At 71.8% G+C, this 222,459-nt stretch carries 208 protein-coding genes, 7 tRNA genes and 1 riboswitch (2 of these 216 running past the window's edge); of the genes, 90 read left to right on the plus strand and 125 right to left on the minus strand.

The genetic code is table 11. The annotated features are described in order from the left end of the window. Positions 1–91, plus strand: the final stretch of a protein-coding gene (locus tag ACIBKY_RS13845; RefSeq protein WP_397097010.1) for an arylsulfatase. It extends 1,265 nt beyond the left edge of the window; 91 of the gene's 1,356 nt are visible here — the last part of the coding sequence; its start codon lies off the left edge, out of view; the stop codon is at positions 89–91. Between the two features lie 54 nt (positions 92–145). Here ACIBKY_RS13845 and ACIBKY_RS13850 read toward each other — a convergent pair whose 3' ends face one another. After that, the gene (locus tag ACIBKY_RS13850) at positions 146–904 is read right to left on the minus strand and encodes a helix-turn-helix domain-containing protein (protein WP_397097011.1); all 759 of its coding nucleotides are present in this window, start codon (positions 902–904) and stop codon (positions 146–148) included. A gap of 70 nt (positions 905–974) precedes the next feature. Between ACIBKY_RS13850 and ACIBKY_RS13855 the strand changes: the two genes are divergently transcribed. Together ACIBKY_RS13855 and ACIBKY_RS13860 are read left to right on the plus strand one after the other, a co-directional pair. Then, positions 975–1,781 (plus strand): phytanoyl-CoA dioxygenase family protein, encoded by an 807-nt coding sequence (locus tag ACIBKY_RS13855; protein ID WP_397097012.1) that lies wholly within the window; start codon positions 975–977, stop codon positions 1,779–1,781. Next, a complete protein-coding gene (locus ACIBKY_RS13860; RefSeq protein ID WP_184962033.1) occupies positions 1,778–2,041 on the plus strand; it encodes a hypothetical protein in 264 nt (87 codons plus the stop codon). The genes ACIBKY_RS13855 and ACIBKY_RS13860 overlap by 4 nt, the downstream gene beginning before the upstream one ends. Here ACIBKY_RS13860 and ACIBKY_RS13865 read toward each other — a convergent pair. Together ACIBKY_RS13865 and ACIBKY_RS13870 are read right to left on the minus strand one after the other, a co-directional pair. Continuing rightward, on the minus strand, positions 2,030–3,247 hold the full coding sequence (locus ACIBKY_RS13865; protein ID WP_397097013.1) for a phytase: 1,218 nt from the start codon (positions 3,245–3,247) through the stop codon (positions 2,030–2,032). The genes ACIBKY_RS13860 and ACIBKY_RS13865 overlap by 12 nt on opposite strands. A gap of 51 nt (positions 3,248–3,298) precedes the next feature. Beyond that, positions 3,299–4,438, minus strand: a complete 1,140-nt coding sequence (locus ACIBKY_RS13870) for an ROK family transcriptional regulator (RefSeq protein ID WP_397097014.1) — start codon at positions 4,436–4,438, stop codon at positions 3,299–3,301. Between the two features lie 105 nt (positions 4,439–4,543). On the opposite strand from ACIBKY_RS13870, the gene ACIBKY_RS13875 reads away from it, so the two are divergent. From ACIBKY_RS13875 to ACIBKY_RS13895, 5 genes are read left to right on the plus strand one after another with little or no spacing between them, the layout of a single operon-like run. Continuing rightward, complete coding sequence (locus ACIBKY_RS13875; RefSeq protein WP_397097015.1) at positions 4,544–5,272, plus strand: amino acid ABC transporter ATP-binding protein; 729 nt, start codon at positions 4,544–4,546, stop codon at positions 5,270–5,272. A gap of 17 nt (positions 5,273–5,289) precedes the next feature. Further along, positions 5,290–6,207 carry a glutamate ABC transporter substrate-binding protein gene (locus tag ACIBKY_RS13880; RefSeq protein ID WP_397097016.1) on the plus strand — a complete coding sequence of 306 codons (918 nt, stop codon included), beginning with the start codon at positions 5,290–5,292 and terminating at the stop codon, positions 6,205–6,207. Beyond that, positions 6,207–6,851: an amino acid ABC transporter permease gene (locus ACIBKY_RS13885; RefSeq protein ID WP_397097017.1), complete on the plus strand. Its 645-nt coding sequence runs from the start codon at positions 6,207–6,209 to the stop codon at positions 6,849–6,851. The genes ACIBKY_RS13880 and ACIBKY_RS13885 overlap by 1 nt, the downstream gene beginning before the upstream one ends. After that, on the plus strand, positions 6,848–7,645 hold the full coding sequence (locus ACIBKY_RS13890) for an amino acid ABC transporter permease (RefSeq protein ID WP_397097018.1): 798 nt from the start codon (positions 6,848–6,850) through the stop codon (positions 7,643–7,645). The genes ACIBKY_RS13885 and ACIBKY_RS13890 overlap by 4 nt, the downstream gene beginning before the upstream one ends. Further along, positions 7,638–8,579 carry an asparaginase gene (locus tag ACIBKY_RS13895; protein WP_397097019.1) on the plus strand — a complete coding sequence of 314 codons (942 nt, stop codon included), beginning with the start codon at positions 7,638–7,640 and terminating at the stop codon, positions 8,577–8,579. Before ACIBKY_RS13890 ends, ACIBKY_RS13895 begins: the two co-directional genes overlap by 8 nt. 98 nt (positions 8,580–8,677) lie before the next feature. Here the strand turns inward: ACIBKY_RS13895 and ACIBKY_RS13900 are convergent, their stop codons facing one another. Continuing rightward, entirely contained in the window at positions 8,678–9,502 is an 825-nt protein-coding gene (locus ACIBKY_RS13900) for a PHP domain-containing protein (RefSeq protein WP_397097020.1), read from the minus strand. An 83-nt stretch (positions 9,503–9,585) separates the two neighbouring features. On the opposite strand from ACIBKY_RS13900, the gene ACIBKY_RS13905 reads away from it, so the two are divergent. The 3 genes from ACIBKY_RS13905 to ACIBKY_RS13915 are packed head-to-tail and all read left to right on the plus strand — an operon-like array spanning position 9,586 to position 12,379. Beyond that, positions 9,586–10,683, plus strand: a complete 1,098-nt coding sequence (locus ACIBKY_RS13905; protein ID WP_397097021.1) for an LLM class flavin-dependent oxidoreductase — start codon at positions 9,586–9,588, stop codon at positions 10,681–10,683. Between the two features lie 35 nt (positions 10,684–10,718). Then, a complete protein-coding gene (locus tag ACIBKY_RS13910) occupies positions 10,719–11,795 on the plus strand; it encodes an LLM class flavin-dependent oxidoreductase (protein WP_397097673.1) in 1,077 nt (358 codons plus the stop codon). Next, complete coding sequence (locus ACIBKY_RS13915; protein ID WP_397097022.1) at positions 11,792–12,379, plus strand: CE1759 family FMN reductase; 588 nt, start codon at positions 11,792–11,794, stop codon at positions 12,377–12,379. The genes ACIBKY_RS13910 and ACIBKY_RS13915 overlap by 4 nt, the downstream gene beginning before the upstream one ends. A gap of 34 nt (positions 12,380–12,413) precedes the next feature. Here ACIBKY_RS13915 and ACIBKY_RS13920 read toward each other — a convergent pair whose 3' ends face one another. Genes ACIBKY_RS13920 through ACIBKY_RS13950 form a run of 7 tightly spaced genes read right to left on the minus strand, consistent with a single transcriptional unit; the run spans position 12,414 to position 17,256 of the window. Further along, positions 12,414–12,857 (minus strand): GDSL-type esterase/lipase family protein, encoded by a 444-nt coding sequence (locus ACIBKY_RS13920; protein ID WP_397097023.1) that lies wholly within the window; start codon positions 12,855–12,857, stop codon positions 12,414–12,416. Beyond that, positions 12,842–13,321, minus strand: coding sequence for a GDSL-type esterase/lipase family protein (locus tag ACIBKY_RS13925; protein WP_397097024.1), 480 nt, complete (start codon positions 13,319–13,321; stop codon positions 12,842–12,844). Before ACIBKY_RS13925 ends, ACIBKY_RS13920 begins: the two co-directional genes overlap by 16 nt. A 37-nt stretch (positions 13,322–13,358) precedes the next feature. After that, positions 13,359–14,045 (minus strand): type 1 glutamine amidotransferase, encoded by a 687-nt coding sequence (locus ACIBKY_RS13930; protein WP_397097025.1) that lies wholly within the window; start codon positions 14,043–14,045, stop codon positions 13,359–13,361. Next, positions 14,038–14,445, minus strand: coding sequence for a DUF5655 domain-containing protein (locus ACIBKY_RS13935; RefSeq protein WP_397097026.1), 408 nt, complete (start codon positions 14,443–14,445; stop codon positions 14,038–14,040). The genes ACIBKY_RS13930 and ACIBKY_RS13935 overlap by 8 nt, the downstream gene beginning before the upstream one ends. 10 nt (positions 14,446–14,455) lie before the next feature. Then, complete coding sequence (locus tag ACIBKY_RS13940) at positions 14,456–15,118, minus strand: hypothetical protein (protein ID WP_397097027.1); 663 nt, start codon at positions 15,116–15,118, stop codon at positions 14,456–14,458. 53 nt (positions 15,119–15,171) lie between these two features. Next, positions 15,172–15,909 carry a sulfite exporter TauE/SafE family protein gene (locus ACIBKY_RS13945; protein WP_397097028.1) on the minus strand — a complete coding sequence of 246 codons (738 nt, stop codon included), beginning with the start codon at positions 15,907–15,909 and terminating at the stop codon, positions 15,172–15,174. Positions 15,910–15,954: 45 nt separating this feature from the next. Beyond that, on the minus strand, positions 15,955–17,256 hold the full coding sequence (locus ACIBKY_RS13950) for an ABC1 kinase family protein (RefSeq protein WP_397097029.1): 1,302 nt from the start codon (positions 17,254–17,256) through the stop codon (positions 15,955–15,957). Positions 17,257–17,327: 71 nt separating this feature from the next. Between ACIBKY_RS13950 and ACIBKY_RS13955 the strand changes: the two genes are divergently transcribed. Then, positions 17,328–20,063, plus strand: a complete 2,736-nt coding sequence (locus tag ACIBKY_RS13955; RefSeq protein WP_397097030.1) for a hypothetical protein — start codon at positions 17,328–17,330, stop codon at positions 20,061–20,063. Here ACIBKY_RS13955 and ACIBKY_RS13960 read toward each other — a convergent pair. Together ACIBKY_RS13960 and ACIBKY_RS13965 are read right to left on the minus strand one after the other, a co-directional pair. Continuing rightward, complete coding sequence (locus ACIBKY_RS13960) at positions 20,060–20,620, minus strand: DUF488 family protein (RefSeq protein ID WP_397097031.1); 561 nt, start codon at positions 20,618–20,620, stop codon at positions 20,060–20,062. The genes ACIBKY_RS13955 and ACIBKY_RS13960 overlap by 4 nt on opposite strands. Then, positions 20,617–21,012: a RidA family protein gene (locus ACIBKY_RS13965; RefSeq protein ID WP_397097674.1), complete on the minus strand. Its 396-nt coding sequence runs from the start codon at positions 21,010–21,012 to the stop codon at positions 20,617–20,619. The genes ACIBKY_RS13960 and ACIBKY_RS13965 overlap by 4 nt, the downstream gene beginning before the upstream one ends. A 126-nt stretch (positions 21,013–21,138) precedes the next feature. Between ACIBKY_RS13965 and ACIBKY_RS13970 the strand changes: the two genes are divergently transcribed. Further along, on the plus strand, positions 21,139–22,113 hold the full coding sequence (locus tag ACIBKY_RS13970) for a helix-turn-helix transcriptional regulator (protein WP_397097032.1): 975 nt from the start codon (positions 21,139–21,141) through the stop codon (positions 22,111–22,113). On the opposite strand, the gene ACIBKY_RS13975 is transcribed toward ACIBKY_RS13970, so the two are convergent. Then, a complete protein-coding gene (locus ACIBKY_RS13975) occupies positions 22,095–22,253 on the minus strand; it encodes a hypothetical protein (RefSeq protein WP_397097033.1) in 159 nt (52 codons plus the stop codon). The genes ACIBKY_RS13970 and ACIBKY_RS13975 overlap by 19 nt on opposite strands. 321 nt (positions 22,254–22,574) lie before the next feature. On the opposite strand from ACIBKY_RS13975, the gene ACIBKY_RS13980 reads away from it, so the two are divergent. From ACIBKY_RS13980 to ACIBKY_RS13990, 3 genes are all read left to right on the plus strand, one after another. Then, positions 22,575–23,369, plus strand: coding sequence for a Cof-type HAD-IIB family hydrolase (locus tag ACIBKY_RS13980; RefSeq protein ID WP_397097034.1), 795 nt, complete (start codon positions 22,575–22,577; stop codon positions 23,367–23,369). A gap of 108 nt (positions 23,370–23,477) precedes the next feature. Then, positions 23,478–23,870 (plus strand): hypothetical protein, encoded by a 393-nt coding sequence (locus tag ACIBKY_RS13985; protein ID WP_397097035.1) that lies wholly within the window; start codon positions 23,478–23,480, stop codon positions 23,868–23,870. Positions 23,871–23,888: 18 nt separating this feature from the next. After that, positions 23,889–24,950, plus strand: coding sequence for an alpha/beta hydrolase (locus ACIBKY_RS13990; protein WP_397097036.1), 1,062 nt, complete (start codon positions 23,889–23,891; stop codon positions 24,948–24,950). An 18-nt stretch (positions 24,951–24,968) separates the two neighbouring features. Here ACIBKY_RS13990 and ACIBKY_RS13995 read toward each other — a convergent pair whose 3' ends face one another. Further along, positions 24,969–25,439, minus strand: coding sequence for a DUF2283 domain-containing protein (locus ACIBKY_RS13995; protein WP_397097037.1), 471 nt, complete (start codon positions 25,437–25,439; stop codon positions 24,969–24,971). Between the two features lie 134 nt (positions 25,440–25,573). On the opposite strand from ACIBKY_RS13995, the gene pyrF reads away from it, so the two are divergent. Further along, complete coding sequence (gene pyrF, locus ACIBKY_RS14000) at positions 25,574–26,380, plus strand: orotidine-5'-phosphate decarboxylase (RefSeq protein ID WP_397097038.1); 807 nt, start codon at positions 25,574–25,576, stop codon at positions 26,378–26,380. A 95-nt stretch (positions 26,381–26,475) separates the two neighbouring features. Here the strand turns inward: pyrF and rbsK are convergent, their stop codons facing one another. From rbsK to ACIBKY_RS14050, 10 genes are all read right to left on the minus strand, one after another. After that, the gene (rbsK, locus tag ACIBKY_RS14005) at positions 26,476–27,363 is read right to left on the minus strand and encodes a ribokinase (RefSeq protein WP_397097039.1); all 888 of its coding nucleotides are present in this window, start codon (positions 27,361–27,363) and stop codon (positions 26,476–26,478) included. Next, positions 27,360–28,703 carry an ADP-ribosylglycohydrolase family protein gene (locus ACIBKY_RS14010; protein ID WP_397097040.1) on the minus strand — a complete coding sequence of 448 codons (1,344 nt, stop codon included), beginning with the start codon at positions 28,701–28,703 and terminating at the stop codon, positions 27,360–27,362. The genes rbsK and ACIBKY_RS14010 overlap by 4 nt, the downstream gene beginning before the upstream one ends. Further along, positions 28,700–29,839 (minus strand): ADP-ribosylglycohydrolase family protein, encoded by a 1,140-nt coding sequence (locus ACIBKY_RS14015; protein WP_397097041.1) that lies wholly within the window; start codon positions 29,837–29,839, stop codon positions 28,700–28,702. The genes ACIBKY_RS14010 and ACIBKY_RS14015 overlap by 4 nt, the downstream gene beginning before the upstream one ends. Beyond that, complete coding sequence (locus ACIBKY_RS14020) at positions 29,836–30,804, minus strand: ADP-ribosylglycohydrolase family protein (RefSeq protein ID WP_397097042.1); 969 nt, start codon at positions 30,802–30,804, stop codon at positions 29,836–29,838. Before ACIBKY_RS14020 ends, ACIBKY_RS14015 begins: the two co-directional genes overlap by 4 nt. Before the next feature lie 6 nt (positions 30,805–30,810). Further along, positions 30,811–31,806 (minus strand): ADP-ribosylglycohydrolase family protein, encoded by a 996-nt coding sequence (locus tag ACIBKY_RS14025; RefSeq protein WP_397097043.1) that lies wholly within the window; start codon positions 31,804–31,806, stop codon positions 30,811–30,813. Continuing rightward, positions 31,803–33,119: an ABC transporter substrate-binding protein gene (locus tag ACIBKY_RS14030; RefSeq protein ID WP_397097044.1), complete on the minus strand. Its 1,317-nt coding sequence runs from the start codon at positions 33,117–33,119 to the stop codon at positions 31,803–31,805. Before ACIBKY_RS14030 ends, ACIBKY_RS14025 begins: the two co-directional genes overlap by 4 nt. 9 nt (positions 33,120–33,128) lie before the next feature. After that, positions 33,129–33,947, minus strand: a complete 819-nt coding sequence (locus tag ACIBKY_RS14035; protein WP_397097045.1) for a carbohydrate ABC transporter permease — start codon at positions 33,945–33,947, stop codon at positions 33,129–33,131. Further along, positions 33,944–34,858: a carbohydrate ABC transporter permease gene (locus ACIBKY_RS14040; RefSeq protein ID WP_397097046.1), complete on the minus strand. Its 915-nt coding sequence runs from the start codon at positions 34,856–34,858 to the stop codon at positions 33,944–33,946. The genes ACIBKY_RS14035 and ACIBKY_RS14040 overlap by 4 nt, the downstream gene beginning before the upstream one ends. Further along, positions 34,855–35,958 carry a LacI family DNA-binding transcriptional regulator gene (locus tag ACIBKY_RS14045; protein WP_397097047.1) on the minus strand — a complete coding sequence of 368 codons (1,104 nt, stop codon included), beginning with the start codon at positions 35,956–35,958 and terminating at the stop codon, positions 34,855–34,857. The genes ACIBKY_RS14040 and ACIBKY_RS14045 overlap by 4 nt, the downstream gene beginning before the upstream one ends. Before the next feature lie 298 nt (positions 35,959–36,256). Then, positions 36,257–37,477, minus strand: a complete 1,221-nt coding sequence (locus ACIBKY_RS14050) for an MFS transporter (RefSeq protein WP_397097675.1) — start codon at positions 37,475–37,477, stop codon at positions 36,257–36,259. A 52-nt stretch (positions 37,478–37,529) separates the two neighbouring features. On the opposite strand from ACIBKY_RS14050, the gene ACIBKY_RS14055 reads away from it, so the two are divergent. Further along, positions 37,530–38,732, plus strand: a complete 1,203-nt coding sequence (locus ACIBKY_RS14055) for an ROK family protein (protein WP_397097048.1) — start codon at positions 37,530–37,532, stop codon at positions 38,730–38,732. On the opposite strand, the gene ACIBKY_RS14060 is transcribed toward ACIBKY_RS14055, so the two are convergent. Together ACIBKY_RS14060 and ACIBKY_RS14065 are read right to left on the minus strand one after the other, a co-directional pair. Next, positions 38,701–39,531 carry an alpha/beta fold hydrolase gene (locus ACIBKY_RS14060; protein ID WP_397097049.1) on the minus strand — a complete coding sequence of 277 codons (831 nt, stop codon included), beginning with the start codon at positions 39,529–39,531 and terminating at the stop codon, positions 38,701–38,703. The genes ACIBKY_RS14055 and ACIBKY_RS14060 overlap by 32 nt on opposite strands. Then, positions 39,528–40,070: a PadR family transcriptional regulator gene (locus ACIBKY_RS14065; protein ID WP_397097050.1), complete on the minus strand. Its 543-nt coding sequence runs from the start codon at positions 40,068–40,070 to the stop codon at positions 39,528–39,530. Before ACIBKY_RS14065 ends, ACIBKY_RS14060 begins: the two co-directional genes overlap by 4 nt. A gap of 195 nt (positions 40,071–40,265) precedes the next feature. Here ACIBKY_RS14065 and ACIBKY_RS14070 point away from each other — a divergent pair, with 195 nt between their 5' ends. Both ACIBKY_RS14070 and mihF read left to right on the plus strand, forming a co-directional pair. Then, positions 40,266–40,670, plus strand: coding sequence for a heme-binding protein (locus ACIBKY_RS14070; RefSeq protein ID WP_184962963.1), 405 nt, complete (start codon positions 40,266–40,268; stop codon positions 40,668–40,670). Positions 40,671–40,765: 95 nt separating this feature from the next. Continuing rightward, entirely contained in the window at positions 40,766–41,071 is a 306-nt protein-coding gene (gene mihF, locus ACIBKY_RS14075) for an integration host factor, actinobacterial type (protein WP_184962109.1), read from the plus strand. Positions 41,072–41,223: 152 nt separating this feature from the next. Here the strand turns inward: mihF and ACIBKY_RS14080 are convergent, their stop codons facing one another. Further along, on the minus strand, positions 41,224–41,871 hold the full coding sequence (locus ACIBKY_RS14080) for a response regulator transcription factor (RefSeq protein WP_184962111.1): 648 nt from the start codon (positions 41,869–41,871) through the stop codon (positions 41,224–41,226). After that, positions 41,862–43,097: a sensor histidine kinase gene (locus ACIBKY_RS14085; RefSeq protein WP_397097051.1), complete on the minus strand. Its 1,236-nt coding sequence runs from the start codon at positions 43,095–43,097 to the stop codon at positions 41,862–41,864. Before ACIBKY_RS14085 ends, ACIBKY_RS14080 begins: the two co-directional genes overlap by 10 nt. Positions 43,098–43,305: 208 nt before the next feature. Here ACIBKY_RS14085 and ACIBKY_RS14090 point away from each other — a divergent pair, with 208 nt between their 5' ends. Further along, positions 43,306–44,559: an acyltransferase gene (locus tag ACIBKY_RS14090; RefSeq protein ID WP_397097052.1), complete on the plus strand. Its 1,254-nt coding sequence runs from the start codon at positions 43,306–43,308 to the stop codon at positions 44,557–44,559. Between the two features lie 26 nt (positions 44,560–44,585). Continuing rightward, complete coding sequence (locus tag ACIBKY_RS14095; protein WP_397097053.1) at positions 44,586–45,071, plus strand: GNAT family N-acetyltransferase; 486 nt, start codon at positions 44,586–44,588, stop codon at positions 45,069–45,071. Here ACIBKY_RS14095 and ACIBKY_RS14100 read toward each other — a convergent pair. Further along, positions 45,068–46,081, minus strand: coding sequence for a DUF4344 domain-containing metallopeptidase (locus tag ACIBKY_RS14100; RefSeq protein ID WP_397097054.1), 1,014 nt, complete (start codon positions 46,079–46,081; stop codon positions 45,068–45,070). The two genes, ACIBKY_RS14095 and ACIBKY_RS14100, sit on opposite strands and share 4 nt — an antisense overlap. 85 nt (positions 46,082–46,166) lie before the next feature. On the opposite strand from ACIBKY_RS14100, the gene ACIBKY_RS14105 reads away from it, so the two are divergent. Then, positions 46,167–48,665: a DEAD/DEAH box helicase gene (locus ACIBKY_RS14105; protein ID WP_397097055.1), complete on the plus strand. Its 2,499-nt coding sequence runs from the start codon at positions 46,167–46,169 to the stop codon at positions 48,663–48,665. 510 nt (positions 48,666–49,175) lie between these two features. On the opposite strand, the gene ACIBKY_RS14110 is transcribed toward ACIBKY_RS14105, so the two are convergent. Then, on the minus strand, positions 49,176–49,745 hold the full coding sequence (locus ACIBKY_RS14110) for a hypothetical protein (RefSeq protein WP_397097056.1): 570 nt from the start codon (positions 49,743–49,745) through the stop codon (positions 49,176–49,178). Between the two features lie 17 nt (positions 49,746–49,762). On the opposite strand from ACIBKY_RS14110, the gene ACIBKY_RS14115 reads away from it, so the two are divergent. Next, the gene (locus tag ACIBKY_RS14115) at positions 49,763–50,260 is read left to right on the plus strand and encodes a DUF2087 domain-containing protein (protein WP_397097057.1); all 498 of its coding nucleotides are present in this window, start codon (positions 49,763–49,765) and stop codon (positions 50,258–50,260) included. On the opposite strand, the gene ACIBKY_RS14120 is transcribed toward ACIBKY_RS14115, so the two are convergent. After that, a complete protein-coding gene (locus tag ACIBKY_RS14120; RefSeq protein WP_397097058.1) occupies positions 50,257–51,387 on the minus strand; it encodes a helix-turn-helix domain-containing protein in 1,131 nt (376 codons plus the stop codon). The two genes, ACIBKY_RS14115 and ACIBKY_RS14120, sit on opposite strands and share 4 nt — an antisense overlap. Before the next feature lie 41 nt (positions 51,388–51,428). Between ACIBKY_RS14120 and ACIBKY_RS14125 the strand changes: the two genes are divergently transcribed. Together ACIBKY_RS14125 and ACIBKY_RS14130 are read left to right on the plus strand one after the other, a co-directional pair. Next, positions 51,429–52,208 (plus strand): phytanoyl-CoA dioxygenase family protein, encoded by a 780-nt coding sequence (locus ACIBKY_RS14125; RefSeq protein WP_397097059.1) that lies wholly within the window; start codon positions 51,429–51,431, stop codon positions 52,206–52,208. Between the two features lie 89 nt (positions 52,209–52,297). Continuing rightward, entirely contained in the window at positions 52,298–53,464 is a 1,167-nt protein-coding gene (locus tag ACIBKY_RS14130) for an epoxide hydrolase family protein (protein ID WP_397097060.1), read from the plus strand. Here ACIBKY_RS14130 and ACIBKY_RS14135 read toward each other — a convergent pair. The 11 genes from ACIBKY_RS14135 to ACIBKY_RS14185 are packed head-to-tail and all read right to left on the minus strand — an operon-like array spanning position 53,451 to position 68,887. Further along, positions 53,451–54,719, minus strand: coding sequence for a sulfate adenylyltransferase subunit 1 (locus tag ACIBKY_RS14135; RefSeq protein WP_397097061.1), 1,269 nt, complete (start codon positions 54,717–54,719; stop codon positions 53,451–53,453). The two genes, ACIBKY_RS14130 and ACIBKY_RS14135, sit on opposite strands and share 14 nt — an antisense overlap. A 2-nt stretch (positions 54,720–54,721) precedes the next feature. Beyond that, positions 54,722–55,618: a sulfate adenylyltransferase subunit CysD gene (cysD, locus tag ACIBKY_RS14140; RefSeq protein WP_397097062.1), complete on the minus strand. Its 897-nt coding sequence runs from the start codon at positions 55,616–55,618 to the stop codon at positions 54,722–54,724. After that, positions 55,615–56,823: an MFS transporter gene (locus ACIBKY_RS14145; RefSeq protein WP_397097063.1), complete on the minus strand. Its 1,209-nt coding sequence runs from the start codon at positions 56,821–56,823 to the stop codon at positions 55,615–55,617. Before ACIBKY_RS14145 ends, cysD begins: the two co-directional genes overlap by 4 nt. Further along, entirely contained in the window at positions 56,820–58,103 is a 1,284-nt protein-coding gene (locus ACIBKY_RS14150) for an FAD-binding protein (protein WP_397097064.1), read from the minus strand. Before ACIBKY_RS14150 ends, ACIBKY_RS14145 begins: the two co-directional genes overlap by 4 nt. Then, complete coding sequence (locus ACIBKY_RS14155; protein ID WP_397097065.1) at positions 58,100–59,659, minus strand: alpha-amylase family glycosyl hydrolase; 1,560 nt, start codon at positions 59,657–59,659, stop codon at positions 58,100–58,102. The genes ACIBKY_RS14150 and ACIBKY_RS14155 overlap by 4 nt, the downstream gene beginning before the upstream one ends. Next, positions 59,656–60,630 (minus strand): aldo/keto reductase, encoded by a 975-nt coding sequence (locus tag ACIBKY_RS14160; protein WP_397097066.1) that lies wholly within the window; start codon positions 60,628–60,630, stop codon positions 59,656–59,658. Before ACIBKY_RS14160 ends, ACIBKY_RS14155 begins: the two co-directional genes overlap by 4 nt. Continuing rightward, complete coding sequence (locus tag ACIBKY_RS14165; RefSeq protein WP_397097067.1) at positions 60,630–62,051, minus strand: glycosyltransferase; 1,422 nt, start codon at positions 62,049–62,051, stop codon at positions 60,630–60,632. Before ACIBKY_RS14165 ends, ACIBKY_RS14160 begins: the two co-directional genes overlap by 1 nt. Further along, complete coding sequence (locus tag ACIBKY_RS14170; RefSeq protein WP_397097068.1) at positions 62,035–65,475, minus strand: DUF4915 domain-containing protein; 3,441 nt, start codon at positions 65,473–65,475, stop codon at positions 62,035–62,037. The genes ACIBKY_RS14165 and ACIBKY_RS14170 overlap by 17 nt, the downstream gene beginning before the upstream one ends. Then, positions 65,472–67,541, minus strand: a complete 2,070-nt coding sequence (locus ACIBKY_RS14175; protein WP_397097069.1) for a class II aldolase/adducin family protein — start codon at positions 67,539–67,541, stop codon at positions 65,472–65,474. Before ACIBKY_RS14175 ends, ACIBKY_RS14170 begins: the two co-directional genes overlap by 4 nt. A 12-nt stretch (positions 67,542–67,553) precedes the next feature. Then, positions 67,554–68,255: an HAD family hydrolase gene (locus ACIBKY_RS14180; RefSeq protein WP_397097070.1), complete on the minus strand. Its 702-nt coding sequence runs from the start codon at positions 68,253–68,255 to the stop codon at positions 67,554–67,556. After that, positions 68,255–68,887: a transaldolase family protein gene (locus ACIBKY_RS14185; protein WP_397097071.1), complete on the minus strand. Its 633-nt coding sequence runs from the start codon at positions 68,885–68,887 to the stop codon at positions 68,255–68,257. The genes ACIBKY_RS14180 and ACIBKY_RS14185 overlap by 1 nt, the downstream gene beginning before the upstream one ends. A gap of 300 nt (positions 68,888–69,187) precedes the next feature. On the opposite strand from ACIBKY_RS14185, the gene ACIBKY_RS14190 reads away from it, so the two are divergent. The 5 genes from ACIBKY_RS14190 to ACIBKY_RS14210 all read left to right on the plus strand — a co-directional run bounded on the left by ACIBKY_RS14190 (position 69,188) and on the right by ACIBKY_RS14210 (position 76,121). Further along, entirely contained in the window at positions 69,188–69,316 is a 129-nt protein-coding gene (locus tag ACIBKY_RS14190) for a hypothetical protein (protein ID WP_379625973.1), read from the plus strand. Continuing rightward, positions 69,313–71,556, plus strand: a complete 2,244-nt coding sequence (locus ACIBKY_RS14195) for a TOMM precursor leader peptide-binding protein (RefSeq protein WP_397097072.1) — start codon at positions 69,313–69,315, stop codon at positions 71,554–71,556. Before ACIBKY_RS14190 ends, ACIBKY_RS14195 begins: the two co-directional genes overlap by 4 nt. Further along, positions 71,553–73,046: a SagB family peptide dehydrogenase gene (locus ACIBKY_RS14200; protein ID WP_397097073.1), complete on the plus strand. Its 1,494-nt coding sequence runs from the start codon at positions 71,553–71,555 to the stop codon at positions 73,044–73,046. The genes ACIBKY_RS14195 and ACIBKY_RS14200 overlap by 4 nt, the downstream gene beginning before the upstream one ends. 57 nt (positions 73,047–73,103) lie before the next feature. After that, the gene (locus tag ACIBKY_RS14205; protein WP_397097074.1) at positions 73,104–75,401 is read left to right on the plus strand and encodes a sensor histidine kinase; all 2,298 of its coding nucleotides are present in this window, start codon (positions 73,104–73,106) and stop codon (positions 75,399–75,401) included. Between the two features lie 105 nt (positions 75,402–75,506). Continuing rightward, positions 75,507–76,121 carry a DNA-binding response regulator gene (locus ACIBKY_RS14210; RefSeq protein WP_397097075.1) on the plus strand — a complete coding sequence of 205 codons (615 nt, stop codon included), beginning with the start codon at positions 75,507–75,509 and terminating at the stop codon, positions 76,119–76,121. On the opposite strand, the gene dusB is transcribed toward ACIBKY_RS14210, so the two are convergent. Next, on the minus strand, positions 76,118–77,227 hold the full coding sequence (gene dusB / locus ACIBKY_RS14215) for a tRNA dihydrouridine synthase DusB (protein ID WP_397097076.1): 1,110 nt from the start codon (positions 77,225–77,227) through the stop codon (positions 76,118–76,120). The genes ACIBKY_RS14210 and dusB overlap by 4 nt on opposite strands. Before the next feature lie 39 nt (positions 77,228–77,266). Then, entirely contained in the window at positions 77,267–78,070 is an 804-nt protein-coding gene (locus ACIBKY_RS14220; protein WP_397097077.1) for a heme ABC transporter ATP-binding protein, read from the minus strand. A gap of 110 nt (positions 78,071–78,180) precedes the next feature. Here ACIBKY_RS14220 and ACIBKY_RS14225 point away from each other — a divergent pair, with 110 nt between their 5' ends. After that, a complete protein-coding gene (locus ACIBKY_RS14225) occupies positions 78,181–78,576 on the plus strand; it encodes a hypothetical protein (protein WP_397097078.1) in 396 nt (131 codons plus the stop codon). Positions 78,577–78,579: 3 nt separating this feature from the next. Here the strand turns inward: ACIBKY_RS14225 and ACIBKY_RS14230 are convergent, their stop codons facing one another. Beyond that, on the minus strand, positions 78,580–78,942 hold the full coding sequence (locus ACIBKY_RS14230) for a hypothetical protein (protein WP_397097079.1): 363 nt from the start codon (positions 78,940–78,942) through the stop codon (positions 78,580–78,582). 186 nt (positions 78,943–79,128) lie between these two features. Between ACIBKY_RS14230 and ACIBKY_RS14235 the strand changes: the two genes are divergently transcribed. The 5 genes from ACIBKY_RS14235 (at position 79,129) to ACIBKY_RS14255 (ending at position 81,326) form a co-directional block, all read left to right on the plus strand. Beyond that, entirely contained in the window at positions 79,129–79,764 is a 636-nt protein-coding gene (locus tag ACIBKY_RS14235; RefSeq protein WP_397097080.1) for an amino acid-binding protein, read from the plus strand. A gap of 55 nt (positions 79,765–79,819) precedes the next feature. Then, positions 79,820–79,891 (plus strand) — tRNA-Gly (locus tag ACIBKY_RS14240). Positions 79,892–79,919: 28 nt separating this feature from the next. After that, a tRNA-Cys gene (locus tag ACIBKY_RS14245) sits at positions 79,920–79,993 on the plus strand. Between the two features lie 12 nt (positions 79,994–80,005). Next, positions 80,006–80,080, plus strand: a tRNA-Val gene (locus tag ACIBKY_RS14250). 478 nt (positions 80,081–80,558) lie between these two features. Further along, positions 80,559–81,326, plus strand: a complete 768-nt coding sequence (locus ACIBKY_RS14255; protein WP_397097081.1) for a phosphotransferase family protein — start codon at positions 80,559–80,561, stop codon at positions 81,324–81,326. A 39-nt stretch (positions 81,327–81,365) separates the two neighbouring features. Here the strand turns inward: ACIBKY_RS14255 and ACIBKY_RS14260 are convergent, their stop codons facing one another. The 4 genes from ACIBKY_RS14260 to ACIBKY_RS14275 form a co-directional block, all read right to left on the minus strand. After that, positions 81,366–81,731 carry a nuclear transport factor 2 family protein gene (locus ACIBKY_RS14260; RefSeq protein WP_397097082.1) on the minus strand — a complete coding sequence of 122 codons (366 nt, stop codon included), beginning with the start codon at positions 81,729–81,731 and terminating at the stop codon, positions 81,366–81,368. 32 nt (positions 81,732–81,763) lie between these two features. Beyond that, positions 81,764–82,609: a DUF1684 domain-containing protein gene (locus tag ACIBKY_RS14265; protein ID WP_397097083.1), complete on the minus strand. Its 846-nt coding sequence runs from the start codon at positions 82,607–82,609 to the stop codon at positions 81,764–81,766. A 181-nt stretch (positions 82,610–82,790) separates the two neighbouring features. Then, positions 82,791–83,381, minus strand: a complete 591-nt coding sequence (locus tag ACIBKY_RS14270) for a helix-turn-helix domain-containing protein (RefSeq protein ID WP_397097084.1) — start codon at positions 83,379–83,381, stop codon at positions 82,791–82,793. Positions 83,382–83,459: 78 nt separating this feature from the next. Then, positions 83,460–84,953 carry a M28 family peptidase gene (locus ACIBKY_RS14275; protein ID WP_397097085.1) on the minus strand — a complete coding sequence of 498 codons (1,494 nt, stop codon included), beginning with the start codon at positions 84,951–84,953 and terminating at the stop codon, positions 83,460–83,462. 247 nt (positions 84,954–85,200) lie between these two features. Between ACIBKY_RS14275 and ACIBKY_RS14280 the strand changes: the two genes are divergently transcribed. The 9 genes from ACIBKY_RS14280 to ACIBKY_RS14320 all read left to right on the plus strand — a co-directional run bounded on the left by ACIBKY_RS14280 (position 85,201) and on the right by ACIBKY_RS14320 (position 95,517). Next, complete coding sequence (locus ACIBKY_RS14280; protein WP_397097086.1) at positions 85,201–86,742, plus strand: heme peroxidase family protein; 1,542 nt, start codon at positions 85,201–85,203, stop codon at positions 86,740–86,742. Positions 86,743–86,808: 66 nt separating this feature from the next. After that, a complete protein-coding gene (locus tag ACIBKY_RS14285; RefSeq protein WP_397097087.1) occupies positions 86,809–87,924 on the plus strand; it encodes a response regulator transcription factor in 1,116 nt (371 codons plus the stop codon). 40 nt (positions 87,925–87,964) lie between these two features. Continuing rightward, the gene (locus tag ACIBKY_RS14290; RefSeq protein WP_397097088.1) at positions 87,965–89,104 is read left to right on the plus strand and encodes an ABC transporter ATP-binding protein; all 1,140 of its coding nucleotides are present in this window, start codon (positions 87,965–87,967) and stop codon (positions 89,102–89,104) included. Continuing rightward, positions 89,097–90,182: an ABC transporter ATP-binding protein gene (locus tag ACIBKY_RS14295; RefSeq protein WP_397097089.1), complete on the plus strand. Its 1,086-nt coding sequence runs from the start codon at positions 89,097–89,099 to the stop codon at positions 90,180–90,182. The genes ACIBKY_RS14290 and ACIBKY_RS14295 overlap by 8 nt, the downstream gene beginning before the upstream one ends. Next, on the plus strand, positions 90,179–91,138 hold the full coding sequence (locus tag ACIBKY_RS14300) for a carbohydrate ABC transporter permease (RefSeq protein WP_397097090.1): 960 nt from the start codon (positions 90,179–90,181) through the stop codon (positions 91,136–91,138). The genes ACIBKY_RS14295 and ACIBKY_RS14300 overlap by 4 nt, the downstream gene beginning before the upstream one ends. A gap of 50 nt (positions 91,139–91,188) precedes the next feature. Continuing rightward, a complete protein-coding gene (locus ACIBKY_RS14305; RefSeq protein WP_379623746.1) occupies positions 91,189–91,941 on the plus strand; it encodes a carbohydrate ABC transporter permease in 753 nt (250 codons plus the stop codon). Positions 91,942–91,944: 3 nt separating this feature from the next. Continuing rightward, on the plus strand, positions 91,945–92,220 hold the full coding sequence (locus ACIBKY_RS14310; RefSeq protein ID WP_397097091.1) for a DUF2160 domain-containing protein: 276 nt from the start codon (positions 91,945–91,947) through the stop codon (positions 92,218–92,220). 33 nt (positions 92,221–92,253) lie between these two features. Further along, positions 92,254–94,017: an ABC transporter substrate-binding protein gene (locus ACIBKY_RS14315; RefSeq protein WP_397097092.1), complete on the plus strand. Its 1,764-nt coding sequence runs from the start codon at positions 92,254–92,256 to the stop codon at positions 94,015–94,017. Positions 94,018–94,437: 420 nt separating this feature from the next. Further along, positions 94,438–95,517: a WD40/YVTN/BNR-like repeat-containing protein gene (locus ACIBKY_RS14320; protein ID WP_397097093.1), complete on the plus strand. Its 1,080-nt coding sequence runs from the start codon at positions 94,438–94,440 to the stop codon at positions 95,515–95,517. 60 nt (positions 95,518–95,577) lie between these two features. Here ACIBKY_RS14320 and ACIBKY_RS14325 read toward each other — a convergent pair whose 3' ends face one another. Beyond that, positions 95,578–96,339 carry a VOC family protein gene (locus ACIBKY_RS14325; protein ID WP_397097094.1) on the minus strand — a complete coding sequence of 254 codons (762 nt, stop codon included), beginning with the start codon at positions 96,337–96,339 and terminating at the stop codon, positions 95,578–95,580. A 158-nt stretch (positions 96,340–96,497) separates the two neighbouring features. Between ACIBKY_RS14325 and ACIBKY_RS14330 the strand changes: the two genes are divergently transcribed. Next, positions 96,498–97,121: an alpha-ketoglutarate-dependent dioxygenase AlkB gene (locus ACIBKY_RS14330; protein ID WP_397097095.1), complete on the plus strand. Its 624-nt coding sequence runs from the start codon at positions 96,498–96,500 to the stop codon at positions 97,119–97,121. On the opposite strand, the gene ACIBKY_RS14335 is transcribed toward ACIBKY_RS14330, so the two are convergent. From ACIBKY_RS14335 to ACIBKY_RS14360, 6 genes are all read right to left on the minus strand, one after another. Continuing rightward, the gene (locus ACIBKY_RS14335) at positions 97,087–98,268 is read right to left on the minus strand and encodes an MFS transporter (RefSeq protein WP_397097096.1); all 1,182 of its coding nucleotides are present in this window, start codon (positions 98,266–98,268) and stop codon (positions 97,087–97,089) included. The two genes, ACIBKY_RS14330 and ACIBKY_RS14335, sit on opposite strands and share 35 nt — an antisense overlap. Positions 98,269–98,278: 10 nt before the next feature. Further along, entirely contained in the window at positions 98,279–98,815 is a 537-nt protein-coding gene (locus ACIBKY_RS14340; RefSeq protein ID WP_397097097.1) for a CGNR zinc finger domain-containing protein, read from the minus strand. Positions 98,816–98,832: 17 nt separating this feature from the next. Beyond that, positions 98,833–99,798, minus strand: a complete 966-nt coding sequence (locus ACIBKY_RS14345) for a hypothetical protein (RefSeq protein ID WP_397097098.1) — start codon at positions 99,796–99,798, stop codon at positions 98,833–98,835. A 5-nt stretch (positions 99,799–99,803) separates the two neighbouring features. After that, positions 99,804–100,793 (minus strand): hypothetical protein, encoded by a 990-nt coding sequence (locus ACIBKY_RS14350; RefSeq protein WP_397097099.1) that lies wholly within the window; start codon positions 100,791–100,793, stop codon positions 99,804–99,806. 68 nt (positions 100,794–100,861) lie between these two features. Next, entirely contained in the window at positions 100,862–101,230 is a 369-nt protein-coding gene (locus ACIBKY_RS14355) for a DUF2203 domain-containing protein (RefSeq protein ID WP_397097100.1), read from the minus strand. A 9-nt stretch (positions 101,231–101,239) separates the two neighbouring features. Beyond that, a complete protein-coding gene (locus ACIBKY_RS14360; protein ID WP_397097101.1) occupies positions 101,240–101,920 on the minus strand; it encodes a GntR family transcriptional regulator in 681 nt (226 codons plus the stop codon). Positions 101,921–102,006: 86 nt separating this feature from the next. Here ACIBKY_RS14360 and ACIBKY_RS14365 point away from each other — a divergent pair, with 86 nt between their 5' ends. Next, positions 102,007–103,299: an MFS transporter gene (locus ACIBKY_RS14365; RefSeq protein ID WP_397097102.1), complete on the plus strand. Its 1,293-nt coding sequence runs from the start codon at positions 102,007–102,009 to the stop codon at positions 103,297–103,299. A gap of 57 nt (positions 103,300–103,356) precedes the next feature. Here ACIBKY_RS14365 and ACIBKY_RS14370 read toward each other — a convergent pair whose 3' ends face one another. Then, positions 103,357–104,649 (minus strand): MFS transporter, encoded by a 1,293-nt coding sequence (locus ACIBKY_RS14370; RefSeq protein ID WP_397097103.1) that lies wholly within the window; start codon positions 104,647–104,649, stop codon positions 103,357–103,359. 187 nt (positions 104,650–104,836) lie between these two features. On the opposite strand from ACIBKY_RS14370, the gene ACIBKY_RS14375 reads away from it, so the two are divergent. Genes ACIBKY_RS14375 through ACIBKY_RS14390 form a run of 4 tightly spaced genes read left to right on the plus strand, consistent with a single transcriptional unit; the run spans position 104,837 to position 107,295 of the window. Next, positions 104,837–105,598: a sirohydrochlorin chelatase gene (locus ACIBKY_RS14375; protein WP_397097104.1), complete on the plus strand. Its 762-nt coding sequence runs from the start codon at positions 104,837–104,839 to the stop codon at positions 105,596–105,598. 42 nt (positions 105,599–105,640) lie between these two features. Further along, on the plus strand, positions 105,641–106,195 hold the full coding sequence (locus ACIBKY_RS14380) for a GNAT family N-acetyltransferase (RefSeq protein ID WP_379623695.1): 555 nt from the start codon (positions 105,641–105,643) through the stop codon (positions 106,193–106,195). Between the two features lie 10 nt (positions 106,196–106,205). Then, a complete protein-coding gene (locus ACIBKY_RS14385) occupies positions 106,206–106,802 on the plus strand; it encodes a class I SAM-dependent methyltransferase (RefSeq protein ID WP_397097105.1) in 597 nt (198 codons plus the stop codon). A gap of 52 nt (positions 106,803–106,854) precedes the next feature. Then, positions 106,855–107,295 (plus strand): hypothetical protein, encoded by a 441-nt coding sequence (locus ACIBKY_RS14390; protein WP_397097106.1) that lies wholly within the window; start codon positions 106,855–106,857, stop codon positions 107,293–107,295. Positions 107,296–107,574: 279 nt separating this feature from the next. On the opposite strand, the gene ACIBKY_RS14395 is transcribed toward ACIBKY_RS14390, so the two are convergent. After that, entirely contained in the window at positions 107,575–108,183 is a 609-nt protein-coding gene (locus ACIBKY_RS14395) for a TetR/AcrR family transcriptional regulator (RefSeq protein WP_397097107.1), read from the minus strand. Between the two features lie 108 nt (positions 108,184–108,291). Between ACIBKY_RS14395 and ACIBKY_RS14400 the strand changes: the two genes are divergently transcribed. Then, positions 108,292–109,242 (plus strand): SCO7460 family lipoprotein, encoded by a 951-nt coding sequence (locus ACIBKY_RS14400; RefSeq protein WP_397097108.1) that lies wholly within the window; start codon positions 108,292–108,294, stop codon positions 109,240–109,242. On the opposite strand, the gene ACIBKY_RS14405 is transcribed toward ACIBKY_RS14400, so the two are convergent. Next, positions 109,239–109,646, minus strand: coding sequence for a RidA family protein (locus ACIBKY_RS14405; RefSeq protein ID WP_379623705.1), 408 nt, complete (start codon positions 109,644–109,646; stop codon positions 109,239–109,241). The genes ACIBKY_RS14400 and ACIBKY_RS14405 overlap by 4 nt on opposite strands. A 42-nt stretch (positions 109,647–109,688) precedes the next feature. On the opposite strand from ACIBKY_RS14405, the gene ACIBKY_RS14410 reads away from it, so the two are divergent. Further along, on the plus strand, positions 109,689–110,300 hold the full coding sequence (locus tag ACIBKY_RS14410; RefSeq protein WP_397097109.1) for a TetR/AcrR family transcriptional regulator: 612 nt from the start codon (positions 109,689–109,691) through the stop codon (positions 110,298–110,300). A 48-nt stretch (positions 110,301–110,348) separates the two neighbouring features. Continuing rightward, positions 110,349–111,380, plus strand: a complete 1,032-nt coding sequence (gene gnd, locus ACIBKY_RS14415) for a phosphogluconate dehydrogenase (NAD(+)-dependent, decarboxylating) (protein WP_397097110.1) — start codon at positions 110,349–110,351, stop codon at positions 111,378–111,380. Here gnd and ACIBKY_RS14420 read toward each other — a convergent pair. Genes ACIBKY_RS14420 through ACIBKY_RS14445 form a run of 6 tightly spaced genes read right to left on the minus strand, consistent with a single transcriptional unit; the run spans position 111,367 to position 118,668 of the window. Then, the gene (locus ACIBKY_RS14420; protein ID WP_397097111.1) at positions 111,367–113,157 is read right to left on the minus strand and encodes a hypothetical protein; all 1,791 of its coding nucleotides are present in this window, start codon (positions 113,155–113,157) and stop codon (positions 111,367–111,369) included. The genes gnd and ACIBKY_RS14420 overlap by 14 nt on opposite strands. A 21-nt stretch (positions 113,158–113,178) precedes the next feature. After that, on the minus strand, positions 113,179–114,699 hold the full coding sequence (locus ACIBKY_RS14425; protein WP_397097112.1) for a glucoamylase family protein: 1,521 nt from the start codon (positions 114,697–114,699) through the stop codon (positions 113,179–113,181). Between the two features lie 12 nt (positions 114,700–114,711). After that, entirely contained in the window at positions 114,712–115,533 is an 822-nt protein-coding gene (locus ACIBKY_RS14430) for a carbohydrate ABC transporter permease (RefSeq protein WP_397097113.1), read from the minus strand. Then, positions 115,530–116,408 (minus strand): carbohydrate ABC transporter permease, encoded by an 879-nt coding sequence (locus ACIBKY_RS14435; RefSeq protein WP_379623717.1) that lies wholly within the window; start codon positions 116,406–116,408, stop codon positions 115,530–115,532. Before ACIBKY_RS14435 ends, ACIBKY_RS14430 begins: the two co-directional genes overlap by 4 nt. A 2-nt stretch (positions 116,409–116,410) precedes the next feature. Then, complete coding sequence (locus ACIBKY_RS14440) at positions 116,411–117,673, minus strand: sugar ABC transporter substrate-binding protein (RefSeq protein WP_397097114.1); 1,263 nt, start codon at positions 117,671–117,673, stop codon at positions 116,411–116,413. After that, positions 117,670–118,668, minus strand: a complete 999-nt coding sequence (locus tag ACIBKY_RS14445; RefSeq protein WP_397097115.1) for a LacI family DNA-binding transcriptional regulator — start codon at positions 118,666–118,668, stop codon at positions 117,670–117,672. Before ACIBKY_RS14445 ends, ACIBKY_RS14440 begins: the two co-directional genes overlap by 4 nt. A gap of 145 nt (positions 118,669–118,813) precedes the next feature. Here ACIBKY_RS14445 and ACIBKY_RS14450 point away from each other — a divergent pair, with 145 nt between their 5' ends. Beyond that, positions 118,814–119,218: a nitroreductase family deazaflavin-dependent oxidoreductase gene (locus ACIBKY_RS14450; RefSeq protein ID WP_397097116.1), complete on the plus strand. Its 405-nt coding sequence runs from the start codon at positions 118,814–118,816 to the stop codon at positions 119,216–119,218. Here ACIBKY_RS14450 and ACIBKY_RS14455 read toward each other — a convergent pair. Further along, on the minus strand, positions 119,211–119,369 hold the full coding sequence (locus ACIBKY_RS14455; protein WP_397097117.1) for a hypothetical protein: 159 nt from the start codon (positions 119,367–119,369) through the stop codon (positions 119,211–119,213). The two genes, ACIBKY_RS14450 and ACIBKY_RS14455, sit on opposite strands and share 8 nt — an antisense overlap. Positions 119,370–119,481: 112 nt before the next feature. After that, entirely contained in the window at positions 119,482–120,960 is a 1,479-nt protein-coding gene (locus ACIBKY_RS14460; RefSeq protein WP_397097118.1) for an Nramp family divalent metal transporter, read from the minus strand. A 100-nt stretch (positions 120,961–121,060) separates the two neighbouring features. Between ACIBKY_RS14460 and ACIBKY_RS14465 the strand changes: the two genes are divergently transcribed. Beyond that, positions 121,061–121,426, plus strand: a complete 366-nt coding sequence (locus tag ACIBKY_RS14465) for a PH domain-containing protein (protein WP_379623730.1) — start codon at positions 121,061–121,063, stop codon at positions 121,424–121,426. A 10-nt stretch (positions 121,427–121,436) separates the two neighbouring features. Here ACIBKY_RS14465 and glgA read toward each other — a convergent pair whose 3' ends face one another. Further along, on the minus strand, positions 121,437–122,612 hold the full coding sequence (gene glgA, locus ACIBKY_RS14470; RefSeq protein WP_397097119.1) for a glycogen synthase: 1,176 nt from the start codon (positions 122,610–122,612) through the stop codon (positions 121,437–121,439). Positions 122,613–122,704: 92 nt separating this feature from the next. Here glgA and glgC point away from each other — a divergent pair, with 92 nt between their 5' ends. Continuing rightward, positions 122,705–123,940 carry a glucose-1-phosphate adenylyltransferase gene (gene glgC, locus ACIBKY_RS14475; protein ID WP_379623734.1) on the plus strand — a complete coding sequence of 412 codons (1,236 nt, stop codon included), beginning with the start codon at positions 122,705–122,707 and terminating at the stop codon, positions 123,938–123,940. On the opposite strand, the gene ACIBKY_RS14480 is transcribed toward glgC, so the two are convergent. Further along, positions 123,909–126,659 (minus strand): glycoside hydrolase domain-containing protein, encoded by a 2,751-nt coding sequence (locus ACIBKY_RS14480; RefSeq protein WP_397097120.1) that lies wholly within the window; start codon positions 126,657–126,659, stop codon positions 123,909–123,911. The genes glgC and ACIBKY_RS14480 overlap by 32 nt on opposite strands. 136 nt (positions 126,660–126,795) lie before the next feature. Between ACIBKY_RS14480 and ACIBKY_RS14485 the strand changes: the two genes are divergently transcribed. From ACIBKY_RS14485 to ACIBKY_RS14500, 4 genes are all read left to right on the plus strand, one after another. After that, on the plus strand, positions 126,796–127,767 hold the full coding sequence (locus ACIBKY_RS14485; RefSeq protein ID WP_397097121.1) for an ABC transporter permease: 972 nt from the start codon (positions 126,796–126,798) through the stop codon (positions 127,765–127,767). Continuing rightward, positions 127,764–128,663, plus strand: coding sequence for a carbohydrate ABC transporter permease (locus tag ACIBKY_RS14490; protein WP_397097122.1), 900 nt, complete (start codon positions 127,764–127,766; stop codon positions 128,661–128,663). The genes ACIBKY_RS14485 and ACIBKY_RS14490 overlap by 4 nt, the downstream gene beginning before the upstream one ends. 13 nt (positions 128,664–128,676) lie before the next feature. Next, positions 128,677–130,299: a substrate-binding domain-containing protein gene (locus ACIBKY_RS14495; protein WP_397097123.1), complete on the plus strand. Its 1,623-nt coding sequence runs from the start codon at positions 128,677–128,679 to the stop codon at positions 130,297–130,299. A gap of 122 nt (positions 130,300–130,421) precedes the next feature. Then, on the plus strand, positions 130,422–131,420 hold the full coding sequence (locus ACIBKY_RS14500; RefSeq protein WP_397097124.1) for a hypothetical protein: 999 nt from the start codon (positions 130,422–130,424) through the stop codon (positions 131,418–131,420). Here ACIBKY_RS14500 and ACIBKY_RS14505 read toward each other — a convergent pair. From ACIBKY_RS14505 to ACIBKY_RS14535, 7 genes are all read right to left on the minus strand, one after another. Continuing rightward, the gene (locus tag ACIBKY_RS14505; RefSeq protein WP_397097125.1) at positions 131,374–132,324 is read right to left on the minus strand and encodes a Gfo/Idh/MocA family protein; all 951 of its coding nucleotides are present in this window, start codon (positions 132,322–132,324) and stop codon (positions 131,374–131,376) included. The two genes, ACIBKY_RS14500 and ACIBKY_RS14505, sit on opposite strands and share 47 nt — an antisense overlap. Further along, complete coding sequence (locus tag ACIBKY_RS14510) at positions 132,321–134,354, minus strand: DUF5107 domain-containing protein (protein ID WP_397097126.1); 2,034 nt, start codon at positions 134,352–134,354, stop codon at positions 132,321–132,323. The genes ACIBKY_RS14505 and ACIBKY_RS14510 overlap by 4 nt, the downstream gene beginning before the upstream one ends. A gap of 26 nt (positions 134,355–134,380) precedes the next feature. After that, positions 134,381–135,946, minus strand: coding sequence for a right-handed parallel beta-helix repeat-containing protein (locus ACIBKY_RS14515; RefSeq protein WP_397097127.1), 1,566 nt, complete (start codon positions 135,944–135,946; stop codon positions 134,381–134,383). A 13-nt stretch (positions 135,947–135,959) separates the two neighbouring features. Continuing rightward, positions 135,960–136,775, minus strand: a complete 816-nt coding sequence (locus ACIBKY_RS14520) for a carbohydrate ABC transporter permease (RefSeq protein ID WP_397097128.1) — start codon at positions 136,773–136,775, stop codon at positions 135,960–135,962. Beyond that, positions 136,772–137,698, minus strand: a complete 927-nt coding sequence (locus ACIBKY_RS14525) for a carbohydrate ABC transporter permease (protein WP_397097129.1) — start codon at positions 137,696–137,698, stop codon at positions 136,772–136,774. The genes ACIBKY_RS14520 and ACIBKY_RS14525 overlap by 4 nt, the downstream gene beginning before the upstream one ends. Before the next feature lie 14 nt (positions 137,699–137,712). Beyond that, positions 137,713–139,002: an ABC transporter substrate-binding protein gene (locus ACIBKY_RS14530; protein WP_397097130.1), complete on the minus strand. Its 1,290-nt coding sequence runs from the start codon at positions 139,000–139,002 to the stop codon at positions 137,713–137,715. Between the two features lie 192 nt (positions 139,003–139,194). After that, the gene (locus ACIBKY_RS14535) at positions 139,195–141,123 is read right to left on the minus strand and encodes a DUF5107 domain-containing protein (RefSeq protein ID WP_397097131.1); all 1,929 of its coding nucleotides are present in this window, start codon (positions 141,121–141,123) and stop codon (positions 139,195–139,197) included. A 48-nt stretch (positions 141,124–141,171) separates the two neighbouring features. Between ACIBKY_RS14535 and ACIBKY_RS14540 the strand changes: the two genes are divergently transcribed. After that, a complete protein-coding gene (locus tag ACIBKY_RS14540; RefSeq protein WP_397097132.1) occupies positions 141,172–141,954 on the plus strand; it encodes a DeoR/GlpR family DNA-binding transcription regulator in 783 nt (260 codons plus the stop codon). Here the strand turns inward: ACIBKY_RS14540 and ACIBKY_RS14545 are convergent. Both ACIBKY_RS14545 and ACIBKY_RS14550 read right to left on the minus strand, forming a co-directional pair. Continuing rightward, positions 141,908–142,516 (minus strand): helix-turn-helix domain-containing protein, encoded by a 609-nt coding sequence (locus tag ACIBKY_RS14545; RefSeq protein ID WP_397097133.1) that lies wholly within the window; start codon positions 142,514–142,516, stop codon positions 141,908–141,910. The genes ACIBKY_RS14540 and ACIBKY_RS14545 overlap by 47 nt on opposite strands. A 92-nt stretch (positions 142,517–142,608) precedes the next feature. Continuing rightward, a complete protein-coding gene (locus ACIBKY_RS14550) occupies positions 142,609–143,400 on the minus strand; it encodes an alpha/beta fold hydrolase (RefSeq protein ID WP_397097134.1) in 792 nt (263 codons plus the stop codon). A gap of 112 nt (positions 143,401–143,512) precedes the next feature. Here ACIBKY_RS14550 and ACIBKY_RS14555 point away from each other — a divergent pair, with 112 nt between their 5' ends. After that, a complete protein-coding gene (locus ACIBKY_RS14555) occupies positions 143,513–144,271 on the plus strand; it encodes a DsbA family protein (protein WP_397097135.1) in 759 nt (252 codons plus the stop codon). Continuing rightward, positions 144,268–145,104 (plus strand): cytochrome c biogenesis CcdA family protein, encoded by an 837-nt coding sequence (locus tag ACIBKY_RS14560; protein ID WP_397097136.1) that lies wholly within the window; start codon positions 144,268–144,270, stop codon positions 145,102–145,104. Before ACIBKY_RS14555 ends, ACIBKY_RS14560 begins: the two co-directional genes overlap by 4 nt. 203 nt (positions 145,105–145,307) lie before the next feature. On the opposite strand, the gene ACIBKY_RS14565 is transcribed toward ACIBKY_RS14560, so the two are convergent. The 5 genes from ACIBKY_RS14565 to ACIBKY_RS14585 all read right to left on the minus strand — a co-directional run bounded on the left by ACIBKY_RS14565 (position 145,308) and on the right by ACIBKY_RS14585 (position 151,596). Further along, on the minus strand, positions 145,308–146,372 hold the full coding sequence (locus ACIBKY_RS14565) for a mechanosensitive ion channel family protein (RefSeq protein WP_397097137.1): 1,065 nt from the start codon (positions 146,370–146,372) through the stop codon (positions 145,308–145,310). Between the two features lie 53 nt (positions 146,373–146,425). Beyond that, the gene (locus ACIBKY_RS14570) at positions 146,426–147,433 is read right to left on the minus strand and encodes a ribonucleotide-diphosphate reductase subunit beta (RefSeq protein WP_397097138.1); all 1,008 of its coding nucleotides are present in this window, start codon (positions 147,431–147,433) and stop codon (positions 146,426–146,428) included. 20 nt (positions 147,434–147,453) lie between these two features. Beyond that, positions 147,454–149,676 carry a ribonucleoside-diphosphate reductase subunit alpha gene (locus tag ACIBKY_RS14575; RefSeq protein ID WP_397097139.1) on the minus strand — a complete coding sequence of 741 codons (2,223 nt, stop codon included), beginning with the start codon at positions 149,674–149,676 and terminating at the stop codon, positions 147,454–147,456. Between the two features lie 112 nt (positions 149,677–149,788). Continuing rightward, positions 149,789–149,990, minus strand: a riboswitch (cobalamin riboswitch). Positions 149,991–150,014: 24 nt separating this feature from the next. After that, positions 150,015–150,941 (minus strand): Bug family tripartite tricarboxylate transporter substrate binding protein, encoded by a 927-nt coding sequence (locus ACIBKY_RS14580; protein WP_397097140.1) that lies wholly within the window; start codon positions 150,939–150,941, stop codon positions 150,015–150,017. 85 nt (positions 150,942–151,026) lie between these two features. Further along, the gene (locus ACIBKY_RS14585) at positions 151,027–151,596 is read right to left on the minus strand and encodes an ArsR/SmtB family transcription factor (RefSeq protein ID WP_397097141.1); all 570 of its coding nucleotides are present in this window, start codon (positions 151,594–151,596) and stop codon (positions 151,027–151,029) included. 80 nt (positions 151,597–151,676) lie between these two features. Here ACIBKY_RS14585 and ACIBKY_RS14590 point away from each other — a divergent pair, with 80 nt between their 5' ends. Further along, on the plus strand, positions 151,677–153,059 hold the full coding sequence (locus ACIBKY_RS14590) for an alpha/beta hydrolase (RefSeq protein ID WP_397097142.1): 1,383 nt from the start codon (positions 151,677–151,679) through the stop codon (positions 153,057–153,059). Here ACIBKY_RS14590 and ACIBKY_RS14595 read toward each other — a convergent pair. After that, the gene (locus tag ACIBKY_RS14595) at positions 153,035–153,835 is read right to left on the minus strand and encodes an SAM-dependent methyltransferase (protein WP_397097143.1); all 801 of its coding nucleotides are present in this window, start codon (positions 153,833–153,835) and stop codon (positions 153,035–153,037) included. The genes ACIBKY_RS14590 and ACIBKY_RS14595 overlap by 25 nt on opposite strands. Before the next feature lie 52 nt (positions 153,836–153,887). Between ACIBKY_RS14595 and ACIBKY_RS14600 the strand changes: the two genes are divergently transcribed. Next, positions 153,888–155,075: a cytochrome P450 gene (locus ACIBKY_RS14600; protein WP_397097144.1), complete on the plus strand. Its 1,188-nt coding sequence runs from the start codon at positions 153,888–153,890 to the stop codon at positions 155,073–155,075. A gap of 3 nt (positions 155,076–155,078) precedes the next feature. Here the strand turns inward: ACIBKY_RS14600 and glmS are convergent, their stop codons facing one another. Together glmS and ACIBKY_RS14610 are read right to left on the minus strand one after the other, a co-directional pair. Beyond that, positions 155,079–156,899 carry a glutamine--fructose-6-phosphate transaminase (isomerizing) gene (gene glmS / locus ACIBKY_RS14605; RefSeq protein ID WP_397097145.1) on the minus strand — a complete coding sequence of 607 codons (1,821 nt, stop codon included), beginning with the start codon at positions 156,897–156,899 and terminating at the stop codon, positions 155,079–155,081. 14 nt (positions 156,900–156,913) lie between these two features. After that, the gene (locus tag ACIBKY_RS14610) at positions 156,914–157,201 is read right to left on the minus strand and encodes a hypothetical protein (RefSeq protein WP_397097146.1); all 288 of its coding nucleotides are present in this window, start codon (positions 157,199–157,201) and stop codon (positions 156,914–156,916) included. A gap of 190 nt (positions 157,202–157,391) precedes the next feature. Between ACIBKY_RS14610 and ACIBKY_RS14615 the strand changes: the two genes are divergently transcribed. The 5 genes from ACIBKY_RS14615 (at position 157,392) to ACIBKY_RS14635 (ending at position 159,737) form a co-directional block, all read left to right on the plus strand. Next, positions 157,392–159,278 carry an N-acetylmuramoyl-L-alanine amidase gene (locus ACIBKY_RS14615; protein ID WP_397097147.1) on the plus strand — a complete coding sequence of 629 codons (1,887 nt, stop codon included), beginning with the start codon at positions 157,392–157,394 and terminating at the stop codon, positions 159,276–159,278. A gap of 82 nt (positions 159,279–159,360) precedes the next feature. Continuing rightward, positions 159,361–159,432 (plus strand) — tRNA-Gly (locus ACIBKY_RS14620). Positions 159,433–159,448: 16 nt separating this feature from the next. Continuing rightward, positions 159,449–159,519, plus strand: a tRNA-Cys gene (locus tag ACIBKY_RS14625). A 49-nt stretch (positions 159,520–159,568) separates the two neighbouring features. Continuing rightward, a tRNA-Gly gene (locus ACIBKY_RS14630) sits at positions 159,569–159,640 on the plus strand. A 22-nt stretch (positions 159,641–159,662) separates the two neighbouring features. Next, positions 159,663–159,737 (plus strand) — tRNA-Val (locus ACIBKY_RS14635). Positions 159,738–160,151: 414 nt separating this feature from the next. Here ACIBKY_RS14635 and ACIBKY_RS14640 read toward each other — a convergent pair. Together ACIBKY_RS14640 and panD are read right to left on the minus strand one after the other, a co-directional pair. Further along, a complete protein-coding gene (locus tag ACIBKY_RS14640) occupies positions 160,152–160,613 on the minus strand; it encodes a hypothetical protein (RefSeq protein WP_397097148.1) in 462 nt (153 codons plus the stop codon). A gap of 79 nt (positions 160,614–160,692) precedes the next feature. Further along, positions 160,693–161,055 carry an aspartate 1-decarboxylase gene (gene panD / locus ACIBKY_RS14645; RefSeq protein ID WP_397097149.1) on the minus strand — a complete coding sequence of 121 codons (363 nt, stop codon included), beginning with the start codon at positions 161,053–161,055 and terminating at the stop codon, positions 160,693–160,695. Positions 161,056–161,343: 288 nt separating this feature from the next. Here panD and ACIBKY_RS14650 point away from each other — a divergent pair, with 288 nt between their 5' ends. Both ACIBKY_RS14650 and ACIBKY_RS14655 read left to right on the plus strand, forming a co-directional pair. Then, a complete protein-coding gene (locus tag ACIBKY_RS14650; protein WP_397097150.1) occupies positions 161,344–162,675 on the plus strand; it encodes a hypothetical protein in 1,332 nt (443 codons plus the stop codon). A gap of 21 nt (positions 162,676–162,696) precedes the next feature. Further along, positions 162,697–163,803, plus strand: coding sequence for an FAD-dependent oxidoreductase (locus ACIBKY_RS14655; RefSeq protein ID WP_397097151.1), 1,107 nt, complete (start codon positions 162,697–162,699; stop codon positions 163,801–163,803). 153 nt (positions 163,804–163,956) lie between these two features. Here the strand turns inward: ACIBKY_RS14655 and ACIBKY_RS14660 are convergent, their stop codons facing one another. The 9 genes from ACIBKY_RS14660 to ACIBKY_RS14700 all read right to left on the minus strand — a co-directional run bounded on the left by ACIBKY_RS14660 (position 163,957) and on the right by ACIBKY_RS14700 (position 173,938). After that, positions 163,957–165,195 (minus strand): branched-chain amino acid transaminase, encoded by a 1,239-nt coding sequence (locus ACIBKY_RS14660; RefSeq protein WP_397097152.1) that lies wholly within the window; start codon positions 165,193–165,195, stop codon positions 163,957–163,959. Beyond that, positions 165,192–165,848: an HAD family hydrolase gene (locus tag ACIBKY_RS14665; RefSeq protein WP_397097676.1), complete on the minus strand. Its 657-nt coding sequence runs from the start codon at positions 165,846–165,848 to the stop codon at positions 165,192–165,194. Before ACIBKY_RS14665 ends, ACIBKY_RS14660 begins: the two co-directional genes overlap by 4 nt. After that, positions 165,848–167,164, minus strand: coding sequence for a D-arabinono-1,4-lactone oxidase (locus tag ACIBKY_RS14670; RefSeq protein WP_397097153.1), 1,317 nt, complete (start codon positions 167,162–167,164; stop codon positions 165,848–165,850). Before ACIBKY_RS14670 ends, ACIBKY_RS14665 begins: the two co-directional genes overlap by 1 nt. Further along, on the minus strand, positions 167,161–168,033 hold the full coding sequence (gene rfbD, locus ACIBKY_RS14675) for a dTDP-4-dehydrorhamnose reductase (protein WP_397097154.1): 873 nt from the start codon (positions 168,031–168,033) through the stop codon (positions 167,161–167,163). Before rfbD ends, ACIBKY_RS14670 begins: the two co-directional genes overlap by 4 nt. A 15-nt stretch (positions 168,034–168,048) precedes the next feature. After that, the gene (locus ACIBKY_RS14680; protein ID WP_397097155.1) at positions 168,049–168,723 is read right to left on the minus strand and encodes an RraA family protein; all 675 of its coding nucleotides are present in this window, start codon (positions 168,721–168,723) and stop codon (positions 168,049–168,051) included. A gap of 27 nt (positions 168,724–168,750) precedes the next feature. After that, positions 168,751–170,643: a transketolase C-terminal domain-containing protein gene (locus tag ACIBKY_RS14685; protein WP_397097156.1), complete on the minus strand. Its 1,893-nt coding sequence runs from the start codon at positions 170,641–170,643 to the stop codon at positions 168,751–168,753. Then, positions 170,621–171,433 (minus strand): SDR family oxidoreductase, encoded by an 813-nt coding sequence (locus tag ACIBKY_RS14690; protein WP_397097157.1) that lies wholly within the window; start codon positions 171,431–171,433, stop codon positions 170,621–170,623. Before ACIBKY_RS14690 ends, ACIBKY_RS14685 begins: the two co-directional genes overlap by 23 nt. Before the next feature lie 2 nt (positions 171,434–171,435). Next, on the minus strand, positions 171,436–172,458 hold the full coding sequence (locus ACIBKY_RS14695; RefSeq protein ID WP_397097158.1) for an N-acetylneuraminate synthase family protein: 1,023 nt from the start codon (positions 172,456–172,458) through the stop codon (positions 171,436–171,438). Positions 172,459–172,957: 499 nt separating this feature from the next. Further along, the gene (locus tag ACIBKY_RS14700) at positions 172,958–173,938 is read right to left on the minus strand and encodes a DUF5937 family protein (RefSeq protein ID WP_397097159.1); all 981 of its coding nucleotides are present in this window, start codon (positions 173,936–173,938) and stop codon (positions 172,958–172,960) included. Between the two features lie 167 nt (positions 173,939–174,105). Here ACIBKY_RS14700 and ACIBKY_RS14705 point away from each other — a divergent pair, with 167 nt between their 5' ends. After that, positions 174,106–174,957: an aldo/keto reductase gene (locus ACIBKY_RS14705; protein ID WP_397097160.1), complete on the plus strand. Its 852-nt coding sequence runs from the start codon at positions 174,106–174,108 to the stop codon at positions 174,955–174,957. Here the strand turns inward: ACIBKY_RS14705 and ACIBKY_RS14710 are convergent. The 4 genes from ACIBKY_RS14710 to ACIBKY_RS14725 all read right to left on the minus strand — a co-directional run bounded on the left by ACIBKY_RS14710 (position 174,954) and on the right by ACIBKY_RS14725 (position 179,827). Next, positions 174,954–175,949, minus strand: a complete 996-nt coding sequence (locus ACIBKY_RS14710; protein ID WP_397097161.1) for a LysR family transcriptional regulator — start codon at positions 175,947–175,949, stop codon at positions 174,954–174,956. The two genes, ACIBKY_RS14705 and ACIBKY_RS14710, sit on opposite strands and share 4 nt — an antisense overlap. 84 nt (positions 175,950–176,033) lie before the next feature. Next, positions 176,034–177,326, minus strand: coding sequence for an MFS transporter (locus ACIBKY_RS14715; protein ID WP_397097162.1), 1,293 nt, complete (start codon positions 177,324–177,326; stop codon positions 176,034–176,036). Beyond that, complete coding sequence (locus ACIBKY_RS14720) at positions 177,319–178,587, minus strand: acetyl-CoA carboxylase biotin carboxylase subunit family protein (protein ID WP_397097163.1); 1,269 nt, start codon at positions 178,585–178,587, stop codon at positions 177,319–177,321. The genes ACIBKY_RS14715 and ACIBKY_RS14720 overlap by 8 nt, the downstream gene beginning before the upstream one ends. Position 178,588: 1 nt before the next feature. Continuing rightward, positions 178,589–179,827 (minus strand): ATP-grasp domain-containing protein, encoded by a 1,239-nt coding sequence (locus tag ACIBKY_RS14725; RefSeq protein WP_397097164.1) that lies wholly within the window; start codon positions 179,825–179,827, stop codon positions 178,589–178,591. Positions 179,828–179,970: 143 nt separating this feature from the next. Between ACIBKY_RS14725 and ACIBKY_RS14730 the strand changes: the two genes are divergently transcribed. Then, the gene (locus tag ACIBKY_RS14730) at positions 179,971–180,666 is read left to right on the plus strand and encodes an endonuclease V (RefSeq protein ID WP_397097165.1); all 696 of its coding nucleotides are present in this window, start codon (positions 179,971–179,973) and stop codon (positions 180,664–180,666) included. Between the two features lie 115 nt (positions 180,667–180,781). Here ACIBKY_RS14730 and ACIBKY_RS14735 read toward each other — a convergent pair whose 3' ends face one another. After that, positions 180,782–181,909, minus strand: coding sequence for a FecCD family ABC transporter permease (locus tag ACIBKY_RS14735; RefSeq protein ID WP_397097166.1), 1,128 nt, complete (start codon positions 181,907–181,909; stop codon positions 180,782–180,784). Continuing rightward, positions 181,906–182,907, minus strand: a complete 1,002-nt coding sequence (locus ACIBKY_RS14740) for a FecCD family ABC transporter permease (RefSeq protein ID WP_379621602.1) — start codon at positions 182,905–182,907, stop codon at positions 181,906–181,908. Before ACIBKY_RS14740 ends, ACIBKY_RS14735 begins: the two co-directional genes overlap by 4 nt. Positions 182,908–182,961: 54 nt before the next feature. On the opposite strand from ACIBKY_RS14740, the gene ACIBKY_RS14745 reads away from it, so the two are divergent. Next, positions 182,962–183,984, plus strand: a complete 1,023-nt coding sequence (locus ACIBKY_RS14745) for an iron-siderophore ABC transporter substrate-binding protein (RefSeq protein WP_397097167.1) — start codon at positions 182,962–182,964, stop codon at positions 183,982–183,984. Positions 183,985–184,127: 143 nt separating this feature from the next. Beyond that, on the plus strand, positions 184,128–184,994 hold the full coding sequence (locus ACIBKY_RS14750) for a polysaccharide deacetylase family protein (RefSeq protein WP_397097168.1): 867 nt from the start codon (positions 184,128–184,130) through the stop codon (positions 184,992–184,994). On the opposite strand, the gene ACIBKY_RS14755 is transcribed toward ACIBKY_RS14750, so the two are convergent. Beyond that, positions 184,967–186,175 carry a DUF418 domain-containing protein gene (locus tag ACIBKY_RS14755; RefSeq protein ID WP_397097169.1) on the minus strand — a complete coding sequence of 403 codons (1,209 nt, stop codon included), beginning with the start codon at positions 186,173–186,175 and terminating at the stop codon, positions 184,967–184,969. The genes ACIBKY_RS14750 and ACIBKY_RS14755 overlap by 28 nt on opposite strands. A gap of 80 nt (positions 186,176–186,255) precedes the next feature. Here ACIBKY_RS14755 and ACIBKY_RS14760 point away from each other — a divergent pair, with 80 nt between their 5' ends. From ACIBKY_RS14760 to dgoD, 3 genes are read left to right on the plus strand one after another with little or no spacing between them, the layout of a single operon-like run. Further along, on the plus strand, positions 186,256–186,930 hold the full coding sequence (locus ACIBKY_RS14760) for a TetR/AcrR family transcriptional regulator C-terminal domain-containing protein (protein ID WP_397097170.1): 675 nt from the start codon (positions 186,256–186,258) through the stop codon (positions 186,928–186,930). Further along, positions 186,927–187,247, plus strand: coding sequence for a hypothetical protein (locus ACIBKY_RS14765; protein WP_397097171.1), 321 nt, complete (start codon positions 186,927–186,929; stop codon positions 187,245–187,247). Before ACIBKY_RS14760 ends, ACIBKY_RS14765 begins: the two co-directional genes overlap by 4 nt. Further along, the gene (gene dgoD, locus ACIBKY_RS14770) at positions 187,244–188,392 is read left to right on the plus strand and encodes a galactonate dehydratase (protein WP_397097172.1); all 1,149 of its coding nucleotides are present in this window, start codon (positions 187,244–187,246) and stop codon (positions 188,390–188,392) included. Before ACIBKY_RS14765 ends, dgoD begins: the two co-directional genes overlap by 4 nt. Before the next feature lie 6 nt (positions 188,393–188,398). Here the strand turns inward: dgoD and ACIBKY_RS14775 are convergent, their stop codons facing one another. Genes ACIBKY_RS14775 through ACIBKY_RS14795 form a run of 5 tightly spaced genes read right to left on the minus strand, consistent with a single transcriptional unit; the run spans position 188,399 to position 194,761 of the window. Beyond that, positions 188,399–190,216, minus strand: coding sequence for an ABC transporter ATP-binding protein (locus ACIBKY_RS14775; protein ID WP_397097173.1), 1,818 nt, complete (start codon positions 190,214–190,216; stop codon positions 188,399–188,401). A gap of 1 nt (position 190,217) precedes the next feature. Then, positions 190,218–191,102 (minus strand): ABC transporter permease, encoded by an 885-nt coding sequence (locus ACIBKY_RS14780; protein ID WP_397097174.1) that lies wholly within the window; start codon positions 191,100–191,102, stop codon positions 190,218–190,220. Continuing rightward, positions 191,099–192,094 (minus strand): ABC transporter permease, encoded by a 996-nt coding sequence (locus ACIBKY_RS14785; RefSeq protein WP_397097175.1) that lies wholly within the window; start codon positions 192,092–192,094, stop codon positions 191,099–191,101. The genes ACIBKY_RS14780 and ACIBKY_RS14785 overlap by 4 nt, the downstream gene beginning before the upstream one ends. After that, positions 192,091–193,746 (minus strand): ABC transporter substrate-binding protein, encoded by a 1,656-nt coding sequence (locus ACIBKY_RS14790; RefSeq protein ID WP_397097176.1) that lies wholly within the window; start codon positions 193,744–193,746, stop codon positions 192,091–192,093. Before ACIBKY_RS14790 ends, ACIBKY_RS14785 begins: the two co-directional genes overlap by 4 nt. Further along, positions 193,733–194,761: a LacI family DNA-binding transcriptional regulator gene (locus ACIBKY_RS14795; protein WP_397097177.1), complete on the minus strand. Its 1,029-nt coding sequence runs from the start codon at positions 194,759–194,761 to the stop codon at positions 193,733–193,735. The genes ACIBKY_RS14790 and ACIBKY_RS14795 overlap by 14 nt, the downstream gene beginning before the upstream one ends. A gap of 98 nt (positions 194,762–194,859) precedes the next feature. Here ACIBKY_RS14795 and ACIBKY_RS14800 point away from each other — a divergent pair, with 98 nt between their 5' ends. Further along, positions 194,860–197,238 (plus strand): beta-galactosidase, encoded by a 2,379-nt coding sequence (locus tag ACIBKY_RS14800; RefSeq protein WP_397097178.1) that lies wholly within the window; start codon positions 194,860–194,862, stop codon positions 197,236–197,238. Here ACIBKY_RS14800 and ligD read toward each other — a convergent pair. Both ligD and ACIBKY_RS14810 read right to left on the minus strand, forming a co-directional pair. Then, a complete protein-coding gene (gene ligD, locus ACIBKY_RS14805) occupies positions 197,190–198,392 on the minus strand; it encodes a non-homologous end-joining DNA ligase (RefSeq protein WP_397097179.1) in 1,203 nt (400 codons plus the stop codon). The two genes, ACIBKY_RS14800 and ligD, sit on opposite strands and share 49 nt — an antisense overlap. A 17-nt stretch (positions 198,393–198,409) precedes the next feature. Next, positions 198,410–199,018, minus strand: coding sequence for a DUF305 domain-containing protein (locus tag ACIBKY_RS14810; protein ID WP_397097180.1), 609 nt, complete (start codon positions 199,016–199,018; stop codon positions 198,410–198,412). Between the two features lie 25 nt (positions 199,019–199,043). On the opposite strand from ACIBKY_RS14810, the gene ACIBKY_RS14815 reads away from it, so the two are divergent. Continuing rightward, positions 199,044–200,453 (plus strand): LVIVD repeat-containing protein, encoded by a 1,410-nt coding sequence (locus ACIBKY_RS14815; protein ID WP_397097181.1) that lies wholly within the window; start codon positions 199,044–199,046, stop codon positions 200,451–200,453. Here the strand turns inward: ACIBKY_RS14815 and ACIBKY_RS14820 are convergent. The 3 genes from ACIBKY_RS14820 to ACIBKY_RS14830 are packed head-to-tail and all read right to left on the minus strand — an operon-like array spanning position 200,450 to position 203,654. After that, the gene (locus tag ACIBKY_RS14820; protein WP_397097182.1) at positions 200,450–201,193 is read right to left on the minus strand and encodes a crotonase/enoyl-CoA hydratase family protein; all 744 of its coding nucleotides are present in this window, start codon (positions 201,191–201,193) and stop codon (positions 200,450–200,452) included. The genes ACIBKY_RS14815 and ACIBKY_RS14820 overlap by 4 nt on opposite strands. Then, positions 201,190–202,017: a crotonase/enoyl-CoA hydratase family protein gene (locus ACIBKY_RS14825; protein WP_397097183.1), complete on the minus strand. Its 828-nt coding sequence runs from the start codon at positions 202,015–202,017 to the stop codon at positions 201,190–201,192. The genes ACIBKY_RS14820 and ACIBKY_RS14825 overlap by 4 nt, the downstream gene beginning before the upstream one ends. Continuing rightward, positions 202,014–203,654: an acyl-CoA dehydrogenase family protein gene (locus ACIBKY_RS14830; RefSeq protein WP_397097184.1), complete on the minus strand. Its 1,641-nt coding sequence runs from the start codon at positions 203,652–203,654 to the stop codon at positions 202,014–202,016. Before ACIBKY_RS14830 ends, ACIBKY_RS14825 begins: the two co-directional genes overlap by 4 nt. A gap of 30 nt (positions 203,655–203,684) precedes the next feature. Between ACIBKY_RS14830 and ACIBKY_RS14835 the strand changes: the two genes are divergently transcribed. After that, positions 203,685–204,401 carry a PaaX family transcriptional regulator C-terminal domain-containing protein gene (locus ACIBKY_RS14835; protein ID WP_397097185.1) on the plus strand — a complete coding sequence of 239 codons (717 nt, stop codon included), beginning with the start codon at positions 203,685–203,687 and terminating at the stop codon, positions 204,399–204,401. On the opposite strand, the gene ACIBKY_RS14840 is transcribed toward ACIBKY_RS14835, so the two are convergent. Together ACIBKY_RS14840 and ACIBKY_RS14845 are read right to left on the minus strand one after the other, a co-directional pair. Then, positions 204,391–205,431, minus strand: coding sequence for a hypothetical protein (locus ACIBKY_RS14840; RefSeq protein WP_397097186.1), 1,041 nt, complete (start codon positions 205,429–205,431; stop codon positions 204,391–204,393). The two genes, ACIBKY_RS14835 and ACIBKY_RS14840, sit on opposite strands and share 11 nt — an antisense overlap. 64 nt (positions 205,432–205,495) lie before the next feature. Then, positions 205,496–206,884 carry a glutamate--cysteine ligase gene (locus ACIBKY_RS14845; RefSeq protein ID WP_397097187.1) on the minus strand — a complete coding sequence of 463 codons (1,389 nt, stop codon included), beginning with the start codon at positions 206,882–206,884 and terminating at the stop codon, positions 205,496–205,498. 194 nt (positions 206,885–207,078) lie between these two features. On the opposite strand from ACIBKY_RS14845, the gene ACIBKY_RS14850 reads away from it, so the two are divergent. Continuing rightward, a complete protein-coding gene (locus ACIBKY_RS14850) occupies positions 207,079–208,104 on the plus strand; it encodes a zinc-dependent alcohol dehydrogenase family protein (protein ID WP_397097188.1) in 1,026 nt (341 codons plus the stop codon). A gap of 223 nt (positions 208,105–208,327) precedes the next feature. Here ACIBKY_RS14850 and ACIBKY_RS14855 read toward each other — a convergent pair whose 3' ends face one another. After that, positions 208,328–208,801 (minus strand): RrF2 family transcriptional regulator, encoded by a 474-nt coding sequence (locus ACIBKY_RS14855; protein WP_397097189.1) that lies wholly within the window; start codon positions 208,799–208,801, stop codon positions 208,328–208,330. An 82-nt stretch (positions 208,802–208,883) separates the two neighbouring features. On the opposite strand from ACIBKY_RS14855, the gene ACIBKY_RS14860 reads away from it, so the two are divergent. Then, the gene (locus ACIBKY_RS14860; protein ID WP_397097190.1) at positions 208,884–209,639 is read left to right on the plus strand and encodes an SDR family oxidoreductase; all 756 of its coding nucleotides are present in this window, start codon (positions 208,884–208,886) and stop codon (positions 209,637–209,639) included. On the opposite strand, the gene ACIBKY_RS14865 is transcribed toward ACIBKY_RS14860, so the two are convergent. From ACIBKY_RS14865 to ACIBKY_RS14885, 5 genes are all read right to left on the minus strand, one after another. Then, positions 209,636–210,325, minus strand: coding sequence for an NAD(P)-dependent oxidoreductase (locus ACIBKY_RS14865; protein ID WP_397097191.1), 690 nt, complete (start codon positions 210,323–210,325; stop codon positions 209,636–209,638). The genes ACIBKY_RS14860 and ACIBKY_RS14865 overlap by 4 nt on opposite strands. Beyond that, positions 210,322–211,329 carry an NAD(P)-dependent alcohol dehydrogenase gene (locus tag ACIBKY_RS14870; protein WP_397097192.1) on the minus strand — a complete coding sequence of 336 codons (1,008 nt, stop codon included), beginning with the start codon at positions 211,327–211,329 and terminating at the stop codon, positions 210,322–210,324. The genes ACIBKY_RS14865 and ACIBKY_RS14870 overlap by 4 nt, the downstream gene beginning before the upstream one ends. Before the next feature lie 56 nt (positions 211,330–211,385). Continuing rightward, positions 211,386–212,087 (minus strand): TetR/AcrR family transcriptional regulator C-terminal domain-containing protein, encoded by a 702-nt coding sequence (locus ACIBKY_RS14875; protein ID WP_397097193.1) that lies wholly within the window; start codon positions 212,085–212,087, stop codon positions 211,386–211,388. Between the two features lie 70 nt (positions 212,088–212,157). Further along, a complete protein-coding gene (locus ACIBKY_RS14880) occupies positions 212,158–212,835 on the minus strand; it encodes a response regulator (protein ID WP_397097194.1) in 678 nt (225 codons plus the stop codon). Next, positions 212,832–214,340, minus strand: a complete 1,509-nt coding sequence (locus tag ACIBKY_RS14885) for a sensor histidine kinase (protein WP_397097195.1) — start codon at positions 214,338–214,340, stop codon at positions 212,832–212,834. Before ACIBKY_RS14885 ends, ACIBKY_RS14880 begins: the two co-directional genes overlap by 4 nt. Before the next feature lie 215 nt (positions 214,341–214,555). Here ACIBKY_RS14885 and ACIBKY_RS14890 point away from each other — a divergent pair, with 215 nt between their 5' ends. Beyond that, entirely contained in the window at positions 214,556–215,746 is a 1,191-nt protein-coding gene (locus tag ACIBKY_RS14890) for an alpha/beta hydrolase family protein (protein WP_397097196.1), read from the plus strand. Here the strand turns inward: ACIBKY_RS14890 and polX are convergent. Continuing rightward, positions 215,743–217,431, minus strand: coding sequence for a DNA polymerase/3'-5' exonuclease PolX (gene polX / locus ACIBKY_RS14895; protein WP_397097197.1), 1,689 nt, complete (start codon positions 217,429–217,431; stop codon positions 215,743–215,745). The genes ACIBKY_RS14890 and polX overlap by 4 nt on opposite strands. Positions 217,432–217,500: 69 nt before the next feature. Between polX and ACIBKY_RS14900 the strand changes: the two genes are divergently transcribed. Next, the gene (locus ACIBKY_RS14900; protein WP_397097198.1) at positions 217,501–219,951 is read left to right on the plus strand and encodes a M14 family zinc carboxypeptidase; all 2,451 of its coding nucleotides are present in this window, start codon (positions 217,501–217,503) and stop codon (positions 219,949–219,951) included. 45 nt (positions 219,952–219,996) lie between these two features. Here ACIBKY_RS14900 and ACIBKY_RS14905 read toward each other — a convergent pair whose 3' ends face one another. Next, positions 219,997–220,965: an aldo/keto reductase gene (locus ACIBKY_RS14905; protein WP_397097199.1), complete on the minus strand. Its 969-nt coding sequence runs from the start codon at positions 220,963–220,965 to the stop codon at positions 219,997–219,999. A gap of 72 nt (positions 220,966–221,037) precedes the next feature. Between ACIBKY_RS14905 and ACIBKY_RS14910 the strand changes: the two genes are divergently transcribed. Both ACIBKY_RS14910 and ACIBKY_RS14915 read left to right on the plus strand, forming a co-directional pair. Beyond that, positions 221,038–222,108 carry a class I SAM-dependent methyltransferase gene (locus ACIBKY_RS14910; protein ID WP_397097200.1) on the plus strand — a complete coding sequence of 357 codons (1,071 nt, stop codon included), beginning with the start codon at positions 221,038–221,040 and terminating at the stop codon, positions 222,106–222,108. Between the two features lie 226 nt (positions 222,109–222,334). Beyond that, positions 222,335–222,459 carry the 5' portion of a choice-of-anchor J domain-containing protein gene (locus tag ACIBKY_RS14915; protein WP_397097201.1) on the plus strand. It continues 2,035 nt past the right edge of the window, so only the first 125 of its 2,160 coding nucleotides appear in the window; the start codon lies at positions 222,335–222,337; its stop codon lies off the right edge, out of view.

A 222,459-nucleotide genomic window follows, 5' to 3' on the forward strand; every position in this document is an offset into this window, starting at 1 on the left:
GGCCCGGCGGCCCGGCCTGGTCGCGGACCTGCTGGCCGAACTCGACGGCGCGATCGGGCCGGACCCGCGTCGGCCGTACGCGCCGCTCTGAAGCCCACCGGCCCGTCCGGCGGTCAGCCCGTCAGCCCGCCGGCCCGTCCGGCGGTCAGCCGGACTGGCGGATGGCGCGTGGGGCGGCGCCGAGTTCGCGGCGGCAGGCCTTGTTGAAGGCCTGCAGGTCGGCCAGGCCCACGGCGGCGGCCACCGCCGGGATCGGCAGCGTGGTCTCGCGCAGCAGGTGGCGGGCCTGCTCCAGGCGGCGGCGCCGGATGTAGGCGACGACGGTGTCGCCGGTCTCGGCGCGGAAGAGCCGGGTCAGGTGGTTGTGCGAGATGCCCGCGGCGCCCGCCACCTCGGGGACGGTCAGCGGCTGGGCCAGGTGTGACTCGATGTGCGCGATGGCCAGCCGCACCGCGGCGTGCGGGCCCTCCGACTCGGCCAGGCGGGCCACCCGCCACAGCACCGTCCAGGCCGCGGCGGCGGCCATCGCGGGCGTGCCGGGAGCGGCGGTGATCGCCTGGCGCAGCAGGTCGCGCAGGAACGGGGTGTCGGCGCCGGCGTCCTGCATCAGCGGCACCGTGACCGGCTCGCCCCGCTCGGGCAGGCGCAGGTGGGCGTAGAGGTGCTCGGAGCGGCCCTCGTAGAAGTACTGGACGAGCTCGCCGGGCGGGATCAGGCTCACCCGGCCCGGCCGGATCTCGTGGGTGCGGCCGCCGACGGTCAGCCGGGCGGAGTAGGAGTACAGGTGCAGCTGCCACAGCCCGCGCAGGCGGAAGATGTCGCGGCGGCGGCCGACCCCGTGCACGCCCACCCCCGCGTTGGCCACCTCGGGCGGCGCGCCGAGATTCGGGGTCACGCGGTCCATGGTGAGAATCTACCAGTAATGGTGAGCCAGACCCACGAACGAACAGGGCATGCGATCCTACGGTTGACGCATGGAAACCACTCTTCTCACCTCGGTGGAGGTGGCGCGGTTCGTGGCCCAGGGGTTCCTGCGGCTGGACGCCGCGGTGCCGGAGGAGCTCAACGCGGAGGCGATCGGCGTGCTCTCCGCGGGCATCCCCCCGGTCCCGTACGGCACGCCGCTGCCGCTGGCCTTCCCCGAGGGATCGTTCGCCCGCCGCCTGGTCGAGGTTCCCCGGGTGGCCGGCGCGCTGCGCAGCCTGGTCGGCCCTGACCCCACCGTCGACCACCACGCCGTGCACGTGCGCGAGCCCCAGGGCGGCAGCGCCCAGCCGCTGCACGGCGACGCCATCATCGACACCCGCGCCGACGCCTTCGACGTGCAGCTCATGTACTTCCCGCACGAGGTGAGCCCGGCCATGGGCGGCACGCTTCTGGTGCCCGGCAGCCACCTGCGCCGTACCAACGAGAGCGACACCGGCCGCTACCAGAACCTGCGCGGGCAGATCAGGCTGACCTGCCCGGCGGGCACCGTGCTGCTGCTGCACCACGGCATCTGGCACGGCGGGCGGCGCAACGACAGCGACGAGCGGCGCTACATGTTCAAGATCCGCTTCAACCCGACGGTGCGGCAGGTGCGGCTCTGGGACACCGCCGACCTGGACGACCCGGCCGTGCCCGGGGAACTGTCCACCCGCTTCCCCTGGTACGAGCCCGCGACGGGCCGGCTGGAGATCTACAACCGGGTCGCGATGTGGCGCGCGATGACCGGCTTCGACGGGTTCGACGTCGACCACTGGGCCACCCGTGTCAGCAACCGTCCCCGGAGGATCGCGTGAAGCAGCAGGTTCTGGTTCTCTACCTGGCCACCTCGGCCCTGGACGCGCCCGTGGTCGGCTGGGCGTCCTACGACGGCACCGGGCGTACCACCCCGACGACCGGCGACGGCGACGAGCCGCCCTACGACAGCGGGGTGGCGGCCCTGCGGGACGGCTGGCGGCTGTTCCAGGCCTCCCAGCTCATCCCGCCCTATCCCGGGCACGAGTACGACACGTCGTTCCTCAAGCACGAGTTCTTCTTCGAGAAGCTAGCGGACTAGCCGCGCGTCCCAGGGGACGAACTTGAAGTTGGTGTTCTCCCGCTCGCCGTCCGCCGGGGTGTTCTGCCCGTCGTGGACGACCAGCAGGCCCTCGCGGAACCGGCCGAGCGGCTCGCCGACCACCATCGCGCCGTCGCTGTGCTCGGTGGCGTCGATGCCCCGGCCGGTTCCGACGCGGAACGAGCCGAGGTAGGCGTTGCGGCCCTCGCGGCGGTAGGCGGAGAAGGTGTTGTCGCCCTGGCTGGAGGCCAGCAGGTAGCCGGCGCCGCCCTTGCCGTACCAGATGGTCAGGCCTTCGGCGTCGGCGGCCAGGTGCTCGCCGCCGTGGCCGCGGTCCTCTCCGGGCAGGCACTCCTCGGTCTCGGGGTCGTAGGTGTCCTGCCGGCCGTACTCCTTGACCTTGTCGACCAGGACGGGCTCGCCGGACAGGTCGGCGGGCAGCCGCCAGATGCCGACGTCCTCCTGCGCGGCGTAGAGCACGTCCCGGCCGCGGTCGACGACCATACCCTCGACCTGGGCCAGCTCGCCGGGCTCGCCGCACGGCCGCCAGCGGGAGCCGTCGGGCAGGTCGAACGCGCGGGGCAGGTCGAGGGTGCGCACCAGCCGGTAGCTCACCTTGCCGCGGCGCTCGGTGAGCTTGGCCAGGCCGATGCGGGTCTGGTGGCGGCGGCTGACCAGCGCGTAGTCGCCGCCGCCGTCCTGCCAGGTGGCCAGGCCGTAGGCGGTGCGGGCCTCGTTGACCTCTTTCTGGTCCTTGTTGAAGACGTACGGCGCCGCCGGGTCGCTCACGTCGGTCAGGCGCAGCGTGACCGGGTCGATGGCGTAGAAGCGGAGCTGGTCGCGGCCCCGGTCGGAGACGACGGCCAGGTCCTTGCCGTGGAAGCCGTAGACGAGGTCGACGTTGTTGAAGCGGCCGGGCTCGTCGTCCTTGCCCGGCGCGGGCGGGGCGGCGACGTGCTGGAGTTGCCTGCCGCCGAGGTCGTAGACGTAGAGGCCGCCTTCCTTGGCGGTGGCGATCACCAGGCTGCGCCCGGAGTTCTTCTTGTTGACCCAGATGGCGGGGTCGTCGCCGTTGGCGTTGCCGCCGGCGTCGTCGTCGAACAGGGCCGGTGTCTCGGCGACCGGGGTCGCCCGCGGCGGGCCGTCGGCGTGGGCGGGCGCCGCGCCGACGGCGACCAGCGCGAGGCTGAGCAGGAGGGTTCGCATGCGCGGAGTGTGGCGCTCGCGCGGGAACGGCCGGTGAACGGCGGATGAGCGCTAGAGGACGGCGTCGAGCAGGAGCGCTCCACCGCCGAGCAGCGCCGCGTCCTGGCCCGCGCGGGCGGGGGCGATCTCCAGTTCGCGGGTGGCCAGCGGCAGGCAGCGTTCGTAGACGGCGGCCCTGATCGAGGCGATGAGCGGCTCGGCCGCGGCCAGGCTGCCGCCGACGGCGATCACGTCGGGGTTGAAGAAGTTGACCAGGACGGTGAGCACTTCGCCGATCATGCGCCCGGCGGTGCGGACGAGGCTGGTGGCCTCGGGCACGGCGTCGTCCACCAGGCCGACGATGTAGGCGGGCCGCTCGACGGCGATGCCGGCCTCGGCCAGGGCCGCCTGGAGCGCGGCGCCGCTGGCGTAGGCCTCCAGGCAGTCGCGGTGGCCGCAGGCGCAGACGATCGAGGAGTCGGTGCGGACCCTGACGTGGCTGATGTCCCCGGCGGCGCCCCTGCCCCGGTGCAGGCGGCCGTTGACGACGACGCCGCAGCCGATGCCGGTCCCGGCCTTGAGAACCATGAGGTTGTCGGCGCCGGGCCAGGAGCGGGCCTCGCCGACGGCCATGAGGTTGGCGTCGTTCTCCACCAGGACGGGCAGGTCGTAGCGGGCGCGCAGGTGGTCGGCGACGGGGAAGTTGTTCCAGCCGGGCATCCGGGAGGGGCCGACCACGCGTCCCGTCGCGGGGTCGACGGGGCCGGGGATGCCGGTGCCGACGCCGCGCAGCGGGACTCCCGGCGGCGCGTGCGTCTCCAGGAGGTCGTCGAAGGCGTCGGCCAGCCAGTCGAGGACCGCTTCCGGCCCAGCTGTTATGTCGGCTTCACGCTCCTGTACGGCCAGCGGCGTGCCACTGAGGTCGAGCAGGCCGAGCCGTACGTGATGGGCCCCGAGGTCGGCGACGGTGAGCACGCCCGCGCTCGGCGACAACCTGAGCCGGCGCGGACGGCGTCCGCCGCGCGAGGTGCCCGAGCCCTCCTCCACGAGCAGCCCGGCGTCGCGCAGTTCCTCCACGCGCAGCGACACGCTGGAGGCCGCGAGGCCGGACAGGCGCGCCAGTTCCGCGCGCGATTCGGCCTGCCCGGTGGCGACGAGCCGCAGCAGGTCCCCCTGCGCCCCCGTCACCGGCAGTCGCTCTTTGCCAGACATGTGGAGATGAATACCACGGTTCGGCTTTGTTCGACAACGTGTTGACTTCGCATGAAATCATCTATTACGGTCCGCTCTATCTTCGATATCGAAGGAAGTAGCTGGATGATTCGGGCAAGAGGGCTGAACAAGTGGTTCGGCGAGCACCACGTGCTGCGGGACGTCGACCTCGACGTCGCGCGGGGCGAGGTCGTCGTGGTGGTCGGCCCGTCCGGGTCCGGCAAGTCGACGCTGTGCCGCTGCCTCAACCGGCTGGAGACCGTCCAGCGGGGCGAGGTCGTCATCGACGGCGTGCCCGCGCCCCTGGAGGGCCGCGAGCTGGCGAAGCTGCGGGCCGACGTGGGGATGGTGTTCCAGTCCTTCAACCTCTTCCAGCATATGAGCGTGCTGGACAACGTCATGCTCGCTCCGGTGAAGGTGCGCGGCGCCGGCCGTACCGACGCCGAGAAGACGGCGCGTGAGCTGCTGGAGCGCGTCGGCATCGGCGCGCAGGCGGGCAAGTTGCCCGCCCAGTTGTCCGGCGGCCAGCAGCAGCGCGCGGCCATCGCCCGCGCGCTGGCCATGAAGCCCAAGGTCATGCTCTTCGACGAGCCCACCTCGGCGCTCGACCCCGAGATGGTCGGCGAGGTGCTCGACGTCATGACCGGGCTGGCCGCCGACGGCATGACCATGGTCGTGGTCACCCACGAGATGGGCTTCGCGCGCAAGGCCGCCGACCGTGTGGTGTTCATGGCCGACGGCCAGATCGTCGAACAGGGCGCTCCCGCGGCGTTCTTCGACTCCCCGCAGACGGACCGGGCCAGGGACTTCCTGGCCAAAGTACTGACTCACTAACGCAAGGGATGGTGTCCATGAGAAAGATGGTCGCTGTCGTCGCCGTGTCGCTGCTCGGCCTGGCCGCGTGTTCCAGCACCGGTGGCGGCTCGAACCCAGCCGTACCCGGGGAGGCCAAGCCCGCCGCGAGCGACCTGCTCGCGAAGGCGCCCGTCGCCGACGCCGCCGCGATCGTGCCCGGCTCGACGATGGACAAGATCAAGAAGCGCGGCGAGCTGCTCGTCGGCGGTTCCCTCGACGCGCCGCTGCTGTCACAGCAGAACCCGGTCAGCGGCGAGGTCGAGGGTTTCGACGCCTCGATGGGCAAGGCGCTGGCCAAGTACATCATCGGCGAGCCCAAGGTGAAGATCGTCAACTCGGCGTCGGAGACACGTGAGGCCCTGATCGGCAACGGCACCGTGGACGTGGTCTTCCAGACGTACACGATCACGCCGGAGCGGGCCAAGCAGGTCGCCTTCGCCGGGCCGTACTACACCTCCGGGCTGTCGATCGCGGTCAAGAAGGGCACCACCGGCATCGCCAAGCCCGAGGACCTCAACGGCAAGAAGGTCATCGCGGGCGCCAACACCCCGGCCATCGCGGCCATCAAGAAGCTGGCGCCGCAGGCCGAGATCATCACCTTCGGCTCCGACCCCGAGTGCATGCAGGCGCTCAAGCAGGACCGGGGCGTCGCCTACGTCCAGGACGAGACCCTGCTGGCGGCCAACGCGCAGAAGGACCCGACCGTCCAGGTGATCGGCAACCCCTTCACCGAGGACCCCTACGGCATCGGGCTCAAGCACGGTGACGAGCAGTTCAAGAAGTTCGTCAACGACTGGCTGAAGAAGATGCAGGACGCCGGGGTGTGGCAGCAGGCGTGGAAGGACTCCCTCGGCACCGTCGTCAAGGGTGAGGCCCCCGCGCCGCCGGCGATCGGCTCGGTGCCGGGTTCCTGATGTCCGTCCTCCTGGACTACCTGCCGGAGTTGTGGCAGGGCCTCCTCGTGACGCTCCAGCTCACCGTCGCGTCGTTCGCCGGCGCGGCGGTGCTCGGGGTGCTGGTCACGGCGATGCGGGTGAGCCCGGTTCCCGTGTTGCGGGCGCTGGGCACCGCCTACGTCGAGACCTTTCAGAATCTGCCGCTGCTTGTCCTTCTTGTCCTGGTCTTCTTCGGACTGCCGGAGATCGGGATCAAGGGGCCGCCGATGGCGACCGCGATCGTGGTGATCGCCGTCTACCAGGCCGCGTACATGGCCGAGGCGCTGCGCTCCGGCGTCAACTCCGTGTCCAAGGGCCAGGCCGAGGCCGCCCGCGCGCTCGGGCTGACCTTCGGCCAGTCGCTGCGGCTGGTCATCCTGCCTCAGGCGCTGCGCACGGTCGTGCAGCCGCTGGGCAACCTCACCATCCAGCTCATCATGTCCACCGCGCTGGCCGGAGCGATCAGCGTCGTCGACCTGACCGAGGCGGCCAAGCGGGTCAACCTCCAGGAGGCCCAGCCCATCGCGATCTTCGTGGGCTCCGGTCTCGCCTACGCGGCCATCGCCGCGGCGGTCGGCTTCGTCACCGGACGGCTGGAACGGCGGCTGGTGATCGTGCGATGAGCACCGTGCTGTTCGACGAGCCGGGTCCCCGCGCCAGGCGCCGGATCCGGATCGCCACCGTCCTCGGCGTACTGGGCACGCTGGCGCTGGCCGCCCTGGCCGTGCGCCAGTTCGCCGCCAACGGGCAGCTCGCGGCCGAACGCTGGCAGCCGTACGCCACCTGGCCCATGTGGCGCTACCTGCTCGACGGCCTGTGGTCGACGGCGCTGTCGGCCGTCGTCGCGGCGGCCCTGTCGATGGCGCTGGGCCTGCTGCTCGCGATCGGCAGGCTGTCCTCGCGGCGCTGGCTGCGCGGGCCCGCCACCGCCTACATCGAGGTCGTGCGGACCATTCCCGCGCTGCTCCTCGTCTACGTCGTGCTGTTCGCGCTGCCCAAGTACGGCCTGGACCTGCCGCTGTTCTGGAAGCTCGTGGTCCCGCTCACGGTCTCCAACGCCGCGGCCTTCGCCGAGATCTTCCGGGCCGGCATCCTGTCCATCGAACGCGGCCAGACCGAGGCGGGCCTGGCCGTCGGCCTCACCCGCGGCCAGACCCTGCGGATGATCGTGCTGCCCCAGGCGGCCCGCCGCGTCCTGCCGTCCATCGTCAGCCAGTCCGTCGGCCTGCTGAAGGACACCTCGCTCGGCTTCATCGTCAGCTACGGCGAGCTGTTCTACTCGGGCAAGGTCCTCGTCGCCTACAACGGCCTGCTCATCCAGACCTACATCGTGATCGCGCTCATCTATCTCGTGGTCAACGCCTCCCTGTCCAAGCTCGCCAGGGTTCTGGAGCGAAGGAGTTCCGCACGTGCCTGATTTTCCCGCACTCGCCGAGGTCGTCCGCTCCGGCTTCGTGGAAAGCGTCCACTACGGCAGCGCCGTCGGCCTCGGCCCCGACGGCCGTCGCGAGGTCGTGCTCGGGCCGGTGGACGCGCCGGTGCTGCCGCGTTCTTCGGCGAAGCCGTTCCAGGCGCTGGCCTGCCTGACCTCGGGCGCGGCCCTGCCGGGCGCGCGCCTGGCGATCGCCGCCGGCAGCCACACCGGCGAGGACTTCCACGTGCGGCTCGTCACCGAGCTTCTTGAGGAGTACGGCCTGCGCCCCGCCGACCTGCTCTGCCCCGAGGACTGGCCGGAGGACGAGGCGACCCGGCTGCGCCTGATCCGCGAGGGCGGCGCCAAGACCCGCGAGCGCATGAACTGCTCCGGCAAGCACGCCGCCATGCTGGCCGCCTCCGTGGCCAACGGCTGGGACACCGCCTCCTACCTTTCCCCCGGCCACCCGCTCCAGCTCGCGGTCCGCGCCGCCGTCGAGGAACTGTCCGGGGAGAAGGCCACGGCGGTGGCCGTGGACGGGTGCGGGGCGCCGCTGTTCGGCATGTCGCTGGCCGGGCTGGCCCGCGCCGTGCGGGCCCTGGTCCTGGCCGCGCCCGGCACCGCGCCCCGGCAGGTGGCCGACGCGATGCGCGAGCACCCCGAGTACGTGGGCGGGACCGGGCACCAGAACACCGACCTGATGCGCGCGCTGCCCGGAGCCGTGGTGAAGGGCGGTGCGGAGGGCGTCCTGGTCGCGGCGCTCCCGTCGGGGCACACGGCCGCGGTCAAGGTCATCGACGGCAGCCCGCGGGCCACGTCGGCGATCGCCGTGTCGGTGCTGGCGCGGATGGGGTGCGAGGTGTCGGGGGCGGAGTCCTTCACCCGGATCCCCGTCTACGGCGGCGGAACGCCGGTCGGCGAGATCCACGCCCTCTGACCGGCCCCGTCTCTGCGCCCTCTACCGGCCCGCCTCCACGCTCTCTGACCGGCCCCGCCGGAAGCACCCCACGACCTGCGCGGGGCGCTTCTCCCTCGTCATGGACGCTTCGCAGCGGCGCGGAGGGTCTCGTAGGCCTCCTCTGTCGTGGTTTCGCGGCCCAGGCGGTGGCCGGTCAGTTCGCCGTGGTCGTCGCTGGAGCCGGTCACCACCAGCCCGAGTCCGGCGGCGAGGCGGCGCAGGTGCGCGCGGTCCTCGTCGTCGTGGTCCGGGTGGTCGGCCTCCACGCCGCTCAGCCCCGCCCCGGCCAGCTCGGCGATCCAGGCGTCCGGCATCGGGAAGCCGCGCCTCGGGTGGGCAAGCACTGCCGTGCCTCCGGCGGCGCGGACCAGGGCCACCGCGCGGGCCGGGTCGGGGGCGTAGCGGGTGACGTGGGCGCGGCCGCCCGTACCGATCCACTCCGGGGTGAAGGCGCCGGCGGGAGTGGCCACCACGCCCAGCGTGGCCAGCGCCCGCGCGATGTGCGGCCGCCCGACCACGCCTCCGTCCGCCACGGCCGTGACCATGTCCATCGTGATCGGCACGCCCAGCTCGGCCAGCCGCCCGACCATGGCCTCCGCCCGGCCGTCGCGCGCCCGCCTGATCAGCTCGCACTCGCGCAGCAGCGCGTCGTTCCCGGAGTCGAACCAGTACGCCAGCAGGTGCACGCTGCGCCCGTCGCGGCGGCACGACATCTCCATGCCGGGTACCAGCAGCAGGCCCGCCTCCCGCGCGGCCCGTTCCGCCGCCGCGTGCCCGGCCGTGGTGTCGTGGTCGGTCAGCGCCAGCACGTCGACTCCGGCCGCGCGCGCCCGCCGTACCACCTCAGAGGGCGGCGAGGTGCCGTCGGAGGCGTCGCTGTGGCTGTGCAGATCGATGCGCATGACCTGATTGTGACGGACGGGAATAAGGCGGGAGAGGCCCGCGCTAAAGTCACCAAAATGGATCGTCAAGATTGGTGACTAAAATGCAGTTCGGCATTTTCAGCGTGGGCGACGTGACGGCGGACCCGAACACGGGCCGCACGCCCACCGAGTACGAGCGGATCAAGGCGATCACCCAGATCGCGGTGAAGGCCGAGGAGGTGGGGCTGGACGTCTTCGCGATCGGCGAGCACCACAACCCGCCCTTCATCCCGTCGTCGCCGACGACGTTGCTGGCCCACGTGGCCGCCCGGACGTCGCGGCTGGTGCTGTCCACGTCGACCACGCTGATCACGACCAACGACCCGGTGAAGATCGCGGAAGACTACGCGATGCTCCAGCACCTGGCCGACGGCCGGGTGGACCTCATGATGGGCCGCGGCAACACCGGCCCGGTCTACCCGTGGTTCGGCCAGGACATCCGCCAGGGGATCCCGCTCGCGATCGAGAACTACGCCCTGCTGCACAAACTCTGGCGCGAGGACGTCGTGGACTGGAAAGGCCGCTTCCGCACCCCGCTCCAGGGCTTCACCTCCACCCCCCGCCCCCTGGACGGCATCCCGCCGTTCGTCTGGCATGGCTCCATCCGCTCGCCGGAGATCGCCGAACAGGCCGCGTACTACGGCGACGGCTTCTTCGCCAACAACATCTTCTGGCCGAAGGAGCACTTCCAGCGCCTCATCGGCCTGTACCGCGACCGCTTCGAGCACTACGGGCACGGAACCCGCGAGCAGGCGATCGTCGGGCTCGGCGGGCAGGTCCACGTCGGGGCGAGGTCGCAGGACGCGATCGCGGAGTTCCGCCCCTACTTCGACAACCACCCGGTGATGGGCCACGGCCCGTCGCTGGAGGAGTACATGGCCGAGACGCCGCTGACCGTCGGCAGCCCGCAGGAGGTCATCGACAAGACCCTGACCTTCCGCGACTCGTTCGGCGACTACCAGCGGCAACTGTTCATCGTGGACGGCGGAGGCCTCCCGCTGCCCAAGGTGATGGAGCAGCTGGAGATCCTTGGGGAGCGGATCGTGCCGGTGCTGCGCAAGGAGTTCGCGATCGGCCGGCCCGCGAACGTGCCCGGCGCGCCCACGCACGCCTCGCTCCTGGGGAATAAGGGGCTGGCGATCGGCGCTCACCAGCAGTAGAGTTGAACGTTCAACAGTCAAGGTTGGTGATGAAAGTGCAGTTCGGCATCTTCAGTGTGGGCGACGTGACGACCGACCCGACAGACGGCCGGACTCCCACCGAGCACGAGCGCATCAAGGCGATGGTCGCGATCGCGCTGAAGGCGGAGGAGGCCGGGCTCGACGTCTTCGCGACGGGCGAGCACCACAACCCGCCGTTCGTGCCCTCCTCCCCCACGACCATGCTCGGCTACATCGCCGCGCGGACCTCGCGGCTGATCCTCTCGACCGCGACCACGCTGATCACGACCAACGACCCCGTGAAGATCGCGGAAGACTACGCGATGCTCCAGCACCTGGCCGACGGCCGGGTGGACCTCATGATGGGCCGCGGCAACACCGGCCCCGTCTACCCGTGGTTCGGCCAGGACATCCGCCAGGGCGTCCCGCTCGCGATCGAGAACTACGGCCTGCTGCACAAACTCTGGCGCGAGGACGTCGTGGACTGGAAAGGCCGCTTCCGCACCCCGCTCCAGGGCTTCACCTCCACCCCCCGCCCCCTGGACGGCATCCCGCCGTTCGTCTGGCACGGCTCCATCCGCACCCCGGAGATCGCCGAACAGGCCGCGTACTACGGCGACGGCTTCTTCGCCAACAACATCTTCTGGCCCAAGGAGCACTTCCAGCGCCTCATCACGCTCTACCGGGAGCGCTACGCCCACTACGGCCACGGCACGCCGGAACAGGCGATCGTCGGGCTCGGCGGGCAGGTGTTCATGCGGGCCAGGTCGCAGGACGCCGTCCGCGAGTTCCGTCCCTACTTCGACAACGCCCCCGTCTACGGCCACGGCCCCTCGCTGGAGGACTTCACGGCCGAGACGCCGCTGACCGTCGGCAGCCCGCAGGAGGTCATCGACAAGACCCTGACCTTCCGCGACTCGTTCGGCGACTACCAGCGCCAGCTCTTCCTCATGGACCACGCGGGCCTGCCGCTGAAGACCGTGCTGGAGCAGATCGACATCCTCGGCGAGGAGGTCGTGCCCGTGCTGCGCAAGGAGTTCGCGATCGGCCGGCCCGCGAACGTGCCCGACGCCCCCACCCACCTGTCCCGACTTGGAGAGAAGAAGTCATGAAGCTCGCCGCCGTCTCGGCCGGACTCACCCAGCCGTCCTCCACCCGCCTGCTGACCGACCGGCTGGTGGAGGCCACCGTGCGCGCCGTGGACGACGAGGTGGAGGTCGAGGTCGTCGAGCTGCGCGACCTGGCCACCGAGATCGCCAACAACTTCGTCACCGGCTTCGCGGGGCGGGCGTTGCGTACCGCGCAGGAGGCGGTCACCTCGGCCGACGGGCTGATCGCGGTCACCCCGATCTTCACCGCCTCCTACAGCGGATTGTTCAAGTCGTTCTTCGACGTCCTGGACCCCGAGGCGCTGGAGGGCAAGCCGACGCTGATCGCGGCCACGGGTGGCACGCCACGGCACTCGCTGGCGCTGGAGCACGCGTTGCGGCCGATGTTCGCCTACCTGCACGCGGTCGTCGCCCCGACCGCCGTGTACGCGGCGGCCGAGGACTGGGGCAACGACGATGGCCTGCCCGACCGGATCCGGCGCGCCGCCACGGAGCTGTCCGGCCTCATGAGCCACCGCGTCCCGGCCCGCGAGGAGCGTCTCGTTCCCTTCGCCGAACAGCTCGCCGCCCTCACCCGGGAGCCCTGACCCCTGCCGTCCGCCGAGCGCGGGCCGTACGGGCTCAGACGTCTGAGGGTTTGACCATGGTGAGGACGACGCGGGCCTGGTGGTCGGCGCCCCGCTGGTTCGGGTGGAAGGGGATGACGGGGCCGAGCGGGTCGGTGGACAGCGGGAGCAGGCCCTCGACCCACCGGACCCCCGGGCGGCGGCAGACGTCGTGGCCGCGGCTGGTGGTGTAGGTGTCGGCCAGGCGTACGCCGGTGGTCCCGGCCACGCGGGTCAGCATGGCGTTGAGCTCGCGGAGCTTGGCCGACAGCCAGTCCATGTCGAGGTCGGTGATCTGGACGTAGGGGTAGCAGCCGCCGACGTCGGGCAGGCCGGCGAGGTAGTCGACCAGGAGGATCTCGGCGCGGGGCGAGCGCTGCTTGATGCCGTTCACGGCCGCCACGACCTTCGGCTCCGTTGCACGGATATTTCTGGACATGCGGTCTACGCCGTCCACCACCCAACGCTTCTTGCACGGCGCCCCGAACGGCGCGGGCAGCGTGCCGCCGGGCGCGTCAGCGTGGGCAGCAGGTTGATGCAGTCTCCGACCGCCGCGGCCAGCCCCGCGTCGTTGCCGCCGATTCCCAGCGTCACCAGGTCGGTCGTGGCGCTCAGCCGGTCGAACTGCGGCCGGTTCACCCCGTCGATCAGGCCCCTGATCCGCGTGACGTCCTGCGGCGCGGTCATGTGGTCGGTGGTCGCGCCGCCGCAGGTCGCGTCACGGAACACCGTGACGCCGAGGGCGGCGGCGACCTGCTTGGGATAGTTCTTGGAGCTCTGCACGCACCCGCTCGGCACGTGCTTGGTCGTGAGGTGAACGATGGAGACGTCGGCGCTCCACGAGTCGCCCAGCGCGACGTACTCGCGGACACCGGAGGCGGGCGCCGTGACCAGGCCCGCCACGAGGATCAGAGGTAGCAGCACCCGCCCATTGTGACGGTCACCCTATGCGCCTGTCCGGTTACTGTACGGATACCAGCGTGGCGAACCGGGTGGCCACCGTGTGCCAGATCGGCGTGGAGACGGGCTCGTCGGCGACCGCCCGCGCGTACAGCTCGGCGGGGTCGAAGCCGTCCACCTCCCACTTCCTGACCCGCTCCGGCAGCGCCTCGGGGTGGAACTGCACGCCCCACGCCCGGTCGCCCACCCGGAAGGCCTGGTACGGGCAGCGTTCCGTGGAGGCCAGCCACACCGCGCCCGGCGGCAGGGCGGTGACGGCGTCCACGTGGTGCTCGATCGCGGGCACCACCTCCGGCAGGCCGTGGAAGAGCGGGTCGGCCGCGGCCTCGGGGCGGATCGTCACGGGGGTGCTGCCGTTCTCGGGCGCGCCGGCGTCGGCCGTCACCACCCCGCCCGCCACGTGCGCGAGCAGTTGCCCGCCCAGGCAGATCCCGAAGTACGGCACCGCCCGCTCGATCGCCTGCACCGCCAGCTTGCGCGTCCCGGCCAGCCAGGGCGCGCGGGCGTCGTCGCCGGGCAGGTAGCCGCCGCCCAGCACCACCATCGCGTCGTGCTCCAGCGTCTCGGGCAGCGCCGCGCCCTCGTGAGCGTGCACGATATCCGGCCGCAACCCCCGCGCGGCCAGCCAGTCGCCGAACCGGCCGGGGCCGCCGCTCCGGCTGTTCTGCACGATCAGGACGTCACGCATCGTAGGCCTCCGCCATCCACTCGAGAATCTGCCCGTCCACGTCCTCGGGGCGGGTGAGCTTGAAGAAGTGCGCGTAGCGTCCGGAGCCCATCGCGAAGCTCCGCGCCAGCAGGGGGTGCGCGATCGGCCGGGCGAGAGTGATCTCCACCTGCAGGCTGCGCGCCTTGGGGCGGATCTCGGCGAACTTGCGCCCGGCCTTCAGGAACACCCCGACCCCGACCGCGTCCTCGTGCAGCGGGCCGAGCGGGCCCAGCGCGTCGACCAGGCGGTCGTAGATCTCCCGGTAGGCCTCGGGCCACGGCGCGAACACTTCGTCGACGGTGACGCCGGGCACGCACACGTGCGACTGCCGCTCACGTCCGAACTCGCGGTCGCAGCGGGGGCAGACCCACCTGCTCATTCGCGTCCGCTCATTCGCGGTGCATCGGACGCGTGGCGTCCTCTCCGCCCGGGGGCTGCTGGGGCTGGAAGACCGAGCCGGGCTCCTGGCCGGGCGGCCGCTGGAAGGCCGACGGCTGCTGCTCCTGCGGCTGGAAGGCCGACGGCTGGCGTTCCTGCGGCTGGAAGGCCGGGGGCTGCTGGTAGGGCTGCTCGGGACCGGCCGCGGGCTGGTAGGAGCCCGGCCCGTACGGCCCCGCCGTACCGTGGGCGGCGTGCGCGGGTCGCCGCGCCCCCCGCCAGCGCGAGGGGAAGAACGACGCCACGAGCATCCCCACGCCGAGCGTCAGGAGGATGCCGGTGTACATCAGCGTCGTCAGTCCCCGGCTGAACATGCTGGGCAGAAAGTCGGGCAGCAGCCGCACCCCGAGCGACATCTCCAGGATGGGGAAGAGGCCGACCACGGTGTAGATCAGCCCGCCGATGAGCGTGGCGACCGGCGAGATCCGCGAGCTGAACAGGAAGGCCACGAGCACGCCCGCGCCCGCCATGACCGCGAGCCCGACCCACGGGGGCGTGAAGGTCCGCATGGCGTGGTTGAACCCATCCAGGCCGAATGAGAGCACCACCACCAGCAACGGCGCCAGGAGGAGCCCCGCCACTACTCCGAGTCCGTGCCGCGCACCGTTGGACATGTCTGACCCCCGTTCCGGTTAGTGCCATAACCTACCCCGTTGTCCGGCGCCGGTCACGGGGAGGTGTAGCTGTCGTAGCCCAGCTTGGCGGCCACCGCGAGCCCGCACGCGGCGGCGAGATAGCGCAGGCTCTGGCCGGGCAGCCGCCTGGCGATCTTGGGCCCGACCCACCCGCCCAGCAGGAACCCGGCGGCCAGCGGGCCCACCGCGACCCAGTCCACCGGCCCGAACATCGCGAATCCGAGCGCCGCCACCGCGTTCGCCAGCCCGGTCAGGACGTTCTTCACCGCGTTGACCTTGGCCACGGGATGGTCGAGGACGGCGGACAGGATCGCGAACATGAGGATCCCGCCCGCCGCGCCGAAGTAGCCGACGTAGACCGCGACGGCGTACATGGCCAGCTTGGCCATCACCCCGTGCTCGTGGAGCCTGCTCGCGCTGGGCGGGCGGACCAGGACCAGCGAGGCGCCGGCGATGAGCCACGGCATGATCAGCTCGAACGTCCTGGCCGGGGTGACGAGCAGCAGGGCCGCACCGGAGGCGCCGCCCAGCGCGGTCAGCCACCCCAGCCGCAGCACCCTGGCGCCCTCGCCGCGCAGTTCGGGCCGGGACCCGGCGGCGGCGCCGATGCCGGTGAAGAGCAGGGCCACGGTGTTGGTGACGTTGGCGGTCAGCGGCGGCAGGCCGAAGGCGAGCAGGGCCGGGTAGGAGACGACCGAGGCGAGGCTGACGACCGTGCTGACGATTCCGGCGGCGATCCCCACCCCGAGCAGTCCCAGCACCTCGATCACCCCCGACATGCTAGGAGGTGGCCGCCGGCCGGCCCGCGCCGGGGGTCAGGAGGCGAACCCGGGGATCCAGCGTTCGGCCTCCGCGCGGAAGGGGGCGGTGGCCTCCAGCTGGCTCAGCAGGCCGTAGCCGGCGGTCAGCACGCGGAAGCTCATCACGTAGCCGGGCGGCACGTTGAGCGTGCGGAAGATGCTGGTGCCGTCGCCGAGCATGTACAGGCCGCGCTCGCGCATCCAGTCGCGGGTGAAGGTGAACGACTCGGCGGCGATCGGCTCGGCGTACGGGCGTACGAAGGAGCCCAGGGCCTCCAGGTCGACCTCGGCGCCGTCGCGGATGACGCCCTCCTCGCGGAAGACCCGGGCCACGCCTTCGATGTCGTCGGCGGCGCCGTACCGGAGCATGGGTCCGACGGCGGGCGGGTGGCCGTCGGGATAGGCCTTCACGGCGCCGAAGTCCAGCACCCCGAGGCGCCCGTCGGGGGTGACGCGGAAGTTGCCGGGGTGCGGGTCGCTGTGCAGGTAGCCGCAGCGGACCGGCGAGGAGAAGGAGAAGCGGACCAGGCGCAGGGCCGCGCGGTCGCGGACCTCCTGCGGTCCCTCGGCGATGATCTGGGCGAGCGGGGTGCCGTCGAGCCACTCGGTGACGATCACGTGCTCCGAGGCGGCCACGACGGGCGGGACGGCGATGTCGGGGTCGCCGGCGTACTCGGTGGCGAAGGCGTGCCAGGCCTCGGCCTCCTTGCCGTAGTCGAGTTCCTCGGCCACGCGTTCCTGGAGTTCCTGGACGAAGGAGCGCACGTCGAGGCCGGGCAGCAGGACGCCGAAGAGCTTGGCGACCCGGCCGAGCTGCTTGAGGTCGCCGCGCAGGGCCTTGGCGGCGCCGGGGTACTGGACCTTGACGGCCACGGGCCGGCCGTCGGACCACAGGGCCCGGTGCACCTGGCCGATCGAGGCGCTGGCGGCGGGTTCGTCGTCGAAGGCGGCGAAGTGCGCGCGCCAGTCGTCGCCGAAGTCCCCGGCCAGGACCTTGTGCACCGTGGCGGCGGGCATGGGCGGCGCGGAGTCCTGCAGCTTGGTGAGCGCGGCCCGGTAGGGGCCGATGACGGCGGGCGGCAGCGCCGACTCCAGCACCGACAGGAGCTGCCCGATCTTCATGGCGCCGCCCTTGAGCTCGCCGAGCACCTTGAACAGCTGCTCGGCGGTGCGCGTCTGCACCTCGGCCGCGATGAGCTCGGCCGGTCCGCCGAGCGCGCGCTTGCCGAGACCGAGCGCGGTACGGCCCGCGTATCCGAGAGGAAGGGCGGCGAGCTTCGCCGTCCGGGCCACCGCCGACTGCGGAAGATCAGACATGTCCTTATCTTTTGGACTCAATGCCAATAAGGCAACGTGACAGTCGCCACATCGGATGCAACCCTCAATGCATGGAGGAATTGATCACGGCACTGACCGAGGGAAACAGCGGTCTCATCGCGGTCGTGCCGGAGATCGACGGCCTGGAGGGCGCCGGTGTCACCACCGCCGCCACGAGGGCCTGCGAGGATCCCCGCGTACGCGCCCGCTTCCCCGGCGGCATCGCCTGGCTGACCGTGGGCGCCGACCCCCGCCAGACGCTCGGCGACCAGTTGCTGGAGCGGGCGCTGGAGGTCAGCGGCGGCGCCGACCCGGCCGACTGGATCGAGGTGCTGCTGACCGCCGACGAGCTGACCGCCGCCCCGGGCGACGGGCTGGTCGTGCTGGACGGCGTGCGCGCGCCGCACGTGTCGATGCTCGCGATGATCGTCGCGCACCGCGCCAGCGTCCTGGTCACCGCCCGCACCGCCCGCGGCCTGCCCGGCAGCGCGACGGTCGTGCGGCTCCCGGTACGGCGCTGGCCGCTCCTCGACCGGCTCGCCACGGCGCTCAAGACCCGCCCGGCCCGCGAACCCGACCTGCGCGAGCCCGCCTCCCGCGAGAGCGCGGTCCACGAGCTGCTCGACGCCGGACTGGTGCGGGCGGAACTGCCCGACAGCGTCGCCCGCCTGCTGGAGCTGGGCGCCTTCGCCACCGACCGCAACATCCCGACCGGCCTGGCCCGCCTGCTGTGGGCGCGTACCGCCGGGCTGAGCCCGATCGAGTCGGACCTGACGCTGGCCGGGCTGAGCGCGCTCGGCCTGCTCGCCGAGGCCCCGGACCGCGAGGTGCTGCTCGTGCCCGACGTGGTGCGCGGCTACCTGCGCGCCGCGCTCGGCCCGGACGGGCTGCGCCGCGTCAACCGGGCCCTGGTCGAGGCCATCGACCGGGGCGCCGACGGTGAGGCCTCCCACGAGGACATCGCCTACGTGCTCGCCCGGCTGCCCGGCCACCTCCGGCAGGCCGGCATGAACGTGGAAGAGCTGGTCTGCGACGGTGGGTGGATCGCGACCAAGCTGCAGAGCTTCGGCGTGGCCGCCGTCGAACAGGATCTGGAGCTGGCCGCGACGCCGCTGGCGCGGCGGCTGCGCCGTACGCTGGCGCAGAGCGCGCTGGTGCTGGCCAGGACCGAGCACGCCGCGCCCGCCGCGCCCACGGCGGCGGCCACCCTCGCCGGGCGGTTGTTCGCGGTGCCGGCGACCGCGCGGGAGATCGCCGCGCTGCTCGGCGGCTCCGGCTCGCCGTGGCTGGAGTGCCTGTGGGCGCCGCCGGACCTGCCGCCGCCCGCGCTGCGCCGGATCATGGGCGCCCGCGGCGAGGAGCGCTACGGCGTGGCGATCAGCCCCGGCGGCGACTGGCTCGTCACCGCCGACGAGATCTGCACCGCGACGCTGTGGAACCTGGACGGCACCGTCCGCACCGTGCTGACCGGCCACGAGGACGACGTCACCTGCGTGGCCGTCGCCCCCGACGGCACGTGGCTGGCCACCGGCAGCGACGACGGCACCGTGCGCTTATGGGCCCCGGACGGCACTCAGCGGCAGGTGCTCGAAGGCCACGACGACCCGGTCAGGCACGTGGTGATCGCGCCGGACGGCTCGTGGCTGGCCTCGTGCGCCGAGGATCTGATCGCCTGGGCGCCGGACGGCCGCCTGCTGTGGCGGGTGGCGGCGGCCGAGGACGGGCCGGCGCCCGTGATCACCCCCGACAGCGGCACGCTCGCCCACCGCGACCGCACCTGGACCCGCGACGGCCGGCCTGCCACCGGCGCGGCTCCCCCGCCGCCCGATCCGCCGGCGGACGCTCTGGCCGCCGAGCACCTCGACCGGCTCGGCGTCACCGGCGTCGCCTTCGCCCCCGACCGCAGCTGGCTGGCCAGCGTCAGCCTCGACGGCAGCATCCGCCTGTGGGACGCCGCCCCGGGCCTGCCCGCGCCCGACGAGCACCTGCGCCGCCGCCCGCTGCGCGCGATCGCGGCCGTGGCCGACGGCAGCGCCCTGGTCACGGCGGGCGGCGCACCCGGCCTGACGCTCTGGGACGAGGAGGGCAGCGCGCGGCGCACAGTGCACGAGCGGGTCACGTTCACCGCGGTGGCGAGCTCCGAGGACGGCGCCCTGCTCGCCGCCACCGACGACGAGGGCCTGCTGTGGCTGCTGGACCGCCACGGCGAACCCCTCCATCGCGTACGGCTGCGCGGCCCCGCCCGCTCCGTGGCCATGGCGCCGGACGGTTCCTGGCTGGCCACCGCCGCGCGGGACGCCGTGCAGTTCTGGCGGCCCGACGGGCAGCTGAGCGCCGAGACCTCGATGAAGGAACCCGGCCACCTGGCCATGGCGCCGGGCGGCGCGTGGGTGGCGGCGGGCGGGGAGTCCGTGCTGCTGCTCGACCCGGCGGGCCGCAGGATCGCGCCCGTGCTGACCCCGAGCTCCCCGGTGACCGGTCTGGCCGTCGCGCCCGGCGGTGCCTGGGTGGCCGCCTCCTCCACCAACGGCGCCATCCGGCGCTGGGACCGTACCGGCCGTCTGCGCGACGAACTGGAGGAGCAGACCGCCGCGGTGGGGCTGGCGGCGGGGCCGTTCGGGTCCTGGCTGGCCACGGCGACCGAGGACGCGGCCGTGCGGGTGTGGGACGTGCGCGCCGGCCGGTGCGTGGCCGCCATCCACCTCGACGCCGAACTGACCGGGTGCGCGTGGACGCCGGGCGGCACCCGCCTGTACGCGGTGGGCCACGCGGGCCTGTACGGCTTCCGCCTCCACCTGCCCCGCTAGGGCTCCGGGAGCAGGTGGCCGATCGTGACGTCGTACCGTTCGGCCAGCCGCCGGGCGATCAGCGAGCGGTGGCAGGCCGCGGCGTCGCGCTCGACGCAGAGCAGCGCCACCGTACCGCCGCCCGCCGGCTCCGGCACGATCGGCGTGAGGTCGGCGCGGTCGAGGATCTCGGCGGTGTAGCGGCGGGTGTACTCGGCAGCGAGTTCGCGGCGCGAGCGCTTGCCGACCCCTTGGCGGTCGTCCTCGGCGTACTGGAGGTGGCGCAGCTCGGTGGTCGGCGCGAGCTCACGGTGGTGCTCGTAGCCGATCCGGGCATGGGCGAGGGCCTCCTGCAGCCGCCGGGCGTTCGCCCAGGCGTACTCGGGTCCGCGTACGCCGCGCCGCTGGCGTACGTCGAGCAGCAGGCGGACCTCCGCCTGCCGCAGCCGCCGCAGGAAGGACTCACCGTCGAAGCCGTAGACGCCGACCGTCACCATTCTGAGCACCGGAAGATCACCCGCCTTCTTGGTCCTGGTGCCGCTTCCGGCAGCGCTGCCGGAAGCGGCGAAACACGTCATGCGACGGCGGTCCCCTCAAGCTCGACCATCAGGTCGGGGACCGCCAGCCGGGTCACCCCGAGCATCGTGGTGGAGGGCGCCACCCGGGCGGCGCCCAAGCGCCCCGCCAGCACGCCGTAGTGCTGGAAGAGCCGGTCGACGTCGGTGGTGTAGACGTTGAGCCTGACGAGGTTCGCCAGGGACATGCCGGCCTCGCCGAGCACGGCCTCCAGGTTGTCGAGGCTCAGCGCCAGCTGCGCCGCCATGTCATCGGCGTGCTGAGGCTTGCCGTCGGCGCTCATCGCGGTCTGCCCGGAGCAGTACAGGGTCCTGGTCTGCCCGGAGACGACCTCGCCCTGGTTGTAGCCCAGCTCCGTCGACCACGCCCACGGGTTGACGGCCGTTCGCTCGATTGCCATATCCGCTCCATTCGATTCGTTTCATCACGTACGCCGATCGGCTCGGTGGCCGTCGTCGTGCTGTTCAGCCTCCCGGCAAATCACGACATCCTCTGTCGCGTATTCCTGTTAAGTTTTCGTATGCGCGCCGACCGGTTGGTCTCGCTGGTCCTGCTGCTGCGGCGGCACGGCCGGCTGTCGGCGGCCGCGCTGGCCCGCGAGCTGGAGGTCTCCACCCGCACCGTGCTGCGCGACATCGAGGCGCTGTCCGCGGCCGGGGTCCCGGTCTACGCCGAACGCGGCCGGCACGGGGGTTTCGCGTTGCTGCCCGGTTTCCGGACCGAGCTCACCGGGCTGAACCACGACGAGGCCCTCGCCCTGCTGGTCGCCGGATCGCGGCGCGGCGCGCAGGCGTTCGGCCTCGGGTCCGCGCTCGCCTCGGCGATGCTCAAGGTGGTCGACGCACTGCCCGACAGCTATCGCGACACCGCCGCCGGGGCGGCCGAGCGGCTGCTCATCGACCCGGAGACCGACCTCCTCTCGCGCCGCCTCGCCGACGAGGAGGTGCCCGACGCGATCGCGGCCGAGGTCCTGCGCGCGGTGTTCGCCGGGCACAAGCTGCGGATCCATTACGCGGCCGTGGGCCAGGCCCCGGAGTGGCGCACGGTGGACCCGATCGGCCTGGTCACCGTCCGCGACCGGGGCTACCTGCTGGCCACGAAGTCCGGCGCTGACCGCACCTACCGGCTGTCCCGCGTCCTGGCCGCCGAGGAGCTCGGCGAACCCGCGCAACGACCGGACCGGGTCGACCTGGACCGGGCCTGGCGCGAACGCGGCACGCGGTTCCGTACCGGCGGCGACCAGGTCACCGTGCTGGTCCGGCTGAACCCGGCGCGGCGGGAGGACCTGGTGGGCACCGCGCTGGCCGTCCTGTCCGAGGAGAGCGGCGCGGACGGCTGGCTGCGCCTGGAGGTGACCTTCCAAGATCCGAGACACGCCGAATGGGCGCTGTGGCAGCTCACCACGAACGCGGAGGCCCTGGCCCCGCAGTGGTTGCGCGACGCGCTGCGCGAGCGTGCCACCGCGATCGCCACCCGCTACGGAACGTCAGCCTGAGCGGGCCCGCGGGCGGCGTACCCCAGGCGGGCGAAGCTCTCGTGCGGCCAGAACAGCGTGCAGGTGAACGAGCGGTCCGGGTTCGGCAGCGCCTGCAGCTTCGCGCGGACCGCGCTGTGGGCGCCGTCCACGCCGATCACGACCGCGCCCGGGCGGCAGGTCCGCCTCCACGCGGTGACCGAAGTTCAGGGTGACGCCGTCGTGTCGGCACCTCCGATGTCCAGACAGACCGGACCTCCAGGGCCAGACCTCCCGGGGCCGGACTCTCAGGCCCGGACCTCCGGGACCTCCGGCGGACTTCGCGACCAGACCTCCGGGGGCGAGGGCGGGAAGGCGCCGGGAGACGGGGTCGCAGGCCGCTGAGACCACTGGGCGGGGCTTGGAGCTGCGACGCTGGGTGCCGGCTTGGCGGTGGGTGGCTGGTTGGCTGGTGTTCGGGTGGGTTGGTGATACTTGGGCAGGTGACTCCTCCTCGCCTCGTGGCCACCGACCTTGACGGCACCCTCCTGGACTCCACCGGCTCCCTCACCCCCCGCACCCGAGCCGCCCTGCGCCTGGCCGAGCGGGCCGGCGCCGAGATCGTGTTCGTGACCGCCCGCCCGCCGCGCGGGGCGGAGCGGGTGGCGGCCGTGGCCGGGGTGGCGGGGACGGCGGTCTGCAGCAATGGCGCGATCGTCTACGACCTGGCCGGCCGTACCATCACCGAGCGCGCCGACCTCGACCCCGCCGTCCTCCGCAAGATCATGGCCGCGCTGGTGGAGAGTGTGCCGGGCATCGCGTTCGCCGCGGAGACGGGGCACACCGTCCTGTGCGAACCCGGCTACTCCCGGCGTATCGCCGAAGACCTCGACTTCTACCGCGACGTCCCCTCCGTCTGCGACGCGGGCGAGCCGGTGGCCAAGCTGCTGGCCTGGGCGGCCGGTCATCCGGTGGACGACCTGGCCGGCCTGGCCGTGGCCGCGGTGCGGGACCAGGTCACCATCACCCACTCGGGCGGCCGGAGCCTGCTGGAGATCAGCGCCACCGGCGTCGACAAGGCTGCCGCCCTGGCCCGCGTGTGCCGGGCCCGCGGCGTGGACGCCGCCGACGTGGTGGCCTTCGGCGACATGCCGAACGACCTGGCCGTCCTCGCCTACGCCGGCCACGGCTACGCGATGGGCAACGCCCATCCCCTCCTCCTGGAGTCGATCGGGCGCCGCACCCTGTCCAACGACGAGGACGGTGTCGCCGCCGTCCTGGAACGCCTGTACGGCTGAGCCCCGCGTACCCCATCTGGAGTACGGACGATCGCGACACCGGGCGGATGCCGGGCGGCGCCGGACCCGCGAGCCTGGTGGCCTCAGCCGAGATCGAAGGAGAATTCCGTGGTCACCCAGCAGGTCGTCAAGGAGCGCGGCGGGCTCAGGGCCGCCTTCAAGGCCGCCATCGTCCTCAACGCGCTCGCGGTCCTGGCCCAGGGGGTCACGGCCGGCCAGCTGCTCGGCGGCGCCGGTACCGCCGCGCACGGCATGGGCGCCGGCGCCGTGCACGTCGCGGGGCTGCTGGTGGCGATCACCGGGGTTCTCGCGTGGAAGCCGGGACGCGGCGCGGGCTGGCCGGCGCTGGTGGGGGTGGGGATCCTGCTGCTGGGGTTCGCGCAGTCGATGACCGGCGGGTCGGGGGCCACGGCGGTGCACGTGCCGCTGGCGCTGGCGATTTTCGGGCTCAGCGTGTGGCTGGTGGTATGGGCGTTCAGCCCTCGCATGTCGCGTATGTGAACAAGTACTGTCGGACTCGTGAGTGACGTGCGCGTGGTCGTGGGGCCGGGGGTCGTCGCCGATCCCACCCTTCTGTCGGAGGTCGCCGAACGCGAGTTCGCGGCCTTGGGGGTGAAGGGGCACATCAGGTACGCCCGCACCGTCGGCGAGCTGCGCCCCGACGGCGGCATCCCGGTGATCCTCCCGGGACCTGACCCGGCGGCACGGGCCCTCATGAGCGAGCCGGTGGGCCCGGTCGTCTGGCTGGACCTCACCCGCGACGACCGGGTGAGTCCCGGCAAGGACGCCCGCCACCTGCACGGACGCGGCGTGGACGGCCTGGCGTGGGCGATCAGGCACGCCGTGCACCACACCCGCCACAGCGCCCGCCGCGTCACCTACGGTCCTCACCCCGACCAGTGGGCCGACCTCTACCTCCCGCCCACCGCCGCCGCGTCCTCCGGCGGCCTTCCGGTGATCGTGCTGGTGCACGGGGGCTACTGGCGGTCGATCTGGGCCGCCGACCTGATGGAGCCGCTCGCCGCCGACCTGGTCGGGCGCGGGTTCGCGGTGTGGAACCTGGAGTACCGCCGCCCCGACCTCCACGGGTGGCAGGCCACGACCGCGGACGTGGCGGCGGGCGTCGGCGCCCTGGCCGGTGCCGCCGAGTCGGCCCTGGACCTGAACCGGGTCGCGGTGGCCGGGCACTCCGCCGGCGCCCAGCTCGCGCTGCGCGCGGCGGCCGACGGCGCGAGGGTGGCACTGGCCGTCTCCCTGGCGGGCGTCCTGGACCTCATGGAGGCCGGGCGCCGATGGCTGAGCTCGGGCGCGGTGGCCTCGGCCATGGGAACGGACACCCAGCTGTACGGCGAGGCCAGCCCCCTGGCCAGGCTCCCCCTGAAGGTACGCCAGCTGGTGGTCCAAGGCTCGGGCGACGACCTGGACCTGGTCGACTTCAGCCGCCGCTATGCCAGAGCCGCCAAGGAGTCGGGCGACGACCTCACGTACCTGGAGATGTCCGGCGACCACTTCGCCGTCATCGACCCCGCCACCCCCATCTGGCGCACCACCGCCGTGGCCATGGCCAACGCCCTGCGCTGAGACCGGGCGGCCGGGGCGTCAGGCGCGCATCTCGGAGGGCAGGGCGGTGTCGGCGTTCAGGAGTTCCACGCCCAGCAGTTCGCCCGACTCGCCGAAGTCGAGGACCACGTCGTCGGCGACCGCCTGCCGTACCGCCTCGCCCGGGGCGATCTCCCGCTTCATCGCGATGTACGCCGCGTTGACCTCCTGGTCGATCCTCAGATAGACGGTCCTCGGGCCTGAGGGTTCCTCGTCCCAGGACAGCAGGCCCTCGCGGCCCTCCGGCGAGTTGGCCACCGCCGTACGCAGGACGCCGAGCACCATCTCCACGACCTTCACCGCGTCCGACTCGGTGACCTTGCGCTCGTGTTCCCATCCGTCCAGCCCGTCGATCCGGTAGGGGCACGACCACTCCCCCGTCGGCTCCTCGTACGGCAGGCCGACCGTGATCGTCACCTCCCTGGGCGGCATGGTGCGCAGGGTGAGTGTGCGGCTGGCGATCTCGTACATGCCTGCGACCTACCCACGAGCGGGCCCCCGCATCCGGCCGGGGCAGTACCCCCCAACTCATACCGTGGTCGTCTATTCCGTTCTGCCCGCGCCACGAACCAGTTAGGCTGCGGCGCGTAAGGGGGGTCACTGTGATGGAAGAGACGTTCGGGGCGCGCCTGCGCTCCAGACTGGATAAATACGGACCTCTGTGCGTCGGCATCGACCCGAGCCCCGCGCAACTGCTCGCCTGGGGACTGGACGACTCACCCGCGGGCCTGGAGAAGTTCAGCCGGACGGTCGTGGAGGAGATCTCCGACGTCGCGGCGGTGGTCAAGCCGCAGTCGGCGTTCTACGAGCGCTGGGGCAGCCGCGGCGTGGCGGTGCTGGAGCGCACGGTCCGCGACCTGCGCGCCGCCGGCCCTCTGGTCATCCTCGACGCCAAGCGCGGCGACGTGGAGTCCACCATGATCGCCTACGCCGAGGCCTACCTCGACCCCGGCAGCCCCCTGGCCGCCGACGCCCTGACGGTCAGCCCGTACCTGGGCCTGGCCTCCCTGGCCCCCGCGATCCGCCAGGCCCACACCAACGACGCCGGGTTGTTCATCCTGGCCCGCACCTCCAACCCGCAGGCCGAGCGGCTGCAGTCGCACGTGGCCGGCCAGATCTACGACGCGGTGGCCGGCCTGAACCAGGGCGGGACCCCCCTGGGCTCGATCGGCGTGGTGGTCGGCGCCACGGTCGCCGACCCCGGCTTCGACCTCTCCCTCCTGAACGGCCCCATCCTCGCACCGGGCCTGGGCGCCCAGGGCGCCTCTCCGTCCGACCTCGCGCGCCTGTTCGCCGGGGTACGGCACGCCGTCGTCCCCTCGGTGTCGCGCGCGGTGACCGAGAACCCGGCCCGGATCCGCGAGATCACCCTGCGCTACCGCGACGACTGCGCCCACCACCTGGCCTCCTGACCGGCCCCTCGGTCCTCCGGCGGAACGTGTCGGTACACGGTCGCTCGGCACGTCCGGGATGACCTCGCCGAGCCGGTCCCTGGCCCTGAGAGGCTTCAGCCGCGCAGGAAGGCGTCGATCTCGGCACGGGCCGGCATCGAGGTACTGGCCCCTTCCCGCTGCACCGACAGAGCCGCCGCGGCCGACGCGAACCGCAGCGCCTCGGCAGGAGCCAGCCCCTCCCCCCGGGCCACCGCCAGCGCCCCCACGAACGTGTCCCCCGCCGCCGTGGTGTCCACCGCCTTCACCGGCACCGCCGCCACCCGCAGCCGCTCACCGGAGCGCGAACCGTACAGCGCCCCGGCGGCACCAAGCGTGATCACCGCCTCGGGCACCCGCTTCAGAAGCGCGTCGAGCGCCTCCTCGGCCCCGGAGGCGCCGGTGATGGCGGCGGCCTCGTGCTCGTTCGGGACGATCAGGGTGACGGCGTCCAGCAGTTCGTCCGGCAGCGGCCGGGCGGGCGCCGGGGTGAGGATGACCGGCGCGCCGGACACCTGAGCCGCCTGGGCGGCCCCGATCACCGCCTCCATGGGCAGTTCGAGCTGCAGCAGCAACGCCCGCGACCCGGCGATCACGGCAAGGTCGTCCCCGGAGGGCCCGCTGACGGTGCCGTTCGCGCCGGGAACCACGATGATCGAGTTGCCACCGTCGTCGTCGACCACGATGTGCGCGATGCCGCTGGAACCGGGCACCTGCCGCAGCCCCCGGACATCCACCCCGGCCTCGGCGAGCGTGGCCCGCATCTCGGCGCCGAACCCGTCGTCGCCCACGGCCCCCAGAAACGCCACCCGGCCACCCGCACGCGCCGCGGCGATGGCCTGATTGGCCCCCTTGCCACCGGGAATCGTGCGGAAGGCGCGCCCGGTAATGGTCTCCCCGGTTCTGGGAGCCTGCGCCACATACGCGACCAGGTCCATGTTCGCGCTGCCGAAGACCGAGATCATGCCTTCATCATCTCCTGCGTACGGCGGGCCAGCTCTGCCAGCCCCACTCCATCGAAGCCGGTGAGGCTGGTGGACAGGCGGTCCCGCATGAGCCACTGCCCGGGCACCCGGCCGGCCAGCGCGCCGGCGATCGAGCCGACGGTGGCGCCGGCCGAGTCAGTGTCCCAGCCGCCGGCGACGGCCCCGGCTATCGCCCGGGTGAAGTCGCCGCGGCTGTGGACCAGGGCGGCGGCGGTCAGGGCGGCGTTGTTGATCGTGTGCACCCAGTGCAGGCCGCCGTGGCGCTCGTACAGGCCGTCCACGACCTGCTCGAAGTCGTCGGCCGAGCGGGCCGCCTCGACGGCCCGCCGTACCGCGTGGTGCAGGCGGGAGCGCGCGGGCACGACGGACAGGCCCGTCTCCACGACGTCCTCGGCGTCCGTGCTCACCAGGGCGCGGGCGCACATGGCGGCGACGAACATCGCGCCGTAGAGCCCGTTGGCGGTGTGGGTCAGGCGGGCGTCGCGGTAGGCGTGGCTCGCGGCCGTCGCCGGGTCGCCCGGGTTCACCCATCCGTAGACGTCGGCCCTGATGAAGGCGCCGATCCACTCGCGGAACGGGTTGCGGTGGAGGGCGGTGTCCGGCGGTTCCAGGCCGTCGAGCAGGTTGCGGTAGGCGACGCGCTCGGCGGTGAAGGTACGGCCGGCGGGCAGCTCGTCCAGCCACAGCTTGGCCACGTCGTCGGTGGTGAACCCGTGGCCGTGCCGCTCCAGGACGGTGAGCGCGAGCAGCGGGTAGTTGAGGTCGTCGTCCTCGGGGATGCCGTCGATGTTCTCGGCCAGCGAGTTGACGGCGCTGCGCCGGTTCCACGGCCACCGCCCGGCCACCTCGGCGGGCAGGCCCTTCGCGGTGAACCAGCCGCGGATCGGCCAGTTCCCGGTGGCCTCGGCGATCTCCCTGATGCCCGCGCGCGGGATCTTCTCCACCGGCTTGCCGAGTACGCACCCGGCGGCCCGGCCCTGCCAGGCGGCCAGCAGGCGCGCCGGGTCGGGTTCCGCGGGCCGCGGGACGGGCCAGGCGGGGCAGGCGGCGATGATGTCGCTCAGCTCGCCCGGCTCCTCCAGCGGCGAGGTGAGCTCGGCGAGCTGGTCCATCAGGTCGCCGGCCAGCCCGCGCAGCCGTGCCGCACCCGGCTCGGAGGCGCCGGCGCGCGGCGGGGCGTCGTGCCCGCCCGCCGCGTGCCACTCGCCGGTGATGCGGGCGAACCGGGCGGGATGGGCGGCGGCCCGCCCGTCCTCCTCGGCCTGCCGGAGCTCGTGCCCGATCAGGTCCTCCGGCTGTACCCAGGTGAGGCGGATCATTCGCCCGCCAGCTCGGCGAAGGCGTCCTCGTGGGCGCGCCTGCGGGCCAGGTCGGCGGTGTGCACGCGCTTGGCCACCCGGGCGATCGCCCGCCCCGGCGTCACGATGTCGGTACGGCTGGCCGTACCGACCGCCTCGACCCACGCGGCGGGCACGCTGCCGAGCCCGCCGAGCGCGCCCGCGATCGCCCCGCCCATGGAGGCGATCGAGTCGGCGTCGCGACCGTAGTTCACCCCGCCGAGCACGGTCTCCCTGAAGTCGCCCTTGGCGATCACCAGGAAGGCCAGCGCCAGCGGCAGCTCCTCGATGCTGTGCACGCGACTCGGCCGGCGCGCCCCGAGTCCCTGGTCGCGGTAGGTGTCGGCGACGGTGTCGTAGGGCCGCATGGCGGTCCGCAGCTTCTCGAACGAACCGTCCCAGTGCCCCAGATCGACCGCGGCGCCGCACACGGCCTCGATGGCGGCGCGGGTGCCGTCCTTGGCCAGGCGGATCGAGGTGGCGATCACGCTGTCCACGGTGGCGCCCGGCCGCATGGCCTCGGCGACCGCGGCGGCCATGATGCCGGCCGCCTCGCGGCCGTAGCTGGACTGGTGGGCGCCGGTCAGGTCGATCGCCTCGGCGTAGGCGGCGTCCGGGTCGCCGGCGTTGACGACGCCGACCGGGGCGACGTACATGGCGGCGCCGCAGTTCACGATGTTGCCCACGCCGGCCTCGCGCGGGTCGGCGTGGCCGTAGTGCAGGCGGGCCACGATCCACTTCTCGGCCAGGAAGATCCGCTGCAGCGGCAGCGCCTCGGCCTCCAGCTCGGGGATCCACACGCGCTCGCCCATCAGCTCCGGCACGAAGTGCTCGGCCATCGCGTACGCGTCGAGGTGGCGGCCGGCCTTCTCGTACACGCGGATCAGCGCGTGTGTCATCAGGGTGTCGTCGGTGATGTGGCCGTCGCCCTTGTGGTACGGGGCGATCGGGCGGGCGTTGCGCCAGTCCTCGTTGTACGGCGGCACGATGCCCTCGACCGGCCCGCCGTACCGTGTGGTGATCTGCTCGGGAGTCCAGCCTTCCGTGGCGCCGCCCAGAGCGTCACCCACCGCGGCCCCCGCCACGCAGCCAGCGGCTTTGTCCTCAAGCGGCGTCATGTCAGTCCTTCCGTGAGTTCCAGGAGATCCCTGCCGGCCAGTTCTGGCAAGCAGCAACCGGCGAGCGTGCGAACCGGCGCGATCCACCCCTCCGGGATCGCGCCGTACCCCCCGCACGCTCCGGTGATCGCGCCCGCGAGCGCGGGCGCGGAGTCCGCGGTGGCGGCCAGGCACGCCGCCGCGGACACGGCCGGTCCGACGGCGCCGCCCGACGCCTCGGCCAGCGCGAGCGCGATCGGCACGGTCTGCGCCGCACCCACCGCGTAGCTGTAGACGTGGTCGAGCAGCGCCGCGTCCAGCGCGGGCACCGCGCCGAACGCCTCGCCCGCCTTCCGCCCGGCCCGTACGGCCAGCCGCGCGTTGTGCCCGATCGCGGTGTCCTCCGGCAGCACGGCCAGCGCCGCCTCGACCGCCTCCGAGACCGGCGCGCCACCCACGGCGGCCTCGATCGCCGCCGCGACCGCCCGGGCGCCGAGAACGCCGTCACCGGCGTTGGTCACCCGCGCGTCCTCGGCCGGGTCGAGCCCGGCCGCGCCGAAGGCCACCGCCCTGATCGCGGCGGCGTCGTCGAAGAAGTGCGGGTTGTCGTGGCCGCTGGCGGGCGGTTCGACGCCCCTGGCCAGGTTGTCCAGCGCGCTCGCCACCGAGATCCGGGCCCGGACGTCGTCCCGGCCGGCCAGTTCGCGAAACGCCTCGGCCCGCGGGCGGCGCAGCGTGAGAACGGTCCACGCCAGCCATTCGGCGTCGTCCGACGGGCCCAGCGCCAGCGGCGCGGTCGGCTGGTTCAGCGCGAACGGCACCGGCAGCGTCGTGATCCGGTGCTCCTCGGCGAAGAGGTCGAGCTCCCGGTGCAGCCGCCTGCTCCACGGCGCGTGCAGCGCCGACCTGTGGCGCGCGGCGGGCCACCCGGCGGCGTCCCCCATGGCGAGCCCGATGAAGGCTCCCCTGATCCTGTCCCCCGACATCGATGTTCAGCGTCCTTTCGCCAGTTCGTCGGCGACGTCCAGCACGTGCCTGCCCTTCACGACGGGCAGGCATTTCCCGGTGGCGGGGCCGATGCGCTCGGCCCATCGCCTGGGTACGCCCGCCTCGCCCTGGAAGGCGCCGGACATGGCTCCGGCGATGGCGCCGATCGTGTCGGCGTCCCTGCCCAGGCCGACGCCGAAGGTCACCGAGGCCTCGACGTCACCCTCGCCGGCCAGGAACGCGGCCAGCGCCAGGGCGACGGCCTCCGGGGCGACGTCGGTCCAGGGGTAGTGCCGGACCACGACGGCTTCGTGCAACCGGCGACCGAGATCGCCGGGAATGGCGTCACCTGCCGTGCCCTGGCCCGCCGTACCGGGTAGGTCACCCAGGACTTCGCGGACCCGCACGATCGCGCGGGCCGTCCACGAGTCGGCGGGGATCACCGCGAGCGCGGCGTCGGCGACCTCCCGCGGCCGCGCGCCCGCCATCGCCGCGGCCACCGCGCCGGCGACCGCGCGGCCGCCGAGTATGCCCTCGCCGTCGCCGCTCACCAGCCCGTCCTGCTCGACCAGCCGCGCCGCCTCGGCGGGATCTCCCGGGCAGAAGATCCCGTACGGCGCCGCCCGCATGGCCAGCCCGTCCGACCAGCCGTGCGCGTGCACGCGGCCGGTCAGCGGCGGCTCAAGCCCGCGCCGCAGCGCCTGTACCGTTCCCAGCTCGGAGAATCCGGCCCCGCGCATCGGCCCGGTCACCAGCGGGATGATCTCGGACCGGTAGGCGGCGGCCACGTCCGCCGGGGTGAGCGCGTGCCCGTGGCGCAGCAGCAGGGAGGCGGCGAAGATGGCGTACTCGGTGTCGTCGGTGCCGCCGCCCTCGATCTCCGTGAGCCTGCCCCACCGGGCGGTGATCTGCTCGGGGGTCATGTTCTCCGCAGGGGCACCGAGGGCGTCCCCGGCCGCGAGGCCGAGCAGACACCCGCGGGCCCTGTCGCGATGGTTCACTTCTGGTACCGCTCCAGCACGGAGTTGCCGTCGGTGACCAGCTTGTTCGCCGCCTCGTCGAGGCTGATCTTGTTGGCGAAGTACTGCTGGAGCACCGGCGTGGCCACCTTGCTCTTCCACTCGTCGAAGCCCTTCACCTTGAGGAAGGGCGCCACCACGAGGCTCTTGCCGGACGCGGTCGCCACGTCCCAGCCGTTCTCCTTCGTGGTCATGGACGGGTCGGCGGCGGCGGCCTGCGAGGTGGGCAGCAGCCAGTCGCCCTTGGCGAGCTTGGCCTGGTTCTTGCCGTTGAGGAAGAACGAGATGAACTTCAGCGCCGCGTCCGGGTTCTTGCTGTCCTGGGCGACCGAGAGCGTCTGGGAGACGGCGCCCTGCTCGGTCGTGGTGCCCTTCGGGCCGGGCAGCGTCACCCACTCGAAGCCTTCCGGCGCCTGCTCGACGACCTGCTGGCGCAGGTAGACGCCGACCGGCAGCAGCGCGAACTTGCCCTTGTAGAAGGCGGGAAGCGGGTCGGCGGTGCCCTGCCCGAGCGCCGCCGGGTCGGCCGACTTGTCCTTCCAGAGCTGGTCGTGGATGCGCTGGAGCACCTCGCGCTCCTCGGGGCCGACCTTGACGGTGGTCTTGCCGTCGGCTCCGGTCTCGAAGAACTTGCCGCCGAAGTTGAGAGCCAGGTTCAGCGTCTTGTTGACCGGGGACTTCATCGGCCAGGCCACGCCGAAGTTTCCGCCCTTGGTCATCTTCTTGGCCGCCTCGGAGAACTCCTCCCACGTCCACGGGCTGTCTGTGGTGGGGATGCGCACCTTGGCCTCGTCGAGGAGCTTCTTGTTGGCGATGATGACCTGCGACTCCTGCAGGAACGGCACGCCGTACACGCCCTGGTTGCCCTTGCCGTCGTCGAACGTCGTGGTGTCCCACGAGGCCTGCGGGATGTCGCTCTTCAGCTCGGCCGGGATCTTGTCCTTGAGGTCGAGCAGGTAGCCGTCGGCGGCGAAGCCCGACAGCGCCGGGGAGTCGTTGTGGATGACGTCGGGGGCGGTGCCGCCGGCGAACTGGGTCACGAGCTGGTCGTTGACGTTGTCCCAGCTGCCCTGGACGTAGGTGACCTGGATGGTGGGGTTGGCCTTGTTCCACTCCTCGACGAGTTCCTTGTTCGCCGCGAGGGACTCCTTCTGCCAGGCGAGGCTGAGGAAGTTCAGCTTGACCGGCTCGCCGGGCTTGGCCGCCTCGCCCTTGTCACCACTGCCGCCGCTTCCGCAGCCGGCCGCGGCCACGGCGACGAGCGCCGCTGCCGCCAGAGCGGACTTGATTCGCATATGAGCCTCCTAGCCCTTGACGGCGCCGGCCATCAGGCCGGACCTCAATCGCCGCTGAATGATTGCGAAGAAGATCAGGCTCGGGATCGTCGCCATGAGCGACGCCGCGGCCAGCGGGCCGAGCCTGGCCACCCCCTCCGGGCCGGTGAAGCGCACCAGCGTCAGCGGGAGGGTCATCACGTCGGGGTCCTGAAGGATCACGAGCGCGAACAGAAACTCGTTCCATGAGGAGATGAACGAGAAGAGCAAGGTCGCCACCACACCGGGGGCGAGCAGCGGGGCGACGACGCTGACCAGCGCGCGCAGGCGGCCGGCGCCGTCCACGGACGCGGCCTCCTCCAGCTCCGGCGGCACCGCCCGCACGTATCCCTGGAGCATCCACAGCGCGAACGGCAGCGTGAACGTCACGTGCACGACCACCAGGCCGGGCAGCGTGTTCACCAGCTCCAGCTCACGCAGGACCATGAACAGCGGGATGATGATCAGGATGAACGGGAAGACCTGGCTGACCAGCACCCACCCGATCGCCACCCGGTTGACCAGGCTGCGGTAGCGGGCCATGGCGTACGCCGCGGGCAGCGAGATCAGCACGGTGATGAAGCTGCTGAAGACCGCCACGACCAGGCTGCGCAGGGCGGCGCCGGTCAGGTCCTGCTCCCCGAAGGCGTCGGAGAAGTTGGCCAGCGTCGGCTCCCGCGGGATCCACGTCGGGTCCAGCTGGGCCATCTCCTGCGGCGTCTTCAGCGCCGTCGACAGCAGCCAGACCAGCGGGAAGGCCAGGAAGACGATGTAGGCGAGCAGGGCCGCGTAGCTCGGCAGGCGCTTCACTTGGCCTCCTTCATCTGACGCCACAGGTACAGGCCGAGCACCGCGAGCACGACGATCGCGAACGCGACGCCGAGCATGGAGGCGTAGCCGAAGAAGCGGTAGCGGAACGCCTCCTCGTAGGCGAACAGCATCGGCAGCCTTGTCTGACCGCCCGGTCCACCGGCGGTGAGCACGTAGACCAGGCCGAACTGGTTGATGTTCCACACGAAGTCGAGCGAGGTGATGGCCACGATGACCGGGCGCAGCTGCGGGAGCGTGATGTTCCAGAAGCGCCGCCAGCGGCCGGCGCCGTCGACCTCGACCGCCTCGTACAGCTCCTTCGGCACGCTCTGCAGGCCCGCCAGCAGCACCACCGTCGTCTGCGGCATGCCCGTCCAGACGCCGACCACGATGATCGCGGGCAGGGCGAGCGAGAAGTCGGCCAGCCAGTTGACGTCCGTGCCGAGCATGCTGTTGAGGATTCCGGCGTCGGGGTGGTAGACGAGCTTCCACATGAGGCCGATGACCACCGGCGGCATCGCCCACGGCACCACGGCCAGCACCCTGGCCACGCCCCTGAACCTGAGGTTCTGGTTGAGCAGCAGCGCCAGGCCGAGCGCGGCCAGGAATTGCAGCACCGTCACCGACACCGACCAGATCAGGCCGATCTTGAACGAGGACCAGAAGTCGGCGTCGCCGAACAGTTCGTAAACGTTTTCCAGACCGGTAAAACTGATGTCCCGGTTCCTGGTGGCGCGGGCGTCGGTGAAGGCCAGGCCCACGCCGTACAGCAGCGGTCCCACGCTGAACAGCAGGACCGGCACCAGCGCCGGCAACATCAGCATCCACATCTCGCGGTTGCGGCGCGAGCCGCCACCGCCGCGCCGCGAGCGCGGTCGGGGTGGCGCCGGTCTGGTCGCGGTCGCCGTCATCCGGCGCCTCCCTCCTGTGCCGAGCTCTTGTCGCCGGGAGCCGCCCCCGCCAGGGCTCCCGGTGGGTTGTTCGTGAGGTCGTACGGCAGCGCGGGTTCCTCACCCGAGGTCGAGGCGCGCACCACGAGGCGCGGCGCCACCGTCACCAGGCGCGGTTCGCGGTCGCCGCGCTGCAGCCGGTCGAGCAGCAGGTCGACGGCGGCCTTGCCGCGTTCGGCCGAGCCCAGCGAGACGCTGGTCAGCGACGGGTAGGAGGCGGCGGCCAGTTCGGTGTCGTCCATGCCGACCACGGCCACGTCCTCGGGCACCCGCCGCCCCGCGGCGCGCAGCACGTCGAGGGCGCCGAGCGCGATGAGGTCGTTGGCGCACATGAGCGCGTCGAGGTCGGGCCGCCGGGCCAGCAGGGCGGCCACCGCCCGCGCGCCGTCCACCCGGTAGAAGTCGCCGATCTCGACCAGCCCTTCGTCGTACGGCAGGCCGAGCTCCTCCAGCGCCTCGGCGTAGGCGGCCCCGCGTGACGCGCCGGGCACGGTGTCGAGGGGCCCGTTGACCAGCGCGATCCGGCGGCGGCCGAGCGCGTGCAGGTGGTCGAGCGCGAGCCGGACGCCGGTGCGCGAGTCGGCGCGTACGTTGTCGACCCGGGTGCCGTCCGGGACCGAGCCGATGATCACGACGGGGGCGCGGGCGGCCTTGAGCGTCTCCAGGTGCGCGTCCGTGACGCGCAGGGGGCTCATGATGAGGCCGTCGACGTAGCGCTCGCCGAGGCTGTGCAGCACGTCGATCTCGTCGGCGGCGATGGCGTCGGTGGAGTGGAGTACGAGCCGGTAGCCGGCCGCCTTGAGCACCGGCTGGATCTGGCGGACCATGGCCAGGTAGACCGGGTTGCCGATGTCGGCCATGGCGAAGGCGACCTGGTTGGTGCGCCGGGACTTGAGGCTGCGGGCCACGGCGTTGCGCACGTACCCGAGTTCCTCGGCGGCGGCCAGGACCTTGCGGATGGTTTCCTGGCGGGTCGGCAGGCCGTTCAGGACCCGCGAGACGGAGGCGATCGAGACGCCCGCACGCTCGGCGATCGTGTTGATCGTGGGTCCGTCGGCCAAGGCTTTCCTTCCATGGGGGTAAACGGTGACAGAAAGCCATCTGTAAACGTTTACTGAGTTGGCCTCATGAAACCCGTCCGTAACCTTGAGGTCAAGTCACGATAGAATAACACCAGGTCAGCCCATATTTGACCCTTTGTCACCCCACCAGTAGCCCAACCCAACGTTCCGTAACCCCAGCCCGGCCATCCCCTCCCCCGAAGGCTCCGGCGCTGAGTACCGTCAGACGGCGGCACTCGGACGGCACAGACGCAACCGGCGGGACACCTCACCAAGCCCCGCCACCCGAGCTAGCGATCTAGTCGTGGGCGGGGACGGGTTCGGGGGTGGGGCGGGTGGTGAGGGCTCGGATGGAGGGGCTGCCGGCCAAGGCGACCACCGCCGCCAGGGCCGCCGGGATCACCAGCGCCACCGGCAGGGAAGAGGCCTCGGCCACGAACCCCAGCACCGCGGGCCCGATCAGCAATCCCGAGTATCCAAACGCGGTGACCAGCGACAACGCCTTGCCCACCGGCCCACCCGCGGCCCCCACCGCGCTGAAGATGACGGGTACCACGGTGGCCAGCCCGACGCCCGCCAGCGCCCACCCGGTCCACGCGACCACCACCTGCGCCACGCCCTCGGCGAGGGGCGCGCAAAGCACGAGCACGTACCCGCACGTGGCCAGCACACCCGCCAGCCGGATGGTCAGCACGGAGCCGAGCCGCGCCCGGATCGGGTCGCCCAGCAACCGCACCGTCGTCATCGCCACCGCGAAGATCGTGTAGGCCAGCGGCGCCGCGGCCGGGTCCGTGCCCAGGATCCAGCGGGCGTGCAGGGCGGCCCAGTCGATGGCCGCGCCCTCGCTCAGGTGTCCGGCGAACGCCGCCAGCCCCAGCAGCGCGATCAGTCCCCACCGCAGCCCGACCGCCTTGCCGGGGGCGGCGGCCGTACCACCGGAGGCGGTGGCGCCGTCGGTGGCGGTAGGCACGGACGGCAGCAGCCGCATCACGGCGGGCAGGTACAGGAAGGGCACGATCAGGGCGGTGGCCACCAGCAGCGCCTGCCCGCTCACGCCCAGCTTCAGCACCAGCGACGTGATCAGCCCGGCCGCCGCGCCGCCCAGGCTCCAGGTGCCGTGGAAGGCGGAGATGATCGGCCGGCCGTACACGCGCTCGACCTCGACGGAGTGGGCGTTGATGCCGACCTCGACCACCCCGATCCCGATGCCGAACACCACGGCCGCCGCCGCCAGCAGGCCGTAGGACGGCGCGACGGCGGGGGCGAGCAGGGCCAGGGCGGACAGCGGACCGGCGAACCAGCACACCCGCCGGCTCGACCACCGGTCGACCACGGGCCCGGCGACCAGCATCGACACCAGCGCGCCCAAGGAGATCAGCAGGAGCGCCGTGCCCAGCCTCGCCGGGCCCAGGTCGAGCCGGTCGTTGAGCGAAGGCAGTCCGGCCGCCCACACGCCCACCACGAGCCCGCTGAGAAAGAAGAGTCCGAACACACCCTGACGCGCACGCCTCGCCACCATTTTGTTCACGCCTAGAGCATAATAAGAACGAGGAGGCCGCCACAATGACGAGATGCGAACAGTGACCGGGGCCACAACCAGCGTCGAGCTGCGTGAGCACAACAGGGCGCGGCTGCTGCGCGCGGTGCACGACTGCGGCGCGAGCCGTACCCGATCACAGCTCACCAAGGACCTCGACCTCGCCCGCGGCACCGCGTCGGTCCTGGTCACCCGGCTGAGCGAGGACTCACTCCTGCACGAGGAACCCTCCGCCGAGCACGGCCGCGGCCGCCCCACCCAGATCCCGGGACCGCACCCGTGCGGCCCCGTCGCCCTCGCCGCCGACCTGCGCGAGGACGGGTGGGAGATCGCCGCCGGCGAGCTCGGCGGCCGGATCACGCCGCTCGCCGCCCGCCCGCACGACGGCACGCCGGAGGGCGCGTTCGGCCCTCTCGCGGCGGCTCTGCGCACCCACCTTCGGCGGTACGGCTCCCGCGCCATCGGCATCGGCCTGGCCGTCCCTGGACCGGTACGCGACGACCGCCTCGTCGACGTCTCCCACCTGGGCTGGCGCGCCGTGGACGCGCCGGCGGGGCTGGCGAGCCACGTCCCCGCGGGTACCCGGCTGCACGTGGGCAACGACACGGCGTTCGCGGCGCTGGCCGAGGCGCGCAGGGGGCGGATGGCGGGGGTGCGGGTGGGATTGCACCTGCACGTGGACTTCGACCTTGGCGGCGTGCTCGTGGTCGGCGGACGGCCGCTGGGCGGGGCGACGGGCGTGGGGGCGGAGTTCGGGCACATGCCGCTGACCGGGCGTACCGATCCGTGCCCGTGCGGGGCCCGGGGGTGCTGGGGCATGGAGGTGGGGGCCAACGCGCTGCTGCGCCACCTGGGCCTGGCCGCGGGCGGCGGCAGGGGGCGCGACCAGGCGCAGGCCATCCTGGCCAGGTCGGGGAAGGGCGATCCCGAGGCGGCGGAGGCGGTCGACGCGGGCGCGCGCGCCCTGGGCCGCGGCATCGCCGCCCTGGTCAACGCGCACGACCCGGAGATCGTCACCCTGTCCGGTCTCGGCGTCGAGCTGTTCACGCAGGGACGGGCAGCGCTGTCGGAGGCGTTCCTGGCCGGGCTGATGAGGATCCGGGCCGAGCGGCTGCCCGAGCTGGCGCCGTCGGAGCTGGGGTGGAGCGGGGCGCTGCTGGGGGCGATGGAGTCGGTGTTCGACGCGTTCCTGACCCCCGGGGGTCTCAGAACCTGGCGCCCCGGAGAACGGCCATGAGGGCTTCCTGGTCGGCGAAGGGGGCGAAGTGGCCGCCGGGCAGGTACGTCGCCTCCACGCGTGGCAGGCGGGCGGCCAGGGATCGGGCCAGCGACACCGGGACCTTCGGGTCGTCCACGCCATGGATCAGGTGCACCGGGGTCTTCACCTCCTCCACGACGATGTCCCAGGGGCGCAGGTGCCGGAGCAGGTCGCCGGCCATCGCGGCGCCGCCCTGCCTGCCGCTCTCGGTGGCGTCGGACAGGAAGGCGGCCTGGGCCGTACCGGCTCGGGCGCGGAAGACCTCCAGGTCGGCGGCGGGAAGGGCGCGTTCGACGCGCGGGATGACGCTCGCGTCCGCCGACGCCATCGCGCGGGCGGACACGGAGCACAGGCGGCGCAGCAGCCAGGGCGCGTGGCGGGCCAGCCGCCAGTAGAAGGCGTCCGCCCTGGCGGCGGGCGACCACCTACCGGCCGGTACGGGGGCCATGCCCGACAGCAGCGCCACCCCCGTCACCAGGTCGGGCCGGGCGACGGCCAGGCGCAGGGCCGCCGAGGCGCCCATGGAGACGCCGGCCACCACCACCGGGCCCACGTCCCCGGCCCGTGCCGCCACCTGCTCGGTCCACCGCTCCGGCGGCATCGGCGGCGTGCCGCCGTAGCCGGGCCGGTCCGGCGCGAGCACCCGGATACCCTCCCGGACCAGCAGATCGCCCGACAGCGTCCAGCCCGCGGCCCACCGCGACGAGGCGTACCCGTGCACGAACACCACGGGCCTGCCCGCCGGATCGCCGAACTCCGCCCACCCGAGCCCGTTCACGAGCGTCCCTCGGCGACCGGCGCGGGCCAGTGGGAGACGGTCTCGATGGCCCATTCGGCCCAGGACACCATGGCCTCCAGCCGCCGCACGCCCGCCTCCACTCCGAGCAGGGCCGCCCGATCCTGCGCGAGCCGCAGGTCGAGCCCGTTGCGCAGGGCGCGCAGCCCGCGCAGCCTCGCCCGGTGGTATTCCAGTTCCTCACGCAGGAAGTCCGCCGCCTCCCGCGGCGAGACCACCCACAGCGCGAACGAGCGCAGCACGGTCTCGTTGCGCTGCGCGTGGTCGGCCGAGGTGGTCACGAGCCATTCCCGCAGCGCCCGCGTCCCCTCCTCGGTGATCTCGTACGGCCGCCGCCCCCGCGACCCCTCGGCCTGCTCCCTGATGAGCCCTTCGGCGGCCAGCCGTTTCAGCTCCGGGTAGACCTGTGCCGGCTTGGCGTGCCAGACGAACGTGAGGACGCCGTCGAATTCCTGCCCGATGTCGTACCCGCTGCGTGGCGCTCCGGCGATGAGCGTCAGCAGGGCCATCCGCAATGACATGTATCGACCATACTAAAAAATTTCACTATGAGAAGTGAGCATCACCTGCCGCGACACGCCCGAGATCCGCGATGTGATGAAAACCACCGACAAGGGATGAACCACACTTCCGAACTGGTGCTCGATGATCTTGCGTGGAGGTTGGCGCGAGCCGTACACATGGATCTGGAGATTTCGGGACTTGGGGAGAGTCGCGTGAACCTGGAGATCGCATTGCGCATGTGTGAGGCGGCGTTGAAGCAGGCGGGGCGGGAAGGCGCCCGGGTGTCGGTCGCGGTGGTCGACGCGGGCGGGAACCTGGTGACGTTTCAGCGCATGGAAGGCGCTGAGATCGCAGGTCCCGTGCTTGCGCCGGGGAAGGCGTACACCTCGGTCGCCCATCGCATGTCCACCGCGGAGCTCGCCCCGCTGACGGCGCCGGGAGGGGAGCTTTTCGGGCTGGCCGGGGACCGATTCATCTGTTTCGGAGGTGGCATACCCCTCTGGGCGGACTACGGTGAGGAAGAACGCGTGGTCGGCGGGATAGGGGTCAGCGGAGGGACGGTCGCGCAGGACGTGGCATGCGCCGAAGCGGCCGCCGAAGTCTGGCGGACGGGCTGAGCGGCCACTTTCCGCAACACGAACCCCTGGTATCCGCCATGATTAGCCACTGCACTACGGGTAACAGTCCGTAAATCCCCGAGGAGAGAAATCCGATGGCACTTCCTACCCTTACCCCTGAGCAGCGCAAGGCAGCGCTGGAGAAGGCAGCGGAGGCTCGCGCCGCCCGCACCGCCCTGCTCGCCAAGGTCAAGGCCGGTGAGCTGTCGTTCGCTCAGCTGCTGGAGCGCGACGACGACATCGCCAAGAAGATCAAGGTCTCCCAGGCCCTTCGCGCGGTCAAGGGCGTCGGCCCGGCCAAGGCGACCGCGCTGATGGAGGAGGCGGGCGTCGACGAGAAGCGCCGCCTCGGCGGCCTGGGCGCCCAGCAGCGCAAGAAGCTGGTCGACGCGCTCGGCTAGACAGCCGAGCCGCCAGGGTCCGCGCGCACTGCCGCGCGGACCGGCCGGCGCCTCGCGCCCGCCTGGTGCGGGCGCGCAGAATCCCCTGTGCGCGTACGGCGGGCGGCCCGCACCCCCCGCCACCCCTCCACAGGCGAACCCCACGCCACGCGTCAGGACCGCAGGTAGGCCAGGACGGCGAGAACCCGGCGATGCTGGTCACCGTCCTCGGCGTAGAGCCCGAGCTTGGCGAAGATGCTCCGGATGTGCTTCTCCACCGCGCCGTCGCTGATCACGAGCTGCCGCCCGATCGCCGGATTCGACTTGCCCTCGGCCATCAGCCCGAGCACCTCCCGCTCACGCGGGGTCAGCTGGGCGAGGGGGTCATCCCGTCGCCTGCGCACCATCAACTGGGACACCACCTGCGGATCGAACACCGTGCCGCCCGCGGCGACCCGCCGCAGGCCCTCCAGGAACTCGTCCACGTCGACGACCCGGTCCTTGAGCAGGTAGCCCACCGCGCCCCTGGCGTCGGCGAGCAGGTCGTCGGCGTAGGAGACCTCCACGTACTGGGAGAGGATGAGCACCGGTGCCCCCGGCACGCGGCGCCGCGCCTCGACGGCGGCGCGCAGCCCCTCGTCGGTGAAGGACGGCGGCATCCGCACGTCCACCACCGACACGTCCGGCCGGTGCTCGGCGACGGCCTCGACGAGCGCGTCACCGTCGCCCACCGTCGCCACCACCTCGAAGCCGAACTCCTCCAGGAGCCTGACCAGGCCCGCCCTGATCAGCACCGCGTCATCGGCGACCACTACCCGCACGGAACCTCCGCCACGATCAATGTCGGCCCGCCGTCAGGTGACTGCACCGTCAGCTCGCCGTCCACGGCGCGCAGCCGGTCGGCCAGTCCGGCGAGACCGTGTCCCTTGGCGACGTGTGCGCCGCCGACACCATCATCGCCGATGATCAGCATGAGCGTGTCACCGGTCTTGACCAGCTGAATCGTGCAGCTCTGCGCCCGGCTGTGCTTGGCGACGTTGGTGAGCGTCTCCGCGCAGACGAAGTAGATCGCGTTCTCGACGGCGGCCTGGTAGCGCCCGACGGTCTGCACGTCGAGGTCGACCGGGACCGTGCACCGTCCGGCCAGCGCGGCCAGCGCGGGCGCGAGGCCACGGTCGGACAGGATGGGCGGGGCGATGCCGCGCGAGAGGGCGCGCAGCTCGTCGAGGGTCTCGCGGGTGGCGCTGATGGCCTCCTTGATGGTGACCTGGGCCGCCTCGGGGTCTTTCTGCATCTGCCGCTGCGCCCGTGACAGCTCCATCGCGAGCGAGACCAGGCGCTGCTGCGGCCCGTCGTGGATGTCGCGCTCCAGCTTGCGCAGCGCGTTCGCCTCGGCGGACACGGCGGCGGAGCGGGACTCCGACAGGTCCGAGATGCGCTCCTGCAGCTCGGCGACGCCGGTCAGCAGCACGCGGCCGAGCGCGGCGCGCAGCAGCGCGGCGCCCCGGGTGACGAACGGCAGCAGGACCACGCCGATCAGGCCCAGGCCGACGTGGAAGACGACGTTGACCCCGTAGCCGTCGCCGAACCCGAGCAGCTCGGGCAGTTCCTGGTTACCGGGGATGCGCGAGGTGAAGATCCCGTAGATCGGATAGGTCAGGCCCATGACCGGCAGGGCCCAGAACACGATCGTGATCACGAACGACACGATCGCGACCGGGAAGTTCAGGATGCCGTGCAGCAGGTCGAGCCACGACTGCCCGGTCGTCAGCGGGTTGACCAGGCGGCGCAGGCGGCCCGCGCCCGGAGGGGCCGGCTTGTAGCGGGGGCGCACCGGCGGGCGGCCCAGCACGTCCGACAGCCAGCCGCGCTCGCCCTCCGCGAAGGCGCGGGCCAGCATCAGCGTGCCGGCCAGGATCGGCAGCCCTATCCACACCACCGCGGTGCCCACGCCCGCGGCGAGACCGGCCACCATCAGCACGAACGTGATGGCGGCCGTCGGGAAGCCGACCAGGGTGTAGCGCGAGTCCAGGAGGACTCGTCTCATCAGGGAGCGCATGCCGTCAACGCTACGGCCCCGTCCCCCCTGAGACGACCGGGTACGCCCGCCTTTGGGGGTAGGGCCAGCACTACCGAGCCTGGTGGTGGGATCTTGACCGGAAGAGGGCGGCGGGCGTCACTGTGCCGCGGCCGTCCGGCCGGAAGCCTTGGTTCATCACGTTTTCCAGTGAAAGATCCACTGAATCGAGGCCCCCATGACCGTCCTGCTCGACCACCCACCCAGGCGGGTCGTCCAGGCGCCCGCACGCCGCGACACCTTCATCGACCTGCTGCGGGTCTTCGGCATGGCGCTCGTGGTGCTGCAGCACTGGACGATCCCGGTGCTCAGCTACGACGGCGGCCGGCTCACCACCGGCAACGCGCTGGCCACCCCGGGGGTCTGGGTGGTCACGTGGATCAGCCAGGTGATGCCGCTGGTGTTCTTCGCCGGCGGGGCGGCCAACGCCATCAGCTTCGGGCGCGCCCACGCCGGCGCGCCGCAGTGGCTGAACGTACGGCTGCGCCGGCTGGCCTGGCCGCTGCTGCCGCTGGCGGCGGTGTGGATTCCGCTGCCGCAGATGCTGGCCGCGATGGGGGTGCCCGCCCAGCCGCTGGAGACAGGGGCGCGGCTGACCGGGCAGCTCCTGTGGTTCCTGGCCGTGTACCTGATCGCGGTCACGCTCACGCCGTTCATGATGAAGGCGCACGAGCGGTTCGGCTGGCGGGTCGTGGCGGTGCTGGCCGCGGGGGCGGTCGTGAGCGACGTGGTCCGGTTCTCCTCGGGGGTGGAGGCGCTCGGTTACGCCAACGTGGTGTTCGTCTGGATGGCCGTGCACCAGTTCGGCTTCTTCTACGCCGAGGGACGGCTGCGCAGGCCGGCGCTGATGGCGGCCGCCGGGTTCGGGGCGGCGGCGCTGCTGGTGGCCTTCGGCCCGTACCCGGGCAGCATGATCGGGATGCCGGGCGCCGCGGTGTCGAACATGGCGCCGCCCACGCTCGCCATGCTGGCGGTCTCGTTCGGGCAGATCGGGCTGGCGATGCTGCTGCGGCCGTGGCTGGTGCGGCTGCGTACCGGGAAGGTGCTGGCCTGGGCGGGGCCGCGGATCATGACCGTGTACCTGTGGCACATGCCGGCGTTGTTCGCGGTGACCGGGGTGGTCGTGGTGGTGCTGGGCATCGACACGCCGGCTCCGGGCAGCCTCGGCTGGCTGGCGGGGTGGCCGATCTGGTTCGGGCTGCTGACGCTGGTGATGTGGCCGCTGGTGCGGTGCTTCGCCCGCTTCGAGGAGCCGCCGGCGCTGCCGTACGGCAAGCCGTCGTGGTCCACCTCCGGCCCGGCCGCGGCGCTGGTCGGCGCCGGACTCGTCCTGCTCATGGTGTACGGCTTCGCCCCCGGCATCGCGCCGGTCCTGGGCACGGTGGCGATCCTCGGCGGCCTGCTCCTCACCGGGCCGCGTGCCAGGTTGTGAGGCGTTCTCGGGCACAATCGGGCGGCATGAGCGTCATCCGCCCGGTGACCGAGGCCGACCTGCCCGCCGTCGCCGACATCTACGCCCACTACGTGCTCAACACCGTGGCCACCTTCGAGGAGGACCCGCCGGAACCCGGCTTCTGGCGGGCGAAGGCGGCCTCGGGCCTGCCGTTCCTGGTGGCGGAGGCGGACGGCGCGGTCGGCGGGTTCGCCTACGCGGGGCAGTACCGGCCCAAGCCCGCCTACCGGCACAGCCTGGAGGACACCGTCTACCTCGCGCCCGGCTTCACCGGCAGGGGGCTGGGCCGGGCGTTGCTGGAGGCGCTGGTCGCGGCCTGCAGGGACAGCGGGGCGCGCCAGATCATCGCGGTGATCGCCGACGGCGGCGACCCGGCCTCGGCGAGGCTGCACCGGGCGCTGGGCTTCCGGGAGGCGGGTCGGCTGCGGGCGGTCGGCTTCAAGCACGGGCGCTGGCTGGACACCGTGCTGATGCAGCTGGACCTGAGCTAGCTGGGCGTGCCCGACGGGGACGGGCTACGGCTGGGGCTCGGACTGAGGCTCGGGCTCGGGCTCGGGGACGGGCTGGGACTCGGGCTGGGGGACATGTCGGGCAGGTCGGTGCGCATGTGCGGGGCCAGGAGGGTGGCCCAGGCCTTGGCCATCTTGGCGTACTCCTCCTCGCAGCGCACCGCCCGCGTGACCGGCAGCGCGCCGTCGGCGATCAGCGGCAGGAAGGCGTTGTGATTGGAGCCGTACAGGTAGCACATCATGTTGTAGTAGCGCTGCACGCTCAGCGAGTGCTCGTCGGCGAAGACGGTCTTGTCCAGCGGCTGCGAGACCTCCTGCTGCGACATCCGGCCCCACGCCTGGATGGTGCTGATGATCTCGGAGTAGTCCCGCTGGTCCTCGGCCGAGCCGATGAGCACGAGGGCGGAGAGCTGGTCGACGGCGTCCTCCTCCCTGCCGGTGGAGGGCAGGTCGTACAGGTCGATGAGGGCGTGGCCGAGTTCGTGGTAGTAGATGCCGCTCATCGCGCCCACGACGCTCTCGTCGACGTCCTGCGGGTCGGGCGTCGCGCTCTGGCCGGATTCGGGCGCGGCGAAGAGGCTCTGCAGGTACGCCACCATCTCGTAGCACATGGTGATCGTCCGGTCCTCCGGGCTGTAGAAGGCGTTGACGGTGTCGCACTGCTCGGCCTTCACGGGGATGTCGCGCGGCGGGATGAACGCGTCGGAGGCCGACTCGGCCCACTCCTGGAGCAGGTGGTGGTCGCGCATCAGCTTCTCGGCCGGCCTCAGGTCCTTGTCCTCGGGCGCGACGTAGGACGGGATGAACGCGGGGGTGCCCGGTCCGGTGGAAGGACTGGCCGAAGCGCTGGGCGAGGGGCTGGCGGACGGGCTGGGGTTCGCCTGGCCCCCCGCGGCGGGCGGCTCGGCGGGCAGCGAGGGCTGCGGTTTGGTCGTACCGCAGGCGCTCAACGCCACCACCAGGACACCGGCTACCAGAAGCGATCGACTCATAACACTATGTAATCATCTGCTTCTAACGGCGACGGATCCGGGCGGGGATGTTCGAGCAGGTCCGGGAATTCGGCAGGATAGGGGGGTGAGCCTCCTCGTAGACCGCCTGCCGGAAGAGATCGACGCCGAGCCCGATGAGATCTTCGACGCGTTCGTCGGCTGGAACGCCGACCGCGGGCTCACGCTCTACCCCGCCCAGGAGGAGGCGCTGATCGAGGTCGTCTCGGGCAGCAACGTGATCCTCGCCACCCCGACCGGCTCCGGCAAGTCACTGGTCGCGGCCGGCGCGCACTTCGCCGCCCTCACCAGGGACATCCGCACGTTCTACACCGCGCCGATCAAGGCGCTGGTCTCGGAGAAGTTCTTCGACCTGTGCGAGGTCTTCGGCGTCGAGAACGTCGGCATGATGACCGGCGACGCCAGCGTCAACCCCGGCGCCCCGATCATCTGCTGCACCGCCGAGATCCTCGCCAACCTCGCGCTGCGCGACGGCGCCGCGGCCGACGTCGGCCAGGTCGTCATGGACGAGTTCCACTTCTACGCCGAGCCCGACCGGGGCTGGGCCTGGCAGGTGCCGCTGCTGGAGCTGCCCAACGTCCAGTTCATCCTCATGTCGGCGACGCTGGGCGACGTGTCGATGTTCGAGCGCGACCTGACCCGCCGCACCGGCAAGCCGACCTCGGTCGTCAAGCACGCCGAACGCCCCGTCCCGCTGATCTACTCCTACCGGATGACGCCGCTGCACGAGACGCTGGAGGAGATGCTCTCCACCGGCCAGGCGCCGGTCTACGTGGTGCACTTCACGCAGGCCTCCGCGATGGAACGGGCCCAGTCCCTCATGTCCATCAACATGGCGACGAAGGCGGAGAAGGAAGCCATCGCGGCCATGATCGGGGGCTTCCGCTTCACGACCCGCTTCGGGCGTGCCCTCTCGCGCCTGGTACGGCACGGCATCGGCGTCCACCACGCCGGCATGCTGCCCAAGTACCGGCGCCTGGTCGAGCGCCTGGCCCAGGCCGGTCTGCTGAAGGTCATCTGCGGCACCGACACCCTCGGCGTCGGCGTCAACGTGCCGATCCGCACCGTGCTGTTCACCGCCCTGTCCAAGTACGACGGCAACAAGGTACGCAGGCTGCGCGCCCGCGAGTTCCACCAGATCGCCGGCCGCGCCGGCCGGGCCGGCTTCGACACCATCGGCTACGTCGCCTGCCAGGCCCCCGAGCACGACATCGAGAACGCCAAGGCGCTGGCCAAGATCGGCGACGACCCGAAGCGGCGGCGCGGCTACGCCCGCAAGAAGCCGCCGGAGGGCTTCGTCGGCTGGAGCGAGGAGACGTTCGAGAAGCTCCAGACCGCCGAGCCCGAGCCGCTCAACTCCCGCTTCAAGGTCAGCAACGCGATGCTGCTCGCGGTCATCAACCGCCCCGGCGACTGCTTCGCCGCCATGAAGCACCTGCTCACCGACAACCACGAGGACCGCAAGTGGCAGCGCCGGCACATCAGCCAGGCCATCGCCATCTACCGCTCCCTGCTGGCCGGCGGCATCGTCGAGCAGCTGAAGGACCCCGACGAGCAGGGCCGCCGCGCCCGCCTGACGATCGAGCTGCAGGAGGACTTCGCCCTCAACCAGGCACTGTCCACCTTCGCCCTGGCCGCCTTCGACCTGCTCGGCCAGGACTCCCCCAGCTACGCCCTCGACATGGTCTCCATCGTCGAGTCCATCCTCGACGACCCACGCCAGATCCTCGCGGCCCAGCTGAAGAAGGCCCGCGGCGAGGCCGTGGCGCAGATGAAGGCCGACGGCATGGAGTACGAGGAGCGCATGGACGCCCTCACCGAGGTCATGTACCCGATGCCGCTGGAGACGCTGCTCCTCGGCGCCTACGAGACCTACCGGCGCGGCCACCCGTGGGTGGGCGACTACACCGTCAGCCCCAAGTCGGTCGTGCGTGACATGTACGAGCGGGCGATGACGTTCAGCGAGTACATCCAGGTCTACGAGCTGGCCCGCTCCGAGGGCACCGTCCTGCGCTACCTGGCCGACGCCTACCGGACCCTGTCGCGTACCGTGCCCGAGCACCTGAAGACCGAGGACCTCGTCGACCTCATCGAGTGGCTGGGCGAGCTCGTGCGCCAGGTCGACTCCTCGCTGATCGACGAGTGGGAGAAGCTGGCCAACCCGGCCGAGGCGCTGGAGGCGCAGAACCAGCTGGAGACCAAGGTCCGTCCCGTCACCGCCAACGTGCGCGCGTTCCGTGTGCTGGTGCGCAACGCGATGTTCCGCCTGGTGGAGCTGTGCGCGCTGGAGAAGGAGGAGGAACTGGCCGAGCTGGCTCCCGACGTCGACTGGCCCGCGGCGCTCGACGCCTACTACGACGACCACGAGGAGATCCTCACCGGCGCCGACGCCCGGGGGCCCGCGTTGCTGCGGATCGAGGAGGAGAGCGGGCTGTGGAAGGTCCGCCAGACGGTGAAGGATCCGGCCGGGGACGGCGACTGGGGCATCGACGCCCAGGTGGACCTGACCGCCTCCGACGAGGAGGGCCGTGCCGTTCTGCACGTACAGGGCCTGAACCGCCTCTGACCACCCCACGGCACTGAGCACCACCCCCGACACCGGCGAACAGCTCACCCACAAGGGCCACTCTGCGGCCTTGTCGCACTCGCCCCCGGCGGAGGCACGACGCGACCCGCGGGGCAGCACCCGCCAATCCCCCTGGCAGGGCCCGCGCGGGGATCTCCGGTGTCACGTTGCGGCGCTCCGCCTCCGCTCGCCAGGACCGGGGCCGCCGGAGGCGCGGGTGTGGCGCCCAGGCGCAGCTCGCGCCCGGCCTATGGGTGGCGGGCAACGGGGCGGTGATCGCCGGTGGTGCCGCGCGGTGTTCCCCTGCGCTCGGCAGGGCCGAGGGGGGCACTCGACCGCGGCGGGAGCCCCAAGGTGGTGAGGGGCTGTGGACGGGTCGGCCGCCGCGGGAGATGGCTAAGCCGTGCGCCGGGACGGACTGGCAAGGGCGCCCCGGCACACGCCTCTTCCTCTAGTGTCCGGTCACGAGGTTCGCCGTCGTGTCATGACAATGTCTCAAGATCGAGACATTCAGCACGAGGCGATCTGACAGACCTTGGCCAGCATGCGCTTGGCGTCCTGGGTCTGCCGGGCGAAGTCGGCCGTGGCGGGCTTGCCCCACTCCCCTGCCTGCGTGTAGACGATGAGCGCGTTGGCCCGGCGGACCACGATCGCGCGCTCGCCGCCGACCGCGGCCTTGCCCTTGTAGTAGCTCTGGCCGGTGACCGCGAGGGCGGCGTCGCCGAGCTTCACCGCGCGGGCGGAGAACCGGTAGCCCTTCGTGCCGCACGAGGCGGCCGCGCTCTTGATCCCCGCCAGGGCGGCGCCGGCCGACGCGGCGCCGGTGTAGAGGATCACCTGTTCCGACTTGGAGTAGTCGGGGACGGCCGTGTAGATGATCGTCTTCGCGGAGGTACGGCCGGCCTGGCCGAGGGCGGCGCGGTCGCAGGGGTTCACGACCGACTTGGCGGTCTTGTTCTTGCTGACCGCCCAGCTGGTCTCGGGGTTCTTGTCCTTCTTCGCGGCGTCCTTCTCGTACAGCAGGAAGCCCTGGGGGATCGCTCCGGCGATGACGGAGGCGACGAGGATCGTCTTCAGCATGGTTCAAAATAGGGGGAATGAGCGACGAAGACGTCAAGCGGGTTCTCGGGTTGCTGGCTCAGGACGACACCCTGCGGGCCTTCTCGGCGCTGGTGCTGGGCACCGGGTCCGCCGGGCTTCCCCCGAAGGTGCTGGACAGGTTGCGGGCGGGCGGGCTGGCCGTACCGGATGGGGAGGGGCGGTGGCGTGCGCGGCCGGAGCGCTTCCGTGAGCTGCTGAAGGCGCTGGCCGAGCCCTCGCCGCGGCTGAACGAGGAGGAGCGGGTGCTGCAGACGTTCCTGGCGGAGGGGCGGCTGCAGACGATGCCGATGAAGCACGAGAAGCGGCTGGTGGTGCTGCGGTACATCGTGCGGGTGTTCGAGCCGGGTGTGCGGTACGCGGAGAAAGATGTGAACGTGGCGTTGCGGGCCTTCCACGATGACTACGCGGCTTTGCGGCGGTATCTGGTCGACGCGGAGCTGTTGTCGCGGGAGGGCAACGTGTACTGGCGCAGCGGCGGGCCGGTCGAGCTCTAGGAGTTCAGGCGCCGGCGGTAGGCGCGGGGTGGCAGGCCGTACTCCTGGGCGAAGGTGCGGCTGAAGTGGAAGGGGCTGACGAAGCCGCAGGCCGCCGCCACCTGGCCGATGTCCAGATCGGTGGCTTCCAGGAGCTGGGCGGCGTGGGCCAGCCTGGCGGCACGTACCGCACGCATGGGGGTGCGGCCGGTGCGCTCGGCGAACACGTGGGCGAAGCGGGAGGGCGACAGCGCCACGGCCGCCGCCAGCGACGTGACGGTGTGCGGGGCGCCCGGTTCCGCGGCGATCAGCTCCAGCGCCCGCGCCACCCTCCGGTCCGCCCCCGCCCCGCTCAACCCGTCCGCGACCGGCCCGCGCGCGCTCAGCGTGCTCGGCCCGTTCTCGCCACTGCCCGGTTCGAGTCCGAAGGCGTCGCCCGGTTCCTGTCCGAGGGCGTCCGGGGCGGCCGTCGCCAGGAGGAGGATCTCCTCCACGGCGCCCAGCACCAGCTCGCGGGCCCGCTCCGCCATGGCGGCCACCGGCCGGGTCGTCTCCCCCGGCTCCGGCGGCACACCCCGGCCGCTCCAGCGGGCATAGGCATGCGCCCGCAGGAACGCCCGCTCGATCCGTCCGGACGACGACGGAGATTCAGCCGCCGGCGACCCCAGGCCGCCGGGCGGGAGGGTGGTGCCGGGCGGGAGGTCGGTGCCGGGCGCGAAGGTGGCGCCGGGCGCCAGGGTGGTGCCGGGCGCAAGGGTGGTGCCGGGTGGGAGCGTGGTGTGCGGGGCGGGCCGGGTGTGCGGGGTGCGGTGGGGGCCGGGGGCGAGGTGGCAGCCGGGTGAGAGGGCGTAGGGGCGCAGCCAGGTCACCCAGGACGGCCTCGGCTGGAAGTGCACCCACCAGAACCGCCAGCGCTCCCCCGCCGTCCGGTAGTGGTGCGCCGCCCGTGAGGCCAGCACCACGAGGTCGCCCGCGCCCGCCGTGAGCGCCGCCCCGCCCTGCTCGACCAGCCCCGCTCCCTCCTGCGTCCACATCAGCAGCCAGCTCGGCGAGCCCGACGGGCGCCGCGTGGCATAGCCGGGCCCCTTGTCGTAGTGGCCCACGATGACGAGCTCGGCAGCAGGAACAGACATGTCGTCGGCGCTCACCGGCATACCCTCCCACAGCCCGCCTTCCTAGGCTCGAAGGCATGGACACCAAGGATTTCCACGACCGGGGCTACTTCGTCGCCCGCGGCATGCTGGCTCCGCACGAGGCGGATCTGCTGCGGGAGGAGTTCACGCGCCTGCACGCCGCGGGCCCCGTCCCAGGTCATTTCTCGCCGAAGCCACAGGAACCCGGCCTGCCGTACGACGGGTTGCGGGCCTATCCGCGCATCATGCACCCGCACCAGATCAACGACGTCGCGCTGCGCTACCTCCTGGACGCCAGGATCGCCGCCGTCCTGCGGGACCTGCTGGAGGAGGAGCCGATAGCAGCCCAGAGCATGTTCTACTTCAAGCCACCCGGCGCCCGCGGGCAGGCGTTGCATCAGGACAACTTCTATCTGCGCGTCGAGCCGGGCACCTGCGTGGCGGCCTGGATCGCCGTGGACCGCGTCGACCGGGCCAACGGCGGCCTGGAGGTCGTGCCCGGTACGCACAAGATGGACCTGTTCTGCCCGGAGGACGCGGACCCGTCCATCTCCTTTACCCGCGAATACGTCCCGCCGCCGCCCGGCTTGGAGCGTGTGCCGGTCGACATGGAGCCGGGCGACGTGCTGTTCTTCAACGGCAGCCTCGTGCACGGCTCCGGCCCGAACGCCACGGCCGACCGCTTCCGCCGCAGCCTCATCTTCCATTACGCGGGCCGCTCGGCCGAGCGCATCGCCGCCTACTACCCGACGCTCACCATGGCGGGCGCGCCCCACCCGCTCCCGGCCGCCGAGGGCGGCGGGCCGTGCGGCACCGAGGCATCGGGACCGCACTAGCCGGGGCCCCACCGGGCGTGCCGTCTGGCGAGCGGTGCCCGGTCTGTGCAGTATGAAGGGGTCACCGTGCCGGAGGAGGAAAGGCCAGCGTGAGCGCCGACGTGCGGCCGTTCCTCGCCGAGGTCCCCGAGGCCGACCTGACCGACCTGAGGGTACGGCTGCGCCGTACCCGCTGGCCCGAGGCCGAGACCGTCACCGACCGGTCCCAGGGCGTCCCGCTGGCCTACCTGCGCGAACTGTGCGCCTACTGGGAGCGCGAGCACGACTGGCGGCGGGCCGAGGCTCGGCTCAACGCGGTGCCGCAGTTCCGCACGGAGGTGGACGGGCTGGGCATCCACTTCCTGCACGCCCGCTCGCCGTACCCGGGGGCGCTGCCGCTGGTGATGACGCACGGCTGGCCCGGATCGGTGCTGGAGTTCCTGAAGGTCATCGGCCCGCTGACCGACCCCGTCGCGTACGGCGGGCGGCCCGGGGACGCCTTCCACGTGGTCTGCCCGTCCTTGCCCGGCTACGGCTTCAGCGACCGCCCGTCCAAACCCGGCTGGGGCATCGAGCGCATCGCCCAGGCGTGGGCGGAGCTGATGGCCCGCCTGGGGTACCACCGTTACGGCGCGCAGGGCCACGACTGGGGCACCAGCGTCACCGCGCTGCTCGGCCGGCACGACCCTGCCCACGTGGCCGGCATCCACCTCGTGCCCCCGCTGGCCCCGCCGGACCCCGGCACGTTCGGCGACCTGACGGCGGCCGAGCGCGCGTCGCTGGAGGCGATGGAGCACGCCAAGCGGTGGGAGGACGGCTATTCGGCCGAGCAGTCCACCCGCCCGCAGACGCTCGGCTACGGCCTGACCGACTCCCCCGCCGCGCTGTGCGCGTGGATCGCGGAGAAGTTCTGGGCGTGGTCGGACCACGACGGCGACCTGGAGAGCGTGATCAGCCGCGACGAGCTGCTGGACAACGTCACGCTCTACTGGCTGACCGGCACCGCCGCCTCCTCCGCGCGTCTGTACTGGGAGAGCATCCGGCAGGTTCAGAGGTGGTTCAGCGAGCCGGGCGCGGACGTCGTGACGACGCCGGCGGGCTGCACGGTCTTCCCGAAGGAGATGCCGCGCCCCTCGCGGCGCTGGGCGGCGCGCCGCTTCACCGACATCCGCTACTGGAGCGAGCCGCCCAGGGGCGGCCACTTCGCCGCGATGGAGCGGCCGGAGCTGTTCGTCGGCGAGGTGCGCTCGTTCTTCCGGCTGGTCAGGGACCGATGACCAGTCCCGCTCCGGCGGTGGCGTTGGTGGCCTCGTCGATGAGGATGAACGCGCCGGTCACCCGGTTGCGGTCGTAGCCGTCGAGGAACAGGGGGCGGGTGACGCGCAGGCGGACCCGGCCGATCTCGTTGAGCCGCAGCGACCCGGCCAGCTCGTCGCGGTGCAGGGTGTTGACGTCGAGCCGGTAGCGCACGTCTTCGACCACGGCACGCGCGGTGGCGGTCGTGTGCTTGACCAGCAGCCGCGTGCCGGGCGCGAGGGGACGGTCGGCGGCCATCCAGCAGACCATCGCCCGCACGTCCTGGACGGGCGCCGGGCGGTTGCCCGGCCGGCAGATCATGTCGCCGCGGGAGATGTCGATCTCGTCGGCCAGCAGCAGCGTGACCGACATCGGCGGGCGCGCCTCGGCCACCGGGCCGCGGGGGCCGGTGATGCCGGTGATCGTGGTGGTCAGCCCCGAGGGCAGGTGCAGGACCTCGTCGCCGGGCCTGAGCACGCCGCTGGCCACCTGGCCCGCGTAGCCGCGGAAGTCGTGGTGCCCGGCGGTGTGCGGGCGGATCACGCACTGGACGGGGAAGCGCACGTCGACGAGGTTGCGGTCGGAGGCGACGTGCACGTGCTCCAGGTGGCGCAGCAGCGATGGACCGTCGTACCAGGGGGTGTTCGGGCCGGGCTCGACCACGTTGTCGCCGTGCAGGGCGCTGACCGGGACGAAGGCCAGGTCGCCGATGTCGAGCTTGGCGGCGAACGCGGTGAACTCCGCGCGGATCTGCTCGAAGCGCCGCTCGGAGTGGCCGACCAGGTCCATCTTGTTGACCGCGACCACCAGGTGCGGCACCCGTAGCAGCGTGGCCAGGAACGCGTGCCGGCGCGACTGCTCCAGCACGCCCTTGCGCGCGTCGACGAGGATGACGGCCAGGTCGGCGGTGGAGGCGCCGGTGACCATGTTGCGCGTGTACTGGATGTGGCCCGGCGTGTCGGCGACGATGAACGAGCGGCGGGGGGTGGCGAAGTAGCGGTAGGCCACGTCGATCGTGATGCCCTGCTCGCGCTCGGCCCGCAGGCCGTCGGTCAGGAGCGCCAGGTTCGCGTGCTCCTCGCCGCGCCGGGCGCTGGTGCGCTCGACGGCTTCGAGCTGGTCTTCGAAGATCGCCTTGGAGTCGTACAGCAGGCGGCCGATCAGGGTGGACTTGCCGTCGTCCACCGAGCCCGCCGTGGCCAGGCGCAGGACATCGGTGCTCTCGGTGGGATGCATGGCTAGAAGTAGCCCTCCTTCTTGCGGTCCTCCATCGCCGACTCGCCGGTGCGGTCATCGGCCCTGGTCTGGCCCCGCTCGGTGACGCGGGTGGTCTTCAGTTCCTCGATCACCGCGTCCGTCGTGGCCGCGGTGGAGGCGATGGCGCCGGTGCACGAGGCGTCGCCGACGGTGCGGAAACGCACGGTCGCGGCGTAGGCCTGCTCGCCGGGGTCGCGACGGGCGTGCGGGTTGTCGTCGAGCAGCATGCCGTCGCGCTCGAAGACGGTCCTGACGTGCGCGAAGTAGATCGAGGGCAGGTCGAGCGCCTCGCGGCGCAGGTAGTGCCACACGTCCAGCTCGGTCCAGTTCGACAGCGGGAAGACCCGGACGTGCTCGCCGGGGCGGATGCGGGTGTTGAACAGGTTCCACAGCTCGGGCCGCTGGTTCTTGGGGTCCCACTGGCCGAAGTCGTCGCGGAAGGAGACCACCCGTTCCTTGGCCCGCGCCTTCTCCTCGTCGCGGCGCGCCCCGGCGTAGACGGCGTCGAAGCGGTGCTCGGCGATCGCGTCGAGCAGCGTGGTGGTCTGCAGCCGGTTGCGCGAGGCGTGCCGGCCACGTTCCTCGCTCACCCGGCCGCGGTCGATGCTGTCCTGGACCGACGCCACGATCAGCCGTACGCCCAGCGCGGCCACGAGGCGGTCGCGGAAGTCGATCACCTCGGGGAAGTTGTGGCCGGTATCCACGTGCATCACCGGGAACGGGATCGGGGCGGGGCGGAACGCCTTCTCGGCCAGGCGGAGCAGGACGACGCTGTCCTTGCCGCCGGAGAACAGCAGCACCGGGCGTTCCAGCTCGGCCGCGATCTCGCGGATGATCTGGATGGACTCCGATTCGAGCAGGTCGAGCTGGGTGATCATGTCGGACCCTTCCGGCCGGCGGGCCGTACCGTGGTGAGGGAACGTGCGGGCCAGGAGACCAGCGCGGCGAGCGCGGCGGCGAGCGCGATCAGGGACAGGCCCGCGGGCAGGCCGAACGCGTCGGCCAGCAGGCCGATGGAGGGCGGCGCGACGAGGATGCCGCAGTAGCCGAGTGTGGCGGCCAGGGCGATGCCGCCGGGGCCGCCCGCCGCGCCGGCCTGGGCCATGGCGGTCGGGAAGATGTTGGCCAGGCCGAGCCCGGTCGCGACCAGGGCGGCGAACGCGATGGGCACGGAGTGCGTCTGGGCGGCCACGAGCGTACCTGCGCAGGCGACCAGGCCGCCGGTGACGACGACGCGGGTGGGGCCGAGGCGTTCCAGCAGCCTGCTGCCGACCAGGCGCATGAAGCCCATCGTGAGCTGGATGACCGCGTAGCCTGCCGCCGCGACGGCCTGGCTGGCGCCGATGTCCTCGCTGAGGTGCAGCGGCATCCAGTTGTCGAGCGCGCCCTGGCTGTAGGCGGCGAACAGGCCGATCAGGCCGAAGACGACGACCGGCACGCTGACGCGCCGCGCGAGGGAGCCCGCGCCCGCCTCCCGCGCCGGGGCGGGCGCGGCGGGCAGGGGCAGCGCCATGAGCATGCGCCCGCCGATCACCGTCGCGGCCAGGCCGGCCGGCATGAGCAGCAGCATGTGCGGCAGCGGCGTCAGGTGCGGGGCGAGCACGCCGCCGAGCGCCGCGCCGGCCAGGCTGCCGAAGCTGTTGGCGGCGTGGAATCCCGGCATGACGGGACGGCGCAGCGCGGCGATCACGTCGACGGCCACGCTGTTGGCGGCCACGTCGATGCCGCCGTAGGCGATGCCGAAGACGATCAGCGACAGGCCGAGGACGGGCGCCGAGTGCGTGAGCGCGGGCAGCACCACGCTGACCGACAGCAGCGCGGCGGCCGCGATCGTGACCTGCCTGCTGCCGAAGCGCCGGCACAGCCCGCCGGTCACGGCCATCGTGAGCACCGCCGAGCCAGTCATGCACAGCAGCGCCAGGCCGAGCGGCCCGGGTGAGGCGCCGACCTGCTCCTTGAGCGCCGGAATGCGTACGGCCCAGCCGGCGAACAGGAACCCGCCGAGCGCGAAGAACAGCGTGGTGGCCGCGCGCAGCCGGGTCAGGGTCGGCTCCCTCCGAGGGGGGCTCTGGGTGGTGGTCATGGCTCCTCCAGCACGTAGCGGTCCAGGAAGGAGTTGCCGAACTTGCCGCCCGGGTCGTAGGCGCGCACCAGCGCGGCGAACGCCGCCGATCTCGGGTAGCGCGAGCGCAGCAGCTCGGGGGCGGCGGTGAAGATCTTCCCCCAGTGCGGCCGGGGCCTGAACGGTGCCAGGACCCGCTCGACCAGGCGCACCACCGGCAGTACCGCCCGGGTGTCGGCGGTCCAGGTGAAGTGGATGCTCACCGAGTCCTCGCCGTAGAAGGGGCTCATCCACAACCGGTCGGCGGCGATGGTCCGTACCTCGCAGATCCGCAGCACCCGGATGATCCGCTCGCGCTCGCGTTCCAGGGCGCGCAGCGCGGCGACGGCGTCGCTCCTGGCGACCATGTACTCCGAGTGCAGCTCGTCGCCCGCGCTGCTCGGTTCCGCCTCGGGGCGGAAGTGGGGCAGCCGCTCGTACCATCGGCCGGGGACGCCGAGCTGCTCGGTGCAGCTCGCGGCCGGGAATCCGGCGACGGGGTGGCGCGGACCCGGGGCGGGCGTGGCGGTGAACCAGGGCTGCCGCGTCAGGCCGGTCTCCGGCTCGTCGGTACGCTCAATCACCCAGACCTGCGTCAGGCGCGGCGCCCGCCAGCCGGTGAACAGGCACACGCTGTACGCGCCGCGGACCAGCTCGTCGAAGTGCTCGTCCAGAACCTCCAGCGGAAGGTCCTCGTAGACCCGCTGACGCACCTCGAAGGCGGGCACGAGGTCGAGGGTGAGGCGGGTGACGACGCCGAGCGCGCCCAGCCCGACGACCATCCCGTCGAAGCCGTCCTGCCCCCGCGTGACCTCGGTCAGCTCGCCGTCGGCGCTCACCAGTTCCAGGCCCGCCACCGACGTGGACAGGCAGCCGTTGCGCACGCCTGAGCCGTGGGTGGCCGTGGCGCAGGCGCCGGCGACGGAGACGTGCGGCAGCGAGCCGAGGTTCGGCAGGGCGAAGCCCTCGGCGTCGATCCGGCGGGCCAGTTCGGCGTAGCGCATGCCCGCGGGCACCTTGGCCTGGGCCCGCGCGGAGTCGATCTCGACCTCCTGGGGCAGCCCGGCTACCGAGACGAGCACGCCGGGCGAGTCGGCCAGGTCGTTGAAGGAGTGGCGGGTGCCCAGGGCGCGTACCCGGGGGCTGCGTGCCACGAGCGCGCGCAGCTCGGCGAGCGAGGCGGGGCAGCGCAGCTCGGCGCAGGTGTAGCCGACGTTGCCCGCCCAGTTGCGTGCCAGGGCCGCGGCCCAGGTGCTGGTCATGACGGCTCCTCCAGACGGACGATGAGGCCCTCGTCAGGAGCCAGCGTGAGCGGCGCCAGGCTGACCCGCGTGCCGGTCAGGCGCTTGCCCGTGGACAGCTCCGCCCGGCCCTCGGCGGGCAGTGCCCGCGGGGTGAAGGAGACCAGGCGGGAGGAGAAGTTCAGCGCGACGAGCATCCGCTCGCCGGGAGCCGAGCGCAGGTAGGCGTAGACGCCGGGCCCGGCCTCGATCGAGCGGTACTCCCCCGCCCGCAGCGCCGGGCTCGCCCGCCGCAGTGCGATCAGGCGCCGGTAGAGCGTGAGCAGCGAGCCGGGGTCCTCGCGCTGCGCGGCCACGTTGACCTCGGCGGGACCGAGCGGCAGCCAGGGCCGGCCGGTGGTGAATCCGGAGCCGGAGGCGTCCCACCGCAGCGGCGCCCGGGTGCCGTCGCGGCCGTCCACGTCGAGCGCCCGGCCGGGCGGGGCGTCGGCCATGCCGATCTCGTCGCCGTAGTAGACACACGGCACGCCGCGCAGCGTCAGCGCCATCGTCGCGGCCACCCGCAGCCGGGGGCCGGCGCCGAAGCGGGTGGCGGCGCGGGAGATGTCGTGGGTGGCCAGCGCGTACGTGGGCAGCGCCCCGGGCCCGGCCAGCCCCGCCAGCCGGTCGACGGTCTCGCGGAAGGCGGCGGCCCGCCACGGCTGCTCCCAGAAGGCGACGTGGAAGGCGGTGTGCAGGCCGTCGCCGCCGAAGTAGGCGGCCAGGCGCCGGTCGTCGGTGATGGGCACCTCGCCGAGCGCGACCCGCCCGCCGTAGGAGTCGAGCGTACGGCGCAGCTCGCGCAGCACCTCCTGGGTCTCTGGCAGGTCGAGGTTGCGCATGCGCAGTTCGGGATGGGACACGTGCCGCCTGGCATGGGCCAGCTCGGCCGGGTTGTCGCGCAGCTCGGCGTCCTTGAGCAGCCGGTGGGCGACGTCCACGCGGAAGCCGTCCACGCCGCGGTCCAGCCAGAACCGCCACACCTTCCGCATGGCGGCCCGCACCTCGGGGTTGCGCCAGTTGAGGTCGGGCTGGCCGGGGGTGAAACTGTGCAGGTAGCACTGGCCGGTGCGCTCGTCGAGGGTCCACGCGGGGCCGCACGTCTCGAAGGCGCTGAGCCAGTTGTTGGGCGGGCCGCCCGCCTCGCGCGGGTCGGCCCAGACGTACCAGTCGCGTTTGGGCGAGGTACGGCCGGCCCGCGACTCGGCGAACCACGGATGCTCGTCGGAGGTGTGGTTCATGACCAGGTCGATCAGCACGCGCAGGCCCAGCTCGTGGGCCCGGCGGACCAGCTCGTCGAAGTCGGCGAGCGTGCCGTAGACGGGGTCGACGGCCTCGTGGTCGCTGATGTCGTAGCCGAAGTCGGCCAGCGGCGACGGGTAGAACGGCGACAGCCAGACGGCGTCGGCGCCCAGCTCGCGGATGTGACCGAGCCGGGCGATGGCGCCGGGCAGGTCGCCGATTCCGTCGCCGTCGGAGTCGGCGAAGCTGCGCGGGTAGATCTGGTACAGGACCGCCTCGCGCCACCATGCGTTCATTGGTTCACTCCGGACATGTCGGGATAGCGGGCCCCGGCGGCGCTGCCCGGCGGCGCCAGCTCGTCCAGCGCCGCCCGCTCGGCGGGGGTCAGGCCGAGCGCGGCGGCGGCCAGGTTCTCCTCCAGCCGGGCGCGGGTCTTGGTGCCGGGGATGGGGACGATGTCGGGGCCCCGATCCAGCAGCCAGGCCAGCGCGAGCTGGGCCAGGCTCACCCCGCGCGCCCGCGCGAGAGCGGCGATCCGCCCGGCCAGAGCGGCGTTGCGGGCGAGGTTGCCCGGCTGGAAGCGCGGCAGCGTACGCCGGAAGTCGCCGGCCGCCAGGTCGTCGGTCCTGCTCACCCGGCCGGTCAGCAGACCCCTGCCCAGGGGCGCGTAGGCCATGAAGCCGATGCCGAGCGCGCGGAGCACCCCCAGCAGTTCCTCCTCCGGATCGCGGCTGACCAGCGAGTACTCGGTCTGCACCGCGCTGACCGGATGCACCGCGTGGGCCCGCTTCACCGTCTCGGGAGCCGCCTCCGAAATGGCCAGATATCGCACCTTGCCCTCGGCGACCAGCTCGGCCAGCGCGCCCCACGTCTCCTCGACGGGCAGGGAGGTGTCCACGCGGTGCTGGCAGTACACGTCGAGGTGGTCCACGCCGAGGCGGCGCAGCGAACCGTCGCAGGAGCGGCGCACGTACTCGGGCCGCCCGTCGACGCCGACGACCCGCCCGTCGGGTCCCTTGACGTTGCCGAACTTGGTGGCGATCACGACCTGGTCGCGCCGGCCGCGGATCGCCCGGCCGATCAGCTTCTCGTTGGTGTGGGGGCCGTACATGTCGGCGGTGTCGAGCAGGTTGACGCCGAGGTCGAGCGCGCGGTGGATGACGCGGACCGACTCGGCGTCGTCGAAGGCGCCGTAGAACTGTGACATCCCCATGCAGCCCAGCCCGAGTTCGCCCACGTACGGCCCGCCGCGCCCCAGCCGGCGCATCAGGCGGCCCTCGCGGTGGCGACGCTCTCGATCACCCGCATCCAGTCCAGGAGCTGCCGGTCGGGCAGGTAGTGCTCGTGGACCCGGGCGCGGGCGTTGTCGCCGAGGCGGCGGGCGAAGGCGTGGTCGCCGAACAGCCGGCGGATGCCCGCCGCTGCGGCGCCCACGTCGTGCGGGTCGGGCAGCAGCAGGCCGCTCTCGCCGTCCTTGACCTGGTCGCGCAGGCCGCCGACGGCGCTGGCCAGCAGCGGGCGCGACTTCCACATGGCTTCGGTGGCGGTCAGCCCGAACCCCTCCGCCAGGCTCTTCTGCACGACGACGGTGGCGTGCCGCTGGAGCGCGTTGACGACGACGGCGTTCTCGCGCAGGTCGTCCATGGGCAGGCAGAGGAGCTGGCAGCGGCGGCGGTGCTCGCCGGGCAGCGCGTGCCACACACGGCGGCACTCCTCGTAGACGTCGGCCGCCTCCGGGTCGTCGGCGACGCCGCTGACGTCGGCTCCGGCGAGGGTCAGGTAGCCGTCCACGCCGGAGGCGATGAACGCGTCCAGGACGCCGGTCATGTCCTTGAGCCGGTCCCAGCGGGAGACCTGGACGACCATGGGCACGCCGGGCGCGGGCGACGGGCCTTCGCGCAGGGCCAGGGCGGCCCGCCGTACCTCGGCAGGGGGGCCGATGGGGACCGGGACGGTCAGCGGCGGCTCGCGGTCGCCGGCCAGGATGCCGGTGGCGGCGAGGACGGCGCGCGCCACGTCCGGGGACAGGTCCATGTTCTTGGGCCCGCAGGGATCCACGGACGGCGCGATGAGTCGTGGCGACGGCGCCCAGTCCGGCACGTGGCCGGGGGTGGAGAAGACGGTCGCGTCGGCGTGCGCGACGAAGCGGCGGACGAACTCGCCGCCCTCGCGGGTGTGCTCGTTGGGCCGGTCGCTGCCGATGTGGCAGCGCCAGACCACGGTGGCGCCGCGCTCGCGCACCCGCTCGATCAGGCCGGCGGGCTGCGCGTCGTGGACGATCACGAAGTCGCCCGGGTGGATGTGGCGGGTCAGCCGTTCGGCGTTGGCGGCGATGGCCCGGCGGTAGTGGCGCAGTTCGGCGGGGCCGAGGGGGCCGCCGTCGCCGGCGATGCCGTACAGGCGGGAGACCAGGCGTTTGGCGATGGCGTAGAACTCGGCGTCGCCGTCGATGACCAGCCAGCGCACGTCCAGCCCGGCGGCGCGGGCCAGCGGGCCCAGCGTGTGGAGCAGTTCGGCGACGCCGCCGCCCGCGGCGGTCGAGTTGATGTTCCAGACGGTGCGCCCGCCCAGCATCCGCCGGACCCAGCCGGCCTCGACCCGCAGCCGCTCGACGCGCCGCGCCCCCATGACCTCCTGGTACGGCGCCAGCGGCACCTCTCTCATCGGGACCTCATACACGGTCGTCACCTCCCACCTTCACGGGCTGCCGCTCGGGCCGGGCCTTCTTGCCCGCCTGCTCGAAGCCCTGGTTGATCCAGACCCCGGTCCAGAACTCGGGGTCGCCGGGCAGGACCAGCTCGATGAGCGTGGGCCCGGGGTGTCCCGCCATGGCCTGGAGCGTTCTGGCGAAGGCCTCCAGGCGCAGCGCGGTGTGGTCGCGGTCGTGCCAGCGGCTCAGGTCGACGCGGCGGCTGCGTACGCCGAGGGCGCCGGCCAGCGCGACGTAGTCCATGCCCGCGGCGTTGTCGAGGTAGCGGTGCCGGCCGCCGTCGAGCCAGCCCGAGGGGCGCGACTGCTTGCGCAGCGAGACGCTGCCGCCGTTGTTGCAGACCAGGAACGTCACCGGGGCCGCCTCCTGCACGGCGGTGACCAGCCCCTGCATGCTGTTGGTGAAGCCCTGGTCGCCGAGGCAGCACAGCACCTTGGCCGTGGGCTCGCCCAGAGCCAGGCCCGTCGCGAGGGTGATGCCGCTGCCGACGAAGCCGCCGTGGCCGCCGGCGACGCGCAGCCCGGCGGGGAAGGCGTCGTACTCCTCGGCGAGCATGCCGCCGAACATCTGGCTGTCGTCGACCAGCACCACTTGCTGTCCGAGCTGGGCGGCGGTGTCGCCGATGGCCCGGGCGACGCCGTTGCGCAGTTCCGCGGCCTCCGGCGGCACCGGTAGGGCCGGCGCCCGCTCGCCCCCGGCCAGTTCCGCGTACCAGGGGCCCGATCGGTCGCGGCCGGGCGCCGCCTCGGTCAGCTCGCGCAGCGCGGCCACCACGTCGCCCGCGACGAGCGCGTCGCCGTCGCGCAGGTAGCCGTTCTTCTCGGCCGCGGCGGGCCTGGAGGTCAGCGCGATCTTCGGGCAGGCGGGCAGCTCTCCGACGACCCGGGGGTACATGTTGCGGTCCTCGACGGTCACCAGCAGGTCGGCCTGGGCCAGGACCTCCTGGTGGACGGGGTCAGCCGGGTCGTACCAGCCGAGGAAGTCCGGCACCTCCCCGTCGTCGAGGCGCTCGAACAGCATGGGGCCGCGCCGGTACTTCACCTGCAGGACGGGCGCGCCGGTGCGCCGGCAGAAGGCCGCGAGCGCGGGGCGCAGGCCGTCGTGCAGCAGCGCGTAGTCGTCGATGATCACGGCGGGGCGTCCGGCGGCGGCCAGCAGGGTGGTGGCGGTGACCAGGGCACCGGCGTCCACGTCCGGTCCGTCATCGGCGTCGCCGAGGCCGTCGAGCGCGGTCAGCGGCACCCACGCGGCCTCGGCCACGTCCTGCGGGAGCGCCACGAGCACCGGTCCGTAAGGGGCGGTCCTGGCATCGCGTACGGCCAGCCGTACCGCCTTGACCAGGGCTTCCACGGCGGCCCGCCGTCCCTCGGGATCCTTGGGCACCGCGCGCAGCTCATGCCAGGACTTGGCGAACTCCCCCGAGACCGGCATCAGGTCCCGCTCGCCGTGCGGCGGCAGGAACGGCTGCGAGCCGGTGGACGGCAGCCCGACCACCGCGACCGTGCCGATCTCGTTGCGTCGCAGGTCGGCCAGGGCGCCGAGCGCGTTCGTCAGCCCACGGGCGCCGTGCAGGACGGCCGCGCCGTTGCCGGGCCGCAGCCTGCTCGCGCCGCCGGCCTGGAAGAGCGACTCGCGGTCGCCCCGGCCGTTGACCAGCAGGCCCAGCCGGGCCATCGCGTCGCACATGACCAGCTCGGAGGTGCCGGCGTAGGCGAAGGCGACGCTGACGCCCGAGCGGCGCAGCGCGAGCCCCACCGCTTCCGCGCCGGTCAGCGTCACGTCCGCGCGGTCGGGGAGGGCCGCGTCGACCAGGTGCGCGAGCGAGGGCTCCGCGGCGTCGAGCGCCGCGGCCAGCGCGCGGGTGAACGCCGCTCGCCCGGCGTCCTCGATCAGCCCGGCGACCAGGCCGTTGACGCCGCCGCCCGGCCGTGCCAGCAGGGTGTCCAGCATCTCCGGCACCGTTCCCGCCGCGCGGGCCGCGCGTACCTCTGAGGGGTGGATCCCGAACCCGGCCAGTGCCTCGCAGGAGGCGCCCTCGGGCACGACCGTCACCGCGACGTCGGCGGCCGAGCCCGGGTGGAGCTCGTCGAAGGGCACCCCGCCGTCCTGCGCGAGCGTGACCCGCAGCCGGTAGCGGCCCGGCGCGCGCGGGGTCCTGGCCCGCACGAGCACGGTCTCGACCGCCTCGGGCGGCAGCGACCGCGGCAGCGCCGCCGCGATCGGCTGCGTGGCGACCTCCTGCCCGTCCGCGTCGTACCAGCGGTGCAGCACCCTCACCGGGTACGGCGGCGCCGGCGTCAGCAGCTCGGCCCCGGTGTTGCGCACCCGGCACTCCACCGTGAGCAGGCTGCCCGCCTCGGCCTGTCCGGTCTCGGGCTCCACGACGCTCACCTCGGCCCGGCAGGCGTCGGCGGGCAGCCGGTCGCCGATCGCCCACAGGCGGCTCGGCCGCCGGCCCAGCCGCTCGAACTGGCGCCGCTGGTCCTGCTCGTGCGCGCGCGTGTGGTTGGCGCCGAACCCGGTACGCGCCCCGTCGGCCAGCGGCGCCGGCACCAGCGCCAGCGCGTAGACCTCGCGGGCGGGCAGGTCCACGACGCCGGTGAGGCTCCAGTCCTCGCGGTCGACCACGGCCACGGCGGCGGTGGCGACCGAGGCGGTGGCGTGCCGGTGGGGGCTCAGGCCGACGAACAGGTGGCGGCCGGTGACCGCCAGCCCGCGCGGCCAGCCCGGCAGCGCCAGCCGCCTGGTCTCCTCGCGGGTCTCGCCGTCGAGCTCCACGAGGTCACCGGCCGCCGAGTCGCAGACCAGCCAGACGCCGTCGCCGTACCACGGGTTGTGCGGGGCGCGCAGGCCGCGCAGCGCGGGCTCGCCGGTGGTCAGGCTGACCACCTGGCCGGTGGCGGGCTTGCCGCTCTCGTCCCAGCCCCGGCGGCGCAGGAACGGCCCGAACCCGGAGACCATGATCTGCCCGCCGGCGAGGGCGATGCTGTTGAGGTGCCAGCTGTCGGCCTCGCCGGGGGCGCGCCAGCGCCACGTGATCCGGCCGTCGGGGCCGACGCACTGGACCTCGTTCTGGGTGGTGGCCACGACGAGCACCTGGTCGTCGACCGCGACGATGTCGTGCGGGGTGGAGACCTCGTCCAGCCGGTGGTAGCGGCGCACGCCGGTCTCGTCGTAGGCGACCAGTTCCGCGGGGCTGCCCTCGGCGGCCCACAGGCAGCGGAAGAGCACGCCGTCGGCGGCGAACAGGCCGGTGCTGGAGACGCGGTCGATCTCCTCGACGGCGCCGTTGATGGCGAACAGGCCGCCGCCTACGGTGTGGTGGGCGTCGAAGCACGAGGCCATCAGGTACTGGCCCTGCGGGACCAGCCCGGCGAGGCTCGTCAGCTTCTCGATGGTCATCTGGAGCTCCTTGTCAGAATGTCGTTCAGGTCGTGGCCGGCCGGGCGGGCGCCGGGCGGGCGCAGGATCGTGCCGGTCCACGGGGCGCCACCGGCCAGGTAGGCGGCGGCGGCGGCCACGGCCGCGGGCCGCGCGGTCACCGCGGCGTTGACCGCGACGTCGCACGTGCTTCCGCCGGTCTCCAGCGCGTCTCCGCCGGTCTCCGGCGCTGCTCCGCCGGTCTCCAGCGTGTCTCCGCCGGTCTCCGGCGCTGCTCCGCCGGTCGCCGGCGCGTCTCCGGTGGTTTCCTGCGCTGCTCTTGCGATCTCCAGCGCGTCTCTGGCGGTCTCCAGTGCGCGGACCTCGGCCTCCAGGGCGCCGGGCGGCCAGCCGTCGTGGGCGAGCAGGATCGTGCCGCCCATGCCCTGCCGGGTCAGGACCGGCAGCGCGGCCCTGGCCAGGCCGCCGGTGCGGGTCATGTCGACCAGGGCGTCGAAGCCGCCGTAGGCCAGCACCGCCGCGCGCACCGCCGCCTCCGCCCAGTCGCGGGTCGCCGGAACCCGGTCTCCCCGGGCCACCGGAGAGCAGCCTCCCTGGGTCGCCGGCGCCCGGTCTCCCTGGGTCGCCGGGATTGCTACGGCGCGGCGCTCGCCGTACCGGCGCACGATCGAGCGCGCCTGGCCGGTGAGGTGGGTGTCCTGGCGGGCGGCGAGGGCGACGTGCGCGCCCGCCCGCGCCAGCGCCGCGCCCACCTCGCCCGCGCGGGCGGCGTCGTCGGCGGCGACCAGGAAGACCTTGCCCGCCAGCGTGCCCTCGGGCGCGCGCAGCTGGGGCTTGAGCCGCATGAGCGGCCAGTACTCGTCGGCCGCTCCCTGCGCCTCGCTCAGCGACACGTAGCCGCCCGCCGCGTCGGCGGCGCGCACCACGGTCATCGTCTGGGCGAGGTGGTCGGCGCACAGCCGTGCCTTGGCGGCGTCGGCGCCGCAGGTGAGCGCGCCGAGACCGGGCAGCAGGATCGCGCGCGGCGCGTCGGAGCGCATGCCGGGCTCGCGGGCGGCGCGCGGGACGTGGTCGTCGTAGTAGCGGGCGTACCAGGCGCGGTGCCGCTCGACCCCGGCCAGCACCTCGTGCGCGCCGGACGGCGTGCGCTCCAGGACCAGGGGACGGTAGCCGACGGTGACGAGGTGGTCGGGGCAGCTCGGGCCGTCCTGCGTCCAGCGGGGACCGCGGGCGGAGGAGGCGAAGCGGGCCGCGGCGGGACCGCGATCCACGTGCAGGACGAGACCGGGCGTGCCTGCCGACAGGGCGCCGCGCAGGGGCGGCAGGATCTCGGCGAGCAGGTCCTCGGCGGCCCCGGACTCCAGCGTGGGTACGGCGGGGCCGCCCAGGTCGGGCGCGCGCCCGATCGCCCGCTCGACGGCCGCGGTGGCCCTGCGCACGGCCTCCAGGGAGTTGCGGTAGCAGGCCTCGCTGGTCTCGGCCCAGGTGAACAGGCCGTGGTTGGCCAGCAGGACGAACCTGCACCGCGGACCGGCCGCGATCCGGCCGGCCAGCTCGCGGGCGACGCCGAGGTCGAACTGGCGGTAGTCAAACCAGATGGCCTCATCCCCGAACTCCTCCTCGGCCGCCGCCCGCCCGCCGGGGAAGGAGGTGAGCGCGATCACCGCGTCGGGGTGGCAGTGGTCGACGTGGGCGGCCGGGATGAAGGCGTGGGTGAGCGTCTCGATGCCGGGAGCGCGCTGCCCGGCGCGCAGGCCGCAGTCGGCCGCGTAGCCGGTCATGCCGCGCTCGCCGGGCGGGTCGGCGTCCCTGAGCACGAGCAGGTCGTCCAGGCGCAGGGCGGGGAAGTCCTCGGGCGTGGTGGCGGCGCCGTCGCAGCCCCACGCGCTCATGTGGAGCACCCGGACGGGACGGCCGCGGTGGTCCTCGGCCACGCCCTTGGCGGAGAAGTTGCCGCCGCCCTCCTTGGTCAGGGCGGGGTCGGATCCGATCAGGTGCGAGCGGTGGAGCACCTCGTCGCGGCCCGTCAGCCGCCCGGCGAGCGCCGCGTCCCACCGGTCCACCGGCGGCGCGAACAACTGGTCCATGCGTGGCTCCTCTCAGAACGCGCCGAGGCGGTGGCTCTGGCGGGCGAAGGCGAACTCCAGCGCGCCCGCGCGCAGAGTGCGCCGGGTGGCGTCGAAGGCCACCTCTCCGAAGTCGGTCACGACCGTGCGCGCGCCCGCGCCGAGCACCTGCCCGGCCCGCTGCGGTACGGCCAGCGCCACACACGCGGCGCCCGCGCTCACCGCGGCGCTCACGCCGCTGACCGCGTCCTCGAAGACCAGGCAGTGGCGGATCGCCGCGCCCAGCCGCTCGGCGGCCAGCTCGTAGCAGGCCGGGTGCGGTTTGCCGAGCGAGACGTCGTCGGCGCAGATCCGCACCGCGAAGGTGTCGCGCAGGTCCAGCTGGGCGAGCACCTCGGCCGCCTTCCAGTCCTGCGCGCCGGTCACCAGGGCCAGCGGGACTCCTGCCGCCACCAGCTCGGCCAGCAGCCGCCGGGCGCCGGGGACGGCCCGGTAGCGCAGGCTCTCCTGGTCCTCGCGCAGGCTCCGGTAGACCTCGCCGTGTCGGGCCGCGGGGATCTGCGGGAACAGCTTGCGCAGCGTGTGGTCGGCGCGGTGGCCGAAGACGTGGCGTTCCAGCTCGGGCCCGCTGAGCGTGTAGCCCTCCTCGCGGGCCAGCCGCTGCCAGAACTCCGTCACCGACTGCTCGGTGTCGACGACGACACCGTCCATGTCGAACAGCACGGCCTCGTACATCAGCCCTCCCCGTACTCCGCCGCGAAGGCGCGCTCGGCCTCGAGCGCCGCCGGGTGCGCGAGCAGTTCCTCCAGTACGGCCAGCGGCGCCGTCACCGCGTCCGCCCCCTCGGCGAAGGCCGCGGCGAACTGCCCGGCGTGCTTCACCGACGCGGCCACGATCCTGGTGGACCCCTTGCGCACGCGGGCCAGCTGGGCGATCAGGTCGCTCGGGGTCCGCTGGTCGCGCCGGGCGCGGTCGAGGTAGGGGATGACGGCGACGCAGCCGAGCGCCTCGGCCACGGCCATCGCGTTCGGCGACTGGGCGGCGGTCAGCGCGACCGGTACGTTCCTGTCGGCCAGGTGGCGGGCCAGGGCGGCGCCGCGCGGCGTGGCGGGGATCTTCAGCACGACCCGGTCCGGGTCGAGCGACCACGCCGTCTCGGCCTCTTCCAGCGCGCTCGCGTAACGGCCGCTCGGCTGGTAGAAGAACTCGGGGAAATCCGTGGCCGCGAGCAGTTCCTTCGCGTGCTGCAGCGGATCGCCGGTGACTTTACGCATGAGCGTCGGATTGGTGGTCATGCCGCCGACGAATCCGAGCCGGGCGGCCTCTTCGGCGTCTTCTGTCCTGGCTGAATCCAGATAGATATTCATTCCTGATTCCGTTACGACGAATTGCCACCTCAAAAAGGCAGCGGACGGCCGGTTGGAGTGCGGAGATCCAGCGTTTCAGCCTGCTTTGCGCGCGGCTTCCGGCGCTTCACCAACTGGCGCACGGCGCCTTCTCCGATCGTGTGGCGATGATGCGCCCAGTGTTTCTCCGGTGGCCGTTCCTGCCTACGGATCTCGTCATGTATTCGCCCGTGAAAGATTCATGTCCCGGCCGTGACCGGGCAACTTCACGGTGCTTGGAGAAAGGCGGACAATCGGCGTACCGACCAGTGGAGGGACATCATGGCATTCGACGTGGTCGCACGATGGGAAGCCGACTGCGGTGTGACGGACGATCTCGTCATCGAGGACCTCGGTGACGCTCCGGCCTTCGCCGCGCCCACGTGGTGCACGTCCGGCTTCGCGCGATGAGCGCCGACCGGCCGATCGCGTTCAAGCGGCACCTGCGGGCCGAGACCGTCCCCGGCGAGGGGGTGTTCCTGGTCTCGGCCCGCGGGGCCATCGCGCTGTCGGGCACCGGCATCGACCGGCTGGCGCCGCTGCTCAACGGCACCCGCAACGTCGGCGAGCTGGAGCGGGAGCTGGCGCCGGAGGTGCCGGCCCGCCGCCTGGGCCACCTGCTGGACCGCCTGGCCGACGCCGACCTGATCGCCTACCGCTCCGGAGCCTGCGGCGGGGCCCGCGCCGCCTATTGGGACCTGGCCGGGCTCGACGCCGACGAGGTCGCGACCGGCCTGGCCGCGCGCCCGGTGGCGCTGACGGTCCTGGGCAACGTGGACCCCTCCGCCGCGGCCCGCGCGTGCCGCGAGGCCGGGCTGGTGCTCGGCGGGCCCGCGGCCTTCCCCCTGGTTCTCTGCGACGACTACCTCGACGCCCGGCTGGCCGCGCTCAACGCCCGTCACCTTGAGGAGGGCCGGCCGTGGCTGCTGGCCAAGCCGACGGGCGCCGACGTCTGGGTCGGCCCGTTCTTCGAGCCCGGCCACGGCCCCTGCCTGGCCTGTCTGGCCGCGCGGCTCGGCGGGCGCCGCATGGTGGAGTCCTACCTGCAGCGCGCCGGCGGCCACGCCAGGCCGTGCCACCCGCCCGAGACCTCGCTGCCCGCCACCACGGCCATCGGCCTGCAGGCGGCCGTCCTCGAAGCGGCCAAGTGGCTGGCCGGCCACCGCCATCCGGGACAGCGGGCGGTCTGGACGCTCAACACCCTGACCCTGGAATCGGCCCGCCACCCCGTGGCCCGGCGCCCGCAGTGTCCCGCGTGCGGCGACCCGGAGCCGCGACCGCCCCGGCCGGTACGCCTCCGCTCCCGCCCCAAGGCGGCAGGCGAGCACCGCGCGCTCGCGCCCGAGCTGATGTGGGAGCGCCACGCCCACCTGGCCGACCCGCTGACCGGCGTCGTCGAGCGAGTCAGACGCGACCCGCGCGCCCCCGGCTTCCTGCACTGCTACCTGTCCGGCCCCAACCTCGCCATGGCCGCGGGCGGCCTGCCCGGCATCCGGGCGGGCCTGCGCCGGCACAGCGGCGGCAAGGGCGCCACCGACCTGCACGCCCGGGTCAGCGCGCTGTGCGAGGCGGTCGAGCGCCACTGCGGCTCGCGCCTGGGCGAGGAGTTCACGCTCCGTGACAGCCTCGCGGGCCTGGGACCGCAGGCCGTACACCCGAACGAGGTCATGCTCTTCCACGAGCGCCAGTACCGCGACCGCGAGCGCTGGAACGCCGGGCGCGGCGGGCAGATGGACTGCCAGTTCGTCCCCGAGCCGTTCGACGAGCACGCCCCGGTGGAGTGGACGCCGCTGTGCTCGCTCGTCACCGGCGAGCAACGCCTTCTGCCCACCCAGCTGCTCTACTACCACGGCGTACGGCAGGCCGCCGGCCCCGTCTTCGCCCGCGCCGACTCCAACGGCAACGCCGCGGGCGCCAGCCTGGAGGACGCGCTCGTCCAGGGCTTCCTGGAGCTGGTCGAGCGGGACGCGGTCGCCCAGTGGTGGTACAACCGCACCCGCCATCCGGGCGTCGACCTGCACGCCTTCGGCGACCCGGCGATCACCGGGCTGGCCGCGCGCTACCGCGAGCTACACCGGGAGATCTGGGTGCTCGACCTCACCTCCGACCTGGGCGTGCCCGTCATGGCGGCGGTCTCGCGGCGTACCGGCCGGGCGGCGGAGGACGTGATGCTCGGCTTCGGCGCCCACTTCGATCCGCGGGTGGCGGTGAGCAGGGCGCTGGCCGAGCACGGCCAGTTGCTGCCCGCGGTGCTGGACTCGCGGCCGGACGGCACCGGGTACGGGGCGGTGGATCCACGCCTGGCCGAGTGGTGGGCGCGAGCCCGGGTGGGCGGCCTGCCGTACCTGCTGCCCGATCCGGGACGGCCGCGGACCGGGCCCGCCGACCACCCGCACCGTCCGCGCGCGGACCTGCGCGCGGACGTCGGGGCCGTCACGGCGCTGGCCCGCCGGCACGGGCTGGACGTGCTGGTCCTCGACCAGACCCGCCCCGACATCGGGCTGCCCGTGGTGAAGGTCGTGGTGCCCGGCCTGCGGCATTTCTGGGCCCGCTTCGCCCCCGGCCGCCTCTACGACGCGCCGGTGCGCGCGGGCCGCCTGGCCGAGCCGACGCCCTATGAGCGGCTCAACCCCGTCCCGCTGTTCCTGTGAGGGCCGCCCGGCTGGAGCTGTGGTCGTTCCGCGAGGACGTCCACGTCGAGACCGACCAGGACACCGGGCGGCTCACCCTGCACGGGCGATGGGACGACGTACGGCTGCCGCCGCAGTGCCCGGCGATCCGCGAGGCGCTGCGCCGGATGACGCTCGGCCCGATCCGGCTGGAGAACGTGCTGGCCGACCCGGCCGACCGCGCGGCGCTGGCCCGGCTGCTGGAGTGCTGCGCGGCCATGGTGGTGCGCTCGATGGGGTTCGGCCCCGACGAGCTGGTGCTGTCGGTGGTGCCGCTCACCCCGCAGGCCCGCTTCCTGCCGGAGGAACCGGCCCCCGGCCGCCCGGTACGGCTCTCGCGCTTCGCGACGCTCACGACCGACGGCTCCTCCTACCGGCTGGAGTCCCCGCTGTCGCTGCACCGGGTGGTGCTGCACGGGCCGCGGGCCGTATGGCTCCTGTCCGCCCTGGGCGCGCCCGTGCCGCCCGAGCGGGTGGCGGCCCCGCCGCTGACCGACCTGCTGGGCTATCTGCTCGCGGCCGGGATGGTGGTGGCGGCCGAGGACACCGGGCCGCCCGCCCGCTTCGCCGAGGACGAGGACCCGGTGCTGGCCTCCTGGTCGCCGCTGGACCTGATGTTCCACACACGCGCCACGCTCGGCCGCCACGACGGCGACTACGGCGCCACCTACCCGGGCGGCGACCGCGAGCCGGACGAGCCGGTGGTGGTGCCCGCGACGGGACCCGTGGTGGCGCTCCCGCGGCCCGGCTGGGCGCAGGTCCTCGCGCACGACCCGCCGCTCAGCGCCGTGCTGGAGGCGCGGCCGGGCGAGCCGCGCTTCCCCGCCGCGCCGCCGACCGCGCGCGACCTGGGCGAGCTGCTCTACCGGGCGGCCCGGGTGCGTGCCCTCAGCCGGCCCGCCGACCGGCCGCGGGCGGAGCTGAGCGAGCGCCCCTACCCGAGCAGCGGCGGCTGCTACCCCTTCGAGCTGTACGTGGTCGCGCACCGGTGCACCGGCCTGGCGCGCGGCGTCTACCACTACGACCCGCTCGGCCACCGGCTGGAGCTCCTGACCGCCGCCGGGCCGGCCGAGCTGCTCGACGCCGCCGCGATCGCCGCCAACCTGCCCGGCCCGCCGCCGCTGCTGATCGTCGTCACCGCGCGCTTCCGGCGGCTGTCGTGGAAGTACGGCGGCCTGGGCTACGTGCTCGCACTCAAGGACCTCGGCCTGCTGGTGCAGTCGTTGTCGATGGTGGCCACCGCCATCGGCCTGCGCTCCCGGCCGGCAGACGGCGGCGACATCGAGTGCGCGGCCCGGGTCCTCGGCACCGACTGGCGGGCCGAGTCGAGCCTGGCCGCCCTGGCCGTCGGCATGCCGGACGAACGCCGCGGCGACCGGTGCGAGCGGCGGCCGCGCAACGGCGCCGACTGGCCGGCCAGGGCGGCGGCGCGGCTGGCCCGGGCCTGGCGGGCGCGCTCCGGGTTAGGGTGAAGCCGTTCGGGTAGGGCGCGTGGCCGGGGTGCACCAAGGACGACACCCGGGGGACCGATGGGGACGACCTGGATCGCGTTGGGCTCGGCGGGCGAGCGATGGCTGCCCCGCAGTCCGGTGGCGATCACCCGGGCCGTGGTCGCCGGTTTCGCGCTCGACATGCTCATCAACGTCGTCTGGAGCCACACCCGCGACGGGCTGGCCGGGTTCGCCGCCTGTTTCGCGGTGGTCGTCGCCCTGCAGCTCGCGCACTCGACGCGCGAGCCGCGTACCTGGCCGTGGTGGTCGCGGACGCTGACGCTCGGCGCGCAGGCGCTCGCCACCTACCTGCCGTTGCTGTGGATGGGGCCCTGGGGCGGAATGGCCGGGTTCCTGGCGGGATCGGTGCTGCTCATGGTGCCCGGCCCGTGGCGCTGGGCGCTCTACCTGGCCGTCGGGGCGAGCATCCCGCCGCTCGCGCTCGCGCACGGCGTATCGGCCGTGACGGCGTTCTGGCTGGCCGAGTCCACGCTGCTGAGCGGCCTGATTGTCTACGGCGTAAGCTCGCTGGCCGCCATGGTGGCCGAGGCGCACGCGGCCCGCGGCGAGCTGGCCAGGATGGCCGTCGTGCGCGAGCAACTGCGCGTCGCCAGGAACCTGCGCGGCCTGCTGGACGCCAACCTCTCCGCCATCACGCGCACGATCGGGCGGGTCTCCCGGCTGCTGCCCCGCCACCCCGACCGGGCCAGGGAGGAGGTGGGAGAGGCCCTGCAGACCGCCCGTCAGGCGCTCGCCGACGTACGGGCGGCGGCCTGGGGCTACCGGCGGATGTCGCTGGCCGCCGAGGCGGAGACGGCGCTGTCCACGCTGGTCTCCGCCGGGATCGACACCCGGGCCGTGATCCCGGACGGCCCGCTGCCCGGCGAGGCCGACACCGTGCTGGCGATCGTCCTGCGCGAGGCGGCCACCAACGTGCTGCGCCACAGCGACGCCCGCTCGTGCCGGATCGAGGCGCGCGCGGCGGCCGGCTCGGTACTGCTGAGCGTGGTCAACGACGGCGCCGGTGGCGCCGCGGCCGGCTCGGGCACCGCGCTGGAGAGCCTGCGGCTGCGCGTGGAGGCGGTGGGCGGAACCCTGTCGGCCGTGCACGAGGCCGACGGCCGCTTCCTGCTCACCGCGCGGGTGCCGCTCGCGGCCGCGGACGCCGCCCCGCCGTCCGGCCAGACCTCGGTCGAGATCTCCGGTACGGCCCCGCCACGCCGTCCGGCGGCCCCGCCCACGCCCTGGGCCCCGCGCACCGCGGTCGTCATGACCGTCGTGGTGCTGACCGCCTACGCCGGCGTGACCATGGTGTTCTCGGTCTCGGAGGGACTCGGCGGCGCGGGCCTGGCAGCGGCGGCGGTCTGCTTCGCGCTCATCTCGGCCCTGCAGCTCGCGCACTCCTCCGACCTGGCCCGCCGCTGGCCGCCCCGCGTCCGCGCCCTCACGTTGTCGGTTCAGGCCGCCGCCACCTACCTGCCGCTGCTCTGGGCCGGTCAGCGATGGGGCGCGATGGCGGGCTTCCTGGCCGGTTCGATCCTGCTGTGGGTGCCCGGCCCGCTGCGCTGGGCCCTGTACACCGCGGTCGCCGCCAGCATCGCCGCGGCCACCGCGGCGGCCGGCCTGGCACCCATCTCGATCGTCTACGCGGCCGTGTTCACCCTGCTCACCGGCCTGATCGTCTACGGCATCACCTCCCTGCAGGCGCTGGTCTTCGAGATCCACGCGGCCCGCGGCTCGCTGGCCAGGATGGCCGTCGTGCGCGAACGGCTGCGCGTGGCCCGCGACCTGCACGACCTGCTCGGCTACAACCTGTCCGCGATCACGCTCAAGACCGAGCTGACCTACCGGCTGCTGCCCGGCTCGCCCGAACGTGCCCGCGCCGAGGCCGAGGAGTCGCTGGACATCGCCAGGCAGGCCCTGGTCGACGTGGGCGGCGCGGCCAGCGGTTCCCACGCGATGTCGCTGGCCGCCGAGGGCGATTCGTCGATGTCCACGCTGACCTCGGCCGACATCGAGGCCACGCTCGACCTGGCCTGCGGGCCGCTGCCGCCGTACGTGGAGACCGTGCTCGGGATCGTCTTACGCGAGGCCACCACGAACGTGCTGCGCCACAGCAAGGCCACGCGCTGCGTGATCGAGGCGGAGGAGAGCGGGGGCGCGGTGCGGCTGCGGGTCGCCAACGACGGCGTGGAACCGGGCACGCTGCCCCGGCCGGGCGGCACCGGGCTGCCGAACCTGCGTACCCGCGTGGAGGCTCTCGGCGGCAGCCTCACCGCCGGCCCCGGTGCGGAGGGGTGGTTCGTGGTGGTCGCGGAGGTGCCAGGCGGCGCCTAGACGGTCATGTCGCGACGACTTACGATCAGGGTCAGGCCACGCCCACGGGCACGGGCACGCGAGAGGGGCCGGCCGAACCAGACAATCTGCTGTTCGGATGGGTCAGTGCGCGTTCTGAAGATCCTGATCGCGGAGGACGTCCGCATGGTGCGCGGCGCCCTCGCGGCGCTGATCGACCTCGAGGCCGACCTCACGGTCGTGGCCCAGGCCGAGAGCGGCGACATGATCCTCCCGCTGGCGCTGCGGCATCGCCCCGACGTGGCGATCATCGACATCGACCTGCCCGCGATCGACGGCCTCACCGCCGCCCAGCTCCTGCACGAGGAGCTGCCCTCCTGCAAGACCCTCATCCTGACCGGCCTCAGCCGGCCCGGCACCGTGCGCAGGGCGCTGGCGGCGTCGGTCTCCGGCTTCCTGCTGAAGGACTCGCCGTCCGCGCGGCTGGCCGAGGCGGTGCGCGAGGTGTCCTCGGGGCGGCGGGTGGTCGACCCGCAGGTCGCGCTGACCGCCTGGGACGCGGGCGACAACCCGCTGTCGCCGCGCGAGCTGGAGGTGCTGCGCTTCGCCGCCGACGGCGCCGAGGCCCCGGAGATCGCGGCGGGACTCGGCCTGTCGGTGGGCACCGTGCGCAACTACCTGACGGCCATCGTCATGAAGCTCAACGCCCGCAACCGCGTGGACGCCGTCAAGATCGCCACCGAAGCGGGCTGGTTGCCCTAACCTCCGGAGATGTCCGACTCGGCGTCGGCGGGCACGTGGCTGTCCCACGGGTCGTCCAGCCAGCCGTCCGGCAGGTGCACCCGGTCTCGCTCGCCCGACTTGCCGCGCGGGGTGTCGGTGTTGGGCGGCCACGGCTGGTCGCGGTCGAGCTTGGCCAGGGCCGTCCGCAGCTCGTCCAGCGACTCGGCCGTGGTCATCGCGCGGCGCAGCTCGGAGCCGACGGTGAAGCCCTTGAGGTACCAGCCGACGTGCTTGCGGAAGTCGGCCACCGCGTACCGCTCGGTGTCGAAGCAGCCGGCCAGCCCTTCGGCATGCCGTTCCATGACATCGGCGACCTCGCCCAGGGACGGCTTCGCGCGCGACGGATCGCCGTTGAAGGCGTTCTCCAGATCGCGGAACAACCACGGCCGCCCGAGACAGCCCCGCCCCACCACGACGCCGTCGCAGCCGGTCTCGGCGACCATGCGCAGCGCGTCATCCGCGCTCCAGATGTCGCCGTTGCCGAGCACCGGCACCCCGGGCACCGCCTCCTTGAGCCGCGCGATCGCCGCCCAGTCGGCGTTCCCGCCGTAATGCTGCTTGGCGGTGCGCGCGTGCAGCGCGATCGCCGCGACGCCCTCCTCGACCGCGATGCGCCCGGCGTCCAGATAGGTGAGGTGGTCGTCGTCGATGCCCTTGCGCATCTTCATGGTGACGGGCAGCGGGCCCGCGTTGCGCACCGCCTCGCGCAGGATCCGCCGCAGCAGATTGCGCTTGTACGGCAGCGCGGAACCTCCCCCGCGCCTGGTCACCTTGGGCACCGGGCAGCCGAAGTTGAGGTCGACGTGGTCGGCCAGGTCCTCCTCGGCGATCATCTTGACCGCGCGCCCGACGGTCTCGGGGTCGACGCCGTAGAGCTGGATGCTGCGCGGCCGCTCCTCGTCGGCGAACCTGATCATCCTGAGCGTCTTGGGGTTGCGCTCCACCAGCGCCCGCGTGGTGATCATCTCGCACACGAACAACCCCGCGCCCTGCTCACGGCAGAGCACGCGGAACGGCGCGTTCGTGATCCCCGCCATCGGCGCCAGCACGACCGGCGGCCACACCCCCATCGGCCCAATCTTCACCTGTTCAGTTGTAGCCGACTTCCCCCCTTTGACGGAAACTCAGCGCCTGGCAACGACCAGCGGGACCCCCGTGCGCGGGTGGGGCAGTATCTCGACCGCGTGGCCGTACACGCGGCTGAGCAGTTCCTCACCGAGGACCTGCGCGGGCGTCCCGCACGCCCGCACGACTCCTTCCGACAGCACCGCCACCCGGTCGGCGTGGGCCGCGGCGAGCGCGAGGTCGTGCAGCACCACGACGACGGCGTCACCCGCACGCGCCCGCTCCCCCGCCAGGCAGAGCACCGCCTCCTGGTGGCGGATGTCCAGCGCGGCGGTCGGCTCGTCGAGCAGCAGCATCGGCGTGCGCTGCGCCAGCACCCGCGCCAGCCCCACCCGCGCCCGCTCGCCGCCCGACAACTCCTGGAAGGCCCGCGTCCTGAACCGCGCTACGTCGGTCCGCTCCAGCTCGGCCTCGACGACCCGCGCGTCCAGTTCCTCCTGCGGCGTACGCGCCCACGGCGCCCGCCCCATGCCCACGACCTCCTCGACCGTGAACGGGAAGGCCAGATCGAGCCGCTGGGGAAGCACCGCCCGCCGGAGCGCCAGCTCACGCGCCGTCCAGGCGGCCACAGCCCGCCCGTCCAGGTGTACGGCTCCCGCCCGCGGCCGCAGGTCCCCCGCCAGCACCGACAGCAGCGTGGACTTGCCGGAGCCGTTGGGCCCCACGAGCGCCAGCACCTCCCCGGCGAACACGGCCAGGTCGGCGCCCTGCAGCACCTGCTCACCGCCATATCCGAAGCACACGCCCGCGGCCTCGGCGTAGACCGTGCCGTGGGCCGGGCGGACGGGGACGCGTGGCCTCATGCTCTTCCTCCAGTGCGGTAATTTAGGTTAGCCTCACCTAATATCACATCTGTATTGCGCGATATGTTTGACCGGTTTTGCAGACTTATGTCACCTAAGGAGCCATGCCCATGGGCAACCTCGTCGACCTCGGCCGGTGGCCTCTGGTCATCGCCTCCCAGAACGGGCGCCTCACCGTCGCGGAGGCCGGCCGCCTCAACGCCGGCATGCTCGACGTGCTCGCCCGCGCCAGGGCCGAGAACCGCCGCTTCGCCGTCGTCGTGGACCAGCGCGAACGCCAGGCGCCCGAGAAGGGCGCACTGGAGATCATCCACACGTTCTGGTCCGAGCGCGAGGCGGAGATCGCCGAGTGGTGCGTCGGCTACGTCAGCGTGGTCGCCACCCCGTCACTGGCCGACCTCGTGGAGAACCCGGGCCCCGGCGGCCTGACCGTGCTCGGCACCGTGGACTACGACGCCGCCGTCCTGTGGGCCGCCGACCGCCTGGCCATCACCGAACCCGCCTGACCTTTACCGGATCCGCTTCACGGGGTGGATCGCGGCGTCCAGCGGCACACGATCGTCCCGGCCTGGCATGACCCAGACCGGCCCTTCCGCCACGATGCGCCACCGCTCCAGGTCGGGCGGGGCGCCGCACCTCCTCGCCGCCGAGCGCCGCCGGCCCGTCGGGACCGAACTCGGTCGCGGGCCTGCCCTCGGTGAGGACGGCGAGATGACCGAACCCGGCGGGGACGGCGAGGCGACCGGACCCGGCGCGAACGGCGAGATGACCGAACCCGGCGGGGACGGGGCGAGCCCGGCGTCCGTGGTGGGGCCCGCGCCGCAGGCTGCCGCCGGCAGGGCCGGCGCGGCCAGTGCGCCTCTGGGGGTCATCCTCACTCCACACCTCCGACTTCACGCACAACGACGTCACGGAGGGGCGTGGCGGTTCATCCCTGGGGGAATGACCGGTATCTGGGGGTGCGTGCCGTAACAGAAAGTCGCGCAGATTCGTGATGACAGCACCCCGAACGACCATCGCCGATACGCTGTGAGCTGCGATCGATGGGGAGGCGAACGATGCTGCTTCGACTACGGCTCACGCTGCCCGACCGGCCGGGTTCGCTCGGTCAGGTCACCCGGGTGCTGGGCGTGGCCGGAGCCGACATCACGCAGCTGACCGTCCTGGAGCGCGGCGGCGGGCGGGCCGTGGACGACATCACCGTCTTCTGCCCGGACGGCACCCCCAAGGAGACGCTGGCCAAGGGCTTGCTGACCGTCCAGGGTGTACGCGTCGAGGCGATCTGGGCCACCCGCGAAGCCGCCGGCACCTACCCCGAGCTGGAGATACTCAAATACATCACCACCGCCGGCGAGCGCGCGCTGACCACGCTCATCGACTCGCTGCCGGTGCTGTTCAGCGCCGACTGGGCCGCCGCCGCCACCTCCGAGGCGACCGTCTACTCAAGCTGGCGAGCCCCTCAGGAGATCATCCTCCCGCCAGAGAATCCGCCCCGCCCCGTGGCGACCACCCTGGACACCGGCCTGCACCTCATCCACGCCCCGCTTCCGCCGCTGGCCCTCACGCTGATGCTGGCCAGAGCCGACGGCCCGGCCTTCCACCGGATCGAGGTCCACCGCCTCACCCGCATCCTGGAGATCTTCCTCAGCCTCCCGGCGACCGAACGCAGCGTGGCCCGTCAGCTGCGCAAGTGAGCATCCACTCCAAAAACCCGCTAGAGTTGCTGTGTCGCCGCGAGCAGCGGCGGACGCGGAAGTGGCTCAGTGGTAGAGCATCACCTTGCCAAGGTGAGGGTCGCGGGTTCGAATCCCGTCTTCCGCTCGGAGAGGCCGCAGGTTGGGCCTCGCTCGGTGGAGTGGCCGAGAGGCGAGGCAGCGGCCTGCAAAGCCGTCCACACGGGTTCAAATCCCGTCTCCACCTCCAATGAAATACCCGGGACGATTAGCTCAGCGGGAGAGCGCTTCCCTGACACGGAAGAGGTCACTGGTTCAATCCCAGTATCGTCCACCAGCACCGTCTTGCCTCGCGCCCTTTCGGGCGTGGGGCAAGACTGTCCGCGCAGCCGAGCGAAAGCTTCCGGCTCCCACCCTGGCCAAAAGTCCTTTGCCGCCCTCGGGGTCCGTGATCGTGCGGTCGGTGTGCCGGAAGTCCTGACGTATCCGCGGAACCGGCATCTCCCGCCGTCGCATGCACACCAAGAACCACCAGCCGCCGTGGCCGCCTCGATGAGCCAGTTGATCGGCTGCCTGGTCTGGCCCTTGGCCCAGCCGCTCAGGTTGGCGGCGCCGGTCGGGTCGCCTCGCAGAAAACAGCAGCCTGGCCGGGAGCTGGGCGGCCAAGGGCGTGTTCACGGGGCCCGCGCTGCACGGAGGGCGCGGGGAAGGAGTTCGCGGCGGAGGAGGGTGGCCACCCGGTCGGGAAGCAGGGTCGCGCGGTCGCACGGAAAATCCTGGCGACATTCGCGGCCGGCCCCGCGACAATGGCCGACGTGGAAGAGGTCGACGTGGAGAGGTCGACGGTGGAAGAGGTCGAGGTCGTCGTCGCCCATAGCGAGCGCGCGACCCTGCGCGTCGGTGAGGTGTTCCTGAAGATCGACGCCGATCGGACGCGCACCGACGTCGAGGTCCAGGCGATGGCCTTGGCGCCGGTCCCGACTCCGGAGATCCTGTGGCGCAGGCCGCCCGTGCTCGCGCTCGCCGCCCTCCCCGGCACCGCGCTCGGCCGCCTCGGCGAGCCGTCGGCCGCGTCACCGGCGGCGTGGGCGGCGGCGGGCGCCGCCGTACGCAAGCTGCACGAGGCGCCGCTGCCGCCGTGGCCCGGCCGGAGCCTCGACGAGATCGCCGCGCACCTCGACGGCGAATGCGAGTGGCTCATCGCCAACGGCGTCCTTCCCACCGACCTGGTCACCCGCAACCGCCAGGTCGCCGAGGCCGCGCTCCGGCCGTGGACGCCGGTGTTCACGCACGGCGACCTGCAGATCACCCACGTGTTCGTCGAGGGTGACCAGGTCACCGGCGTGCTCGACTGGTCCGAGGCGGCCCGGGGCGATGCCCTGTACGACCTGGCCAGCTTGACGCTCGGACACGAGGAGCGTCTTGGTGACGTCCTGGCCGGCTACGGCGCCGGCGTCGACCTCGACGTGATCCGGGGGTGGTGGTCGTTGCGTAGCCTGCGGGCGATCCGCTGGCTGATCGGGCACGGCTTCGATCCGTCCTCGCCGGGCTGCGAGGTGGACGTGCTGAGAGCCAGAATGTGAGGCCGAACGGGCGCGCCCGCAGTGCGGACTGGGGCCGTCTCAGTCGGCGGGGATGAAGTTCGCGTACTCCTCGATGCGGGTGATCAGCCCCTTGTCGTCGAAGCGGAAGTACACCGCGGCGTGCACCTCGCCGCGTACGCCGTTCTTGGCGGCCACGTGCACGACGTGCTGCTGAAGGACCTCTCCGGGCCGGGAGAGCTGGCGGGTGATGTCGTAGCGCATCGACTCGATGGTGTGGATCTGCCCCTTCATCCCCTCGATGTTCTCCTCGATGCCCGACTCGCCCTTGCCGTCGTTGTGCCAGACGGTGGCCGTCCGCGCGCACATGGCGCGGGCGGTGTCCCAGTCGGCGTTCTCCAGACTGCGCAGGTAGGTGATGGCCTTGTCCTTGAGGTCCTGGCTCATGGTGATGTCTCGCTTTCCGTACGTGCGGTGGGTCAGTTCTGGCGGGTTTCGGTGTAGACCAGGGCGCGTTCGCCCGCTTCGACGCGCATCGGCAGGTGGTTGCCGGGAGGTGACAGGGGGCAGACGAAGACGGACGGCTGCAGGTGGTGGTGGGAGAGCGTCGCCCTGTTGAAGTCGACGGTGAGCTCGCTGCCGGGCTCCAGGAGCGGCAGGACGAGCCAGCGTCCGATCTCGGGTGTGGTGTCCGCGTTCGTCTCGTCGGTGAACACCACCAGGCGCTGGCCGGGCATGTCTTCGAGAACGGCCAGCACGTGTTCGGTGCCGTCGATGGTCACGGCGAGGTCGACGGGGGCCCGGATGGCCTCGGTGCTGCGCGGCGACGTCAGTCGTCCCACCTCGATGCGGCGGCCCTCGGGGGCCCTGCGGTACTCGCCGTCGAAGACCCAGCCCTGGTCATAGGGGTAGGTGTCGATACCGGTGAGGCCGGCGCGTTCGACCGCCTGGTGGTCCATGACGACCAGCCCGTAGGACCCGTCGCCGCCTCCGGCGAAGCCGACGCGTCCGCCGGAGAACTCCAGCGAGCCGCCGGGCGCCACTTCCGCGGTTCCGTCGACTGTCTCGCCGCCCACCCGCACGCCGTCGCCGGCGCTCGCCGTCACGGTCAGGGCGCCGGTCGCGCTGGTGGACCACGTGCCGGGGATGCCGGGGATGGTGTGGAGGTCCTGATCGGTCACCTTGCCGTTGGCGACGACCTTGGCCTTGCCGTTCGGGCCGGCGATCTCCTCCCAGCGGCCCTCGCGCCAGGCTTCGTACCCGGCGAGCGCCTCGGGGCTGCCCGCCGGGGGCCGCCGATGGGAATGGGTCTGGTGTGCGGCCATGAGTGGCTCCCTTCTCCGGCCGCGAACGCGGACCGTGGCCACAACCTACGAGCGGGTTGCGCGGAGAGCATCATTGGTTGCGTACAAGGCAAGACGATGGGCGGTTCGGCTGCTCGGCGAGCAAAAGCGGGCGGGCCGGTGACTCATCCGCGAGGCGCCGGCACGCACCGTGGCGGGGTTCCTATGGGGAGGAGTCGCCGCCCGCGTCGCCGCGGTCGCGCTGGTGGCCGCGGCGGGCGTCGCGGTCGAAGATGCCCAGGATCTCGCAGGGGCCGCCCTCGGCGCCGATCGCGTGCGGGAGCATGGTGGGGAACTCCGCCGCCTGATTGGTCTCGACCCGGAAGCGGCGGTGGCCCAGCATGAGGATCGCGGTGCCCGACAGCACGACGAGCCATTCCCGGCCGGGGTGCGCGCGCATGCGTGCGGGGTTGTCCGGCGGCGGCTCGGTCATGCGCTGACGTACGACGCTCATGCCCGGGTCGCCCTTCACCGGCCAGCGCATGAGGCCGTGGGCCCCGTCGATCATCGGGCTGGTGACGACGTCGTCGGAGGCGGTCTCCACCAGTTGGTCCAGGGACGTGTCCAGGGCGCGGGCGAGGGTGACCAGCTGGTCCAGGGCGAGGCGGCGCCGGCCGTTCTCGATGCGCGAGAGCGTGGACTGGCTGACGTTGGCGCGGGTGGCCAGTTCCTCCAGCGACCAGCCCTGTGCCACGCGCAGGGCCCGGATCCGTTTGCGTACGAGGCTGTCCAGCTCGCCATCATCTTGCGCCATGGGCAACATCGTATGCCCCCGGTGCAAGGAGGTGTGGGTGGGCGCCGCCCCCGGAGCGGTGGGGCGGCGCCGTACCGGCTAGCGGATGATCTTGACGTCGTCCACGCCGGCCTCGACGAGGCTGGCGGTGGCGGCGTCGGCGGCCTCGACCACGATGCGGACGCTCTGGCCGGCGAAGGCCGAGATGTCCACCGTCGAGGTGGTCCAGGCGCCGTTGCGGTTGGTGGCGGCGCCCAGTTGCTCGAAGACCGTGCCCGTCGTCGTGCCGACGACCCTGACCCGCAGGTAGTCGGCACTGCTCGCGTTGCTGCCGTGGGCCAGGTACCAGGCGAAGGACAGCTTCACCGTCCCGCTGGGCAGCGTCACCGCGGGTGACTGGATGGCGGTGGTGCCACCGTCGATGTCGTGGTCGCCCGCAGCGGCACCGGCGAGGCGGCCGGTGACCAGGTCGTTGACGCCGCTGACCGTGGTGCCCAGTTGCTTGGCGCCGCTGGAGGTCGTGGCCTCGGGGTCGCCGCGCTCCCACAGGCCGGTGGTGGCGCTGCCGGTCAGGCGGGTCCAGCCCTTGTCGGTCTCGAAGGTGTCCTCCCAGACCACGACGGGGGGTACGGCGGTGGCGATGGTCCACACGGCGTAGGCCACGGCGTCGGCGTGGCGGTTGAGTGCCGTGTCGTTGATGTTCGAGGTCGTGTCGCAGGCGCGGTGGTAGCAGACGTCGAAGGCCTGCCCGGCGGTGCCGCCCCACAGTTGCGCCTGGGCGCTCGACTTGATGCCCTCGGCTCCGGTGAAGGTGCCGCCGGCGGCGATGCCGCGTGCGATGAAGGGCCCGTAGTCGGAGCGGCCGTCGAAGTCGGTGCCCCGTGTCTGGACGCCGACGGAGGTGAAGTAGTCCTGCAGCGTGCGCTCGAGGGCGGCCGACCCGGCGGGGCCGGGACCGGAGCCGACGCCGTCGGAGTTGTCACCGTCGTAGACGAAGTAGCCGGCGTTGGGCGAGCCGACCATGTCGAAGTTCAGGTACGCCTTGATCTTGGCCCGTTCCGTGGCCGCCAGGTTGGTCACGTAGTACTGCGACCCGCGCAGCCCGAGCTCCTCGGCGCCCCACCAGGCGAAGCGCAGGTGCTTGGTCGGCTGCAGGGCCTGCCGGGAGACCTCCAGCGCGGTCTCCAGGATGGCGGCGCTGCCGGAGCCGTTGTCGTTGATGCCGGGTCCCGCGGTGACGCTGTCGAGGTGGGCGCCGACCATGAGGATGTCGTTGGGGTCGCCGCCGGGCCAGTCGGCGAGGACGTTGTAGCCGGTGGCGCCGTTGTAGGTGAACGACTGCAGGGTGGTGGTGAATCCGGCGGCGTCCAGACGGCCCTTGACGTAGTTGGCGGAGGCCAGGTAGCCGGGTCGGCCGTGGGCGCGGTTGCCGCCGTTGCTGTTGGCGATGCTCTGGAACTGGGTCAGGTGTGCCTTGACGTTGGCGAGGGGGATGTCGGGCGGGGCGAGCGCGGTCGCGCCGGTGGCCTGGTGCAGGCCTCCGGCTAAGACCAGGGTGAGCGTGGCGAGTACGGCGAGCAGACGTGATCTCATGCCACTCCTCTGCGGGGAGATCCGGGGAGCCCGAACATAACTCCACAAATCCGGATCGACCAGTCATGCGCGCAGACCCCTTGGGAGGGCCGGGCACCCCCAGGGCCCCCTGTACCCCCTGGGAGGGTGGGAAGCCCTTGGGAAACCCGGTGAACCCTGGGGCCATTGCGCCGCTCTCGCGGCCAAGCTCACACTCCCGACGCGACGACGCTTCCCGTCGAACCCCCCGTACAGAGGAGGAAGCAAGATGCGTCGAGGATGGTTACCCCAACCCATCACGGACCCGTCCGCCGTCACCCGGCGGACCTTCCTCGGCGGTTTCGGGGCGAGCGCGGCGATCGCCGCGCTCGACCTGGACGCCGCCATCGCCGCCTCCGCACGCGCCGAGCAGGAGGGCACGCTGGTCAACAACTTCGGCCGGGTGTTCAACCTGCCCCCGTTCGCCCAGGCGACGCCCCAGGTACGGGCGGCGCTGACCGAGATGGGCAAGCTGGGCGGCATCCTGGACGCGAAGGATCCGCTGCACGAGGGCCCGATCCGGCTGATCACCAACCCGGAGCTCAGCCCGAACAACCGCGACAACCCCTTCCACACCGCGGGCATCACGTTCTTCGGCCAGTTCCTCGACCACGACATGACCTTCGACAACGCCTCACCGCTGGGCGTGCCGACCCGGCCGGAGTCCTCGCCGAACCTGCGCACCCCCGCCTTCGACCTCGACACGGTGTACGGCGGCGGCCCCACCGCCAGCCCGCACCTGTTCAACGCCGACCGGATCACGATGCGCGTGGAGAGCGGCGGCCAGTTCGAGGACGTGCCGAGACAGCCGGACCAGCGGGCGATCATCGGCGACCCGCGCAACGACGAGAACCTGATGATCTCGGGCCTGCACGCGGCGTTCCTCGTCTTCCACAACAAGGTCGTCGAGCGCCTGCGCGCCCAGGGCACACCGGAGAACGCCCTGTTCGAGACGGCCCGCCGTACGGTCCTGTGGCACTACCAGTGGATCATCCTGAACGAGTTCCTGCCACAGATCATCGGCCGGCCGCTCGTGGACCACATCCTGCGCTTCGGCCGCCAGTTCTACCGGCCGCCCGGCGCGCCGTCGATCCCGGTGGAGTTCCAGATCGCCTACCGCTTCGGCCACAGCATGATCCGCCCGTCCTACCGGGCCAACCTGGCCGGTGACGGCGGCCAGCCGTTCTTCGGCTTCATCTTCGACCCGGTGGCCGAGGGCCAGGCCGACCCGGTGGACCTGCGGGGCGGCGCGCGGGCCGGACGGCGCTTCATCGGCTGGCAGACGTTCTTCGACTTCGGCGACGGCCAGGTACGCACGAACAAGCGCATGGACACCCATCTGTCCACGCCGCTCTTCCAGTTGCCGCTGCGCTCCATCCCGAGCGGCGACCCGCCGATCTCGCTGGCCACCCGCAACCTGCTGCGGCACCTCACCTGGTCGCTGCCCTCCGGTCAGCGCCTGGCCACGACGATGGGCGTCCCGCACGTCGACACCTCCGAGCTCGGCCCGTTCGGCTTCGGCACGAACGCGCCGCTCTGGTACTACGTGCTCAAGGAGGGCCAGGACCTCGGCGACGGCATCCAGCTGGCAGGAGTCGGCGCCCGGCTCATCGGCGAGGTCTTCGTCGGCCTGCTGCAGAAGGATCCCGGCTCCTACCTCGCGGCCAGTCCGAGCTGGCGGCCGACGCTGCCGGGCCGCAGCCCGGGGACGTTCACCATGGTCGATCTGCTGCGGTTCGCCAAGCTCGATCCGGCCAGCCGGGGACAGTGACACCCTGACAAGTTCCGGTAAGGGCTGTTTACAGACAAGAAAGCTTCTTTTGAGTACATTCTGCGTATGGCCATCCACGTGGCCGCGCACTCCGCCAACCGGTTGCTCCGCGAAGCGCTCGCCACAGCCCTCACCGGGCAGCCCGGCCTGAGCTTGTCCGGGCTCACCCAATACCTCTCCGACCTGGAACGCCTCTGCCGCATCCGCGACGTCGACGTCGCAGTGATCGACGTCGCGGACGACTTCGAGGAGGTGATGGCCAAGCTCCCGGGATTACGCGGCCGCGGCCTCGTGCTCACGTACGCGAGCATGGACGTGCGCGACGTGGTGCGGGCGGTGGGCGCGGGCCTGACGCTGGTGCCCTACTCACGCGGGCTGGCCGCACTCCTCGAAGCGGTACGGCGCTGCCCGTTCGAACCTCGTGCCCGCCCCGCCCACCCGCCGGTCCTGACCCGGCGCGACCTGGACGTCCTGGCGCTGGCCGCCTCGGGACACAGCGTGCAGGAGGCGGCCAGGATGCTCGGCATCGCCCCGGCCACGGTCGAGAACCACATGCGCCGGATCTTCGCCAAGACCGAGGTGCACAGCCGGGTCAACCTGGTCTCGCTGGCCGCCCGGCTCGGCCTGCTGTTCCGGTCCGGGGCCCGGCCGGCCACGGTTCCGCTGGCGGTCGTCTTCGGCGGGCCGGGAAGCTGCCGGGACGCCGTCGTGGAGAACCTGATCCGGCAGCACCTGCCGGTCTTCGTGGCCGGCGACCGCTGGACGCACGAGGACGACACGCTCATGCTCCGCCGCCCGCTGGTGGCCGTGATCATCGACGAGTCGGGTGCCTGGCACCACATGCACGCGCTCGGCGCCCGCGTGGTCGTGGTCACCGAGACGGCGTTCGGCCAGGTCATCACGTCTCCGGCGCCGGACGCGGTGGTGCCGATCAGTGAGCTGGGCCGGGCCGTACAACCGGAGATGAGCAGGCGCGCGGCGGCGCGCTCGGCGCTCACCGACCGCGAGCTGCAGATCCTGCGGTCCATAGCGACGGGCCATTCGGTACGGCAGACGGCCCAGGCTTTGGCCATCACCACCAAGACCGTGGAGAACATTCAGTCACGCCTGTTCAGCAAGCTGGATGTCCGAAACCGGGCCGAGGCACTGGCGGTGGGTTACGAACTAGGACTTCTTTCCTGAATCACATGTGCTGTTTGCGCAGAGTTGATGGCGATGTTAGATGGAAGAGCATGTTGGTTCAGGACAGCCACGACCTACCGCCGGAGGAAATGTGGCGCTGAGACTCGATGGCGTCCGCGTACGGCAACGCGGTGAAGTGTGGCTCGACGACATCAACCTAGAACTCTCCAGCGGCATGACGACCCTCATCGGGCCGCTGGCGGCCGGGAAGACCACCCTGATGCGGGTGATCGCGGGGTTGCACACCCCGGCCGACGGCCGCGTGGTCGTCAACGGCGACGACGTCACCTCGGTCCCGGTGCGCAAGCGCTCCGTGGCCTTCGTCTACCAGCGGTTCATCAACTACCCGTCACTCACCGTCTACGAGAACATCGCCTCTCCCCTACGCCTGGCCGCCGGATTCCCCCGCAAGGACGTGGACGGCCGGGTGCGGGACGTGGCCGAGCTCATGGGCATCGCCGACCTGCTGGAACGGCGCCCGGCCGAGCTGTCGGGCGGCCAGCAGCAGCGCACCGCGATCGCCCGCGCGCTGGCCCGCCCGGTCGACGTGCTGCTGCTGGACGAGCCGCTGGCCAACCTCGACTACAAACTCCGCGAGCAGTTACGCGCCGACCTGAAGGCGATGTTCAAGGACTCGCCGGGCACCGTGGTGTACTCCACCTCCGATCCGGCCGAGGCGCTGATGTTCGCGGCCCCGACGGTGGTGCTGGGCGAGGGCCGCGTCCAGCACGTGGGCGACGTGGCGCGCATGTACGACCGGCCGCCGTCCCTGGCGGTGGCGGCCACCCTCTCCGATCCGCCGCTCAACCTGCTGCCCGGCGTGGTGAACGAGGGCCGCCTGGAATGCCTGGGCGTCCCGCTGTCCACGCCCGGGACACAATTCTCCGGCGAGGACCTGGTGCTGGGGATCCGCCCGCACCAGGTGACGATCGAGCGCACCCGGCCCGGCCAGGTCGAGTTCCCCGCCGAGATCCGCCTGGCCGAGGTCACCGGGAGCACGACGTTCCTGCACCTGCTGCTGGCCGGGCGCCGCCACCTGGTGGCGCAGCTGCCGGGCACCCAGCTGTTCACGCCCGGCGAGCCCGCGGTGGCCTACGTGGATCCCGCGCACATCCTGATCTTCTCCGGAACGGGGGAACTGGTGGCCGACACCGCCACGGAGGTCGACCTGCATGGCTGACATCACGCTGGAGGGCGTCGGCCACAGCTACGACGGCGGCCGCACCCACGCGCTCAACCCCATGACCTGGACCTGGTCCGACGGCCGCGCCTACGCGCTGCTCGGCCCGAGCGGCTGCGGCAAGACCACGCTGCTCAACATCATCTCCGGCCTGATCACCCCCTCCCGGGGCCGGGTCCTGCTGGGCGGCCGCGACGTCACCGGCCTGCCGCCCGTGGCCCGCAACATCGCGCAGGTCTTCCAGTTCCCGGTGCTGTACGAGGAGATGTCGGTCTACGACAACCTCGCCTTCCCGCTGCGCAACCGCAAGTACCCGAAGGCCGAGATCGACCAGCGCGTGCGCAAGGTCGCCCGGTTACTCGGCCTGGAGGAGCACCTCCGCCGCCGCTCGCGCCGCCTCGACCCAGGCCGCCAGCAGATCGTCAGCCTCGGCCGCGGCCTCGTGCGGCCCGAGGTGGCGGCGGTCCTGCTGGACGAACCGCTCACCGTCATCGACCCCGCGCTGAAATGGACCCTGCGCAGCAAGCTCAAGGAGATCCACCGCGACACCGGCCACACGCTCATCTACGTCACCCACGACCAGACCGAGGCGCTGACCTTCGCCGACGAGGTGGTCGTGCTCAAGGACGGCGCGATCGTGCAGAGCGGCGAGCCCGCCGAGCTGTTCCTGTCCCCCGCGCACGAGTTCGTCGGCCACTTCATCGGCTCGCCCGGCATGAACGTGCTCGACGCCGCGGTCGAGCGCGGCATCGTGCGCGTCGGGACCTCCCTCGTCGGGCGCGCCGTGGGCGACGACGGCGCCCTTCCCGACGGTCCGGTACGGCTCGGCGTACGACCCGAGTTCGTCAGGATCAGCCCGTACCCTCGCTCCCCCGGGCTGCGGGCCGGCGTCACCGGCGTGGACCGGATGGGCTCCTACCACCTCGTGCACGCGCGGGCCGACGGCGGCGACCTGGTCGCCAAGACCGATCCCGGCGAGCACGGCACGGCCGAGCACCTCCACTTCGAGCGGGCCTACCTGTTCCGCGACCAGGTCAGGTGCGGCACCCTCGCGGCACTCGAAGGGAGCGGCGCATGACGACAAGCGACGTCCCGGCCAAGGTCGCCGGCAGCCAGGTGGCCGGTGAGGTCGTCGCGCCGGCCGTACCCAAGGAAGAGCAGGCTCCCAGGGACGTCAAGCCCAAGAACAACCGCGCGTGGTGGCTGGTGCTGCCGGTCGTGGTGTCGGTGGCCTTCACCGCGGTCATCCCGCTGATGACGGTGGTCAACTTCTCGGTGCAGGACGTCTTCACGCCGACCGACCGCATCTTCGTGGGGCTGGACTGGTTCAGGTCGGTCACCCGCGATCCCGAGGTGCGGGCGGCGTTCCTGCGCACGCTGATGTTCTCGGCGCAGGTGCTGGTCATCGAGATCCCGCTCGGCGTGCTGCTCGCGGTGTGCATGCCGCGGCGCGGGGCGTGGGTGTCGGTGGCGCTGGTCGTGGTGGCGCTGCCGCTGCTGATCCCGTGGAACGTCGTCGGCACGATCTGGCAGATCTTCGCCCGCGGCGACATCGGGCTCGGCGGGTGGGTCGTCAACAACGTGCTCGGGATCAACTTCAACTACACGCTCGACTCCACCGACGCGTGGGTCACCGTGCTGACCATGGACGTGTGGCACTGGACGCCGCTGGTGGCGCTGCTGGCGTACGCGGGGCTGCGCTCGATCCCCGAGCCGTACTTCCAGGCGGCGCAGATCGACGGGGCCTCGGCGTGGGCGACGTTCCGGCACGTGCAGCTGCCCCGGCTGCGCGGGGTGCTGACGATCGCGATCCTGCTGCGGTTCATGGACAGCTTCATGATCTACACCGAGCCGTTCGTGGTAACCGGGGGCGGACCGGGCAACGCCACCTCCTTCCTCAGCATCCTGCTGTCGAAGATCGCGGTGGGGCAGTTCGACCTCGGGCCCGCGGGGGCGTTCTCGCTCCTTTACTTCCTCATCGTGCAGATCGCCTGCTACGTGTTCTTCACCGTGCTGACGAGGAGCGGGAGATGAGACGGCTGCCCTGGGCGCGGACCGTGTTCTGGCTGTACGTGGCGACGCTCATGCTGCCGCTGCTGTGGATGTTCGGCATGTCGATCCGGCCGAACGACGAGATCCTCGGGAGCTTCTCGCTGCTTCCGCAGAACGTGACGCTGGAGAACTACGTCACGTTCTTCACGGACTCCGCGTGGTACTCCAGCTATCTCAACTCGATCGTCTACACCTCGCTGAACACGGTGTTCTCGCTGATCGTGGCGCTGCCGGCGGCGTACGCGTTCTCGCGCTTCCGCTTCGCCGGGGACAAGCACCTGTTCTTCTGGCTGCTGACGAACCGGATGGCGCCGCCGGCGGTCTTCCTTCTGCCTTTTTTCCAGATTTATCAGAGCGTGGGGTTGTTCGACACGCATCTCGGGGTGGCCATCGCGCACATGCTGTTCAACGTGCCGCTGGCCGTGTGGATCCTGGAGGGCTTCATGTCCGGGATCCCGCGTGAGATCGACGAGACCGCGGCCATCGACGGCTACTCGCTGCCCCGCTTCTTCTTCCGGATCTTCCTGCCGATGATCCGCTCGGCCATCGGCGTGACCGCGTTCTTCTGCTTCATGTTCAGCTGGGTCGAACTGCTGATCGCCCGGACGATCACCTCGGTCAACGCCAAGCCGATCGCCGCCACCATGACCCGCACCGTCAGCGCCGCCGGGATCGACTGGGGGCTGCTGGCCGCGGCGGGCGTGCTGACGATCATCCCGGGCGCGATCGTCATCTGGTTCGTCCGCAACTACATCGCCAAGGGCTTCGCGCTGGGAAGGGTGTGACAGGTGCTGGAGTGGATGGTCTGGACCGCGCCCACCGCACTGGTCTTCGCCGGTCTGGCCCTGCTGCTGGTCGCCATGTCCGTCTGGGCGCGCCTGTCGCCGCCGCTGGCCCGGCGCGGCTTCCTGCGCATCGAGACCGACAGGGGCGACCGGCTCTACATCGGACTGATCAGCGCGGCGGTGGTGCTCGCCGGGTGGATCGCCGTCACGGACCTGTCGATGTGGCTCGCGCTCGGGTGCGCGCTCGTCGTCGTGGCCGTGATCGGGATATGGGGTTGACCTGCGCCCCCTTGCTCGCGAGAGGAGTCGGACATGTCGCACACACTCAAGAGGCACGCGGCCGCGCTGGGCGTATTCGCCCTGTTGCTGGCGGGGTGCTCCAGCGGGAGCAAGCCGTCGAGCGACTTCCGTGAGGAGAACGGCAGGGCGGCCGCCAAGAGGTGGGTGGACACCGAGTTCACGCCGTCGACGCTGGCCAAGGATCAGCAGCTGGCGGAGATGGAATGGTTCCTGAAGGCGGCGGCGCCGTACCGTGGGATGGAGATCAACGTGGTGTCGGAGACGATCACCACGCACGAGTACGAGTCGCGGCAGCTCGCCAAGGCCTTCACCGAGATCACCGGGATCAGGATCAAGCACGACCTGATCCAGGAGGGCGACGTCGTCGAGAAGCTGCAGACCCAGATCCAGGGCAACCAGAACATCTACGACGCCTACGTCAACGACTCCGACCTCATCGGGACGCACGCCCGCGGCGACTACGTGGTGCCGCTGTCGGACTACATGGCCGGGGAGGGCAAGAACGTCACCTCGCCGACGCTCGACCTGAAGGACTTCATCGGGATCAGCTTCACCACCGGGCCGGACAAGAAGGTGTACCAGCTGCCCGACCAGCAGTTCGCGAACCTGTACTGGTTCCGGTACGACTGGTTCACCGATCCGGAGATCAAGAAGCAGTTCAAGGCGGCGTACGGCTACGACCTGGGCGTACCAGTGAATTGGGCGGCTTATGAGGATATAGCCGACTTTTTCACGAACAAGGTCAACGGGAACGGGCAGATCGCCGGCAAGAAGGTCTTCGGGCACATGGACTACGGCCGCAAGGACCCCTCGCTCGGCTGGCGTTTCACCGACGCCTGGCTGTCCATGGCCGGCAACGGCGACCCCGGCATCCCCAACGGCCTGCCCGTCGACGACTGGGGCATCCGCGTCGAGAACTGCCGCCCCGTCGGCTCCTCCGTCACCCGCGGCGGCGACACCAACGGCCCCGCCTCCGTCTATGCCCTCACCAAGTACGTGGACTGGCTCAAGCGCTTCGCGCCCAAGGAAGCCGCCGGCATGAACTTCAGCGAGTCCGGCCCCGTGCCCGCGCAGGGCAACATCGCCCAGCAGATCTTCTGGTACACCTCCTTCACCGCCGACATGACCAAGCAGGGCCTGCCCGTCGTGAACGCCGACGGCACCCCCAAGTGGCGCATCGCCCCCAGCCCCCACGGCGCGTACTGGAAGGACGGCAACAAGCTCGGCTACCAGGACGCCGGATCCTGGACCCTGCTCAAGAACACTCCCGCGGAACGGCGCGCCGCCGCCTGGCTGTACGCCCAGTTCGTCACCTCCAAGACGGTGTCGCTGAAGAAGTCCATCACCGGCCTGACCTTCATCCGCGACTCCGACATCCGCAGCGCCTACTTCACCGAGAACGCCCCCAAGTACGGCGGGCTCATCGAGTTCTACCGCTCACCCGCGCGCGTCCAGTGGACCCCGACCGGTACCAACGTCCCCGACTACCCCAAGCTCGCCCAGCTGTGGTGGCAGAACGTGGCCACCGCGGTGACCGGCGAGACGACCGCCCAGCAGTCCATGGACAACCTGGCCAAGCAGCAGGACGACATCCTGTCCCGGCTGGAACGGCGCGGCTACGGCGGTGCCTGCGCCCCCAAGCTCAACCCTGAGCAGCCCGTCCAGACCTGGCTCGACCAGCCGGGGGCGCCCGCGCCCAAGCTGGCCGACGAGCGCGGCAAGCCGGAAACCCTCGACTACGACAAGCTGATCGCCCAGTGGAAGTCCGGCGACTGACCGCCCCCTGAGGTCCCGGTGCGCGCTTGGGCGCACCGGGACCTCCCGCCCACGAAGACACCCGCCAACCAGGCCGTGACCCGCAACCCGGGACGTGGGAACGCCGGAACGCGCAACCCGGAACCCGGGGACCCGAGACGTGGGAACGCCGGGACGAGACGCGCAACCCAGAACTCGGGGACCCGGAACCCGCGGACCCGGGACTCGGAGGCCCGGACCGGCGCGGGACCCGAGAGCCCAGAGGCCCGGAGACCGGGGCCGCGAAGGTGGGAGCGGGGCGATCGCGGAGCGGGGTAGCGGGGGGTCGGAGCGCGGGACCGAGGAGTGGCACGGCAGCGGGGGGTGGGAGCGGGTGTCGGGGCGCGGGACCGACGAGTGGGTGGTGGACGGGGTGGGAGGGGCGGGCTTAGCTTGCTCGGCATGAAGTTACGTATCGCGATCACGGCCGTAGCCGCGGCCTGCGCGCTGATCACCCCCCTGCCCGCCCGGGCCGACACCCCAGACCTGGGCGGCCTCACCGGAGGCGACCTCCTCCGCTGGGACCTCAAGCAGACCGGCGTCACCGGCCGCCTGCGCGGACTGGCTCCGGTGAGCCGTGACGTCGTGTGGGCCTCGGGCAGCGGCGGTACCGTGCTCAGGACGACCGACGCCGGGCGTACCTGGCAGAACGTCTCCCCGCCCGGTGCGACCGCGCTGCAGTTCCGCGACATCGAGGCGTTCGGGCCCGGCTCCGCCGTGGCGCTGTCGATCGGGGAGGGCACCGACTCGCGGGTCTACCGGACCGACGACGCCGGCCGTACCTGGACGGAGACCTTCCGCAACGACGAGCCGCGCGCCTTCTACGACTGCATGGCCTTCTTCGACCGACGCCACGGGCTGGCGATGAGCGACCCGGTGGACGGCAGGTTCCGGATCCTGTCGACGTCGGACGGCGGGCGGAGCTGGGCGGTCCTGCCCTCCGCCGGAATGCCGGCCGCGCTGCCCGGCGAGGCCGGGTTCGCGGCCGGCGGGCAGTGCCTGGTGACGTCGGGCGGCCGGGACGCGTGGCTGGCCAGTGGCGGCGCCGAACGTTCGCGCGTGTTCCATTCCCGTGACCGTGGTCGTACCTGGACCGTGGCCGACACTCCCATCCCCGCCGGAGACCCCGCCCGCGGGGTGTTCGCCCTCGCCTTCCGCGGCCGGCACCAGGGCATCGCGGTCGGCGGCGACTACCGGCCCGACCAGGTCTCCCCCTCGGCCGGCGCCTACTCCGCCGACGGCGGCGCCAGCTGGCGGCCCTCTCGGGTGCCGCCGCCTTCCTACCGCTCCGGCGTGGCGCTGCTCCCCCTGGCCGCGATCGCCGTGGGCCCGAGCGGCAGCGACATCTCCTTCACCGGCGGCCGGACGTGGCACACGTTCGACACGGGCTCGTTCGACACCGTGTCGTGCACGCCCGACCTGAGCTGCTGGGCCGCGGGCGAGCAGGGCAGGGTGGCCCGGCTGGCCCTCGGCCGCCGCTGACCGCCCGGGGCACCACCGGCCCCTGCCCGGCCGCCAGGACCGGGCAGGGGCCGGATCCGGTCAGCCGGAGCTGGTCATGACGGCGAAGCGGACGCCGTGGGGGTCGGTCAGGGTGGCGAAGCGGCCCACCCCTTCCACCGACTCGGCGGCCATCGCCACCGCGCCGCCCAGTTCACGCGCCTTGGACACGACCGCGTCGCAGTCGCTCACCTCGATGTAGGGCAACCAGTGCGGCGCGACGCCCGGCATGGGCACGAGCCCGGCCATGCTGTCGTCGGCGCCGCCGCCGGGCGGGGTGACGACGGTGTAGGTCATCTCGCCCATCGGCATGTCCTCGAAGCTCCAGTCGAACACCGACCGGTAGAACCCCTGCCCGCCGCCGCTGTCGGGCGTGTAGAGCTCGGCCCAGCACAACGAGCCCGGCACGGTCACCAGGTCAAGCCCCTTGAGCTGCCCCGGCTCCCAGATCGCGAACTGCGCGCCCGCCGGGTCGCTGAACTGCGCGATGCGGCCCTCGGGCCCGACCTCGGACGGCGCCATGCGGACCGTGCCCCCGGCCTGCTCGACGGCCTTCGCGGTGGCCTCGGCGTCGGTGCTGCGGAAGTAGAGGATCCAGGCGGGGCTCGCCTCCTCCTCCGTGAGCTTGCCCACCGCCGCGACGGTCTTGCCGTCCTGCTGGAACGACCCGTAGTCCCCGCCGCCCGGCATGGTGTGGTGGCTCCACCCGAACAGCTCGGTGTAGAAGGCCACGGTCGCGGGCAGGTCGGGGCTCCCGAGGTCGAGCCAGACCGGGGTGCCGGGAAGGTTCTTCGTGGTGAGCATGGCGTGCTCCTTCGTGTGGATGATGGTCGGCCCGCCGCCTCACGGTGCGGAGGGGATTGAGGGCGACGCCACTTCTCAGCGTCGCACACGGCGTCCGGGATGAGGAGAGCCTAGCGAGTCTCGAATGTGTGTTCAGGCGATCACGTATACTCGAACACATGAATGTGCTGTACCAAGGCTCGCTGCTCGACGTGGACGAGGAGCCGGGCCCCGGGCCGCTCGCGCCGGTGCGCACCCGGCTGTCGCGGGGAGCCTGGATCGACGTGCTGCCCGGCTGGCTCGGCGGCGCCGACGCGCTGTTCGACCGGCTGCTGCGCGAGGTGCCGTGGCAGGCCGAGCGCCGGGTCATGTACGACCGGGTGGTGGACGTGCCGCGCCTGCAGAAGTTCTACGGCGAGGCCGAGCCCCTGCCCGACCCGGTCCTGACCGAGGCCAGGGCCGCGCTCGACGCCCACTACGCCGAGGAGCTGGGCGAGCCGTTCCGCACCGCGGGCCTGTGCCTCTACCGCGACGGCCGCGACAGCGTCGCCTGGCACGGCGACACCATCGGCCGGGGCGCCGCCGAGGACACGATGGTCGCCATCGTCTCGGTCGGCACGCCGCGCAGCCTGCTGCTCCGCCCAAGGGGCGGCGGCCCGTCGGTGCGCCGCGAGCTGGGCCACGGCGACCTCATCGTGATGGGCGGCAGCTGCCAGCGCACCTGGGAGCACGCCGTGCCGAAGACCGCGCGGCCGTGCGGTCCGCGGATCAGCGTCCAGTTCCGTCCGCGCGGCGTGCGCTGAGCGACATCGCCCCGTAGGCCGCGACCGCCGCCGCCTGCAGCGCCGCGCCGGCCGCGAGAGCGAGGGGCACGGAGTGTACGGCCAGCGGCCCGGCCACCGCGGACCCGGCGGCGAACGAGGTGATCTTCAGGCTGGCGCCTGTGGTGAAGATCTGGCTCCTCAGCCGGGCGGGGGCGTCGCGGTGCCGTACCGCGAAAAGGGCGGTGAGCTGCGGCCCCTCGCCCACGCCCGCGATCGCGGCGGCCAGGACGGCGAGCGCGAAGGAGTCGGCGAGCGCCGCGACGGCGGTGCCCGCCCCGACCACGGCGGTGGCGGCGACGAGCGCGCCGTCGGGCCACCAGGCCCCGGCGGCGGTGGCGCGGTGGGCCAGCACCGCGTTGGCGGCGAGGGCGGTGGCGGCGGTCACGGCCAGGAGCAGCGCCCCGAACCCGGCGCTGCCCACGAGCCGCTCGCCCAGCAGTGGCGTGCACACCACCAGCATCGCGACCCCGGCCATGGAGATCATCGAGGTCACGGTGGCCCGGCGCAGCGAGGGGTTGCCGGTGATCGCCCGCGCTCCGGCCAGGAGTTCGGCCGCTACCGAGGCACCCTTCTCCACGCGCTCGCGCGGCGGGAGCGACAGGGCGACGGGCAGCGACGCGGCGATGAGGACGCAGGCGGCGATCACCGGCGTGGAGCCGCCGCCGAAGGCCGCCATGAGCCCGGCGAGGGCGGGCCCGAGCAGGGCCGCGACGTTGTAGGAGATCGAGTCGAGGGCGTTGGCGCGCGGGAGCGAGCCCGCCGGCACGGCCAGGGGTAGCTGTGCCGTCCAGCCGCCGCTCAGCGCGGACCCGAGCAGCCCGGTCAGCACCGCGAGCCCGATCACCAGCCCGTCCGGCACCCGGCCGAGGAGGGCGAGGATCACCAGGAGCCCGCCCGCGTACCCCGTCAGGCACCAGGCCAGCAGCCGGCCCGGCCGCCGCGCGCGGTCGAGCAGCACGCCGAGCAGCGGCCCGCCCACCGAGGCCGAGACCGTCAGCCCCGCGAGCAGCCATCCCGCTACCGCGGGCGACCCGCTGACGGCCAGCCCCAGCACGAGCAGCGCGGGCCCGGACATGTCGTCGCCGGTACGCGCCGAGGCCGCCCCGAGCATGTAACGCCATAACATGCAAGAGACGTTACATGCCCCGGGTGGCGGCGCGGTGGGCGGCCACCCGTTCCCTGGTGGCACAGCGCGGCGAGCAGTAGCGCCTGGGGCTGCCGCCCGAGGTGTCCAGGAACGGCCGGCCGCAGGGCGCCGAGGCGCACAGCCCCGCCGGAACCCGCTGATGATCGGCCAGCAGCACCGCCATCGACATCGCCGATGAGGCCAGGAACCACTCCGCCCACGGCGCGTCGTCGTCGCGGTCCACGTGCAGGTGCCAGGTCGTCGTGCCGCCGTGGTCGGTCAGGCGGGGCGGGCAGGCGGTGCCGGCCAGCAGCCGGTTGAGCAGCCCCGCCGCCTCGCCCGCCGAGGGGGCGGCGAACAGCTCCATGAGGCGCCCGGCGGCCGCGCGCATCGCGCTCACGTCGTCCGGCGACAGCTCCAGCGGGCCCAGCTCTCCGTGGGCCCGCAGGACGCCGGCGATCGACCCGGGCGTCGGCTCCTCCCACAGCAGGGCCTCGCACAACGCCACCGCCCGCGCCGCCATCGCCCTGGTCGAATGCACCTCCATCCCTGCAGGGTACGGTGTCAGCCGCCGCAGGCGGCGAAGACGTAGGAGTCGGCCAGGACGCTGTAGCGGTCCCTGACCGTGACCTTGCCGGAAGGCACCTCGACCCGCACGACGGTCATTTTCGTCGGCCCGCTCTCCGGCACGTCCGCCAGGTGGAGCGTCACCTGGTTCTCGCCCGTCCAGTCGGCCTTCAGCACCTCGCCCTTCGGCAGCGTGAGCCGGATCTTCGCGGTGACCTGGTCCACCGCGCTGTCGTACAGGACCAGCGCGGGCTTCCTGCCCTGGATCACGTTGGCGATCGTCGCGCCGTCGGCGGCCAGGGCGTACGGGCCGTTGTAGGCGACGACCTGCGGCGGGGTCACCCGGCGTACCTGCTCGCCGCTGTCGCGGTAGACGGCCAGATCGGTCACGGGCTCCTCGCCCTCGGAGGAGGTGAGCAGTTCGCCGGCGTCGCCGCTGAAGCCGGAGACCGTCTCGTTCCTGCCGGCCGAGCCGAGCTGCGCGCCGCTCGCGGTGTCGAAGATCCGCGTCTGCTTCCCGGTGATCGCCGCGGCCAGCTTGGCGCCGTCGTCGGAGAGCAGGAGCGTCACGTCGTACTGCGCGACCCGTGGCAGCGCGTCGGCGGGCAGCAGCTTCACCCCGCCGCCGATCGTACGGACCGCCAGGCGGCCGCGCTTGGTGAAGTAGGCGACGTGGCTGCCGTCGCCGCTGACCGCGATCGGCGCCACCTGGTAACCCGAGGAGGTGCCGTCGGCGTGCCTGGCCACGGTCTGCGCGTCGCGCAGCGGCCGCTGCCCGCCGTCGTGCGTGACCAGCCGCCAGGGTCCGCACGGGCGCCGCTCGTCCTTCTTGTCGGCGCAGCCCTTCAGCGAGGCGTAACGGACGGCGTCGTGGTCGTGCGGCGCCGCCTGCGCGGGGGCTGCCGGTGACAGGCCCAGGGCGAGGGCACCCGCGGCCAGCGCGGCGGTGAACCTGATCTTCATGGCCTTCACTCCCCCGCCAGGCGCGCGGCGTACCTGGCCGCGCTGATCGTGTAGCGGTCACGCTTGGTGAGCGTGCCCGCCGAGGTGTCCACGCCCGCCGACCACGCGTGCCCCGTGCCGCTCTCCCCCTGGTAGAACAGCACGCCGAGGCCGCCGTCGCGGTCGTAGGAGGCGACCGCGGGCACGTGGCCCTTGGGCGCCGCCAGCTTCAGCGAGGGGCCCATCTCGCCGCTTGTCATGTCGTACTCGCGCAGCCTGGGTGGCTTGACCCCGTCGTAGTCGCCCGGGATGAGGGCGGCGACGTTCCTGCCGTCGGCGGCCAGGGCGTACACGCCGGCCGCACCGACGACCTGCGGCGGCGTACGGCGCAGCGGCGACCGGCCGTCGGTGTGGTGCACCACCAGCGCGGTGGTGTTGTCGGTGAGGTTGCGCGTGGCCAGCAGCTCGTCCCCGTCGGAGCTGAAGGCCTGCGGAACGTCGTCCGCCGGAAGGTTCACCGTCGCTCCCGTCCTGACGGTGACGATCTTTCCGGGCTTGTCGCCGTCGGTGTGGTCGATCGCGATCCGGTCGCCGTGTGGTGACAGGCGCAGCGTGAGGTCCATGCTTCCCGACGCCCTGGGGGTCAGGGACTTCGGCAGTGCGGTGACCCGGCCGCCGGTGGCGCGCCGTACGACCAGGCGGTGGTCGCTCGCGCGCAGGTAGCCGATCCAGCGGCCGTCACCGCTGACGGCGAACGGCGCCTCCTGGTACTGCGGGACGCCCTTTCCGTCGGTGGCCGCGGCCGCGGCGCCGGGCACGGTGACCGTGCGGCCGTCGCGCATGATCAGCCGCCACTGCCCGCACGGGTAGGAGACGTCCTGCTTGTCCGTGCAGGACGTGATCCATGCGGCTCTCGCCTCGGGTGCCGCCCCGGTGTGCGCGGCGGCGGGCGCCGCGGCCCATCCGGCCGCGAGCACCGCCGCGACGACCGTGACGGCCGCTGAGCTGTGTCTCATCCTCGTCCTCCTTTCGCTCACAGGGTTGGACCCGTGAGGAAGCAGGACAGTTGGTCACAGCTCGGCCACTATTCGCGCTGGAGGGGCCGCCGGCCTGCGAAGCCGAGTTCGTCGCGGTGGTACCAGCCCAGCTCGTTCTCGCCCTCGATCCAGCACAGGCCCACCGGGCGCCCGCCGATCACCGAGGGGAAGTCGAGCAGCACCGGCGCGATCCCCTTCACCTGCAGCCCGCGCTCGTGCCAGCCGCTGATGATCTCCTCGATCCGCGCCTCCAGTGCCTTCAGCTCGGCCAGGCCGCCGAGCGGGGAGAGGCCTTCCTGCTCGCGGTCGTAGGCGATCTCGGCGAGGTCGGCGCGGGCGGCGACCAGCCGCCGCGCCTCTTCGAGGATTCCGGGCAGCATCGCGCGCGCCTCGTCGAGGGTGAAGGTCCGCTCCATGACCGCACGCTATCGGCTGGGGTCGTAGGCGTGGACGAGCAGCCGCTCGGCGTGGTCCAGATAGTCGGCGAGGAAGGCGGCCGCCTCGTCCCTGCGGCCCGCCTCGATGTGCTCGAGCAGCTTGCGGTTGAGCACGACGAACGGCTCGTGGAAGGTACGCGGGTTCTTCATCACGTGGAAGACCAGCCGCAGCTCGGCCAGCAGCTGCCGCATGGTCTCATCGAGCCTGGGGCTGCCGTTCATGGCGACCAGCGCCTGGTGGAAGCGGATGTTGGCGGTGCCGACGCCGCGCCAGTCGTCGGCCGCGGCCGACCTTTCGGCGTCGGCGACCGCCTCCCTGATCACCGCCAGCGCCGCCCCCGTGGGGCGCCGGCGCACCGCCGCGTCCTGGAGCACGCGGCGGACGCGGTAGAGGTCGGCCACGTCCTCGGCCGACAGCACGCGGACGAAGACGCCGCGGTTGAGCCGGTGGTCCAGCAGCCGCTCGTGCCCGAGCAGCCGGAAGGACTCGCGCAGCGTGTTGCGCGAGACGCCGAGCGCCTCGGAGATGGACTCCTCCGACAGCCGCTGCCCCGGCTCGAAGAACCCCTCGATGATGCGGTCGCGCAGGATGTCGGCCACCCGCTCCGCCGTGCTGGTACGCCCGAGCCTGGACCGCTCGCGCTCAAGATCCGCAACCGCGTCATCCACATGTAACAGACAATCACCCCACAAACCCCTTGTCGAATTGTTCAACGATCCTTACGTTGAGAGACACACCTACGAAAGGCGATGCGATGTCTGGCTCCCCCCAACAGACGCGGCGGGTGATCCTCGCCAGCCTGGTCGGCACGTCGCTGGAGTGGTACGACTTCTTCCTCTACACGACGGCGGCGACGCTGGTCTTCGGCAAGCTGTTCTTCCCGACGCTCGACCCGTTCAACGCCACGCTCGCGGCACTGGCCTCCAACGCCGTCGCCTTCGTCGCCCGGCCGCTCGGCGGCGTCGTGTTCGGCCACTTCGGCGACCGCGTGGGACGCAAGACCGTCCTGGTCGTCACCCTCCTCATGATGGGCATCGCCACCTTCCTCATCGGCGTGCTGCCCAGCTTCGACAGCGTCGGCATCCTGGCCCCGGTCCTGCTCGTCACCCTCCGCTTCATCCAGGGCCTCGGCCTGGGCGGCGAGTGGGGCGGCGCCGTCATCATGACCATGGAACACGGCGACCAGCGCCGCCGCGGCTTCAACGCGAGCTGGCCGCAGGTGGGCGTGCCCGCCGGTTACGTCCTGGCCACCGCCCTGCTGACCGTCCTGTCCCTGACGCTGACCAACGAGGCGTTCCTGTCGTGGGGGTGGCGGGTGCCGTTCCTGCTGTCGGGGGTTCTGGTGCTGGTCGGCTTCTGGGTACGGCGCCGCGTCTCCGAATCCCCGCAGTTCGCCGAGATCGACACCAAGGGCGCCAAGGCCAAGATGCCGCTCCTGGAGGTCATCCGCACGCACCCGAGGGCCCTGCTGTCCGCCTTCACCGCCCGGATCGGCGTGGACGTGGCCTTCTACACCTTCACCGCCTACATCCTCGTCTACATCACCACCACGCTGGGCATGGACCGCTCGGTCGGCCTCAACGCGGTGCTGATCGGCTCGGCGCTGCAGTTGTTCCTCATCCCGGCGTTCGGCGCCCTGTCGGACCGCGTCGGCCGCCGCACCGTCTACCTGGCCGGCGTCGTGGCCGCCGCCGTCTGGGTCTTCGCCTTCTTCCCGCTGCTGGAGACCCGGTCGTTCCCGCTGATCGCGCTCGCCGCCGTCGTCGCCCTGATCACCCACGCCGCCATGTACGGCCCGCAGGCCGCCTTCATCGCCGAACTGTTCAGCACGCGGCTGCGCTACAGCGGCGCCTCCATGGGCTACCAGGTGGCCGGGATCGTCGGCGGCGCCCTGGCCCCGATCGTCGCGCTGAAGCTCTTCGACACCTACAAGTCGACGGTGGCCGTGTCGGTCTACGTGGTCATCGCGCTGGCGATCACCGCGGTCGGCCTGGCCATCGCGCCGTCCGCCCAGGACCAGGACGAACGGGTCGCCCAGCGGGCCTGAGCCGCCGCGGAAAGGGGCCGCCGGGCGGCGGCTGCCAACGCCGCCCGGCGTTCAGGTTCAGGCGGCGGTCTTCGCGCCGTGGCGCGCGGGCCGCCAGCCGCCCTTGAAGGCGGCCATCGACACCAGGAAGATCACCTGACCGGCCAGGCCGACCAGCAACCATGCCCGCCAGCCGCCCCCGGCCACGACCTGCGGCGAGACGATCAGCAGGACCACGATCATGACCCGGACGACCATGCCCCAGATGCCCAGCGCCGCGCCCTGCAGCCGCGACTCCACGTCTTCCGCGTCCTCGGAGAAGTTGGCCATCCAGGGCACGTACGCCACGCCCATGAACAGGAACATCAGCGCGTAGACGACGGTGATCTGGGTGGCGGAGGCGGCGGAGCCGATCAGGCTGACGTAGTAGCCGAGCGCGGCGATCGTCAGGACCGTCCCCACGGCGGTGAACGGCTTGCGCGTCTGCAGCCTGTCGGAGAAGCGGCCGACCACGATTACGGCCAGCGCGTTGAGGAGGATGCCGATGGCCACGACGCCGTTGGCGGCGGCGGTCTCCATCCCGAAGGCCTCGTTGAGGATGGTCGGGCCGAAGATCGCGAACGTCCAGTACAGCACCTGCCAGGCGGTGTTGCCGAGCACGTGCGCCCACAGGTGCGGATGGCGGAACAGCTCGCGTACCCGGCCGGGATCGATCTTCTCCTCGACGCGGACCGCCGACTCGGCCCGCATGACCTGGGCGCGCAGGGCGGCCGACGGCTCGGCGATCTGCCAGATGATCACCGCGCACAACATCAGCGAGACGACGCCCATGATGATCGCCTGCGACTGCCAGGCGTTGCCGAACATCGGCAGGGTCACGCTGGCGATCAGCGAGGCCAGGAAGGCGGCGCCGACCGGTCCCCACGTCCAGAACCCGAACGCCTGCGCCCGCCCCAGCCGCGGCGAGAAGTCGCGCACGAGCGAGGCGGTGATGGTGATTCCCGCGCCCTCGATGAAGAGCATCAGGCACCTGACCACGAACAGTCCCGTGGTCGTCTCGACGGTCGCCAGCAGGAAGTTGCAGGCGGCGGTGACGGTCAGGGTGGGCACGAGGATCGTGACGCGCCCCCACCGGTCCGACAGGATGCCGCCGAACCCGGCCGACAGACCGCCCACGAGCACCGAGGCGGCCGCGATGAGGCCGTAGACCTCCAGCGTCATGCCGAGGTCCCGGCGCAGCAGGGGAAGGATGGTGGCGATCGTGGTCTCGAAGTTGGCGACCAGCGAGGCGAGCACGGCGATGGCCAGCAGGCGGATGCGGTTGCCGCCCACCGGATACACGTGCAGTTCGCGGACATAGAACGGCTTCATCCCAAGTCCTCCGGGGTTGAACTGTCGCTCTAGAACGCGTTTCTAGTTGCTTCACCCTGCTCTGATTCGTCACCATCCGTCAACATTCGCGGGCATCACGATGTGATCTCGATCACATTTGCCTCGTGATCGAATCGCGGCCCGGTTTCGTTACATGAATCGGCGAATACGCATACAATGCGCGCCTGTGAGCCTGCCTGTACGTGAACGTTCCCCCCGGCCCGGTGGCGGCCGGCACCGTCGCCCGGTCCCCGCGTCGCTACCCCCGGACGCCCCCGTGCTCGTGCTCGCCTGCCCCGGCGGCACCGACGGACCCGCCGCCGACATCGCGGCCGTGGTGAGAGTCGACAACCCCCAGATCGAGGTACGCCTCACCGCCGTCACCGAGCTCTCCCAGGCCTTGACCGACAGCCGGGCGAGCGTGGTCGTGCCCCTGCTGACCTGGGACGACCCCGCCGTCCTCGGCGAGATCGGCAAGGCCGTTGCCGCGAGCGGCGCCGAGGCCGCCGTCACCGAGGCGCTCGGCCCGCACCCGCTGCTGGCCGAGGCCCTGCACATCCGCCTCGCCGAGCGCGGCCTGGCAAGAGCCGACCGCGTGCGCCTGCTGAACGTCGGCAGCCCCGTCGACGCCGTCATCCTCGGCACGCTGGGCGGCGAGCAGGCCGTCGCGGCCGCCCAGCCGACCGCCGTGCTGCTGGCCTCCCGCCTGACGATGCCGGTGGTGGCCGCCTCACTCGACAGCGAGCCCGGCGTGGCCGTGGCCGCACAACGCCTGCGGGCGGCCGGCGCCGAACGCCTCGCCATCGCCCCCTGCGCCATCGACGCACCCTCTGGCCTGGTCGAACAGGCCGCCACGGAGATCGGCGCCGGGCACGCCGACCTGCTGGGCGCGCACGGCGCGATCGCCGAACTTGTCGCGCGAGCTTACGGTAGTCAACTAGCGACTTGACAACACTTGTAAAGATCACTATGTAGGCGTTACCGTCAGCGCATGCACTGCGTCAACGTCGTCGGCGAGCGGCTCGGGCTGCGGGACGTCACGCCTGCCGACATCGACGCCCTGCACGCCATCTACGGCAACCGCGCGGCCACCGAGCATCTGCCGTTCAATCCACGTTCCCTCGACGAGGTCGCCGGGATCGTCGAGGAAGCGATGGCCGCGGCAGCGGCCGAACCCCGGCGCCTCTACCTCCTGGCCGTCACCGATCCCGACCATCACGGCGTGATCGGCGTCGCCCGCCTGCACGTCGAGGCCGACCACCCGCACAGCGCGGAGATCGGCCTCGGACTGCGGCCCGACCAGTGGGGGCGCGGGATCGGAACCGACCTGATCAGGCTCCTGTTAGGTTTCGGCTTCCGGTCGCTGGGCCTGCACCGGATCTGGGGCGCGCGCGCACCGGCCAACATCCCGGCCCAGCTGGCGATGCTCACGGCGGGGATGATCGAGGAGGGCCGGATCCGCCACCACGTGCTGGCGCCCGACGGCTGGCGCGACTCCGTCGTCCACTCGGCCATCGTGGACGAATGGAACTCCCTCTACGTCTAGAGTGACGCCGATGTGGAACCACAACATCGCCTTCCACCCTTTCGTCCTGGCGAACGTGCCCGCGGGCTGCGAACGGGCGCTGGACGTGGGCTGCGGAGACGGGCTGCTGGCCCGCAAGCTGTCCGCCCTGTCCCGGCACGTCACCGGCGTGGACGTCTCCGCCGAGATGATCGCCGAGGCCCGTGCCGCCGGAGGCCGCCCCGACTACCTCCGGGCCGACTTCCTGGCCAGTGACCTGCCCGAGTCGTCCTACGACTTCGTCACCACGGTCACCACCATCCACCACATGGACTTCGAACCCGCCCTGACCGGGATGGCGCGCCTGCTGCGCCCCGGCGGCCGGCTCGTCGTCATCGGCATCGCCGCCAACGCTACTGTCCTCGACTGGGTGATCGACGGGATGAGCGTGGTCAAGCACCAGATCGTCTCCCGCGTCCACGGCGGCGCCGAGCAGAACACCCCGGTCGCCGCGCCCACGATGACCTGGTCCGCCGTGCGCCGCGAAGCCCTGACCCTGTTGCCCGAGGCCCGGTGGCGGCGGCACCTGCTGTGGCGGTACTCCCTCACCTGGACCAAACCGCTGCCAACACCGCCCCTCCCGGCGTGAGAATGTCAGTGCCGCCCCCTACGATGAGCGACCTCACGAAAGGGTGCCTGCCATGCTCGATTCGCTGATCGTGCCGCTGCTCGTCACGACGGACCTGCCGCCGGACGCCGACCTGGCCGAGTTCGGCGCGCTCCTGACGGAGACGGCGCGCGAGCTGCCCTACGACGCCTTCCTCGCCGGGAAGGTCTTCTGGCTGGACCGCCCCGTCCTGCCCGAGCAGCGCCCCGCCTCGGAGACCGAACTCCGCTTCGCGGCGATGCTCGGATACGCCGCCGCCTCGGGCACCGGGCACGAGACCCGCCAGGTCGTCGCCGACGTGCGGCGAGCGGCCACCACGGCCATCGCCTCCCGCTACGGCAACGGCGCCGCCGCCCCGGCCGTCTTCGCCATCAGGGAGCGCGACATCCGCGAACGCACCCCGGACACCGCCCTCTACGTCGACACCCGCGACGCCACCCCCGACCTCATCACCGCCACCCGCGCCTACCTCTAGCGCACCGCGACCCAAGCGGCCTTCCCACGGCGGGAGGCAACCGCCCGGGCGTGCGCTCCCACCCCGCAGTGACCCACCCGCAGTGAACCACCCCGCGGCTCCACCGAGACGCGACCTCAGCCGGACGCCACACGCCGCGCGCGCCGGACTACCGCTGTTCTGACCCGCGGTGCATGTGGGCGCTTCCCCGCAGGTTCGGGCGTTTGGCGCATGTCAGGGGGTTCGCCTGGACCACCGCCCCGTGGGCCGCCGTCTCCCGGCGGTCCGCCCCGCGGGTCATCAGGGCGCTGCGTCGTGGGCCGGTGCGCCGGACAGCGACCCCTGGACGATGGCTTGGGCGACCCCATGGACACCTTCCCTGGTGATCGACTCGGGCGGGGCCGTGACCAGGGTGAACAGCGCTCCCGCGTACAGCGTGATCAGTGTCGCGACCCTGTCCCGTGGAATGGGCAGGGCGAGGTCGGCGTGGAGGCCGGCGGTCAGGCGCAGGGCGTCGTCCCGCAGACCGGCCAGAGCCGGGGCCATGGCCGGGCGGCGGACTGCCTCAAGCTGAAGCTCGAAGATCGCCAGATAGCGGGTACGGAGCACGGTCGCGGCCCCGAACAGCGACTCCGCCAGCAGACCGACGGTCTGCCCGATGCCGTCGGCGGAGACCTCGGCCAGCCGGGTGGCCTCGGCCATGTCGGCGAGGTGCAGTTCGCTGACGCGCTCCGCCACGGCCAGCAGCAGCGCTTCCCTGGTGCGGAAGTAGTTCGAGGCGGTGCCCTGGGGCAGCCCTGCTGCCTGCTCGACCGCGCGGTGGGTCAGCCCGTGCGCCCCGGACTCGGCGAGGAGTTCGATGGCGGCGTCGGTCAGGGCCCTGCGACGGCCGGGGTTGGTCGGCGGCATGCGGCCATGGTAGCCGCGTCCGTACTAGGACGACCGTAGTGAGGATCTCGGCGAGACGGCCTTGGACCTCTGTCCCAGGTCACCCGGAGGGGTTTAAGGTGATCTGTCATGGAGCGTTCTATGCGGCGGTGGGTGGCGGGGCTGCTGGGGATGGTCGTGCTGGCCGGCGGCTGCTCGCTGGGCACCGGCGACGACCGGAGCCGTGCCGAGGAACTGGCGGGCGAGCTCTACCCGGGCCGGCTGAAGGTGGTCGGCGCGCGCAACCTGTTCCCCGAGACGAACGGGTCGGAGATCACGTTCGCGCTGACCGGCGACCCCGACGCCGTCGTACGCCTGAGGATCGACGCGGAGAAGGGCACCTGCGACCGCAAGCCGTGTGAGAGCCAGCTCGCCGCGGCGGTGCGGAAGGGTGAGGAACTCGGGGAGAACTGGCGGCGGCTGGCGGCGGGGTTCCAGAGTTGCGGGCACCCCATCATCGCCGCCAACACGCCGTTGTCGGAGGTCTGGATCGAGGCGGCGCCCACGAACGCGACCATCGCGTCGTTCCTCGGCACGGTACGCGGGTGCCTGGGCACGGGCAGATCGCTCGCGGTGAACTTCGCCACTCCCGCCGTCGCCGCCAAGCGCCCACGCGGCGGGGAGGGGCTGCCGACGTTTCTGCGGATGACCGAGACGAAGGTGCTCGCGGCGCTGTCCAGGGAGCCCTACCTGGTCGCCTCCTACTCCCCGGCCAACGAGCCGTCCGCGCGGATCGTACGGCCCTTCGACCAGCGGCAGGAGTTCGAGAAGCGGGCACAGGCGGGCGCGAGCGCGTGGCTGGCGGCCAACCGTCCCGGCGCGATGACCGGCGGCGTGGTCGGGCTGTGGCGCCTGCGGCCGGGACGCGTGGACCGGCTCATGGGGTACGTGCTGTTCTGCGAGACCCGGCAGGCCAAGTGCCAGGGCAACCGGGCCGTGGCGATGACGGTGGACCCGCAGGGCAACCCGGTCGGCGACATGCGCGTGGTGGAGAACGTCAGGGACCAGGGCGGCGTCCTTCGCCTGCCCGCCGGCACTTAGGGGAGCACGGCGGTGGCCTCGACCTCGACCAGCAGGTCGGGCTCGCCAAGCGCCGCCACGCCCAGGAGCGTGATCGGCTTGACCGGGTCGACGCCCAGCTTCGCCGCGGCCCGCGCGACGCCCTCGCCCAGCAGCGGCAGCTTGTCCGGCGTCCAGTCCACGACGTAGACGGTGAGCTTGGCGACGTCGTCGAAGCTGCCGCCGACGCCGGCGAGCGCGGTGGCGATGTTGAGGTAGGACTGCTCGACCTGGGCGGCGAGGTCGCCCTCCCCCACCTTCGAGCCGTCGGCGTCGCGGGCGACCTGCCCGGCGAGGAAGACGAGCCGCGAGCCGGTCGCGACGGAGAGCTGACGGTAGACATCGGGCTTGGGCAGCCCGTCGGGGTTGTGCAGGGTAACGGCCATGCCCCGTAACATAACATAGCTATGCCATGTATGCTAGACGGCATGCCAAGGATGAAGGACCCGGCGGTCCGCTCGCTCCTGATCGACCGGGCGGCGCACATGCTCCGGACCCGGCAGCCGGTCACGCTCCGCTCCCTCGTCGAGGGCACAGGCGTCTCCACCATGGCCGTCTACACACATTTCGGCGGCATGGACGGTCTGTGGTCGGCCACGCGGCAGGAGGGATTCACCCGGCTGGCGGCCCGGCTGGCGGCCGTCGCGCTGACCGACGACCCGGTCCGCGACCTGGCCGCGCTCGGCGCCGCGTACACCGCCGCCGCGCTCGGCGACCCCGATCTCTACCGGGTCATGTTCGACGCCGGTTTCGAGCTAGAGGACGCCGCCGCGGCCGACGCCTCCCTCCACATGCTCGTCAGCGCGGCCGGACGGGCCACGGCGGAGGGCCGCTTCCGCCCCGGCACCGACCCCCTGGAGCTGGCCACGCGCTGCTGGGTCATCGGGCACGGGCTGACCTCGCTGGTCGCCACCGGGCCGCTGCCGCCGGAGGCGCTGGGCCACGCCGTACCCCTGCTGACCGCGCTGTTCGTCAGCGCGGGTGACGAGCGGGACCGCTGCCACCGCTCCGTCGCGGCGGGCTGGGGTCAATCACCTTAAGGGACATACACGGACATGCCATTACCCGCCCGCGGGGAGGTGACGGGCATGAAGATCGCAATGGTGGGCCTGGGCCGGATGGGCGCGAACATGACGCGCCGGATCATGCGCGCCGGCCACGAGTGCGTGGTGTTCGACCGCGCTCCCGCCGCCGTCCAGGCCCTGGCCGCCGAGGGCGCCCAGGGGAGCGCCTCGATCGAGGACCTGGTACGCGCGCTGCCCTCCCCCAGAGCCGTCTGGCTGATGCTGCCCGCCGCCGTCACCGGCCAGGCGGCCCAGACGCTGTTCGGACTGCTGGAGCCGGGCGACGTCGTCATCGACGGCGGCAACTCCTACTACCGCGACGACGTGGACCGCGCGCGGGCGGCCGGGGCGCGGGGCATCCACTACGTGGACGTGGGCACCAGCGGCGGCGTCTGGGGCCTGGACCGCGGCTACTGCCTGATGGTCGGCGGCGACGACGAGGCGGTGAAGCTGGTCGAGCCGGTCCTCGCCGCGCTGGCGCCGGGGGTCGACGCGGCGGGCCGTACCCCGGGACGGACGGGCGAGCCGTCGGCGGCCGAGCAAGGCTGGCTGCACTGCGGGCCACCCGGAGCGGGACACTTCGTGAAGATGGTCCACAACGGCATCGAGTACGCCATCATGGCCGCCTACGCCGAGGGGCTGAGCGTGCTCGGCGGCGCGGGGGCGGGCCGGCACGTGCGTGAGGCGGACGCCGAGACGGCGCCGCTGCGCGAGCCGCAGTACTACCAGTACGACGCGATCGACCTGGCCGAGGTCGCCGAGGTGTGGCGGCGCGGCAGCGTGATCGGCTCGTGGCTGCTCGACCTGACCGCCGCCGCGCTGCAGGCCGACCCTGACCTGGAGCGGTTCGCCGGCCGGGTGTCGGACTCGGGCGAGGGACGCTGGACGAGCATCGCCGCCATCGAGGAGGGCGTGCCCTCACCCGTCCTGACCGCCGCGCTCTACAGCCGCTTCGCCTCGCAGGGGGCGGCGCTGTTCGCCGGGAAGGTGCAGTCCGCCCAGCGCAAGGGGTTCGGCGGTCACGACGAGAAGGAAAATGAGGTCACGCCGGGGTGAGCTCCACGAAGGACACCCCGGGCATGGGCAGGTCGAACTCCAGCGTCAGCGCGCCCGACACCCGGACGGGCGGGGTCAGCTCGTCCAGGGTGTTCGCCGCGGCCAGTTCCTCCCACTGGCCGCCGGCGGGCCAGTCGCCGCCGCCCATCTCCCGCCACACCGCCCTGATGTTGGAGTGGTGTTCGTCGATGCGGTGATGGGTCACGACATGTTCGCCCGCCAGCCCCGGGATCGACAACGTGACCGTGCGGGCCAGTTCGGCGGCGCCGTCGGCCTGGGCCTGGTTGAGTGTGCCGTTCCAGATCAGGACGCCGATCCGGCCGTCGTCGTGGCGGGCCGCCCAGACCTCCACGCCGCCGGCGTCGCCCTCGGCGCGCGCGGCCAGTTCCTCCTCGCCCAGCCGGTGGGCCAGGGTGAGCGCGTGGTAGCGGGGTTTGCGCAGGTTGCCGACGGTCAGCAGGCCGAAGCCGCCGTGGAACAGGCGCGGCGGACGACCCAGTTCCTCGAAGTGGTCGGAAGCCACCCAGTGCGACAGCGCCTCGATCCGGCCCGCGGCCGCCTTCATGCCGTGCAGCAGGAACGTCGCGCCGAACGGGCCGTCGCCGATGCCGTGGAAGTGCGTCGGCGTGGGGCCCCACTCGGTCCACCAGATCGGGACGCCCTCGCGGCCGTGCCTGGCCAGGGCGGGCCGCCAGTCGAGGGGGGCGTTGCCGTAGGTGTGCGTGGAGACGAAGTCGAGCGCGGCGCCGGACTCGGCCACGTGCGCGAGCAGCTCCTCGACCCAGCCGTTGGCGGCCGAGGACGGCCCGCCGACGCGCAGGTCCGGGTGGACGTTCTTCACCGCCGCCGCCGTCACGTCGTAGAGCAGGAAGTACTCCTCCGGCGTGCCGGACCAGAACACGGCCAGGTTCGCCTCGTTCCAGACCTCGAAGGACCAGCGGTCGATGAGCTCCTGGATGCCGTAGCGCTCGGCCAGGTGCTCCACCAGGGCCCTGACCAGGTCGCCCCACGCCTCGAAGTCCTTGGGCGGTGAGATGATCGCCTCGTAGCCGAAGACCGTCTTGGACGGGTCAGTGGCCAGGTCGCGCGGCATGTAGCCGAGCTCCACGACCGGCCGCAGCCCGAACTCCATGATCGTGTCGTAGACCCGGTCGACCCGCGTGAAGTCGTAGACCGCCGTGCCCTCGACCTCCCTGTACACCCCCAGGTCGTCGCAGAGGATCGCGTGGGCCCGGACGCTCTCCACGCCGAACTCCTCCCGCGTCGTCCGCAGCGCCGCCGTCAGCTCGGCCCCGATGGGACGGCCGCCGGTGGTCTCCTCGGACAGCATGTGCGACAGGTGCTCGGAGCCGATCATGGCGGTCCAGGGGCGCGGCAGCGCCCGGGTGACCCGCCCGGCCTCGACCACGACCGTGACGGCCGCCGGGCCCTGCCGCGGCGCCGCCCGGACCGGCGCCGAGAAGGCGCCGGTCACCTCCATCGCGGCGATCGCCGCCACCGTGTAGGCGGCCGGGCCCTGGCCGGTGTCGACGTAGCGGCACTCCGGGACGGCGGGCACGTCGACGTCGGGCTGTTTGACCGACTCTCCGTCCCGGTGCACCAGGTACCCGATGGCGCCCGGTACCGGCTCCCAGGTCAGCGTCACGTGCCCGGCGCCGGGATCCGCCCGCAGCCCCTCCGGGGCCGGCAGCCGGATCTCGCCGACGGGTGTGACCTCCCCCGAGGCCTGGTAGATACGTTCCTGCCAGTCACGACGTGCGGCATCGGCCGTACTCATCGAGAATGCGTTCCTCTTCTGTTAGGAGACAGGTGTCCCGGGGATGACGTTCCACTCTTCGAGCCCCATCACCGGACGGAGCTTCGCCTCGACGGCGGGCGTGCCGAAGTAGCGGCGCATGTTGTCGCGGGCCAGCACGTTGCCCAGGGCGGCCATGACCATCCCCTGGTCCAGCGCCAGGTACCACTTCGACACCACGCCCGACCTGACCGCGACGGCGTCGTAGAAGCCGCCGGGCCCGTAGACGTCGAAGTTCTTCCTCAGCCCGGCCAGGTTCTCCATGGCCGCCTTCTTCGCGTACGGCAGAGCCAGGAAGCCGGCATGCGGCGTGACGACCCCGTCACCGTAGGCGGCCGGTTCCGGCTGGGCGGGGCGGCAGCCCTCGTAGCCGGGGTCGGTCGTGGTGCGTTCCCTGTCGGTGGTGTAGCCGGTGGCGTCCATGCCGAGCGGGTCCACGCCGTACTCACGGTAGCCGCCGTGCGGGTCGTTGGAGGGCGAGAAGCCCCAGTAGCCGTACTTGGCCTCGCGCAGGCCGTGCTCGATCTGGGCCTGGACGAACACCGGGTGGTTGCGGCCCCAGCTGCGCGGCGCCCACTTCGACTCGGGCACGACCAGGTCGGGCATCAGCTCTTCGAACATCGAGCCGCCCCAGTTGGGGACGTAGCGCATGCCGCGGTAGCCGTACGTGCCTTCCCAGACCTTGACGCCGAGGTGCTCCTTCCAGGAGCCGACCGGCTTCTGGTCCTGCCAGGCCCAGTCGCAGGCGTTGTCGGGGAAGGTGCGGTAGATGCCGAAGTAGTGCTCGCGCGGGATCTGGCCGAGGGCGATGCCGACGTAGGTGGCGATGCGGGTCTCGGCGGGCGCGCCGTAGTGGTGGCAGGTGGAGTAGACGACGGTGCCGGTCCCGGCGTAGTCGCTCTCGACCGAGCAGCCTTCCGGCTTCTCGGGTGAGAAGCCGCCGCGCAGCAGGCCGGTGCCGGCGTCGGGGCGGGCGGCGGGGTCGTAGTAGGAGGCGAAGTTCATGGAGCGGGCCAGGCGGCCGGCCTTGCCGGCGTGCTGCGGCATGGCCTTGGGGATCATCATGAGCGCGGTGGCCAGCCAGCCGTTGTCGACGCTGGAGGCGAAGGGCTGGATGGGGTTGCCGCTGTCGGGCCAGACGCGCACGAGCTTGAGCGTGGCCGGGTCGTACCAGTTGTAGAACTGGCCGGTGGGGGTGTTGCGCTCCAGCTTCTCCAGGGCGTCCAGGACCCTGGCCACGCGCCTGGAGGCGTCGCCGGAGCCGATGAGGCCGAGGTCGCGGGCGGTGAGCGTGCTCCAGACGTAGGTGGCGATGTTGGTGGGCGAGGTGACCTTGGCGCGGGTGCGCAGGTCGCCGGTGACCTTGTCGGCCGGCAGGCCGGTGGCGGGCTCCACCATGGCGTTCATGGAGCGCCACGTGTCCTTGGCGTACTTGTAGAGGGTTAAGTCGGGGTTCGTCACGTGCGTGGGCGTGGCGGCCAGCAAGCCCGCCAGCGTTAAGGAAGACAGGGTGTTGAGCAGCATTCCGGGTGCTCCTTACTTGATGCCGGAGGTGGCGATTCCCTGGATGAAGAAGCGCTGCAGGAAGACGAAGAGGATGAGGATCGGCGCGATGACGATCACCGATCCGGCGACCAGCAGGTTGTAGTGGGTGCCTTCGGCGAAGTTGAGGATGTTGAGCGCGACCGGGAGGGTGTAGAGGTCCTCGGACTGCGCGACCACAGCGGGCCACAGGAAGTTGTTCCACGCGCCGAGGAAGGTGATCAGGCCGAGGGTGGCCATCGCGGGCTTGCACAGGGGCAGGACGATCCTGAAGAAGATCCGGAACTCGCCCGCGCCGTCCACGCGCGCGGCGTGGATCAGCTCGTCGGGCAGGTCGGCGATGAACTGGCGCATCAGGAAGACGCCCAGAGGGTTGATCAGTCCCGGCAGGATGATGCCGATGAAGGTGTTGACCATGCCGAGCTTCGCGATCAGTACGAACTGCGGCATCATGAGCACGATCGCCGGGACGGCCATCTGGGCCAGCACCAGGGCGAAGACGACGTTCTTGCCGCGGAAGTCGAGCTTGGCGAAGCCGTACCCGACCATGGAGCCGAACAGCAGGTTGCCCGCCACGATGGCCAGCGCCACGATCATGGAGTTCATGAACGCCTGCCCGATGTGCACGCGTTCGAGGAGCTCGGCGTAGTTGCCCAGCGTCCAGGTCTCGGGCAGGAACGTCGGCGGGTCGCGCCTGATCTCCTGCTCGGGCTTGAACGAGCTCAGCCCGGCCCAGAGGAACGGCCCGATCACGAGCAGCAGGCCGGTCGCGAGCCCGAGGTAGGTGATCACGTGCTGCCTGCGGGTGCGCTTCACCGCGACCTCCCGATCCTGAGCTGCAGCACCGCGAGCGCGATGATCACCGTGAACAGCACGGTGGCCGCGGCGCCCGCGTAGCCGTAGTTGCCGACTCCGAACTGCTTCCAGATGGCGAGCGACACCGACAGCGTCGAGTTGAGCGGCCCGCCGCCCGTCATGACCAGCGGCTCCTCCAGGAACTGCAGGAAGCCGACGGTGCTGTAGATGGTGCAGAAAAGGATCACCGGCCGCAGCTGCGGCACCGTGACCGACCAGAACCGCTGCCACCGCCCGGCCCCGTCGACCTCCGCCGCCTCGTACAGCTCGCGCGGGATGCCCTGGAGCGCGGCCAGGAAGACGACCATGTCGAAGCCGAACCCCCGCCAGGCCGTCATCGCGATGATGGACGGCAGCGCCGTGCGCTGGTCCTGCAGCCAGGCGGGCCCCTGGACGCCGACCAGCTCTAGCAGCCGGTTGACCAGCCCGGCCTCGGGCTCCAGCAGAAACTTCCAGGCGACCGCGATGCCGATGATGCTGGTGATGTGCGGCAGGTAGTAGCCGAGCCGGAAGAAGGCGGCCGGCAGCCGTCCGATCCCCGAGTTGAGCGCGACCGCCGCGGCCAGGCCCAGCCCGATCGTCAGCGGCAGGCAGACCACGACGAACACGAGCGTGTTGACCGCCGCTTTGACCATGGCCTCGTCCTGGGCCAGGCGGATGTAGTTCTGCACGCCGACGGGGTTGACGCCCAGCACGTCGGCCACGTCGGTACTACGGAAGTCGGTGAAGCTCATCCCGAGGCCGGCCAGCAGCGGCCCGAGGTAGAACACGACGAACATGAGCAGGAACGGCAGCACGAACACCCAGCCGAGCCCGGTCCTCCGAGCGTGGATCATGATTACAGGCCGGTGCCGATCGCGTCGGCCTGCGCCTGGATGGCCTTGGCCGTCTGCTCGGGCGTGGACTTGCCGAGCGCGAGCTTCTCCAGCTCACCCTCCATGACCTTGGCCAGCTGCTCCCAGGTCGGGTAGGGCGGCGGCGTCTTGGCGTCCTTCAACTGCTCGCCGAAGACCTTCAGCTGCGGGTCCGCGGTCAGCTCGGGCTCCTGCCAGGCCGACTGTACGGCCGGCAGCGCCTTCACCGTCGTGTACCACTTGGCCTGCACCTTGGGTTCGCTCAGCCACTGGACGAACTTCCACGCCGCGTCCCGGTTCTGCGCCTTCTTGAACACCACCAGGTCGGAGCCGCCGACGAAGCTGGTGCCGCTGACCGGCCCCTTCGGGTACGGCACGACGCCGAACTTGTCCTTGAACCCCGCTCCCCCGTCGTTGCTGAGCACCCCGGCCATCCAGGGCCCGGAGACGAAGCCGCCCACCTCGCCCTTGATGAAGTTCTGGGGGAAGCCGCCCTTCGGGGTGTCGTTGGGCGCCAGCTTCTCCTGGAACAACGAGGCGTACTGCTTCAGCCCCGTGATCGCCTCAGGTGTGTCGAAGGTGTACTTGCCGTCCTTGACGATCTCCCCGCCGGCCTGCCAGATGAGCGGGACCATCTCCTGCCAGGAGCCCTCGGTGTAGCCCTGGTTGAAGCCCTTCTTGGCGCCGCCCTTGTCCTGGAGCGCCTTGATGAACGTCTTCCACTCCGCCCACGTCTTCGGCGGCTCGACGCCGGCCTTCTCGGCCTGGTCCTTGCGGTAGTAGAGGACGCGGGTCTCGACGTACCACGGCACGCCGTACGCGGTGCCGTTGACGTCGACCGTCTGCCAGGCGCCGGGGAAGAACGCGGCCTTGTCGATGAGGTTGCCGGGCGTGGGCTCCAGCGCGCCGGTCTTGGACAGCTCGCCCGCCCAGGTCGAGCCGATCATGCTCACGTCGGGGGTGGCGGATCCGGCGATCGCCGAGGTGATCTTGTCGTGCGCGACGTCCCAGCCCATCGGGGTCACGTTGACCTTCACGCCGGGGTTGGCGGACTCGAAGTCCTTGGCGAACACGCCCAGCGCCTTGCCCTCCTCACCGATGGCCCAGACCGTGACCTCGCCCGCGACCTTGCCGGTGGCGACGTCCTTGGCCTGTACCGGCGCCTTGTTCGCCTCACGTCCGCATCCGGCGGCCAGGATCGCCAGCGCCAGCAGGCCGGCGGCCGAGCGCCTGGTGGTGGTGTTCATCGGGGTTCCTCCTGGGGGTGATGACCGCAGCTGGAACGGATCACCAGCTCGGTGGTCAGAGTGAGGTGGTTCGGGGTGGAGCGGGCCGCGGTGATCAGCTCGTCGAGCGCGCGGGCCGCGCGGGCGCCGAGCTCGCGCATCGGCTGCCTGATGGTGGTCAGCGCCGGGCGGGCGTGGCGGGCGGCCATGATGTCGTCCCAGCCGGTGACGGCCACGTCGTCCGGTACGGCGAGGCCGAGCTCCTCGGCGGCCAGCAGCGCGCCGAGCGCCACCTCGTCGTCGGAGCAGATGATGGCCCGCGGCCGGTCGCCGGACCTGAGCAGGCGCAGCGCCGCCCGGTGGCCGTCGTCGACGGTGTAGTGGCCGGTGGGCACGGCCTCGATGGCGGCGCCGAGCACCGAGCGCACGCCCTGCCAGCGCTCGTCCACGTCGTCGCCGGTGACCAGCGGCGCGCCGAGGAAGGCGAAGCGCTCGTAACCGTGCAGGGCCAGGTGCCCGGCCAGCAGCCGGGCCGATGCGGTGTTCTCCGCGCGCAGGGTGTCGGCCCCGGCCAGCGGCTCGCGCGAGACGAACACCAGCGGCATCCCCACCTGGATCAGCTCGGCGATGACGTCGTCGGGCGCGGTGTGGCCGAAGATCAGCAGCCCGTCCACGCGCCCGGCCAGATCCTTGACCAGGTCCCGCACCCGGGTACGCCCGGTCGTGGACAGGATGAGCACGGAGCGGCCCAGTTCGGAGGCGACCTCCTCATAGCCGAGCAGGACCTCGGTGTAATAGGGGCCGGACAGGTTGGGGAAGACGATCCCGTTGGCGGCGTGGCGGCCCTCGGCCAGGCTGACGCCGAGCCTGCTGGGCGTGAAGTTGAGCTCTTCCACGGCCTTGAGCACCTTCTCGCGCGTCTTCGACGCCACGGGCCCGGTGCCGCGCAGCGTTCGCGACACCGTCGCGATCGACACCCCTGCCCGCTGGGCCACCTCGTAAATCGTCACGTCCATCGTCCGTCTCCCTCGCGGTGTAAGCGGTTACACACAATCGCGTGTAAGCGCTTACAGAAAAGGAGTCTGCCAGCCGCGTCAACTTCTCGTACAGACCCCGGCGAGTAACGGTGAGGTCACGCCGCCGGCGGGTAGGTGCGATCACATGCTGTACGGCAAGGAACACGTCGAGAGATACCAGCAGACCGGCGGGGCCGAGGGCCACGACTGGAACGGCACCACGGTCCTGCTTCTGACCACTCGCGGCCGCAGGTCGGGCCGCCCCTACACCACCCCGCTCATCTACCAGACGTACGGCGACGCCTACACGGTGGTCGCATCCAACGGCGGCGCCCAGGAGCATCCCGACTGGTACGCCAACCTGCTGGCGGACCCGGAGGCCGAGGTCCAGGTCAAGGACCGGCTCTTCAAGGCGCGGGCCAGGACCGCCACCGACGAGGAGAAGCCCGGGATGTGGGGCGCCATGACCAGGGTCTGGCCCGACTACGACAACTACCAGCGCAAGACCGACCGCCCGATCCCGGTGGTCGTGCTCGAACCCGTCACCTGACGGCCGCCTCCACCACGCCGGTGGCCCGCGCGAACTGCTCCACCTCCTCGCGCGGGATGGCCCCGGGCAGGAACACCGAGGTGGCCGGCCGGAGGACGAGCGCCCGCGCCACCATGCGGGCCCGCCGTTCACTCGGCCTCCCGCGCGTCACCGGCGGGCTTCGGCACCGCGGAAGCTCTCCCCGGCCGCCGTCGAGCGGGCGGGTCCCGCGCGACCGAAGGCGGCCGGCACGTCGTCCGAAAGACGCATCCCATCATCGTGGCCTAGAACGTGACCAGCGGCGCTCCGAAGGTGTCGGCGACGAAGTTGACGAAGAAGAAGCCGAAGAACAGGAAGTTCAGGACAAGGATCACGTAGTGCCACGGGCGCGGGCGGGCCGGGCGCGGCAGCCGGCTGTTGAGGTAGATGAGCATGAACGGGTAGATGAGCGCGCCCAGGTTGGACAGGTTGGCCGACCACTCCACCAGGCCGACCGGCAGCGCCAGGTGGATGACGATCGAGATGATCACGAGCAGCACGATCATGAACGGGTAGTAGAAGCGCCTCGGGTCGCCCTCGATCAGCGCGCGCAGGCGCGGGCTGGTGGCGTGGGCGGCGTCGGTGGTCACGCGGACCATCGCCTCGAAGATGCCGAGCTGCGTCGAGAAGAGGATCAGCACGCCGAGCACGAGCGCGACGTAGAAGAGCGTGCGGCCGTACTCGTCGCCGAGCGCGGCGGCCACGAACGTCGGGACGTTGGCCCGGGTGGGCCGCTCCCCCGACAGGGCCACGGCCTGGGCCATCAGGATCGTCGGCAGCAGCATGCCCAGCATGGCGCCGACGAAGAAGACGCCCCACATGTCCGTCAGCAGCAGCCGGTACCAGCGGCGCCACAGGCCGCGGTTGCGGTCGTCGTCGGGGAAGGTGACGCCGCTGGCCAGGATCTCCTTGCGGCCGCCGCGCAGGCCGGAGATGAACCCGGCGCGAAAGCCCATGCCGTAGCCCTTGTCGCGGTAGTGGCCCATCACGTACCAGTTGAGGCCCGAGGCGAGCGCGGTGAATCCGGCCAGCGCGCCGAGTTGCGTGGCGGTGATGCCGGCGGGCGGCGCGGCCGGGGTGAAGAAGCCGCGGATGCCCTCCCACCACAGCGAGAACGGCACCACGAACAGGTCGATCGCCAGCAGGGCGAGCAGGATCGTGCCGACCATCATCCAGTTGGCCAGCTCAAGGGCGCGGCTGATGCGGCGGGCCGAGGCGGCGATGACGAAGACCAGGACGAGCAGGGCGATGGCCCACAACCTCGGTTCCTCGGCACCGGCCGGGGCGATGGTGCCGTGGACGAGCGCGTAGACGCCCTGACCCGCGGAGGCGGCCCAGCCGCCCGCGATGAACGCGAAGATCACCACGAGCACGGACAGGGGTACCCACAGGAACCAGCCCGGCGGCACCCGGCCCCACCCCACGACCGGGGTCTCGCCGGTGGCCAGCACGTACCGGGAGCACTCGACGTTGTAGAACGTCTGCAGCAGCGCCGAGACCAGGATGACCCAGCCGACGCCGACGAAGCCGTACTGGCCGACGTTGAGGGGGCCGAGCAGCCATTCGCCGCTGCCGACGGAGATGCCGAGGGCGATCAGGCTCGGGCCGACCGCGTACTTGACCAGCTCCTTAGGCCCGATGCGGGCGACGTTGAAGACCTCTTCCGGAGTGGGCAGGTCGGCGACGGTGAGATCGGGGCGGCTGACTCCGAGGGGATGCGTCATGGCAGGCCTCCTGGTTTTCAGGGTGATCCCGAACCCGGAGGCGGACAAGACCCATTTGGCCGAATGGAACCGCGGTCGCCGGGTCGTTCGTTGGCCCGGCATGGCTGACATCCCCTATGACCGGAAAGAACAGTTCAAACAGATCGAGAGTGGTCTGATGCCCGGCGAGCAGATCATCGCCGTCTATGACGCGATCGGGGCGGGCACCGGGTTCCTCGGGCTGACCGACCGGCGGGTGATCGTCCAGGACAAGTCGTTCGTGGGCAAGCGGGTCGCGATCACGAGCATCCCGTACAGCAAGATCTCAGCGGTGAGCGTGGTCAGCAACAAGTCGTTCGCGGGCAGCTTCTTCTCCTCGGGCGCGATCGCCATCCACGTCGGGACGCACACCTACGAGGTGGACTTCCGCGGCGACAACAAGGCCCACCACGTGCACAACGTCATCCTCCACCACATCTCCCGCTGAGCCCCTCGGCTCACACCAGGGACGAGTACAGCTCCAGGGTGCGGGTGGCGATGTGTTCCCAGGAGAAGTGCTCGACGGCCCTGGCGCGACCGGCCAGGCCCAGGTCGCGCGCGTGGCCGGGGTCGGCGAGGACGGCGTTGACGCGCTCGGCGAGGTCGGCGGCGAAGCGATCGGGGTCGTGGGGCTCGCCGTCGGGGCCGCCGGAGAGGGGGACGAGCAGGCCGGTCTCGCCGTCGGCCACGACCTCGGGGATGCCGCCGGTGGCGGTGGCCACCACGGCGGTCTCGCAGGCCATGGCCTCCAGGTTGACGATGCCCATCGGCTCGTACACCGACGGGCAGACGAACACCCGGGCGTGTGTGAGCAACTGGATGACCTCGGGCTTGGGCAGCATCTCGGAGATCCAGACGACGCCGTCGCGGGCCCCGGCCAGGCCCTCGACCAGGCCGGTCACCTCGGCGGCGATCTCGGGGGTGTCGGGCGCGCCCGCGCACAGCACGATCTGCGCGCCGGGCGCGAAGGACCGCGCCGCGCGCAGGAGGTGGACCAGCCCCTTCTGGCGGGTGATCCGGCCCACGAAGATCACGTACGGCCGCGCGGGGTCGATGCCGTGCTTTTTCAGGACGTCGAGGCCCGGGTCCGGCGCGTACTCGACGGTGTCGATGCCGTTGTGGATCACGCTCACCCGGTCGGGACCGATCTCGGGATAGGCGGCGAGCACGTCCGCGCGCATGCCCTCCGACACCGCGATCACCGCGTCGGCCGAGGCCAGGGCGGTGCGCTCGGCCCAGGACGAGACCGTGTAGCCGCCGCCGAGCTGCTCGGCCTTCCACGGCCGCAGCGGCTCCAGGCTGTGGGTGGTGACGACGTGGGGCAGGCCGTAGAGCATCTTGGCCAGGTGGCCGGCGAAGTTCGCGTACCAGGTGTGGGAGTGCACGACGGACGCGCCCTCGCAGGCGGCGGCCATCTCCAGGTCGACGCCCAGCACCTGCAGCGCCGCGTTGGCCGTCTCCAGCCCGCCCGGCACCCGGTAGGCCGACACACCGGGCTCCTCGCGGGCCGCGCCGAAGCAGCGCACCCGCACGTCGGCCAGCCGGCGCAGCTCGCGGGCCAGATATTCCATGTGGACTCCGGCCCCGCCGTAGACCTCCGGCGGATACTCCCGGCTGAGCAGATCGACGCGCACGGAGCCCACCTTAACCAAGGTCGGCGGCAGGACGCAGCGCTCGGCCCGCGAGGTTGTTCGTACTTGCCGGATTTCGGGGTAGCTTCCTGGTCATGACGTCCCCCAGGGTTCTCGCGGTGGTGCTGGCCGGTGGAGAAGGCAAGCGGCTCATGCCGCTGACGGCGGACAGGGCGAAACCGGCGGTGCCCTTCGGCGGGATGTACCGGCTGGTGGACTTCGTGCTGTCCAACCTGGCCAACGGCGGCTACCTGAAGATCGTGGTGCTCACGCAGTACAAGAACCACAGCCTCGACCGGCACGTGTCGCGCACGTGGCGGCTGTCGGCGATGCTGGGCAACTACGTGACGCCGGTCCCGGCGCAGCAGCGGCTGGGCCCGCGCTGGTTCTCGGGCTCGGCCGACGCGCTGTTCCAGAACCTCAACCTGATCTACGACGAGATGCCCGAGCACGTGATCGTGTTCGGTGCCGACCACATCTACCGGATGGATCCGCGCCAGATGGTCGCCCAGCACGAGGCGTCGGGCGCGGACGTCACGGTGGCCGCGATCCGGCAGCCGCTGTCGCTGGCCGACCAGTTCGGGGTCATCGAGACCGACCCGGCGGGACGCAAGATCGTGGCCTTCCGCGAGAAGCCGAAGGACGCGGTGGGCCTGGCCGACTCCCCCGACGAGGTCTACGCCTCGATGGGCAACTACGTCTTCAAGACCCAGGCGATGATCGACGCGGTGCGCGAGGACGCCCTCGACCCGACCAGCAAGCACGACCTGGGCGGCAACATCATCCCGATGCTGGTGAAGTCGGGCGTGGCCGACGTCTACGACTTCGCCAACAACGTGGTGCCGGGCTCCAGTGAGCGCGACCGCGGGTACTGGCGCGACGTCGGCACGCTCGACGCCTACTACGAGGCCCACATGGACCTCATCGCCGCGCACCCGGTCTTCAACCTGTACAACGACCGCTGGCCCATCTTCACCGGCCACGACCCGCTGCCTCCGGCGAAGTTCGTGCACAACGACGGCGACCGGGTGGGCCGGGCGATCGACTCGCTGGTCTCCCCCGGCGTGATCGTCTCCGGCGGTACCGCGGTCCGCTCGATCCTGTCGCCGAAGGTCGTCCTCCACTCGCACTCGCTGGTGGAGGACTCCGTGCTGATGGACAACGTCAAGGTCGGCCGGGGCGCGATCGTGCGGAAGGCGATCGTCGACAAGAACGTGGTGATCCCCGACGGCGCCAGGATCGGCTTCGACCTGGATTACGACCGGACGCGGTTCGCCGTGACCAGGGGCGGCGTGGTGATCATCGGGAAGAACGAGATCGTGGACCGCTGATCCACAGCACCCGTCCGCCCTCGACGGGCACCGGCTTGTAGGCGGAGAACAGCGCCGCCTCCTGCAGCCCCTCGACGGCGGGTGAGCGCACCACGGCGGTGCGCGGGTCGAGGCCGAGCGCGTCCCAGTCGATCTCCAGCTTGACCTCGGCGGGCCCGTCGTGCCAGCTCCCGATCGCGACGAGGGTGCCGGTGGGCCCGGCGTAGGTGGTCGCGCGGGCCTGCGACGAGGCCCGCACCGGTGCCGAGGGCGACCAGTAGCCGTACATCGCCGCCGACGGCAGGTCGCAGGCGTCGAAGAGCCGCCACATGCTCCGCGGGTCGCCACCGCCGCCGTAGACCCGGCTGGTCATGCCGTAGACGAGGCCGCGCCAGGGGTGCCCGCCGTCCTGCAGCATGTCTCCCATCACGCCGAACGGGATGCCGCACGTCTCGACCAGCCACTGGTCGGGGTGCGCGCTGTAGTCGAAGTACTCGCCGAACCACAGCCGGTCCACGTACGGCAGGTGCTCAAGGTAGAGGTTCGCGCTGCTGGCGAAGCCGTCCTTGGCGTTGAACTGGTTGGCCGAGTGCAGGTCGATCAGCGGGGTGGGACGCTGGTCCAGCACCCGCCTGACGCGTTTCATCACCTCGCGGTCGAAGCCCAGGTCGTCGAGGTAGATGCCGTCGACACCGACGTTGCGCACCAGCCAGTCCAGGCCCTCGACGTAGAAGTTGTGCCAGCGCGACTGCCCGCTGGTGATGAGCGAGGAGTCGTCGGTGGCGGTGGCGAACCAGGCGGGCAGCCGCCCGTCGCCGACGTGCTCGCGCGACCAGGCGCCGCCGCCGCCCGGCCCGGCGGCGAGCACCTCGTCGCCCAGGCTGAGCAGCGCCCACAGCTCGGGCGCCCGCGTGGTCAGCTCGCGCACCGTGTAGTAGACCTTGCTGCGCAGGCCCGCCGCGTGCAGTTCGTCCACGTACTCCTTGAGCCGGTCCACGGCCAGGAACGGGTAGTTGATGTAGGGGTTGACCTCGGTGGCGTGGTGGGTGTTCACCACGGTGGCCCCGGCCTCCAGGACCTCGCGGGCGGGCCGGTAGGCGTGGAAGTAGCGTTCGCGGAAGTGGGCGGCGGTGTCGATCGGCTTGAACGGGGTCAGCGTCAGCCGTACGTCGAAACGCAGCCTTTCCCCCGCGGCCATGCGCCGCGGCCCGCCGTAACAGAGAAGCCGCTCGTCGTCGAGGCGGACGCCGCCGCGCCCGCCGTTGTGCCACGAGCCGGGCAGGACGAGCGGCCGCTGGTGGTAGAAGTTCGTGTTGAGCGGGCGCGTGTAGTGCTCGTCGCTCAGCCTGACCTGCACGCCGGCGTTGACCGCGCCGACCCACACCGCGTCCTGGTTGCGGCTGACGTCCCAGCGCCAGTCGAGGACGGCGCGCGCCCCTCCGGGCCGCCCCAGCCCCATCTGGTACGGCAGCGCCGCCAGCGGCACGTTCAGCCGGGTGTCGTCCAGGTCGGCGTCGGCCCGCGCGGACAGGTCGAGCCGGTATTCCAGCGTCCCGTCGAACTCCAGCCGCCCGTCGAGGTCGAGCGTGAGGTCCCCGGCCCGCCACCGCGACACCCAGGTCACGGCCGCGGCGCTCCGGGAGGTGATCCGCCACCCGTCGCTCGCCCACTCGTGGCCGGGCACCTCGAAGCCGATCGGCCCCGACAGCACCTGCACGGCCTCCTGCCCGAGCGTCACCTCGGGCGTGAAGTACGAGGTCAGGGCGGTGGGCAGCCCGTCGGGGCCGAGCGTGACCGTGCGGCCGAGCACGCCGAGCCGCGCGCCGTCCACGGTGACCGGCGTGAACGGGCGCACCACGGTGTCGTCGGCGAAGCGCCGGGAGTCGAGCCAGCGCAGCCGTGACAGCTTGGCCGGATCGCCGTCGCCGTGGTCGTCGGAGGTCCGATCGCTGAGCTCCACCACGAAGTCGACCGTCAGCGGCTGCTCACCCTCCGTGAACACCCGGACAGTGAACTCGCTTTCGGAAATGAGCGCTCCGCACCAGAGCGCTTGCACTGTGTGCGCGCTCACATCGAGGCGCCGGGTGAAGTCGCGGCCGAGGTGGTCGGTGCCGCCGAGGGTGTGGCAGGTGAAGCCCGGCAGGTCGCATTCCACGCGGACGTCGCGCAGGGGGCGGGAGCCGTACACGCCGATCTGGAAGGCGAGGTGGTCGCCGCGGTCGGCGCGCAGCCGGACGGGGCCGGGTTCGCGCTCCAGCCAGCGGGCGGGCAGGGCGCGCATCCGGATGGGGTGCTCGCGGCTCTCGCCGAAGGCGAAGAAGCCCTCCATGGGCGGGGCGGGACGCTCCATGGCGGTGTAGCGGTCGTGCTCGGTGCGGGCCTCGTAGGACTCCACCACGCACGTGTCCGAGTGGCCTTCGGGCAGGTCACCGGTGGGCGGGAGGTACTCGTGCTGAGGGTACTGCGGGGTCGCCGCGTTCTCGTACGCAGTGTAGTAGAGAACGTAGCGTCCCCTGCCATGGGTGGGCGCGAAGGCGTAGCCGCCGGGGACGGCGTGCGCGCGGCCGGCCTCCTCGCCGCCGGCCGTTCGCACGAGGCCGGAGCCCCGGTGGTGCTGGGGCGTGATCCAGGGCACGGGCACCGTCACCAGCGGGCTTTCCGTCTCGACCAGAACGGTCACGCGGTGGTTGCCGAGCTCGGCGGGAGCCCAGAAGGAGACGGCCTCGTGGGGTTGCAGCATGGCGGACAGGCTAACGTGTGCCCAACGGTGATTAAAGATGTCTCTTTCATAAATACTGCGAACACTATTGACCAGGGCGGTTGGCATCTCGCACGATGTCGGATCAATCCCCCAATAATCCGGACGAAGGTGAGACGTGACGACGGTCGAGTCGGCAGTGCGCCCCCCACAGGGGCAACGCCGTACCGAGGGCGAGGCGAGCGGGAAGCGCGCCGGGCGCTGGCGTAGGGACAAGACCCTGTTCTTCCTCGCCTTGCCGGGCGCGCTGTACTTCGTGTTGTTCTTCTACATCCCGCTGCTCGGCAACGTCGTGGCGTTCCAGGATTACGCGCCGTTCCTGGGGTTCACCGGCAGCTCGTTCGTCGGGTTCGAGAACTTCACCGCGATGCTGGCGGACGAGGCCTTCTGGAAGGCGGTCGGCAACACCCTGGAGATCACTCTTCTCCAGTTGTTCCTGTACTTCCCCGCGCCGCTGGCGCTGGCGCTCCTGCTCCACGGCATGCTCGGCAACCGCCTCAAGCGCCTGGTGCAGACCGTGGTCTACCTGCCGCACTTCATGTCGTGGGTCATCGTCGTGGCCATGTTCCAGCAGGTCTTCGGCGGCGCCGGCTCGCTCAACATGTTCCTGCGCCAGAACGACATCGGCATCTTGAACATCATGAACAACCCCGACACGTTCTCCCTGCTGATGACCAGCCAGGTCATCTGGAAGGACTGTGGATGGGGCACGATCATGTTCCTGGCCGCCCTGGTCGCCGTGGACCAGAACCTCTACGAGGCGGCGGCCGTGGACGGCGGCGGCAAGTGGCGCAGGTTGTGGCACGTGACGCTGCCCGGCATCCGTCCCGTGCTGATCATGCTGTTCATCCTGCGACTGGGCGACATCCTCTCGGTCGGCTTCGAGCAGATCCTGTTGCAACGAAAATTCGTCGGGGCCAACGCCTCTGAGGTGATCGACACCTACGTCTTCTACAACGGCGTGATCGACGGCAACTGGGGGATCAGCACCGCCGCCGGCCTGATGAAGGGCATCATCGGCGCCGCGCTGATGCTCGCGGCCAACAAACTCGCACACCGGCTCGGAGAGCAGGGGGTCTACAACCGATGAGGAATCCGTTCGCGCTGCCCCCGATGCCGCCGTGGATGGAGAAGCCCACGGTCCTCGGCCGCGCCACCAAGGGCATCGCGCTCACGATCATCTGCGTGCTCGTGCTCTACCCGTTCGTGCTCGCCGTCGGCACCAGCCTGGCCGGCGCCGACGAACTGCGCGCGGCCGGCGGCTGGGTGCTCATCCCGTCGGAGCCGACGCTGGAGGCCTACCAGGTCCTGATGTCGGGCGGCGTGGTGACCAAAGCCGCGCTCGTGACGGTCGGCGTCACGGTGATCGGCACCGCGCTGAGCATGCTCGCCACCATCATGATCGCCTATGGGACCAGCCGCCCCGGCTCACTCGGCAGCCGCTGGATCGTGCTGATGATGCTGGGAACGTTCCTTTTCGCACCGGGAATCATCCCTAGCTTCCTCATGGTCAAGCAGCTCGGCATGCTCGACACCTACGCCGCGCTGGTCCTTCCGGTGCTGCTCAACGCCTTCAACGTGATCGTGGTCAGGCAGTTCTTCATGAACGTGCCCAACGAACTGCTCGACGCCGCCCGCATGGACGGCGCCACCGACATGACGATCCTGCGCAGGGTGATCCTCCCGCTGTCGAAGGCGGTGCTGGCGGTCGTCGGCCTCTTCTACGCCGTCAGCTACTGGAACGCCTTCTTCAACGCGATGCTCTACGTCCAGTCGGACAAATATCCGCTGCAGATGATCCTGCGCTCCTACATCATCGAGGCCGGCGAGATGAACGCCGGTGACCTCGGCATCGCCCACCTGCCTCCAGGTCAGGCGATCAAGATGGCGGTCCTGGTCTGTGCCGTGGCCCCCATCGTCTGCGTCTACCCCTTCCTCCAGAAGTACTTCGTCAAGGGCGTCCTCACGGGCGCCATCAAGGGCTAAAAGGAGCCTGCACATGAACCTCAACCGGCGTTCCTTCCTGGGCCTGGCCGGGCTGACCGCGGCCGTCGCGGTCACCGGCTGCTCCACCTCGGGCGGCGGCACTGCGGGCTCCAAGGCCGGGGCCGCGGGCGGCTCGCTGAAGATGCCCACGTACGTGCCGTTCGCGGGCCCGACCCCCGACCTGCCCGGCAACGCCCAGGGCCTGGACCCGGGCTTCCTGAAGTTCCCCGCGAGCCCGGTGAAGTCGGTCAAGGCGGTCCCCGGCGACGGCTCCACGATCACCGGCCTGACCTACTACGACGGCCCGATCGTGCCCCAGATGAGCGGCAACGCCTTCTGGCAGGAGGTCAACAAGCGCCTCGGGGTGACCTTCCAGCTCGACACCGGCAACGACGAGGGCTACCCGACGAAGTTCAACACGATCGTCGCGGGCGGCGACATCAAGGACTTCATGTGGGTGGCTCCGAACCAGGGTCTCACCAAGATCGCCCAGCTCGCGGAGGCGAAGTTCGTCGACCTGACGCCGTTCGTCTCGGGTGACGCGGTCAAGGAGTACCCGAACCTGGCCAACTTCCAGGAGATGACCTGGCAGGCCGCCGTCATGAACGGCAAGATCTGGGGCGTCCCGGTGCCCTACAGCTTCTTCGGCCAGGTCTACGCCGGCAACAAGAAGTCCTGGGACTCCGTCGACGGCTTCACCGCCAAGAGCCCCGACGAGCTGATCGAGAAGTTCAAGCAGCTCACCGACGCCAAGGCCGGACGCTGGGCGCTGGAGCCCGCCTACGTCAACGCCGTCGCCCAGTTCAACCAGATCTTCCGCGGCGTCAACACGTGGAAGCTGGAGGGCGGAAAGCTCACCCACATGTTCGAGACGCAGGAGTACGTCTCGGCCATCGAGATGGCGATCAAGGCGTTCCAGGCCGGCGTCTTCTACCCGGACCCGAAGATCACCGACATCGCGTCGAAGGTCGCGCAGGGCACGGTCGCGGCGCAGGTCCTGTCGGGCGCGGGCTGGGTCGGCGTCCCCAACCAGCCGGGTTACGGCACCGCCTGGGAGATGACCACGTTCGTCCCCTTCGGCCATGACGGCGGCAAGGGCGTGCACAACCTGGCCAGGGGCTCGGTCGGCTTCACCGGCATCAGCAACAAGAACGACGAGAAGAAGACCAAGATGCTGCTCAAGGTGCTGGACTACCTGGCCGCGCCGTTCGGCAGCGAGGAGTGGTTCTTCCTCAACTACGGCGTCGCCGGCACCCAGCACAAGATGGAGAAGGGCGCGCCGGTCAAGACCAAGGAGGGCGAGACCCAGCTGGCCTTCAGCAACCAGCTGAAGTTCATGACCCAGTCGCCCGAGTTCCTCTACTACCCGGGCATGGACGAGACCACCAAGGCCATCCACACCGCCCAGCAGCAGTTGCTGGAGATCTCCCAGCCGAGCCCGATCCTCGGCCACTACTCCGAGACCAACATCGACAAGGGCCAGTCGCTCACCTCGAAGGTCTACGAGTACATCGAGGACGCCGTCACCGGCCGCCGGCCGCTGACGGACTTCAAGTCGGTCGTCGAGGAGTGGAAGAGCGGCGGCGGCGACAAGATCCGCAAGGAGTTCGAGGAGTCGATCGCCAAGGCGGGCTGATCTTCGCCGGGGCCGGTGTGGAACGCCACACCGGCCCCTCGCGTATCCAGGCGTCCGAAACTCTCCCCCAAACCCCGCCGAATCGGTAGAGTGCCCGGTCCCTGGACGAATAGGAAACACGCGTGAACGTGCAAGAAGCGCGCCAGGCGGCGGCGCGCTGGGTGGCGGGGATCGAGTGCGAGGGAGCGTTCCTCAGCGGGTCGGCGACCTGGCTCGCCCGCGACGACGACCTGCCGCCCGCCTCGGACGTGGACGTCTTCGTCCTCGCCGCCGAGGAGCGGCGCAAGCTCGGCAAGTTCCGCTTCGAGGGCGCCCTGCTGGAGGCCACCTACCTCACGTGGGAGCGGATTCCGTCGGCCGCGGCGATCCTCGGCGACTACCACCTGGCCGGGGCGTTCAAGGACGACAACGTGCTGGCCGACCCCACCGGGCGGCTGCGCGAGCTGCAGTCCGCCGTGGAACCCGCCTGGGCCGAGCCGCGCTGGGTGCGCGAACGCTGCGACCACGCGGAGAGCGGCATACTCAAGGGGCTGGCGGCCATGGACGAGGCGCAGCCGTACCCGATGAAGGTGCTGCGGTTGTTGTTCGCGACGGGCGTCACCACGCACGTGCTGCTCACGGCGGGGCTGCGCAACCCGACGGTGCGGCTGCGCTATCCGGCGGTGCGCATCATGCTCATGCCGTACGGCCGCGCCGCGCTCTACGAGCGGCTGCTGGAGCTGCTGGGCAGCGAGCACCTGCCCCCGGGCCGGGTCGAGCGGCACCTGGCGGCGATGACCAGGGCGTTCGACCAGGCGGCCCGGGTGGAGGGATCACCGTACTCCTTCGCCTCGGACATCTCCCCGCAGGCCAGGCATATCGCGGTAGACGGCAGCCGGGAGCTGATCGAGCGCGGGCTGCACCGCGAGGCGATGTTCTGGATCGCCGTCACCTACGCGCGCAGCCTGCTCATCCTGGGCGGCGACGCCCCCGGCTTCCACGAGATGCTCGCCGACCTGCGGATCGGGTCGCCGGAGGAACGCGCGGACCAGGTACGCGCGTTCCTGCCGAGGCTGCGGCGGGTGGCCGAGGGGATCATCGGGCGCCGAGGCGGCGCCGGGCCTCCTCCAGCTGGCGCATGACGGCGAGGCTGTCGTCCAGCGGCATGACCGCGCTCTCGGTGCGGCCCTCCGCCACGGCGCGGGCGACCTCGCGGACCTCGCCGCGGTAGCCGTTCTCCTCCGGATCCAGCACGTGCTCTTCCGGTTCGGCGCCCGGCCTGGTCAGCACGATACGGCGGGGCGCCCAGAAGGCGGCAGGGATGTCGGCGCGCATCTCGGTGCCGATCACCGTGGCGCTGTTGGGGTGCGGGCTGAGCAGCGAGGTGTCCAGCAGCGCCCGGCGGCCGCCCCCGTAGGCCAGCAGCACGCCCGCCTCCGCGTCCACGCCGGAGGGGCCGAGCGACCCGGTCACGTGCATGTCCTCCGGCGTGCCGAGCAGCAACTGGGCCAGCGCGAACGGGTAGACGCCCAGGTCGAGCAGGGCGCCGCCGCCCAGGGCCGGGTCCCAGAGCCGGTGGGCCGGGTCGTAGGGCTGCGGGAAGCCGAAGGCCGCCTGGACCCCGCGGATCTCACCGAAGCGCTCGTCGGCGGCGATCTTCTGGATGAGCGGGTTGAACCGCATCCACATCGCTTCCATCAGGAACACCCCGGCCTCGCGGGCGAGGGCGACCATGCGCTCGGCCTCGTCCAGGCGGGCGGTGAGCGGCTTCTCGCACAGCACGGCCTTGCCGTGGGCGATGGCCGCCGCGGCGACCTCCAGATGCTGGGCGTGCGGGGTGGCGACGAAGACCGCGTCCACCTCGTCGGCGGCGCACAGCTCCGCGTAGGAGCCGAAGACGAGCTCCGCCTCCAGCTCCTGGGCCAGGACGGCGGCGCGTTGCTTCGAGCGCGAGCCCACGGCGGACACGCGCATGCCCGGTTCGGCGGCGATGACCCTGCCGACGGTCTGCGCGATTCCGCCGGTGGCGGCGATACCCCATCTCATTCGGACACCTGCATCCTGAAGTCGTAACGGCTGGGCAGCGGGTTCTCCCGGCGTGCCCGTTGGGCGAGGTCCGGCGTGACCGGGCCGGTGCCGGACAGGCGGCGCTCGTGGTAGGCGAACCAGACGGCGTCCAGGGATATCTCACCTTCGCGAAGGTTGTCCACTTCGATGCCGCTGGTGAGAACGTTCCCGGCACGTTCCAGGTCGCCCGCGTCCAGAGCGGCCTGCGTCTCGATCAGCTGGATCCTGCCGCGGGAACGCTGCTCCGCGGGGAGCGCGTCGACGAGGGCCAGCGCAGCGGCCGGGCGTCCGGCGGCGAGCAGCGCGCGCAGGGTCTCGACGGCGAGTTCCGGCACGTGCGGGGCCAGGGAGCAGGCCTCGGCCAGCAACTCGGCCACCTCCGACCGCGCGTCGTCCGTCACGGACCACACTTCCTCCGTCGCGGGTCGCACACCATCTGTCGCGGGTCGCACGCCATCCTTCGTGGGGGGCGCGGCTTCTGTTTCCAGGCGCAGGCTCTCGGCCAGGCAGCGCAGCGTCCACGGGGTGCGCCGCAGGGCCAGGGACTCCTTCCACGCCGTGCGGGCGCCCTCGGTGTCGCCGTCGGCGTAGCGGGCCAGGCCCAGGTGGTAGCGGGCGTGCCAGTCGGCGGGGTGCGCCTCCAGCAGCGCGCGCCACCTCGGCCCGGTCACCGGCGCCGTGGGCGGGTCGCTGACCGGCAGCCTCCCGCTCGCCAGCAGCTCCGCCCAAGGAGCCTGCTCCTCCCCCACCTCCCCGTACGGCAGGCCGTCCAGCTCGGGCAGCGCCCCGGCGGCGGCCTCCAGCGCGGCCCACCCTGACCCGTGGGCCAGCCGTACCGCCTCCCCGGAGACGTCCTCGACCTGCTCTTCCAGCGTCTCCCGGGACACGAGCCGGTCCAGCGCCTCCGACACCGCCGAACGCGCCTCGTCCCACGACCCGTGCACCCGGTCGGGGTCGGCTTCCAGCAGCCCGTACGCCTCCACCCAGGACCACGAGGTGTTGCCCGGCATCGGCACGTGCTCCAGCTGGGTACGCGCCAGCCCCGCCTGGATCTCCAGATAGCGCGACCCTGGCCCGCTCAGCCACTCCTGCCAGCGCCGCCCGCCGGCACCGGTCCCCCAGTGGAACAGCTTGCGCCCGCGCAGCAGGTCGGTCGAGGTCTGGACCAGGCCCCGGCCCCCGGTGTCGAGGGCGGCGATCCAGCGCCGCTCGGCCCGGGGGATCTCGAAGAAGTAGTCGGCGGAGCGCGGCACCTCGTCGGTGTAGCTGCGGTCGATGCCGTCCAGCACCGGGAAGCCGACCACGCGCAGCTCGGCCGTGTAGTCGAAGTGGTGGGCCCGGTCCGCGGGCGCCACCACGCGCACGCCGGGCCCCTCGGGGACGGCGATGTTGGACCACCAGTAGACCGGCGCCTCGGCGGGCGCCGGGTTGCGGATGGTGACCCGGACGAACAGCACCGGGGAGTCCTCCGGCAGCCACGCGTCGATCTGCAGCAGCAGGCGGCGCATCCGCTCGAATTCGTACAGCCGCAGCATCGGCGTCCCGTCCGCCCTGGTCAGACGGACGGCGTGGAGAGGCGAGCAGGTCAGGGGCCAGTGGCCGGTGGCGCCGAGGTTCCACTCGACGCCACCGGCCAGCCAGGCGTCGCGCAGGGCCAGGTTGGCGGGCTGGAGGATGGGGTTGCGGTGCAGCAGTTCCCGGCCGCTGGGGCGGTGTTCCAGCGACCACAGGCGGCCGCCGTACCCGGGCAGGAAGGTGGCGGTGAGCTGGGAGTTCTCGAGGACCACCACGGGCAGCTCGCGCTCGCCGCGGGTGCGTGAGTAGCCGTCCTGCGGCGTGTACGGCAGCAGCGAGTACGGCTGGCCGTAACCGATCTGCGCGGTCATCTCGGGATCGGCGCCGGTGATTCCGGGCCTGACCCGGGTTCCGTGCAGGATCGGCAGCGGGCCGTGCCGGGGCGGCTCGGTCGCGGGCAGGCGCAGCGTGCCGCCGCGCAGAGTGCTGGTCATGTGGAGGTCCCCGAGTGGGTGGATCGTCAGTTGCAGGTCGTGAGCTGGTGCATGCCGATGTCGGGCGTGCAGGTGACCGGGTTGCCGAAGTGGTCGCGGCCGCCGTTGGCCGCGATCTCCCGGCCCTTCTGGAGCGCGGGCGAGCCCTGAAGGAGCTTGCCCTCGCCGGTCAGGAGCGGGTCGCCGGTGACGGTGCCGATCGCGCCGTCCGGTACGGCCACGCCGTTCAGGAGGTTGTTCTCCAGCTTGTATCCGCCGGAGCGCAGGTTGAACATGGCCTTGCCGGTGCCCCTGGTCACGACGATGTTGTTGGCGAACAGGACATTGCGCGGGTTGGCGTTGTTCTCGTTGATGACGGTCTGGGTGACGCCGTCGCCGATCACGAACGTGTTGTTGTAGATCGCGGCGCTCTCGATGCCGCCGCCGCAGTTCTCGACCCCGCGGAAGTGGTCGTCGACGCTGAGGTTGTACCGGACGACCGCGTCCTTGATCTTCCCGGCGGCGTTGCACAGCAGCAGGAAGCCGCCCTGGTTGTCGTGGCTGCGGTTGTACTGGAAGACGGTGCCGAAGCCGTTCTCGTCCACGTCGAAGCTCATGCCGTCGCGGGTGGTCTCGCCGCCGCTGACCTCGTTGAACTGGATGACCACGTTGTCGGAGTTGTGCGTCCAGAGGCCGACGCTGTAGCCCTGGGAACGGCGCTGGAAGCCGTGCACGCGGTTGTGCTCGGCCACGGCGCCGGTGACGCTGCCCAGCACGATGCCGTCGCCGCCGACGTCGGTCACGGTGTTGCGCTCGACCTTCACGCCGGTCCACGGAACGTGGCGGTTGCCCGGCTCCCGGCCCCAGCCGGACAGGTTCCAGGTGGAGAAGAGGAAGATGCCGGAGCGGTCGACGCTCCTGACCGTGTTGCCGGTGATCAGGACGTCGTCGAAGAGCGTGGGGGTGGTGTTGCCTTCGACCCACATGGTGATGCCGGCCGAGCCGTACTCGTCCTTGGAGTCGTCGCCGTTGACGTCGTGCACGTCGAGGTCGCGCAGCACGATGTGCCGGAGGGTACCGGCGTCGCGGGCGCTGACGCGCACGCCGCGGCGCTTGCCCGCGGTGGCGCCGGTGTTGGCGACGTCGAGGTTGGCGATCTCCCAGTGCTGCTGGTTGTGCAGCTTGACCGCGTCGTCGGTGCCGCCGCCCTGGATGCGGGGCTTGGCGCCGCGGCCGTAGGCGTCGACGCGGATCGGCGCACCGGCCCGGCCCGAGCCCTGCGGGGCGAGGGCGCCGGTGCAGGTGGAGCCGCGCTTGAACAACACGCGGTCGCCGGGGCGCAGGGCGAGGGCGTTGACCTGGGCGAGGGCGTTGAGCGGACGGCCGACCGTGCCCTTGGGCGCCTTGCGCGACTGGCAGTCGACGTGAACGGCACGGCCATGGCCGAACCCGGCGGTGGTGAGGCCCTGCTCGGCAGCGGTGGGGCCTTCGGCGGGCGTGCCTGGGCTTTGGTCGGTCGCGCTGGGGCGTTCGGCGGTGCTGGGGGTGGGCTGGGCCAGTGCGGGCGTGGCGGTGAGCCCGACCAGCGCGAAACCGACAAGCAGAGCTTTCACGCGAAATATCTCCCTATTTCCCGATGCCAACGGTCATGCCCTGGATGATGCGGGTGCCCAGCCACGAGAACAGCGCGACCATGGGGGCGAGGATGATGCAGATGCCGGCGAACATGGTCCCCCAGTCGCGCCCGGCGTACTGCTGGAGGCCGACGAAGTTGACCAGCGCCACCGGCAGCGTGATCTTGTCGTCGCTGGTCATGAGCGCGATCGCGAACAACGTCTCGTTCCACGCCCCGATGAACTGCAGCAGGAACGCGGTGATCAGCCCGCCCCGCGCGACCGGCAGCACGACCTTGACGAAGGCGCGCAGCCCGGAGGCCCCGTCGATGGCCGCCGCCTCCTCCAGCACCACGGGGATGCCGGCGAAGAATCCGGTCAGCAGGTAGACGGTGAACGGCATGGCCAGGCCGATGTAGACGACGGTCAGCCCGACGAAGCTGTCGGTCAGCTCGACCGCGGCCAGCCCGACGAACAACGGCACCAGCAGCACCTGCCCGGGCACCCCGAGGCCGAGCGCGAAGGTCATGGTCAGCGCGTTGGAGGTCCTGGTACGGCGGCGCGCGAGCGCGTACGCGGCGGGTGCGGCCAGCGCGACGGCGATCAGCGAGGAGACGGCGGCGACCCCGACGCTGTTCATCGCGGCGCTGCTGAAGCCGCCGTCGGCCCAGGCCTTGGCCCAGTTGCCGCCCTGCGGGGGCACCGGCAGCCCGAACGGCTCGTTGAAGATCGACTGGGTGTCGCGCAGCGAGGTGACGAAGATCCAGGCCAGCAGCGCCAGGTCGGCGACGACCAGGAGCCAGACGATCGTGTGTCCGATCCGCCTCACAGCGACACCCGCTCCCTGCGCATCATCCGCCGCAGGATCAGCACGAACACGCCGACCATGATCAGGCTGACGACGGCGGCCGCGGCGGCCAGGCCCAGCTTGGGTACCGAGCTGGCGGGGAAGGCGGAGTAGTACACGTACATGGCCGTGGTCCAGGTCTGGATGGGCGCGTTGCTGACGGTGGCGCCGCCGCCGAACAGCAGCACGATCTCGAAGACCTTCACCGAGCTGACCGTCCAGAGCACCGCGCAGACGCTGACGACCTCCCACGACAGCGGCAGCGTGATGTGCCGGAAACGCTGCCAGGCGTTGGCGCCTTCGAGCTCGGCCGCCTCGTACAGGTAGGTCGGGATCTGGTCGACGGCGGCCATGATGATCGTGGTGTAGTAGCCGGTGGCCGTCCACACGATGGTGGCGATGATCATCGCGGGCAGGTTGTCGATCGACAGCCATTTCGGCACCGCGTCGATGCCGAGCAGGTTCAGCATCTTGTTGACCGGCCCGGTCGGCCCGAACAGGAACCCGGCCGCGATCCCGAAGACCAGCGCGTTGACCAGGCACGGGAAGAAGAGCACCGAGCGGGCGAACATCTTGCCGGCCATCTCGCGCAGCGCCAGCGTGAGCAGGAAGCTGATCGCGAAGGTGGCGACACCGCCCACGACCAGGATCTTCACGGTGTTGGTCACCGAGTGGTGGAAGGCCTGGTCGTCCAGCAGCGTCTGGTAGTTGCCCAGGCCGCGCCACTGCATGGCGCCCATGCCGTCCCACTTGTACAGGCTCGTCCAGGCGGCATAGGCGATCGGGGCCAGGAACAGCAGGGCGTAGAAAGCCAGCGCCGGGCCGACGAACGGCCAGAACATGCGGCTGGCCTGCCGTTCCAGCGGGCCCCCGCGGGCCGCGCGGGCCCGCCGGGGTGCGGCCATGGAGGTGACCGCCACTAGCCGTTGGCCTTCCAGTAGGCGAGGTGGCCCTCCTTGGCCTTGGCGATGAACTGCTCGGCCGTGGCCTTGCCCAGCCACAGCTCGCTGAAGGCGGGGAAGAGCGCCTTGTCGAGGTAGTCGCCGGAGACGCCGTCGATGGGCAGGCGGCTGGGGCTGTCGGTGAGCAGCTTCTGCGCGTCGAGCAGTTCCTCGGGGGCGGGCACGTCGGCGCGCGGAGTGATGTTCTTCGCCTCCGTCGAGATGCCGGAGATGTTGTCCTTCTTCAGGAAGTAGGCGATGAACTTCTGGGCGGGCTCGGGGTTCTTGGCGCGCTTGGGGATGGCGAAGCCGAGGGGGATGATGTCGAGTTCGGTGTTGGCGCCCCCGGCGGTGGTGGGCACCGCGAACTCGCCGACCTTGAAGCCGCTCGCCAGGTTCTTCTGCGCCTCGCTGGGCACCCATGTGCCGTCGAGGTGGAAGGCGGCCTTGCCGCTCGCCCAGTTGGTCTGCTGGGCGGGGTACTTGCTGGCGTCGTAGCCCTTGAGGATGTGGCCCGCCTTGACGAACGCCTCGATCCGCTCGGCCGACTTCAGCACGCCCGGCTGGTCCCAGGCGGCGCCGGTCTTGTCGTTGACGATCTTGCCCATGGTGCCGGCGCCGTTGTCGCGGACCAGCAGGTAGTCCATGAACAGGAAGTTGGTCCAGGTGTTGTCGCCGTCGGAGGCGACGCACGCCTTGTCCTTCGCCTTGAGCGTCTCGCAGAGCTTGACGAAGTCGTCCCAGGTGGCGGGGGTCTTGGCCAGGTCGGCGTCGGCCTTGTTGTAGTAGAACATGGCCGAGTTGAGTACGTAGGGGACGATCCAGCGGGTGACGCCGTCGGGGTCCTTCGGCATCGCGTCCAGGTACTTGGCGGGGATGACGTCGGAGACCTTCTTGCCCTCGCCGGGCACCTCGCTGTCGTAGACGGGGGTGAGGTCCCTGGCCTGGCCGGTCGAGGCGAGCAGCGAGCTGATCACGTCGAAGCCGTTCTCGACCAGGTCGGGCGCCTTGTTCGCGGCGATCGCCGGGCCGATCTTGGTGCGGATGTCGCGGCCCTGCCACTCGACCGTGACCTTGGTGCCGGTCTCCGCCTGGAACTTGTCGATCGCGGCCTTGATGACCTTGGCCTGCGGCTCGTTCTCCTTCCACATCGACCAGTAGGTGAACTGGCCGCCCTTCTCCTCGGTGGAGCCCTTGTCGCCGCCGCCGCAGGCGGTGAGCGCCAGGACGGCCACGACACCGGCCGCCAGGACCTTGGGTGCGCGCATATCGGTTCACCTTTCGCGATTACCTGTGGCGGCACCCTAAAACCGGCTTAAAGCGCCAAACAAGGCAGTACATGCAACGCTTTGATCACATCGTGCACTAAGCGACGATTTTTGCGCACAAAGATGCACATTCCTGCAAGGAGTGCGAGAAAAGCTGCACTGGAGGTGCTGAAAGACCTCAGGAGGCGGCGGTCAGTACTGCTTGACGCTGTAGTCGTAGCGGCACGGCAGGCGCGAGGCGTGCGTGTGCGGCTGCCCGTGGTAGTCCCACCACAGGGCGTCGAGCGAGTCCTCGCCCTCGCGCAGGTCGTCGACGACCAGGCCGGTGTCGAGGATGCGCCTGGCCCTGGCCCGGTCACCGCCGTCCAGGGCGGCCCGGCACTCCAGCAGCCGGATGCGCCCGTGCCAGCGGTCGGCCGGGCCGAGCTTGTCGATCAGCGCGAGCGCGTCGGCGGGGCGGCCGCCGGCCAGCAGCGCGGAGAGCGTCTCGATGGTCAGCGGGCGCAGGCGCGGCGAGAGCGCGTGCGCCTTCAGGTAGAGCTCGGCCGCCGCGCCCGGCTCCGGCTCCAGGACGGCCAGGTTGCGCAGCGCCCACGCGTTGGGCGCGCACTCCAGCGACGCCTCCCAGGCGGCGCGCGCACCGTCGTGGTCGCCGTCGTGGTAGAGGTTCACGCCCAGGTGGAACCGGGTGAACCAGGTCGGCTCCGCCGCCTCGAGCAGCGCCCGCCACTCGGGCCCGACAGTGTAGGACGAGGGCGGCAGCGCCGGGGCCGGAGTCGGGATGGAGCCCTTGCGCACCAGCGAGAGCCACGACTGCTGGTCGCGGCCGATCGTGGTGTCGGCGAACGGCGTGGCGGGCAGGTTCAGCGCCCTGCTGCGCCGCTTGGCGAGGGCCCGGCGTTCGAGCGCGCCCCATCCGCTGCCGACGTGCAGCGTCTCCTCCGGTACGGCTGCCGCCAGCCGTACCGCCTGCTCGTGCTCGGACGCCAGCCGGTCGCGGGGGATCAGCCGCTCGACCGCCTCGCCCGCGCGGACGGTGGCCTGCGCCCACTCACCGTGCGCGTCCTCGACCTCGGCCGGCCCGTAGGCCTCTGTCCAGGAAAAGGCCGAGCGGGGCGCGAGGCGGACGTGTTCGAGCTGCGTGCGCGCCAGGCCGGCCTGGATCTCCAGGTAGGGGCGGTCGGGGCCGGACAGCCAGTCCTGCCAGTTGCGCCCGGCGGGGCTGGCGCCCCAGCGGAAGTGCTTGCGCCCGCGCAGCAGATCGGTGGACACCTGCGCCAGCCCGGTGCCGGACTCGTCGACGGCGGCGATCCAGCGGCGCTCGCCGTCGGGCAGTTCGTAGAAGAAGTCGGCGGCCTGCTCGTTGCGGCCCGGGTAGGACTGGTCGGAGTCCTGCCAGCGGGGCACCGGCACGCGGCGCAGCCGGCCGTCGTAGGAGAAGTGGTAGGCCCGGCTCGCGGGGGCGAGCACGCGCGTGCCCGGGGTCTGCGGTACGGCGGCGTTCGACCACCAGTAGACCGGCGCGTCCACGGGGAACGGGTTGTACACGCGCACGTGCACGAGCAGCACGGGCGAGCCGGGCGGCAGGCAGGCGTCGATCTGGTAGACCAGGCGCCGCAGCCGCTCCCACTCGTACATGCGCAGCACCGGCACGCCGTCCGGCCTGGTCACGCGGGCCGCGTGCAGGGGCGCGCAGGCCAGCGCGGTGTGGCCGAACGTGCCGAGGTTCCACTCCACTCCCCCGGCGAACCAGGCGTTGCGCAGGCCGAGGTTGGCCAGTTGCAGGTGCGGCGGCCGGTGCAGCAGTTCGCGGCCGGTCGGCTGGTGGATCAGGGAGCGCAGCCGCCCGCCGTACTCCAGGAGGAACTCCGCGCGCAGCACGCCGTTGTCGAGCACCGCCGTCTTCAGCTCCCGCTCGGCCCGCTCACGCCCGTAGCCGTCCTGGAAGGTGTACGGCAGCAGCGACCCGGCATGCCCATAGGCCAGCTGAGCGGCCATCTCGGCGTCGGCCGCGGTCGTCTCGAGGCCGCCGCGCGGGTCGGTCAGCGTGTGGAGCGGCGGCAGCGGGTTCTCCGGGCCGAGCGGCGAAACCGGGAGCCGGACAGAGGAGATGCTCAGCATTTCGGCATATCTTTGCACATATCGCGCATTAACTGCATGATTGGCCAGGTGAACCGGTACGAACGCTGGAACGTCCTGCTGGAGATGGTCGCCGAGGCCGGGCAGCTGGACGTCGTCGAGACCGCCGAGAAGCTCGAGGTGTCGACCGCGACGATCAGGCGCGACTTCGACGAGCTGGCCGCGCAGCAACTGCTCACCAGGACCCGCGGCGGCGCGATCGCGCACAGTGTCTCCTACGACCTGCCGCTGCGCTACAAGGTCGCCCAGCACGCGCCGGAGAAGCAGCGCATCGGCTCGGCCGCCGCCGCCCTGGTGCCGGAGGGCTCGACGGTCGGGCTCAACGGCGGCACCACCACGACGGAGGTGGCGCGCGCCCTGGCCACCCGCGACCTCGGCGGCGACCAGCGCGGCCCGGCCCTGACCGTGGTGACCAACGCCCTGAACATCGCCCACGAGCTGGTCGTACGCCCCCACCTGCACGTGGTCACCACCGGTGGCTCGGCCCGCGCCCAGTCGTATGAGCTGGTGGGCCCGGTGGCCACCGGCATGCTGGAGCGCATCGCGCTGGACGTGGCGGTGCTCGGTGTCGACGCCCTCGACGTGGACCACGGCGCCAGCGCGCACAACGAGGGTGAGGCCGCCATCAACCAGCTCATGGCCGCCAAGGCCCGCCAGGTGATCATCGTCGCGGACGGGTCGAAGCTGGGCAAGCGGGCCTTCTCCCGCATCTGCCCGCTGGCGCAGATCGACGTCCTGGTGACCGACTCGACCGCGCCCGCCGGCCTCACCGCCCGGTTCGCGGAGTCCGGGGTGCGGATCGTTCAGGTGTGACCCCGGTGGGCTTGGCGCGTACGTGCATGCGCTCCCCCTGACGGCCGAACAGGCTGAGGATCTCCACCGGCCCGTCGCCCGCGCTGCCGAACCAGTGCGGCAGCCGGGTGTCGAACTCGGCCGCCTCCCCCGAGCCGAGCACGATGTCATGGTCGGCCAGCACGAGGCGCAGCCGTCCCGACAGCACGTACATCCACTCATAACCCTCGTGCGTGCGCGGTTCCGGGACGCACTGGTCGGCGGGGATCACCATCTTGTAGGCCTGCAGCCCGCCGGGCTGGCGGGTCAGCGGCAGCACGGTGCGCCCGTTGACGGTGCGCGCCACCACCCTGACCCGGGGGTCGCCCACCTCCGGCGCGCCGACCAGTTCGTCCAGCGGGACCTGGTGGGCCTGGGCGATCGGCAGCAGCAGCTCCAGGCTGGGCCGGCGCTGGCCGGACTCCAGCCGTGACAGCGTGCTCTTGGAGATCCCCGTGGCCTCGGCCAGCGCGGAGAGCGTGACCCCGCGCTCGGTCCGCAGCCGCTTGAGCCGGGGCCCCACCTGGGCGATGACGTCTTCCATGCACCCATTGTCCCGGATATGGCAACCGATGTTGCCGGGCGACCGCCCCCGCGCGCCGCCCGGCAACGTCGCCGGCCCCGCCACCTGAACGGTCAGGCGGCGAAGAAGCCCCGCATCGCGTGGGCGACCTGGGCCGGGGCGCTGTCGCTCGGCGCGTCGTGGGTGAGTCCTGGCAGTTCGGCCAGCCGCGAGGCCGGGATGACATCGTTCAGGACGGCCGCGGCACTCAGCAGGTACGCGGGGCCGCGCCCACCCGTCAGCAGGAGGGTCCCGGCGGCCACGTCCCGGTAGCGAAGGCCGTCGGAGTCGAGCCTCAGCACCTCCCGCATCTCGGCGGGCACCCGGGGCAGCACCTCCACGTACCCCTGGCGGCGCTCGCCCCGCAGCGTGAGCGCGATCATGGTCTGGATCAGCCAGAGCGGCAGCCGGCTGAACGGCCCCGCCACCTCCAGCCCCTTGACCTGCCGGGCGAGCGCCTCCAGCGTGCGGCCCTCGGCGACCGCCCGTTCGAAGGCGGGCAGCCAGTCCCGGGGCAGCCCTCCGCCGACGCTCACGGCCGGCTCGTAGACGGCCAGCTTCTCCACCGGGTGCCGCGCCGCGGTCTCGAGCGCGACCAGCCCGCCGGAGCCGTGCCCGAACAGGCGCGTGGACCCGGTCTCCGCCATGACCGTGACGACGTCGTCGCAGACCCGGTCGATGCTGTAGCCGGCGAGGCGGGTGTCGCGGTCCAGGAGGTGGACGGTGAAGGAGTCGGCCAGATACCAGGCCAGCGCCCGGTATCCGCGCCCGGCCACCCGGCCGCCGCCGAGGACGACGATCCCGGGTCCGGTTCCGATGCTCTCGTAGCTGATCAGCGTCCCGTCCGCTGAGGCGAGCTTGGTCATGCGCGATCACCCACTCTGTCGGCGTATCGTGAGAGACGATATATCGCGTCTTGAGCGAGAGTCAAGATATATCGCGTCAACGGCGGGCTCATCGGATGCCAAGATGGAGGGGATGACTGATGACCTGCCCCGGGAGCGATCACGGCGGCGGGTGCTGGCAGGCGCGCTCGCGGGGGCGGCGGCCCTGACCGTTATGGGAGTGGCCGCGCTGCGCCGCGACCCCGGTCCGAGCGCGGGACCCGCCGAGCCGGCCACGCCCGGCCCCGCTCCCTCCTCCGGCCCCGCTCCCTCCTCCAGCTCCGCCACGCCCTCCTCCACCGCCTCGGACGTGCCCACGTGGGTGGGCCCCACCGCGCCCGGCGTCGAGGCGGGCCTGTCGCTGGGGCGGCCGGGCGCGCTCGTGGCGATCGAGGAGTTCGGCGACTTCAAGTGCCCGAGCTGCCGCCGCTACGCCCGCGAGATCGCCCCCGCGCTCAAGACGAAGTACCTGGACACCGGCATCGCCCGCGTCTTCTGGCGCGACTACCCGATCAGGGGCCGCGACTCCACCCGCGCCGCGCACGCCGGCCGGGCCGCCGCCCGCCAGGGCCGCTTCTGGCCGTTCCACGACGTGCTCTACTCGGGTGAGGTCGCGCTGAGCGACGCCGGTCTTCGTGAGGCCGCCGGTCGGGCCGGGCTCGACGTCGCGCGTTTCGATCGTGACCGCAAGGATCCGTCGGTACGGCAGGCCGTACAGGCCGACCTGGAGTTCGCGCTCCAGCTCGGCCTGCCCGGCACGCCCGCCTTCCTCATCAACGGCGAACTGCTGTTCGGCGCCCAGCCGGTGGCCGCCTTCGAGAAGGCGATCGAGAAGGCCAGGCGGGCGCGTTGAGCGAGATCGGCTATGCCGCCGCGTTCCTCGGCGGCCTGTTCTCGCTGGTCAGCCCGTGTGGCGCGATGCTCCTGCCGGCCTTCTTCTGCTACGCCTTCCCGACCGGCCGGGCGCTGGCGGGCAGGACGGCGCTGTTCTACGCCGGGCTGTGCGCGGTGCTGGTCCCGCTGGGCATGGGCTCGGCCCTGGCCAGCCGGCTCTTCTACGGCCACCGCGAGCTGCTGGTCACGGTGGCCGGGTGGGCGCTGATCGTTTTCGGCGTGCTGCAGATCGCCGGGCAGGGCTGGACGTTCGGGCCGGTGGAACGGCTGCGCGCCCGGCTGGGCGGCGACTCGCCCTGGGCGGTGCTGGGGCTGGGCGCGGTCTCCGGGCTGGCCGGGTTCTGCGCGGGCCCGATCCTGGGCGCGGTGCTCACCGTGGCCGCGGCCTCGGGTGACGCGGTGCGGGGCGCGGTGCTGCTGGCCGTGTACGCGGCGGGGATGGCGGCGCCGCTGCTGCTGCTCGCCCTGCTGTGGGAGCGCTACGACCTGGGGCGGCGCCGGTGGCTGCGCGGACGCGGCGTCGAACTGGGGCCGGTCGGGATCGGCCGGCTGCGGATCGGCCCTGTGCGCCTGCACACGACCTCCACGCTGTCGGGGCTGGTCTTCGTGGCGCTCGGCGTGGTGTTCCTGGTGACCGACGGCACCGCCGCTCTGGCCGGGCCGGTGCCGGAGGGCTTCGAGGACCGGGTCGGCGCGTGGGCGGCGGGCGTACCGGATCTGGCGCTGGTCGGAGCCGGGGCGGTGGCGCTCGTCGCGGCCACCGTCTGGGGCCTGGCCCGCGCCCGCCGATGACCGGACGGAGGCGGCCCAGCCGGGTGTCGGCCGACCACGAGCAGGACCAAGACCAGGCCCGGAACCGGGACCGAGACCGAGACCGGGACCGAGACCGAGACCGAGACCGAGACCGGGACCAGGACCGAGACCAGGGACCAGGGACCGAGACCAGGCCGGGACCAGGATCAGGGACCGGGTCGGGGACCAGGACCGGGGCGAGCTCAGGCCTCGGCTGACCAGGACGTGGGCTGGGGGCCGGTCGGCAGGTCCACGCGGAAGCGCGGCAGCGACTCGGGATGGTTCTCGCGCACGTACCCGACCAGATGCTCGCGCACGTCGCACTTGAGGTCCCACGCCGAGGCCGAGTCGGCGGCGCTCATCAGCGCCCGCAGCTCCACCAGCCCGTTGGGCAGCACGTCGGTCACCTGGAGGGTCCAGTCCTTCTGGTCCCAGAGCGGGCTCTCCTGAATGAAGCGGTACAGCTCCTCGCGCAGGGCGTCGACCGGCACCGCCCAGTCCACCCGCAGGTGCACCACCGCCAGGACGCGGCTGCCGTGCCGGGTCCAGTTCTCGAAGGGGTTCGTGGTGAAGTACGAGACCGGCAGCACCAGCCGCCGCTCGTCCCACAGCCGCAGGACGACGTAGGTGAGCGTGAGCTCCTCGATGCGACCCCACTCGTTGTTGACCACGACCACGTCGTCCAGGCGCAGCGCGTCACTGAAGGCGAGTTGCAGCCCGGCCAGCATGTTGCCGATCGTGGACTGGGCGGCGATGCCGACGATCGCGCCGGCGATGCCCGCCGAGGCGAGCAGGCCGGCGCCGAGCGCGCGTACCTGCGGGAAGGAGAAGAGCATCGCGCCGAGCGCGACGACGATGATGACGGCGGTGGCGACCCGGCGGACCAGCGCGATCTGCGTCATGATCCGCCGGGCGCGGCGGTTACGGTCGCCCTCGACGAGCACGAGGCGGTCGAGGATGACATCCGTGACGGCGTAGGCGGCGCCGACGATCAGCCAGGTGACGCAGGCGATCGTGATCAGCCCGAGCACCCGGTCGACGCCCTCGCCGATCGTCCGCTCCTGCGGCGTCCCGCCGAACATGGCGGGCACGAAGACCACGTTGGCCGCGATGACCACGGCCGTGGCGAAGCCCGCCCAGGTGCAGTGCTCGACAAGGTGCCTGGCCAGGCCCCACTTGGCGCCCGCCCTGGACAGCAGCCTGCGGGCCACCTCCACGACGATGATCGCCCCTGCCACCGAGAGGGCCAGGATCGCCCAGGTCGACACAGTCACTCCTCACCTGTCGGGAAAATCACGCTCCCCCTATGGTGCCGGAGATCTCAGAAGGACTCGTCGAAGGACACGTTGCCCTCGACCGCGACCTGGTAGGCCGACACCCTGCGCTCGAAGAAGTTGGCGAGTTCCTGCACGTCCTGGAGCTCCATGAACGCGAACGGGTTGGCGGTGCCGTATCTCTTCTTCAGCCCGAGCCTGGACAGCCGCTGGTCGGCCACGTACTCCAGGTACTCGCGCATGTGCTCGACGTTCATGCCGCCGATGCCGTCGCCGCACAGGTCGCGGGCGAAGGCCAGCTCGGCCGCGACCGCCTCCTCGATCATCTGGGTGACCTGCCCGCCCAGCTCGTCGTCGAACAGGTCCGGCTCCTCGTTGCGCACGGTGTCCACCACGCTGAAGGCGAACTCCATGTGCATCGACTCGTCGCGGAAGACCCAGTTGGTGCCGGTGGCCAGGCCGCCGAACAGGCCGCGGGAGCGGAACCAGTACACGTAGGCGAAGGCGCCGTAGAAGAACAGGCCCTCGATGCAGGCGGCGAAGCAGATCAGGTTGAGCAGGAAGGTGCGCCGGTCCTCCCGCGTCTCCAGCCGCTGCAGGCTGGACAGCGAGTCGATCCACCGGAAGCAGAACTCGGCCTTGTCGCGGATGGAGGGGATGTTGTCCACCGCGGCGAACGCCTTGACCCGCTCGTCCGGGTCGGGCAGGTAGGTGTCGAGCAGCGTCAGGTAGAACTGCACGTGCACCGCCTCCTCGAACAGCTGCCTCGACAGGTAGAGGCGCGCCTCGGGGGCGTTGACGTGCTGGTACAGGTTGAGTACCAGGTTGTTGGCCACGATGGAGTCGCCGGTGGCGAAGAAGGCGACCAGGCGGTTGATCAGGTGGCGTTCCTGCGGCGACATCTTGGCCAGGTCGGCCAGGTCGGAGTGCAGGTCCACCTCCTCGACCGTCCACGTGTTGCGGATGGCCGCCCGGTAGCGCTCGTAGAAGTCGGGGTAGCGCATCGGACGGAGCGTCAGGTCCATTCCGGGGTCCAGCAGCATGCTGTGCTTCACGGTTGCTTCGCTTCGCTCTGTCACTGGCACGCCTCGCAGTACTCGGGGTTCTCCAGGGAGCAGGCGACCGCTTCCTGGACGGGGGTCGTCTGGACGGGGGTCGTCTGGACGGGGGTCGTCTGGACGGGGGTCGTCTGGACGGTGGTTGTCTGGACGGTGGTCTGCGCGATCCGGGTGGCCGGTCGTGAGCGCAGGTAATAGGTGGTCTTGATGCCCTTCTTCCAGGCATAGGCGTACATCGAGGAGAGCTTGCCGATGGTGGGCGTGGCCATGAACAGGTTCAGCGACTGCGACTGGTCGATGTACGGCGTGCGTGCCGCCGCCAGGTCGATCAGCGCCTTCTGCGGCAGTTCCCACGCGGTGCGGTAGAGCACCTTCAGCTCATCCGGGATGCCGGGGATGTCCTGGACGGAGCCGTCGGCGCGCTTGATGGCGTCGCGCATGTCCTGCGTCCACAGCCCGCGCTCCTGAAGGTCACGCACCAGATACCGGTTGACCTGCAGAAACTCACCCGACAGCGTCTCGCGCTTGAACACGTTGGACACCTGCGGCTCGATGCACTCGTAGCATCCGGCGATGGAGGCGATCGTCGCCGTCGGCGCGATGGCGATCATGAGCGAGTTGCGCAGCCCGGTCTCGGCGATCCTGGCGCGCAGCGCGTCCCAGCGCTCGGAGGCGCCGACGCCGTAGTGGTCGGGGTGCAGCACGCCCAGGGCGGCGCGGGTGTCGTCGTAGGAGGGGTGCCGGCCCCGCTCGACGGCCAGATCGGAGGAGGTGGCGTAGGCGGCGAGGGCGATCTCCTCGGCGATCCTCGTGGACAGCGCCAGCGCCTCGGGCGAGTCGAACGGCAGCCGCAGCGCGAAGAACACGTCGGCCAGGCTCATGACGCCGAGCCCGATCGGCCGCCACCGCTTGTTCGCCTTCTCCGCCTCGGGCGTCGGGTAGAAGCCCAGGTCGATGGTGCGGTCGAGGAAGCGCACCGCGGTGCGGACGGTGCCGGCCAGCCGCTCCCAGTCCAGGCCGGTGCCGGTGACGTGGGCGGCCAGGTTGACCGAGCCGAGGTTGCAGACGGCGGTCTCGCCGTCGCTGGTCACCTCCAAAATCTCGGTGCACAGGTTGGACAGGTGGATGACGTTCTCCGGCCGGGCCGTCTGGTTGGAGACGCGGTTGGCGGCGTCCTTGAAGGTCATCCAGCCGTTGCCGGTCTGGGCGAGCGTGCGCATCATCCGGCCGTACAGGGTGCGGGCCGGCATCTGCCGCGTGTACAGGCCCTGCTCCTCGGCGGCGCGGTAGGCGGTGTCGAAGGCGTCGCCGTACAGGTCGGTGAGGTGCGGGACCGTCTTGGGGTCGAACAGCGACCACACGCCGTCCGACTCCACCCGGCGCATGAACTCGTCCGGCACCCAGTTGGCGAGGTTCAGGTTGTGGGTACGGCGGGCGTCCTCGCCGGTGTTCTCCCGCAACTCCAGGAACTCCTCGATGTCGGCGTGCCAGGTCTCCAGGTAGACGCAGGCCGCGCCCTTGCGCCGGCCGCCCTGGTTGACGGCGGCCACGGAGGAGTCGAGCGTGCGCAGCCACGGAACGATGCCGTTGGAGTGCCCGTTCGTGCCCTTGATCAGCGATGCGCGCGAGCGGACCCGGGTCCAGGAGATGCCGATGCCACCGGCGTACTTGGACAGGCGGGCGACCTGCCCGTAACGGTCGTAGATGGACTCCAGCTCGTCCCGGGGCGAGTCCAGCAGGAAGCACGACGACAGCTGTGGCCGGCGGGCGCCGGAGTTGAACAACGTGGGAGAAGACGGCAGATAGGACAACGTCGACATCAACGCGTACAGTTCGGCGGCCTCGCCGGCCGTCCGGGACAGGCCGCAGGCGACGCGGAGCATGAAGTGCTGCGGGCGCTCCAGCACTTTGCGGGTCTCGGGGTGGCGCAGCAGGTAGCGGTCGTAGACGGTGCGCAGGCCGAAGTACTCGAACCGCTCGTCGGCATCCGCGTCGATGAGCGCGTCCAGCTGTTCACGATTCTTCCGGACAAAGTCAGCGAGCGCGTCCTGGATCAGCCCGGCCGCGTGCGTGGCGGCAATGGAGTCGGAGAACGTGCGGACGCCGTGGCCCGCCGCCTCGTCGGCGATCTCCTCGGCCAGCAGCCGCGCGGCGACCCGGGAGTTGGCCGGGTCGGCGATCACGCGCGCCGCCGCCTCCTCGATGGCCAGCCGCCGATCCATCTCAACGATCTGCGTCACGTGCAACACTCCTCGCGAGCGAGCTTTCCCCCTGCGAGGGCACGCGAGAGCGCACACGGCAAGTACGGAGATCCCCCGGCCGCGCAGCCCCCGGGCCCTCCCTCGAGGCCCAATGGACAGGACAACCGCTGGCAGGTCTTCGGGCTCGCGGGCGTCTCAACGCGTGAGTCCTACTGGCCGTCGCTTCCCGGACCTGGGTCCAGTGCTGATGACGGCGGTCGTTCCCGCTTACCGCTGCGGGGCAGCCCTGGAATCGCACCAGGTTCCCTTTTGCTCCGCCTCCGGGGAGGCGAACCAGCGACAGTGCAGGATCCTACATCTAGTGGCCGGTCCCGCAACTATCCCCGGTATGTTGTGCTCGGCGTGTCGAGCATGCCGAGTTCACGGAGTACTCTGCGGGTACGGGCGGACTCGGTGGCCAGCCACGTGGCGAAGTCGTCGCCGCTGAGCGGGATGGCCTCCCAGCCCCCGTTGCGGCAGGCCTCGTGCCACGGCGCCGACCGGGTCGCGTCCTCCATCATGCGCACCGCGGCGCCCCGCCGTTCGCCGTCCATCGCGGCGGGCCCGACCACCGCGCACCAGTCGGCGAAGTCGACCCGCACCCCGCATTCCAGAAGCGTGGGGGCATCGATGCCGGGGACCCGGGCGGCCGAGGAGACGGCCAGCGGCCTGATCCGGCCGGAGTCGAGCCGGGCCCGCCAGTCGCGCAGCCGTCCGGTGGCCGCCGCGACCTTGCCGCCCTGCATGGCCGCCGCCACCTCCTGGGCGCCCGGGTAGCCGGTGTAGTCGATCTTCCTGACGTCCACGCCGAGCCCCTGCGCGACCAGGCCGAACAGCAGGTGGTCGGGCTCGCCCAGGGGCCCGCCGGCCAGGTAGGTGCGCTCCGGCTGGGCCAGCAGGTGGGCGGCGAAGGCGTCGAAGTCCCTCAGACGCGAGTTGGCCGGCACCACCAGCACCTCGACGTTGCCGGTGAGCCTGGCCAGCGGCGTGGTGGCGACGTGCATGGGGCGCTGGTCGTTCAGCTCGGCGGCGGCCAGCGCGGGCAGGCCGGTCACGGTGACCGTGGTCGTGCCGCCCGTGCCGGTGGCGGGGTAGCCGGCCCTGCGCAGGGTGCGGTAGAGGGCCTGCGCGACCGGCGCCCATCGCTCGCCGCCGGGGACGACGCCGACGGGACCGAGGCCGTGCGCGCCGCCACCCGCGCCGGCGCATCCGGAGGCACAGGCGGCCAGGCCGAGCCCGAGAGCGAAGAACTGCCGACGCCGCATGATGCCCCTCCCCGAACCCCGATAGACCTCCCATTACATGAGGTTATTGGCAGATCACACGGTGTTACACATCGGGGGGCACTCTTCACGTATCATCGGCCGGCAGCGCGAACATCCTGATGTAGATCGGGCGCGCGTCAGGGGGCGCGTCGTCGGCCGGGTGGCTGTGCTTCCACAGCAGCGCGATGTACTCCTCGAAGAAGGCGTCGAGCCCCTCCTTGGTCATCCGGCCGAACCCCCGCGAGGCCTTCGCCCAGTCGGGGTCGCGCAGGTAGGCGGCCCCGAAGCGGTCCAGCAGCGCGCGGTCCTCGGCCATGCCGATGCGGTAGAACTCCTCCAGTACCGCGCGGTTCTCCGGCGCCACGTCGCGGAAGTTCGGCGTGCGGATGTCGCGCGGTATGTCGGCCTTGCGCCACCAGCGCTCGCGGCCGGTCGAGCGCTCGGGGATCTCCTCGATGAAGCCGTACTTCTCCAGCTGGCGCAGGTGGTAGCTGGTCGTGCCGGTCTTGGCGCCCAGCAGTTCGCCCAGCGTGGTGGAGGTGGCGGGGCCGTGCACGTTGAGGTGCGACAGCATGCGCCTGCGCATCGGATGGGCCAGGGCCTTCAGGCGCTCGTGATCGTCGAGATACAGCGGCGCCTCATCCTCATCCTTCATGAGGAGAGAGCTTAGTCCTGCCGGATGATTTCTGCAGACGTCTCTTTGCCGATATCTCTCTGCAGAGTAGCGTCGGCAGTATGAAGAGGTTAGTGATCATGTTGTTCGCGCTCGTCTGCGCGCCCGTCCCGGCCGTCCCCGCGTTCGCCGACGACGGGCTGACCGTCACCGAGGTGGCCTTCCGCGGCAGCGGCGGGCTTCAGATGCACGGCAGCGTGCTGGTCCCCTCCGGGGCGCGCGGGCCGCTGCCCGGCCTGGTGCTCGTGCACGGATCGGGCGGCGGGACCCCGCGTACGAAGCTGATGACCGAGGCCGAGGCCTTCGCCCGCCAGGGCCTGGCCGTGCTGGTCTACGACAAGCGCTCCGAGGGCTACTCGATGACCGTCCGCGACTACGGCCAGCTGGCCGGCGACGCGCTCGGCGCGCACGCGGCCCTGCGCGGGTTCGCGGGGGTCGATCGGGACAACGTCGGCATCTGGGGGCTGAGCGAGGGCGGCTGGGTCGCCCCGCTGGCCGCCACCCGCTCCAAGGACGTCGCGTACGTGGTGATCGTCGGCGGCAACGCCATGCAGCCGCTGCGCCAGCAGACCTGGGCGGTCGCCGCCGGGCTGCGCAACGCGGGCGTGAGCGGCCCGGTGCCCGACCGCGGCGTGCCCGCCGTCTACCGGCTGCTGGCCGGCGCCGGGCAGTTCCCGATGGCGTGGCACGACGCGCGGGCCGTACTCGCCCGGGTCACCCAGCCCGTGCTCGGCATCTGGGGCGCCCACGACCTGCTCACCCCGCCGCGGGAGACCCCGCCGCTGCTGGCCGAGGGCCTCGCGCACGAGCACTACACGCTGCGCTACTTCGCCGGCGCCGACCACGCCGCCCACCTCACGCCCGACCGCGGCGTCACCCGCTCCCCCGAGCTCGCGCCCGGCTACGCCGAGGCCGTCGGGACCTGGGTGAAGCGCGTCGCCGCCGGGCGGCTGCCCACCGCGGAGAGTGTCGGCGAGCTGCCCGGCCAGGCGTCGATGACGGTCGCGGTCCCGCCGCCGGCCTGGTGGGAGTCGGCCGCGGTGCAGGTGGGGGCGCTGCTGCTGTTCCTCGTCGCCTTCCTGGGCTATCCGGTCTGGGCGCTGGTCAGGCGGGTGCGGGGCCGTACCCCGGCGGAAGCGGGGGCGCGCTGGCCGCGGACGGTGGCGATCGCCGCGCCCGTCGCGGCCTTCGGCGCGCTGGCCTACCTGTTCTACTCGGTCATGTCGGGCGCCAAGCTGGGCTCACCCGGCCCGCTGGTGGCCGGCCGCCCGCTCGTCTGGCTGGTCCTGCAGGCCCTCGCGGTGCTGGCGCTGGTCGCGGCCGTGCTCACGGTGCCCGCCGCGCGCCGGGCGCGTGGTTCGGAGCGGGTACGGCTGGCCGTCCTGCTGACCGGCGCCGCGGCCTTCCTGCCCTGGGCGCTCTACTGGGGGCTGCTGGTGCCGTGACCGGGCTTGCGGCCCATCGCGGCGCGCAGGTACGGCGGCAGCCGGTCCTCACCGACGAGCCGGGGCGTGTCGGGGCGCCACTCGGTCACCTCGACCAGTCCCGGTTCGACCAGCTCGAAGTCACCGAAGAAGCTCAGGATCTCCGCTTCGGTACGCCCCACGGCCCCGCCGGCGGAGGAGCCGCGGTAGATGTTCTTGGCCTCCTCCTCCGCCTCCGGGTCACCGAGCGTCGGCACCGCGTGGGTGAGCACCAGGTAGCTGCCCGGCGGGACGGCTTCGCGCAGCACCGCGACCATGCCCGCCGGGTCGTCGGCGTCCTGGACGAAGTGCAGGATCGACACCAGCAGCACCGCGACCGGCTCCGTACGGTCGAGGAAGCCGGTCACCTCGGGGCTGGCCAGCAGTTCTCTGGGCCGCAGCAGGTCGGCGTGCAGGAAGACGACCCGGCCCGACTCCTCCAGCAGCGCGCGGGCGTGCGCCGCCACGACCGGGTCGTTGTCGACGTAGACGACCCGGGCCTCGGGCGCGATCTCGTGCACGTTGCCCTGCGTGGGCAGGCCGCTGCCGAGATCGAGGAACTGCCTGACGCCCGCCGCGGCCAGCGTCCGCACCGCCCGCTGCAGAAAGGCGCGGTTGGCCCTGGCTATGGGGATGGCTTCCGGGATGTGCTTCGACAGCTGGTCGATCGCGTCGCGGTCGACGCCGAAGTTGTTCTTGCCGCCGAGCATGTAGTCATACATCCGCGCCAGATTCGGCGTCTGCGGGTCGAAAGCCACATCATGATCTTAGGTCTTCTCAGTCATGACTTCACTGGATAGCGTCCGATTCATGGCCGATTTCGAGCATTTTCCCTTTCCGTCCGGTCCGAGGGGTGCCCCATCGGACCGGTACGCCATCCGCCGCGAGAAGGAACCGCTGGGCCTGGTCCAGGTACCGAGCGGCGACCACGTCCACCTGGCGACCCGCTACGAGGACGCCGCCATGGTGCTGACCGACCCGCGCTTCAGCCGCGACCTGTCCTACCCGGGCGCGCCCCGCATGTTCGGCGGCTTCACGATCGCCGAGGCGCCCGGCGGCCTGATCGGCATGGACCCGCCCGACCACACCCGGCTGCGCCGCCTGCTGTCAGGCACCTTCACCCCGCGCCAGGTGAACGGCTGGCGCCCCCGCCTGCGCGAGCTGGCCACCGATCTCGCCGACCGGCTGCCCGCCACGTTCGACTTCGTGACCGAGTTCGCCTTCCCGCTGCCCGTCCAGGTGATCTGCGATGTCATGGGCGTGCCCGGCATCGACAGCGAGCGCGTACGGCGCTGGTCGGACGCCATGCTCTCCTCCTCCGGCCTCACCGAGGAGGAGAAGGCCGGATCGGCCGCGGAGTTCTACGCCTACTGCGCCACGATGATCGCCGAGCACCGCGACGCCCCGGGCGACGGCCTGCTCGCCTCCATGATCGAGGCCAGGGACGACGGCGACCGGCTCACCGAGGACGAACTCGTCCGCATGACGCTCGGCCTGTTCCTGGCCGGGCATGAGACGACGGGTTCGATCCTGTCCAGGGCGGCGCTGCGGCTGCTGGCTCCCCGCGACGGCTTCGAGCGCCTGGTCGCCGACCCCGGCGTGATCCCGCAGGCGACCGAGGAGCTGTTCCGCGTGGAGCAGCCCGGCGACAGCCCGCTCATCCGCGTCGCCACCGAGGACGTCGACCTGCCCTCGGGCCCGATCAGGAAGGGCGAGGGGGTCATCGCCTCCTTCGCCGGGGCCAACTTCGACCCCGGCGTCTTCACCTCCCCCGCCACCATGGACTTCGACCGCGCCGCCGGGCAGCCGCACCTCGCCTTCGGCCGCGGCGCCCACTACTGCCTGGGCGCCAACCTGGCCAGAGCCGAGGTGCGGGAGTTCCTGGGCGTGCTGGCCGCGCGTATGCCGGGGTTGCGGCTGGCCGTACCGGCCGAGGAGGTGGAATGGACGGTGGGCAGCATCATGGTCCGCCCGCTCCACCTGCCCGTACGCAAGTAGGCCCTACTCGACCGTGACGCTCTTGGCCAGGTTGCGGGGCTTGTCGACGTCCCGCTCCAGGGCCACGGCGGCGTGGTAGGCCAGCAGTTGCAGCGGGATCGTCAGCAGGATGGGGTCCAGCTCGATCTCGTTCTTCGGCACCACGATCGCGTCGTCGGCCAGCTTGGCGTCGGGCTCGCGGTGGCCGATCATGAGGACGTTGCCGCCGCGGGCGCGGATCTCGCCGAGCGTGGTGAGGTTCTTGTCCAGCAGTTCGTCGTCGGGGACGATCGCCACCGTCGGCATCTCGGGGCCGATGAGCGCGAGCGGCCCGTGCTTGAGCTCGCTGGCCGGGTAGGCCTCGGCGTGGATGTAGGAGATCTCCTTGAGCTTCTGCGCGCCCTCCCTGGCCACGGGGTAGCCGCGTACCCGGCCGACGAACATGATCGACGGACGGCCCGCGTACTTCCGCGCGAAGTCCCTGATCCGGTCGCCCTGCTTGAGGATCTCCTCGATCTGGTCGGGCAGCTTGGCCAGGCCGTCCACGATGCGGCGGCCGTCGGCGGGCGAGAGGTCGTGTACGCGGCCGAAGTGCAGGGCCAGCAGCGCGAACGCCACCGCGGTCGAGGTGAACGCCTTGGTGGAGGCGACCGAGACCTCCGGCCCGGCGTGCAGGTAGATGCCGCCGTCCACCTCGCGGGCGATGGCGCTGCCGACGGCGTTGACGATGCCGATGACGCGGCCGCCCTTGCGCTTGAGCTCCTGGACGGCGGCGAGCGTGTCGTAGGTCTCGCCCGACTGGCTGATCGCGACGTACAGGGTGTCGGGGTCGACGACGGGGTTGCGGTAGCGGAACTCCGAGGCGGGCTCGGCGTCGGCGGGGATGCGCGCGAGCTCCTCGATGAGCTGGGCGCCGATCTGGCCGGAGTAGTAGGCGGAGCCGCAGCCGATGATCTTCACGCGGCGGAAGGAGCGGGTCTCGCGGGCGTCCATGTTGAGCCCGCCCAGGTGGGCGATGTGGAAGCGCTCGTCGAGGCGGCCGCGCAGCGTGCGGGCGACGGTCTCGGGCTGCTCGGAGATCTCCTTGAGCAGGTAGTGCTCGAAGCCGCCGGTGTCGTAGTGCCCGGCCTCGACGTCGACGGTCAGCGGCTCCTTCGCGGTCTCCAGTCCGCCGCTGGCGAAGGTGTGGAAGCCGTCGGCCTTGAGCACGGCCAGCTCGCCGTCCTCCAGGTGGACGACCTGGCGGGTGTAGCGGACCAGGGCGGCCACGTCCGAGGCGGCGAACATCTCCTTCTCGCCGATGCCGAGCACGATCGGGCTGCCGTTGCGGGCCACGACGACCTCGCCGGGCCGCTCGGAGTCGAGGACGGCGATGCCGTAGGTGCCGACGACGCTCTTGAGCGCCTTCCTGACCGCCTCCTCCAGGCTGGAGGTCTCCTCGACGGTGCGGGCGATCAGGTGGGAGAGCACCTCGGAGTCGGTCTCGGAGGCGAAGACGACGCCGTCGGCCTCCAGCTTGGCGCGCAGCTCTGTGGCGTTCTCGATGATGCCGTTGTGGACGACCGCGACGCGCTCGTCGGCGGAAAGGTGCGGGTGGGCGTTGACGTCGCTGGGCACGCCGTGAGTGGCCCACCGCGTGTGACCGATGCCGAGCGTGCCCTTGAACCGCGCGGGTACGGCCTGCGCCAGGTCGGCCACCCGGCCCTTGACCTTACGGACCTTGAACCCCTTGTTGGAGACGACGACCCCGGCCGAGTCGTACCCGCGGTACTCCAGTCGCTGCAGACCCTCCAGCAGGATGGGCGCGGCGTCCTTCGGACCGACATAAGCCACAATTCCGCACATACGGGCGTCCTCTCTTATCCGTAAACGATGCGGCGCAGCTGGCGCAGGGACAGCTCCGGTGCCGCGACCCGGCGTCCCGGCAACTCGGCGGCGATCCTGGGGAAGATCTCGTCGTTGGTGAGGCCGCGGGCCTTCAACTCGGCGTGCCGCCGCCGGACGTACTCCTCCACCGTTTCGGAGAAGTACGCCAGCACCTCGGCGACCACGCGGACCGCCTCACCGGGGCCCAGCGGGCTGGTCCTGGTCAGGTGCGCGATGAGCTCTTCGTAGGGATGCCGTGCCGTGGACACAGTCGAGGACATTACGCATCTGGGCCAGGTTCAAACAACTTCCTGCCCGAAATCGGGCAGGAATTGGCGACTTAGTCCCGTGCCTTTGCCTCGCAAGGCCGCAAAATCGGACCACATACGCATCGCACGCCCCGGGTGACACTCTTCTCACAGGGCATGATTACTCTATGTAGTTGTATGCTGCCTTTCCGTGGGAGTTGTCATGCCACACTGGATCGCCCTCACCCTCGCCACCGGCCTCCTGACCGCACCCACTCCCCAGCCCGGACGGCAGGGCGACTTCGCCGAGGCGGCCCGGGAGTACGGCGTTCCGGTCAGCGTGCTGCTCGGGGTCTCCTATCTGCAGTCGCGGTGGGACGACCATGCCGGGCGGCCCAGCGTGTCCGGGGGGTACGGGCCCATGCATCTGGTGGACGGGGGCGCGGCCGTACCGGAAGGGCATCATCACGACGGCGACCCGCGCGGCGACGACGCCCGCCCCCTGCGGCTGCCCGCGACGCCGCACAGCCCCCCCGACCCGCCACACGAGCCGGAGGACGCCGGCCCCGCCGGGGCTTCCGGGGCTTCCGGGGCTTCCGGGGCTTCCGGGGCTCCCGAGGACACGTTGCGGGAGGCGGCGCGGCTCAGCGGGATCGGGGCGGCGCGGCTGCGGCGCGATCCGGCCGCGAACATCAAGGGCGGGGCGGCGCTGCTGGCCTCCTATCAGGCGCGGCCCAGCCGGGCTCCGGCGGACTGGTATGACGCGGTCGTGCGGTACGCGGGGTCGCGTGGGTTCGCGGACGAGGTGTTCGCGCTGATGAGGGCGGGTGCGGCTCGCCGTACCGAAGACGGCTCCCTCGTCCGGCTGGCCGCCGAGCCCGGGGCGGTGCCGCCCGCGCGCCCGATGCGGAAGGCGGCGAACCCGGCCGAGTGCCCGCCCTCGCTGGACTGCGAGTGGATGCCCGCGGCCTTCAAGAGGTTCGGCAAGAAGAAGGACTACGGCAACCACGACCGCCTGAACCGGCCGCGGCGCATCGACTACATCGTCATCCACGACACCGAGGGCTCCTACGCCGGTGTGCCGTCCATGGTGGGCAACCCCCGATACGTCAGCTGGCACTACACCATCCGTTCCCGCGACGGACATGTCGCCCAGCACGTTCGAAATCGCGATATTGCCTGGCATGCGGGCAACTGGGATATCAACTCGCGCTCCATCGGCATCGAGCACGAGGGCTATCTGGCGCGGGGCGGCGCCTGGTACACCGAGGCGATGTACCGCTCGTCGGCGCGGCTGGTGAAGCACCTGGCGTCGGTGTACAAGGTGCCGCTCGACCGCGCGCACATCATCGGCCACGACAACGTGCCCGGCACCACCCCCGGCACCGTGCCCGGCATGCACGAGGACCCCGGCCCGTACTGGGACTGGGCACGCTACTTCGCCCTCATGGACGCCCCGCTCAAGCCGGCCGGGAAAGGCGAGTCGGTCATCATCCGTCCCGACTTCGACGAGCACCGCGAGCACTACACGGGTTGTTCAGGCAAGCGCCCCGCCCGCGCCTGCCCGTCGCAGGGCTCGGCGTCGGTGTGGCTGCGCACCGCACCGCGCGAGGACGCGCCGCTCGTCGACGACATCGGCAAGCGCGTGGGCAAGGACAGCACCTACAGCGTGTACGACCACAGCGCCCGCGCCTCGACCGGGCAGCGGTTCGCCGTGGCCGGGCGCGAGGGCGGGTGGACCGCGATCTGGTACCTGGGCCAGAGGGCCTGGTTCCACAACCCGCCGTCCGCGCCGACCGCCATCCCGGCCGCGGGCCCGCTGGTGACGCCGGTGAAGGACAAGGTGCGGGTGTACGGCCGGGCGTACCCCGAAAAATCCGCCTATGCCGGATCGCGCAGCCGCTTCCAGCGCCACGTGCCCCTGAACTACGTCATCCGCCGCGGCCAGTCCTACTCCGCGGGCCTCACCCTGACCGGCACCTACCACCGCGCCGACTCCATCCACCCCGCCCGCCACGACACCGTCAAGGGCGGGTTGCGCTACCACCAGATCCAGCTCGGGCACCGGGTGATGTTCGTACGGGCGGAGGACGTACGGGTCGTCAGGTGAGGCCCTCACACGCGCGTTGCGCACGGGCACTCCACGGAAGCGATATGGTTTTCCCGTGACCGGCGCTCGCCGCCGGACACACGCGGAAGTGGCTCAGTGGTAGAGCATCACCTTGCCAAGGTGAGGGTCGCGGGTTCAAATCCCGTCTTCCGCTCGGAGTGCGATCTCCTGGTGGAGTGGCCGAGAGGCGAGGCAGCGGCCTGCAAAGCCGTCCACACGGGTTCAAATCCCGTCTCCACCTCGGTTGTACGGCGGACCGCCAGGATCCGCTAAAGTAGGTCAAGCGTCATGCGGAAGTGGCTCAGTGGTAGAGCATCACCTTGCCAAGGTGAGGGTCGCGGGTTCGAATCCCGTCTTCCGCTCGTGAACAACTGAATAATCCCAGGACGATTAGCTCAGCGGGAGAGCGCTTCCCTGACACGGAAGAGGTCACTGGTTCAATCCCAGTATCGTCCACCAGCATGGTCAAGCTCTCCAACGTGAGGGCAAGCGCGCGTCCTGTCGGCGTATCTGAGGTCCCGGGCAGGATCACCCGGAATAACCACGTGCCGAGTGTGAGCGGCCCGGACACCAACCGGGTCGGGCAGCGATCGCACCTCGCCGGTCAGATCCCGGTGTGGCCAGAACGGTGTGCTCCGAGACCGGAGGCGCCATCCTGGAGCCGCACCTCGCTGGTCACTGGACCGCCCCGCTGGCGGCCGGCACCGGACCACCCGGCCGACGACCAGCACCGGGCCGCCCGGCCGACGGCCGGCGGCGCCAGAACGGTGTCCGCCGGGAGTCCGCCGAAGGGCACACGGGTGAAGGCCACGGCTTGCGGTCTCGGATCGTGTGACGGACGCGGGTCGGACGGCAGGGACACCCCGGTTCCGGTCAGGAAGCGATGTGCTCCCATGTCTCCGTCCTGGCGCAGTCCTTGAAGCCGAAGCGCCGCGCCGCCTGGCCCACGGCCTTCGCCGACTCCATCGCGATGCCCGCCTGCATGACCCGGATGATGTCCGCCACCTGCGGCGACTCCATCATGCCGGCCATCTTGCGGAGGTCGGCGGTGTATGCGGCGAGCTTGGTCAGCCAGTCGTTCAGCTCGGCCTGGCCGGTCTCCGGCCTGGGCATCTGGCGGGTGTGGTCGTGCAGGTCCTTCAGGAGGGCCACGCGCTCACGGATGCCCGGCGAGTCGTCGGCGCCGATCCCGTCGCCGTAGGCCAGGTCGCCGGCGAACCGTTCGCCGATGACGCGGCACTTCTCGTCGGCGCTCTCGATCAGCGCCTGCCTGGGAGGAGCGGAGCAGCCGGCGAGGAGCAGCAGAACGATCCCCGCGAGAGTCGTCTTCGTCACCCCGGCAGGATGGCCCGCCCGCCCCGGGAGGGCTCCCCGGCGCCGGCGGGCGGGGCCGGCGCCGGGTTTTCCTGGATGGTCAGGTCAAGGCGGGTTCGAGGATGCGGTTCTGCTCATCCACCAGGACGACGCGGGGCTGGTGCTCGGCGATCTCGTTCTCGGCCAGCTGGGCGTACGTGATGATGATGACGGTGTCGCCCCGCTGGACGAGCCGGGCCGCGGCGCCGTTCACCACGACCTCGTTGGCGCCCGGCGTCCCAAGGATCGTGTACGTCTCGAACCGGGCGCCGTTGTTGACGTTGACGACGTGCACCAGTTCGTGGACGCCGATGCCCGCCGCCTCCAGCAGTTCGGGCGAGAGCGTGAGCGAGCCCACGTAGTTCAGGTCGCTGTCGGTGACCGTGGCCCGGTGGATCTTGGAATTCATGAAGGTGCGCAACATGCGGTGAGCCCCTGTCTGTGTCGGAGGAAAGCCGTCGGAAAGTCGATGGATACAGGGCCGACGCCCGCGCCGAGTTTATCCAGCCCCACCCCCGACGACCAGCGAAAAACTCTCCGGTGCATCTTTAAGGAATACTGAAACGCCCTCGATTCGGCTGAGCCCGAATAGATTGGCAGCCGCCGCCGGGGCCCATAACGTCGCGTCCAAGGGGTAATCGGGGATGAACTTCTGGCGCAGGCCGTACGGGGCGCGCCGTTTTCCCACGTATGTTCAGAAGGGGATTCCGCCATGCCGAATTCCGTGACCAAGCATTACGTCGACCAATGTCTGGACGAGCGATCAGGCCTGCGTGACGCGGTACGGCGGGCGCCGTTCTCACCGGCCTTCGCCAACGCCTACGGGCAGCGGCTGGCCGATCGGCCGTGGTTCGCCGGCGAGGCGCGGCTGCGTGAGTTCGCCGCCGATCTGCGGCCGTTCCTGGATCTGCTGGTGTCGCTGCCGTGGCGGTTGTTCGACGGCGACCTGGCCGCGTACTGCGCGACGCTGGGTGTCAGCCCCCGGCACGCCGCCGTCATGACGAGGAACGCGACCCGCAATCCGCCCAGGTACGCCCGCCCTGACGTGTATTTCGACGGCTCGGCGTTCAAGCTGCTGGAGCTCAACATCTGCAGCGCGCTCGGCGGACTCGACCAGGCGGCGGTCAACCGGGCGCTGCTGGAGGTGCCCGAGTTCCGTGCCTTCGCCGAGGAGCACCGGCTCGGGTTCTCCGACACGGCCGCCGAGTTCGCCGCGGCCCTGCGCGACATCGCCGCCCCCGTGGCGGAAGGCGACAGCCCGGTGGTGGCCATGACCGAATGGACGGACGGCCTGGCCGCCTATGGGCACCGTATGCAGGTGCTGCGGGAGCAAATGGGCGCGGCCGGGCTCGACGTACGGCTCGCCGAGGTTGGCCAGTTCAAGGAAAAGGCCGGAAAGCTCTTTCTGGACGGCACTCCCGTCGACATGGTCCTGCGCTATTTCTCGGTCGACGAGATATGTTCCGACCCGTCAGGAGAAGACGTCGTGGAGCCGATAGTGCGGGCCCACGAATCGGGCCGGACGGTTCTCCATTCAACGCTCGACAGCTATCTCTACTCCAACAAGGGCTGCATGTACCTGCTGTCCGACCCGCGCTGGCGGGAGGCGTTCACGGCCGAGGAGTCCGCGCTGATCGACCGGGTGCTGCCGTGGACGCGGGCCCTGTCGGGCGCGGACGTGGTCGAGCAGGCGCTCGCCGAACGCGACTCGCTCATTCTCAAGCCGCGCGTCGGCTATGCCGGCACCGGGACGGTCGCCGGGTGGGCGGCCGGCGAGCGGGAGTGGCGGGAGGCGGTGGCGGCGCACACCGGCGACGGCTACATCGTCCAGCGGCGGGTGACGCCGCAGGCCGAGCCGGTCTGCGACGCCGGCAGCGGCGAGGTGGCCGACTGGATCGCCGCCTGGAGCTTCTTCTTCACCGACCGCGGTTACGCGGGCTCGTCGTTCATCCGCGCCATCCCGGCCGGCTCGGGGCCGATCATCAGCCCGTCCACGCAGCCGCCGATGCGTACCACCAGCGTCTTCACCTATCCGCATGAGTGAGTTTCTGAAGGGTCTGCAACCATGACCGAGATCATCAGGAAACGGGCCGAGCGCGTCCTTGTGATCGGCGCCGGTGTGAGCGGCCTGACCACGGCCCTGTCGTTGTCGCGGGCCGGGTTCGAGGTCGTCGTCGCCGCCGAGAAGGACGCTTCGCAGTGTGTGTCCGTGGTGGCGGGCGCGTTGTGGGAGTGGCCGCCGGCGGTGTGCGGCTACCACCATGACCAGATCTCGCTGACACGCTCGAAGGGGTGGTGCATGGAGTCGTACGAGATCTTCGACGGCCTCGCCGCCGACCCGTCGACGGGCGTGTTCATGCGGGTCTCGAACTTCTACTTCACCCACCGCGTCGAGCAGCACGTCCACGACCAGAACAAGATGAACGAGCTGGCCGCCAGGGTACGCGGGTTCGAGCGTGACCCCGGCCTCGCCTCGGCCAACGGCGTGAACCCGACGTACGGGATCCTGGACGCCTACCGGCACCTCGCCCCCATGATCGACACCGACACCTACACCGGCTGGCTGCTGCGGCAGGCGGAGGAGGCCGGGGTCAAGGTCGTGCGGGCGCGGGTCTCCGGCCTGCTGCGTGAGCAGGAGCGCGAGCTGCACCAGGCGTACGGCGTGGACGCGATCGTCAACTGCACCGGCCTGGGCGCGGCCGAACTGCACGGGGTGCCCATGTACCCGCTGCGCGGCGCGCTGGTGCGGGTGCTCAACGACGGCACCCGGATCCCGAAGATCGAGGAGGCGCACTGCGTCTCCCACGACGAGCGCAACGGGGACGAGCAGGACATCGTGTTCATCGTGCCCCGCGGCGAGAACCTCGTCGTTCTGGGCGGCCTCGCCGAGCCCGACCAGTGGAGCACCGACATCAACCTCGACAACCACCAGCCGGTACGCGACATGTACAACCGGTGCGTGCAGTTCATGCCGGCGATCGGCAAGGCGGAGATCGACCCGGTCGAGCCGGTACGCGCGGGCCTGCGCCCCTTCCGCAAGCAGAACGTCTGCCTGGAGAGCGAGCCCGGGACCCGGATCGTGCACAACTACGCGCACGGCGGCGCCGGGTTCAGCTTCTCGTGGGGGTGCGCGCGGGAGACGGTGGACATGGTGAAGTCCTTCGCGATCTGAACGGGCGGGGGGCTCGGCGATCCGGGCCCCTCAGCTCGGCGGTCCGGGCCTCCTCAGCTAGGCGGTCCGGGCCTCCTCGGCTCGGCGGTCCGGGCCTTCTCAGCTGGGGTCCAGCGGGGATCTTGGTCAGCTGGGGTCCAGCGGGGATCTCGGTCAGCCGGGGTCCAGCGGGATCTCGGTCAGCCACTCCGGGTGGCGCTCGGAGCGTCCGCGCACGATCGCCGCGTACTCCCGCTCCAGCCGCGCCGTCACCGGCCCCATCGTCCCGTCGCCGACGCGGCGGCCGTCGACGGTGGTAACCGGCAGGATCTCCCAGGCGGTGCCCATGAAGAACACCTCGTCGGCCAGGTAGAGCTCGCTGCGGTCGACCTCCCGCTCCTCCAGCGCCAGCCCGAGGCCGGCGGTCAGCGCGCAGACGCTGTCCCTGGTCAGCCCGGCCAGCAGGCCACTGGTCAGCGACGGCGTGATCACCGTACCGTCGCGCACGAGGGCGACGCAGGCGCCGGGACCCTCGCTGACCTTGTGGCGGTCGTTGAGCAGGATGGGCCAGTCGTGACCGTTCTCCCTGGCCTCCATCATCGCCAGCCGCCCGTTGTGGTAGTTGGAGAACGTCTTGGCCCGCGGCGGCATGGACGCGTCGCTGACCCGGATCCACGAGCTCACCGCGGCGCGGCAGCCGCGCGGCGTCAGCAGGTGGCTGTGGAAGGGCCAGCTGTCGACGACGATCTCGCAGCGGGTGCCCGCCGGGACCATCTGCTCGCGGATCACGCCGCGCGGGAAGGCCCACGGCCGGATGTAGGTGTCGGTACGGCAGGCGTTGGCGCGCAGCAGGCCGAGGATGGCCTCCCGCAGATCGTCCACGTCGCCGGGCAGGTCGAGCCGGCACAGCCGCGCCGATTCGAACAACCTGCGCAGGTGGTCGTCGAGCCGGAAGGCCAGCAGGCGGCGCCCGTCGGCGGCGAGGTAGGCCTTGATGCCCTCGAAGACGGCGGCGACCGAGGCGTGGCCGACCGCGTTGACGTGCACGGTGGCCTGCTCCCACGGCACGAGGGCGCCGTCGCGCCAGATCCACTCCGGATGCCCGCTGCCACGGGCGGCCAGCGAGTCAAGAGCCTGAGGGTCAGAAGCCTCTGGGCCGGGGGCCCGGGAGCCGGAGCCTTGGGGGTCAAGAGCCTGGGGGTCAAAAGCCTGTGGGCCGGTGACCTGGGAGCCGGTGACCTGAGGGCCGGGGACCTGTGGGCCGGGGGCCTGGAGGTCGGGGGCCTGGAGGTCGGGGGCCTGGAGGCCGGGAACCTGAGGGTCGGGGGCCTGGAGGTCGGGGGCCTGGGGGTCGGGGGCCTGGGGGCCGGGGGCCTGCGGGTCGGGGGTGTGCGTCTCGAGTGCGTGTGTCATGCGGCCGCCACCTCCAGGCCGTCGAGCGAGATCTGGTACAGGGTGTCGAGGACGGCGCTGGCCGCGCCGAGGTCGGCGTGGCGGCCGGCGGCGCTGGGCACGGCGACGCAGCGCAGCCCGGCGGCCCGCGCGGCGGCGACCCCCACCTCGGAGTCCTCCAGCGCCAGCACCTCCTCGGCCCGCAGCCCGCACCGCCGCAGGGCAAGCAGGTACAGGTCGGGTGCGGGCTTGACCGCGATGCCGCCGTCGGCGGTGACCAGGTGGTCGAACCACTCGAGCGCCCCGAGCCGCCCGAGGTGCCCGGCCACCCAGGTCCGCGGCGAGCCGGAGACCACCGCCAGCCGGATGCCGCGCCGCGCGGCCTCTCCGGCCAGCGCCCGTACGCCGGGCCGCAGCGGCTCGGCGTCGGACAGCTCCTGCTTGCGGGCCAGCCGCCAGGCGATCTCTTCCTCGGTCACCGCGCGGCCGAGCGTACGCCCGAGATGCCCGGCCGCGATCTCGGCGCCGGAGGAGCGTCCGGTCATCGCCGCCCACACCGACTCGGGGAAGGCGAGGCCGAAGCGGGCGTAGAGGTCGCGCCAGGACTGCCTGGCGGCCCGTTCGGTGTCGCAGAGCAGGCCGTCGAAGTCGAAGAACAGTCCCCGGACGGCCATCACGCGGGCTGCCCTGCGTGGACGGGGCCGAGGACGCGGCCGAGGTAGTCGTTGGCGAACACGCCGTCGGGGTCGAGCGCGGCGCGCACGCGCGCGAAGTTCTCCCACTCCGGGTAGCGCGGGCGCAGGATCTCGGCGGTGGCGGTGTGCGCCTTGCCCCAGTGGGGCCGGGCGTCGAGGTCGCGCAGCACGGGCTCGGCGACGCGCAGGATCTCGATGTAGCCCGCCGTCCTGGGCACGCACAGGTTGACGTAGCCGGTCCGCCTGCCGTACGCGGGACTGAGCGGGGAGTCGTCGGGGGCGCCGACGCGCACGAGCACCGAGTACGGCGAGTAGTGGCCGAAGCGGCGCAGCGCGCCGCGCAGCCCGGTCAGCGCGGCGGGGATGTTCTCCAGCGGGAGCGCGTGCTCCATGGCCAGGAACTTGATCGGCTGCGGGAAGGCGAAGACCCGGTGGGCGGTGTCCACGTAGGAGACGCGCTCGCCGGTGGCGGGCGTACGGCCCAGGCGGGGGACGATGCCGGGGCGCAGCCGTCCGGCCAGGCCGGACAGGCCGCAGCGGACCTCGGCCAGCGTGCTGTCGTAGCGGTACCGCGCGGCGCGCGGGGTGGGCGGCGCGGCGGTACGGTCCAGCGCGCGGGTGGCGGCGCTGTCGGCCCACGGCAGCCAGGAGAACGAGACGTGCTCGGCGCTGCCCGCCCACTCCTCGAAGCGTTCGAGCAGCCCGTCGAGCGGCTCGCGGCCGAGCACGGCGCGCAGGTTGAAGCGCTGCACCACGCGCAGCGTGACCTCGGTGATCACGCCGAGGGCGCCGAGCGAGGTGCGCGCGCACCGGAACAGCTCGGGGTCCTCGCGGGTGTCGCATTCGCGTACGGAGCCGTCGGCGGTGACCAGGCGCAGGCGGGTGACCTGGCCGGAGAACGGCGGATGGGTCAGGCCGGTGCCGTGGTTGCCGGTGGCCAGCGCCCCGGCGACGGTCTGCGCGGCGATGGTGCCGAGGTTGCCGAGCGCCAGCCCGGCGCGGTCGAGGGCGGAGCTCAGCATGTGTAAGGAGGTTCCGGCGCGCACGGTGACGGTCCCGGCGGCGCGGTCCACGCCGGTGACGCCACGGAAGCGGGTCAGGTCGAGCAGCGTGCCGTCGGTGCAGGCCAGCTGGTTGAAGGAGTGCCCGGTGCCGACCGGGCGCACGGTGCGGCCGATCTTGGCCGCGGTGCGCACCGCGGCGGCGATCTCCTCCTCGCGGGTCGGCGCCAGCAGCGTGGCGGGGGCGCAGCGCGCCGTGCCCGACCAGGTGCGCCAGGTGGGTCGGTTGCTCATGTTCTCCCGTTCCCTGTGGAGAGGTGGGTGCGGTAGCGGGAGACCGCGTCGGACCAGTCCGGCATGGTGATCCCGAGGTGCTTCAGGCGGCCGGTGCTCAGGGTGGAGTTGCGCGGGCGGCGGCCGAGGAAGCCGCAGTCGTCGAGCGCGACCGGCTCGGCGGCGCGGCCTTCGCGCCCCAGCGCCACCCTGGCGACGTCGAACCAGCTGGCCGAGCCGGTGTTGGCCACGTGGAGTGTCCCCGCGGTGCCCCGCTTGAGCAGCAGCACCATGGCGCGGGCCAGGTCGACGGTGTAGGTGGGGCAGCTGAACTGGTCGTGGATGAGGCGTACGCGCTCGCCCCGCTCGGTCTGGCGGATCATGGCGAGCACGTTGTCGGTGCGTTCGTCGCTGCCGCCGAACAGCCAGGAGGTGCGGATGACGAGGTGGTCGTCGACGGTGGCCACGATGCGCTCGCCGGCCAGCTTGCTCAGCCCGTACACGCTGAGCGGGCCGGGGGTGTCGGTCTCGCGGTAGCCGCCGTCGGGGGTGTCGGCCCCGTCGAAGACGTAGTCGCTGGAGACGTAGACCAGGCGGCTGCCGGTCCTGCGGCAGGCGTCCGCGACGTTGCGGACGCCTGCCACGTTCACGCGCAGCGCGAGCTGCGGGTCGGCCTCGCACTCGTCGACGATCGCGTGCGCGGCGGTGTGGACGACGACGTCGGGCGCGAAGTCCTCGACGGAGGCGCGCACCGCGCCGGGGTCGCCGATGTCGAAGTCGGCCACGGAGACGCCGCGCACGCCCCAGCCCGCGGTGAGCGGGTCGGCGGCCAGCGCGGCGCGCAGTGCGGTGCCGAGCATCCCGTCGGCTCCGGTGAGGTAGATCCGCATTCCCCCGCGTCTCCTTTACAGGTGGCCGAACTCGGCCAGCAGCTCGGACACGGTCGCCCCCGAGTTGATCTTGTCGCGGATCGTCTTCTCCTTGCCGATCTGCACGCGGGTGCCTTCCAGCACGTCCTGGGCGTCGGCGGAGGGGACGACGGCGATGCCGTTCTCGTCGGCCACGATGATGTCGCCCGGGTGGATGACCTGGCCGTCCACCACGACGGGCACGTTCACCTGCACCGGCTCGGTGCGGTTGTGCACGGCGGTGGGCGAGGGCCTGGGCACCGTGCCGCGGTACCAGACCGGGAAGTCCAGGTCGCGGATCTCGTCAACGTCGCGGATGGCGCCGTCCACGATCCCGGCCGCGACGCCCGCCTTCAGCGAGAGCGTGGACATCAGCCCGCCCCACATCGCGGTCCTGGTGGAGCGGTGGCAGGCGAGCACGATCACGTCGCCCGGCTGCGCCCTGCTCAGCACCGGCATGCAGTCGACGAGGTCGTCGATGGACAGGTTCACGGTGATCGCGGGCCCGACGATCTTGTGGTGTGGCAGCACCGGCAGCAATCCCCCGATGGCTCCGGTACGGCGGCGCGCGTCGGTCACCAGGCAGCTCGGGCTGTACTCCTTCAACACCTCGCGGAAGGCGTCGACGAGCTCACGCGGCGGGCGCTCGACGTCGTTGTAGATGGTCTCCACGGTGGTCCTTTCGGGGAGGGGCGCTGGTCAGGAAAGGTGCTTGCGGATGGTGTCGGCCAGGTGCTCCGCGCTCAGCCCGTGGGCGGCGAGCACCTCGTCGTCGCGCCCGCAGCGGGGCACGTCCTCGATGCCGATCCCGAGGAAGGCCGGCGGGCCGGGCAGGCCGAGCTCCAGAAGCGTCCTGGCCACGACGTCGGCCTGGCCGCCCCTGGTGTAGTGGTTCTCCACGACGAACAGCCGGTCGGCGCGGCCGGCGAGGTCGGCCAGCCAGCCCGCGTCCACGCGGTTGAGCCAGGGCAGGTTGACCACGGTGAGCTCCAGGCCGGTCGCGGCCAGGGCCTCGGCCGCGCGCAGCAGCTGGGCCAGGACGATCGGCCCTGAGCCGATGGCCACCGTCGGGCCGCCCTCGCGCACGACGGTGCCCCGGCCGGGCACGAGCGGCGCGGCGGGCAGCGTGGCGGTCTCCGGTGGGCAGGGCACGCTGACCAGCCGGAGGTAGACGCTGTGCGGGGTGTTGGCGCAGAAGTCGACCGCGGCCCGCGTCTGCTCGGGGCTCGCGGGCTCCAGGATCACCAGGCCGGGCATCGCGGCCAGCGCGCTCACGTCGCGGACCGCCTGGTGGGAGTGGCCGGGCGCGGCGGGCAGCAGCCCGGCCAGCGACCCGACGTAGATCACCTTCCGGCCTTCCGTGGCGTTGGTGTAGATCTGCTCGTTCGGCCGGGCGTGCAGGAAGCAGGAGAAGGAGTGGACGAACGGCAGCAGCCCCCGGTAGGCCAGGCCCCCGGCGATCGAGACCATGTCCTGCTCGGCGATGCCGCATTCGACGAAGCGCTGGGGGAAGCGGCGCCAGAACGGGATCAGGCCGGTGTCGAGTACGAGGTCGGCGTCCAAGGCGATCACCCGGGCGTCGCGGGCGGCCAGGTCGGCGAGGGCTTCGCCGTACACCTCGGGGAGTTTGGGCGTCTGGAGTTTGACGGGGGGCTGGTCGTCGGCGGTGCTCATCCCGAACGGACCGCAGCTCGCGCGGGCGGCGTCGAGGAGTTCGCCGTGCGCGGCGAGGTAGTCCTCGCGCGCGGGCGCGCCGCTGTGGAAGCGGTAGCGCCACTCGTCCTCGCGCATCGAGGTGGCGGCGAAGCGCGCGCAGCCCGCGCCCTTCACCGTGTCCGCGATGATCACGGCGGGCTGGTCGGCGTGCTCGTCGGCGCGGCGGGCGAAGGTGGCGGCCAGTTGTTCCTGGTCGTGCCCGTCGCAGCGCAGGACGGCCCAGCCGAACGCGGTGAACTTGGCCTCCAGGTCGCCGAGGTCGCTGACGTCGCGTACCCAGGTGTCGGACTGGATCTTGTTGTGGTCGACGATGACGGTCAGCTCGCCCATGCCGGAGCGGGCCGCGCCGGCCAGGGCCTCCCAGTTCTGGCCCTCCTGGAGCTCGCCGTCGCCGGTCAGCACGTAGACGCGCTGGTCGCGGCCGAGCAGCCGGTTGGCCAGCACGACGCCCTTCGCCTTGGAGATGCCCATGCCGAGCGAGCCGGTGTTGAAGGGCATGTGCGGGGTGCCGACGTCGGGGTGGCCGGGCAGGCCGCCGAGGCGGCGCAGCCGGTGCAGCAGGTCCTCCTCCAGCCTGCCGAGGCCGATCAGCGCCGCGTACAGGCCGGGGGCGTCGTGGCCTTTGGAGGAGAAGAACAGGTCGTCCTCGCGCAGCTCTTCGAGCAGGAGCCGGCTGATGACGTCGGCCGCGCTGAAGCTGGACCCGAGATGCCCGGACCCGGCGCGCATGATCATGTAGAGGGTGTTGATCCTGGTGAGGGTGGCGAAGGCGTGGGCCCGGCGGTTGGGGTCCTCGATGCCGCCGAGCACGCGCGTGATCTCGCTGACCGGCACCCAGGCCAGCGTGCGGGTCTCACCAGCAGACGTAGCCGCCATCGACCTGCAACTCCGTTCCTGTGACGTAACTGCTCTGGTTGGAGGCGAGGAAGAGCAGCGGGCCCGCCAGGTCCTCGTGACGGGCCATCCGCTGCAGGGGCACTTTGGCGCTGAACTTCCTGCGGAACTCGGGGTCCTGGCCGCCGAGCACGCCGCCGGGCGAGAGCGTGTTGACCCGCACGCCGCGCGGGCCCCACAGCGCGGCCAGGTACCGGGTCAGCGCGGACACCCCGGCCTTCGACATGCCGTACGCGGGCGGCTTGAGGAAGGGCGGGTCGAGCGGCAGGTGCTCGTACAGCCGGGGGTCGGGGGCCATGCTCCCGTAGAGGGAGCCGATGTTGACCACCGAGCCCCGGCCGTTCCTGGCGAGCTCGGCGCCGAACACCTGGCAGGCGCGCAGCGTGCCGTGCAGGTTGACGTCCAGCACGGCCGCCGAGCGCTCGTCGGGGATGTCGTCGAACGTCCAGCTCCCTGTGGTGGCCGACGGCGGCTGGTCGATTCCGGCGTTGTTGACCAGGATGGCCGGCCGGCCCAGCTCGGCCAGGCACAGCTCCAGTGCCGCGCCCAGGCTGAGCCGGTCGGTGATGTCGGCCTTGGCGAGCACGAAGCGCTCGTCGCCGTGGCGGGTCAGAGTCTCGGCCAGCTCCGCGCTCAGCTCGGTGTGGATGTCGAGGCCGAGCACCTTGGCGCCCGCGCCGAGCAGCGCGTCGGTCCAGACCGCGCCGAGCCGGCCCAGCACGCCGGTCACGACCGCGATCTCCCCGGTGAGGTCGATGTTCAGCGCAGTCACCCTCAGTCGAGAAGGTCGGGGCTGAGGTCGGCGTCGAAGGCCAGCGGCGCGCGCAGCGTGCGCCCCACGACCTGTCCCAGCAGGTACGGCCGCATGCCGTCGCCACCGGGTGACTTGATCGCGATGTCGTCCTCGGTCAGCACGTGGCCGGTGTCCAGGTCACGGGCGGCGACCAGCTTCTTGCCCAGCTTCCGCAGGGCCGGCGCCTCCGCGGGCAGCTGGCGCTTCTCGCCCGAGCCGAGCGACTCCCGGGTACGGCGCAGCCCTGCCACCAGTTCTGCCAGTTGCTCCGGTTCGAGGGAGAAGTGGTGGTCGCTGCCCGGCCTGGTGCGGTCGAGGGTGAAGTGCTTCTCGACCACCCGGGCGCCCAGCGCGTAGGCGACGTAGCTGAGGTCGGGTCCCAGGTCGTGGCCGGAGAAGCCGACCACGACGTGCGGGAACTCCCGCCGGTAGGTGCCGATGACCGACAGGTTCAGGTCGGTGGCCGAGACGGGGTAGATCGCGGTGCACTGGAGCATCGCCACGTTGGAGTTGATCGGCAGCACCACGTCGAGCGCGCGGCGCACGTCGGTCATGTCAGCGCCGCCGCTGCTCATGATCAGTGGCAGGCCGGTCTTCGCGGCGTAGCTGAGCAGCGGGGTGTTTGTGAGGTCGGCGGAGGCCAGCTTGATCGCCGGGACGCCGATGCCGACGAGGAAGTCGACGCTGGCGAAGTCGAAGGCGGTCGAGATGAAGTCGATGCCCGCCTCGCCCGCCACCTTCGCGAGGTGCGTGTATTCGTCGTGCCCGAATTCGAGGGCCTCTCTGTGGGCGCCGTAGGTGGCGCCGTAGCTGTTTCTGCCGGTATAGGGCTCGTCGTACATCGCCTTGGTGTACAAGGTCGTGTTCTCGCGCTTCTGAAGTTTGGCCGCGCTCGCGCCCGCGGCGGCGGCCTTCAGGACGAGTTCTTCCGCCTTATCCAGGTCGCCCTCGTGGTTGTGCCCGATCTCCGCGATTACATACGCGTCGGAACCATCCGAGATCACTCGGCCGGCTATTGCCAGTTCCCGCGAACTCATTTTTCCCCTTTACCATGCACACGTGTCGACGTGCGGCGCGAATGTTTGTCGCTCCGCACTCTTGGCCGTAACCGACTCGTACCAGAGGAAGCATGCTCCAGCGCTGGTCAGCGCCATGCGATGGGAGATCCTCAAGTGTCTCCGCCCAGGCGAGCATGCTCGCCGAATACACCTTTGGATTGTTTATCCGTGCCGATCAACCGGCGCCGCCCTTGCCGTATCGATCACACCCCGATTTCACCCCTGGCCTCATCCAAGCGCCCATTTGGCCGCGGATCTATGTGAGGTCCCCACAAATCACTGGTCAAGTGTTACACGACCGGTCGTCGCACTGTCAACACATGACATATTTAGCCAGGTGGATCGCATTAAGTCAGGATGGCCTTAAAGCCCCGTTGGACGCCACCCTTCAGCAGGGCTTCAACATTGTGGTCCGATGTTCTCGGCGAATTAATGGAGCGGGATATCACGCGATGGGGGCCATTACAAGGGACTCGGCCACGGTGGTGCGCGCGTACATGACGAATCGCCCCGCGCGATGCGCGGTCACCAGTCCGGCGGAACGCAGGGCGGCGAGATGCTCCGAGACGCTGCTGGCGGCCAGACCCGTCCGATGGGTGAGCTCGGTGGTGGACGCGGGCGTGTCGAGTTCCATGAGCAGAAGGGTCCTGGAGCGCCCGATGACCGCCGCGAGGGCGTCGGCCGTGGTGCGGTCGCGGCGCTCCCACAGCGAGGCCACCCCGCGCGCCGGATAGGTCAGCGTGGGCTGCCAGGGCGGGATGGTGCTGGAGAAGACCGACGGCCAGACGAACGCGGAGGGGACCAGCAGCAAGCCCTGGCCGTCCAGGGAGCGCTCGCCGGAGTAGCGCGGGTGGGCGATGTGCAGGCTGCCGTCCTGCCAGCGCACGATGGAGGCCAGGTCGGCGAAGAGCCTGGCCGCGCCGCCGTCGGCCAGGCGGCGGGCGCGGTAGATCACGTCGCCCTGGTGCAGCGCGCGCAGGCGCGGCCAGTGCGGGGCGATCGCCAGCTCCCAGTACGCCTCGATCACCCCGGCCAGCCTGGCCAGGCCGGGGACCGGGTCGTCGTGGAGCGCGTCCACCCAGGGCGAGCGCGCGTCGACCATGTGCCCGAGGTCGGTCCTGACCTGGCCGGGCGGCGTGGCGCGCAGCGTCTCCAGCTGGGCGGCGAACTCGGGGGCCGGCGTCAGCGGCGGCGGCGTCAGGAAGTCCGGGATGTACCAGCTCGGCACGGGCACCAGGTCGGACAGCGGGCCGAGGTCGAGGCCGGAGGCCGCCAGCAGGGGCCGGATCTCGGCCACCCACGGCTCGTGCACGATGTGGGCGGCCGGATCCTTCAGCACCCGGATGCTGGCGACGACCTCCTGCAGCGGGGAGGTCGCGAAGCGGGTGCGGGCGAGGTCGTCCGCCGAGAAGCCGAGCGTCAGCATGACACCCCCACAATTTCCGCGGAAAATCCATTGTGCACGCATTTCGGGGGATCGCGAGGCTTTAAGCGGCGCTTCAACCCAGGGCACAGAATCTTTCACTACTTCTTTCCGCGGCGACCCTCCATAATGGGGCCCGAAACGGATTCCGGCTTATGGAGAAACGTCTGATGCCAAGTTCCCTTTTCTCGCTGGGCGGCGACCTTCCGATCCGGAGGCTCGGCTTCGGCGCGATGCGGCTGACCGGTGAGGGCAACTGGGGCCTGCCGGACGACCCCGGGTACGCGCTCGACGTGGCCAGACGCGCGGTCGAACTCGGCGTGAACTTCATCGACACCGCCGACGCCTACGGCCCGGGAACCAACGAGGAGCAGCTGGCGCAGGCGCTCCGGCCGTACCCCGACGGCCTGGTGATCGGCACCAAGGCTGGCCAGAGCAGGCCCAGCAGCGACGACTGGGTGCCGCTCGGCCGCCCCGAGTACCTGCTGCAGCAGGCCCATCTGAGCCTGCGCCGCCTGGGTGTCGAGCGCATCGACCTCTACCAGCTCCACCGCATCGACCCGAAGGTCCCGGCGGAGGAGCAGTTCGGGGCGCTCAAGCAGCTCCAGGACGAGGGGAAGATCCGCCACATCGGGCTGTCGGAGGTCTCGGTCGCGCAGATCGAGCAGGCGCGCAAGCAGATCGACGTGGTGAGCGTGCAGAACCTCTACAACATCACCAGCCGCCGCTATGAGGACGTCATCGACTACTGCGAGCGGGAGAACATCGCGTTCATCCCCTGGCTGCCACTGGCCAGGGGCGGCCACGCCAGCGCCGGCGGCGCGCTGGCACAGGTCGCCAAGCAGCTCGACGCCACGACCGCGCAGATCTCGCTGGCGTGGCTGCTGCGCCGCTCCCCCGTCATCGTCCCGATCCCGGGCACCGGCTCGATCCCCCACCTGGAGGAGAACGTCGCGGCGGGCGACGTCGAGCTGACCGACGAGCAGTTCGCCTACCTCACGCGCGAGGTCGCGGGGGGCTAGGCGCCTATGGCGGCCGCCGGGGCGCGCGGTCCGGGCAGGACGGACGGCGTCCCGGCGGGCAGGGGCCCGTCGATCAGCCGGTGGTCGGGCTGGGTCACCAGCCGGGCCGCCGTGGCCAGCATCTCCACGGCCGCCATGACCGCCGGACGACGGCCGGCCTCCTGGCGCCAGACCGCGTAGACGCGCCGGCTCAGGCGGGGGCGTACCGGCACGATCCGCACACCGTCGGGCACCTGGTCGCGGCCCAGCCTCGGCATGACCGCGACCCCGAAGCCCGCCTGCACCAGCGCCAGCTGCGTCGGGTGCTCACCGGCGGTGTGTCCCACCCGCGGTTCCACCCCGCGCTCGCGCATGGTGTGCAGCAGCCAGTCGTGGCAGCCCGTGCCGGGCGACCAGGTGATCCACACCTCCTGCGCCAGGTCCTCCAGGTCGAGCACCGAACGCTCGGCCAGCGGGTGCCCGGCCGGCAGCGCCACGTCCACGACGTCTTCCAGCAACTGCTTCGTGGCCAGCCGATCGGGTACGGCCAGCGGCACGTTGAACCAGTCCTGGACCACGGCGACGTCCAGGTCCCCCCGGGACACGAGGGGCATCGAGCCTTCCTGCTCCTGCTCCGACAGCTCCACGCGCAGCTGCGGATACTCGCGTTTCAACATGGTGACGGCCCGGGGCAGCAGCCCCCGCACCGTGGACGGGAAGCCCGCGATCGACAGCTTGCCCACGACCGCGCCCCGGTACCCGTCGAGCTCGGCCTCCGCCTCGTCGGCCAGGGACAGGATGCGCTCGGCGTATCCGAGCAGGAGCCGTCCGGCGTCGGTGAGCCGCACCCCCCTGCCGTGGCGCTCCAGCATGCTCTGGCCTACCTCGCGTTCGAGCTTGGCCAGGCGCTGGGAGACCGCCGAGGTCGTGATGTGCAACACGTCCCCGGCGGCGCTGATCGAGCCGCTCCGAGCTACGGCGTGCAACGTCTGCATTAACGCCAACTCAATCATGTGCCGATCCTAACCGTGGGCCTTCCTCCTCCGTCAGCCCTGCCGGTCGGGTGGTTTTGTGCCGTTCGACGCATTCACCGGCTCCTAGGACTCCGGCTCCTCTCGCGGCAGTTCCCGCATCTTTCTCATCGGCGAGAAATAGAGCGGCAGCCACGCGAGGGCCAGTCCGGCCGCGCCCACCCAAAGGGCGGTCCGCACGCCGGCGAACTGCCCGATCAACCCGGTGAGCGCGGCGCCGAGTGAAAGCACGCCGTGCATGAGGAATCGCATGGTGGCATTCATCCGGCCCAGCAGATGCGTGGGGGTCACCTGCTGGCGGAAGCTGATCAGGATGACGTTGTTCACGCCGATCCGGTAGTTGAGCACGAGCCAGGCGGCGCCCGCGAGCCACAGCCAGATCCCACGGTCGACCAGCGGGAACACCGCGCAGGCCGGCACGACGGCGAGCCCGATGATCCACAGGCCGCGGCCCTGGCCGAGCCAGGCGGTGACCCGGCGCGCGGTCATGGCGCCGAGCAGCATGCCGATGCCGTCCACGGCGAAGAACAGGCCGAGCGTGAACGCCGACAGCCCCAGTTCGCGCTGGAACATCAGCGGCATGATCACGATGATCATCGAGACCGACATGTTGACCATGGCGCCGTTGATCGCGATGGCGCGCAGCAGCGGGTGGCCGACGACCAGGACCAGGCCCTCCCTGATCTCGCGCACGAGGTGGCGCTTTCCGCCCTCGGGCGGCGGCGGGGGCGCCTCGCGGCCGCGGATGCGCGACAGGCACAGCGCCGACCACACGTAGCCCACGGCGTCCACGGCGGCGGCCAGCGGCGCGGTGATCAGCTGGATGAGGAACCCGGCGCCGGCCGGCCCCGCCACGTTGTTGACCGCCTCCATGCCGCCCAGGTGGGAGTTGGCCTCCACCAGGCGCTCGCGCGAGACGATGGCGGGCAGGTAGCTCTGCGAGGAGACGTCGAAGAACACGGTGGCGAAGCCGCTCAGGACCACGACCACGTACAGCTGGGGAAGCGTGAGCACACCCAGCGCGTACGCCACCGGCACCGAACCGACCAGCGCGGCGCGCACCAGGTCGGCCACCACCATCACCCTGCGGCGCCCGTGCACCCGGTCCATCCACGCGCCCGCCGGCAGCCCGATCAGCAGGAAGGCGATCGTGCCCAGCATGCCGAGCACGCCGACCTGGCCCGGCGAGGCGTTGAGCACGATCACCGCGACCAGGGGCAGCGCCAGCAGCCTGATCTGGGTGCCGAACATGCTGACCGCGGCGGCGGCGAACAGCAGCCGGAAGGAGCGGTTGACCCGGAACAGCGAACCCGGCCGCTCCTCCAGGGTCTCCGCCCCCGTCCCGCCGCCTTCAGCCATCGATCCTCCGGCCACGGATGTGGAACAGCTCGCCGAGTCCCTTCAGCGAGCGGTCGCAGGCCGCCGCGTCCTCGCCGACGGCGAAGCCCGCGGCCATCCGGCCCTTCACGAACGAGCCCGGCGGCAGCAGCAGCCGCTTGCCCGGCTCGGCCAGCAGGGTGACCTCCCAGATGCCCGGGGGCAGCCGGTCGGTGTCCAGGCGCAGGTCGTCCACGACCATGTCGTGCGGGGGGTAGAAGTAGCGCACCGCGGCGCTGGAGCGGCGGCGTGGCCGTACGTCGGGACGCTCGCCGCAGGCGATCCGCGCGGCGGCCACGAGCAGGTCGACGCCGGTGGCCAGCAGCCCGACGTAGGAGACGAGGTCGCCGCTGAGGCGGCCGTTGAGCTCGACCACGCGCGGGCCCCTCGCGGTGAGCCGCAGCTCGGTGTGGGTGACGCCGTTGTCGAAGCCGAGCGCGGCGTGCGCGGCGCGCACGACCTCGACGATCTCCGGGTCGCGCAGCAGCGGGTCGTCGGTGCTGACGAAGTGGCCGGTCTCCTCGAAGGTGGGCGGCCGGTCGAGCTCCTTGCGGGAGATGAACACGGGCTCGACCTCGCCGTGGAAGACGGCGGCGTCGACGCCGATCTCCGGGCCGTCCAGGTACTCCTCGACCAGCACACCCTCGGCGTAGCGCTCGACCTCGGCGAAGTGGGCGCGCTCGGTGAAGGCGAACTGCGCGTCGAGCTGCTCGGGCCCGTCCACGCGGGCCACGCCCTCGCTGCCGGCCAGCGCCCGCGGCTTGAGCACCACCGGATAGCCGATCTCGGCGGCGACGCGGTGGGCCGCGGCGGCGTCGGGCACGGGGGTCGAGCGGACCGAGCCGGGGATGTCCGGGGTCATGCGGGCGCGGGTCAGGCTCTTGTCCCTGCAGGCCAGGATGGCCTCGGACGGGCTGGTGGGCACGCCGAGCGCCTCGGCGATGCGGGCGGCGTTGTGGACGCGCATCTCGTCGTAGCAGAGCACGCCGGCGAACGGCATGCGCTTGAACAGCTCCTTCGCCGCGTCCAGCGCCTCGTCCAGGTCGAGCGCGTCCACCTTCGTCTGGCCGGCGAGGTAGGGCCGGTCCCAGGTGGCCTCGCGCGCGTCCAGCAGCCACAGCCGGAACTCGCGGTGCAGCCCGCGCAGCCCCCACTCGCGGTACTGCGGGTTCATCCCGCTGTTGACCAGCAGGATCAGCGGCCGGTGGTCGGCGGGGTCGTCGGGCGGGAATCCGTCGGACATGTCATCGCCCCTCGGGGTCGGTGCGCAGCCGCAGCGTGCTCACCAGTTCGTCGAAGACCGGGTCGAGTTCGTCCACGTCGCCCACCTTGAAGATCAGGTGGCCGTGGCCCTGGAAGGTGCGGGGCGGCACCTCGAGGTGGTCGCCGAGGTGGCGGTAGATCTCCACCTCGTCCACGCGCGGGTCGGCGGCGGCCCGGTCGAGGCCGACGATCTCGCTCAGCGTGCCCGCCCGCTCGGGGAAGATGTTCCAGAAGCCGATGGGCCGCGCGACCTCGCGCGGCGCGATCTCGGGGGTACGGCCGAGCGCCAGGTCCAGCGCCGCCTCCACCAGGTCCACCCCGGTGCTGAGCAGGACCGAGCGGTAGATGGGTCCGCCGCCCATGCGCGCCGCGGCCTCGAGCACGACCGGCTCGACCCCGCCGGCCAGCCGGAACTCCACGTGGGTCGGCCCGGTGAGTATGCCCATCGCCTCGTGCACGTCCCGTACGGCGGCGGCGATCCGCTCGACCGTCTCCGCCGGCAGCCGGGTCGGCGTGCAGGCGTAGACCTCCTCGAAGGTCGGCCCGGTCGGCAGCGGCTTGTCATGGATGGCCAGCATGTGGGTCGTGCCCGCCACGACCAGGGACTCGACGCAGATCTCCGGTCCCGGCACGAACTGCTCGGCCAGCACGCCGCCGCCGTAGGAGCGCATCGCGGAGTCGTGCAGCGGGTCGTAGGTGAAGCCGGCCCACGCGCCCTCGCGGATGATGTCGAAGTGCTCTTCCAGTTCCGCCATGGTGGCGACGCTGCGCACGTACATGCTGCCGGTGCCGATGATCGGCTTCAGCACCATCGGGAAGCCCACCTCGTCGGCCGCCTTCACCGCCTCTTCCAGGGATCCGGCCAGGGCGAACCTGGGCTGCGCGACCCCGCCCTCGGCGAACGCGGCCCGCATCAGGTACTTGTCCCTGGCCAGATGGGCGGTCCGCTCGCTGACCCCCGGCAGCCCGAACTCGGCGGCGACGCGGGCGGCGGAGGGCACCGCCGCCTCGGCGAAGGTGACGACCGCGTCGATCGTGCTCTCGGCGGCGGCCACGGCCTTGGCGGCACTGAGCGTCTCGTCGATGCTGCTGGTGTCGGCGACCACGACCTCGTCGACGTAGTCGGCCTCCCATTCGGGATCCTTCATGATCATGATGACCCGGTGGCCGTGCTCCTCGGCGTATTTCCGCGTGCGCGCCAGGTGCCTGCGCCGGCTCAAATTCTTTTTATGCAGCACGATAATACTCATCGAGGCCCCCACGAATTTTCGTCCCGGAACACGGAGTAAAGGGATTCGAATTCGATGCTAACCGCGGGCCACCCGGGTAACCAGTGAAAAGGTCTTTCAACCATCCTTTAGCGATGCTGAAAGCGCGTGGCAGAATGGCGCCGGTGACCTTCCACTCCCCCGTACCCCACTGGCCCGCGACCGTCGCCGAGGCCGAGTCCGAACAGGATCGCCTGCGGCCGTTCGCCGACCTTGACAGCCCGGGACCGGCCGAGGTGGGTCTGGTCGCCGGTCTCGACGTCGGGTACCGGGACGACGACGAGGTGGTGGGCGCCGTCGTGGTACTCGACGCCGCGAGCCTGGAGGTCGTGGACCGCGCGGTGGTCAGGCAGCGCGCGAGCTTCCCCTATGTGCCGGGCCTGTTCGCCTTCCGCGAGCTGCCGCCGTTGCTGGCCGCGCTGGACAGGCTGTCGGTCCGTCCCGAGCTGCTGGTGTGCGACGGGTACGGCCTGGCCCACCCCCGCCGCTTCGGCCTGGCCTGCCACCTGGGCGTGCTGACCGGGCTGCCCTCGATCGGCGTGGCCAAGACGCCCTTCGTCGGCGAGCACGCCGAGCCGCCGCCCGCCCGTGGCGCCTGGTCGGCGATCCGGCTCGACGGCGAGGTGGTCGGCCGGGCGCTGCGCACCCGCGAGGGGGTCAAGCCGGTCTTCGTCTCCCAGGGCCACGGCGTCGGCCTGGACAACGCCTGCGCGCACATCCTGCGCCTGTCGCCCGTCTACCGCATCCCGGAGCCGATCCGCCGGGCCGACCATCTGTCCCGCCTCCCCTGAACCGCCTCCCTGAACCGCCTCCCCTGAACCGCCACGCGCGAGAACCACCGACGCGCGAGAACCCGCCTACGCGCGAGAAACCGGCCTACGTGCGCGAGAACCCGCCTACGTGCGCCTACGTGCGCGAGCGGGCCAGGTGCCACAGCAGGAACGGCGCGCCCAGCGCGCCGGTGACCACGCCGACCGGCAGGACGGTCTCGGTCAGCAGGCGCTGGCTGATCAGGTCGCTGACCACCACGAGCGTCGCGCCCGCCCAGGCCGAGGCGGTGACCGGTGGCATCGGGGCCCGTGCCAGGCGCTGGGCCAGGTGCGGGGCGGCCAGGGCCACGAACAGCACCGGGCCCGCGGCGGCCGTCGCGAACGCCGCCAGCGCGGCCCCGCACAGCAGCAGCGCCACCCGCGAACGCTGCACCCGCACGCCCAGCCCGATGGCCACGTCGTCGCCGAGCTGCAGGGCCCGCTGCCCGCGCGTCAGCAGCAGCACCACCGGCACGAGGACGGCCAGGGCCAGCGCCAGGGGCCGGGCGTGGTCCCAGCCGCGGTCGTTGAGGTTGCCGACCAGCCAGCCGAGCGCCCTGGCCGCCTGGTACTGCTCGGCCCGGCTGAGCAGGTAGTACGTGACGCTCACGCAGATCCAGCTGACGCCGATCCCGACCAGGACGATCCGGTAGCCGGTGGTGCCGCGGTTCCAGGCCAGCACGTAGATCAGCAGACCGGCGGCCAGCGCGCCCGCCAGGCCCAAGGCTTGGGAGCCGATCCCGGTGAAGCCCAGGACGATGGCGGCGACCACCGCGGTTCCCGCGCCCTGGGTGATGCCCAGCATGTCCGGACTGGCCAGCGGGTTGCGGGTGATCGACTGGAACACCGCCCCCGCCATGCCGAACGCCGCCCCGGTCAGCACGGCCACCACCGCCCTGGGCAGGCGCAGCTCGTGGACCAGGAAGAGGGTGGCGGGCTCGCCGCTGCCCCACAGCGCGGGCAGCACCTCGCCGAACGGCACCGCGATGTCCCCGGCGCCGATCCCCACGGCCAGGCAGAAGGCCAGGAAGGCGGTGAGCGCCAGGGCCAGCCAGACCACCAGGACACGCGGGCGCACGGTTCCCGAGACGGCCGGCCGTACCAGCCGGAAGGCCGCGCGATGCCGGGAAAGCCGCACACCGCCGGAAGCGCTCACGGCGCGGCCGCCACGGGGCGCCGCACCTGCGCGGCCGCCCTCAGCCGCCTGGCCGGGACGGTCGCTCACAGCTCGGCCACCCTGCGGCGGCGGACCAGGGCGATGAAGAACGGCGCGCCGAGCAGCGCGGCGACCAGGCTCACGTCGATCTCCTGGGGGCGGGCCACGACGCGGCCGAGGATGTCGGCCACCAGCACCAGGCAGGGCGCGACCAGGGCGGCGCCGGGCAGCAGCCAGCGGTGGTCGGGGCCGGTGACCATGCGGACCAGATGCGGGACGGCCAGGCCGACGAAGACGATCGGGCCGGTGACGGCCACGGCGGCGCCGGTCAGGACGGTGACGGCGATCGCGGCGCGCAGGCGCGTCGGGCCCAGGCGGCGGCCGAGGGTGACGGCCACGTCGTCGCCCAGGGCCAGGGAGTTGAGCGCGGGGGCGGTGCCGAACGCCAGGATCGCCCCGAGCGCCAGGAACGGCAGGACGGTCAGCACGGTCTCGTTGGAGTGGCCGGTGAGCGAGCCGGCCGACCAGTAGCGGTAGCGGTCGAGCGCTTCGGGGTCGGTCAGGGCCAGGCCGCTGGTCAGGGAGTCGAGCAGGTACGTGAGCGCGACGCCGGCCAGCGCGAGCTTGACCGGGGAGGCGCCGCCCCTGCCGCGGCTGCCCAGGGTGTAGACGACGACGGCGGCCAGCGCGGCGCCGCCGAAGGCGAACCAGATGGTGGTGAGCAGCCCGGTGGCGGCCAGGAAGGTGGCGGAGGCCACGATGCCGAAGGCGGCGCCCGCGCTGACGCCGAGCAGGCCCGGGTCGGCCAGCGGGTTGCGCGTCAGGCCCTGCATGACGGCGCCCGCCAGTCCCAGCGCGGCCCCGGCGAGGATCGCGACGAAGGTCCGGGTCAGGCGGGTGCCGCGGACGATGGCCGCGGTCTCCGGGTCGACGCTCGCGGGGTCGGTCAGCGCGCGGGCGACGTCGGCGAGCGGTATGGCCCGGCTGCCGACGGCCAGGGAGAGCAGCACCAGACCGAGCAGGACGACCACGGTGCCCGTGATCAGCAACGATCTCTGACGAGTCACCGAGGTCCGATCAAATTGAAGAAGAGGGAAGGCTTACCTTACTATCACGGTCCCATGAGCACTCCTCGACGCCTGCTGGTGTCCCTCGCCGCCCTGGCGCTGAGCCTGACGACCGCCTGCGGTGGCACGCAGCCCGCACAAGACAAGACCGCCCAAGGCGAGGCCACGGCCTCCGCGGCACCCGGCGCGGCCGGCGCGTTCCCCGTGAAGGTCGAGCACCTGTACGGCACGACGGAGATCAAGAAGAAGCCCGAGCGGATCGTCACCATCGGGCTCAGCGACCACGAGCCGGTGCTGGCGCTCGGCCACAAGCCGGTCGGGGTGGTGGACTGGTTCCAGCGCAGCCCGTTCAGCGACTGGCCGTGGACGAAGGACAAGTGGGCCGGCACCGAGCCGACCGTGCTCGGCCTGCGCGAGGACGGCGTGAAGATGGAGAAGCTGCTCGCGCTCAAGCCCGACCTGATCTTCGCCATGTACTCGGGCGTCCAGAAGGCGACCTACGACCAGCTTTCCAAGATCGCCCCCGTGGTGGCGCAGCCGAAGGGCTTCGACCCGTACGCCGCCCCGTGGCAGGAGATGACGCTGCTGGCCGGGCGCGCCCTGGGCCAGGAGGCCGACGCCAAGAAGCTGATCACCGGTATCCAGGACCAATTCGCCCAGGCGCGCAAGGACAACCCGCAGTGGGCGGGCAAGACGGCGGTGGCCGCCGACAGCTTCAAGGCCGGCACCTACTCGGCCTTCCAGAAGGGCGACCCGAAGTCGGCGTTCCTGGCCGAGCTGGGCTTCACGATCCCGGAGAAGATCACCAAGCAGGCGGGCACGTCCAACGTGGCCGAGTTCGGCTCGGAGGGGCTGAACATGCTGGAGGTCGACCGGCTGGTCTGGCTGACCACCGGCAAGGAGCCGTGGGAGCGGATCAAGAAGGACGCGGTCTACAAGGAGCTGAAGGTGGCCAAGGAGGGCCGCGACCTGTTCCTGACCTACCAGGACCCGCCGATCGGCGCGGCGCTGTCGTTCAACACCGTGCTGAGCATCCCGTACGCGATCGAGCAGATGGTCCCCCAGATCAAGGGTTGAGCGCGTCAACGCGTTACGCGGGCCGCGTGAGTCCGACGCGGTGCCGGCGACGGTCTTCGACCGGCCGCGGGGCGGGCGCGGGGTGCCGGACGGCCCCGCGCCGGCTTGAACCTGACATCAATGGCAAGTCTTACCGTGCTCGCATGACGAACCACACGCTTTTCGACTACAGCCCCATCACCGATCGGCCCGCGATCACCTGGCCCGGCGGCGCCAAGGTCGCCGCCTACGTCGGACTCAACATCGAGCACTTCCTCATCGACCGCCCGTCCACCAGCATCTGGCCGGGCACCGCCGACCTCGTGCCCGACGCGCTCAACTACGGCTGGCGCGACTACGGCGTGCGCGTGGGCATCTGGCGCACGGTCGAGAGCCTCGACCGGCACGGCGTACGGGCCAGCGCGCTGCTCAACTCCGACGTGGCCGCGCACTACCCGCAGATCGTCGAGGCGGGCCTGCGCCGCGACTGGGCGTGGCTGGCGCACGGGCGTACCAACTCCATCCTGCACACGGGGATGGACCTGGAGGAGGAGCGCGCCTTCCTCACCGACGTCGTGGACACCATCGCGGGGGCGACCGGGCGGCGGCCGCGGGGCTGGATGGGCCCGGGGCTGACCGAGACGTTCAACACCCCTGCCCTGCTGGCCGAGCTCGGGCTGAGCTACGTGCTCGACTGGACCAACGACGACCAGCCGTACCGGCTGAACGTGCCCGGCATGATCAGCGTGCCGTACACGCTGGAGCTCAACGACCTGGCGCTGTTCTCCAAGGGGACGACCGGGCCGGAGTTTCTGCGGATCGTCAAGGACCAGTACGAGCAGTTGCGCGCCGACTCCCGGGACAGCGGGCGGGTGATGGCGCTGGCGCTGCACCCGTTCGTCACCGGCCAGGCCTTCCGCGCCAAGTACGTGGACCAGGCGCTGGAGTACCTGGCCGCCCAGCCGGACATCTGGCTGACCACCAGTGACGAGATCGCCGAGCACTACGTGCGCACGTCGGCCGCGGCCTGAGGCCGGTAGAGCAGGCGGCGCATGAGTGCCTCGGCCGGGCCGGGCAGGCCCCGCCGTTCCAGGAAGAGGGCGAGCGCGAGCGTGAGCAGCCACGCGCCCAGCGCGTAGAGGGCCGCGCCCGCGCTGCCCAGGTGGGCGCCGAGCCCGAGGCCCCACGCGGCCAGCACGGGGCCCAGCAGCACCGAGTGGGCGAGGTAGACCGACAGCGACCGGCGACCGGCCGCGCTCACCGCGACCGCCAGCGGGCGGCGCACCCACCCGCCGGTCGCGAGCAGGGCGAACACCGCGACGTAGCCGAGCCCGGCGAAGATCCCGGTCGCCGCCTGCAGCAGGAACAGCTCGCCCTGGTCGGTCTGCGCCCCGCTCGGCACGGTCAGGACGCCGAGGTGGGCCAGGGCGGACGGCAGCGCGCCCAGCCAGCCGATCGGGATGCCCACGGCGGCCGTGACGACCAGCAGCCGGCGGTGGCGGGCGGGCTCCTCCAGGACGCGGTTGCGGGCGGTCCAGATCCCCAGCAGCAGGACGGCGTGCATGCCGAACTGCGCGGGCGCGCCGAGCAGGAGCATTCCCCAGGTGGTCAGGCGCCCGGCGGCGGCGGCGAGCCAGCCGTCCTCGCCGGTGGCGTACTCGGCGTGGCCGGGGGTGGCGACGTGGCCGGGCGCGGCGTCGGACGCGCCGGTCGCGAGCATCAGCGCGTTCAGCCCGAGTGCCAGCACGAGAAGCAGACCGGCGAAGATCGCGGCCCAGACGAGCAGGGTGCGGCCGGTTCGGCGCAGGAACAGGGCGCCGAGTACGAGGCTGATCAGGCCGTACACGGCGAGGATGTCGCCGGCCAGCAGCAGGGCCGCGTGGACCAGGCCGAAGGCGATCAGCAGGAGGCTCCTGCGGCGTACCAGCCGGACCGCCGCGGCCGGTGAGTCGCCCCGGCTGACCTGCCGGTCCATGAGGCGGGCCATGCCGTACCCGAAGAGGAACGCGAAGAGCGGATAGATCCGCAGGTCGACCAGGACGATCATCAGGAACTGCGTGATCCGGTCGGCCGCCGACCCGTCCGAGGGGTGCCAGCCGGAGGGTCCCGTGGGCGCGGCCCACAGGTGGAACACCACGTTCGACAGCACGATCATCGCCAGCATCAGGCCACGCGCCAGGTCGGGCGCGGCCGAGCGTTCGCTTGAAGCCATCACTCCCCCTTCACAACTCCGATTGACATTCGGAGTTTCGTGACTCCGAACGGTATACGGAGTTGTAGGATGGCCGCAAGATGACGATCGACGATCTGCTGTGGGGGCGCGTGCGGCGCCCGACCCGGGGGCCCAAGCAGGGTCTCGACCTGGAGCGTGTGATCACCATGGCCGTCGAGATCGCCGACGCCGACGGCCTGGCGGCGCTCACCATGAACCGGCTGGCCAAGGCGCTGGGCGCGGGCGCCGCGTCCCTCTACACGTACGTGCCGGGCAAGCCCGCGCTGGAAGCGCTCATGCTCGACTGGATCATCGGCACCGGCCCGCTGCCGCACACCCTGCCGGGCAACTGGCGCGAGCGCCTGGAGGCGGGCGCGCGCGCCGACTGGTACGGCTACCGCGCCCACCCCTGGGTCCTGCAACTGGCCGTCGCCCAGGTCCGGCCCGGCCCGAACCTCGTGGCGTGGTACGACTCGACGCTGGCCTCGCTGGAGTCCACCGGCCTGACCGAACCCGAGAAGGTGGACGTCGTGGAAACCCTCGACGCCTACGTGCGCGGCATGGCCCGCTCGGCCCTCGACCCGGCGCCGGCGCGCGACGACGAGCCCGACGGGGCGGCGGAGGCCTACCCGGCGCTGGTCAGGGCGGCGAGGGCCGGGGCACTGACGCCCCGGCCCGAGGAGAGCTTCGAGTTCGGCCTGGCACGGCTGCTCGACGGCGTCGAAGCCCTGGTGCGCGAGCGGCTCAGACCGTGACGCGCTCCACGCTCGCCGTGGTCGTGCGCCGCGACAGGCCGCTCATTCCAGCCCCACGAGCTGGGCGGAGCGGATCAGCGCCGGGTTCTTGGGCGGGGCCGTTCAACCTGCTGCCGCCGACGGTCGCGGCGGCGTGGCTGCCCTCGCGGGACAGGGACGAGCCTGGTCGCCGGCCGCGGGCCAGCGGTGGCGACGGCCGCCACTTCCTGGAGCTGATCACCGCCATGTACCGCGCCGCGCAGACCGGCCAGACCGTGCGCAGAGGCCAGATCGGGCCGGGCGATCCCTTCTACTCCAGCTTGGAGATCACCCTGTGAGGATCAGCGGGTTCGAGCTCTTCTTCGTGGAACCGCGCTGGCTGTTCCTGCGCGTCGACACCGACGAGGGCGTGAGCGGCTGGGGCGAGCCGATCGTCGAGGGCCGCGCCGAGACGGTCGCCGCCTGTGTGCGCACGCTCATGGACGTGCTGTCCGGCGCCGACCCGCGCCGGATCGAGGACCACTGGCAGGTGATGACCAAGGGCGGCTTCTACCGGGGCGGCCCGGTGCTGTCGAGCGCGGTCTCGGGCATCGACCAGGCGCTCTGGGACATCAAGGGCAAGGCCCTGGGCGTGCCGGTCTACGAACTGCTCGGCGGCCCCGTCAGGGACCGGGTCCGGGTCTACACCTGGGTGCACGGAGACAACCCCGGCGAGCTGGCCGATGACGCGCGGGCGAAGGCGGCGGCCGGGTTCACGGCGGTCAAGTTCGCCGCGTGGGAGGGGCCCCTGCCCGCGGTGCCGTCGGCGGCGCAGGTGCGGGCGGTCGTGGCCCGCTTCGCCGCGGTCCGCGAGGCGGTCGGCGACGGCGTGGACGTCGGCGTCGACCTGCACGGCCGCTTCAGCACGGCCGCCGCCCGCCGGGTGCTGCCGCTACTGGAGGAGTACCTGCCGATGTTCGCCGAGGAGCCGGTGCTGCCGGAGTTCTCCCGCGACCTGCGCCAGGTGGTGGCGAGCACGTCGGTGCCGATCGCCACCGGCGAGCGCCTCTACTCCCGCTGGGACTTCCTCGACGTGCTGACCACCGGCATCGCGGTCGCCCAGCCGGACCCGTCGCACGCGGGCGGCATCTCCGAGGTGCGCAGGATCGCCGCGATGGCCGAGACCCACGACGTCACGCTCGCGCCGCACTGCCCGCTCGGCCCGATCGCGCTGGCGGCCTGCCTGCAGGTGGACTTCGCCACGCCCAACTTCCTCATCCAGGAACAGTCACTGGGCATCGGCTACAACACCGGCGCGGACCTGCTCGACTATCTGGCCGACCCGTCCGTGTTCGCCTTCTCCGCCGGCCACGTCGGGCTTCCGTCCGCGCCGGGACTGGGCGTGGAGGTGGACGAGCGCACGGTACGGCGGGCCGCCGAGCGGGGGCACGCCTGGCGCAACCCGGTCTTCCGCCACGAGGACGGCTCGTTCGCCGAATGGTGAGACCTCCTACGGGGAGCCGGTGAGCGTCGGGATCGAGTCGAGCAGCAGCTTGGTGTACTCGTGCCCGGCGTGCCTGATCACCCGCAGCGCCGGGCCGCTCTCGACCACCTTCCCGTCGCGCAGCACGATCACCTCGTCGGCCAGCAGCCGCGCGCTGAGCAGGTCGTGCGTGATGTAGAGCATCGCGATGCCCCGGTCACGGACCAGCCGGTCGAGGAGCTGGAGGATCTCGGCGCGGATCGAGACGTCCAGCATGGAGATCGGCTCGTCGGCCACGAGCACGCCCGGCTCGGGCGCCAGCGCGCGGGCGATGACGACCCGCTGGCGCTGCCCGCCGGACAGCTGGTGGGGCAGCTTGTCCAGGTACTGCTCCGCCGGATGCAACCCGACCGCCTCCAGCAGTTCGGCCGCCTTCTCCGCCGCCGCCCGCTCGCCGAGCCCCAGGTGGTTGCGCAGCGGGCGGGCGAGCGCGTACCCGACCGTGCGGGTGGGGTTGAGCGCGGCGAACGGGTCCTGGAAGACGATCTGCACGTGCCGCCGGTAGCGGGTGAGCCGCCGCCCGCGCAGCCCGCCCACGTCGAGGCCGCCCCCGTCGAGGCCGTCCACGTCGAGGTCGGCGAAGGAGACGTTGCCCGAGGTGGGCCGTTCGATGCCGGTCACGAGCCTGGCCAGCGTGGTCTTGCCGGAGCCGCTCTGCCCGACGAGCGCGGTCACCCGGCCAGGCCGCAGGTCGAAGGAGACCCGGTCCACGGCTCGCGTCACGGTGGTGCGCCAGCCGCGGCGTACCCGGTAGTCCTTGACCACCTCCCGCACCGACACGACGGGCTCGCGCGGCGTGAGCTCAGTGCGGTCCGGGGTGAACGCGCGGGCCCGGCCCGCCTCGGGCAGGTCGCCGCCGAGCACGCAGCGGACCGCGCCCGGCCCGGCCGGGGCCAGCGGGGGGTGGGTGGTGGCGCAGGCGGCGACCGCGACCGGGCAGCGCTCGCGGAAGCGGCAGCCGCTCTGCTCGCGCGACAGGTCCGGCGGGCGGCCGGGCACGGAGTCCACGCTCACCTCGGCGGCGCGCGGGTCGGCGTAGGACCCGAGCAGGCCGCGCGTGTACGGGTGCATCGGCCGGGTGAGCATCGCGGCGGCGGGCTGGTCCTCGACGATCTCCCCGGCGTACATCACCATCACCCGGTCGGCCATCTCCATGACCGTCCCGAGGTCGTGGCTGATGAACAGCACGGCGAAGCCCAGCTCGGCCCGCAGCTCGCGCAGCCGGTCGAGGATGGTGCGCTGCACGACCACGTCGAGCCCGGTGGTGGGCTCGTCCAGCAGCACGAACGTCGGCCGCAACGCCAGCGCCAGCGCGAGCGCGGCCCGCTGGCGCATGCCGCCGGACAGCTCGTGCGGGTAGCGGCGCAGCACGTCCGGGCCGAGCGCGACCATCTCCATCAGCGCCGCCGCGTCGCCATGGGCGTCGTGCGCGCGGAAGGCGTCCTCGAACTGCGCGCCGACCGTGATGACGGGGTTGAGGGCGTTCATGCTGCTCTGGAAGACGGTGGAGATCCTGGCCCATCGCAGCGGACGCAGGTTCTCCTCGCTCGCGTGCGTGACGTCCACGCCGTCGAAGACGACGCTCCCGCCGCTGATCGCGGCGGGTTTGTCCAGCAGCCGCAGTACGGCGTTGCCGAGCGTCGACTTGCCGCACCCGGACTCCCCCAGCAGCCCGACGAACTCCCCCTCGTCCACGTCGAAGCCGACCCGGTCCACCGCGCGCACCGGCGCGGCGTCGCGCGGCCGGTAGGTCACCGACAGCTCGCGCACCTCCAGCAGGGCCATGTCAGTCCTCCCTCAGGTGCGGGTTGCTCAGCGCGTCCACGCCGAAGTTGACCAGCGTGAGCGCGATCATCAGCCCGGCGAAGGCCAGGCCGGGCGCCACCAGCCAGGCCCACTGGCCGGTGAGCATCGCGCCGCCGTTGTTGGCCTGGTTGAGCATCGCGCCCCAGCTCACACTGGCCGGGTCGCCGAGCCCGAGGAAGGAGAGCCCGGCCTCGCCGCCGATCGCGCCGAGGCAGGCGCCCATGAAGCCGACCACGATGAGCGAGGTCATGTTCGGCATGATCTCCTTCATGATGATCCGGGCGGTGGAGTCCCCGGCGAACTTGGCGGCCGTCACGTAGTCGCGGGTGCGCAGGGAGATGATCTGCGCCCGTTTGATCCGCGCGCCGTACGCCCAGCCCGTGACGCTGATGACCGCGACGATCAGCCACAGTCCCTTGACCGGCGAGTACGCCGCGAGGGTGATCATCAGCGGCAGGACGGGCACGACCAGCGCCAGGTTGGTGAAGAAGGAGAGGATCTCGTCGACCAGCCCGCCGAGGTAGCCGGAGGTCAGCCCGACGATCAGCGCGATCACCGTGGACAGCGCCCCGGCGGCCAGCCCGACCACCAGGGAGATCCGGGCGCCGTAGATGAGCTGGGAGAGCACGTCCTCTCCGCGCGCGGTCGTGCCGAGCCAGTGCCCGGCGCCGGGCGGCAGCGAGCCGTCGAAGGAGTCGTCACGCGGCCCGTACGGCGCCAGCCACGGCGCGAGCAGCCCGACGGCGACGAACCCGGCCAGCATGACCAGCCCGATCCGGCATTTGCGGTTGCGCCACAGGATGACCAGCCAGCCGGGCAGCCGGGTGGCCCGCCGGGCCTCGGTGGCGGCCAGTTCGGCCGTCATGCGGCCACCTCCCTGCGCACGCGCGGGTCGAGCACCCCGTAGAGCATGTCGGCCAGGAAGTTGGCGAGCAGGACGCCGATCGTGATGAACAGGAACAGGGCCTGCATGAGCGGGTAGTCGCGGTTGGTGACGGAGTCGAGCATCATCCGGCCGAGTCCCGGATAGTTGAAGATCGACTCGACCAGGACGGTGCCGCCGAGGATGCCGCCCAGCGCCATGGCGAAGCCGGTCACGTTGGGCAGGACGGCGATGCGGGCTCCGTAGGTGAGCGCGATCCTGCGCTGGGACAGGCCCTTGGCCCTGGCCAGGCGGGCGTAGTCCTCGCCGAGCGTCTGGACCATGTTGTTGCGCATGCCGATGATCCAGCCGATCGGGCCGACGATGAGCAGCGCCAGCGCGGGCAGCACGCTGTGCTGGAAGGCGTCGGAGAAGAAGATCCAGCTCCAGCCGGGGTTGGAGCCCGGCCCGTAGCCGCCGCGGGCGGGGAACCAGTTGAGCGTGATCGCGAAGACGTAGATGAGCATGAGCGCCAGCCAGAAGAACGGCAGCGTGCCGACGAACGTGGAGCCCAGCGTGATCACCGAGTCGGTGCGGGTGTTGCGCCGGTGGGCCGCCCACGCGCCGAGCAGCGTGCCCGCGGCGAACGACAGCACGTGCGTGACCCCGACCAGGATCACCGTCCACCACAGCGCCTGCCCGATCATGTGTGTGACCGGGTAGGGGAAGTAGGTGTAGGAGACCCCGAACTCGCCCCGCAGCACCGCGCCCAGGTAGTTGACGTACTGCGTGAGCAGGGTGCCGTCGGGGGCGCCGAGCATCGTGCGCACCGCGGCGACCTGGGCGGGGTCGATCGCCTGGCTGCGCCCGCTGAGCCGGGCGACGATGGCCTCGGCCGGGTCGCCCGGCTGCAGCCGGGGGATGAGGAAGTTGAGCGTGACGGCGGCCCAGAGGGTGGCCGCGAAGAAGCCGGCCCGCCGCAGGAAGTACCTCATGCGGGCTTCAGGTTCGTGATGATGAGCAGGTTGTCGCCCGGGTTGGCATAGGGGTTCTTGGCGTCGGGCCAGCCGACGGCCTTGTCGGTCTGGTACTGGAACCACTTGGCCCCGTACCACAGCGGGATGACCGGAACCCGCTCCATCATGATCGTGGCCAGGCCCGCGACGGCCTTCTTCTGTGTGGCCTCGTCGGTGGCGACGCGCAGGTCGTCCAGCAGCCGGTCGGTCTCGGCGTCCTTCCAGCGCACGAAGTTGGAGGCCGCCTTCTTGCCGATGGGCGCGCTCTGGTCGCCGGCGAGCGGCTCGGCGAAGTTCCTGAACATGTTGCACGAGCCGCCGTGCACGCCGAGCAGCGCGTCGTAGCTGCCGATCGCCCGGTCGCTCTCGTAGGTCGGGAAGTCCGGGGTCTCCAGGTCCACGCCGAAGCCGAGCGCCTTGAGGTTCTTGACGATGATCTGGCCGGCGGCCAGCCAGTCGGTCCACTCGCCCGGCACCTTGAACGTGAACGTCAGCGGCTTGCCGTCCTTGCCGAGCCGGGTCCCGTCGGCGTCCTTGGCGTAGCCGGCGGCGGTGAGGGCGGCGTCGGCCTTGGCCGGGTCGTACGGGATGAGGCCCCGGCCGGTCAGGCCCGGCGGCAGCCACTTGTCGTGGCCGGGGACGATGAGGCCGCTCTGGCTGGCCTGGGTGACATAGCCGTTCTGCGACTTGTCGATGATCTGCTTGTGGTCGAAGGCGCCGGTGAGCGCCTTGCGGAAGGCCAGGTCGTCGAAGGGCTTCCTGGTGAGGTTGAGGTAGACGCTGATCGTGCCGCCCGGCGGGTACCAGTAGTGGTTGACCTTGGGGTCGCGGGCCACGTAGGCCTTGTCCACGTCGGGGATGAACATCGCGTTGTGGTCGTACTCGCCGCGGCTCATCTTGAGCTGGTCGATCGGGCCGCCGCCGTCGGCCTTGTGGAAGCGGATCTCCTGGACCTTGATCTTGCCGGCCTGCCAGTAGTCCGGGTTGCGCTGGATGGTCAGCTGCTGGCGGTTGAACGCCTTCACGGTGAAGGGGCCGGTGCCGACGGGGTTGTCGGCGTTGACGAACGTCGTCGGGTCGGGGACCTTCGACCAGATGTGCTCGGGCACGATGAGGACGTTGACCGCGAGAGTGAAGGCGGAGGCGCCGGCGTCCTTGAAGCGCATGGTGACGGTCGCGGCGTCGGTGGCCTCGACCGAGGACAGATAGCGCCACACGCCCTCGTTGTCGAAGGCCGGATGTTTCTTGATCAGGGAGTAGCTGTAGGCCACGTCCTTGGCGGTCAGGGGGGCGCCGTCGGTCCACTTCACGCCCTGCCGTACCCGCAGGACGAGGGTCTTGGGGTCGGTCCAGGAGTACGCGGCGGCCAGCCAGGGCTTGGGGGTGCAGGAGAAGTGGTCGTACTCGACGAGCTTCTCGAAGAGGTATCCGGTGGCGCCCAGCTGGGTGGCGAGCAGGTAGGGGTTGTAGTTGGCCTGTGGCTCGGTGCCGCCGCCGAAGTCGCCGTAGTCCAGGTGGCCGATCATGCCCCGGGCGGTGTCCTGCGGGGCGGCCATGCCCTCCGTGCCGGTGCATCCGGCGACAGCCAGTGCCGCCACTAACGCGATGAGGATCTGCTTACGTCCTCTCACCTTTGCTTTCACTCCTTCTGCTGGTGGTGCAGCCGCAGCTTTCGCGCAGCACCGGTTCGGTGGCGAGGACCGCGTCCATGACGGCACCCGGGCCGCCGAGGCCGGAGATGAGCAGCCGCGCGGTGGTCGCGCCCAGTTCCCTGATGGGCTGGCGGACCGTGGTCAGGCGCGGCTGCACGAGCGAGGCCATGGGCACGTCGTCGAAGCCGGTGATCGCCACGTCGGCGGGCACCGACAGACCGCGGCCGAGCGCGCCGATGAGCAGGCCGAGCGCGGTCTCGTCGTTGGCGCAGACCACCGCGCGCGGGCGGCGGCGGCCTTCGAGCAGCTCGCCCGCGGCGATGACGCCGTCGGACTGCTGCAGCCCGAGCCGCAACGGCTCGCGCGGCGCGCTCACCTTGGCCGCGCGGTGGGCGGCCTTGAACGCCTCCCAGCGCTCGGTCACGTCGGGTGATCCGTCGGGGTTGCCGACGAACGCCAGCCGCCGGTACCCGTGGTCGAGCAGCAGGTGCCTGGTCAGCTCGCCGATCGTCGTGTTGTCGGCGCGCACGGCGGGCACGCCGTCCATGGAGCGCCCGGCCAGTGTCACGACCGGGACCCGCCCGGCGGCCCGCCGCAGCGCGTCGTCGCTGATCGTGCCGCCGTGGACGGCCATGCCGTCCACCCGCTCGGCCATGGTGAGCACCTGCTCGTCGGCGCCGGCGCGGTGGTGGGTGGCCAGGATGTGCACCGAGGCCCCCGCCGCCATCGCCTCCGACTCGAAGCCCTGGATGAGCTCGGAGAAGTACGGCCCCGCCAGCCCCGGGAAGACCATCGCCACCGAGCCGTGTTTCTGTTCGGCCAGGGCGCGGCCCATCTGGCTGGGGCGGTAACCGTATTCCTCGATGACGCGGAGCACGCGCTCGCGCGTCTCGGGGCTGACCTGGCCCGTTCCCCGCGAGACGCGGGAGACGGTGGCGACGGAGACCTGGGCGATCTTGGCGATTTCCCGCACTGTCGGGCGTCTGTTGCCCATGTGCCCGCCTCCACCGTAACGTGTTGCTGTAACCGCTTTCAGCGACCATATGTGAGGAACCTCACCACGGCAAGACCCCACGGAGAGGACCCGTCCGCATGCGCGACATCCGTCTCGGCCGGCGCAGGATCCTGATCGACGGCGTGCCCTCGCTGGTCATGAGCGGGGAGGTGCACTACTTCCGGCTGGCACCCCGCGACTGGGGCGACCGCCTCGACCGGCTGGCGGAGGCGGGGTGCACGGCGGTCGCGACGTACATACCGTGGCTGGTGCACGAGCTGCCCGACGGGTCCGTCGACCTGACCGGCAGGACCGGCGGGCACCGCGGGCTGACCGGGTTCCTGGACCTGGCGGCCGAGCGCGGGCTGGCGGTGATCGCCCGGCCGGGGCCGTTCGTGATGGCCGAGCTCAAGAACGAGGGCATCCCCCATCGCGTCTACGTGCGGCACCCGCAGGTGCGCCCGGTGACGTGGGACGGCGCGCCCGTGCCGACCAGGACCCTCGACTACCTCGCGCCCGCGTTCCTGGAGGAGGTGGACGCCTGGTACGCGGCGATCATGCCGGTCCTGGCCGAACGGCTGGCGCCGCGCGGCGGGCCGGTCGCGGCGGTGCAGCTCGACAACGAGGTCGGGATGTTGTCGTGGGTGAGCAACTCCCCCGACCTCACCGACGGCGTGCTGGCCGACTTCGCCGCCTGGAGCGGCGGCGCGTTCGGCGGCCTGTCGCCGCGCAGCCCGTCCGGCCCCGGCTCGCTCGCCTTCCACCACGCGCTGGGCGCCTACAACCGCGACCGTTACGCCCGCTACCTCGCCTTCCTGCGCGAACGGGCCGAGGCGTACGGGGTGCGCGGCGTGCCGTACCTGGTCAACATCCACGGGACCGGCGGCGGGCGCGGCAGGACCTACCCGATCGGCATCAGCCAGCTCTACCGCGCCTACCGGGGTCAGCCGCAGCTCACCTCGGGCTCCGACCACTACCTGGGCGACCTCACCGTGGGCAACGTCGCCGACCTGTACGTCGGCAACGCGTTCATGGCCGCCGTGCACGACGCGGACCAGCCGCTCACCTCGCTGGAGTTCGAGGCGGGCACCGGCGACTACGGCGAGGACCTGGCGCTGATGGTCCCGCCGTCGGCGCTGGAGCTGAAGACCCGGCTGTGCGTGGCGCAGGGCAACCGGCTGATCAACTACTACCTGTTCGCGGGCGGGGTGAACCCGCCGCTCGACGTCCCCGCGGGCGACGGCAACGACCGCGTCGCGTTCACCGGCGAACGCCACGGCTTCGCCGCGCCCGTGGACCCGGAGGGGCGCACCGGCCCGGCGTTCGCGGCGATCCGGTCGGTGCTGTCGGCCGTGCGCGGGGCGGCGGAACTGCTGGCCGACATGGACGAGGAGCACGACGACGTGGCACTGGGCTTCGTGCCCGACCACTACCTGACCGAGTACGCCTACCCGGGCGACGCCGGACGGCGGGCGGTCGTGGCCGACCTGGAGCGCTTTCGCGGGATGGGCTCCAGGGACGTGCCGGCCCGCGCGCTGCTCCTGGCCGGGTTCTCCTTCCCCGCCGTCGACCTCCAGGAGGATTTCGCCACTGGCCGGGTGCTGGTGCTGGGCAGCGCCACCACGCTCGCGGCGCGGGTCCAGCGGCGGCTGGCCGCGTACGTGCTGGACGGCGGGCGGCTGCTGCTGGCCGGCATGCTGCCCGCCCGCGACACCGACGGCGCGCCCTGCACGATCCTGGCCGAGGCGCTGGGCCTGTCGGCCGGGCCTCCGGTGGAGGGCACCGCCGAGCTGTTCCCCTCGGTACGCGCGGACGGCCGCCCCGAGGTCCGGGTCGGCGTCCTGCAGCACCTGAGCGCGCCGGAGGCGGAGGTCCTGGTCCGCGAGGCGGTCTCGGGCGCCCCGGTCGGCGTGCGCGTACGCGCCGGGTCCGGCCAGGCGATCGTGCTGACCTGCGACTACCCGTGCCACCTGGACTTCTGGACCGGCCTGCTCGCCCTGCTCGGCGCCCGGCCCCGCCACACCCACGACGCGCCGGTCCCGGGCATCGTGGTGACCTCCACCGCCGACCCGGGCGGGCAACGCCTGGTGCACCTGCTGAACGTCGGCCCGGTGGACCAGTCACTCGTGCTCAGCCGCGACGGCCTGCCGCTGTTCGGCGGGCGCAGGATCGACCTGCCCGCCCGCTCGGGCCTGATGCTCCCCGAGGGCGTCATGCTTCCCGAGAGCGTCACGCTCCCTGAGGACGTCAGGCATCCCGAGGACGTCACGCTCCCTGCGGGCGCCGGCATCCTGGCCTGGTCGACCTGTGAACTGGCCGGTCCCGGTCTGCTGCGCCGGCGCGGCACGGGCGACGCCGCCCAGGTCGGGGACCGCCTGCTCACCTGGCCCGACGACCCCGCCGCCCGCGGACGGACGGTCCGGCCGGGTCAGGAGCGTCCGGCTCCCGGCCACTCGACGCCCTCGAACGGGTCGTAGTCGACCTCCAGCTCCTCCTGCGGCGGCCGCTGCTCCTCGGGCACGTGCTGGAGGTTGACCCGGATCCGGTACCACACGCTGCTGCGCCCGCGCATCCCGTCGACCAGCACGTCAGCCGGCTCCAGCAGGGCGGCCACCGCCGGGTGGCGCTCCTTCCAGCGCTCGAACCCGGCCATGGCCTCGTCCTTGTGCTGCGCCCGCGCGATCTCGATGAGCGGCATCGTCTGCTGCCGCCGCCCCTCCCCCTTGGGCGCCTTGGGGGCGGGCCCCAGCGACTCGGCCAGCTCCAGCAGCCCGTCGAGCACGCCGGCGTGCAGATCCATGTCCTCCCACGGGTCGCCGATCTCGGCGTAGCGCTTGGGCACGGTCTCGATGGTGTACGCCTCCGGCCGGCAACCGGGCACCTCGTCCCAGGTCAGCGGCGTGGACACGCGGGCATCGGCCACCGCGCGCACCGAGTAGGCGGAGGCGACGGTGCGGTCGTAGGCGTTCTGGTTGAAGTCGACGAAGACACCCTCGCGCTCCTCCTTCCACCAGCGGGCGGTGGCCAGGTCCGGCGCACGCCGCTCGACCTCGCGGGCGACGGCCTCGGCCGCCTTGCGCACCTGCGCGTACGGCCAGCGCGGCTCGATCCTGGCGTAGACATGGAAACCCCGCGACCCGGACGTCTTGGGCCAGGCGGTCAGCCCGTGCTCCTCCAGCACCTCCCGCGCCACCTGCGCGGTGGACAGCACGTCGCGGAAGGGCACGCCGGGGATGGGGTCGAGGTCGATGCGCAGCTCGTCGGGATGGGCCAGGTCCCCCGCCCGCACCGGATGCGGGTTGAGGTCGACGCAGCCCAGGTTGACCACCCACACGAGCTGGGCCAGGTCACTGACCACGACCTCGGCCGCGCTCAGCCCGGAGCGGTACTTGAGCTCGGCCACCTCGATCCAGTCCGGCCGCTTGGCGGGCGCCCGCTTCTGGAAGAAGGCCTCCTCCCGGATCCCGTGCACGAACCGCTTGAGGATCATCGGCCGCCCGGCGACGCCGCGCAGCGCCCCGCCGGCCACGGCCCGGTAGTAGGAGATCAGGTCGAGCTTGGTGTATCCGGCCTCGGGGAAGACCACCTTGTCGGGGTTGGTGATGCGAACCTCTCGCCCAGCCACGTCCATGGTCTCAACATACGTGCTCACTCCGACAAAGCCCGGGACCCCCGCAGCAGCGCCCGCATCCGGGTGATCTCCGCGCCCTGCCCCTGGTCGATGTCTGCGGCCAGCGCCCGGATCGCCGGGTCCGCGCCCTCCTCGACCACGCGTCCGGCCAGGTCGAGCGCGCCCTCGTGGTGGGCGATCATCCCGGTGAGGAAGGCCCGGTCGAAGTCCGCGCCGCGCAGCGCCGCCATGGCGTGCCCGCCGGGGTGTGCGGCGTGCTCCGGCGTACGGCCCAGCCGCCCCAGCCACGTCGTCAGCCAGGTGATCTCGGCCTCCTGCGCGACCCTGACCCGTTCGGCCGCCGCCAGGACGGGCCGCGAGGTGGTCCGCGCGCGGGCCAGCGCGGCCATCTCCAGCCCCGCCCGGTGATGGACGATCATGGCCTCGGCGAAGCGCACGTCGGCCGCGTTCGGCCGCTTGACCGGCGCGACGGTCTGACCGGGGGTGGCGGTGGCCGCGGGCTCGCCGGGGCCGCCGGGCAGGATCACGGGTGGCCCGCCGGAGGGGACGACTCCCCGCGGGGGCGGCTGGGCCGTACACGCGCAGGCGAGCACTGTCACGGCGGCGAGCACCGCGTTACGGTTCATCTGGGCAAAATCTACGACGAACGGGGTGACCGTGCGACGGGGTGTTCTCATCGGGCCGCTCGCCGTTCTGTTGTCCGGATTCTTGTCCGGGTGCGCGGGCGAGCCGCCGCTCCGCGCCGCCCCGCTGCCCGTGGTGTCCGACACCCCGGCCCCCACCGGCGCCCCGATCGACCCGGAGATCCTGAAGAAGCACGACGCGACGATCAGGCACAGCGGCAACCTCCGGCCCCTTGCCGGGGTGCGCAACCCGCCCCCGTTCGACACCGCCGCCGCCATCGGCACCGACCTCGCCTTCACCGGCGGCCACGCCATCGCCGGCAACTACGAGGGCTTCACCGTCTACGACGTCTCCGCGCCCGGACGGCCCGCGGTCGTCAGCCAGGTCTACTGCCCCGGTCCGCAGAACGACGTGACGGTCAGCGGCAACCTGCTCTTCCTGTCGGTGGACCTGCCCATGGGCAGCGCGAGCTGCGACCCCGGCGTGTCCGGCCGTACCTGGGAGGGCCTGAGGATCTTCGACATCACCGACAAGGCGGCCCCGAAGTACGTCGGCGCGGTGGCGACGCCGTGCGGGTCCCACACCGCGACGCTCGTCTCGGCCGACGCGCGCAACGTCGTCCTCTACTCCTCCTCCGCGCCCAGCCGCCTCGGCGGCGGCGCCAGTGCGGCCTGCGAGCGGAACAAGGGCCGGCTCACCGTGGTGAAGGTGCCGGTGGGCGACCCGGCCAGGGCGGTGGTGGCGGCCACGCCCCTCGTGCTGGACGACGGCGGCACCGCGCTGCCCGAGCCGTTCGGCTACGGCGGCTGCCACGACGTCACCGTCTTCGCCGCCAAGAAGCTGGCCGCCGCCTCCTGCATCGGCGACGGCCTGCTGCTGGACGTCAGCGACCCGTACGACCCGAGGGTGCTCGACCGCGTACAGGACCCGGAGCACTTCGGGTACTGGCACTCGGCGGTCTTCACCCGCGACGGCGACCGGGTGGTCTTCTCCGACGAGTTCGGCGCCGGCCGGTCGGTGGTCTGCGACCCGAAGGCGGGCCCGGCCCTCGGCGGCAACGGCGTCTACGCCATCAAGGACGGCAAGCTCGAACTGCTCGGCTATTTCAAGATCCCCCGGCCGCAGCTCGCGCCGAAGACGTGCAGCGCGCACAACGGCTCGCTGGTCCCGGCACGGGGCCGGGACATGATGGTGCAGGGCTGGTACGACGGCGGCGTGTCGGTGATCGACTTCACCGACCCGGCGCGGGCCAGGGAGATCGCCTACTTCCAGCGGGAGAAGTCGCCCTTCGACCACGGCGGCTCGTGGGCGGCCTACTTCTACGCCGGCCACATCTACTCCAGCGACATGATCGCCGGCCTGGACGTGCTGAAGCTGACCGGCGTGCCGTTCGACCCGGCCGGGCCCGGCGAGTTCAACCCGCAGACGCAGCGCTAGGAGAAGTGGCCGTGCCGGCCCTCCCCCGAGGCGAACCTGGCGGCTCCCGCCAGCCCGTCCTCCAGGGAGATCATGCCGTGGCGCAGCTCGTTGACCATGGCCTCGCGCTCGGGCAGGCCGTCCTGCTCCAGGGCCGAGAGCCGGTCGCCGCGCAGGCACGTCTGCGGGAAGGCGGCCAGGGTGGCGGCCAGTTCCTCCGCCTCCTGCCGCGCGGTGCCGGTGGGCACGACGCGGTTGGCCAGGCCCATGTCCAGGGCCTCACCGGCCTCGACGGGACGGCCGGTGAGTATCAGGTCCATGGCCCGCGACAGGCCGATCAGGCGCGGCAGCCGTACCGTGCCGCCGTCGATGAGCGGCACGCCCCAGCGGCGGCAGAACACCCCGAAGACCGCGTCGCGCTCGGCGACGCGCAGGTCGCACCAGAGGGCCAGCTCCAGCCCGCCCGCGACGGCGTGCCCCGCGATCGCGGCGATCACCGGCTTGGACAGGCGCATCCTGGTCGGCCCCATCGGGCCGTCGCCCTCCTCGCCGACGTGGTTGTCGAGCCGCTTGAGGTCGGCGCCGGCGCAGAACGTGCCGCCCTCGCCCCACAGCACGGCGACGGCCGCGTCGGACTCCTCGAACTCGGCGAACGCCGACACCAGCGCGTCGGCGGTCTTCCTGTCGACGGCGTTGCGCGCTTCCGGCCGCGACAACACGACCGTGGTCACCGGGCCCTCGCGTTCCACTCGGACGCTCATGGCTCTCGCCTCCGTGATCCGTAGTCGCCGAACGGGTCGTCGCGCTCGCGCACCGCCTGCCGGAATCCCACGTCGGCGGCCCTGGCCACGAAGTCGCGGCCCTCGCGCGTGTGGCGCGCCACCCCGTCGAGGAACGTCCCCAGGGTACGGCTCGCGCCGAACCCCATGTTCTCGGCGGTCTGGTTGCACAGCAGCTTGAGCATCTCCAGCTGATTGCCGGGAAGCAAGGCCATCCGGGACGCCAGCGCCGTCGCGTGCTCGTGAAGCCGCTCGTCCGGCACCACCTCGGCGATCATCCCGATCTCGGCGGCCCGGCGGGCGGGGATCTCGTCGCCGGTGAGCAGATAGCGCTTGGCCTGCTCGAAGCCCATCCGGTAGACCCACATGGCGGTGGTGGGCGTGCCCCAGACCCGGGCGGGCGGATAGCCGAAGCTGGCCCCCTCCCCCGCCACGATGATGTCGGCGCACAACACCAGGTCGGTGCCTCCGGCCAGGCACCAGCCGTTGACCGCGGCCACGGTCGGCTTGGCGGCGTACCAGAGCTTCATGTACACGTCCACGAACGACTTCATCAGCCGGAAGTCCTTGGCCGAGTCCCAGTCGCCCTCGGCCGCCTGCGCCTCGGTGGACCAGTCGAGCCCGTAACCGGCGCAGAAGGCCCGGCCCTCGGCGCGCAGCAGCATGACGCGTACGTCCGGGTCGGCGTCCGCCTCGTCGATCGCCCCGGCCAGCGCGTCCCGCAGGCCGGGGGTGATCGTGTTGTACTCCTGCGGGCGGTTCAGGATGATCGAGCGGACGCCGCCCGCGGTCTCCGTACGGATCACGCGATGGCCCCTGCCAGCAACGCGTCGAAGTGGTCGGCGTGGGGGGCGTCCAGGCCACGCAACGGGCCGCGCTCAGCCAGGTGCGCCTCGGCGTAGAGGCGGGCCACCAGCGCCTTGCGCTCGTCGTCGATGCCCCACGTGGCCTGCTCCTCCAGCAGCGCGGCGGCGTAGACGTCGGCCATGAACTGGGCCAGCGGGTAGAGCCTGGCCTCGTCGGGGGCGCCGAGCCAGGCCTCGACGGCCTTGGCGAGGTCCTCGACGCGCTCCTGGGTGAGGGGCGAGGTGGCGGCGCCGCGCAGCCGGTCGAGGAAGGGCAGGTGGGCCTGCTCCTTGAGCATCGCCCGCCGTACGTCGAGGCAGAGGATGTTGTCGCCGCCCTCCCAGATGGGGTTGACCTGGGCGTCGCGCAGCAGGCGGGCGACGGGCCACTGCTCGATGTAGCCGTTGCCGCCGTGCACCTCGATGGCGTCGCTGGCGGCGGTGACGCCGAGCCTGGCGGTGCGCAGCTTGATCACGGCGGGGCCGAGCCGCAGCCGGTTGATCAGGCCGTCGAAGACCATGGCCTGTGCCGCCTCGACCTCGACGATCAGCTCGGCGAGCTTGCGGCGCATGAGCGGCTGGGCGATGAGCGGCTTGCCGAACGCCTCGCGGGCGCGGGCGTAGCAGACGGCCTCGACCAGCGCGCGGCGGGCCACGCCGACGCCCATCATGGCCACGCCGAGCCGGGAGGCGTTGGTGAGCTTCATCATCGTGCCGAGGCCGGAGCCGGAGCCCGAGCCGGACAGCAGGAACGCCTCGGCGCCGGTGAACTCGACCTCGGCCGAGGCGACCGAGCGGGTTCCGAGCTTGTCCTTGAGCCGGCGGACGCGCACGCCGTTGCGCGCGCCGTCGCGCCGCTCCCACAGCACGAGGAACGGCTTGACCTCCTCCGACGGCAGCCGGGCCAGCACGACGAAGGCGGAGCCGTTGGCGTTGGAGGCGAACCACTTGAAGCCGTCCAGCCGCCACGCCTCGCCCTCGGGTACGGCGGTGGTCTCCAGCGCGGCCAGGTCGGAGCCGCCGGTGCGCTCGGTGAACATCTGCGCGGCCTCGCCGGAGTAGAAGCCGTTGGCGAAGATCTCGCGCACCCGGTCGCGTACGTCCGCGGGCGCGTGCTTCTCGGCCAGTTGCACCACCATGTCGCCGCCGGTGCCGAGCGCGCAGCCCATCCCGATGTCGGCCTGGTTGAGCAGGTAGGTCCAGGCGGCGCCGAGCGCGGCCGGGCTGGCGCCGTGGGCGAGCGCCTCCTGCACGAAGGAGGGCGCGAGGAAGTTGTCGGCCATCATCGCCGCGCGGGCGGTGTGGAAGGAAGGCGGCATGACGACCTGGCTGACGTCGCGGCCCCACTTGTCGTACTTCTCCAGCCGCGGCGGGTTGCGGTCGGTCTCCTCCGCGCACTCGGCCACGACGCCGCCCGTGACGACGCCCAGCCTGCGCAGATACGGCTCCGCCCACGCGTAACCGTCGCCGAGGTGGTGGCGCATGAGCAGCTGCAGCGTGGGGTCGATGGCCCACCAGTCGCGCCCGGCGGCGCCCTGGTAGCGCTCGGTCGCGTAGCGGTCACTGTTGTCGAACGGTTCGATGAGATAGCGGCCCATGCTCGGAGTGTTACATATACTCAACACGCGATGGAAGAGCGTAATAGTCTCAGTGCCCGGTCCGCCGTCCTCAGCGCGCTGCTCGGCAGCTACCCGCCCCGGCTGGCCGCCCGCCACCTCGTGCGCATCGGCGAATTGTTCGGCATCGCCGAGGGAACCGTCCGGGTGGCCCTGTCCCGGATGGTCGCCGCCGGTGACCTGGTCCAGCAGGACGGCCGCTACACCCTGTCGGAACGCCTGCTCGAACGGCAGGGCAGGCAGGACGAGAGCCGCGACCCGCACACCAGGACGTGGGACGGCGCCTGGGAGATCGCACTGGTGACCGCCGAGCGGCGCGCCCCCGCCGACCGGGCCGCCTTCCGCCACGCGATGGGCGCGCTACGCCTGGCGGAGCTGCGCGAAGGCACCTGGATGCGCCCATCCAACCTCATCAGGGACTGGCCGGACAGCGTCACCGCCCAGTGCACGCTCGTCGACGGCCGCCCGCGCCGGGATCCCACTCCCCTCCTGTGGGATCTCGACGGGTGGGCGGCCGAGGCGCGCGCGCTGGAGCGGGAGCTGCAGCGGGCCGACGGGCTGGCCGAGGGCTTCATCGTCTCCGCCGCGGTCCTGCGCCACCTGCTGAAGGACCCGCTGCTGCCACCGGCTCTGCTGCCACCCGGCTGGCCGGGCGCCGAGCTGCGCGAACGCTACGACGCCTTCGACCGGTCCTACCGCGAGGTGCTGATGAAGCACCTCAGAGACTGACCCCGAAGACCACGCGCCGGTTCTTGAACTCGGTGACGCTCCAGAGCCTGCCGCCCTGCACGGTCAGGTCCTCGGGGCCGATCGGGAAGGGCCGGGCGCTCAGCTTGGCGCCGTTGGTGACCAGGAGCCTGCCGTTCCTGTTGGCGTCGAAGGCCTGGCTGAGGTACCACGTGCCGCCCTGGGAGACCGCGCCCTGGATCTTGGCGGCGCCCATCTGGAAGCAGTCGCGGGCCGGGCCGGGCCGGTTGCCGGCAAATTCGTAGCGGACCACCCGGCCGGTGGGCCCGTCCGGGTCGTACTCGCCGGTGATCAGCAGGTCGGGGCCGGCGCTGCGGTCGATCGCCACGAACGAGAAGATCGCGCCGCTCGGCGAGGCCAGCCGCCAGAAGTCGCTCTGCGGGACGACGTAGCGGTAGCCGTAGGCGTGGAACCTGCCGCCGTGGCGGCCCACGCGCTTGTCGTCGCCCAGGTCCTTCTGCGCGGTGCGCAGGTCCAGCATGGCGTTGAGGTCGAAGACGCGCAGGCCCCGCTTGGTGTCGGCCACGTAGAGCAGGTCGCCGTACCAGGCGATGCCGCCCGCGTGGATGTTGATCGGCCCGTACGAGCCGTCCGGCTTCGCCTCGACCAGCAGCACGTGCTGGTACTTCAGCGTGGACGGGCTGAGGAACGTCACCCGGACGCCGCGCTCGGGCACCGGCGCCTTCGGCTTGAAGTACCAGCTGACCGCGAACACCGGCACACCCGCCTCGCCGGAATCCTCGCCGCCGGTCAGCCCCTGCGGGTACCAGTCCACGGTCTCCTGGTCCTTGGTGTCGAAGGCGTACCACTCGTGCGGCTTCGGGCTCATCGCGCCCAGCGCCGCCGCGGCGCCCTTGCGCACGGCCGTCCTGTTGGCCTGCGCGAGCAGCGCCTCGACGCCGGTGCTGCCGATCTCGCCGGCCAGCTTGGCCGCGCCCTCGGCGAGTTCGCCGGGTGCCTGCCGCAGCGCGAAGGGCGCCGCGTCTGCCGGGACCATTCCCGTGGTAGCCATGTACCCCTCGCTTGTTCGTCTCCTTTGTCTCCGTTTGACGAATGGGGCGGGCCAGAAGTTGCGTTCAGCGCCACAAGTGCACCGGCCGCCCGGACAGCGCCAGCTCGCGATAGCGCCGCACCAGCCGCTCCACGTCTCCGTCGTGGCGTTCCAGCGCCTCGCGCTGCCACACCGATCCGGTACGGCGCAGCCGTACACGCTGCTCGATCACCCCGAGCGCCCGGTCGGCCTCGTCGGGCGCGACCCCCGCCCCCAGCAGGGCGGCCCTGGCCTCGGGCAGCAGGGCGAGCACCAGGTCGGCGGCGGGCAGTTCGCCCTCCCGGCCCGGCCAGGACAGCCGCGCGTCCAGGCCCTTCTGGGCGGCCCGGTAGAAGTTCTGGTACGCCTCGGCGAAGCGGTAGCCGGTCAGGTCGTGCTCGGCGCAGGCCAGCGTGAGCCCGACCAGGAACGCGGTGTTGGCGGTCATGTCCGCGCAGCTCGGCCCGGCGGGCAGCGCGCGCATCTCGACCCGCAGGTGGCCGCCGTCGCCGGGGTCGTAGACGGGCCGGTTCCACTGCCAGACGGTGCCCTGGTGAAGCCGGAGTTCGGCCAGCTCACCATCGGATGACATATCCGGCATGACGGGGTCGTAGTCGCGGACGTAGCGCTCGAACAGCTCATACGCCCCCTCGCGCACCCAGTCGGAGCCGAACGTGACCCGCCCGTCCCTTCTGAAACGCCGCTCCACGTCCCGGTCGTCGGCCGCCTCCTCCATGAGCGCGATGCGCGTCTCCTCCCAGAGCGTGCGGCCCAGGAACTGCGGCGAGTTCCCGCAGGCGGCCAGCACCGGCCCGGTCGCCAGCTGCGCGGCGTTGAACAACCGGGCGAAACGCTCAGGCGGCGTGCGCAGGTGCACCTGCCAGGAGGTGTTGGCCGCCTCCAGGACGACGTCCTCCACCTGCAGCTCCAGGTCGTCGATGACGACCAGGAACGGCTCCACGCGCAGCCGCCTGATGCCCCTGCTCAGCGCCCGGTAGCGGTTCTCGTCGCTGATCGCCTGCCGGGTGAAGTCGCCGGTGCCGAGCGTGGGCAGGATGCCGATCGGCAGGGCCCCGCCGCCCTCGACCGCGCCGTCCACCTTCAGCAGCGTCTCCTGGATCTCCGCCCCCATGGCGGAGAACGGCCGGCCGGCCAGCGGCACCGGTGTCAGGTTGATCTCCAGGTTGTACCTGCCCAGCTCCAGCACCACGCGCGGGTCGTCGAGCGCGGCGCGTACCTCCTGGTTGCGCGGCAGCGGCAGGCCCTTCTCGTCGATGAGGAAGAGCTCCAGCTCGGCGCCGAGCGTCGTCGGGCCCTGGCCGAAGCCGGGCCTATCGAGCAGCGCGCGCAACGTGCCGAGCTGCTCTTCCAGCCGCTCTCCGAAACGGGCGAACTCCGCCTCGGAGAACCGCTCCTTGTCCAAGTCTCGTCCCATCCCTCCCTTCTGTCCTGGGGGCGGGCGTCCACACCTACCCGGGAAGGGGACCGGCGTCCCCGAAGGAGCCGCCGCTCGGCCCGGCGGCGCTCGGGCGCGGGTCCTCCTGCGCCCGGTCATCTGCACCACCGAACCCGGCTCCCCCTCTCACCAGGCCTTGCGCAGGTTGCGGCAGGTGACCCTAAGCTCATGAGATGCGAGCGGTAGCCTTTGACATCTTCGGCGGCGAGCTGGACCTGCGCGAGCTCCCCGATCCGGCGCCCACGCCCCACGGGGCGGTGATCAGGGTCGAGGCGACGGGCCTGTGCCGCAGCGACTGGCACGGATGGCAGGGACACGACCCCGACATCACGGCGTTCCCGCACGTACCCGGGCACGAGCTGGCCGGCGTGGTCGTCGCCACCGGTTCCCTGGTGCGCGGCTGGTCCGAGGGCGCGCGGGTGACCGTCCCGTTCATCTGCGCCTGCGGATCCTGTACGGCCTGCGCCGCCGGAGACCAGCAGGTGTGCGAACGGCAGACCCAGCCCGGCTTCACCCATTGGGGCTCCTTCGCCGAGTACGTGGCCATCGACCACGCCGACGTCAACCTCATCCCGGTGCCGGAGGAGATGGACTTCACCACGGCCGCCGGCCTCGGCTGCCGCTTCGCCACCTCCTTCCGGGCCGTCACCGAGGTCGGCGACGTACGCCCCGGCGAGTGGGTGGCCGTGCACGGCTGCGGCGGCGTGGGCCTGTCCGCGATCATGATCGCCACCGCCGCGGGCGGCCGGGTCGTGGCCGTCGACATCAGCACCGACGCCCTCCACCTGGCCGAGCGCGCCGGCGCCACCCATTTCGTCAACGCCTCGGCCGGTGACGCCGCCGCGCAGGTCAGGGAGCTGACCAGGGGTGGCGCGCACGTCTCCCTCGACGCCCTCGGCAGCCCGGCCACCTGCGCGGCCTCCGTCGAGTCGCTGCGCCGCCGGGGACGGCACGTCCAGGTCGGCCTTCTGCCGGGCGCGGCGACGCCCATCCCGATGGGCCGCGTGATCGCGCACGAGCTGCGGCTGCTCGGCAGCCACGGCATGGCCGCCCACGCCTACCCGAGGATGCTGGAGCTGATCAGGGCAGGCATCCTGCACCCCGACCAGCTCGTCACCCGCACCATCGGCCTGGCCGACGCGGGCAAGGCGCTGGCCGCCATCGGCTCGGTGCCCGGCGTCACGATGATCGTCCCCTAGCCGCACAGCCCCTTCTCCGGCACGGCCTGGAGCGCCGGGACCGGGCTGCGCCGGTACGGGGTGGAGCTGACGCCTCGTGGTGCCGCCCGGCCCCCGCCCTCCCCGCGAGCGCGGCTGCCGGGCCGACCGCCAGGCGTTGCCCTCCACCCCATGGCTCGGCCCGCCCGGTAGGCCGTATCGCGAGGCGGCGGCCCGTACCGGAGCGCGGCAGAGATGGTGGGTGTCAGGTGGGGGTCATGAGGCGGTGGCGGGTGCGGGCGGGGGCCGTCGGCGGGATGTCGGCGAGGATGTCGGCCAGCGTGGTGGCGGCCAGGGTGCGGCGCCAGGCCTGGTGCGCCTCGGCCATCTTGACGGCCAGGACGCACGGGGCCCGGCACTCCTCCGGCGGCAGCGCTCCCCGCCCCCGCTGCCGGATCTCCCGGCACTCGTACGGCGACGACGTCCCGTCCACCGCCTCCACGACCTGCAGCAGGGTGATCTCGGCCGCCGCCCGTGCCAGCCGGAACCCGCCCCGGGGCCCCGTGCTCGCGGTCAGCAGCCCGGCCTTGACGAGCGCCTTCAGCTGCTTGGCGAGGTAGGGCACGGGCAGGTCGAAGTACAGGGCGAGCTGGGTCGTGGACGCGCTCGCCCCCGGTTCGAGCTGCGCCAGCGTCGTGGCGCAGTGCAGGACCCATTCCGTGCTCACAGGCAACTTCACGCCCATGAGTCTATAGGAGATATTACGGACCCATTTAGTCCGTGATACTGTCACCTCGGTATCGAGACGAGGAGAGATCACCATGCGCATCGCAGTAGCCGGCGCGACCGGCAACATCGGCGCCCTCACCATCGCCGCCCTGGAGAGGGACGGGCACGAGGTCGTCGGCATCAGCCGGTCGCTGGGCGTGGACCTGTCCACGGGCGAGGGCCTGGACGAGGCGCTGACCGGCGTCGAGGCGGTCGTCGACGCCATCAGCATGCCCGGGGCGGGCGAGGCCGAGACGGTGGCGTTCTTCTCCGGCGCCACCGGTAACCTGCTCGCCGCCGAGCAGCGGGCCGGCGTCGGCCACCACGTGCTGCTCTCGATCGCCGGCCTCCACCGCACCGGCGGCAACGCCCACTACGCCGGCAAACGCGAGCAGGAACGCCTCGTGTCGGCGGGCCCCGTGCCGTGGACCATCGTGCCGGCCACGCAGTTCCACGACTTCGCCGCGATGGCCGCGAGCTGGGACGAGCTGGACGGCGTCGCCAGGGTCGCGCCGCTGCTCATGCGGCCGATCGCCCCCGCGGACGTGGCCGCCGTCCTGGCCGAGGTCGCCACCGGCGGGCCGCAGGGCCGCTACGCCGACATCGCGGGGCCCGGCCAGCAGGACCTGGTCGACATGGCGCGGCGCACGTACACGGCGCGCGGCCAGGAGATCGTGCTGGTGCCGACGTGGTCGGGCATCTTCGGCCCGGACATGGCGGGCGATGTCATGCTGCCGGGCGAGGGAGCCCGGATCATGCCGACCACGTTCGACGAGTGGCTGGCCGGTCAGGTCCCGGCGGCGAGCTAGCCGCGCGTCCGCGCGTGGGCGCGGGCCGAGGCCGTCTCGCGGCCGACGATGGCCGGTGCCTCGTGCACGAGTTCGTCGTTGGTGAGCGCGTCCACCATGAACAGGGCGAAGTCGACGCGCCGGGTGAGATTGCCGGCCAGGATGGGGTCGCCCACGTGCCGGCTCCACACGGGCAGTCCCTGGCTCTCGCCCTCCTCCAGGTCGCTGCCCCGCACGACGGTCCACCGGGTGTCGCTGGCGAAGATGCGCCGGCAGGCCTCCACCTGGTCGCGCAGGTCGGCGAAGCGGACCAGCCGGGCGAGCACGCCGAACACCGCGGCGAACGTCCGCAGCTGCCAGGTGTAGACGTCCTTGCCGTCGCGGGTGATGTGCCACCCGCAGGAGAACACCAGGCGGGCGCCCGGCCGCGCGTAGTCCATGACCGCCTGGGCGGTGCCGCTGGAGTATTTCCGCATCCCCCACGGCACCAGGACCGTGAGAACTCCGTCGCACCCGGCGACCGCGCGTTCGATGACCCGCCGGTCGTTGGTGTCGCCGGGGACGATGGTGATGCGGTCCTTGACGGCGTCGAGCTTGCCGACGCTCTTCTTCCGGCAGACGCCGACGACCTCGTAGCCGCGTTCCAGCGCGTGCCGGACCATGTACCGCCCCAGCTTGCCCGAGGCGCCGACGATACAGACTTTCATCGAGTTTCCCCCTGTCCGATGGTGATGACGACCTTGCCGCGGGCGCGCATGCTCTCGACGTACCGGATCGCCTCGGGAACCTCGGCCAGCGGGTACACGCGGTCGATGACCGGCACGATCTCCTTGGCCGCGAGCAGCTCGGCCAGATGGTTCAGCGCCTGCTTGCCCGGCTTCCACGAGACGCCGGTGATGCGCTGCCCGACGAACCTCGCCACGACCATGCCCTTGACCACCTGCACCATGGGCCCGAGCACCCGCCCGCCGCCGGAGGACAGGCCGCCGACGAGCGCCAGCGTGCCCTTCGGCGTCAGCGCGCGCCTGAAGTCCTTGAGCGAACGGTTGCCGACCAGGTCCACCAGCAGGTCGTAGCGCTCCGGCGGCCGGGTGAAGTCCTCGCGGTTGTAGTCCACGACCTCGTCCGCGCCGAGCGAGCGGACCAGGTCGGCGTTATGGGCGCCGCACACGCCGGTGACGTGCGCCCCGAGCGCCTTGGCGAGCTGGACGGTGAAGGTGCCGATGCCCCCTGAGGCCCCGTTGACCAGCACCCGCTGACCGGCCACGAGCCCGTCGAGCGCCTTCAGCGCGGTCTGCCCCGCCATGGGCACGGCCGCCGCCGCCTCGAAGCTCACGTCCGCGGGCTTCGGGACGAGCGTCTCCTGGGGTACGGCTACCGCCTCGGCGAAGGCGCCCAGCCGTACACCTCCGAACACCTCGTCACCCGCGGCCAGGCCGCGCACGTCGGCCCCCACCCGCTCGACGACCCCGGCCAGGTCGGCGCCGAGGATCGACCCCGGCCTGGGCCGCCGCAGCCCGGCGGAGAGCCGCACCAGGTGCGGGTCCGAGCGCAGGTGGCGCCAGTCGTAGGGATTGACGGCGGCGGCCCGTACCCGGACCAGGACCTCGTGGCGCCCGGGCTCGGGCACATCGACCTCGCGCAGGGCCAGGACGTCCGGCGAGCCGTACCGCTCCCAGACCCAAGCCTTCGTACGTCGTAAGGTTGCCATACGTCATAAGGTTGTCGTACGACGTAAGGTTGTCAAGTCCCAGCCTGAGACCGTTCTCAGCCGAGCCGGCGGCGCTCCAGTCCTTCGAGGATCAGATCGAGGGCGAACGAGAACTCCGTGTTGTCATCGCACCAGCTCAGCGTGGTTTCGGGGCCTTCGTGGGCGATCGCCGCCATCATCCCGGCCAGATGGGGATATTTCATAACCATCTGTTCCATCATCGCCTCGTCCATGCCGTCGGCTTGGTCGTCCGGCTCGAACAACTCCTGTGTGAACCCCATCGCCCGGCTGCCCAGCGCGTGCAGCGCGTGATGCGCCAGATCGTAGGAGAAGCCGCCCGCCCGCAGAATCCCGAGCACGCCCTCGTGGTAGGCGATCGCCGCCTCGCTGAGCGACGTACGCGTCTGGATCACGCCCGGCGCCCACTTGTGCCGCAGCAGCACCTCGCGCGCGGCGAGAATCCGCCCCCGCAACGCCGCCTGCCAGTCACCGGCCGGATCCGGCCCCTCGGCGCCCTCGACCACGCCGAGGATCTCCACGATCACCATCTCGACGACCCCGTCGAGTATCGCCTCCTTGTTGGCGACATGGTGATAGAGCGACATCGGCTCCACCCCGAGCTCCTGCGCCACTCGCCGCATCGTCAGCGCGTCGAGCCCGGACCGGTCCGCCAGTTCGACGGCGGCGCGCAGCACCCGCCTGCGGCTCAGCGGGACACGGGGCTGCTCATCGGATTCTTCGTCGGTCCAAAGAGGCACCCCAGCACTTTACCCGTACACCGTAAGGCGCAGTCCAGGCGGCCTGGCCGCCCGGTGGGGGCTGGTGACGCTAGTCGTGGCCGCCCGGGGAGACCAGGCCGGTCTCGTAGGCGAGCACGACCGCCTGCACGCGGTCACGCAGGCCGAGCTTGGACAGGATGCGGGCCACGTGCGTCTTCACCGTGGTCGCGCTGAGCGTCAGCCGGTCGGCCAGTTCGGCGTTGCTCAGGCCGGTGGCCAGCAGGCGCAGGACCTCCAGCTCGCGCGGCGTCAGGCCGGACAGGTCGCGGTGCAGGGCCGCGCGGGCGTCGTCGCGGCGGGCGAAGCGCTCTACCAGGCGGCGGGTGATCGTGGGCGCGAGCAGCGCGTCACCGGAGCGGACCAGGCGGACCGAGGCCACCAGGTGCTCGGGGGTGACGTCCTTGAGCAGGAAGCCGCTGGCTCCGGCGGTGAGCGCGGCGTAGACGTAGTGGTCGAGGTCGTAGGTGGTCAGGATGAGCACCCGGGTGTCGTCAGCGCCGCCGGTCACGATCCGCCGGGTGGCCTCGATGCCGTCCGTTCCCGGCATGCGGATGTCCATGAGCACCACGTCGGGCCTGGTGCGCCGGACCGCGGCGACGGCCTGCGCGCCGTCCGCCGCCTCGGCCACCACCTCGATGCCGTCGGCCGTCAGGATCATCCGGAACCCGGTGCGGACCAGCGCCTGGTCGTCGGCGATGACCGCGCGCAGCGGCGGCGGCGCGGTCACGCGGAGGTCCAGGGGATGCGGGCGCTGAGCCGGTAGCCGTCCGGCCCGCGGGTGGTCTCCAGGGTCCCGCCGTACAGGGCCAGCCGCTCGCGCAGCCCGATGAGGCCGCGGCCCTGGCCGGTGCCGGACCCGGCGGCCGGGCCGCCGCCGGTGTCGCCGACCTCGACCTCCAGGAAGTCGCCCGCGCGGGCGACCGTGACGGTGGCCGACGCGCCCGCCGCGTGCTTCATCGTGTTCGTCAACGCCTCCTGTACGACACGGTAGACCGCCAGGTCCACACCCGGAGGCAGGGGCTGGAGACCGGCCTCGACGCTCGCCTCCACCTGGAGCCCGGCGGCGCGTACCCGCTCGATGAGGCCGTCGAGCTGGTCGATTCCCGGCTGCGGTTCGAGCCCGCCGGGACGCTCTTCCGACGCGGCGAGCAGGCCCATCACGTTGCGCAGCTCGGCCATGGCGGCCCGGCCGCTGGCCTCGATCGCCACCAGGGCTTGCTTCGACTGCTCGGGATACGCGTCCATCACCTTGCGCGCGGCCCCGGCCTGGATCACCATCACGCTCACATTGTGGGTCACGACGTCGTGCAACTCGCCCGCGATCCGGGAGCGCTCGGCCTGGACCGCCCTGGCCGTGGCCTCGTCCCGGTCCCGGCGCAGCGCTTCGAGGCGCTCGCGGTTGCGCTGCCAGAACCGCACGAACACCGCGAGCGCGCCCGCGCTGAGCAGCACCACGTACGGCCCCAGCCAGCTCGGCAGGCTCGGCACGATGTCCGCGCCGGCGGCGCCCGCGAGCACGGCCGCCAGCAGGAGTCCCGCAGCCGCGGCCACCCGGTGGCGGCTGTGCGCGAGCGCGCTGTAGGCGGCGATGACGCAGGCCAGGACGGTGATCCAGGTCTCGCCCCCGTCCATGGCCAGCGTCGCGAGCACCACGGCCCAGAAGGTCGCGAGCGGGAAGCGGCGGCGGACCGCCAGCGGCAGGGTGCCGAGTACCACCAGCGACACCGCCAGACTGTCGTCCTCGTCGGGAACGGGCACCACCGGCACGGGCGACGACATCGGGCCCGTCGGTGGGGTCATCAGCGGTGGGGATACGAGCGGTGGGGTCACGGACGGCAGGACCGGCGGCGTCGGCAGGACAGGCGGCGTCGGGGGCTTGGGCGTGGCCGGGAGCTTGGGCGTGGCCGGCGTCGTGGGTGGCAGGGTCGTGGGTGGCAGGGTCAGGGTCAGCAGGGTCGGCGGCGGTAGCGGGAGCGCCTGGGTCGCGGACGGATGGGTGGACAGGGGCGCCGGGTCGTGCCGGAGGCGGAGCAGGTCCGACACCGGCTGGGGCGCGGCACCACGGCCGGCCTCGTCCAGGCTCGTCGTCGCGAACACCGCCACGACGGTCAGGGCGACCGCGAGCAGGACGTCGGTGACGAGCGCCGCGCGGGACGGCCGGGCGGCCGGTGTCTCCGGGCGCACCAGGGCGCGCGCGTGCTGCCACCAGAGCCGCCGTTCATCAGCTGTCACCTGCGTATTGTCGCGTTTGCCCGGCTGCCGCGCATCGTCCCGAGTGACCGGGGTGATCGTCCGGCGGGCGTACATCGCGAGGATGACGTCCCGGCGGATCATCCCCGGGAGGTAGCCGGCATCGCCGTCACGGCCGACGCGCCCGCCGATCCCCCGCCCCTAGCGTCGTCACCACTTCACACGAGAAACGGGGAAATTTCATGCATCGTCGTGCCTTGGGCGGCTTGGTGGTCGTCACAAGCCTGCTGTCACCCGCCGCCACGGCTGCCGCCGCCACGCCTCCGCCTCTGTCGACATCAGCGCCGCGTCTGCCCAGCCCGGCCGCCGCGCCACACCTGCGAACCACGGCCGTCACGCCGCGGCTGCCGAAACCGACCGGCTCGCGGGCGGTCGGCACCACGTCCCTCCACCTCAAGGACACCTCGCGTCCCGACCCCTGGGTGCCCTCCGTCAAGATGCGGGAGCTCATGGTCTCGGTCTGGTACCCCGCCACGTCGCCGGGCAAGCGGCGGGCGCCGTACATGACGGCGAAGGAGTCGGAGCTGCTGCTCAAGGACGGCGGGATCACCGGCGTGCCGCCCGGCGTCCTCGCCACCACGCGCACCAACGCCTACACCGACGTGAAACCTCGCGGACGCGGGCACGGCCTGCCGCTCGTGGTGCTCTCGCCGGGGTTCAAGAAGCCCCGCGCCACGCTGACCGCGCTCGCCGAGGACCTGGCCAGCCGGGGCTACGTGGTGGCCGCCATCGACCACACCTACGAGAGCATCGCCACGGCCTTCCCCGACGGGCGGGTCACCACCTGCGTGCCCTGCGAGGGCGAGCGCGAGCCGGCGACCTTCACGAAGGCGGCCAAGGGGCGGGCGGCCGACGTCTCGTTCGTGATCGACCGGCTGACCGCCAAGGGCACGTGGAAGGGCGCCGCGCTGATCGACCGGTCCAAGGTCGCGATGGCGGGCCACTCCCTGGGCGGCGCGAGCAGCCTCGCCGCGATGGTCAAGGACGGCAGGATCCGCGCCGGGATCGACATCGACGGCACCGTCCCGCCGGGCGTACCGGAAACCGATCTCGCGCGGCCGTTCATGTTCCTCGGCAAGCCCGCCACCTACACCCCGGGATCCGGCAGCGCCGAGACCGCCACCTGGGAACAGGCCTGGAAGCGCCTGACCGGCTGGAAGCGCTGGCTGCTGATGACGGGCGCGCAGCATGAGTCGTTCAACGACCTCGGGCCGCTGGCCGCGCAGCTGGGGCTCGACACCGGCGCCCAGGTGCCGGGACCCCGCTCCTGGGAGCTCACCCGGACCTATGCCGGCGCCTTCCTCGACCTGCACCTGCGCGGGAAGCCCCAGCCCCTCCTGGACCGCCCCTCACCCCGCCACCCGGAGATCAGGCACGTCGCTCCCTAAGGGCGGATGTAGGCGAGCAGGCGCTCCAGTGGCCAGGTGTTGACCACGTCGTCGGTCGTCAGCCAGGCGCGCTGGGCGATCCCGACGCCGAAACGCTGGTTCTTCAGATGCGGTACGGCATGCGAGTCGCTGTCGATGGAGAACTTCACCCCATGGTGCCTGGCCAGCCTGACCAGATCGGAGGGAAGGTCGCTGCGGTCGGGGTAGGCGTCGATCTCCATGACCGTGCCGGTGCGCGCGGCGGCGGCGAACACGGCGTCCCAGTCGGCCTCCACCGGCTGGCGCTTGCCGATCTTACGCGTGGTCGGATGCCCGATGACGTCGACGTACGGGTTCTCGCAGGCGGCGATGAACCGTCGGGTCATCTCCTCGCGCGACTGCGTGAAGTGCGAGTGGACCGAGGCCACGCAGACGTCGAACCCGGCCAGGATGTCTTCCGGCCAGTCGACCGAGCCGTCGGGCGCGATGTTGAGCTCGCTGCCGTGCAGCAGCCGCATCCCCGGATAGGACTCCTGCAGCTTCCTGATCTGCTCGCGCTGCTCCAGCGCCTTCTCCAGCGTCATGCGCTGCATGGTCAGGTCGGGGGCGTGGTCGGTGATGGCGTAGTAGGAGTAGCCGAGGGCGTGCGCGGCGGCGACCATCTCCTCCAGCGAGGCGATGCCGTCGGTCAGGTTGGTGTGCGTGTGCAGGTCGCCCTTCAGGTCGGCCAGCTCGACCAGGGCCGGGAGCTCGCCCTTCAGGGCCAGCTTCACCTCGCCGCCGTCCTCGCGCATCGGCGGGGGCACGAACTGCATGCCGAGCGCGGTGTAGATGTCCTGCTCCGCGGCGGCGGCCAGGACCCGATCGCCCTCGAACAGCCCGTACTCGGAGAGCTTCCAGCCCTTCTTCACCGCGATCTCGCGGATGGTGACGTTGTGCTCCTTGGAGCCGGTGAAGTACTGCATCGCGGCGCCCCACGACTCCTCCGGGACCACGCGCAGGTCCACCTGGACGCCCGCGGTGGTGCGGATGGAGGTCTTCTTGTCGCCCGCCGCGATGACCTCCGCCACGTACGGCTGCGCGCGGAAGCGCTCCATGATCTCGACCGGCGCCACGGCGAGGATGTCGATGTCGCCGATCGTGTCCTTCATCCGGCGCAGCGAGCCCGCGTAGCCGATCCGCGTGGCCAGGTCGGACAGCGACGCGATCACCTGCTCGGCCAGCGACATCGCCACGCCGACGTGCACCCGCCGCCCGGCCTGCTCCATCTGCTCGATGCCCTTGGCCAGATTGGCCAGCGTCTTCGGCCCGAGCCCCTTGACCCCGTCGAGGCGGCCCGCGGTGATCGCCTCGGCCAGCGCGGCCGGCGAGTCGATGCCGAAGTCCTCGAACAGCATGATGGCCGTCTTCGGCCCCAGCGTCGGCACACTCGTCAGCCGGCGCACGCCGTCGGGCACCTTCGCGCGCAGGGCGTCGAGCTGCCGGAAGCTGCCGCGCTCCAGGAACTCCTCGATCTTCAGCGCGATCGCCTCACCCACGCCCGGCACCTTGCGGACGTCGACCTGCGCGATGTCCTCGGGGAAGCCGGCGATCGCCTTGACCGCCTTCTGGTAGCTGCGCACCCGGAAGGCGTCGCCCCCGGTCAGCGCGAACAGCTCTGCGTATTCCTGAAGGGCGGCCGCCGCCTGCTCATTTGCCCGTGCCATGTGCACAGCTTAGGAGGTGGGGCCGACATTTCCTCTCGCCATGTCGGCCCGGACATGTCACGCTCGATCATGCGCAGAACCACCCTCTTAGCCCTGTTATCGGTCCTCCTCCTGCCAGCCGGTACGGCTGCCGCCGCCCCCGTCCCCACGCCGTCCCCGGCGGTCAGGGACTTCGGCAACGGCCCCGAGCGCAACGAGGAAGCCGCCCTGGTCGAGGATGCGGCCGCGGCGCTGAAGGCCCAGGCGGCCGCGCCGTACCACCACGACAAGACCAGGGGTTATCCCCGCAAGAACCAGCTCCCCCTCCCGCCGGAGAACCCCGCGGACGCCTCGATCAAGCTGGGCCTGATCCCGCACCACGCGATCGCGGCGAAGCTGAACGCGCTGCAGGCGCTCGGCGACCGCGTCAGCGCCGAGGTCCTCGGCCGCTCCGCGGGCGGGCGCGACCTCTACTTCGTGACGGTCACCGCGCCGGAGAGCCCCGCGGAGGTCCGCGAGCAGGAACGCCTGCGCCGGCAGATCGAATCAGGGCGAAAAGTCCCGAAAAATCGCTATAAAACGCCGATCTTCATCAACGGCAACATCCACGGCAACGAGTGGGAGGGCACCGACGCCTCCCTCAGGGTGATCGAGGAACTGGCCACCAGCCCGCAGGCGGCCACCCTGCTCAAGCGCGCCCGCCTGTACTTCAACATCACCGCCAACCCCGACGGCAGAGTCCTCGGCCAGCGCCCCAACGGCAACGGCTTCGACCTCAACCGCGACATGATCACCGCCTCCCAGCCCGAGGCCAGGGCCATGCGGCAGATCATGATCGACACGCAGCCGGTCGCCATGCTCGACCTGCACGGCTACGTCAACGGCACGCTGATCGAGCCGACCACCCCGCCCCACGGCGCCAACTACGAGTACGACCTGTTCATCACCAACACCTACGCCAACGGCCTCGGCATGGAGGCGGGGGTCAACGGCCTGGGCTACACGCCGGAGAAGGACGGTGTCTTCCCCGTCCAGATCCCCTTCCGCGACTCCGAGGAGGGCTGGGACGACTGGCCCCCGATCTTCACCCCGCAGTACGCGCCGTTCCATGGCGCGGTCGCCGCGCACACGGTGGAGATCCCGCTGCGCGTCAACGGCTCCGACTACACCAACCTGCCGGTCGAGGAGCTGCGCCGCCGTTCCCGGATCAACACCGACGTGGCCGCCGCGGCCGTGCGCGCCACCTACGGCCACGTCCTGGCCAACCATGACAAGCTGATCGCCGACCAGACCGAGGTCTTCCGCCGCGGCGCGGCGGGCGAGCCGTCCAGGACGGTCCCGCTGGGCATCGTGCCCGGCTTCGGCTCCGAGGACGTCTACACCACGACCTACCCGCGCGGCTACGTGATCCCCGAGGGCACCCCGGCGGCGGCCCGTCTGGTGGACCACCTGATCGCCAACGACGTGGAGGTGGAGCGGGCGATCCTGCCCTTCCGTGCGGGCGGACGCTTCTACCCGTCCGGCACGTACGTGGTCGACATGCGCCAGCCCAAGCGCGGCCTGGCCAACGTGATGCTGGAGCCCGGCGCGGACATCAGCCCGCGCGTCGACGCCATGTACGACATCTCGGGCTGGAGCCACGCCCTGCTCTGGGGCGCCGGCGTCACCTCGGTGCGCGACCTGCGCGTGCTCGCCGAGCCGGTCCGTGCCGCGGCTTCCACCGGCTACGTCCCGCACGGCGACGGCGCGCTCGCGCTCAAGGTCGCCGACGGCCGCGACGCGCAGGCGCTCAACGCGCTGCTCGCCCGCGGCGTCGAGGTCACCTGGGCGGGCGACACCGCCACGCTGCCCCGCTCGGCGCGCGCCACCGCCCGCGAGGTCGCCCAGCGCTTCGGCGTGCGATTCTCCCGGGCCGGTACGGCGGGCGGCCCCAAGCTCTCCCCGGTCAGGATCGCCGCGGCGGCCTCGGCCGACGAGCTGTTCACGCTGCGCGAGATGGGCTTCGCGGTCACGCCGGTCTCCACGACCCTGGCCAACGCCGGATTCGACTGGAACGCCGTGGACGTCCTGTTCGTCTCCAGCGGCCTGTCCTACACCGCGCTCAACCCGGCGGCCAAGGCCGCCCTCGACGCCTTCCTGGCCAAGGGCGGCGTCGTCACCCGCGGCGGCACGGGCGCGACCTTCAACGCCGCCGCCGGGCTCCTGACCGTCACCTCGGTGGCCGGGCGCGGCGACGCCAACGGCGTGGTCAGGATGGCCTCGGGCGAGCACGGGTTCGTGTACTCGCCGCGCTGGTTCACCGGGCTGGGTCCCGAGGTGAAGGCCGAGCAGACCTACGACGCGTTCGTGTCCGGGCACTGGCGCCCGAACCAGGACGGCTCCGGCGGCCAGGACGCCGCCAAGGGCCAGGCGGCGGTCGTCAGCGGCCAGGACGAGCGCGGGGCGCGCGTGGTGCTGTTCGGCACCGAGCCGATGTTCCGCAACCACCCGAAGGGGCTGTTCGCGCAGGTAGCGCGGGCCCTGTACAGCACGTCCCAGTGAGATGACGCGTGGGCCGGGCGTCACGAGGGCGCCCGGCCCACGCGCTCACATGCGTACCTCGCGAGGGGTGTAGGCCTCGCCGAGGAACGCGATCTCCTTCTCCGTCAGCTCCACGGCGACCGCCGCCGCGGCGTCGTCGACGTGCCGGTCCTTGGTGGCGCCCACGATCGGCGCGGTCACTCCGGTGCGCCCCAGCAGCCAGGCCAGCGCCACCTGCGCCGCCGGCAGCTCGCGCTCCCTGGCCACCTGGGCCACCCGGTCCAGGATCACCTGGTCGTTCTCCGGCTCGTACAGGAAGTCGATGCGCTCGTCCGAGCCCTGCCTGGCGGTCTGCCGCGCCGATCCGGCCCTGGCCAGGACGCCGCGGGCCAGCGGGCTCCAGGGGATGACGCCCACGCCCTGGTCGGCGCAGAGCGGCAGCATCTCCCGCTCCTCCTCGCGGTAGAGCAGGTTGTAGTGGTTCTGCATGGACACGAACTTCGTCCACCCGTTCACCTCGGCCACGTGCTGGGCCTTCGCGAACTGCCAGGCCCACATGGAGGAGGCGCCGATGTAGCGGGCCCTGCCGGAGCGCACGACGTCGTGCAGGGCCAGCATGGTCTCCTCGATCGGCGTCTCGTCGTCCCAGCGGTGGATCTGGTAGAGGTCCACGTAGTCGGTGCCGAGGCGGTCGAGCGAGGCGTCGATCGCGGCCATGATGTGCTTGCGCGACAGCCCGCGGTCGTTGCGGGCCTTGCCCATGGGGAAGTAGACCTTGGTGGCCAGTACGTAGTCCTCGCGGCGGGGGAAGACGCGGCGCAGCACGTTGCCGGTGATGACCTCGCTGGCGCCGGCGCTGTAGACGTCGGCGGTGTCGAAGAAGGTCACCCCCGCGTCGGCGGCGCGCCGGACGAGCGGCTCGGCCTGTTCCTCCGGCAGAGTCCATTCCATCTTGCCGGGATCGCCGTAGCTCATCATGCCGAGGCAGATACGGGAGACCTGAAGACCGGTGTTACCGAGACGCGAATATTCCATGAAAGTCAGCTTATGGTGGCCCATGGTGTGAAGTTTGGGTGAGGAAGGATGGGCCACGGGTAAGAGCCAGAAATGGTGACACCCCGCAAGATGCTGGTCCGGATTCTTTACGGCTCCCGCTACGACCGGTTGCCGCACGGCCAGCGGGCTTACGTACGACCGGGCGAGCGGGTGATCCGCGAGGCGCAGTGGCGGCTGAGGCTGCGCCGCGCGCCCGTGACCTCGCTGCCCGACTACTCCGGGTCGGTGCCGCTCGGGGAGATCGAGGAGTTCCTGGCCTGCACGCTGTGCGGTGAGGAGCGCCAGCAGCCGCTGTTCGAGCCGACCGGCGGCAAGGGCTGGCGCTACCGGGTGGTGCGCTGCCCGGCCTGCGGTTTCCTCTACCGCAACCCGAACGTCCGCCCGGAGCACCTCGGCGACCTGTACGCCGGTTCCTACAGCTCCTTCCTGACCGGCAAGTACGCCGCCCAGCGCCGGCGACGCTACGAGCTGACGATGAAGGCGTTCTCCCCCGTGTTCGACGACGGCGCCGGCCGCAGGCTGCTCGACTTCGGCTGCGGCGCCGGGCTCTTCCTGGGCCTGGCCGAGGAGCTCGGCTTCGACGCGGTCGGCGTCGACCTCTCGCCCGACTCCGTGGAACGGGCCAACGCCACGCTCCGCACCGCCCGCGCCCACCTGGGCGACCCCGAGGACGTGCCGGAGATCGCCGCGGGCGGGTTCGACGTCATCACGCTCTGGTCGGTGCTGGCGCACCTGCCGCGCCCGCTGGACGACTTCGCGCGCTTCCGCCGGTTGCTGGCGCCGGGCGGGGTCCTGCTGGTGCTGACCGTCAATGCCAATTCCCTGCTGCTCAAGGCGTACGGCTCCCGCTGGAGCGGCTTCACCAAGAACCACCTGATGTTCTACTCCTCGGACACGCTGCCGGTGCTGCTGCGCCGTACCGGATTCTCCGGGGTGGCCTTCGCGCCCCACTTCGGCGACGCGGTCGAGGCGGGCACCACGCGGCTGCCCGAGAAGCTGCGACGGCGGCTGGTGACGCGGATCCGCGCGAGCGACGGCGGGAACATGATGCGAGCGCTCGCCTTCGCCGACCAGGAGGCGCTGGAGCGGTGGGGTGCCGAGCAGAAGGCCCGTGAGCTGTAGGAACCCCGCCGGCCGAGGTCGAGCCGCTGAACGGCCGGGGCATCGCCGTCCGTTCAGCGGGACCGAGCCGGGAGATCGAGGAGAAACCGGCGCGCGGAGATCATGTTCAGCGTTGGGGAATGAGCCAATAATGCCGGCGCTTATTGGCAATTACTCCACTTGATCTAGCCAGGAAATGCCCTTTAGGTACCTACTGTCAACCGAGGTACGTGAAGGGAACCCTTTTATGGCTCGTAGCCGCCTCATCGGCTTAGCCGCCACCGTACTCACCCTCCCTCTCCTGATCGTCGCGGCGCCCTCCGGCGCGGCGGCGGCGCCCGACCCGGCTCCACCGGGCGACATGATCGCCGG

Source organism: Nonomuraea sp. NPDC050394 (assembly GCF_044459065.1).
GTDB lineage: Bacteria > Actinomycetota > Actinomycetes > Streptosporangiales > Streptosporangiaceae > Nonomuraea.

Coding starts and splice junctions, on each gene's coding strand:
- ACIBKY_RS14510 (WP_397097126.1), bottom strand. CDS start 134,354: ATGACCAGCACTCTGCGCGGCGGCACGCTGCGCCTGCCCGCGACCGAG.
- ACIBKY_RS14490 (WP_397097122.1), top strand. CDS start 127,764: ATGAGGAATCCGTTCGCGCTGCCCCCGATGCCGCCGTGGATGGAGAAG.
- ACIBKY_RS13855 (WP_397097012.1), top strand. CDS start 975: ATGGAAACCACTCTTCTCACCTCGGTGGAGGTGGCGCGGTTCGTGGCC.
- ACIBKY_RS14700 (WP_397097159.1), bottom strand. CDS start 173,938: ATGCTGACGCTCGGCTTCTCGGCGGACGACCTCGCCCGCACCCGCTTC.
- ACIBKY_RS14445 (WP_397097115.1), bottom strand. CDS start 118,668: ATGGACGTGACGATTTACGAGGTGGCCCAGCGGGCAGGGGTGTCGATC.
- ACIBKY_RS14135 (WP_397097061.1), bottom strand. CDS start 54,719: ATGCATCCCACCGAGAGCACCGATGTCCTGCGCCTGGCCACGGCGGGC.
- ACIBKY_RS14160 (WP_397097066.1), bottom strand. CDS start 60,630: ATGCGCCGGCTGGGGCGCGGCGGGCCGTACGTGGGCGAACTCGGGCTG.
- ACIBKY_RS14555 (WP_397097135.1), top strand. CDS start 143,513: ATGACTGATGACCTGCCCCGGGAGCGATCACGGCGGCGGGTGCTGGCA.
- ACIBKY_RS14370 (WP_397097103.1), bottom strand. CDS start 104,649: ATGAAGCCGTTCTATGTCCGCGAACTGCACGTGTATCCGGTGGGCGGC.
- gnd (WP_397097110.1), top strand. CDS start 110,349: ATGAAGATCGCAATGGTGGGCCTGGGCCGGATGGGCGCGAACATGACG.
- ACIBKY_RS14845 (WP_397097187.1), bottom strand. CDS start 206,884: ATGGGACGAGACTTGGACAAGGAGCGGTTCTCCGAGGCGGAGTTCGCC.
- ligD (WP_397097179.1), bottom strand. CDS start 198,392: ATGGACGTGGCTGGGCGAGAGGTTCGCATCACCAACCCCGACAAGGTG.
- ACIBKY_RS13875 (WP_397097015.1), top strand. CDS start 4,544: ATGATTCGGGCAAGAGGGCTGAACAAGTGGTTCGGCGAGCACCACGTG.
- ACIBKY_RS14405 (WP_379623705.1), bottom strand. CDS start 109,646: ATGGCCGTTACCCTGCACAACCCCGACGGGCTGCCCAAGCCCGATGTC.
- ACIBKY_RS14525 (WP_397097129.1), bottom strand. CDS start 137,698: ATGGCCGCACCCCGGCGGGCCCGCGCGGCCCGCGGGGGCCCGCTGGAA.
- ACIBKY_RS14290 (WP_397097088.1), top strand. CDS start 87,965: ATGGAAGAGCATGTTGGTTCAGGACAGCCACGACCTACCGCCGGAGGA.
- ACIBKY_RS14125 (WP_397097059.1), top strand. CDS start 51,429: ATGGACACCAAGGATTTCCACGACCGGGGCTACTTCGTCGCCCGCGGC.
- polX (WP_397097197.1), bottom strand. CDS start 217,431: ATGGCACGGGCAAATGAGCAGGCGGCGGCCGCCCTTCAGGAATACGCA.
- glgC (WP_379623734.1), top strand. CDS start 122,705: ATGACGTCCCCCAGGGTTCTCGCGGTGGTGCTGGCCGGTGGAGAAGGC.
- ACIBKY_RS14900 (WP_397097198.1), top strand. CDS start 217,501: ATGCGCAGAACCACCCTCTTAGCCCTGTTATCGGTCCTCCTCCTGCCA.
- ACIBKY_RS13930 (WP_397097025.1), bottom strand. CDS start 14,045: ATGCGTGACGTCCTGATCGTGCAGAACAGCCGGAGCGGCGGCCCCGGC.
- ACIBKY_RS14685 (WP_397097156.1), bottom strand. CDS start 170,643: ATGGCGGCTACGTCTGCTGGTGAGACCCGCACGCTGGCCTGGGTGCCG.
- ACIBKY_RS14585 (WP_397097141.1), bottom strand. CDS start 151,596: ATGAAGGATGAGGATGAGGCGCCGCTGTATCTCGACGATCACGAGCGC.
- ACIBKY_RS14795 (WP_397097177.1), bottom strand. CDS start 194,761: ATGGGCAACAGACGCCCGACAGTGCGGGAAATCGCCAAGATCGCCCAG.
- ACIBKY_RS14260 (WP_397097082.1), bottom strand. CDS start 81,731: ATGAGCCAGGACCTCAAGGACAAGGCCATCACCTACCTGCGCAGTCTG.
- ACIBKY_RS14850 (WP_397097188.1), top strand. CDS start 207,079: ATGCGAGCGGTAGCCTTTGACATCTTCGGCGGCGAGCTGGACCTGCGC.
- ACIBKY_RS14185 (WP_397097071.1), bottom strand. CDS start 68,887: ATGAATATCTATCTGGATTCAGCCAGGACAGAAGACGCCGAAGAGGCC.
- ACIBKY_RS13850 (WP_397097011.1), bottom strand. CDS start 904: ATGGACCGCGTGACCCCGAATCTCGGCGCGCCGCCCGAGGTGGCCAAC.
- ACIBKY_RS14465 (WP_379623730.1), top strand. CDS start 121,061: ATGGCTGACATCCCCTATGACCGGAAAGAACAGTTCAAACAGATCGAG.
- ACIBKY_RS14030 (WP_397097044.1), bottom strand. CDS start 33,119: ATGCGAATCAAGTCCGCTCTGGCGGCAGCGGCGCTCGTCGCCGTGGCC.
- ACIBKY_RS14660 (WP_397097152.1), bottom strand. CDS start 165,195: ATGACACACGCACTCGAGACGCACACCCCCGACCCGCAGGCCCCCGGC.
- ACIBKY_RS14480 (WP_397097120.1), bottom strand. CDS start 126,659: ATGCTGCAACCCCACGAGGCCGTCTCCTTCTGGGCTCCCGCCGAGCTC.
- ACIBKY_RS14225 (WP_397097078.1), top strand. CDS start 78,181: ATGGGCAACCTCGTCGACCTCGGCCGGTGGCCTCTGGTCATCGCCTCC.
- ACIBKY_RS14305 (WP_379623746.1), top strand. CDS start 91,189: ATGCTGCCGCTGCTGTGGATGTTCGGCATGTCGATCCGGCCGAACGAC.
- ACIBKY_RS13935 (WP_397097026.1), bottom strand. CDS start 14,445: ATGAGCAGGTGGGTCTGCCCCCGCTGCGACCGCGAGTTCGGACGTGAG.
- ACIBKY_RS14670 (WP_397097153.1), bottom strand. CDS start 167,164: ATGAGCAACCGACCCACCTGGCGCACCTGGTCGGGCACGGCGCGCTGC.
- ACIBKY_RS14615 (WP_397097147.1), top strand. CDS start 157,392: ATGCCACACTGGATCGCCCTCACCCTCGCCACCGGCCTCCTGACCGCA.
- ACIBKY_RS14870 (WP_397097192.1), bottom strand. CDS start 211,329: ATGGCAACCTTACGACGTACGAAGGCTTGGGTCTGGGAGCGGTACGGC.
- ACIBKY_RS14040 (WP_397097046.1), bottom strand. CDS start 34,858: ATGACGGCGACCGCGACCAGACCGGCGCCACCCCGACCGCGCTCGCGG.
- ACIBKY_RS14340 (WP_397097097.1), bottom strand. CDS start 98,815: ATGGAGGTGCATTCGACCAGGGCGATGGCGGCGCGGGCGGTGGCGTTG.
- ACIBKY_RS14145 (WP_397097063.1), bottom strand. CDS start 56,823: ATGACCACCACCCAGAGCCCCCCTCGGAGGGAGCCGACCCTGACCCGG.
- ACIBKY_RS14530 (WP_397097130.1), bottom strand. CDS start 139,002: ATGCGCGCACCCAAGGTCCTGGCGGCCGGTGTCGTGGCCGTCCTGGCG.
- ACIBKY_RS14155 (WP_397097065.1), bottom strand. CDS start 59,659: ATGAACGCATGGTGGCGCGAGGCGGTCCTGTACCAGATCTACCCGCGC.
- ACIBKY_RS14015 (WP_397097041.1), bottom strand. CDS start 29,839: ATGACGCCGCTTGAGGACAAAGCCGCTGGCTGCGTGGCGGGGGCCGCG.
- ACIBKY_RS13885 (WP_397097017.1), top strand. CDS start 6,207: ATGTCCGTCCTCCTGGACTACCTGCCGGAGTTGTGGCAGGGCCTCCTC.
- ACIBKY_RS14100 (WP_397097054.1), bottom strand. CDS start 46,081: ATGAGTCGATCGCTTCTGGTAGCCGGTGTCCTGGTGGTGGCGTTGAGC.
- ACIBKY_RS14095 (WP_397097053.1), top strand. CDS start 44,586: ATGAGCGTCATCCGCCCGGTGACCGAGGCCGACCTGCCCGCCGTCGCC.
- ACIBKY_RS14800 (WP_397097178.1), top strand. CDS start 194,860: ATGCGCGACATCCGTCTCGGCCGGCGCAGGATCCTGATCGACGGCGTG.
- ACIBKY_RS14840 (WP_397097186.1), bottom strand. CDS start 205,431: ATGGCTACCACGGGAATGGTCCCGGCAGACGCGGCGCCCTTCGCGCTG.
- ACIBKY_RS14410 (WP_397097109.1), top strand. CDS start 109,689: ATGCCAAGGATGAAGGACCCGGCGGTCCGCTCGCTCCTGATCGACCGG.
- ACIBKY_RS13905 (WP_397097021.1), top strand. CDS start 9,586: ATGCAGTTCGGCATTTTCAGCGTGGGCGACGTGACGGCGGACCCGAAC.
- ACIBKY_RS14345 (WP_397097098.1), bottom strand. CDS start 99,798: ATGAAGATCAGGTTCACCGCCGCGCTGGCCGCGGGTGCCCTCGCCCTG.
- ACIBKY_RS14505 (WP_397097125.1), bottom strand. CDS start 132,324: ATGAGATGGGGTATCGCCGCCACCGGCGGAATCGCGCAGACCGTCGGC.
- ACIBKY_RS14715 (WP_397097162.1), bottom strand. CDS start 177,326: ATGGCTGAAGGCGGCGGGACGGGGGCGGAGACCCTGGAGGAGCGGCCG.
- ACIBKY_RS14775 (WP_397097173.1), bottom strand. CDS start 190,216: ATGGCCCTGCTGGAGGTGCGCGAGCTGTCGGTGACCTACCGGCCGCGC.
- ACIBKY_RS13900 (WP_397097020.1), bottom strand. CDS start 9,502: ATGCGCATCGATCTGCACAGCCACAGCGACGCCTCCGACGGCACCTCG.
- ACIBKY_RS14390 (WP_397097106.1), top strand. CDS start 106,855: ATGCTCGATTCGCTGATCGTGCCGCTGCTCGTCACGACGGACCTGCCG.
- ACIBKY_RS14300 (WP_397097090.1), top strand. CDS start 90,179: ATGACGACAAGCGACGTCCCGGCCAAGGTCGCCGGCAGCCAGGTGGCC.
- mihF (WP_184962109.1), top strand. CDS start 40,766: ATGGCACTTCCTACCCTTACCCCTGAGCAGCGCAAGGCAGCGCTGGAG.
- ACIBKY_RS14590 (WP_397097142.1), top strand. CDS start 151,677: ATGAAGAGGTTAGTGATCATGTTGTTCGCGCTCGTCTGCGCGCCCGTC.
- ACIBKY_RS14110 (WP_397097056.1), bottom strand. CDS start 49,745: ATGCTGAAGACGATCCTCGTCGCCTCCGTCATCGCCGGAGCGATCCCC.
- ACIBKY_RS14710 (WP_397097161.1), bottom strand. CDS start 175,949: ATGATTGAGTTGGCGTTAATGCAGACGTTGCACGCCGTAGCTCGGAGC.
- ACIBKY_RS14810 (WP_397097180.1), bottom strand. CDS start 199,018: ATGAACCGTAACGCGGTGCTCGCCGCCGTGACAGTGCTCGCCTGCGCG.
- ACIBKY_RS14460 (WP_397097118.1), bottom strand. CDS start 120,960: ATGACGCATCCCCTCGGAGTCAGCCGCCCCGATCTCACCGTCGCCGAC.
- ACIBKY_RS14285 (WP_397097087.1), top strand. CDS start 86,809: ATGGCCATCCACGTGGCCGCGCACTCCGCCAACCGGTTGCTCCGCGAA.
- ACIBKY_RS14865 (WP_397097191.1), bottom strand. CDS start 210,325: ATGAAAGTCTGTATCGTCGGCGCCTCGGGCAAGCTGGGGCGGTACATG.
- ACIBKY_RS14910 (WP_397097200.1), top strand. CDS start 221,038: ATGGTGACACCCCGCAAGATGCTGGTCCGGATTCTTTACGGCTCCCGC.
- ACIBKY_RS14420 (WP_397097111.1), bottom strand. CDS start 113,157: ATGAGTACGGCCGATGCCGCACGTCGTGACTGGCAGGAACGTATCTAC.
- ACIBKY_RS13865 (WP_397097013.1), bottom strand. CDS start 3,247: ATGCGAACCCTCCTGCTCAGCCTCGCGCTGGTCGCCGTCGGCGCGGCG.
- ACIBKY_RS14835 (WP_397097185.1), top strand. CDS start 203,685: ATGGAAGAGCGTAATAGTCTCAGTGCCCGGTCCGCCGTCCTCAGCGCG.
- ACIBKY_RS14705 (WP_397097160.1), top strand. CDS start 174,106: ATGCCAAGTTCCCTTTTCTCGCTGGGCGGCGACCTTCCGATCCGGAGG.
- ACIBKY_RS14280 (WP_397097086.1), top strand. CDS start 85,201: ATGCGTCGAGGATGGTTACCCCAACCCATCACGGACCCGTCCGCCGTC.
- ACIBKY_RS14090 (WP_397097052.1), top strand. CDS start 43,306: ATGACCGTCCTGCTCGACCACCCACCCAGGCGGGTCGTCCAGGCGCCC.
- ACIBKY_RS14055 (WP_397097048.1), top strand. CDS start 37,530: ATGCGAACAGTGACCGGGGCCACAACCAGCGTCGAGCTGCGTGAGCAC.
- ACIBKY_RS13870 (WP_397097014.1), bottom strand. CDS start 4,438: ATGTCTGGCAAAGAGCGACTGCCGGTGACGGGGGCGCAGGGGGACCTG.
- ACIBKY_RS14170 (WP_397097068.1), bottom strand. CDS start 65,475: ATGACCATCGAGAAGCTGACGAGCCTCGCCGGGCTGGTCCCGCAGGGC.
- ACIBKY_RS13960 (WP_397097031.1), bottom strand. CDS start 20,620: ATGACGTGTTTCGCCGCTTCCGGCAGCGCTGCCGGAAGCGGCACCAGG.
- ACIBKY_RS14150 (WP_397097064.1), bottom strand. CDS start 58,103: ATGACCAGCACCTGGGCCGCGGCCCTGGCACGCAACTGGGCGGGCAAC.
- ACIBKY_RS14760 (WP_397097170.1), top strand. CDS start 186,256: ATGACGATCGACGATCTGCTGTGGGGGCGCGTGCGGCGCCCGACCCGG.
- ACIBKY_RS13940 (WP_397097027.1), bottom strand. CDS start 15,118: ATGTCCAACGGTGCGCGGCACGGACTCGGAGTAGTGGCGGGGCTCCTC.
- ACIBKY_RS14905 (WP_397097199.1), bottom strand. CDS start 220,965: ATGGAATATTCGCGTCTCGGTAACACCGGTCTTCAGGTCTCCCGTATC.
- ACIBKY_RS14650 (WP_397097150.1), top strand. CDS start 161,344: ATGCCGAATTCCGTGACCAAGCATTACGTCGACCAATGTCTGGACGAG.
- ACIBKY_RS14580 (WP_397097140.1), bottom strand. CDS start 150,941: ATGCGGCGTCGGCAGTTCTTCGCTCTCGGGCTCGGCCTGGCCGCCTGT.
- ACIBKY_RS14115 (WP_397097057.1), top strand. CDS start 49,763: ATGAGCGACGAAGACGTCAAGCGGGTTCTCGGGTTGCTGGCTCAGGAC.
- ACIBKY_RS14355 (WP_397097100.1), bottom strand. CDS start 101,230: ATGGAGCGGACCTTCACCCTCGACGAGGCGCGCGCGATGCTGCCCGGA.
- ACIBKY_RS14295 (WP_397097089.1), top strand. CDS start 89,097: ATGGCTGACATCACGCTGGAGGGCGTCGGCCACAGCTACGACGGCGGC.
- ACIBKY_RS13915 (WP_397097022.1), top strand. CDS start 11,792: ATGAAGCTCGCCGCCGTCTCGGCCGGACTCACCCAGCCGTCCTCCACC.
- ACIBKY_RS14750 (WP_397097168.1), top strand. CDS start 184,128: ATGACGAACCACACGCTTTTCGACTACAGCCCCATCACCGATCGGCCC.
- ACIBKY_RS14755 (WP_397097169.1), bottom strand. CDS start 186,175: ATGGCTTCAAGCGAACGCTCGGCCGCGCCCGACCTGGCGCGTGGCCTG.
- ACIBKY_RS14190 (WP_379625973.1), top strand. CDS start 69,188: ATGGCATTCGACGTGGTCGCACGATGGGAAGCCGACTGCGGTGTGACG.
- ACIBKY_RS14545 (WP_397097133.1), bottom strand. CDS start 142,516: ATGGAAGACGTCATCGCCCAGGTGGGGCCCCGGCTCAAGCGGCTGCGG.
- ACIBKY_RS13970 (WP_397097032.1), top strand. CDS start 21,139: ATGCGCGCCGACCGGTTGGTCTCGCTGGTCCTGCTGCTGCGGCGGCAC.
- ACIBKY_RS14450 (WP_397097116.1), top strand. CDS start 118,814: ATGCTGTACGGCAAGGAACACGTCGAGAGATACCAGCAGACCGGCGGG.
- ACIBKY_RS14600 (WP_397097144.1), top strand. CDS start 153,888: ATGGCCGATTTCGAGCATTTTCCCTTTCCGTCCGGTCCGAGGGGTGCC.
- ACIBKY_RS13880 (WP_397097016.1), top strand. CDS start 5,290: ATGAGAAAGATGGTCGCTGTCGTCGCCGTGTCGCTGCTCGGCCTGGCC.
- ACIBKY_RS14610 (WP_397097146.1), bottom strand. CDS start 157,201: ATGTCCTCGACTGTGTCCACGGCACGGCATCCCTACGAAGAGCTCATC.
- ACIBKY_RS14315 (WP_397097092.1), top strand. CDS start 92,254: ATGTCGCACACACTCAAGAGGCACGCGGCCGCGCTGGGCGTATTCGCC.
- ACIBKY_RS14195 (WP_397097072.1), top strand. CDS start 69,313: ATGAGCGCCGACCGGCCGATCGCGTTCAAGCGGCACCTGCGGGCCGAG.
- ACIBKY_RS14550 (WP_397097134.1), bottom strand. CDS start 143,400: ATGACCAAGCTCGCCTCAGCGGACGGGACGCTGATCAGCTACGAGAGC.
- ACIBKY_RS14320 (WP_397097093.1), top strand. CDS start 94,438: ATGAAGTTACGTATCGCGATCACGGCCGTAGCCGCGGCCTGCGCGCTG.
- glmS (WP_397097145.1), bottom strand. CDS start 156,899: ATGTGCGGAATTGTGGCTTATGTCGGTCCGAAGGACGCCGCGCCCATC.
- ACIBKY_RS14745 (WP_397097167.1), top strand. CDS start 182,962: ATGAGCACTCCTCGACGCCTGCTGGTGTCCCTCGCCGCCCTGGCGCTG.
- ACIBKY_RS13950 (WP_397097029.1), bottom strand. CDS start 17,256: ATGTCTGATCTTCCGCAGTCGGCGGTGGCCCGGACGGCGAAGCTCGCC.
- ACIBKY_RS14860 (WP_397097190.1), top strand. CDS start 208,884: ATGCGCATCGCAGTAGCCGGCGCGACCGGCAACATCGGCGCCCTCACC.
- ACIBKY_RS14065 (WP_397097050.1), bottom strand. CDS start 40,070: ATGTCATTGCGGATGGCCCTGCTGACGCTCATCGCCGGAGCGCCACGC.
- ACIBKY_RS14435 (WP_379623717.1), bottom strand. CDS start 116,408: ATGATCCACGCTCGGAGGACCGGGCTCGGCTGGGTGTTCGTGCTGCCG.
- ACIBKY_RS14395 (WP_397097107.1), bottom strand. CDS start 108,183: ATGCCGCCGACCAACCCCGGCCGTCGCAGGGCCCTGACCGACGCCGCC.
- ACIBKY_RS14010 (WP_397097040.1), bottom strand. CDS start 28,703: ATGATCCGCCTCACCTGGGTACAGCCGGAGGACCTGATCGGGCACGAG.
- ACIBKY_RS13995 (WP_397097037.1), bottom strand. CDS start 25,439: ATGTACGAGATCGCCAGCCGCACACTCACCCTGCGCACCATGCCGCCC.
- ACIBKY_RS14020 (WP_397097042.1), bottom strand. CDS start 30,804: ATGTCGGGGGACAGGATCAGGGGAGCCTTCATCGGGCTCGCCATGGGG.
- ACIBKY_RS14535 (WP_397097131.1), bottom strand. CDS start 141,123: ATGCTGAGCATCTCCTCTGTCCGGCTCCCGGTTTCGCCGCTCGGCCCG.
- ACIBKY_RS14440 (WP_397097114.1), bottom strand. CDS start 117,673: ATGAACACCACCACCAGGCGCTCGGCCGCCGGCCTGCTGGCGCTGGCG.
- pyrF (WP_397097038.1), top strand. CDS start 25,574: ATGGAAGAGACGTTCGGGGCGCGCCTGCGCTCCAGACTGGATAAATAC.
- ACIBKY_RS14350 (WP_397097099.1), bottom strand. CDS start 100,793: ATGAGACACAGCTCAGCGGCCGTCACGGTCGTCGCGGCGGTGCTCGCG.
- ACIBKY_RS14325 (WP_397097094.1), bottom strand. CDS start 96,339: ATGCTCACCACGAAGAACCTTCCCGGCACCCCGGTCTGGCTCGACCTC.
- ACIBKY_RS14425 (WP_397097112.1), bottom strand. CDS start 114,699: ATGCTGCTCAACACCCTGTCTTCCTTAACGCTGGCGGGCTTGCTGGCC.
- ACIBKY_RS14275 (WP_397097085.1), bottom strand. CDS start 84,953: ATGAGATCACGTCTGCTCGCCGTACTCGCCACGCTCACCCTGGTCTTA.
- ACIBKY_RS14230 (WP_397097079.1), bottom strand. CDS start 78,942: ATGACCCCCAGAGGCGCACTGGCCGCGCCGGCCCTGCCGGCGGCAGCC.
- ACIBKY_RS14820 (WP_397097182.1), bottom strand. CDS start 201,193: ATGAGCGTCCGAGTGGAACGCGAGGGCCCGGTGACCACGGTCGTGTTG.
- ACIBKY_RS14175 (WP_397097069.1), bottom strand. CDS start 67,541: ATGGACCAGTTGTTCGCGCCGCCGGTGGACCGGTGGGACGCGGCGCTC.
- ACIBKY_RS14335 (WP_397097096.1), bottom strand. CDS start 98,268: ATGTTATGGCGTTACATGCTCGGGGCGGCCTCGGCGCGTACCGGCGAC.
- ACIBKY_RS14730 (WP_397097165.1), top strand. CDS start 179,971: ATGCTGAAAGCGCGTGGCAGAATGGCGCCGGTGACCTTCCACTCCCCC.
- ACIBKY_RS14085 (WP_397097051.1), bottom strand. CDS start 43,097: ATGAGACGAGTCCTCCTGGACTCGCGCTACACCCTGGTCGGCTTCCCG.
- ACIBKY_RS14365 (WP_397097102.1), top strand. CDS start 102,007: ATGTCTGGCTCCCCCCAACAGACGCGGCGGGTGATCCTCGCCAGCCTG.
- ACIBKY_RS14655 (WP_397097151.1), top strand. CDS start 162,697: ATGACCGAGATCATCAGGAAACGGGCCGAGCGCGTCCTTGTGATCGGC.
- ACIBKY_RS13955 (WP_397097030.1), top strand. CDS start 17,328: ATGGAGGAATTGATCACGGCACTGACCGAGGGAAACAGCGGTCTCATC.
- ACIBKY_RS14270 (WP_397097084.1), bottom strand. CDS start 83,381: ATGGCGCAAGATGATGGCGAGCTGGACAGCCTCGTACGCAAACGGATC.
- panD (WP_397097149.1), bottom strand. CDS start 161,055: ATGTTGCGCACCTTCATGAATTCCAAGATCCACCGGGCCACGGTCACC.
- ACIBKY_RS14235 (WP_397097080.1), top strand. CDS start 79,129: ATGCTGCTTCGACTACGGCTCACGCTGCCCGACCGGCCGGGTTCGCTC.
- cysD (WP_397097062.1), bottom strand. CDS start 55,618: ATGATCACCCAGCTCGACCTGCTCGAATCGGAGTCCATCCAGATCATC.
- ACIBKY_RS14665 (WP_397097676.1), bottom strand. CDS start 165,848: ATGGCCGTCCGGGGACTGTTCTTCGACTTCGACGGCCTGCTCTGCGAC.
- ACIBKY_RS14330 (WP_397097095.1), top strand. CDS start 96,498: ATGAATGTGCTGTACCAAGGCTCGCTGCTCGACGTGGACGAGGAGCCG.
- ACIBKY_RS14780 (WP_397097174.1), bottom strand. CDS start 191,102: ATGACGGCCGAACTGGCCGCCACCGAGGCCCGGCGGGCCACCCGGCTG.
- ACIBKY_RS14220 (WP_397097077.1), bottom strand. CDS start 78,070: ATGAGGCCACGCGTCCCCGTCCGCCCGGCCCACGGCACGGTCTACGCC.
- ACIBKY_RS14495 (WP_397097123.1), top strand. CDS start 128,677: ATGAACCTCAACCGGCGTTCCTTCCTGGGCCTGGCCGGGCTGACCGCG.
- ACIBKY_RS13890 (WP_397097018.1), top strand. CDS start 6,848: ATGAGCACCGTGCTGTTCGACGAGCCGGGTCCCCGCGCCAGGCGCCGG.
- rfbD (WP_397097154.1), bottom strand. CDS start 168,033: ATGCGGATCTACCTCACCGGAGCCGACGGGATGCTCGGCACCGCACTG.
- ACIBKY_RS14180 (WP_397097070.1), bottom strand. CDS start 68,255: ATGTACGAGGCCGTGCTGTTCGACATGGACGGTGTCGTCGTCGACACC.
- ACIBKY_RS14265 (WP_397097083.1), bottom strand. CDS start 82,609: ATGGCCGCACACCAGACCCATTCCCATCGGCGGCCCCCGGCGGGCAGC.
- ACIBKY_RS14205 (WP_397097074.1), top strand. CDS start 73,104: ATGGGGACGACCTGGATCGCGTTGGGCTCGGCGGGCGAGCGATGGCTG.
- ACIBKY_RS14785 (WP_397097175.1), bottom strand. CDS start 192,094: ATGAGGTACTTCCTGCGGCGGGCCGGCTTCTTCGCGGCCACCCTCTGG.
- ACIBKY_RS14385 (WP_397097105.1), top strand. CDS start 106,206: ATGTGGAACCACAACATCGCCTTCCACCCTTTCGTCCTGGCGAACGTG.
- ACIBKY_RS14720 (WP_397097163.1), bottom strand. CDS start 178,587: ATGTCCGACGGATTCCCGCCCGACGACCCCGCCGACCACCGGCCGCTG.
- ACIBKY_RS14830 (WP_397097184.1), bottom strand. CDS start 203,654: ATGGGCCGCTATCTCATCGAACCGTTCGACAACAGTGACCGCTACGCG.
- rbsK (WP_397097039.1), bottom strand. CDS start 27,363: ATGATCTCGGTCTTCGGCAGCGCGAACATGGACCTGGTCGCGTATGTG.
- ACIBKY_RS14400 (WP_397097108.1), top strand. CDS start 108,292: ATGGAGCGTTCTATGCGGCGGTGGGTGGCGGGGCTGCTGGGGATGGTC.
- ACIBKY_RS14380 (WP_379623695.1), top strand. CDS start 105,641: ATGCACTGCGTCAACGTCGTCGGCGAGCGGCTCGGGCTGCGGGACGTC.
- ACIBKY_RS14050 (WP_397097675.1), bottom strand. CDS start 37,477: ATGGTGGCGAGGCGTGCGCGTCAGGGTGTGTTCGGACTCTTCTTTCTC.